Raw genomic sequence first — 230,686 nt, forward strand, 5'->3', positions numbered from 1 at the left:
TATACAAAAAATAATTGACTTTTTTTTTGTAAGCGAGTAAAGTTAGGGAAGAAATTATTATTAAAAAATAAATATGAAACCTTCTTATAAAGAGAGGCGGAGGGACTGGCCCTACGATGCCTCGGCAGCGGACTCGATTTCAGAGTGCTGTGCCAAATCCAGCAAGCGTGTGCTTGAAAGATGAGAAGAGTGTTTCTTATAGATGTATAAGACCTCTTCTCATCGGAAGAGGTCTTTTGTTATTCATTAGAAAAAGGTTGAAACTAGGGAGAGATGGTACTTTGAAAGAAACGAGAGAAAATGGTTTAGCTTTATTACCACTTGGGATATTTTTGGCGCTATTTATTGGTTCTGGAATTATTACAGGTGATTTCTATAAATTGCCGATACTTGTAGCGATTTCAATTGCTGTAGGAGTCGCTTTAGTGATGAATCGTAAAGAAAGTTTTAATGTGAAAGTAGAGCGGTTCGCTAAAGGTGCAGGAAATCCGGATATTATGATTATGGTATTAATTTTTGTGCTTGCAGGTGCATTTTCTGAAACTGCTAAAGGAATGGGCGGAGTAGACTCAACTGTTAATTTAGCGTTAACTATTTTACCGCCAGGATTTATCGTAGCTGGAATCTTTGTTATTGGTGCATTTATTTCATTAGCGATGGGAACTTCAATGGGAACAATTGCAGCATTAGCGCCGATTGCTGTAGGTATTAGTGGTCAAACTGATATCTCAATTGCGCTTGCAATGGCTACTGTTGTTGGCGGAGCGATGTTTGGTGATAATTTATCATTTATTTCAGATACAACAATTGCAGCTGTTCGTTCACAAGGAACAGAAATGAAAGATAAGTTTAAAACGAACTTTTTAATTGTGTTACCAGCGGCTATTATTACAATTGTACTATTAGTAATAGTTACTTCAGGAAGTGACACGCACATTAAAGCACATAACTTTGATTGGATAAAGATTTTACCGTACGCAGGAGTACTTATTACAGCGCTACTTGGCTGGAATGTACTTATTGTATTAACTGGTGGAACTGTACTATCTGGTGTTATCGGTCTTATAGATGGAAGTTACACGTTAGAAAGTTTCTTTAAAAGTGTAACGACTGGAATGGGCGGTATGATGGAGTTAGTATTACTTGCTATATTAATTGGCGGTATGGTTGAATTAATCCAATATAATGGTGGTATTCAATATTTGATGAATGTATTAACACGTAATATTCGTTCGAAAAAAGGAGCGGAATTTGGTATTGCTGGTTTAGTGAGTATGACGAATATGTGTACAGCGAATAATACGATTTCAATTATCTTTACAGGACCCCTTGCAAAAAATATTGCAGATCAATATGAAATAGACCCTCGTAAATCAGCGAGTGTATTAGATCTTTTCTCATGTTGTGTGCAAGGATTAATTCCGTACGGTGCCCAAATGTTAACGGCAGCAGGATTTGCAGCGTTATCTCCGGTTGAATTGTTGCCATATGCATTTTATCCAATGTTAGTTGGAGTATGTGGGATTGTTTCTATTTTAATTGGGTTTCCAAGGTTTTCGAAAGTAGCTGAGAAAAAAGAGTATCATAAAACAGCTTAATTTAATATGAATGTTAGTAATTAAAAAACGTGCAGAGAATAGATTCTGCACGTTTTTTTGCGTAAAGGGCTGAATATGACTCGGTCTTAAGTCTGAGTTAAAAACGGTTCTTAAGCTCGTTATGGGAAGACGAAAAATTAGTTAAGATAAGAGTATCAAATCGAAGGGAGGCAAGCACAAGATGAAACAATTTCTAGCGTTTATCGCAGCCGGTATTTTGGCTTTAATTGCTCTTGGTAGTCTTGCTGGTATTGTAGGATTCGCAATCGGAGCAGGAGTTGTATATTGGAGCTATAAATCATTTGTGCGAGCTAAATCATTTTTTGGAAAGTTAGCTTGGGGTATTGTTGGTTTAATCGGTTTATCCATTGCACTTTCTCATTCACCAGCATTAATCGGTATCGCTGCTTTAGTGGTTTTATACTACGGATACCGTGAGTGGAAAAAAGAAAAAGATGTAGTTGTTGAATCTGCTCCAGAAAGTTCTAAACCATATAGCAACTTTGAAGATGAGTGGAACAAATTAATGAAAAACTAAAACAATAAATCAAATTATAAATAAAGTAGAAGAGAGGAAGATTTATAATGAAACAATCTTTATTCGGACGTGTACGCGATGCAATTTTAGCTGATTTTCATAACGTGTTAGATGAGAAGGAAAGAAAAAATCCAATTGCGATGTTAAACCAATATTTACGTGATAGTGAGCGTGAAATAACAAAAATTGAGAAGTTAATTGGGCGTCATAAAACATTAAAATCTAATTTTGCTCGTGAGCTTGAGCAAGCACGTTATTTCGTTAATAAAAGATCAAAGCAAGCTATCAGTGCTCAAGAAGCAGGCGAATTACAATTGCACGAACGTGCGTTAGAAGAGGTAGCTTATTATGAAGGGCAAGTAACTCGATTAGAAGAAATGTATGCAGGTGTTGTAGAGCAAATTGATGAGTTAGAGCGTCGTCTTTCTGAAATGAAAAATAAATTAAAAGAAATGCACGCAAAACGAATGGAACTAATGGCACGTGAAAATATGGCACATGCAAATCGTCGTATGAATACTGCGATGCATAAAATGGATGAAAATAATCCGTTCTTACGATTTGAAGAGATTGAAGATCATATTCGTGACTTAGAAACTCGTATGAATGAAGAGCATGAGCGTGACACGTTTGATATGAAAATTGCAAAACTTGAGCGTGAAATGAAAGAAAAGAATGATGTATCGTTAACGAAAGAGTTAACAAAATAATAGTGGTATATTATAAAACAGGCTTATGATATAGTGATAGGAGAAAAGGTGTTGGAAAGCAATGCCTTTTCTTCTATGTATATGTGACAAGAAGGGGGGAGCTGAAATGAAGAAACATTTTTCAAAGACACAATTAATGGGGATGCTCCTCATCATATTTGGATTCGGTCTTTTTCTTGATATGATACTTGGACATTTTGAACCAGGTGGTCTCATTTTTGCATTTATTATGCTTATGTTTGGAAGGCATTATCGTAAAAAGAATCGTTATGTACGGGGAAATGTATTTTTATTTGTTGGTGGTATCGTATTTTTATTCTTCTTATTTTCATCAGCAGCATTTGTTCTTGTCGTATTTGCTTGTTTAGCTTTAATAGGTTATCAATTGATTCAACAAGGACATCAGCAAAAAGCAATGAAGGTTGAAATTAAAGAAAAAGGGATTATAGACGAAGAGAAGCAAATATATCGTACAGAAACATATTTAAAAAATATGTTTGTAGGCAATGTACGAATGATGGATCATATTTATGAACTTGAGGATATTAATGTTCAATATGGTGCCTGTGATGTGGAAATAGATTTAACGACTGCTATGATTCCAGAAGGGGAAACGGTAATTGTTATTCGGGGTGTCGTTGGCAATATTCGTTTATATGTGCCATATGATATTGAACTTTCTTTAAATCATTCTGTTATTGTCGGACGTGTGCTCTTGCCAGGTCATGAAGAGACAGGGTTTAACCGCAATGTTACATTTAGAACAGAGCAGTATAAAGAGGCTCCTCGTCGTATTAAAATTATTTCTTCGCTTGTCGTAGGCGACACGGAAGTGAGGAAAGTATAATGAAGAAACAAAAAAATATTTCGTGGATGTATATTCGTTATTCTATGTTGTCCTCTGTTAGTATCGCACTCATTTGTACAATTGTATATGTATGGAAAAGCGAGCAACAAGTGTATGATTTATTATGGAAGGAATCCATCGCTTCTGTTCCAATTGGCTTGTTTATTATGACTACAAGTTTACTTATCGGGGGAATTGTAGGATATGCAATCGGTTACTATATAGAGCAGCGTATACAAGGATTAAATACGTTTCTATTTGAAGTAGAGCGAGGGAATTTTCCGAGCGATGTTTCGTTTACTGCAGATGATGAATTTCATGAAGTGGAACGAAAAGTAATCGTTCTGGCTCGTCGATTAGAGGAGCAAGCTGGACTCTTTCAAAAAGTAACGAATGAACGAGCTCATTGGAATGAAGAGATGAGACAAGAAGCGATTTCTCAAGAAAGGCATCGTTTAGCAAGGGAGTTGCATGATTCAGTGAGTCAGCAGCTTTTCGCAATGTCGATGATGATGTCAGCTATTAATGAACAAGTAGCTGAAATTCCAGAAACGACAAAAAAGCAGTTGCAGCTCGTTGAAAATATGGTTGTAAATGCACAATCAGAAATGAGAGCGTTGCTTCTTCATTTACGGCCTGTACAATTAGAAGGTAAGAAACTGACACAAGGTATAGAGGAATTATTGACGGAATTATCGCGAAAGCAACATATGAAAATTGAATGGCTTATTGAGCCAATAGAATTAAAAAAAGGTGTAGAAGATCATTTATTCCGTATTGTGCAAGAAGCGCTATCAAACACGTTGCGACACGCGAAGGCAAAGAAAACAGAAGTGCGCCTTCGAAAAATTGATCAATATGCGATTTTAAAAATCATTGATGACGGCGTTGGGTTTGAAGTAGGGGTTAATAAGGCTGGTTCATATGGCCTAAGATCGATGCAAGAGCGTGTTCATGAAATTGGTGGGACACTCAAGGTACTTAGTTTCCCAGCAAAAGGTACACAAATAGAAGTAAAAGTACCGATTATGATTGAGAGAGGGGGAGAAGTATGATAAAAGTATTGCTTGTCGATGATCATGAAATGGTTCGTATGGGTGTATCGGCATATTTATCTACACAGCCAGATATTGAAGTAGTAGGAGAAGCTGAGAATGGAAGAAAAGGATCAGAATTAGCATTGCAATTAAGACCGGATATTATTTTAATGGACCTTGTTATGGATGAGATGGATGGTGTCGAAGCAACACGTGCTATTATTCAAGAATGGCCAGAAGCAAAAATTGTAGTTGTAACAAGCTTTTTAGATGACGAAAAATTGTATCCTGTTATTGAGGCTGGGGCGACCAGTTACTTATTAAAAACATCAAGGGCAAGTGATATTGCTGATGCTGTACGAGCTACTTATGATGGAGAAACAGTATTAGAGCCAAAAGTTACCGGGAAAATGATGTCCCGTATGCGTCAAAAGAAAGAGCAACCTTTGCATGATGATTTAACGGAAAGAGAGTTTGAGATTTTGTTATTAATTGCAGAGGGGAAAAGTAATCAAGAGATTGCGGACGAGTTATTTATTGCACTGAAAACGGTAAAGACACATGTGAGTAATATATTAAATAAATTGAATGTAAGTGATCGTACTCAGGCGGTTATTTATGCATTTAGGCATCAATTAACGAAGTGATAAAGTGAAACTTTAATCAGTGGGAGGGATTCATCCCCCACTGATTATCAGCTCTCACCAATCGGGTTTTTACGGGCAGTTAATGCGGGATAAAGTGAAGCTTTAATTGGCGGGGAATTCCTCGCTGATTATTGGCTCGATACAATATAGATTTGGCGTTAAAACAATTGAATGTTTTTATTGACGATAAATAATGTAAGCGTTATCATCGAGGTGTTAACAGTACATATAAAGGGGAGAATGTATATGTTAGTTCAAACTATATTCGGAATGGATAAGTCTAAAAAATTAGGGGATTATGTGAACGCATTACAAGCGCTTTGTGAACAATATAATGTTGAAACAGATAAAATTGCGATTATTGAGGCAACAGAGGAATACTATTTATTTTTAGTAAAGCAAGAAGAGCACTATGATGTTGTCAAGGTAGAAACAGTTGATACGAATATTGAATATTATACGAAAGCTTATAAAATAAGCAGTTTTAATCATGCTGCGTATCAAATGTAAAAAAACTCCCTTTTGGGAGTTTTTTTAGGAGGCTTTTACTTCGTGAGAGTCGGTTACTAATGGAACTTTTTTCGTACCGCTTAGCTTAGCCATTGCAAGACCAATAAGAGCTCCTACTAATGCTGGTATTAGCCAGCCGATTCCTTCATTATATAAAGGGATAAATTCAAAATATGGTGTGATAAATGAAACTGAAATACCACCTTGTTTTAATCCATCAAATACGCTTACTACAGCTGCTCCGATTAAAGCACCTACATAAACAGAGCGATATCCACCGAAGTATTTATGAAGCAATGATAGTAGTACAAGTACAATTGCAATTGGATACACAACAAGCAGAATTGGAACAGAGATTGCGATAATTTTCGTTAAACCTAAGTTGGCAACTAGTAATCCTAATGCGCAAATGATACTCGCGAACGTTTTGTATGAAAATGTAGTCAATAATGTTGAAAAATATTGGCTGCACGCAGAGACGAGTCCAACGCATGTCGTTAAACAAGCGAGTGTAACGATAAGAGATAATAGGAGCAAACCATATGGACCGAATAATTGTTGTACGATAACAGTAAGTAGCTGTCCGCCATTTTTTGCATATCCGAGCGAGACGCTAGTTGCCCCAAGCCAGCCGAGTGCACCGTATACAAGTACGAGCCCTGTAGCGGCAATAAGCCCTGCTTTTGCTGTGGCGATGGCAATGGACTTACGATCATTCACACCTTTAGAGCGAATTGCATTTACAACGATAATTCCGAATGCAAGTGCTGAAATGGTGTCCATTGTTAAGTAGCCTTCCATAAAGCCTTTGAAGATTGGAGAAGTTTGATACTCTTGCATTGCTGGTCCTGATTGTCCAAGTGGTGTAAATACACTTTTAACAAACAATAAGAAAATAGAGAGTAATAAAATAGGTGTTAATACATTTCCAATACGATCAACAAGTTTAGATGGATTCAAACTCAGCCAAAATACGATAGTAAAGAAGATGATTGTATATACAAATAGTACTAGGCTGCTAGAGCGGATTGTTTCTGGCAAGAAAGAACTAACACCCATTTCATAAGCGACATTTGCAACACGTGGGATGCCCATGGATGGACCGATGGCAATGTATACAACCACTGTAAAGAAAATTCCGAATAATGGATGAACATGACTTGCAAGTTGTTGCATTCCATTTCCTGATAGAGAAATTGCGATAACAGTAAGTAGTGGTAAGCCAACTCCTGTTAGTAAAAATCCAATCATTGCTGGCCAAAAGTTTTCACCTGCGTTTTGCCCAAGCATGGGAGGGAAAATTAAATTACCTGCCCCAAAAAATAAAGAAAATAGCATAAGACCCGTGAAAAAAATATGTTTTTTTGATACAGTGTTCATTGTTTTTCCTCCTTTTTCATTCATTTGTAAGAACACAAAAAACTCGTCCCTAAAGAAAGGGACGAGTTATATTTACCCGCGATACCACCCTAATTTACACATGTAGAAATAAATCTATATGTATACGGCTTTGCAACGTACAACATGATACGTGTTCCTTGTAACGGGGGACGGCCGGTAAGAACTTACTGTAACATTCGGTTCTACTTCTCGGAGATGATTTTCGGTTACGCGCTGAACGTTGGCTTTCAGCAAATCGCCAACTCTCTGGGGAACAGTTCTATAACGTACTCGTTCTCGTCAATGAATTTTTATTCAAGTATTCTGACAGTATTGTTGCATGTTTTTTTTAGAAAGTCAATATGTTTTTTGAAAGATATATTTATATACGGAAATATCGAAAGTGATATTCGTTGTTGCAAAAGGAATAATGAATTGTAAAATGGAAGTAAAAATTTGCGGAGAATTGTAAAATTTATAGAGAAAGTTGATATTTATAGGAGTAAAGAAGGGATTGTTTGAATTTACAGAGAATAATACAACAATCCACTTGCTGGAAAGAACAAACCAAAAGAGGTGACTGAAATGCTTGCGATGGGAGTATTATTTGGCATTATTGCTATAATTGGTTTTATGTGGTTATATTATTCGCGTTCGTTTAAACAAGCAGAAGTTTTACTCTTTCAAAAAGGTAGTTTGTTGACAAATCAGTCTAGATATTTAGTATGTCCGAAGTGTGGAAGTGCACAGGCCAGAAGTGGAGGATATCAAGAGTGTTGCAAAATTAGATTATGAAAAAAGGAAGCCTCACATTATTTTGTGAGGCTTCCTTCCTTACAACTTCATCGCGCTCCAAATTGTCCATCGATCTCTTTCAATAATAGGAGAGACGTTTTGTAATGCGGTCTGTATATGTTGTAGAAGTTGAGAAAGTTCATCATCTGTTAACTCATATAGAATGGATCGACCTGTTCGAGGAGATAAATCTTGCAATAATGCTTCTACAGAATCATGTATTTTTCGTATTTCCCATTGTGTTTGTGTGGGAAGTACATGAAGAGAATGTTTTTGCAATTCAGTCTGTATAGTGTTGGTTTTTGGACGTCTTTTTGACTCTATTTCAATAAGTTTTGGAAATAAAGAGAAAAAATATCCGCGAATATGTTCGGGACTTCCTGGAATTGTACAATCTTCAATTGTTCGATCTTGTAAAATAAGTACACCGTTTTTATTTAATATACGAGAAGCTTCACGTAAAAATGTAGGAATGTCTTGTAAATGATGAATAACTGCACGCGAAATAACTATGTCAAATGTTTCATTAGGGTATGGGATATTATGTGCATCACCGTGGATGAATGAAATGTTTGGAAAGTTGTTACAATTTTCTTTTGCAGCTTGTAATATTTCTTTTGAAAAATCAAGTCCCACAACATTATTGGCTCCCATAAGAGCGAGTTCTTTCGTATAAATCCCACCACCACAGCCGATATCAATTATTTGCTTGTTTTGTATTTCTGTAATGTTTTTTACCATTTCAGCCCAAGAAATATGAGCGTTTCTTGTTGCATATGTGTACTTATTATTTTCATCATGAAAATTAATGGACATGATAAAGACCTCCTTTCAATGATTAGTATAGCGTATTTAATAGGATGTCACGTTTTTGTTTTATGTATGAAGGTTATAAGGATTTCTTATCGTAAGAGGAGGATTAATTTGAAAGGGAAATATGTATTGGTGTTGTTGTTTGTTATGTTACTAGCAGCTTGTGGTCAAGTTGAGCCGAAAAAAGAAACAAAAAAAGTAGAAGAGACGGTGAATGAAGTGAAAGAAACAATAGGGGTAACCGTTATACAAAAAAAACATAAAGAGAAAAAGTTGCAGGAATCAGAAGCGAAGTTAGTAATAGACATTTTGAATAAAGCTGAGAAACAAGAAATAACAGGAAGCTTCGGTGAACCTGAATATGAAATACAAATTAGTAGAGATGGGAAAAAAGAAACTTATTATGCATGGTTAAGGGGAGAAGATAGACGAGGATGGGTGCAATATAAGAAAGCTATGTATATGTTGAATGAAAAAGATACGGAAAAGCTTTTGGATATATTTCCAAATGTCTCAGAACAAAAAGAAGATGAGATGCAGGTAAGCCCTTTAACGGAAGTAACAAAAAAAGATTTGCAGATTACCGCGTTTCATATTAAAACAGGCGATCAAAACGTGAATTATACAGTACGGTATACGATTTCACAATCACTATACAATAAGTTAGTGAAGGAGCAAGAATATTATTTGCAACTCAATTTTCCAGAAAAAGTTCAAAAATTAATTGGAGCAAAAGAGAGTGAAATGATTTTAGGTGAAAAAGTAAAGGAAGGGTATAAGCAATATGAATTACATGCTACTGTTCCGATAAAAAGCGCTTCAGAATCACAATTAAAATCATTAGAAACATATTACGAAAATTATGATTTGAAAATATTAAACAGTGAAAAAGAAAAAATAGGTGTGTTTCAAAATATAATTCAGATTGTTAAAGATTATGGTGAAAAAATGAATTTTCAAAGATAAAGTGAGACTTTAATTAGCCCTTACGGATTGGAATGAATGTAAACTCGTCAAATCTATATGACCTTTCCTAGGAAATGATAATAGAGAGGGGAAAGCACCCCTCTCTATTACTTTGCTTTTGTAGATGGCTCATTCATTGATTTTCGTGTAATAAGAAAAGAAATCATAAGAGCGGAAAGGATGACAAGGGCAATAAATACGTGATTGGGCAACAAATCTAATAATAATACGTAACTAACGGTATAAAAAATAAGAGTTGAAGCTAAAAACGATAGAGCACCTATTATAAGAGATTGTAAATTCATTTGTGTACACCTCCTTTTATTTATATTTTTGGCTGAAAATGGATTATATAAACATTATTTCTAACAATAGAAAAAAATATGTCATAATAGAGAAAAGAACAAGCTTTGATGAATGATATGATTCATTAATGAGAGATAAAGGAGAGGAATATGAAAAATAATAAAAAAGGATTATGGGGAATTATTGTTGCGATAGGTCTATTTTTACTGTCTAAGTTAAAGTGGGTATTTGCAATTTTTAAATTAGCAAAGTTTTCAACGGTATTTAGTATGTTTCTATCGCTTGGCGCATACGCAGTTCTATATGGTTGGAAATTTGGAGTGGCGCTCATTTATTTGTTGTTTGTTCATGAAATGGGCCATTTATGGGCTGCGAAAAGAAAGGGGATCCCAACATCGCCAGCAATCTTTATTCCATTTATGGGGGCTCTTATTGGAATGAAAGAGATGCCGAAAAATGCGAAAGATGAAGCTTACATTGCATATATGGGTCCGCTTTTCGGACTTCTGTCATTTTTACCAGCGATACCGCTTTATATAATGACGAAAGAGCCATTTTGGGCGCTTGTTATTTTGCTTGGAAGTATGATTAATTTCTTTAATTTAATTCCCGTTTCGCCGCTAGATGGTGGGCGAATTATTTCAGTTGTCAGTACTAAAATTTGGGGAGCAGGCCTTATTTTATTACTTGGCTATTCAATTTACTTTAAAAGTATTTTGGGAGGATTTATTGTTATTATCGGTTGTATGGAGTTATATAGAGTAATAAAGAGAGATGAGCCGATTAAGGAATTAGGGCATAAAATTGATGGAATGAAAGAATATGTTACTAGGCTTGAAGAGGAATTAAAAGAAACGGGTGCTGTACATCGGACTATATACGTGATGCATCATGAGATGAATGCATTAAGACAAAGAGAACGGGAAAAAGAGTTACAAATAGGTGAACTTCAAAAAATGGAAGTGTTAGAGTATCTTTTACTGAAGTTCGAACCGTTAGATTATGTTCCATATGAAGATGAAAAAGATGAGTATACAATTCACATAAGGGAAGCATTTGAAGCGTCAGAAAGAAAATTAAATGAATGGAAAACAGAAAAGGAACAACAAGAAAACTATTATAAAGTGGATGCGAAAACGAAATGGACAGTATTTGCTTGTTATATTGGATTAATGGCTATACTCGGTTACACAGCTTATGAAGGATATATTGTTTTACAAGAACATTTGCCAACGAGAAATGTATAGAAAAATATTGTCGAAATGATAGGAAGAATTAATACAGGAATTATATTTCTACAAGAGAATGTTACAAGTATAGTCATACGTTGTAATATTTTTAGTAGAGAAGGAGTTCTGTATATGAAGAAATTGTTAAATGTATTAGGTATTATTATCGTGATGATTATTGCGAGTTATAGTCTTATGAATGTGCTGTTACATTATGCGAATAAGCCTGCTGAGGTAAATACAATAGCTCAAATAGAAGATGTGCAAGAAGAGACAAAAGTGCTAGATTTTATTCGAATGACACATGAAAGCTATAATAATTTCTTAAATTACGGTAAAGCAGAGAATTATACAGATGGGGATTGGAATCAATTTAAGCAATGGTTTCAACAGCAAGAACAATCTTTAAAAAATATACATATGGAAATAAAGAATGAAAAAATAAAACGCGATGTAAATAGAAGCTATGAAATTGTAAAAAAAGGTGTGGAACTTCAAAATATTGAGTATGTAGTGTATGCCCACCGTGTATATCATGACTTGGATATCATCGTAAATAAATATAGAGGTGAAACGAATATCTGGGGGTATACGGAGTTTGGCGATGGGAAAGATATAAAAGTAATTGAACAAGCTATACAAACAAAATAATAAGCTAGCTAGAATTCTAGTTAGCTTATTTTCTTTTGTAAATATAATGTTCATATATTATTCACAAAAACACCGTGTTAATAGTGATTAAAATCACAATCTGCATTATAAGATTCAGTTAAACTAAAAATAGTTAAGGAAATAGAGGAGTGGGATACAATGTTAAGTGCAAAAACAATTGAAATCGTAAAGTCAACAGTACCATTATTACAAGAAAAAGGCGTTGAAATTACAACGAGATTTTACGAAATTTTATTTTCGGAACATCCGGAGTTATTGAATATTTTCAACCATACAAATCAGAAAAAGGGAAGACAACAACAAGCGTTAGCGAATGCTGTTTATGCAGCTGCAACATACATTGATAATTTAGAAGCTATTATTCCAGTTGTAAAACAAATTGGTCATAAGCATAGAAGTTTAGGTATTAAAGCAGAGCATTACCCGATTGTAGGTACATGTTTACTGCGTGCCATTAAAGAGGTCGCAGGTGCACCTGATGAAGTTTTAAACGCATGGGGAGAAGCATATGGTGTCATTGCTGATGCATTCATTAGCATTGAAGCAGAGATGTATGAAGAAGCTGCACATAAAGAAGGTGGATGGAAAGACTTCCGCAACTTTGTGATTGTTAAAAAAGTGAAGGAAAGCGATGTTATTACGTCATTTTATTTGAAACCTGAAGATGGAGGGAAAGTTTCTTCATTCATCCCAGGTCAATATGTAACGGTTCAAATCAATATTGAAGGTGAGACATATACACATAATCGTCAATACAGTTTATCCGATGCTCCTGGGAAAGAATATTATCGTATTAGTGTAAAAAAAGAAAAAGGTGTAGATACACCAGACGGTAAAGTGTCTAATTACTTACATGAACATGTAAAAGAAGGAGATGTTTTACCAGTAAGTGCACCAGCGGGAGATTTCGTGTTAAATATGGATTCAACATTACCAGTTGTACTAATTAGTGGTGGAGTAGGGATTACACCGATGATGAGTATGTTAAATACGTTAATTGAACAAGATTCAAAACGTAATGTATATTTTGTTCATGCAGCAATAAATAGTAATACACATGCAATGAAAGAAGATGTTAAGGCAGTAGAAAATGAATATGAACAAGTTAAAGCATATACTTGTTATTCTGCACCGACTGAAAAAGATTTAGAAATGAAGAACTTTGATAAAGAAGGTTTCATTGAAAGTGAATGGTTAAAAACTATTATTCCGACAACTGAAGCAGAGTTTTATTTCTGTGGTCCAGTAGCATTTATGAAGCATATAAATGCTGCACTAACTGATTTAGGTGTGAAACAAGAGCATATTCATTATGAATTTTTCGGCCCAGCAACAAGCTTACAATAAGCAAAAAAACGAGGTATTTATTTTACCTCGTTTTTTATTTGTTCTCGTAATAAACGGTTTACTGTTTCACGGCGTATACCTATCAGTTGACCAATTTCGGTTTGTGTTAATATTTCATATATAGGAATGTCACCTAAATATAGGGTGAACCATTCTTGTAAACGATGAAGACGTTCTTTCGGAGAGACGGTTGTCAATTGATCAATTCGTTGTTGCATCATTCTTAATTTAGATTGTAATTGCATAGCGATGTTAGCATACGATTCGGGATTTGCTTGAAGTCTCTCGTACCATTCACTACTAGTGATCGGTTCCACTTCTGTTTTTATTAAAGCGATAGCTGTACCGTGATATTCTTTCGGTGAAATTAAAGAATGATGAGGTATCGTTTCACCTGGAACGATAATGTTGAATAAAAATGGTGTTCCGTCTTCTTCTAGCCGAACTACTTTTAATAAGCCTGTTTTTATAAAGTATAAAGGACCGTCCTCGCCTTGACGGAATAGTACATCTCCTTTGTGTAGAATCAATGTTAGCCCCCCATTAATATGTTTCTATTTCTTCTATTTTAGCGTATATGTATATAGACAATATGCTATTTCAACAGCAATTTCATTGACGAAATGTATGCTATTACAGTAGTATACTATTTAGTGTGTAATAGTACTAGCAATGAATACGCTGTAGGGGGTTTAGTATATTGTTAGATGCGATGAGAATGACGGATATGAGAATTCCGGCGAATGCTATCATTCATGTAGAAGAGATGAAAGGTGGAGTCGTTTTATCCGTTGAAGTAGACGGCCAAATTATTTATACGATGGCTTATGATGAAGAAACAGATAGCTATGCTGAATTATATGATCGAAACGATAAGAGGGCGTGCCAAGTACATGAAGACTTCATGGGGTGGTCACTTCTTCATTAAAAAAGATGTCAATATGACATCTTTTTTTATTAAATCGATAGAATATACAAAGAAATGAAATATAAGGATAAAATTTGTAATAATTGATTTTGCATTGTTAGCACTCTGTAACTGCAAGTGAACTATTTTTTCGCTATCATAAAGATAACAGTCGCAGTTATAGGAGTGGTCAACTTGAAGAAAGTACATATTTCAAATTATATGTTATTATGTGTTTGTTTAATTTTATTTGTTCTCCTCGGAGGATTTTTATATTCATGTGTATAAGAAAAACGCATTCTAAAAAGAATACGTTATAAAAGGGAAATAATGATTAATCTAGTTCCAAGAATAATCAACGTAATACGTAATAAATTAATTACGGCGTTACCACTTAGTTTTGTATTAATGTAAGCCCCGATTTTTCCGCCAATCCATGCACCCGGAATCAGGATTAATGCATAAATCCAGCTGACATTTCCAAGTGAGATGTGAGTTGCAGAACTTACAATTGCTGATAGAAATACGATGAACATTGAAGTTGCTACTGCAATATGTGCTGGGAATGCAAAAAGAAGCATCATTGCTGGAACAAGTAAGGCACCGCCACCAATTCCAAATAATCCAGATATAAACCCAACTATAAAGGCGATAAAGATAGCAAGAAACGGTGGGAATTGGTAGTGTACAGTATTTCCATCATTATCTGTAAAAGAACGCTTAATTACAGACGTATTTGAGAGGGAAAGAGGTTTTAATTTGTCTCGAAGCATAAGTAGAATTGAGACGAATATAAGGAAAATCCCAAAGTATAAAGAAAATGTGTCTTGGTTTAAAAATTTATTTGCCCATGATCCGATAATACCACCAGGGCCGCTTCCGATAAATAAAATAAGTCCACTTTTATAATCTACTCGCTTATGCTTCATGTAAGTAAGGGTGGAAGATAGTCCTGTGAAAACGACTGTTACCATAGAAGTCCCTACTGCAAGTTGTGGTGATAAACTGTGTAATCCAATTAATAACGGAACAATAATAATTCCGCCTCCAAGCCCAACTAGGCTGCCGACTGTTCCGGCGATTAGTCCGATGAAAAGTAACATGATGTATTCCAAAATTGCCAACTCCTCTAAATAACTTATCCATCAATTATTATACACGTTTTTTAATGAGAAATAGGCTTGTTCACAAAAAAGTCGTCTTCCTAGAAAAATAAGGAAGACGACTTTTGATTAGAAAACAAAATGTAATAGGTAGTAAAACAGAGCAGCTAAAGAAGCTGAAATAGGAAGTGTAATAACCCATGTAATTAACATACGTTTTGCAGTTCCCCATTTTACCCCTTTCACACGGTGAGAAGCACCAACCCCTAAAATAGAAGAAGAGATAACGTGCGTCGTACTAACCGGTAAGTGAATGAATGTTGCACCGAAAATAACAAGTGATGATGATAAATCGGCAGCTACACCATTTACAGGACGAATTTTCATAATTTGTCCACCGACAGTTTTAATAATTTTCCATCCACCGACAGAAGTACCAAGCCCCATTGCGACAGCACAAGATAATTGTACCCAGAACGGGATATCGCTAGAAGTATGATAGTTATTAGCCATAAGTGCCATCGTAATGATCCCCATTGCTTTTTGTGCATCATTCGTACCGTGTGTGTAGGCTTGTAATGCTGCAGTGAAAATCTGGAATATACGGAAGTTCTTATTCGTTTTCGTTAAGTTAAAGTTTTTAAATACTACTTTAAAAATACTGTATACGATATAACCAATAACAAAAGCGATAATCGGTGAAATGATTAAAGCTTCAATAATTTTAATGAATCCTTTAAGATTTAGCGAGCTAATCCCAGCGGCCGCAATTGCAGCACCTGCGATTGCGCCGATAATTGCATGCGAAGAACTACTTGGAATACCGTAGTACCAAGTAATTAAGTTCCAAGCTATTGCCGCAAGCAAAGCAGCTAAAATTACAAGAGAACCATTTTGTAAGGCGAATGGATCAACGATATCTTTTGTAATCGTTTTTGCTACACCTGTAAATGTCATTGCGCCCAAAAAGTTCATAATAGCCGCCATAATAATGGCATGTCTAGGCTTTAGAGCTTTCGTTGAAACAGCCGTTGCAATAGCGTTTGCTGTATCGTGAAATCCATTGATAAAGTCAAAAGCTAAAGCGCAAATGACTACTAAAACGGTCAGTATCAAGAGTGTATCCATGATCAAACTCCTTACGCGTTCTTCATAATAATTGTTTCTAATACGTTTGCAACGCTTTGACAGCTATCAGCTACTTCTTCAAGCTCTTCGTAAATCTCTTTAAATTGAATAATCTTAATCGGATCTTTTTCACGAGAGAATAAGTGCTTAATCGCATGACGGCGAATATCATCACACTGTGATTCATAATCCTTAATCTTAATCGCATTTGTACGAATGTCGACTAATTTTTTGTTAGACATTAATTCAACAGAGTTTGCAATCTCAATCGCACATTGATTAATTGCTTCTACGAATTTAATCATGTATTCATCAGCTTCTGTAATAGAATACATTTCGAACAGACCTGCACTGTGATCTAATCCGTCTAATACATCATCCATACTCATTGCAAGTTGTAGGATGTCCTCACGCTCAATCGGAGTGATAAACGCTTTGTTTAACTCCATAATGATTTCGTGAATAAATGAGTCACCTTTTGACTCATACTCTTTCATGCGCATAGAAAACTCTTTTAAATCGCTAGCATTTTTAATTTTATACTCCACGAAAAACTGCGCGCCTTCTTTTAAATTTTCGGAAACATTCATTAACATTTCAGAAAATTTATCTTTTTTTGATTTAAAGACCATTATTGTTACCCCCACAAAAGTAATATATGTAAAATATATTGGCTAATCAATTCTAACAAAAAACTGTCGTTTTTTAAAACATTTTATCGAAAAGTTTACAAAAACTTAACATAACTCTCGTTGTTCTATTAATAATATTAATATCCAATAGTGAATATCTTACTTGTAGAATGTCCTTTTCTTGCAAAAAGTATGAATGCAAAAGAAAAGCTTTACACTATAGGAATGACTACGTTATTATAATAAATTTAAAAGGCGGTGTATTCTTCCTTTTAAAAAGAAGAGTGTAAATAAATGAAGGAAGTGAACGAATGAAATTGAAGAACACTCATTTTAAAAAAATGCTTGAGTGGTTCAATAAGAGGAAGAAACTTCGTAATTCATTAATTGTATTGGGAAGTGTACTCGTTACTCTATTTATTGCTGTAAATATAATAATTTCCATTCAAGACATATCTGAATTAAAACAAGCTGTTCCACAACCGACTTTAATTTATGATGCAAATAATGAGGTCGCAACTAAATTAGCTTCTTCGAAAACAGAAGGCGTTAAAAGAAAAGATATTCCTGATATTATGGTTCAGGCAATTGTTGCAGTAGAAGATAAGGAATTTTTTAACCATCATGGTATTTATTATAGTGGAATTATAAGTGCGGTTTTTAAAAATATTACAGCAGGAGAAGTTGTAGCAGGGGGAAGTACAATTACACAGCAGCTTGCGAAGAATGTATTTCTGACACAAGATCGTACATTTTCTCGTAAAATAAAGGAATACTTTTTAACAAAAAAAATAGAACGTACTTATACAAAAGATGAAATTATTGAAATGTATATGAATCAAATTTATTTTGGGGAAGGTGCTTGGGGTATAAAAAGGGCAGCAAAATCTTATTTTGATAAAGATGTAAAAGATTTATCAATTTCAGAAGCTGCAACGATTGCAGGCTTGATTAAAGCACCATCTGCATATTCACCTTATAAAAACTTTAACAAGTCAATTGAAAGACGTAATGTCGTATTAAGCTTAATGAAAGAGCAAGGGTATATTTCTGACGAACAGTATAATAAAGAAAAAGAGAGTGGTCTTGTATTAAAACGTGGTGTGGATGATAAATACAAGGGAAAATATTCTCAATATGTAGACTATATTGTTAGAGAAGCGATGGACAAATACGAATTGACACAAAATGAAATTTTAGCGGGTGGTTATCGTATTTATACAGAGCTTGACCCGAAAAAACAACAGGCTGTAGAAGACGTTGTGAATAATGATAGTTATTTCAAAGATAATGGCTCAGACCAACTGATGCAAACGGGTGTAGTTCTTATGAATCCAAAAACAGGTGGTGTACCAGCTTTAGTTGGAGGGAGAGGACCGTACCAGTTTTTACAGTTTAATCATGCAACCCAATTAAAAAGACAACCTGGCTCAACGTTAAAGCCTTTAGCTGTATATGTACCCGCGTTAGAGCAAGGGTATGAAGTATACGATATATTGAAAGATGAACCATTTAATATTAAAGAATATAAACCACAAAATAGCGATCATACTTTTCACGGTGATGTGACAATGTATGAAGCTGTGGCAAAGTCGTACAATGTTTCGGCTGTTTGGCTATTGGAACAGATTGGATTAGATAAAGGATTGAAATCTTTAGAGCGATTTGGTATTCCATTAGTGCCAGAAGATCGTACGTATCCAATCGCTTTAGGCGGTATGCATGTAGGAACATCCCCATTTGTAATGGCTCAAGCGTATAGTACATTTGCAAATGATGGTGTTCAAGTGGAAGCTCATGCGATTAGAGAGATACAAAATGCGGAAGGTGAAACGATTGGAAAGTGGTATAAGAAAGAGACACGAGTGACAAGCGAGAAAATTTCTCAAAAGATGACATATTTATTAAAAGGCGTTGTCGAAAAGGGAACGGGCGAAAAGGCGAAAGTTAATAATGTTGATACGGCCGGTAAGACAGGAACTACTCAAATTGTAAATGGCCCAAGCACCGGCGCAAAGGATTCATGGTTTGTTGGATACACACCAGATTTGGTAGGTGCGATTTGGGTAGGATATGATAAAACAGATAGCGATCATTATGTTCCGGGTGGTAGTCAAATTACGACGACAATGTTCCGGGATATTATGAAAAAAGCGAACGCAAATCCAGCTCAAAAAGCATTTCAGTTATCGCTCATATCTGAGGCTGATTATAAAAAACAATTGACTACAATAGAAGAGGAAAAACGAAGAAAAGAAGAAGAGAAGAGAAGGAAAGAAGAGGAACAACAAAGAAAAAAAGAGCAACAAGAGTGGATTGATAAAGTGAAAGAATGGATTCCTTCATTTTGGTAAAAGAAAGAGGCGAATAATGAAATTCGCCTCTTTTTTGTATGAAAAACAAAATGAAATTTTAAACGATTGAAATTATCCCTTCTCCGTACTAGTTACTACTCGTTAAGTATAATGTTCGTATTGCCAAAGGATTGAGAATCGTATGTGACAATTATTTTTCCTTTACTAATAGGTTCGTAAGGTAATTCTTCTTCGTAATTACCATTATTTTCATTGTGGATAGAAAGTGTAATTTCATCGATTTTTTTATTTGTATACTGATCTTTAATCGTTTCAGCAATTTGAAGTAACGCTTCGGAACTAGAAGCTTTCGTAATAAGCATTCCCGTTATAACTTTCTTTTCATTTTTTGTTGCATTGGAATAAGGGATGTTGCTTTGTTTCGTATACAAAATTTTGTATGGAACAGTTTTTCTATCTGCTTTTGAAATAGTGGAATATTTTAGAGTTAAAAAAAATCCTACACATAAAATAATGCATACCATAAGAGCAATCCAAATGCGTATTAGTGACATAACTCTCATTTTCATCCCTCTTTCATATCTTTGACTTCACTATTTATCATACAAAATGAGGATTAAGATAGAGTAAATTTGAGGTAAAGAAACGTAAAGAAGGAGCACTTATCCTCCCAAATAAGTGCTCCTTTTTATTAAAAGAGAGATTTAATAGACAATCAAAATCACATCTATTACTTATAAATGTGCTTAGTCCTCCCAAAATATTTTCGGAAATTGTGGTTAGTAAATTCGGATGACAGATAGTGTCGCAGTTGTATCGCCCGCAGGTCCTTGAGCGCCTTGAGGCCCTTGAGCACCAGTAGTCCCCGTAGTTCCTCCCCCTAGGCAACCAGATCCATATTGAACTAGAATAGCTTGACCAAGAGCTTGAAGAAGTCTAACAAATTCTGTAAGTTCTGACTTAGGGATGTTAATATGGCTACATGCTCTTACTTCGCAACAATCATTACCATAAAATACTTTTCCTTTATTTTTATTGTTCATCTTTTCATTCTTTTCTTTCATAGAATCATTAGTCATTACTATATATTAAAATGAAATTTATACTAAATTCGTGATGGACAAACTACCATTTCTAAAAAAATAAGAAATTGGCCCACCTACGAAAGAAATAAGTAAGATATAGAGAAAGGTTTATATAATGTAAAGAAGAAAAGTGCAACATAAAAAACTACATGCTAATTGTTGGGAGTGTTTAACAATTGGCATGTAGTTCGTGGATTAGTCCTCTATTTACATTGATTTAATTTTTCAAGGGTTGTTTTAGGTAAGATTGGAATTGAAATAGTGAAAGTTGTACCATCTTCATTACTAGTCATTTTTAATGTGCCGTTATGATTTTGGATGATTTTTTTTGTTACTGACAAGCCTAGTCCTGTTCCCGAATCCTTCGTTGAGAAGAATGGGTCAAAGATATATTCTTGAATAGCTGGAGGAATACCAATTCCATTATCTGTGAAAGTAATCCGAATGAAGTTATTAAGGCGATAACTAGTAATTTGAATAGAAAGAGGTTTGTCGCCTTGAGCATCGACGGCATTTTGAAATAGATTTAAAAACACTTGAACAAGTTCATGTCGATCAATATTGACTAAAATATCATCTAATTCATTAGAGAAGTTATAATCAATTGAAATATTATGCAAGGAAACTTCACTAGCTAGTAACTGTTGAATATAGTCACGTAAAAATGTATTGATGGGAAACGGTTCTCTTGTAAATTCCCGTGTTTTTGAAATGGCTAAAAATTTTGTAATAATATTATTTGCACGATCTAATTCAGGGATAAGCAAGTTTTTAAATAACTCTTTATTTGATGGAGAAACGCTTTCTTGTAAAAATTGTAAGTATCCTCGTACTGTTGTAAGAGGATTTCGTACTTCGTGTGCAATTCCAGCTGCGATTCGCCCTGCTAACGAAAACTTCTCTGCATCACGTTCTGTATTTAAATAATGAAAGACACTAATAACTCTAAAAATCTCCCCGTTATAATCGCGAATAATTCGGTTATTTATAATGCCATAGTTTTTGTCTAAAACTTCTTCATTATATATTTCTGTTCCCGTTTTTAATGTTTCAATCGCTTTAATTTTTTCTTCCGGCAAGTTTAGTAATTGTTGAATCGGTTTTCCGATAATATCATTTCGTATTATACCGAAATCATCTGCAGCAACTTGATTACATAAAGTAATATTCCCTTTACTATCGATAAAGGTTACATGATGTGAAAAGGCATCAAAAATATGTACAAAGTGTTTTTCAAGTTGTTCAAATAAAAATAATGAATCACAAGTAAGTTGAAAATGAGCCTCTTTATTCTCTTTTGGTATTTCTTGAATGGAATGAGTCGTTCTAGTTTTCTTTATTCGTAAACCAATATGTGGATTTTTGTATGTGAAATGATGTGGTAATTGATTCACAAGTTCTTCATAAAAACGTACTTTATTTTCTAGTTCTTCAATTCGTTTTTCATGAGATACAGTAGCATCGTTTGGAAGCATAAATAAATAACCCCTCATTTTAAAAATTCTTCCATATAGTATATCATATTTTTATAAGGATACCCTTAAAGAAAAGGCTACATGATGCAAAGTGAATAGAAGATGAAGTTAAAAAGGGAGGGGTATATGTGCTGTTTATTGGAGTGACAGGATGGGGAGATCATGATTCTTTATACATAAATCCCTATGAAAATAGAAATAAATTACGAACATACAGCGAGTATTTTCCTATTGTGGAAGTGGATAGTTCATTTTACGCAATGCAACCTGCACGAAATTATATAAAATGGGCAATGGAAACGCCGAAAGATTTTTCTTTTGTCGTAAAAGCGTATCAAGGAATGACAGGACATATGAAAGGTGAAATTCCTTTTTCTACGTTCGATGAGATGTTTGATGTGTATAAACAGTCTATTCTTCCTTTAATAGAAGCTGATAAATTAAAAACAATTTTATTTCAATATCCACCATGGTTTGATTGCAAAAAGAAAAATGTAGATTTTCTTCGATATACGAAAGAAAAAATGGAAGGTTTACCATGTGCAATAGAATTTCGAAATCAAACATGGTTTTATCCAGAAATGAGAGATAAGACGTTACAGTTTCTAGAACAGGAGAAATGGATTCATACAATTTGTGATGAACCCCAGGCTGGGATAGGTTCTGTGCCACTTGTGTTAGAGGTTACGAATTTAGACATGGCATTAATACGTTTTCACGGTCGAAATGTTCATGGTTGGCTTGATAAAGGGGAAAATTGGAGAGCGGTTCGCTGTTTATATCGCTACAACAATAAAGAACTGGAAGAATGGGTTGAACGACTAGAGCAATTAAAAAAGAAAACAAAGGATATATACGTACTGTTTAACAACAATTCAGGTGGGGATGCAGCAGATAATGCGAAACAGCTTATGAAAATGATGAACATTACATATGGTGAGCCGAAGCCGGAGCAATTAAATTTTTTTGAATGATAATAAACAAGAAAGGCACTGTACAAACAGGGGGAATGTACAGTGCCTTTCTATATGAAAAAGAGGGGTAACAATGTTACTGAGCGTTTGGTTGATTCATTAATTGTTGGCTTCATAATAAATGATAATGGTTATCATTATCATTGTCAATGGTTTTTCTAAAAATATATAAAAAACTTTGTATATTTTAAATAGAGATAAAAAAAGAACAGCGATTAATGCTGTTCTTTTCCATTGACGAATTGTTGTAAATCAAAAGGAGTTATCGCTTGGATAAATTCTTTTGAGATAAGTGTTTGAACGAGAGTGCTCTCAGAGATAGAAGCACCTGTTTTCTTTTCATAAGCTTGTTTTAATAAATCAAGTTTTTCAGCCGTTTCTTTTGGTAATTCAATTGTAAGTGTGTTCATAATTTCTCCCCCTTATTATTAGAGTACCACTACAGTATAGGAGAGACAAGAAAAGAGAATACGAAATATAAAAAAGGTTACCAAATTTTAAAATGGTAACCTTTTTTATGTATAAGAGTTATTAAGCAATACCGATATACTTTAAAGTTTTTGATGGAGTACTGTGATCAAAGAAGTGTTGTAAAAACGCAATATCAACACCTGATTTGTATGCACAATAACCCCAAGTTTTTCGAAGTGTATGTGAGCTAATCCCTTCTAATCCAACTTCTTTTGCAGCTTTGTTTAAAATGTACCATGCATGTTGTCTCGTAATAGATTTTGTTCCTTTTTGAGATTTTAACAATGGTTCATTACGTTTCCAAGTTTTACGTTCTTTCATGTAGTCTTCGATTGCGTGCTGTAAGTCTTCATTTACAGCAAACCATTTATGTTTCTTCACTTTTTCATTGTAAAATAAAATGGAATGGCGAACATTTTCATTTTCATCGATTACATCACTAACTTTTAATTGTAAGATTTCACTTACTTTTAAGCCAGAATTTACAGCTAATACGAATAATAAGCCATCACGTTTCGAAGATTGTAAAAGTATATTTTTGATAGTTTCTAATTGTTTTTCATTTTGAATAGGTTGTCCTGCTTGTTTCATTTCACGCACTCTCCTCTTTTATATGTGTAAAGGAAAGGATTAACTTGTTTCTTACTATAAAGGGAGAGTGTGAATTTCATGTGAACTCCTAGTGAAATTAAGACAAATTATTTGACTTCTTTTACTTTTTGTAAATTGAAATAGAATACAACACTGTTAGTCGTATTATACACACCATACTCGGCATGATGGAGGTCTAAAATGTTTTTTACAATAGATAATCCGAGACCGGTACCTCCGGTGTGACGGCTACGTGATGCATCTAGACGATAGAAGCGATCCCAAATTTTTTCAAGGCTTTCTTCAGGGATAGGGTTTCCTGTATTTTCGATTTCGACTTTTACGGTATCTTTTGCTTCTATAATGGAGACTTGTATTTTTTCTCCCTCTGGCGTATAACGGATTGCATTACTTAGTAAGTTCACAACTACTTGTTCAATGCGACTGCGATTTGCTGTAACAAGTATAGAAGGGTCTGCATCGATGTTCACTTGTAAATGTTTTTCTTCCATGCTAAATAATAATTTTGTGTAGACTTGTTGCGTTAATTCACCGATTGAGAACGTCGTCATATCTAGTTTGTAAGTACCAGATTCCAACTTTGCTAATTCTAACATCTCAACAATCAGCCTGTTCATATTTTCTGTTTCTTCTAAAATAACATCAGTATAATACGAAGTATCCTTACTAACACCATCTTTAATTCCTTCTGCAAAACTTCTAATTACACTTAGCGGTGTTTTTAATTCGTGTGATACGCCAGAAATGAATTCTTTTCTTGTTTTTTCTAATTGACGTTCACGTTCAATATCTTGTTGTAACTTTGTATTAGCAACATTTAATCGATCGATTCGATCTTTTAAATTTACAGATAATGTATTGATACTGCCAGAAAGCCCGCCAATTTCATCGTCAGCTGTAACAGGTAATTTCTCGCTGAAATCAAAATTAGCCATTTTTTTTGTAACACGATTTATTTTAATTAGTGGCTTTACAATAATTTTTGAGTAGTAGAAGGATAACAAAATAATTACGAGAAACACGATGATTAAGGCATAGACATAATAATCTTTTAAAACGAGCATCGCTTCATTAACAGGCTGCAAAGATGCTATCGCAAAAGCATATTCTGTAATCCTTCCATTTTCTATAATCGGTTTTACAAAGATACTATTTTTTATATTTTCTCCACCATCTAATATGAAAGTACTTAATTGGTTCGAGTTAGAAGTGCCCTCTCTAATCATATCAGCAAAATATTGAACGGCTTGTAATGTTTCAATATCATTTGCAAGGCGAACCTCAGCTTTTGATGGAAGCTGTAACTTAGTTATAACACCTGTAAAGACGATTCGAGTTGTAGATTTGTATCGGCTTGCAAGTCTATTCTTAGAAGGATTTCCATTAATTGATTGAAAATCCGAATAGAAATGTTCGTTTTGCCATTGATTATAATTCGTTCCTAATTTTTGTGGTGTGATTATATTATTCTCTTGCACGACTCCATCAACATTGATTATTACATCTTTTTTTAAACCTAAATTTTCGAATTTATTATATTCTTCTGGTGTTAAAAGATTATTGAGTGGAATGGAATACTGTTTATTATTGTTGGGATTAAATACATCGATATAGTAATTGTTATCACTTTTAATAATACCGTTAGAATCTAAAAACTGCATATCGGCATTTGTTTTATCATGAAATTCTTGTTTTAGTTTTCTAACCTGCTCATAACTTTTATCACTTTTATCATAATTATCTACGAATTTTTCAAAAGCAGTTTGGACTGTTTTTACTTTCTTATTAATATAAAATTTCTCTAAAAATAGAGATTGTCCTAGGAAAAAAAGTAGGAATATGATTGTAAATAAAGTGGATGTTAATAAAAATAGTTTAAAGACGATACTTCTGTTTTTCACTGCGTCACCTCTTATGAGAAATACTGTAAATGATTTCTTTATCCCGCTTTAACGGGCAATAAGACTCCCACTTCAAAATTCGGCGAATACAAGGGAGTTAAATGGGAGATCAATTGCCCGTAAAATCCGATTGGTTCAACTAATAATCAGTGGGGGATGGAAAAAACCCCCACTGATTAAAGTTTCACTTTATTATAACAAACGTTACAAGAAAGTAGAGGGGAGAAATCTGTCTCTTTATAAAGTAGTTATTTATAAAAAGTCACATAAAAAGAACTCGCCAGACGTATGACAAGTTCTTTAGTGTACTATTGTTGAATTGCTGCATCTAAAGCGATTTCAATCATTTCGTTAAATGTAGTTTGACGCTCTTCAGATGTTGTTTCTTCGCCAGTGAAGATGTGATCGCTAACTGTTAATACTGATAATGCATTTACACCGTATTTCGCTGCTAATGTGTAAAGAGCAGTTGTTTCCATTTCTACTGCTAATACACCGTAATCTCCAAGTTTTTTAACCATGTCCATGCTTTCACGATAAAACACATCTGCTGTTAAAACGTTACCGACACGAACGTGTAATCCTTTTTCAGTTCCAGCATCATAAGCTTTCTTTAAAAGGTCAAAGTTTGCAGCTGGTGCAAAATCAAATCCTGGGAATGTTAAACGGTTCATATTAGAATCAGTACAAGCCGTCATTGCGATAATAACATCACGAACTTTTACATCTTTTTGAATTGCACCGCAAGTTCCAACGCGAATTAAATTTTTAACTCCGTAGCTTTGGATTAATTCGTTTACATAAATAGAAATAGAAGGAACACCCATACCTGTACCTTGAACAGATACACGTTTTCCTTTATAAGTTCCAGTGAAACCTAACATACCACGCACATTATTATAGCAAGTAACGTCCTCTAGAAATGTTTCAGCGATATATTTTGCACGTAATGGATCACCAGGTAATAGAATAGATTCAGCGATTTCGCCTTGTTTTGCTTCGATATGTACACTCATAAAAAAGTCCTCCTTATAATGTATTGATAGAAATCAATATCATTTGCATTATACACTACGAATCCTTTCAATTAAAATCTTTTTATTATTTGTAATATGTGCAAAATAGGAGGATTTCATAAATCATAATCTAGAATATATATCTTAAGAAGTTTTGTATGAATAGAGACAATAAAAATGGTAGGTGATGTTTTGAAAAATCTTGTCATTGGGCTTATTGCGTTAGTACTTATTGTGGCAGGAGGATTTTACATAAAAAAATATCAAGAAAACGAAGAGACTGTAGGAGATGTTCAGGAAGTAAAGTGGGATGTTTCAAATGGAAAGGGAAATGAGAAAGTAGATATTGTATTTCAGTTGTTAAACAACAAGAATAATGAAATTCGTGGTGTAAATGATCAAATGCGGGCAGTGATTGTAGATGGACAGTTAAAAAACATACAACAAATTAAACCCACATTTGCAGGGAACGGGTCATATAAGTTATCTTCCAAAATAGCGAAAGACGAAGAATATACAATATTTTTATACGAAGACAAAAATAAGTCCGTAGAGTCATTCGCTAGGAAGAATTTTGGTAGAACGAAAGAGGAGAACAATAAGAAAAAAGTGAAATTTCCAATCGACAGTGTACTTACAAAAAAAATAGGAGAGTATGAAGTTTCTCTTTTATTTGGCGCATTACATCCGAATGAACCAGTTACGTTAACATTTCAGTTTCAAGCGAAAAAGGGTGAAAAATTGAAATTGCATTCAGAGAGAGGAGAAGTAGAGTCACTCTATATAGTGGATGAAACGAAGGAGAATTTTTTATACGCTATGCCTGTAGATACGGATGAACAATTACAATACCGAATTACATTTCCTGCCGAGGGCACGTATAAAATGTGGGGGAATTTCTATATAAATGGTAAGAAGTATGAAAAAGAATTTATTGTACAAGTTCAAAAAAGAAAAAACAGCTAAGAATTTAGCTGTTTTTTCTTTTTCCTATTAATTTTGTTACAGAGAGCATTGTAATTGGTAAAGAATGATTCTTTCTAAATGCTAAATATTTACCGCTCCATGCTGGTTTATATTTTTCTTTAAAATGTCGTAATCCGCTGAAACTATACGTATAACGAACGTTATTAAAGATTGCAGCAGCCACTCGTTCAGACCAGAAAGACTGTGTGGATAAACCAACATTTGAAAGTGGTGCCATACCGATATTAAAGGAGTGGTATTCATTTTCTTTTGCCCACTGGAATAAGTGGATGAAAATTGCGTCCATAATGCCGCTAGGCGCATCTGGATAATATCGCATTAAATCGACAGATAATGATCCGTTTTGATATACAGGCATGAATGTTGTGAATGCAATAATTTTTCCATCCGAATCAGATAATGTTGCGATAGGAGCGCGACTAATATATTCACGATCGAAGTATCCGAGTGAAAAACCTTTCTCTTTTTTTCCACCAAGCCATGCATCTGAAACTTTTCTTAACTCTTCATATAATTCGTCGGAGAAAGGTGGCTCATGAATAGAGAATGTATAGCCTTCTCTTTCAAAACGGTTGAAAGTAGCTCGCATGCCAGCGCGTTTCTTTCCTGTTATTGTAAAGGTATTTAAATCAACAACAGCTTCTTCACCAAGCTTAAAGAAGTTATAACCAAAATCGTGGTATAAACTCATCCATTTACTTTCAATTTGATAGAATACACAAATGTATCCAAATCGATCAGCCTCAGCTAAAAACTCTTGCAATACAGTACGATAGGAGGAAGGGTCCCCAATTGGATCACCTAGTACAATAAGTCGTTTTCCAGTTATTGAGAAGAGAATGAGTGCTTTTCCATCACTACTGAAAAAGAACTGTTTATCTCCTAAAAAACCTAAATGACTAAGTACATTTCCACCATGTTCATCTAAGAAGTTTTGTAATCGTTTATCATTAGCTGGTTGCCCGGGAAATTCATTTCGATAACGATTTGCAATGAGTGAACCAATTAGTAAAAAAGTAGGAACAAAAAAGGCAGCTGCTAATGCACTTCGTTTCACTTGTGTAATATTACGAACGACAAAATCAGGTTTGAAAGCTTCTTTTGCACCTGCAAATAAAATACCTAAGTTTTTATATAAATATAACGTTACAAGTAGGAATATAAAAACTTTTACGATATCGGAAAGTGAGACTTCCATTTTCTCACGTACAAACCTTTTACGAAGCATATACAATACAGCGAGTACGATTAATAAAATAAAAGTTTCTTCAACATCAATTCCTTTTAGTGTGTTAAAAATAGCCGCTCCAATTAAAGAAACAATCGTCATATAATAAGAACGTTTTGTTCCGTAATATATCCCCCGCGAAAGAATGAGGAGGAGAATACCGAATGTTAGCGATAAGCTAAAAGAAAATTGAATAAGATGTTTTGGAGCTAGAATATGTAAGGCGTGTGCCCGATTTATACTTGTCGGTAGAATGGTTGATAAAATAACCATTAAGCCAGCAAATACTGTTAAAGCAGCAGATGCCCAAGAACCTAACTTTCCTAGAAAGTCACGCTGCAAAGTCCATATAACACCAGTTGTCTCTAATGCAGGCGCAATAAAAGGTTTATCTTCAAACTTTTTAATGGCTACTCCTGTCATTTCAAAAGCTGCAAAAATGAGACCAAGGCAGAAGGGCAAGATGTAATAGACGAGACGATATAATAACATAGCAGGGAGTAAAACACCTGTATCGATGCCGTATTGCCCAAGCCCAGTTAAGAAGACAAGATCAAATGATCCAAGGCCACCAGGAACAAGACTAACGACACCAGCTAAAGCAGCAATAACATATACGCCTAAAAACTTTTGGAATTCGATTTCAATGCCAAATAATAGTAATATGACGTACATAACAATACCAGCGGATACCCACTCGACTAATGAAACTAATGAGTATAAAACAGTTGGGTTTTTCTCCTCTTCTTCTTGTTCCTCTGTTTGCGTCGCTTTTCTATTTTTTAATTTAGAAAATCCGATATATATAGGGACGAAAAGAGCGAAGAAGATAAGAACAGGCCATAGCCATGGTTTTTCATGCAAAATAAATCTCGTGTCTAATATTCCGATGAGACCAAGAAATGAAAGAATGGCTAATCCATTAATAAAGGCAGTTGTCATCCAAGCGATACTTTTAATAAGTTTTCCATTTTCTTTTATATATGGACGATAAAGCATTGTGCGTACGCCGGCTCCAACAAGACCACCAAACCCGATAAATCCATTTAAAGTATTAGCAATCCACGAGATACGGAAAATCTTTTGGACAGGGATATCAGCTTTTAAGTAACGAAGCATAACATAGTCATAAAAGAACATTGTTGATACAGCGAATGCACCAAGTGTAATTGCTAAAAAGACTCCTCCAGTTGGAATGTTTTTAATTGTATCAATCGCTTCTAAAAAAGAAATGCCCGCTAATTCTTTTTTTGCTTGAAAGAATACAATTGTTAATACAACAAATGGGAAGACAATTTTCCCGATTTGTAAGAAACGTTTCCATGAAAACGACATAAATACAACTCTCCTTGTATAAGAAAACTGAGACAATAATATTATTATGACAAACTTCAAGAAAAATAAAAAGGTAAATTCCTGTATAGGCGAGCTATTTTTTATATAGGTATATTTAAAAGAATATTTTGTTTATCAGAAAATTAAGTTAGAATAAGATGAAAGAGGGGGAGGGGAGTATATGATTATAAAAGGTTACGTAGGATATGAGTTAGAAAAAGCGAAACCTAATACATCAGAAGATTTTTTTAACAGATCTGAAGTGACATATATATTAAATGGTAAAGAGAAAACTTTTTCGGTTGTATACGTTCGATATTTTGAAGAAGTTTTACAAGAAATTACTCCTTTTGAAGGAAATCCAGTGTATAAAGTAGAAGAACAAAACATATATTTGCGTGATATTGTAGCGATATGTTGTTTAGTGAAAGATAAGGAGCTTCGTGCGCAAAAACGTTTGTATTTAAATAATATGGAAGAATTTCAACAATATTTTGATGAGGGAACGGTGTCGAAAGTACAAGAAATATTGGCTGAATTACATAAAAATAAAAGAGTAGAAATAGCGTGAAATGGCAAAGGAGAGAGAAAAATGTCTAATTTGATGGTTGAAAATCAAACAGAACAAGTTTCTATATTTTTAGAAGATGCTATTAATTTGATAACTAATTATGTAAATTATCATACGTTACCTTCTTTATTAGAGGAAACACCAGCAGGGAATGAGCAATATTATAAAGGGGTATTAGCATCAATGAGACGACTTCTCGTTTTTTGCGAAGAAGGACAGGATGCATGTTTTGTTTTGTTGAATAGCCAGCCATTTCGAAAAACAGCAGCTGAAAAAATTTTATATAAGATTTACCATCAAGTAATTGCAGAGTTTTTTTCACCGAAGAGTGATCATTGGTATGAAAATAGTCGGTCTGCATATACAGGGAAAAATTCTATCGTTTTTCAACAAACACCACCTGCATCTTTGGAGCAAGTGATGAAGAGTTTAGAAGGTAAATTTCAATTGATGCGTGAAGAACTAGAATATTATGAGACGGATTATCAGACAAAGATGTTACACAAATATTGATTGAGGAAAAGAAGCTAAGGTGACTTAGCTTCTTTTCCTTTTGTACAGTTATATAAGGGATTTTCATTGAATATAGTTAAGTGGATAGCATTAGGGAGGTGCAACATGAATCAGCAAGGTGTATTTACAGATTACTTTCATGAAGTAGAAAATTGGTGTGAAAGTGTTCTTCACGTATTAGATAGCCGCGCAATGGAAGTGTATGATGTCCATATGCTTGCTTATAAAATTCAGACGTTATTAGAGCGTATGAAAGAGCATGAGTATGAAACAGATGCAGAGTTTATGTATGAAATAAGCGATGATGTAGAACATATTCAGCATCACTTGCAGGAAGTATTTATGCAAGAAGAAGAGGAATATGAATTATATGAAAGAGGGGATAGTGAACGAGCTGTCCCAATTGGAGGACATACACTCCCGCCATTACCTTATCCGTATAATGCATTAGAACCGTATATTTCTAAAGAAATTATGATGTTACATCATGATAAACATCATCGGAGTTACGTGGAAGGGTTAAATAAAGCAGAGAAGATGATGGAAGAAGCGAGAAAAACAAATAAATTTGATTTAATTAAGCATTGGGAAAGGGAAGCGGCTTTTCATGGGTCAGGTCATTACTTACACACGATATTTTGGAATAACATGAAAAAAGACGGTGGTGGAAGTCCAAGAGGAGCTTTTTCACAACAAATTGAACAAGATTTTGGGAGCTTTTTACGTTTCCAAAAACATTTTACAGAAGCGGCCTCTAAAGTAGAAGGTTCAGGCTGGGCAATTCTCGTTTGGGTACCCCGGTCTGGAAGGTTAGAAATTTTGCAAAGTACACTTCATCAATTATTTACACAATGGGATACGATACCGCTCCTTGTACTAGATGTCTGGGAACATGCGTATTATTTACAATACCAAAATCGAAAAGATGAATATATTAAAAACTGGTGGAATGTTGTAAATTGGCCTGATGTAGAAAAAAGGTTTGAAACTGCGAAACAAATTGAATGGACACCATATTAGACGCAAATTCTCTGCGTCTTTTTTAATGGAAGTAGAAGGAAGATTTCGTTCATATTTTAAAAGGCCAAGCATACACTTGTACAAAAAGTGCCAAAAGGACGTGGGGGGAAATATGAGACGAATTTGTGTAATCATTACGCTTCTTATGATGTATGCAAGCGTTATGCCGATTCCTACATATGCAAAGATGAACAGCAATGTCAGTGCTCGAAATGCTGTATTAATGGAGCAACAGTCTGGTCGTGTATTATACGGAAAAGCAGAACATGAGCCTCAAAAAATTGCTAGTATAACAAAAATTATGACCGCCTTATTAGCTGCTGAATCAGGGAAGATGAAAGAAATGGTATCAGTTAGTAATGAAGCGGTGAGGGTGGAAGGATCGGCAATCTATTTAAAGCCCGGACAAAAAGTGAAGTTAGAAGATTTAGTATACGGACTCATGCTTAGATCTGGTAATGACGCAGCGCAAGTAATTGCTGAAAGTGTGGGTGGGAGTATAGATGGATTCGTATATTTAATGAATCAAAAAGCGAAAGAAATTGGAATGAAAGATACGCACTTCTCAAACCCTCATGGCTTAGATGGAGATGGATCACATTATTCGTCGGCTTACGATATGGCATTATTAACGAAATATGCAATGGGAAACGAGACATTTAAGAAAATCTTTGGAACCAAAACATATAAATCAGATTCTTGGGATTACCCGTGGAAAAATAAACATAAGCTGGTAACGTCTTATTATGAATTTGCAACAGGAGGAAAAACAGGCTTTACGAAGAAAGCTGGGCGAACGCTTGTGACAACGGCATCAAAAGATGGACTAGATTTAATTGTCGTAACTTTGAGTGCCTCTAGTGATTGGGATGATCATATGAATTTGTTTGATAAAGGTTTTGAACGTTTCAAACAAACGAAAGTTTTAGGACAAGGAGCAATTGCTGAAATAAATGAAAAGAAGTATGCCAACCATGTTTATACGAAAAATAGTTTTTCGGTACCGTTAACTGAAGAAGAAAAAAAGAACGTAGTATTAAAAGTTGAACTCCATAAAAGTACAAAACTTACGGATGGAGTAAAGGTTGGGAAGACAGACATTTATGTTGGTAATGAAAAAGTTGGAGAACGGAATTTATTTTATAGTAAACGGAAGTTAGTAGCTACAACGGGACTTTACTGGAATAATGTGAAAGAAATTTTTTCTTACATGATAGGTGTTGGGAACGATGGTTAATCTCGTATGGGTAGCGATGGCTGTCATTGGGATTGTATACGCCATGATAAATGGCACGATGGAAGAAGTGAATAAAGCTGTATTTGACGGAGCAAAAGATGCGGTAACGATTTGTATAGGACTTATTAGTGTTTTAGTATTTTGGCTCGGTTTAATGAAAATTGCAGAGGAAGCCGGATTGTTAAAAAAATTAGTTACACTTTTTATGCCGATAGTAAAAAGGTTGTTTCCAGAAATACCAAAGGATCATCCGTCCATGGGATTTATTCTATCAAATATGATGGCAAACTTTTTTGGTCTAGGTAATGCAGCAACCCCTCTTGGTATTAAAGCGATGGAACAACTGAAAGAGTTAAATGGAGGAAAGGATTCGGCGAGCCGTTCTATGGTGACGTTTCTAGCATTAAATACATCAGCCATTACATTAATTCCTACGACAGTCATTTCCATTCGAATGACGTATGAATCAGCGAATCCTACTGAAATTGTTGGGGTAACATTTATTGCACAAGTACTTTCTATGATTGGAGCAATTTGGATTGACCGCTATTTTTACCGAAGAAGGAGTAGAAAGGGGCGGAAAAAATGAGTATTGTAAATACAATTTCTTTATGGGTAATTCCTTGTGTAATTGGTTTTATCCTTTTATATGGCACAATAAAGAAAGTACCGACGTATGAATCGTTCGTTGAGGGAGGAAAAGAAGGGATTCAAATTGCAATTTCCATCTTACCGTTTATGGTTGGAATGCTTGTGTCTATTTCTATATTCCGGTCTTCAGGTGCGTTAGATGCAATGATATCGGTAATGAAGCCAATGTTAGATTTGATCCATGTTCCAGCAGAAATTGTTCCACTAGCACTTATACGCCCTATTTCAGGCTCTGCTGGTTTAAGTATTACGACCGATTTAATTGCCACATATGGGCCAGATTCGTTTATTGGGAGATTGGCTTCTACGATGCAGGGAAGCACAGATACGACTTTCTACATTTTAACTGTATATTTTGGCGCGGTCGGGATTAGAAAAATGGGTGATGCACTAAAAGTAGGACTTTTTGCAGATTTAATAGGGATTATATGCTCAATTGTGTTCGTTTCTTTATTGTTTCAGTAATACTATTCATTTTTTACGCTATTTCGCTTATAATACGTATACGACCACTATTAAGGTGTAGCTTAATAGTGGTTTTTTTATGTGGTATTTTTGACAAAATGATGAACTTTTATTGTGAGAAATATGAAAAATATGGACAATAATAAAAGGTAAAAACATGATTTGACCTTTATATGTTTATTATCATCGCTATGTTGTTTAAGTAAGATGAAGCGAATAGCCGTAAAGCGTATGCGGTTGCCAAGTCTTTCTAATGTAAGGTAAGATAAATTCGAGGTGAAAAAAGAAATGGAACGATTACAAAAAGTGATTGCGCAAGCAGGTATTGCATCGAGAAGAAAGGCTGAGGAATTAATTCAGCAAGGAAAAGTGAAAGTTAATGGAAAAATAGTGAAGGAGTTAGGGACAAAAGTAACTCCTCAAGATAAAGTAGAAGTAAATAACATCCCTCTTGAAAAAGAAGAACCTGTTTATTTTTTACTATATAAACCAACTGGCGTAATTTCAAGTGTATCAGACGATAAAGGAAGAAGTGTTGTAACGGACTTTTTCCCGGAAATTACACAACGTTTATTCCCAATCGGACGCTTAGATTATGATACGTCTGGCGTATTATTAATGACAAACGATGGGGACTTCGCAAACGTATTAATGCATCCTAGATATAAAGTTGAAAAAACATATGTTGCAAAAATAAAAGGTCCATTAACAGGTGAGAAAATTCGCATGTTAGAACGCGGTGTTACGTTAGAAGACGGTAAAACAGCGCCAGCGCGTGTGAAAATTATTTCTTGGGACAAGCGTAAAGAGATGGCTATTGTACAGTTAACAATTCATGAAGGACGTAATCGTCAAGTACGTCGTATGTTTGAAGCGTTAGACTGTAAAGTAGTGAAATTAAAACGTGAACGTTATGCTTTCTTAGAAGTAGGAAGCCTGCGACCTGGTGATGCGAGAGAATTGACACCACATGAGGTGAAACAATTACGCGCACTTGCTTCTACAAAGCCAAGATAAGCTATAGAGTTAAAAATTCACCAGTGGAGTGCTCTGCTGGTGATTTATTCAATACAACATTTACAGAAGATAATACATAACATTTATCGAGGAGAGGAGAGGTAATATGAAGAAAAATCGCTTATTATTTCGCGTTATTATTCTACTCATTTTATGTGGTGCTGTAGGATTTACCCTTTATCAAGGATTCTTTGCTAATAAAGAGAAAATGCAAATCGGAAAAGAAGCACCTAACTTTGTTGTGACGGATTTAGAAGGGAAGAAAATTGAACTAAAAGATTTAAAGGGAAAAGGTGTATTTTTAAACTTTTGGGGCACGTGGTGTAAACCTTGTGAAAAAGAAATGCCTTATATGAATGAATTATATCCAAAGTATAAAGAAAAAGGTGTTGAAATCATAGCGTTAGATGCAGATGAAACGGATATTGCAGTAAAGAACTTTGTGAACCAGTATGGTTTGAAATTCTCAGTTGCCATTGATAAAGGACAAAAGATTATAGGAACATATGGAGTAGGTCCATTACCGACAAGCTTTTTGATTGATAAAGATGGAAAAGTAGTGGAGCAAATTATAGGTGAACAAACGAAAGAACAGTTAGAAGGGTATTTAAAGAAAATTACTCCGTAATAAAGAAAGCCTTTACATAAGGGGTGCGTGTCTATAGTGCCTCTGGTTTAAAAATTCTGAGTATTGTGGTAACTTGAGGTTAGAATATACAATAGTACATATAGATACAGGGGCGGTGAGAGTGTTGAAAGAAATTAAATGTGAATGTGGACATGTTAATCCGATAGGAACCGTTTTTTGTGAAGCTTGCGGGAAACCATTTGAAAGCAATGAAAATGCAAAACTATTGGATATGCGCTATGAGGGGAGTGCACGGAGATCTCTCACGCAGACAAAAACGATAGTCGATAAAATTTGGAGCTTTTTCTCTTCTGTAAAAGTGGGTGTATGGCTAATCGTAATAACTTTAGCTGCATCAGCGATAGGAACTATTTTTCCGCAAGAAATGTACATAACTCCAGGGATTGCACCAGCTGAATATTATAAACAAGAATACGGATTTTTAGGACAATTATACTATCAATTAGGATTTAATAATTTATACGGTTCATGGTGGTATATGATTTTGATTGCTTCTATCGGTATTTCACTTGTGATATGTAGTTTAGACCGCGTTATTCCACTTTATAAAGCTTTAAAAAAGCAAGGTGTAAAAAGACATCCTAGCTTTTTAAAGAGACAGAGATTATATGGGACTGGTACACCGCAAGATGGTGACCTGGAAAGAGTGCAAAAGAATTTAAAGAAAAGAAACTATAACGTGAAAGTGGAAGACGGAAACGTTTTAGCAGAAAAGGGACGCTTCTCGCGTTGGGGTCCATATGTAAATCATATCGGCCTTATTATCTTTTTATTCGGTGCGATGCTTCGTTTTTTACCGAGTATGTACGTAGACGAAGCACTTTGGTTACGTGATGGTGAAACGAAAGAAATACCAGGGACGGATGGACAGTACTACTTAAAAAACGAGAAATTTATAAAAGAAGTTTATGATAAAAGTAAGGACAAAGAAGTTTTTGAGGAAGCGATTGATCGTGTAGGCGATAAAATGATTGCGAAAAACTTCCAAACGAATGCCGTATTATATAAAGCAGTAGGAGAAAATATAGCAGGACAAAAACCGAAATTAGAAAAAGTAAAAGAAGCGGAAATTCGAGTGAATGAACCACTGAAATTTGATCAATTTGCAGTGTATCAAGTGGATTATAAAGAAAGTGAATTTAAAAGTATGTCCTTTAACTTGCAAAATAAAGAAAATAATCAAAAGTGGGGACCGATTAAAGTAGATTTAACGAATCCTAAGGAAAAATATGATTTAGGAACTGGTTATTCTCTAGAACTATTAAGCTATTTTCCTGATTTTTATTTTGATGAGAATGGAAAACCAAATACAAAAACGAAATTACCAAACAATCCTGCATTTGTATTTAAAATGTTTACACCTGAAACACCAGATGGTGAAGTGAGTTTTGTTGGTATTCAGCAAAATATAGAACCAGATGGAAACAACAAATATAAAATGTCGTTTGCAGGTGTTGAAATGCAAAATGCAACAGCACTTACTGTAAGAAAAGATTTAACGCTTTGGATTCTCGGTATTGGAGGATTTATATTTATGGTTGGTGTCATTCAAGGTATGTATTGGAATCATCGCCGTATTTGGATACAACGTGTTAATGATGAATGGTGGATTGCAGGGCATACAAATAAAAATTGGTTCGGTTTAAAGAAAGATATTGAAAGAGTAATAGAAGGTACAGCAATTCCACAGCCAAATGATAAAGTAATTGATAAAAAAATTAGTTAAGGTGGGGAAACGATATGGTGCAAATAAGTAGTAACTTTCTCTTTACCGCATTTATTTTATATTTAATTGCGACTCTATTTTTTGGGGGAGCCATTAAAGAAAAGGGTCATAAATGGGCAAATGTAGGAATAACGATTACAATTTTAGGGTTTATAGCACAAACAGTATATTTTGTTACAAGGTGGATTGCATCAGGGCATGCGCCAGTTAGTAACTTTTTTGAATTCGGTACATTTTTCGGCATGATGCTTGTAGGAGCATTTATTGTCATGTATTTTATGTACCGTGTAAGCATAATCGGACTATTTGCATTACCAGTTGCGCTTTTATTAATTGCCTATGCAAGTATGTTTCCGAGGGAAATATCTCCGCTTATTCCATCTTTAAAAAGTAATTGGTTACATATTCACGTGACGACTGCAGCAGCAGGACAAGCCATTTTAGCGATTAGTTTTATTACAGGCGTTATGTATTTATTGAAAAATGTAGATCAATCGACGAGAAGTAAACGTACATTTTGGCTAGAGACGGTAGTATTTACACTTGTTTGTACAGTTGGATTTATTGGAGTAACAACGGTATTTTCTAGTATGAAATATGAAGCGAAGTTTCAATGGATTGATAAAAATGAACAACAACTGGAAATGAAGTACAATCTTCCGGCTTTAGTTGGACCGCATGAAGGGAAGTTACTGACAGAAAATAAATTAGAACCGGCAGTTGAAGTTCCAGCAATTGTAAATGCAAAAAAATTAAATACTGTTATTTGGTCAGTGTTAGTTGGAACATTACTGTATATTGTATTAAGACTCGTTTTACGGAAGCGAGTATCGGCGGCACTTCAGCCGTTAGTAAAGAATACGAATAGTGATCTACTAGATGAAATCGGATATCGATCTATTGCAATTGGATTCCCAGTTTTCACATTAGGTGCATTAATTTTTGCGATGATTTGGGCTCAAATAGCGTGGACGCGCTTTTGGGGCTGGGATCCGAAAGAGGTTTGGGCACTTATAACGTGGCTCTTTTATGCTGCAGTACTACATTTACGATTATCTAAAGGGTGGCATGGAGAGAAATCAGCTTGGCTTGCAGTAATTGGTTTTGCAATCATTATGTTTAACTTTATTGTAGTAAACTTAATTATTGCCGGTTTACATTCATATGCATAGAGAAATAAAATAGGAGAGTGTATGTCACTTTCCTATTTTATTTTTGTCAACTTTTCTTCTTTTTTGAGAAAAACATGACAAAGTAGCGGTTGATTTTGTAAAATGATGTCGAGGACATTATATACAGTTCAAAAAAAATACATAGTTTTGGAAAAAAATTGAACAAAATTTATTATTCTTGTGAAGCATAATATGGGAAGTGAAACATTTAGAAGATTGCTTAAATAAACGAGAATAGCGCAACATAATAGTTAAAGAAGGGTAGGTGTGAACCGCTGAGGTGAGAGTACGCAGCGGGTAGAGATGGCAAATGAATCAAGAATTTTAATTGTAGATGATGAGGATCGTATTCGTCGTTTATTGAAAATGTACTTAGAAAGAGAACAATATACGATTGAAGAAGCAGATAATGGTGATACAGCTTTAGAAATGGCGTTGCAAAATGATTACGATTTAATCTTATTAGATCTTATGATGCCTGGTAAAGATGGCATTGAAGTATGTAAAGGGGTTCGTGAGAAGAAAGCGACACCAATTATTATGCTGACAGCAAAAGGTGAAGAAGTAAATAGAGTACAAGGATTTGAAGTTGGAACAGATGATTATATTGTAAAGCCGTTTAGTCCACGTGAGGTCGTGCTACGTGTGAAAGCGGTATTACGTCGTGCTGTACCAACAACATTCTTTACACAAGATACAACGACAAAAGATGTTACTGTATTCCCTCACTTAACAATTGATAACGATGCACACCGTGTTACTGCAGATGGCAATGAAGTAAACTTAACGCCGAAAGAATATGAGTTACTATTATTTTTAGCGAAAGCTCCTGATAAAGTATTCGATCGTGAGCAGCTGTTAAAAGAAGTATGGCAATATGAATTCTTCGGAGATTTACGTACAGTTGATACACATGTAAAGCGTTTACGTGAGAAGTTAAGCAAAAAATCACCAGATGCAGCGAAAATGATTGTTACTGTTTGGGGTGTAGGTTACAAATTTGAGGTTGTGAACGACTGATGCTTTGGAGAAGTGTAGTAGGGAAGTTATGGATGACCATATTACTTCTCGTTTCGTTTGTTCTTGGATTTGTTGCGATTTTACTTTCACAATTTTTTAGAACGTATTATGTTGATATGAGTGAAAATAGACTTCAAAAAGTCGCAACAAGTGTTACGGAATTAATTGAAGAAGGTGCCGATGTAAAAACGATTGAGAACATCGCGTACAAATTCTCTGATCCACTTTCAAGGATTATTATTGTAGAAGATGGCAAGGAAATCTCTTCTTCACCGAAACAAGAAGGGTTAGTCACTCTTACAATGGATGATTTAAAAGAAGATAAAGAATTAGCCGCTGTTTTTACGGACAAAAAAGAAATTAAGAACAACATTAGAAAAGCTTCTGATAGTAGAAAGAATAAAAGCACTGAAAATGATATTGTGATCGTTGGGAAACCAGTGCAATCAAAAAATCAAAGCGCAGTGTTCGTATATGAATCTTTACAAGTGCCAATAAAAGATATGGAGAGAACGACTGATTTCATTTTCTTAGCCGCTGGGATTGCGATTATATTAACAACTTTCTTTGCGTTCTTCTTATCTACTCGGATTACAGCACCGCTTCGTAAAATGCGTGAGGTTGCTTTTGAAGTGTCACGTGGGAAATTTGATGCAAAGGCTCCTATGGTATCTCAGGACGAAATTGGTGAGCTGGCAACGGCCTTAAATCAAATGGGTAAACAGTTGAAGTTTAATATGAATGCTTTGCAGCAAGAAAAAGAACAGTTAGCCAGTATTTTGAGTAGTATGGCAGATGGAGTTATTACGTTAAATCAAGAAGGTGAAGTCGTAGTTATTAATCCACCGGCTGAACATTTCTTACAAGTTTGGCAAGAAGAAAAAGAGATAGAGTTAAGAAAAAAATTACCTTCTGAACTTGTGGAACTATTCCATCTCGTTGTAGAAAGCGAGCAACAACAAGTTGTTGAAATTAATTTACAAAAAGGGAACTATGTAGTTCTTATGACACCACTTTACAATCAAACGAAAATTCGTGGGGCTGTAGCGGTACTGCGAGATATGACGGAAGAACGTCGTCTTGAGAAAATGCGTCAAGACTTTATTGCGAATGTATCACATGAACTTCGTACACCGATGGTCATGCTGCAAGGGTATAGTGAAGCGATTTTAGATGATATTGTGCAAACGAAAGAGGAAATAGATGAGTTTGTTCAAATCATTTATGATGAATCCGTTCGTTTAGGTAAACTTGTAAATGAATTGTTAGATTTAGCTCGTATGGAAAGCGGTCACGTAGAGTTACATATTGGTGAAGTCGACATACATCCATTTGTGGAAAAAATTGGTCGTAAATTCCAAGGGATTGCAAAGGATAAAGAAGTTGAACTAACAGTTGATTTCCGGAATCAGATTGAAGAATATGCGTTTGATGCAGATCGGATGGAACAAGTGTTGACGAACTTGATTGATAACGCAATTCGTCATACGAATGCGGGTGGACATGTAACGCTTGTAATTGATACAAAAAATAATGGCCTCATTTTTGAAGTACAAGATTCGGGTGCAGGCATTCCAGAAGAGGATATTCCATTTTTATTTGATCGTTTCTATAAAGCTGATAAAGCAAGAACACGTGGGAAAAAGGGTGGAACAGGACTTGGGCTTGCGATTGCGAAAAATATTGTTCAAGGCCATGACGGTAAAATTTCTGTATCAAGTGTTGTTGGAGAAGGAACTACATTCTCTGTATATTTACCGAATCGTATAATTTAGATATGTGTTTTTAAAGTTGATAATGAATAAAGTTCTGCTGTTTTTTATTTTTTTGTAAACTCAATTAAATAAAGAATGGTAGAACTTTTTTCTATCTTGATCGAATCAAGAATAACAAGAGAGGGTGCTGTGAAGAAATGAAATTATATACAAAAACAGGAGATAAAGGAACGACAAGTGTAATAGGTAGCAGGGTTGATAAAGATGATATCCGTGTGGAAGCGTATGGAACAATAGACGAGGCAAATTCTCATATTGGATATGCAATGACTAAGGTTCAAGGCGGGGCTTTTAGAGATATTTACAATGAGCTCGAAAATATTCAACATGAACTATTTGATTGCGGAGGAGACTTGGCAATAGTGGAACAAAAAATTCCTTATAAAGTGACAATTGAGATGGTTGAAAGTTTAGAAAGAAAGATTGATTTATATATAGAAGAAGCCCCGCCATTAGAACGCTTTATTTTGCCAGGTGGTAGCGAGGCGGCGGCTACTATTCATATTGCACGTACTGTTGTAAGGAGAGCAGAACGCTCTATAGTATCATTGCAAAAAGAAGTGAAAATAAATGAAGTTGTCTTAAAGTATGTAAATAGATTATCTGATTATTTGTTTGCGATAGCTCGAGTAATAAATGCCCGATTACAAGTGAAAGATGTGGAGTATAACCGTAGTGCATTAGTTTTTCGTGATAAGAAAGAGAAGGAAGTGGAGTAATTCACTTTCTTTTTTTGTATACTTTTTTCTGTAATATACCAAAATAGAGAAGGTATGGTGGTAATTAGAAAACGGAGGATGTATATGAAAGTTTTAAAATGCGGCGTCATGTTATTGAGTATACTGTTTGTATCTCAATTACATGTTTATGCAGAAGAAAATCGATGGACATGGCCTGTTGAAGGTCAGATAAGTGATTATTTTGGGACAAGGCATGGAAAACACTATGGTATTGATGTAGCTGCGCCGATTGGAACGCCTGTGGCAGCTATTCAAGATGGTAGGGTAACGAAGTCTTATTATTCAAGTAGTTATGGAAATGTTGTATTTATTAAACACGGAGAATATGAGGCTGTATATGCACATTTAAATAAGAGATATGTGGGGCAAGGAGATTATATTTCCAAAGGAGAAAAAATTGGAGAAGTAGGGAACACGGGAGAATCGCGAGGTGCACACTTACATCTAGAACTTCATCAAGGAAGATGGACGATGGCGAAAAAGAATGCGATGAACCCATTGCTTGTTTTAAATGAACAAAGAAATGAAGTTGTTTCTTCATCATTATATGTCGTACAAAAAGGGGATACTTTAGTTAGTATTGCACGGAAATTTAGTATGACACTTAAGGAAATTAAAGAAAAAAATGGATTGCAGCAAGAGCTAATTTATCCTAATCAACAATTATATGTTAAGTGAAGGAAACATCTCAAAAATTAAACTTTGAACAAATTTATGTTCTTCTTAAATAAGGTTCAATGTAAATGAAATTATATGGGCGCTTTTGCTAGAACTATTGAGTGAATCAGAGCATCTATATCTAAAAGAAAACCGTCCCAAAATTTATTTTGGGACGGCTTCTTTTACCAAAAAATAAAGACACATATAAATCCAGAAATAGCTAAATAGCTATATAAGTAAAAAACTTTTGTTCTTGTTTTCTCTTTTGTTCGAAACAGTACGATAGTCGGTTCAATTAAACCGATTGTCAAACAAAGTAGGCCAAGAAGCATACAACCAATCGAAATAGAATACAGGGCGATTTGTGGTGCTTGAAATGGAATCATCCATTTTAATGAAAATGCAATAAGTGCAGTGTAACAAATACTACCGATGTATTTATTCAGTGGTGTATTAGAACGAAAACCAGGAAGTTTTTTTAAGAAAGAGCGGGAAACAACTTCTGTTTGTAAAGATGTATGCTCTTCAATAATTTTTTGAGCTTCTTTTCCTTTTTGAAAAAGAGATAAGATCCAATTTCGCTCACCCTGAAAAATAAATTGAGAAGTTGTCAAATAGTGATCAATCTTCACTTTATTCCAACTCTTCCACGGATGACGCTCACACAATTTTAATTTACTTTCTGTTTTTTTATCATACTGATAAATACTGATGCCATCTTCATCGAAAGTAGCATAGTATGTCTCGTTTGAGAATGTGCCTAAATCAATTGGGCAATAGAAAAGTAATTCTTTTTTTAAGTAAAAGTATTCTTTTCTTAAGTTTTTTTTCATTGCTTCTCGAATAGAATGTCTCTTGTCTTTTTTCATGACATTTCCTCCATAACTCAGAAAATGTTCTTATCTTAACAATTCAATATCTTATCACTTTTAATTATATATGACTAGGTAATTCAAAAGAGAAATGCCGAATAATAAAAAATATGGATTGTATTGTAAAATATCTCGCAATTTATTTTTTGTTACGAAAAATAAATAACTAATTTTAAATAAGTTACAATTTTTTAGTTCACAATGTTATGAGGTTGTTGTATAATGAAGGGGAAAATAGAATATCGGTCTATCTTCGGGGCAGGGTGAAAATCCCGACCGGCGGTGATGAACTATTTATGATTTTGTTCTAAGCCCGCGAGCCGTTAAGGCAGGATTTGGTGTGATTCCAAAGCCGACAGTATAGTCTGGATGGGAGAAGATGGAGGTTCAAGCGTTCAAAAAAGATATGGATTTGAACGTCTGTTTGATGTGCCTTAAATTCTCCCTTTGTGTAAAACACAAAGGGTTTTTTCGTTCTATGAAAAAATAGGCATAGCAGAACCTTTCCACTTTCCATGAGATGATCGATGGAAAAGGAGAGAGAAAGATGAAACAAAAAAACAGTGTAGTGCAGATGGTGAGTGTAGCGATGCTAAGTAGTATTGCATATTTACTAATGATGTTAGACTTCCCGTTCCCAGGGCTTCCGCCATTTTTGAAAATTGATTTTAGTGATGTACCAGCTCTAATTGCAGCAATTATCTTTGGACCAGTAGCAGGAGTGATTGTAGAGGCGATAAAGAACATTTTACATTACGGGATTCAAGGAAGTTTAACGGGAGTACCAGTTGGAGAAATTGCAAACTTTATTGCAGGATGTTTATTTATTGGACCAGCAGCTTTCTTATTTAGAAAGTATCGTACTGTGAAGAGTTTAACTACAGGATTAATGCTAGGGACAATTACAATGGCACTTATTATGAGTGTATTAAACTACATCATCATATTCCCGGCTTACACTTGGTTTTTAAATTCACCGGCTATGTCTAGCGAAGCTATAAGAACAACGGTTGTAACGGCAATCTTACCATTTAATTTAATTAAAGGGATTGTTGTAACAATTGTATTTGTAGCATTATTCTCACGCCTGAAAGTATGGGTGTTTGCAAAAATGAAAAATGCATAATATATATTAAAACCATTAGTAGTGTGAAACTACTAATGGTTTTTTATTAAGGAAAATAAAATTTAGATACAAAAAATGCCCCTCATCAATATGAGGGGCATTTTTTGAAGTTAATAAAAGACTATTCGAATTTTAAAGCGTCTCCGTCGAATGATTCGTCAGCAACTTTAATTGAGTCAGTTGGACAGCCTTCGAATGCATCCATCATATCTTCAATTAATACATCTGGAATTTCAACGATACCTTGGTTATCATCTAATGTTACAAATGCAATACCTTCATCATCATAGTCATAAATGTCTGGTGCAGCAGCGCCACAAGCACCACATGCAATACAAGTATCTTTATCAACGATTGTATATTTTGCCATCTTTTTTCCCTCCTGATAATATGTATGTGAAAAGCTCGCCATAAAAATTATAACCTTATTGTAAAACGGTTTGTAAAACTTTTCAACATAAAATTATAATGATAATGCTTATCAATTAGAGTGTCAACTTATTTTTGAATTATGTCATAAGATTTTCAAAATACGTAAATATGATTTCGTTTGATACAATAGAATATATACAAGTATATAGTTCTTATATGATAAGTTTAATGAGCGAAAGTAGATAGTGTAATTGTACTGAAAAGAATGAAGTTAAGATTGGAAGGTGGAAGCGGTCATGCAAATACAATATACTTTGTTGCATTGTTTAAAACAATTGAATGGTGAAAGAACCGTTTCTTCTATTTATTATTTACTAAAGGGCAAACGTTCTTCGCAAACTTTACAAGATGGAAATATGTTCCGAATTTCTTTTTTGTTCGGAATATACAAATCGTTGAATAGAAATGACTATGATGGTGAAGTTGCAAAGTTGTTGCAAGCGAATTTTATTCAAGAAATACATGAAAATACATATGTGTTAACACCTACGGGTAAAATGCAGTTACATAAATGGGAGGAAGTTTATGCTTTTCCGGCGCATTTGCATGGTTTACATTATGGTGAATTAGGTGAAACATTTTGGAAAAGATTATCATTAATTATTCAAACTATATCAAATTTACAACAGAATAATACGAAGTTTATCCCAATTCAGCAAGATACAGAAATAATGATGTGGGTGAAACGTTTTCTAACAGGAATACCATATAAGAGAAGTGAGTTGGCGAGAAAACTATGGACGGAAGTACATAATCTTTTAGAAAAGAGCAATACGATAGAAGCGACGATTGTAACATATCGGCTAACGGGTTATGAACGTATTGGTTGTACATTGCAACAATTAGCAGAAATTACGAAACAAGATATATTCAGGGTGTATTTTTTATTTTGGGGTACAATGCATTTCTTTATACAAGAAGTTCGTGATAAAGAAAATGAATTTCCACTATTAGCTGAAATTATATCTTATCCAAATGAGAGAGCTGAATTATTTAGTTTATCGACGAAAAAAACATATAATTTTTGGAGACAAGGACGTTCTTTAGAAGAAATAGCGACGATTCGGAATTTAAAGGTTGCAACGATAGAAGATCATTTTGTTGAAATTGCTTTGCGAGAAAAAGATTTTTCTATTGAAATGTTTATGGAAAAAGAAAAGATAGACAAAGTAATAAAAGTAATTGAAGCATTGCAAACGCGGAAGTTACGTGTTTTGAAACAAGCGGTTGGAGAAGATATCTCTTATTTTGAAGTTCGTCTTGTATTAGCGCGGATGGAGGGTGTAAATGAAACTTGAAGAATATTTATATAAGTGGTTTGGATATTCTGAATTTCGTCCAGGTCAAAAAGGAGTTATTACAGATTTATTAGAAGGAAAAGATGTGATAGCGATGCTTCCGACTGGAAGAGGGAAATCTATGTGCTATCAGTTTCCGGGGCTTATGCGAGAAGGAACAGTGCTTGTTGTATCACCGTTATTATCTTTAATGGAAGATCAAGTGACACAATTAAAGTATGTTGTGAAAAACCGAGTAATAGCATTTAATAGTTTTCGGACATTAAATGAAAAAAGAGAAGCGATGAAAAAATTATCTTCATATAAATTTATTTTTGTTTCACCAGAGATGTTACAGTCGGAGTTATTAATTAGAGAATTGAAGAAAATTCATATTTCATTATTTGTTGTTGATGAGGCTCATTGTATTTCTCAATGGGGTTATGATTTTAGACCAGACTATAAAAAACTAAATGTAGTTATTGAAAATATTGGTTCTCCTACAGTATTAGCATTGACAGCCACAGCGACAAAAGGGGTACTGCAGGATATCGCAAATAGTTTAAATTTAAAGGGTGCCGCGGAACATGTATACTCTATTGACCGTCCTAATATTGCAATGGATGTGCAATTTGTAGAGACGATAGAAGAAAAGAAAGAGGCGCTTTTAGAGCAGGTGATGTATTTACAAGGGCCGGGGATTGTATATTGCTCAAGTAGAGCGTGGACAGAAAGGTTAACGGAATACTTGAGAGGGAAAGGTGTTACTGGTGTAGCTTTTTATCATGGTGGTATGGAACATGAAGAGCGTATGTTAATTCAACAGCAGTTTATGAACGATCAATTGCAACTTGTAATATGCACAAGCGCATTTGGTATGGGGGTAAATAAGGCGAATACGCGATATATTATTCATTTTCATTATCCAACTAATATAGCTTCTTACTTACAAGAAATCGGAAGAGCTGGAAGAGATGGCGAACCGAGTATAGCTATTTTATTATGTAGTCCGTTGGATCATGATTTACCAATTTCAATCATTGAGGATGAATTGCCAAGTAAGTCACAAATACAATTTTTATTTTCTTTACTACAAGAAAGAATGTTTCAAACGAAAGAATTACCAATAGAAGATGTAGAAGAAATTTGTTATAATGCAGCAAGATTTAATGAGCAATATTGGCGTTTCGTTCGTTATCATCTCGAACAGGTTGGAATTATACAACAACGAAGATTATTATTAGAAGGTTTGTCAGATGAAATCATGAACCGATTAATAGCTGAAGTAGAAATAAGGTTGCGTAATAAATATAGTGAGCTAGAAAATATGAAGTCATGGATACAAGTTAAAGGATGTAGACGTGAATATGTGCTGCAACAGTTCGGTTATAGGAAAGAGCAAGAGTTAATTAATTGCTGCGATTATTGCGGTATTACAAAAGAAGATTATAAAAAAAGACGAGCGCAACAATCGGATTTCGACTATAATTGGGAAACAGAGTTACAAAAGCTTTTCGGCCTAGAAAAGATGGAGGAATGATGAACATTCAAAGGCATAATGTTGAAGATATGAGTCCGCAGGAAATAAGGCTGAATCTATATATAACACAGTTAATTATTATCGGTATTGGCTGTTTACTGGCATATATATTATTTCAAGATGTAAAAGAAGTCTTTAATTTATGGAAGTGGGAACCAGTATCTATACTTATTATAGGTGGTTTGTTAGCGATTGGTATTGTGTTATTAGATTATGTTGCAATGCGAGTGTTTCCGGAGTCTTGGTTTGATGATGGTGGTATTAACGATAAGATGTTTCGAGGAATGTCCGTTCTGCATTTACTCGTTATTACGTTCTTAATTGGTTTTGCAGAAGAATTTTTATTTAGAGGTGTAGTACAGACTCATTTTGGAATTGTAATTGCGAGCTTCGTATTTGCAGTGTTACATATTCGTTATATAACAAAGCCATTTTTGTTTTGTTTCGTCTGTTTCATTAGTTTTGTCTTTGGTTATGTATTTGAATGGACAGGAAATTTGTTTATAACAATCTTTGCACACTTTCTTGTTGATTTTATAATGGGACTCCAATTAAGAAAATAAATGGAAGGTGGTGGTGAACAACATGAGGAAACGAATTCCTGATTTTGAAGAGGAATTAGAAGTTGAGCGAGTGGAAGAAAAAGAAAGTTTACCGCCGCGTAGTGAAATTCATAGAAATAAAGAAAAAAAACAAAAGTTTAAAATAAATCACATTTTCGTCCGGGTTTTAACATTTCTATTCATTCTGCTGCCAATTAGTATTTTGTGGTATACGGATAAATATATTCAGGTGAAGGGTGATAGTAATAATGCCGGAAAAAGTGCGTTTGAAGTAATCTTCTTTGATTCAGCTAAATCTGAGTCACAGAAACATTCTGAAAAAGTAATAACGCATACTGTGAAAGAGGGAGAAACTTTAGAAAGTATAGCGAAGCAATATTTTTCAGATGGAAATGGAATTGAAGTAATTAAAAAGTATAATAACTTGCAAGAAGATGAAGTGAGTGCAGGTCAAGAATTAAAAATTCCGATAAAAGATAAGTCCACAAAGCAAGAAAGCTAGTGAGTTAAGCGATCACAGTTTGTTATAAAAGCCTAGGATTATCTTTATGAGGAGGGGAGTCAAAAATATGATATGGATTATATTATTCAGTACTCTCATAGGCATGGGGATTTTATTGCTTCTTGTGATGTATAAAGAAGCGATGCGTAATACGGTGTTGGAACATACTTTAGTATTTAAAGAATTTCCGAAAAGTTTTCAAAAAGTAAATGTGTTTTTTATTTCTGATATTCATAGAAGAGTCATTTCGAATTTGTTAATTGAACAAGTAAAAGGAAAAGTAGATCTCGTAATTATCGGAGGAGATTTAGCGGAGAAAGGTGTCTCTTTATCAAAAATCTCTGCGAATATTCAAAAGTTAAGAGAGATAGCTCCTGTATATTTTGTGTGGGGAAACAATGATTATGAGATAGAATATCATGAATTAGATGCGTTATTATTAGAAAATAACGTAAAAGTTTTAGATAATACAAGAGTGGTATTTGAGTCTGAATTAGGCGAGAAAATTTGTTTGCTCGGTATAGATGATGTCGGATTGCACCGTGATCGTCTAGATTTGGCATTGGCGGATTGTAAAGAAGATGGTTTTCGTATCCTAGTTAGTCACAACCCTGATATAATAAAAAAAATGTCTGGAAATGAACAGATTTCACTTGTCTTAAGTGGACATACGCATGGAGGGCAAATCCGATTATTCCCATCTAAAAAATATTTAAAAGGTGGCGTATATAACCATTTAAATACGATTCTCTTTGTTAGTAATGGGTATGGAACAACATTGATACCACTTCGTTTCCGAGCACCTGCTCAAACACACATCATTACATTGTGCGGAGGGAAATGATGCCAACTCTTAATGGGAAATACAATATAAAAGCCGTTTCGAATATAATTGGAGTTCAGCCGAGTACGCTTCGTGCATGGGAAAGACGATATCAAATTATTGCCCCAAAGCGGAATCAAGCTGGGCATCGTTTATATACAGAAGAGCATATTCAAATTTTAAAATGGTTAATGGAAAAAGTTTCTTCCGGTATGATGATTGGACAAGCAGTTCAATTATTAGAAGAGAATCGTTTGCAGAGTACAGTTCAAAAAGAGATACATTTCGATAAAGAAGTTGTTTTAGTGGACGATTTGCTACAAGCTTTGTTAAAATTTGATGAAATTACAATTGCTGCATTATTAAACGAAGCTTTTAGTATATATTCAACAGAGAAGGTTGTTGCCAGTATTGTTCTTCGAGTGACAGACAAATTATTAACGTCAAAAAATAATAATGAGATTTCAATGGTGCAATTTCAATATGCACTATCATTTTTACAAACGCGTCTAGGGATGGTGTATCACAATGCCTCAATGTTTTCCTCTTTACACAAAGTTATTGTGTTAGAAAAGGATGCATTGAAAGGATTTATTTTTTCAACTTATTTACGCTTAAAAGGATATGAGGCGATATATATTAGGACAAGCTTAGCTGAAGATGGTATGTTATCAGCGGTAGAGGAAATACAGCCGAAATATGTATTTGTATCTTTTGCTGACGAACAAGAAATGAAAAAGACGATGAACTTTATAAATTTATTACAAGAAAAAAGGGAATCTCTTTCAGTTGGATTTATCGGAAAGCTAGGCGTTCTAAACCAGTTGGACATTGAAACAATCTTAATTGGTGATACGAAAGAAGAATGGGATGGATGGTTAAAAATGTCGGAATAGTTGTTCGAAAAGAACCATCTATTTTCTATTTCATATAATAAAAATTAGATGCATTGGTTACGTAGGGAGGGTATGAGATGAGGCTGGAACGATTAAATTACAATAAGATAAAAATTTTTCTAACATTTGATGATTTATCTGAACGAGGATTAACGAAAGAAGATTTATGGAGAAATGCACCGAAAGTACAGCAATTATTTCGTGATATGATGCAAGAAGCAAATAAGGAATTAGGGTTTGAAGCAGATGGTCCGATTGCAGTTGAAGTGTTTTCTCTACAAGCACAAGGAATGGTTGTAATTGTAACGAAAGAAAATCAAGAAATGGATACAGATGATGAGTTCCGTGACGAGTTTATTGAAATGCAAGTGACTCTAGATGAAAGTGAGCATATATTATATGAGTTTGCTACGCTAGATGACGTAATTAACCTGTCGAATCGCTTATATAACCTTGGTGTAACTGGCGGAAAGCTATATACGTGGGATGAGCGCTTCTATCTTTGGGTGGAAGAAGAGGAACAAATTCAATTGTTAAAGGCGGATTTTATAGCTATTTTAGCGGAATACGGTAATCCGTCTACAGCAACCATTTATCGCATCATGGAGTACGGTAAAGAATTAATGGATGTTAACGCGATAGAGCAAATACACAATTACTTTGTGAAAAAACAAAACCTCAGCTAATACAACATAGCTGAGGTTTTGTTTTTATTTGGAGAAGGGAAGGGATGATTGTAAATACTCGAACATACTTTTTGAAAATAAAATATGCAGTTTTATAGGAGTGTGGTTGATGAAAATAAAAAACATTTAAATATTTAAGTATTTTACTTTTCTAAAAGTAATAAAAGGACTATAATAATAGTGAAAACGCTTGCAACAGAAAATAGTTTGTATATATTTGTTAGCGTTTTCTATTGCATTCCAAATTTAAGGGTGTATACTAGGCAATGAAGGTTTACTAAACAAGTGAAATTACAGGGGGTTTACTTACTATGGTAGCCGAAAAGGGAACTCAAACAAAAACACAACAACAAAGGGAACAACATTTTGAACTATTGAATTCAACACAAATTGTTATTAGTGAAGCGTTAGAAAAATTGGGTTATCCAAACGAAGTATATGAATTATTAAAAGAACCAATTCGTATGATGACAGTGAAAATACCAGTTCGTATGGATGACGGGACTGTTAAAATATTTACAGGATATCGTGCACAACATAATGATGCTGTTGGTCCAACGAAAGGTGGGATTCGCTTCCATCCGAATGTAACAGAAAATGAAGTGAAAGCACTTTCAATCTGGATGAGTTTAAAATGTGGTATTGTTGATTTACCATATGGTGGAGGTAAGGGTGGAATTATTTGTGATCCACGTGAAATGTCATTCCGTGAGTTAGAAAGATTAAGCCGCGGTTATGTACGAGCAATTAGCCAAATCGTAGGACCGACGAAAGATATTCCAGCTCCAGATGTATTCACAAACTCTCAAATTATGGCATGGATGATGGATGAGTATAGCCGTATTGATGAATTTAATTCACCAGGATTTATTACAGGTAAACCGCTTGTATTAGGTGGATCACATGGACGTGAAACAGCAACAGCGAAAGGTGTAACAATTTGTATTCGCGAAGCTGCGAAAAAACGTGGCATTGATATTAAGGGTGCACGCGTTGTTGTTCAAGGATTCGGTAATGCTGGTAGCTTCTTAGCTAAATTTATGCATGATGCAGGTGCGAAAGTTATTGCAATCTCAGATGCTTACGGCGCGTTACATGATCCAAATGGATTAGATATTGATTATTTATTAGACCGTCGTGATAGCTTCGGTACAGTAACAAAGCTATTTAACAATACAATTTCAAACAAAGAATTGTTAGAACTTGATTGCGATATTTTAGTTCCAGCTGCAATTGAGAACCAAATTACAGAAGAAAATGCTAATGATATTAAAGCGAAAATCGTTGTTGAAGCTGCAAATGGTCCAACAACATTAGAAGCGACTAAAATTTTAACAGATCGCGGAATTTTACTTGTTCCAGACGTGTTAGCAAGTGCTGGTGGTGTAACAGTATCTTACTTTGAGTGGGTACAAAATAACCAAGGTTACTACTGGACTGAAGAAGAAGTAGAACAACGTTTAGAAAAAGTAATGGTAAGATCATTTGATTCTATTTATGAAACAGCACAAGTTCGTAAAGTGAACATGCGCTTAGCGGCGTACATGGTTGGTGTTCGTAAAATGGCTGAAGCAAGCCGCTTCAGAGGTTGGGTATAAAATATTATATCTTGAGAAAACGTGATTTCCTTTCGAGGGAATCACGTTTTTTTGTTGAAGTATTAAATGAGGTGTTGTATATGGAGAATAAAATGCTGGAGCGAGTAGAACAATTAGAAGAAAAGGTTAAGAGGTTAGAGGGAGAACTCGCAAGAACGATGAAAGCTCGAAAAATAAGTACCATTCGGATGTTCGGGGAAGGGCTACTGTTTCTGATATTTGGTGTGGTTGTAGTAGGGCCGATTATTGCCGTTGTAATCTCAATTTTTACTTGGCTTGCTGAAAAATAAAATAAAAATAAAAAAAGAACGCTTGTTCTATACGAACAAACGTGCTATACTCTCCTTAGATAAACAAAACGGAAATGATTTTAAGGAGAGATAAATGATGAAAATGACAGTAGACCAAAGATTTATGATGCCAGCAGATGTTGTAGAGCGAGTGGAAGTATTACGAAACAAACAAAGCAAGCGTGGCACATTATTACAATCGGTAAATAAATTTTTCGGTTTAGATACGAAAGAAGATTGTGTTTGGTTTTACGGTTTTTATGGAGTGGCTGTAAGTATCTTGTTGTTTATGGTGTTCACTTCAAATATTTTCGATTTTCTCTTCGCGTAAGAAATATGCGATAAGGACATTGCTACCGAATACATATATAAGGAAGTAAGGTAATCTTCTAGAGCGGGAGTTGGTAGCAATGGCGATGTTTCCTATAGAGCGCAATTATATTGGATATGGAAGTTCACGACCGGGGATTCCTCTGACTAAAGTGAGATTTATCGTAAGCCATGATACAGGGAATCCTGGAAGCAATGCGATAGGGAATCGAGATTACTTTAATGAATTACAACCGAAAGCTTCGGCGCATACATTTATAGATGATAAAACAATATTGGAGATTATTCCTATAAATGAAGTTGCGTATCATGTTCGATATGGTGTGCCGACGGATAATGACTTATATGGCTATGACGCAAATAAGGCGGCCATTGGAGTGGAACTTTGTTATGGTGGCGATGTTAACTTTTGGGAAGCGTATAATCGTTTTACATGGTATCATGCGTATTTATGCCAAAACTTTGGCTTAAATCCGAAAAAAGATATCGTGTCACATAAAACGCTTGATCCAGCTAGAAAGATTGATCCTGAGAATGTATTAGGGAAACAAGGTATTAAATTTCAGCAGTTTTTAGCAGATGTCTATCGGATGTACGTTTCGTTTAGATGACAAATATATGAAAAATGAATACAATAAAGATAGGTGCCTACTGCTGTAAGTAGGTTTTTTCTTGTTTTTATAAATAGTGCATTGGTAGAAGACTAGGAGTGGACGAGTATGCAGAAAGAAACAGTTATTATAATCGGAGGCGGTCCGTGCGGATTAGCGGCTGCAATTTCGTTGCAAAAGGTAGGGATAAATCCGTTAGTAATTGAAAAAGGAAACATTGTAAATGCCATTTATAATTATCCAACTCATCAAACATTTTTCTCTTCTAGTGAAAAATTAGAAATTGGTGATGTAGCTTTTATTACAGAAAATCGTAAGCCAGTTCGAAATCAAGCGCTTGCGTATTATCGTGAAGTAGTAAAACGTAAATCTGTACGTGTAAATGCTTTTGAGCGAGTGGAGAAAGTTCAAAAAGATGGAGAAGTTTTTCAGGTTGAGACGACAAAGCGTGACGGAAGTAAGGAAATGTATATAGCGAAATATATTGTTGTAGCAACTGGATATTATGATAATCCAAATTATATGAATGTTCCAGGTGAGGAATTGAAGAAAGTAGCTCACTATTTTAAAGAGGGGCATCCTTATTTTGATCGAGATGTAGTAGTTATAGGTGGGAAAAACTCGAGTGTAGATGCCGCGTTAGAACTTGTTAAATCTGGTGCACGTGTAACGGTACTGTATCGTGGAAGTGAGTATTCACCAAGCATAAAGCCTTGGATTTTGCCGGAATTTGAGGCGTTAGTACGAAACGGTACAATTCAAATGCATTTTGGAGCTCATGTGAAAGAGATTGCTGAGCATACATTAACGTTTACAGTTGATGGTGAAGCTTTTACAATCCAAAACGATTTTGTATTTGCGATGACTGGTTATCATCCTGATCATAGCTTCTTAACGAAGATGGGTGTTCAGATTGATGAAGAAACAGGACGTCCAATTTATACAGAGGATAGAATGGAAACGAATGCTGAAAATATTTTCATTGCAGGTGTCATTGCTGCTGGAAATAATGCAAATGAAATATTTATCGAGAACGGTAGATTTCATGGAGATGCGATTGCGCAAACCATTGCATCAAGAGAAAAATAAAAAGGAGCTGTCGGGAAAATCTCGACAGCTCCTTTTTATTCGTGCATAAACATATTTTGAAGGGATTCATGGGAATTTGTATTCTCTAATGCAACAAGTAATTTAATGCGTGCTTTTTGTGCATTTAAGCCGTATGTGAATACAATGCCCATATCTTTTAAGTGTTTACCGCCACCTTCATACGAATATACGTCTTGAACGATACCGTTGAAACAGCGAGAAACTAATACGACAGGAATACCTTTATTTAATAATCTTTCTAGGCTAGGTAGTGTTCTTGGAGGGAGATTACCTTGTCCAAGAGCTTCGATAACAATGCCGTCTACAGGAAGATTTTCGATTGCTGCTAATAATGTATCATCCATGCCAGCATATGCTTTTAGAACAACTACATTTTTAGACACTTTGTTTATCGTATATGATTCGCGATGTACTAAAGCGTGATGGAAGACAACGCCGCGTTTTGTTACCATTCCAATTGGTCCGTATTGTGGACTTTGGAATGTTGCGACATTACTTGTATGTGTTTTCGTTACATTTGTAGCGCAATGAATTTCGTCGTTTAATACGACTAAAACACCTTTTTCTGCAGCTTCATCACAACTAGCAACTTTTACAGCTGATAAGAAGTTATATAGACCATCAGCACCTAACTCATTGCTAGAGCGCATTGCACCTGTCACTACGATCGGAATAGTTGCTTGTACTGTTAAATCTAAGAAATAAGCTGTTTCTTCTAATGTATCCGTACCATGCGTAATAACTACGCCATGAATGTTGTCTTGTTTTACTCTTTCATCAATGATGACTTGTAATTGTAACATTTCGCTCGGTGTCATATGAGGAGATGGTAGATGGAACACATCTTCAACGATTAAATCAACATCGCCTTCTAAATCAGGAATGAATTTTAAAAGAGGATTTTTTTTACCTGGTTGTACGACCCCAGTTTCTTTATCTTCCTCCATTGCAATTGTTCCACCTGTGTGTAAAACTAGGATTCTTTTCAATGCTTATACCCCTTTCAAGTAAAAAAATACATTTAGAACATAACATGTTTTGAGTAAATTCGACAATGGAAATGTATAAAAGTATGCCTCGAAAATGACAATAAAATTAACTGCTATATGTACGATGTATAAAATTACGAAACGAAATGTGCAAATATAGTATAGGAGGGAGAAATTACGGTGAAAAAGATGGAGAGAATTTTTATTCGTATATTAATAATACAATTCATTTGTCTTTCTGTTGTACAATTGTTATTTATACATAAGTCATCAGTGAAATATTTATCTAAAATTGTTTATTATGAGGGTGTTATGGTAAAAAACAAAGTGGAAATCTTGCAGGTGAATCGGTAGTTTTCATTTTCTTCTATGAAGGATTATGCTACAATAATTGAGGATTTAATGACGCGAAGCAAATGAGAAGAAGCAGGGTGAACACCTGCTTTTCGTTTTGTTTTATAAGTGAAAAAATGAGGTGTTACAATGGATAAACGAATTTCGATTGCTATAGATGGTCCAGCAGCTGCAGGGAAAAGTACAGTGGCAAAAGTTGTTGCGAAGGAACTTTCTTATGTTTATATTGATACAGGCGCAATGTACCGTACGCTTACATATGCAGCCCTTGAACAAAAAGTAGACATTGAAAATGAAGAGCAGTTAATGGAAGTTGTAAAGAATGTAAATATTGAGTTTCAGCAAGGAGAAAATACACAGCTTGTATTTTTAAATGGACAAGATGTTTCTGAAGTAATTCGTACACCTGATGTGACGAATCGAGTATCTATTGTAGCGAAACATCGCCTTGTTCGTGAAGAAATGGTACGTCGTCAGCAAGAGTTAGCGAAAAAAGGTGGCGTTGTAATGGACGGCCGTGATATTGGTACACATGTATTACCGGATGCTGAAGTGAAAATCTTTATGCTTGCTTCTGTTGAAGAAAGAGCGGAAAGAAGGCATTTAGAAAATTTAAATAAAGGTTTCGATTCTAATTTAGAGCAGCTAAAAGAAGAAATTGCTCAGCGTGATAAATTAGATTCAGAACGCGAAGTTTCTCCACTAAAAAAGGCTGATGATGCATTGGAATTAGATACGACTTCTTTATCAATTGAAGAAGTTGTCCAAAAAATTATGAGCATTGTTTCTGGAGTGTTTGCGAAATAAAGAAAGGGGATAATCCTCTTTCTTTTTTTGTTTAAATAGAAATGTAAAGGATACGTGAATTGTGAGTCTCTTTCCTTGACAAATGAGCTGATTTGTAAGAAGTTAGTTAAAGAGGAATAAAACTGTCAGAATATATTCGCTATTATATTTCAAAACATACTTTTTTCAAGCTGGTTTTGCTGTATACTATTTATATAGGTTTAATATATTTTCTTGTGAATGTTATTGAAAAAGAGTATGTGATGAGAAATTCTTAAACATGCAAATGAAAACTTTGTTTTCATTTCGTATATACATAAAAAATGCTTTGTCAATTCTGTAGGGAGGTATTTCCATGGTAGAGAAAATGAATGAAGAAGTTATGGATTCAAAAGAATTACAAGTTGGTGACGTTGTTACAGGTTCTGTAACGAAGGTTGAAGAGAAACAAGTGCTTGTAAATGTTGGATACAAAACAGATGGCGTAATTCCAATTAGTGAATTAGCTAACGTTCATATTGAAAAAGCAAGCGATGTTGTAGAATTAGATCAAACACTAGAGTTAAAAATTATTAAATTAGAAGAAGATGATCTTGTCTTATCTAAACGTGCTGTTGATGCAGAAAAAGCATGGGTAGAACTACAAGAGAAATTTACTTCTGGTCATGTATTTGATGTTACTGTAAAAGATATTGTGAATGGCGGATTAGTTGTGGACCTTGGTGTTCGCGGTTTTATTCCAGCTTCACTTGTAGAAGTACATTATGTAGAAGACTTTACTGACTATAAAGGTAAAACATTAGCGGTGAAAATTGTTGAATTAGACCGTGAAAAAAATCGTGTAATCCTTTCGCATAAAGCGGTAGTAGAATTAGAACTAGATTCTAAGAAAAAAGAAGCAATTTCTTCATTAAAAGAAGGGGACGTTGTTGAAGGAACAGTACAACGATTAACTGACTTTGGCGCATTCGTTAATGTTGGTGGAGTGGACGGTTTAGTTCACATTTCACAAATTTCACATGAACGTGTAGAGCAACCTTCTGAAGTGTTAGAGCAAGGTCAAAAGGTTAAGGTAAAGGTGTTATCTGTTGATGCTGATACACAACGTATTTCTTTATCAATTAAAGCAGCTCAACCAGGACCTTGGGAAAACGTTGCTGGCGAAATAAAAGCTGGAGATATTCGTGAGGGAGTAGTAAAACGCCTTGTTACATTTGGTGCATTCGTTGAGGTTTTACCGGGCGTTGAAGGACTTGTACACGTATCTCAAATTGCAAATCGTCACGTGAAAAATCCGAATGAAGTATTGGAAATGGGACAAGAAGTAAAAGTGAAAGTACTTGAAGTTCACGTAGCAGAGAAACGTATTTCTTTAAGTATAAAAGAAGCGCTTGAGGAAAATAATGTAACTGAAGATTATAGTCAGTATGAGCCAAATGCTGATTCTGCTACTTTCCAATTAAGTGATATTATTGGTGAACAACTGAAAAAATTAAAGAAATAATGAGGGGTACAAGTGGTAAGGGCAAAACGTAAATTAGATCATATTGAATACGCTCTTTCTACTGGTCAGTCTCGTATGCATGGCTTTCATGATATTGATTTTGTGCATCAAAGCTTGCCAAATTCAAATTATGACACAATAACATGTGAAACAAAAATCGGCGAACTTTCACTAAGTTCGCCGATTTTTATCAATGCGATGACTGGTGGTGGAGGAGAGAAAACGTTACATATTAATGAGCAATTAGCATATGTAGCGAAACATCATAACCTTGCTATGGCTGTAGGTTCGCAAATGGCGGCGTTAAAAGATGAAAGTGAAGCTGCTTCTTATAAGGTGATTAGAAAGGTAAACCCAAATGGTATTTTCTTTGCTAATTTAGGTAGTGAGGCAACTATCGAGCAGGCAGAGCGCGCCGTTGATATGATTGAAGCGAATGCATTACAAATTCATTTAAATGTCATACAAGAGTTAACGATGCCAGAAGGAGACCGTGATTTTACTGGAGTACTTCAGCGTATTGAGAAAATTGTTTTAAATAGTAAAGTTCCTATCATTGTAAAAGAAGTTGGATTTGGGATGAGTAAGGAAACAATGCAACAGTTAGTGAACGTAGGTGTAACAGCAATTGATATTGGTGGGCAAGGTGGTACAAATTTTGCTGCTGTTGAAAATGAAAGAAGACAGCGAATGCTTTCTTATTTTAATAACTGGGGCATACAAACAGCAACCTCGATTATTGAAGCAACCTCTACAAATAATAACCTCTCTTTTATTGCATCTGGGGGTATACAAACAGCGCTTGACGTAGCGAAAGCGATCGCATTAGGGGCGAATACAACTGCATTTGCTGGTTACTTTTTACGTATTTTAATGCAAGATGGTATCGAGAAGTTAGTGGATGAAATTGAGCTTCTACATACAGATTTGAAATTTATAATGACAGCTCTTGGTGCGAAGACGATAGAAGAGTTGCAATCTGTACCTCTTGTTGTAAAGGGTGAAACATATCATTGGTTAATGCAGCGTGGTATTGATACTGCGCATTATAGTAGGAGATAAAAAATCAACCGTTCGGTTGATTTTTTTTGTTCTATTCTTTTTCGTAATATAAAGTGGAGAATGGGACTAGTATTATATAAAAATATCATTTCGTAAAAATTGCAATTGAAAAAGGACTAAAAAATGTAGATGGTGTGTTGTCGAATTACTGGATAGAACTTAATTTTTAACGGGAATAGGTGAAGGTAAAAAGAAGTAATGGGAGGATATGGTGCGCAAAATATTATTTCAATATAAATAGAAAACATTAAACTGATTATGTAAAAGACGGTTTCGTACAATATCGAAACCGTCTTTTTGTATTAATTAGTGCTGGTTTTGTTTTCGAGCCTGTTCTGGTGTATCAAGTCCAGTTGCACCTGGATATTGTAGTGATTGATCACGATCGGATTCAACGCGGCGTGATTCTCGTAGTTTTCGTTCTTGGCGATCTTTACCCATAATGAATAACACCTCCTTGTTAAAAGTGTTGCTGTTATAAGAAAAAACTATGCGTAAATAAAGTGGATTAACTTTCATAAAAAGTTCCCATAATGGAAAACATAGGAGGTGAAGTTGATGGATGGAAGTACTTTTTATTTTGTAGCTTGGATAGGGTGGATCATTGTAACCTTTTTTATGAAAAAGGACCTTATTCGGTGGAAGTTAGGCGCTTGTATACTGATTTTTATAATATGCTCTCCGTTACATGTAACGATTGCCTCATTCGTGGTATCAGTAAATGCTCTTTTACTTTGTATTATTTCTTTTATAGGGATCACGCTATATTCTGTCTGGAAAAAATTATATAGCTTACTTTCGGCACTTATTATTGCAATGTTATATACAAGTTTTCATCTGTTAGAAATATATGATCCGATTTGGATTGTGGTGGATAGAGTGTTTCTGCTAAGTAGTGCTCTTGTGTATGCATCGGTGTTATTGCATGGGGATCGCATATTACGATTATGTTCTCTATATGTAGGGATGTTACAAGGAGAGCTGCTAGTGACATTTATTTTTAGGAAATTGAATTTCCCATATGATTACGGTAGTTTAGCATTTTTTGATATCGTCGCCGTTTCTACATTATTCATGGCAGTATTGTTTTGGAGTGCAAAAGCATCAGTATACATGGAACGGTTTAAGAGAAAAACACGTAAAAGAAAGGCGAGGGTAATACATGACTGAATATACACCAGCCATTTTATGCGGCGTAATAGCGGGGACAGTTACAAGGGTGCTAATGCTTCGGACGGATACGCGGCAATATCCGACGAGGCTGCATGGGAAAATTATTCATATTGCAATGGGGTTAATTGCAGCTGCTTTAGGAGCGATTGCAATCCCGTCTATTTTGAAAAAAGATTTTTCTGCCATTACATTTCTTACGTTAGCAGCGACACAATTTCGTGATGTACGTAATATGGAAAGAAATACGCTTCAACAATTAGATGGGTATGAGCTCGTACCGCGTGGAAATACATACATTGAAGGAATTGCATTGGTTTTTGAAAGTCGCAACTATTTGGCAATGTTAACGTCGTTTGCAACGACGTTTGCGTATATAGGATTCCGTTCATGGATTGCAGGAGTAATTATGGCTATAATCGCATTTTTTATCGCGAAAAAATTAATGTCTGGTAAAAGGCTGCATGATCTTGTTGAAATTGAGCACGTTCCGCTTCGTTTTGAAGGAGCAGGGCTTTATATTGACAATATTTACATTATGAATATTGGATTGCCAGCAAGACAAGAAGAAATTATGAAATATGGTATGGGTTTTATTTTAAAGCCGAAATCAATTGATGCGATGGTTACAATCTCAAATTTAGGGCAACGACAAGCTATTTTACACGATGTTTCAGTAGCGTTAGGGATTTATAGAGATTCTGGTACACCAGCGCTTGTACCGTTAGCAAAGCGTGATTTAGAGGATGGCAGGGTTGGGATTTTTGTACTGCCGCAAGATCAAGATGCAGAGAAAGCGATAGGTGTCATAGGAAATGTACCAACGTTAGAAAGTGCTGTCCATATGTCATCGGAAGCCCCGAAAGGAAGGGGAGATAAGAGATGATGTTAGAAAGTGTTATTCTGGCAGTTATAACAACGACTCCAGAAAAATTTGCAGGTGGTGCTCCTTTATTCGTTTGCGAATCGACAGAGGAACTAGAATTTATTGCAAATAATTTAGAGGCAATTTTAGATGGTATTGCACATCGCTTACAAGAGAATGTATATATTATTGTGAAACATTAGCAACGTGTGTTATAATGTGAGGTGTTTTGATACGTTGAGAAATATTCTGGAATGCAAATCCCTTCTTGCACAAAGAAGGGTTTTTTACATAATAAACAGAAGCAAGTTGAAAGGATGAAAGTATATGCCGAAACCAGTAATAGCGATAGTAGGTCGCCCGAACGTAGGGAAATCTACTATTTTCAATAGAATTGTTGGAGAAAGAGTTTCAATCGTAGAAGATATTCCAGGTGTAACGCGCGATCGTATTTATAGCGCTGGAGAATGGTTAAATCATGAATTTAACATTATTGATACGGGCGGAATTGATATTGGAGACGAGCCGTTTTTGACACAAATTCGTCAACAAGCTGAAGTAGCAATTGATGAAGCGGATGTTATCATTTTTATGACAAACGGTCGTGACGGTGTAACAGCAGCTGATGAAGAAGTTGCAAAAATTTTATATCGTTCAAATAAACCGGTTGTACTTGCAGTAAATAAAGTGGACAATCCGGAAATGCGCAGTGACATTTATGACTTTTATGCATTAGGATTTGGCGAACCATTCCCAATTTCAGGTACACACGGATTAGGATTAGGTGACTTACTAGACGAAGCTGCACAACATTTTCCAAAGATTGAAGAAGACGGATATGATGAAGACACAATTCGTTTCTCTTTAATTGGACGTCCAAACGTAGGGAAATCATCACTTGTAAATGCTCTTCTTGGTCAAGAGCGTGTAATTGTTAGTAATGTAGCAGGAACAACTCGTGATGCTGTCGATACACCATATAGTAAAGATGGAAAAGATTATGTAATTATTGATACAGCTGGTATGCGTAAAAAAGGAAAAGTGTATGAAAGTACAGAAAAATATAGTGTACTTCGTGCGCTAAGAGCGATTGAACGTTCTGACGTTGTTTTAGTCGTTTTAGATGGTGAAGAAGGAATTATTGAGCAAGATAAAAAAATCGCTGGATATGCTCATGATTCAGGGCGAGCTGTTGTTATCGTTGTAAATAAATGGGATGCAGTGAAAAAAGACGAGAAAACAATGAAAGCATTTGAAGAAAATATCCGTGCTCATTTCCAATTCTTAGAATACGCACCAATTGTTTTCTTATCTGCAAAAACAAGAAAACGTACACAAACATTAATACCGGTTATCGATGAGGTAAATGAAAGTCATAGTATCCGTATTCAAACGAACGTATTAAACGATGTAATTATGGATGCGGTAGCGATGAATCCGACGCCAACTCATAATGGTAGCCGTCTGAAAATTTTCTATGCAACACAAGTTGCGGTAAAACCACCGACATTTGTTGTGTTTGTAAACGATCCAGAATTATTGCACTTCTCATATGAGCGTTTCTTAAAGAATCGCTTACGTGAATCATTTGGCTTCGTAGGAACACCGATTCACATTATCGCTAGAGCAAGAGACTAATGGAGAGGATGTGATTTTATGACAAAAATCACAGTAGTAGGAGCAGGTAGCTGGGGAACAGCGTTAGCGATGGTATTAGCTGACAATGGACATGATGTACGTATTTGGGGAAATCGCCCAGAACTTATGGATGAAATTAATACGAAACATGAGAATAGTCGATATCTCCCAGGCATTACATTGCCAAGCACAATCGTAGCCTACTCTTCTTTAGAAGAAGCATTAGTAGATGTAAATACAGTACTGCTAGTAGTACCAACGAAAGCGTACAGAGATGTATTACAAGAGATGAAAGAAATTGTTACTGAACCAATTACTTGGATTCATGCGAGCAAAGGAATTGAACCTGGTACGTCAAAACGTATTTCGGAAGTGATTGAGGAAGAAATTCCAGAGCATTTAATTAAAGATGTTGTTGTACTGTCTGGACCGAGTCATGCTGAAGAAGTCGGTTTACGACAAGCGACAACAGTTACGTCTGCAGCAAAGCGTATGGAAGCGGCTGAGGAAGTACAAGATTTATTTATGAATAGTTATTTCCGTGTATACACAAATCCAGATATCGTTGGAGTTGAACTTGGTGGTGCGTTAAAAAATATTATCGCATTAGCTGCTGGTATAACTGATGGTCTTGGATTAGGTGATAATGCAAAGGCGGCATTGATGACACGTGGTTTAACAGAGATTGCTCGTTTAGGAAGAAAAATGGGCGGGAATCCGTTAACGTTTGCTGGTCTAACTGGTATGGGAGACTTAATTGTAACGTGTACAAGTGTTCATAGCCGAAATTGGCGCGCTGGAAATATGCTTGGAAAAGGACACTCTTTAGAAGAAGTGTTAGAAAGTATGGGTATGGTTGTGGAAGGTGTAAGAACAACGAAAGCTGCTCATGAATTGGCAGAGAAAATGGAAGTTGAAATGCCGATTACAGCTGCTTTATATGACGTGCTGTTCAATGGGAATAACGTAAAAGATGCGGTAGGCTCATTGATGGGGCGTGTTCGAAAACATGAAGTGGAAGCTATACCTGATTTACTGTAAAGAAAAGCGACAGAAGTACATTTGTACTTCTATCGCTTTTTTTATTTTTTGGGTCTTTTCACCATTTTTTCATTTTTGCATAGGATGAAGAGTAACTTGAGGAGAGGGTGAAAAGAATGGATAATAACATTTTTAATAATATTGAGAAGGAAGCGAAAGTAAATAAAGAGGATATTTTTAAATTAGCATCATCCGTGCAAAATGCGAATTTACGTGATGAAACTGTACTTCGTCAATTAATTCATCAAGTGGCTCTTATGGCGGGACGTGAAGTGCCGAAAGAGCAAGAGGATCAAATTGTAAAAGCGATTATTAATAATAATATGCCAACAGATTTTGGCTCGTTAAGCAAAATGTTTAAAAAATAAATTATGAGAAACAAAGAGTTTGTAGATTGCATATGATAGCCATGAAAGAATGGGAATAGAGCTGTTTTTGGGCATATTTGGTCAACCGAAGCGAGAGATACAATCGCTTCGGTTTTATTTTTGTCTAGATTGGTGAGGAATGCTGGAAAACCTATTGATTAAAGTTACATATTCGCAATTTGTAGTAAAAAGTTCTTTTTGTATTTGTTTAAAGATTTTAATTTGTTAAAATAGTATAAAAATAGATTAATAAAAAGGGGTGTGTATATGTCAGAAGGGCTTATGAAAATGTGGTTAGCTTTAGGGGCAATTGGATTTATGTTTTTTGCAGTAAGTTTTATTTTATTAAGTAGACATAAAATAAAGAATAAATTTTTGAAAGGGATTACAGCGTTAGTAGCGTACACCCTTATGATTGTGTCAGGAATTGTTATTTTTCTTGTTGTATTTAGTGGACCTGTACAGCAGTAAATGGAATGGTCTCGAAAATATTACATACGGAGCAAGTTAGATTAGTATGAAAAGGTGATGGTAGTGAAAAAATTCCATATTATTTTAATATTTTGTTGTATGAGCCTTTTAACGGGGTGTCTGTATCCGAAAGAAAATATGAAGCAAAATGCGGTTCCTTATGAAGATCAGCTACAGGTTGTTCAAAAAGCTGTTGTGACATTTAAGGAGCAAAATGATGGGATATTGCCAATTAAGACGAGGGATATGAGTACACCTATTTATCAAAAGTATCCAATCGATTTTCAACAGATTGCCCCGCGTTACATACAAGAAGCGCCAGGGAATGCGTATGAAAGTGGAGGAGTATACCAATACGTATTAATAGACGTTGAAACAAATCCAACAGTAAAGTTAATTGATGTTAGGATAGCTGAACAAATTCAGGAACTATCTTTAAAGCTTAGGATGTATCGTGATGAACATCAATATCCACCTTTTAAAAAAGTAATTTCAGATGGTGTATATGAATTGGATTTCAAAAAACTAGGATATAAAGATGTGCCACAAGTGACAAGTCCATATTCTGGTAAAGGACTTCCTTTTGTAATTAATGAAAAAGGAGAAGTTTTTGTTGATTATAGAATCGACTTATATGACGCTTTGAAAAGAAATGAAGGGCAGTTTGCGGAGGGAGAAGATATTCGAAATATACTTTCGAAAGGTTCCCCGTTTGTACCAGCTTATTCTTTACCGTACACAGTAAAGGACGGAGAACCAATTTTTTTAAAATGATAAGTCATGAACCTTTCTTTTAGTGAATAAGTTCTAGAAGAAAGGTTTTTTATGTTATACAACTTACGATGCAAACAAAAGATATTTTTTAATAGTCATATGAAATTGGACAAAATTATATGATATATTGTCCGAACTTCTAGAATACCATTATATTATATCAGATATTATAGGCAACGTTAGAGAAGGTATTAGTTGACTATAAACGCGGAATTATTCCCAAAAATTTTGAGGGAGGGAATCACTTGGAAAAGGTAGATATTTTTAAAGATATTGCAGAACGAACAGGCGGTGATATTTATTTTGGAGTTGTAGGAGCTGTTCGAACAGGGAAATCAACATTCATTAAAAAATTTATGGAACTTGTAGTTATTCCAAATATTGAGAATGAGTCTGACCGTCAAAGAGCGCAGGATGAATTGCCTCAAAGTGCTGCTGGTCGTACAATTATGACGACGGAACCGAAGTTTGTTCCAAACCAAGCGGTTTCTATCGAAGTAGATGAAGGACTTGAAGTGAATATTCGATTAGTAGATTGTGTTGGATATACGGTTCCTGGAGCGAAGGGCTATGAAGATGAGAATGGCCCGCGCATGATTAATACCCCTTGGTATGAAGAACCTATTCCATTCCATGAAGCTGCAGAAATCGGCACGCGTAAAGTAATTCAAGAACATTCAACAATTGGTGTTGTAATTACAACAGATGGAACAATTGGTGAAATTCCAAGAAGAGATTATATAGAGGCAGAAGAACGCGTTGTAAATGAGTTGAAAGAAGTAGGAAAACCTTTCATTATGATAATTAATACGGTACAGCCGTATCATCCAGATACAGAGCAATTACGCCAAAGTTTATCAGAAGAATATGATATCCCGGTTATTGCAATGAGTGTGGAGAGTTTAAGAGAAACAGATGTATATAATGTACTTCGTGAAGCGCTATTTGAATTCCCTGTATTAGAAGTGAATGTGAACCTTCCGAGCTGGGTAATGGTGCTAAATGAAGGGCATTGGTTGCGTCAAAGTTATCAAGAAGCAGTTCAAGAAACTGTGAAGGATATAAAACGTCTTCGTGATGTGGATCGCGTTGTTTGGCAGTTTAGTCAATATGAATTTATTGATCGAGCGAGCCTAGCTGGCATTGATATGGGGCAAGGTGTGGCGGAGATTGATTTATATGCGCCAGATGAATTATATGATCAGATTTTAAAAGAAGTAGTAGGAGTAGAAATTCGAGGGAAAGATCATTTATTAAAGCTTATGCTCGATTTATCTCATGCGAAAATAGAGTACGATCAAGTGGCGGATGCACTGCGTATGGTTAAGCAAACAGGATATGGTGTAGCAGCGCCTGCATTAGCGGATATGAGCTTAGATGAGCCAGAAATTATTCGTCACGGTTCAAGGTTTGGTGTGAAGTTAAAAGCGGTAGCGCCATCTATTCATATGATTAAAGTAGATGTAGAGTCAACGTTTGAGCCGATTATTGGTACTGAAAAGCAAAGTGAAGAATTAGTTCGTTATTTAATGCAAGATTTTGAAGATGACCCGTTATCAATTTGGAATTCTGATATATTTGGACGTTCACTTAGCTCGATTGTTCGAGAAGGAATTCAGGCGAAATTATCTTTAATGCCAGAAAATGCTAGATATAAATTAAAAGAAACGCTAGAAAGAATTATTAATGAAGGATCTGGCGGATTAATTGCGATTATACTATAAGAAAAAATCCCTCTCACTGTAGAGGGATTTTTTGTTTTTTTGATTATAAAATAGAAAAATAAACAGTCATTATCTAATACATTGTTGTAAATTGTCAAGTTTCATCAGATTTTCACATTTTCAGAGTAACAATTTCCTTAAAAATATTGAATTATAAAGGAGAATCGTATAATATAGGCGTTGATAATGATTTATCTACATCTTTGTAGTATAGAATTTGCAAAAATTGCCTACAAATGAAAGTAAGACTCATTTTATGATCATTATACAGTCTTATCTTTGGGAGGAGGTGAATGGCATGAACAAGACAGATTTAATCAATGCTGTTGCAGAAGCAAGTTCCCTTTCTAAAAAGGACGCAACAAAAGCAGTAGACGCTGTTTTTGATTCTATCTTAGAAGCTTTAAAACAAGGTGATAAAGTACAACTGATCGGATTCGGTAACTTCGAAGTTCGTGAGCGTGCGGCTCGTAAAGGTCGTAACCCACAAACAGGTGAGGAGATTGAAATCGCTGCAAGTAAAGTACCTGCATTCAAACCTGGTAAAGCGTTAAAAGATGCGGTTAAATAATCCTTACATATTAACAGGGAAGAAGAGTTTCCTTTTTGGGAACTCTTCTTTTTGCTTTTAAAAACATAAATATGCTAGAATGTGTTCGTATCACTTTTAGGTTTTCGGGAGGGCTAGCGGATGGCAAAAGTTAATTTAGAACAAATTGAACATGCAGTACGCCTTATTTTAGAGGCGATTGGGGATGACCCAAATCGTGAGGGAGTACTTGATACACCAAAGCGTGTTGCAAAAATGTACGCAGAAGTGTTCTCAGGTATGCATGAAGATCCGAAAGAGCATTTGCATAAAGTATTCGGAGAAGATCACGAAGAGCTTGTACTAGTAAAAGATATACCATTTTATTCGATGTGTGAGCATCATTTAGTTCCATTCTATGGAGTTGCTCACGTTGCATATATTCCGCAAGGTGGAAAGGTGACAGGGTTAAGTAAATTAGCTCGTACCGTAGATACAATTGCACGTCGCCCACAACTGCAAGAACGTATTACATCAACAGTAGCGAACTCTATTATGGAAGTACTAGAGCCTCATGGTGTAATGGTAGTAGTAGAAGCAGAACATATGTGTATGACGATGCGTGGTGTAAAAAAACCAGGTGCGAAAACAGTAACGACAGCAGTGCGTGGTGTGCTTGAAAATGATGCTGCAGCGCGCAGTGAAATTTTATCGTTTATTAAAACGAAGTAAAGAAAAGCGGGAAACTGCTTTTCTTTTTTTTTTTTAGTAAATAAATGATATAGTTTTAACTAGACAGAGTGAGATTAGAAAGATTGCTTACATGAATGGTAGGTGTAGCCAAGTTTTGGTTATAGAAAATAGAGTGTATGTGTTATAATAAGTTTTATGAATTAGAAAACAAGGGTGATTTTTTGTGTGTGACATCTACGGAGGGTATGCGGGTATAAAAGAAAAATTGATGGAGAAATTACGCCATCCTTACTTTATAAACTATATTGAAGAACCATTTATTGATGAAGAAAAGATAGCATTGTTATATGGTGCTTTAAAGAGTGCAAACTTACATATAGAACAAATTGAGCATTACGTAGTAACAATTATGCTTGTACAAATTGCGCTTGATACGCATGAAAGGGTATCAAATAAAGCAGGCGAGGAAGAGATTGAATTCCATAAATGTCGTCAATTAACAGTACTTGCAGGCGATTACTATAGTGGACTATATTATTATTTATTGTCTATGAATCGTGATATTGTTTTAATTCGTGCACTTGCTGAAGGAATTAAAGAGATAAATGAACACAAAATTATGTTATACCAAAAAGCGCATGAAACGACGGATGACATAATGAAAAGCGTAGTAGCGATTGAGTCTGCGCTCCTTCAAAAAACATGTGATCATTTTCATTTATCACATTGGAAGCCATTTATTACATACGTATTAGGTGGAAATCGCCTTCAAAAAGAAATTCAATTGTATGCTGATAAGCAACATTCACCTGTTTTTCAAGCTATGCAAGATGCTTTAGGGGATAAAGCAGAAGTAGTGATTAATGGTTGGATGAAGGAATTGAGAAAGAAAGAAAAACAATTTTTAGAAAATCACACAGACATAAATGAAATAAATTCTGTGTTAAGGAATAAATAGAAGACATAAGCAATTTTACATTGGAAGAAGGTACGAGCATGCAACAATCAAAAGAAGAAAGAGTACATGACGTATTTGAAAAGATTTCTGATAAATACGATGTGATGAATTCTGTAATTAGTTTTCAAAGACATAAAGCGTGGCGTAAAGAAACGATGCGAATTATGGATGTACAACCAGGTAGTCAAGCGCTTGATGTATGCTGTGGAACCGCAGATTGGACAATTGCGCTAGCTGAAGCCGTAGGTGAACAAGGAAAGGTTGTTGGCTTAGATTTCAGTGAAAATATGTTATCTGTCGGTAAGCAAAAGGTAGAGGCGTTACAATTAAAACAAGTAGAACTTCTACATGGGAATGCAATGGAACTTCCGTTTGAAGATAATACGTTTGATTATGTGACGATTGGGTTTGGTTTACGTAACGTACCGGATTATATGCACGTATTAAAAGAAATGACACGTGTAGTAAAACCAGGTGGAAAAGTAATCTGTTTAGAAACATCTCAACCAACAATGATTGGTTTTCGACAAGGGTATATTTTATACTTTAAATATATCATGCCGTTATTTGGAAAGATGTTTGCGAAAAGTTATAAAGAATATTCATGGCTTCAAGAATCTGCTAGTACGTTCCCAGGGATGAAAGAATTGGCTCAAATGTTTGAGCAAGCTGGACTTGAACGTGTGCAAGTGAAACCATTTACTTTCGGGGTAGCAGCGATGCATTTAGGTATTAAACCAGAATCAAAATAGAAAAAAGAAGTTTTAGGTTAAGGTGAACAATATGAAGTTACAACTTATGTACTCTTTTTTACGATCGGATATTAATGTGATAGAAAAAGAATTAAAAAAGACAGTCGCTTCTGAACAGCCATTAGTAGAAGAGGCAGCATTACAGCTTATTGAAGCTGGTGGGAAACGAATTCGTCCTGTATTTGTGTTGCTTGCAGGGAAATTTGGAGATTATAAGTTAGATGCGATTAAGCATGTTGCTGTTGCGTTAGAACTTATTCATATGGCTTCTCTTGTTCACGATGATGTTATTGATGCTGCATTTTTACGACGCGGCAGTGCGACTGTGAATGCGAAATGGGGAGATCGTATTGCGATGTATACAGGGGACTATCTGTTCGCTAAGTCTCTTGAATGTATAACAAATATCGAAATTCCAGAGGCGCATCAAGCGTTATCACATACTATTTTAGAAGTCTGTAAAGGTGAAATTGAACAAATTAAAGATAAATACAATTATGACCAAAATTTAAGAACGTATTTAAGAAGAATAAAGCGAAAAACAGCATTATTAATTGCCGCGAGTTGTCAATTGGGAGCGATTGCTGCTGGTGCTAATCGTGATACGGTAAATCGTCTATTTTGGTATGGGTATTTTGTAGGGATGTCTTATCAAATTATTGATGACATTTTAGACTTCGTTTCCACAGAAGAGAAACTTGGAAAACCTGCTGGCGGAGATTTACTACAAGGGAATATTACACTTCCTGCTTTATATGCGATGGAAGATCCAGTACTTCGTCAGAAAATCACATCTGTACATGAAAATTCAACAGCAAGTGAAATGCAAGAAATTATTGATGCTGTAAAAAATAGTACAGCAATTGATCAAGCATTTGCGTTTAGTGAACGTTATTTACATAAAGCTTTAGAAATAATAAAACCACTTCCACGTGGAAAAGCAAAGTACGCATTACAAAATGTTGCAAAGTATATTGGAAAACGAAAATTTTAATGTTTATTCTAAAAAATAAAATAATCTCTCTATTTCAAAACTATTGCACAATTGTGATAAGGGTGATAATATGTGTGTGGGGATATACAATTACATACATAATTCAGAAGTGGAGAGATTTTTTATGGAAAAAACATTTCTAATGGTAAAACCAGACGGTGTACAACGTGCCTTCATTGGGGAAATTGTAGCTCGTTTTGAGAAAAAAGGCTTTCAATTAGTTGGTGCAAAATTAATGCAAGTCACTCCGGAAATTGCTGGACAACACTACGCTGAGCATAAGGAAAAACCTTTCTTTGGTGAGTTAGTAGACTTTATTACATCTGGACCTGTGTTCGCAATGGTATGGCAAGGTGAAGGTGTAGTAGATACAGCGCGTAACATGATGGGGAAAACAAGACCACATGAAGCAGCTCCTGGAACAATTCGTGGAGATTTCGGTGTAACTGTTGCGAAAAACATTATCCATGGTTCTGATTCTTTAGAAAGCGCAGAGCGCGAGATTGCTATTTTCTTTAAAGAAGAAGAATTAGTTGACTACTCAAAATTAATGAATGAATGGATTTACTAATTATTTTGAAATAATTTGTAAACGCTTTAATCACTGTGATAATAGTAAAAAGTGCAAGGAGAATAGGGGTATTCTTCTTGCACTTTTTTTATTTTCAGTTAGTTACGAAGTTTGAGCTGTTATGATATGTTGATATTTAAATTAGGCCTATCGGAAATATAGAATAAGAAAATGGTCGATTTATGATATAATTTCTTTAATATTTTTAGAATGATAAAAGTTAATATAGTGAGATAAATACATATACGAAAAGAGGAATAACGTATGCGATATATTACAGCTGGTGAATCTCATGGTCCACAACTTACAACGATTATAGAAGGTGTTCCGGCAGGATTGTCTTTAGTAGCAGATGATATAAACGAAGAGTTAGCTAGAAGGCAAAAGGGATATGGGCGCGGTAGACGCATGCAAATTGAAACGGATCAAGTGCAAATTTTAAGTGGTGTTAGACATGGAGAAACATTAGGTTCCCCTATTGCACTTGTTGTTGAAAATCGTGATTTTGCACACTGGACAAAAATTATGGGGGCGGAGCCTTTAACTGAGCAAGAAGAAAAAGAGATGAAAAGGAAAGTGACAAAACCAAGGCCTGGGCATGCTGATTTAAATGGTGCGATTAAATATGGTCATAGAGATATGAGGAATGTACTGGAACGCTCGTCAGCGCGCGAAACGACGGTGCGTGTTGCTGCTGGTGCGGTTGCTAAAAAGGTGTTAGCAGAACTTGGTATTAAAGTGGCGGGCCATGTAATTGAAATTGGCGGTGTACAAGCTAAGGAGATTACGTATAGTTCAATTGAAGAATTAAAGAGTATTACAGAAGCATCTCCTGTACGTTGCTTAGATGAAGAAGCTGGTAACCAAATGATGAAAGCAATTGATGATGCGAAAGCAAATGGTGATTCAATCGGTGGAATCGTTGAAGTAATTGTGGAAGGGATGCCAATTGGAGTAGGTAGCTACGTGCATTATGATCGAAAACTGGATGCGAAATTAGCAGCTGCAATTATGAGTATTAATGCTTTTAAAGGTGTCGAGATTGGAATTGGTTTTGAAGCAGCGCATAGACCAGGAAGTGAAGTTCATGATGAAATTCTGTGGGATGAGGAGCATGGATATACACGAAGAACAAATAATGCAGGTGGACTAGAAGGCGGTATGACGACTGGAATGCCAATTGTTGTGCGCGGTGTGATGAAACCGATACCTACACTTTATAAACCTCTTCAAAGTGTAGATATTGATACGAAAGAGCCTTTTACAGCGAGCATTGAACGTTCAGATAGTTGTGCAGTGCCAGCAGCTAGTGTCGTTGCAGAAGCGGTTGTGGCTTGGGAATTAGCGACAGCTTTAATAGAACAATTCGGATTAGATCGTATGGAACTAATTCGTGAAAATATTGAGAAACATAATGAATATGCGAGGGGATTTTAATGGGAAACATACATATTCAAACGAAATCAAAAGAATATGATGTACATGTTGGTAAAGAAGCGTTGTCAAACTTAACAACGATCGTTCAAAATATGCAGCCAGCGGTATCTAACGTAATGATCATTTCAGATGAAGCTGTTGCATCACTACATTTACAGACAGTTATCGATGCATTACAAGTAGAGCAGCACGTGTTTTCGTTTGTTGTACCAAGTGGCGAAAAAGAGAAGTCTTTCGAAAATTTCTATGCGGCTCATACGTCAGCTCTTGAAAATAAATTAGATAGAAATTCTTTAATTCTTGCACTTGGAGGCGGAATGATTGGAGATTTAGCTGGTTTTGTTGCTGCATCGTTTATGCGTGGTATTCGCTTTGTGCAGGTTCCGACAACTTTATTAGCGCACGATAGCGCAGTGGGTGGGAAAGTCGCGATTAACCATCCGTTAGGTAAAAATATGATTGGTGCATTCCATCAGCCAGAAGCAGTTGTATATCATACACCGTTTTTACAGTCTCTTCCTGAAAAAGAGTGGCGTTCAGGTTATGCAGAGGTGATAAAGCATGCTCTTATCGGTGATGTGGAGCTATACCATTGGTTAAAAGAAGAAGTGCAAACATTAGCGGATCTTCATGATGAGAAGTTAATCCATATATTAACGAAGGCGATTCCTGTAAAGGCAAATGTTGTGTCACAAGATGAAACAGAGAAGGGTGTACGTGCTCATTTGAACTTTGGACATACGTTAGGACATGCTCTTGAAAAAGAGCTAGGGTATGGAAATATTACTCACGGTGACGGTGTAGCGGTTGGAATGTTATTCGCCATATTTTTAAGTGAGCAAGTGTACAAGGTTGATCTTGCTTATGAAGATATGAAGCAGTGGTTCTTGAAATACGGCTATCCAAAAATGCCAAGAGATTTGAATGTAGAGCGCCTCGTTCAATTGATGAAACAAGATAAGAAAGCAAATGCAGGAGCAATTCATATGGTGCTTATGCAGGAATATGGGGTAGTGAATGTCGTATCTATTTCAGATGAGACTGTTCATATTGCGTTAGAGGCATTTCAAAAAGATATGGTTTAAAATGATAGCGAAGTGCTGTGAAGTGCTCATTTAGAGGTATTCTCGTAATAGTGACGGTTATGACAAAAGATTACAGTAAGGGGCTATAACCGTATTGTAATCAAATTGAATGAAATGACTGGGGGAAGAAAAATGAGAGTGAAAGAGCAATTGTTAACTTTGAGAGCGTATGTGCCTGGGAAAAACATTGAAGAAGTAAAAAGAGAATATGGTTTATCAAAAATTGTGAAATTAGCATCCAACGAAAATCCATTCGGTTGTTCAGCACGTGTGACAGAAGCATTAACTTCTTTAGCGAGCCAATATGCCTTTTATCCAGATGGATATGCCTTTGAACTTCGGACAAAAGTAGCGGAACATTTAGGTGTAAAAGCAGAACAACTACTATTTGGTAGTGGATTAGATGAAGTCATTCAAATGATTAGCCGAGCGTTACTACATGAAGGAACAAACGTTGTAATGGCGAATCCTACGTTTTCACAATATCATCACCATGCTGTTATTGAAGGAGCAGAAGTTCGTGAAGTATCACTTAAAGATGGTATTCACGATTTAGATGCAATGCTAGAGCAAGTAGATGAGAAAACGAAAATTGTATGGATTTGTAATCCGAATAATCCAACAGGTACATATGTTGAGAAACAAAAATTACTTTCATTTTTAGAATCAGTTCCTAAGTCGGCTCTCGTTATTATGGACGAAGCATATTATGAATACGCGGAAGCAGAAGACTATCCGCAAACATTACCACTTCTTGAAAAGTATGAAAATCTTATGGTTTTACGCACGTTTTCAAAAGCATATGGTTTAGCTGCTTTTCGTATCGGATATGCGATTGGGGATGCGAAGTTAATCGGACAGCTAGAAGTAGCTAGGTTACCATTCAATACATCAACTGTAGCCCAATCTGTAGCACTCGCTGCATTAGAAGATCAAGCCTTTTTACAAGATTGTGTGCAAAAGAATGCTGAAGGTTTAAATCAGTATTATGCATTTTGTAAAGAATATAACGTATTCTATTATCCATCTCAAACAAATTTCATTTTCTTAAAACTTGGTATACCGGGTAATGAAGCTTTTGAACGATTAATGAAAAAAGGATATATCGTTCGTTCTGGTGCTGCATTTGGTATCGATGATGGTATTCGTATTACTGTCGGTTTGAAGGAAGAAAATGATGAAATTATAGAGTTGCTGAAAGAGCTTGTAAATGAGCAAGTACAGAAAGAAGAAACATATTCTTAAGAGATTGTGAAGGCTCCTAGTATAGGAGCCTTTTTTATCGCATTCAAAATAAAGGTTGAAGACTGCTAATTAAGTTATTCTGTAAACCACGGTTTGTATGGCTCGATAATTAGTGAGAGAAGTTATTTGCACGGTCATAAAAGAAAGCGGTACAATAGAAGATGATGATAAGGTATCGGTGTCATATCCGAACCTTTTGAACAATTAACTACTCTGTAAGAAGAAGTATAAGAAGAAGCATGCTCATTCTAAAGGTTGCGTTCTAACAGTGAGTTGCTTATGATAAATGAACAGAAGAGAATATTTTTTAGAATTAAAGGAGACGTTTATGCAAAAGTTTGAACAAGCTGTTTCATATATTGAAAATGGTGAAGCGGAAAAAGGATTACAATTATTAAAAGAACAATTAAAAATTGCGAATGATGAAGAGAAGTATGATATCGCTCGTTACTATCATACGCTTGGATTTACAGATGAGGCATTAGCAATTACTGAAGACTTACGTTTACTGTATCCAGAAGAAAGTGAATTCACTGTATTTTTAGCAGAATTATATATTGATCTAGATAAAGAAGATGAAGCGATTGAAGTGCTTCATGATATTCCAGAAAATGACGATTTATATGTTCAATCGTTATTACTTGTTGCAGATTTATTCCAAATGCAAGGTTTTGATGATGTAGCAGAGCAAAAACTATTAAAGGCGAAAGAAATGATGCCTGATGAACCTGTTATTACGTTTGGGTTAGCAGAATTATATAGTAGTAAAGGTGAAGAACAAAAGGCAATTACTTATTATGAATCGCTATTAGCGGAACATAAAGTAATGGGTGGTGTTGTGATCGCACTTCGCCTCGCAGAAACGTTAAGCGCGATCGGAAACTGGGAAGAAGCGATTTCTTATTATGAAGCAGGCCTAGAGGAACAAAAAGATATTCACTCATTATTTGGATATGCCTTTACATTATACCAAGGTGAAGAATATCAGAGAGCAATTGGTGCTTGGCAAGAACTAAAAGAATTAGACCCTGAGTACGCATCACTGTACATGTATTTAGCGAAAAGCTATGAAAAAGAAGGAATGCTTCAAGAAAGCTATGAAACGCTTCATGAAGGAATTAAAGTAGATGAGCTTTCAGTTCCATTTTATGTAGAGTTAGCGAACATTGCGGCGAAATTAGGAAAAATAGTAGAAGCAGAGGAAGTTCTTCAAAAAGCGCTTGAGTTAGATCCAGGGCATTTAGGTGCAACATTAAAATATGCATATATCTTAAAAGAACAAGAAAAGTACGAAGAGTTAATTGCAATTGTAGAGCGTGCTATTGATAGTGGAGAACCAGATACACAACTACTTTGGGATCTTGCGTATGCAAAAAAACAATTAGAAATGTATTCGGATGCATTAAAACACTATGAAAGTGCATATACTTCTTTTAAGAATCATCCAGACTTCTTAGAAGAGTACGGTTATTTCTTATTGGAAGAAGGAAAACGAAAAGAGGCGAAAGAAGTATTTACCCAGTTATTACAACTAGACCCGACACAAATTCATATTGAAGAGTTGTTATATAATTTAGAGGATTTTTCATAAGTTGGAAGGAAACTGAATGCCGCTTCTTGAATCTAAAAAGAAAAGAGAAAGACAGAGGAGGGACTTAATTGCTATGAATACCCCTGTTTCTGTAAACGAGAAGAAGGATTTTGTAAAATGGTTTTTGAATAATTACCAACTGAAACAGCGTGAATGTGTATGGATTCTGAATTATTTAATGAGTCACGACCAATTGATGCATAAAGTCCACTTCGTAGAGCATGCAAAATATTGTCCGCGTGGCTTAGTGATGTCAGCGAATTGTGTGAAAGACACACCGTTTCACTTTTTTAAACAAAATGTTATGACAACAGATGCTGAAAAATCGTTTCATGATATTCGTTTAAATCGAGATGAGGATATTTATATTCAACTCAACTTTAAATCATCGTTTCAAAATGCGAATTATGTAGCTGTATTAGAAGAAAACCCATATCTACCAAAGCATATTGAAGTAAATGAAAAAGATCGTTTACTTGCAGAAAGGTTTTTGGAAGAAAGTGTATTTTCGTTTAGGAGAGAACGCCTTTTGAAACAAATTGATGAAGCGTTAGATAAGCAAGATAAGGAAGCGTTTCATAGATTAACGGCAGAGTTAAAGACTTTATAGAATTTATTTGGATTAATTAATTTTTACAAATTTCAGACTTTTATCAAGAAAAACTACCTATATTGGGTAGTTTTTCTTTTTTTACCTCTTTTAGTGTGGTTTAATATATATAAAGTGAAAGTTCTGTCATTTGTAAGTGAAGGAGGGAAGGGATTTGAAGTGGATTGTAAAAGATGTAGAACAGTTTGAGCAAGCAAGAGAGTATGTTGATACAGGAGTAATACCGCTGTTATCAATTTCGGCAGCAAAAGAAATGAAAATGGTTGTAGAACAAGGCGAATTTATCGAATTGTTGAGCACGGAATTGGAAAGAGAGTATAAAGGAAGAGTGCTTTTACTGCCTGCGTTTACGTATTTGGTAGAAAGTCAAAAGAATGAAAAAGGTCGTTTGCAAGAATGGACAAATCATTTACGAAGTGAAGGTTTTAAGCATATTGCTTATGTTACAAGTGATTTTTCATGGAAAGAGGATATGCAAGAGTTACAGGGAGATTTATTTTGGTTTCCTTCATTAGCGTTAGAACAATTTAGTGATCAAGCAAAAAGAGAAGTTATTCATGCGCATATAAAAAATATAATGGTGATGTTGGAAGAGAAATGGGGAAACTCGCAATAAACAGAAAGTTCTTATTATTATGAGTAGTATGATATTGACCTGTGCATGAGCGTATTATATCATGATAGTGTCCTAGTTTTTATTTTTTATATAATTTATCACGAGGGGACAATTTCTGATAGAGGGGGGAAATTTTCGTGAGCGACAAAGAACATCGCGTGTCAAGAAGACAATTTTTAAATTACACACTCACAGGGGTAGGAGGCTTTATGGCTGCCGGTATTTTAATGCCGATGACGCGATTTGCGCTTGATCCGGTGTTAAGAAAAGAAGCGGGAACAGATATGGTTGCTGTTGCGCAAGTAAAGGATATTACAACAGAGCCGAAGCGTTTCGATTTTAAAGTGAAGCAGGTTGATGGTTGGTACAAGTCTGAAGAACCAAAATCGGCTTGGGTTCATAAAGATGAAAGCGGAGACATTGTTGCGTTCTCTCCAGTATGTAAACATTTAGGATGTACAGTTAACTGGAATTCGGACAAAGCACATCCGAATCAATTCTTTTGCCCATGTCACGGGGGGCGTTATACAAAAGATGGGATTAACATTAAAGGTACGCCACCCCTTGCTCCGCTTGATGTGTACGAGTCTAAAGTGAAAGATGGAACGCTGTATCTAGGAAAAGCGAAGCCAAGAGGGGGTGCAAAGTAGATGTTAAATAAAATTTATGATTGGGTGGATGAAAGATTGGATATTACACCAATATGGCGTGATATCGCTGATCATGAAGTACCTGAACATGTAAACCCGGCACATCACTTCTCTGCATTCGTCTATTGCTTTGGAGGACTTACCTTTTTCGTTACTGTAATTCAAATTTTATCTGGAATGTTTTTGACGATGTATTATGTGCCTGATATTAAAAATGCTTGGGAATCAGTTTACTATTTACAAAATGAAGTTGCTTATGGGCAAATTGTTCGTGGTATGCACCACTGGGGTGCTAGTCTCGTAATTGTAATGATGTTTTTACATACACTCAGAGTTTTCTTCCAAGGTGCGTATAAAAAGCCCCGTGAGTTAAACTGGATTGTTGGTGTTCTTATTTTCTTTGTTATGTTAGGTCTTGGTTTTACCGGATATTTATTGCCGTGGGATATGAAAGCTTTATTTGCTACAAAAGTAGGGATTCAAATTGCAGAGCAAACACCGCTCATTGGTCCTTATATTAAAACATTACTCGCTGGTCATTCCGAAATTGTTGGCGCTCAAACATTAACTCGCTTCTTTGCTATTCACGTCTTCTTCTTACCAGCAGCACTTCTAGGTTTAATGGCCTTCCACTTCATCATGATTCGCAAACAAGGTATTTCCGGTCCACTATAAGAGATTGCTAAATTAAAGGGGAAAGAACAAAAGGAGGGAGATTATGCATCGCGGCAAAGGGATGAAGTTTGTAGGAGATTCTCGGGTACCAGTAGCTCGGAAACCAAATATTCCAAAAGACTATTCTGAATACCCAGGGAAAACAGAAGCATTTTGGCCGAACTTCTTGTTAAAAGAATGGATGGTTGGTGCAGTTTTTTTAATCGGTTATTTATGTTTAACAGTGGCGCATCCGTCGCCGCTTGAGAGAATGGCGGACCCAACTGATGCTGGATATATACCACTTCCAGATTGGTATTTCTTATTCTTGTATCAGTTATTAAAGTATTCTTATGCTTCCGGTTCATTTACTGTAATTGGAGCATTTATTATGCCAGGGATTGCGTTTGGAGCATTACTGTTAGCTCCATTTCTTGATCGAGGTCCAGAAAGACGTCCATTGAAGCGTCCTGTGGCAACTGGATTTATGCTTTTAGCAATTGCATCGATTATTTTTTTAACTTGGGAATCTGTAGCACACCACGACTGGGAAGCTGCAAAAAAACAAGGAGCAATTGTAAAAACAGCGCCAGTTGATAAAAATGATGATGGCTATAAATTAATGCAAAAAAATACTTGTTTAACATGTCATGGTGACAATTTACAGGGCGGGGCAGCAGCACCGGCACTGCAAAACTTAACTTTAAAGCCAGAAGAAATTGCTAAAATTGCGAAAGAGGGAAAAGGTTCAATGCCTAAAGGTGTATTTAAAGGTACGGATGAGGAACTGAAGAAGCTTTCGGAATTCGTTGCAAAGTATAATAAAAAATAATAAAAAGCTGACTACAAAATTTGTAGTCAGCTTTTCTATTTAGTTGGATGAAGTTTGTTATAATAGAGTAGGATTTAATGAATGAATTACTTTGCTTGAAAGGTGTTGGACATACGGATTGGTGTACTTGTATGCAATGTTAAGACAACGCTCGGTATTATTATTTTTATTAATTGTTAACATATTAGGTACAATTTACGGATTTATATGGTACGGAAATCAATTGAAAGAAACGTCACCTATATTTTGGCCGTTTGTACCAGATAGTCCTATGGCGAGTCTCTTTTTTGTCTTTGTTTTAATTGCTTTTTTGGCAAAGAGAAACTGGGGATTAATAGAAGCGTTAGCGATTGTAACTTTAATAAAATATGGTATTTGGGCTGTTGTTGTAAACGGGATTATGATTTACGTAAAAGGGCCTATTGGCCTTATGGGCTACATGTTAATGCTTTCGCACTTTGCGATGGCAGTACAAGGATTTTTATATGCTCCATTCTATCGTATAAAAAAATGGCATTTTATAGTAGCAGCTGTGTGGACGTTGCATAACGATGCAATTGATTATTTATTTTGGCAAATGCCGCGATATGGAATTATGCATTTGTTTGTAGAGGAAATTGGTTATTTTACGTTTTGGTTAAGTATTGCTGTACTATGTATTACATATTATTGTTGCTTACGTGAGCAAAGGAAACAATTTTCTTTATGATGGTTAGAACATTTAGGGGGAGAACATGGAGAAAAATAAGAGTGGTACAAAAATATTGGATCGATTGATTACTTTAGTTGTTTCATATAGCATAGCATTTTCTATTTTTGCACTCGCAACAACGGCAGTTGTGTATGGAAAATGGCTGTATTATTTTGAAATTGATTTTTTAAATATTCCTGATTTAGCGGATATGACGAAGGATGAAATTAAAAGAAATTACGATGTGCTTATTACATATTTATCCCCGTTTTATGACGGAGCATTACATTTGCCAACATTAGATATGTCCACAAATGGCCGTATTCATTTTGTAGATGTTAAAAATGTTTTAGTAAAGATTCAATATGTGATGTATGCGACAATTATGATTGCAGTGATAGGCGGAATTTATTTATTAAAAAAGAAAAATGAAAAGTTTTTACTGCATGGATCGATTTTAACAATCATTTTTCCGATAGCGCTTATGTTACCAATTGCTATTAATTTTGAAAAGAGTTTTGTATTATTCCATAAACTTTTATTTAGTAATGATTATTGGGTTTTTGATCCTGAAAAAGATCCAATTATATTAATGTTACCAGAAGAGTTCTTTATGCATGCTGCGTGTGCTATTTTATTATTCATTTTAGGTGGTAGTATACTTTGTTACAGTTTATATCGATATTTCGTAAAAAAGAAAAGGATGTCACAGAAAAAATTCTCTGCTTAAAGAGAATTTTTTTCTTTGTAAAATGATAATATATTTTTCGGTCTAGTTCTGTTCTATTCTTGTCCAAATTAACATATTTTGTACTAGTAGTTATAGGGGGGACCGGGATGAAGAGAACATTAATTGGATTGATAGCATTTCTAATTATAATGTTTCCGTTACGTATATATGCTGAAGAGTGGAATGAGCTAACAGGGTTGTTAGACGACTCGTTACAGTTAGTGAAGCGTAATGAAGATGAAAAAGCGGTACAAGTATTACAACATTTCTCGGAGCAATTTTTAATAAAGGGGAATGAAAAGAAGCAGGAAGTAACACCAGATCAAGTTAGAGTTATTTCTTTAGCTTACGATAAGGCGCAACAATCGCTCTCTGAAGAAGGTTTAGGTAAGCAAGCTAAAATTGATAATGTGCTGGCATTACAACTTGCTGTTGATGCACAAGTATCGAAATATCAACCACTTTGGATGGAAAGAGAAAGGAAAGTAATGGATGCCTTTTCTCAAATGGAAAAAGCGATGGAAAAAGAAGATGCTGGGCAGTTTCAACAAACGTTAAATACGTTTTTAAATGAATTCAATATTATTTATCCAAGCTTAATGATTGCTTTGCCAGAAAACGAGGTTCAGCGTGTAAATGTTCATTTATCTTATTTAGATGAATTTCGTAACGTTATGTTAAAAACGAAAGGCGGCCAAATGCAATTAGGGATTATTAAAGGGGATTTGCAAAAGATATTTCACACAGTAAAAAAAGATGAAATTGCACCCTCTCTCATTTGGTTTATGACAATTACTGGGGGACTTATTTTATTCACATTAACTTATGTTGGATGGAGAAAGTATAAAGGAGAGAGAGAAAAAAGAAAAAGTAATGTACATTCTAAAAATAGATAATGCAATAAATAAAGATATGGATTGTAAGGTTTATTCATTGACAATAGTGGCAGAAGAAAATAGAATGAGAAGTACTATAATTAAAACTTCAATGGAGGTTCATGATGTTTTATTTAATTTACTTCGCGATCATAATGATCATACCGTTGTATGCACAGTCAAGAGTACGTAGTGCCTATAGCAAGTATTCACAAGTTTATTCAACATCAGGTATGACAGGAGCGGAAGTGGCTCGAAAAATTTTAGATGAAAATGGATTATACAACGTAGCTGTAGAAGAAACACCAGGTCATTTATCAGACCATTATGATCCAACCGCTAAGACGGTTCGATTATCAACAGATAACTATTATGGACATTCAGTTGCTGGTACAGCAGTTGCAGCACACGAAGTAGGACACGCAATTCAAGATGCAAAAGATTATAAATTTATGCGCGTTCGTCATTCGTTAGTGCCAGTTGCAAACTTTGGTTCGAATATGTCTTGGATTTTCGTCCTAATCGGTATATTTGCACAAATGTCTGGTTTGTTGTTATTAGGTATCATTTTAATGGCAGCAGGTGTTGTGTTCCAGCTCGTTACATTGCCAGTTGAGTTTGATGCGTCAAAGCGCGCAATGCAACAAATTGAAGCGTTAGGTATTGTATCAACAGATGAATATGGGCAAGCTCGTAAAGTATTAAATGCGGCAGCATTAACATATGTAGCAGCTGCAGCTGTAGCGGTATTTGAATTATTACGTCTCGTATTAATGTATACTGGTATGCAGCGTAGCGACGACTAAAGACTATCAATTTTGATAGTCTTTTTTTATTGTATAGATTGAATTATATAATGTATTGCAAATAGAAATAATAGAAGTAATGCGGAAAGGCGGTGGGGGGAAATGAAATATCCAGACCATTTAGTAAAACAAGTGCAAGAGCGCAGTGCTCCTTATCAACTAGAAGGTTTTTTAAGTGGACAAGGTCCTGAAAATCCCAAATTTATGTTGTTAGGAGAAGCGCCTGGTGAAACAGAAATTCATAATGGGATTCCGTTTAGCGGGAGGGCGGGAAAACAATTAATGGATTTTTTAGAGCGTATTGATGTTACAAGGGAAGAAGTATATATTACGAGCGCTGTTCGAAGTAGACCTTATAAATGGCGAGAGAAAAAAGAACGAAATGGTGAAATCATACAAAAAAAGTATAATAGAACGCCAAATCAGGGAGAAATAGTTGCCCATGCGCCTTTGTTAGATTATGAATTAGAGAAAATACATCCGAAGCTTATCGTCACGCTTGGAAATATCGGTCTTCAACGTTTAACAGGAAAAAATAAAAAAATCACAGATATACACGGGCAATTATTAAAACAGCCCATTCAAAAATTAAAGGATATGCAAAGTGCAGAGTTTACATGGTCAGAGAAAGAATATCATGTTTTTCCGACTTTTCATCCAGCTTCCATTTTTTATAATCGGAGTTTATTGGAGCTTATTCATGAGGATTTTGAGAAGCTTAAAAGACTTGTAATAAAAAACTAGAAAAGCTAAGGCGCTTTTCTAGTTACATTTAATTATGTAAAGGGTTTTTATTTTCATCTAACGTAAATCCTTCACCAACTACATCATGTACATCACTTACAGCGACAAAAGCATGAGGATCTACAGAAGTAATGATATTCTTTAATTTCACGATTTCATTTTTAGCAACAACGCAATACAATACGTTACGTTCCACTTTTGTATACGATCCAACAGCTTTTAAAAAGGTTGCTCCGCGCTCCATTTCAGATAAAATTTTGGCAGCAATTTCATCGTTTTTCTCTGAGATAATAGTCGCTCCTTTGGCAGCATAAGCTCCTTCTTGCATAAAATCAATGACTTTAGCACCGATAAAAACAGCAACTAGCGTATACATGCCCTCGCGGTATGATAAATAGGTAAGAATAGAGACTACGATAACGATAGCATCAAACATAAACATTGTTTTCCCCATACTCCAGCCAACATATTTGTGAGCTAGTCGTGCGATAATATCTACACCGCCAGTAGTCCCGCCATATTTAAATATTATTCCAAGGCCGATACCGATAAATGCCCCGGCGAATAAAGCTGCGAGTGTCATATCATTTTGCAAGTTTAAATGTAAGTTGAGTACTTCGTAACGCTGGAAAATCCATAGAAATAAAGATACGCTAAAGGTGCCAATTAATGTATATAAAAATGTCGTTCTGCCAAGTAACCTCCAACCAATAAAAAATATAGGGATATTTAAAATTAAGTTTGAGTAGGAAGGATCAAACTTAAATAAAAAATACAATAATAGTGTAATACCAGTAAATCCACCCTCTGCAAGGTGGTTTTCAATATTGATATTCACAATACCGAAAGAAAATATAGCGGAACCGATTAAAATAAAAATAATATTTCGCATCTTCAATTTTGATGTCATATAGAAATCCCCCTAATTATGTAATGATTGCATTGCTCCGCTGAAACAGTAAAACATAATAATAAGTAATTTCTAGTTGCTAGTGAAAATAGTAAGAATTTGATTGGTGTGGGCTGATCTTTTGCGAAAAGCACAAAAGAAGGTTTCACTTTATCCCGCTCTAACGGCTGGTAGGAGATGAAGCAAAGAAGAGGGGCAAACCAGCCGTAGGAACCCGATTAGTTCAACTAATCTTTTGCAAAAAGCGCAAAAGAAGTTTCACTTTACCCCGTACCAACGGCTGGTAGGAGATAAAGCTCTGAAGAAAGGCAAACCAGCCGTAGGAACCCGATTAGTTCAACTAATCTTTTGCAAAAAAGCGCAAAAGAAGTTTCACTTTACCCCGTACCAACGGCTGGTAGGAGATAAAGCTCTGAAGAAAGGCGAACCAGCCGTAGGAACCCGATTAGTTCAACTAATCTTTTGCAAAAAAACGCAAAAGAAGTTTCACTTTATTATAGTCTATCCAAAAATGGGTCGCAAATAGGTGTTTGGCGGGGAATAATATTTGTCAAATCGCGATGAATTGGCTAACATGAAAGAGGAAGGATTAGAGGTGAATAGTATGGAAGCAAAAACGATGAAAGATATGCAGAAAGAAGTAGATGCATATATTGGTCAGTTTAAAGAAGGTTATTTCAGTCCGCTTGCAATGATGGCTCGTTTAACGGAAGAAATGGGAGAGCTTGCAAGAGAGGTAAATCATTATTATGGTGAGAAACCGAAGAAAACAACTGAAAAAGAAAGAAGTATTGAAGAAGAGCTTGGAGATGTATTATTTGTTATGATTTGTATGGCAAATAGTTTAAATATTGATTTAGAGACAGCACATAACATTGTAATGAATAAATTTAATACACGTGATAAAGATCGCTGGACACGTATTGATGAGGGAGAGAAAGAATAATGAAAGAAATTAAAGTAATTATCGCCGGACCAAGAGGACGTATGGGACATGAAGCAGTTCTTCTTATGGAAAGAACGGAACATTTTAATTTAGTAGCAGCAGTGGATTATAAGCATGGTGGTGAGAAGATTTCTGATTTACCTGGCATGCCAGCATTACATGCACCGATTTACGCTGATTTACATACTTGTTTAGATGAAGTAGAAGCAGATGTGTTGTTAGATTTAACAACACCAGAAGTGGGGAAACAACACGTTACACTTGCAGTTGAGCGTGGACTTCGTTCGGTTATTGGTACAACTGGATTTACAGAAGAAGAATTGGCACGTTTAACAGAGAATGCAAAAGAAAAAGCAGTAGGAACAATTATTGCTCCAAACTTTGCAATTGGTGCAGTTCTTATGATGAAATTCTCACAAATGGCAGCGAAATATTTCCAAGATGTTGAGGTAATTGAATTACATCATGATCAAAAATTAGACGCACCATCTGGTACAGCTGTAAAAACGGTAGAGTTAATTCGTCAAAATCGTGAATCAAAGCAGCAAGGTCATCCAAATGAAGTAGAGCAACTAGCAGGTGCACGTGGTGCAAATGTAGACGGTATTCACATTCATAGTGTACGTTTGCCAGGGCTTATTGCACACCAAGAAGTAATGTTCGGTGGAGATGGACAAATGTTAACAGTTCGTCATGATTCATTCAATCGTGCATCATTTATGTCAGGTGTAAAACTATCAATTGAGACAGTAATGAACCTTGATCATCTTGTGTACGGTTTAGAAAATATTATCGACTAAAGGGGAGACAACGGATGAAAATTGCCTTAATCGCACATGACAAAAAGAAAAATGATATGGTTTCGTTTGCATACGCATATAAACCAATTTTTGAACAACATGAATTATTTGCAACAGGAACGACAGGGCTTCGTATTATGGAAGCGACTGGATTAGTTGTAACAAGATATCAATCTGGCCCTCTTGGTGGAGATCAAGAAATTGGTGCAATGATTGCAAAGAACGATTTAGATATGGTGATTTTCTTCCGCGATCCATTAACAGCACAGCCGCATGAACCGGATGTGAATGCATTGCTTCGTTTATGTGATGTATATGCGATTCCACTTGCAACGAATATGGCAAGTGCTGAAATGTTAATGCACGCATTAGAGCGAGGAGATTTAGATTATCGTAAGTTAAGAAAATGAGGGGAACAATTATGAGTGGATTACATATATTAGCGTTTGGTGCTCATGCCGATGATGTTGAAATCGGCATGGCTGGTACCATCGCTAAATATACAAAGCAAGGGTATGAAGTAGGTATTTGTGATTTAACAGAAGCTGATCTTTCTTCAAATGGAACGATAGAGTTGAGAAAAGAAGAAGCGAAGGTCGCAGCTCGTATAATGGGAGTAAAAACGAGGCTGAATTTAGCGATGCCAGACCGTGGTTTGTATATGAAAGAAGAGTATATACGTGAAATTGTCAAGGTGATCCGTACATATAAACCAAAACTAGTTTTTGCGCCGTACTATGAAGATCGCCATCCAGATCATGCAAATTGTGCAAAGCTTGTGGAAGAGGCTATTTTTTCAGCAGGAATCCGTAAATATATGCCGGAACTTTCACCACATCGTGTGGAGTCTTTTTATAATTATATGATTAATGGTTTTCATAAACCGAATTTTTGTATAGATATAAGTGAGTACCTCTCTATAAAGGTAGAAGCATTAGAAGCGTATGAAAGTCAGTTTTCAACAGGGAGCGATGGTGTTAAGACACCGTTAACAGAAGGTTACGTTGAAACTGTGATCGCTCGTGAGAAGATGTTTGGAAAAGAAGTTGGAGTCTTGTATGCCGAGGGATTTATGAGTAAGAAACCGGTTTTATTACATGCTGATTTATTAGGGGGATGTAAATGAAATTAAAAATAGGTATTACATGTTATCCTTCTGTAGGTGGTTCTGGAGTTGTTGGAACAGAATTAGGAAAGCAATTGGCGGAACGTGGGCATGAAATTCACTTTATTACATCGGGTTTACCATTCCGATTAAATAAAGTATATCCAAACATTTATTTTCATGAAGTGACGGTAAATCAATACTCTGTATTTCAATATCCACCATACGATTTAGCGTTAGCAAGTAAAATGGCCGAGGTTGCACAAAGAGAAAACCTAGACATTTTACATGTGCATTACGCAATACCACATGCAATTTGTGCATATTTAGCAAAACAAATGATCGGAGAGCGTATTAAAATTGTCACAACCTTGCATGGAACAGATATTACTGTGTTAGGTTCCGACCCTTCGTTAAATAATTTAATTCGTTTTGGTATTGAGCAATCGGATGTTGTTACTGCTGTCTCGCATTCATTAATTAACGAAACACATGAGCTTGTAAAACCAAGTAAAGAAATTCAAACGGTATATAACTTTATAGACGAACGTGTATATTTCAAGCGTAATATGTCTCAATTAAAGAAAGAATATGGTATAAGTGAGAGTGAAAAAGTACTTATTCATATTTCGAATTTCCGTAAAGTGAAACGTGTGCAGGATGTTGTTCAGGCATTTGCTAAAATTGTTAAAGAAGTAGATGCGAAGTTGCTTCTTGTTGGAGACGGACCAGAATTCTGTACGATTTTACAGATAGTGAAGAATTTACATATTGAAGATCGCGTTTTATTCCTAGGGAAGCAAGATAATGTTGCAGAACTACTTGCGATGAGTGATTTAATGTTGCTTCTATCAGAGAAGGAAAGTTTTGGTCTTGTTTTATTAGAAGCAATGGCGTGTGGTGTACCTTGTATCGGAACGCGGGTTGGAGGTATTCCAGAGGTTATTCAACACGGGGAAACAGGATATTTATGTGAAGTTGGCGATACAACAGGAGTGGCAAATCAAGCTATTCAGCTATTAAAGGACGAGGAACTTCACCGTAATATGGGAGAACGAGCAAGAGAAAGTGTTTATGAGCAATTTCGCTCAGAAAAAATTGTTTCACAATATGAAACGATTTACTATGACGTACTAAGGGATGACAAAAATGGAAAGATTTAAAAAAGCTAGTTCTATTATTGAGACATTAAAGCAACAAGGACATGAGGCTTACTTTGTTGGTGGGAGCGTACGAGATCTTATTATCGATAGGCCGATTGGAGATATTGATATTGCGACATCTGCTCTACCAGAAGAAGTGATGGCTATATTCCCAAGAAATGTTCCTGTTGGTCTTGAGCATGGAACTGTAATTGTTGTAGAAAATGGTGAGCCTTATGAGGTAACTACTTTTCGAACAGAAAGCGAATATGAAGATTTTCGAAGACCTAGTAGTGTTCAATTTGTTCGTTCATTAGAAGAGGATTTAAAACGTCGTGATTTCACGATGAATGCAATTGCTATGACAGAAGAAGGCAAAATGGTTGATTTATTTGCTGGACAGGAAGCCATTCAACAGAGAGAAATTGTGACAGTTGGAAATGCTGTGGATCGTTTTCAAGAAGATGCCCTGCGAATGATGCGTGGTATTCGGTTTGTAAGCACGTTAGGTTTTTCATTAGAAATGAAAACGAAGCAAGCGATTGAAACGTATGGGCATTTGCTAGAACATATAGCAATTGAGCGTATTACAGTAGAGTTTGAGAAACTGTTAACTGGTACATATTGTGTGAAAGGTCTCAAAGAATTAGTAGAGACGAAGCTATTTTCTCATTTGCCATATTTACAAATGTCAGAAGAGAGACTGTTAAAAGCTACGCAGTATAAATGGGATTCTTTCGAAACGGATATTGAGGCGTGGGCATTTTTCTTATATTGTATCGGAGAAGAACATCCATCTGTCTTTTTACGTCAATGGAAGTTTTCGAATAAAAAAATAAAAGATATTGTTGCAGTTTTATTGGCAATTCGTACTAGAAAGGAGAAGGATTGGGATACAGTCCTTCTTTATAAAACGGGAATTCATATCGCTGAAATGGCAGAGAGAGTATATGAAGCGATGATTGAAAGCTATAATCCTACATCTATTGAACGAGTACAATCAATGTTTCATGCATTGCCAATCCAGGAGCGTCAAGAAATGAATGTGACTGGTAATGATTTATTAAACTGGGCAAACAAAAAGCCTGGTCCGTGGGTTGCTGAAATGCTTCAGAAAATCGAAGAAGCAATCGTACAAGGAAACGTAGTTAATGAGAAAGAGCGTATAAGGGAGTGGCTGCAAGGATGCAATCTACTATAAGAAAGCAGTTATTGCAAGTTTTTTCTGAAGCGGATGGCGAGTTTGTATCCGGCCAAACAATTAGTGATAAACTTGGTTGTTCAAGAACTGCTGTGTGGAAACATATGGAGGATCTGCGGAGTGAGGGATATGAACTTGAAGCTGTGCGCCGATTAGGTTACCGAATTGCAAGTAAGCCAGACAAAGTGACTGCTAATGAAATTCAGTTAGGGCTACAAACGAAGCGGATTGGTAGAACAGTGTATTTTGAAGAAACTGTTGAATCAACGCAGCACATTGCAGCAAAACTTGCTTATGAAGGTGCAGAAGAAGGAACTGTCGTTGTAGCAGAAGAACAAACAGCGGGAAGAGGTCGTTTAAGCAGAAAATGGCATTCACCAAAAGGAACAGGGATTTGGATGAGTATTATTTTACGCCCATCAATCCCAGTTCATCATGCACCGCAACTTACTTTGTTAGCGGCTGTTAGTGTTGCACAGGCAATTGAAAAATGTACAGGTGTAAACGTAGGAATAAAATGGCCAAATGATATTTTAATTCAAGGTAAAAAGGCTGTAGGTATATTAACAGAAATGCAAGCGGATCCTGATAAAATTAATGCTGTCATTATGGGCATCGGTATTAATGCGAATCAAAAGCAAGAACATTTTGATGAAGAAATTCAGCACATCGCTACTTCATTAGCGATTGAATCAGGTAAGCCGATTGTTCGTGCAGAACTTATGCAACAAATCTATTTACAACTAGAAAAATTATATGAAGAATATTTAAAAAATGGTTTCTCTGTCATTAAAATTCTTTGGGAAAGTTACGCTGTGAGCATCGGGAAAGAAATTACCGCTCGAACAATGAGAGAGACGATTACGGGTGTAGCAAAAGGAATTACAGAGGATGGTGTATTGCTTCTAGAAGACCATGAAGGAAAAGTACATCATATTCATTCTGCAGATATCGAAATTAAGTAAAAGAAGTTCCTCTTTTGGAACTTCTTTTTATTTCAATAGTTTTGAGTTGAATTTGTAACATGATAATAAATTCTTTTCGTATTTAAAGTTCATTTCAAAATAGCTTCCGTCGAGTTGGCCTGGCATGTTATTTGACGATTACTTTGCCTGCCATTCCTTTAAGAAGATGGTATCGACATATTAATTCATATGTACCAGTATTTTTAGGTTTCACGGTAATATTCTTTTCTTTTCCTGACTGGACTACGACGTCAATACCGAGTTTTTTCACTGTAAAGGTGTGCTCGTTTTTACCTTTATTTTTCAATAGTAATGTTGTTGATCCTTCAAGCGGAATCGTGATGACATTTGGATTAAAGTAATCATCATTTAGTTCAACCTCAATCACTTTCGTTAAATCGGTGGGTTGTGTTACGACATGAACTGAGGCAAATACATGGGAGGATCCTAAAGACATCCACCATACAATCATTACAAGCAAACTGCTGAATCGAAATAACCACCTGTTCATAGACATCTGCAATTCTCCTTTGTTAAGTACTTTCCTCAATTAACCTGCATCATTAGTTTAAGAGTTATACTATATAGTTAAATTGATTACAGAAAAAATTAACTTGGACTTTTTTAACATGCGTTGAAAAAACATGTATCTTTTCAGGATTGAATTATCCATAAAAACTGTATAGCATATATACTCTCGTGTTAAATTTCATATACCGTAATAAGAATAAAAAATTATTTTTTCAAAAAAATGTAGTAATTCCTTTTTGTAGTTTGCTATAATTAGTTCGAATGTGGGCAGTATCAGAGCGAACTGCACCATGATTCGAAGTCATACGAAAAATAATAACTTGGATTCTGCCTTGATCCAATAACGGACTGGGACAGAGGGATGAATAATGCCGACTAACACACAACCCTTCTGCCCTTTTATGGCCAGAGGGGTTTTTTTATATGATTTCGGCCATCTCCTCTCTCCTGCATAAAGGAGGAGTAGTTTTTGAAAACAAAAACAGATTTTTTGAAGATGAAAGAGCAAGGTGAGCCGATTACAATGCTAACGGCGTATGATTATCCATCTGCTAAATTAGCAGAAGAAGCTGAAGTTGATATGATTCTAGTTGGAGATTCTCTTGGAATGGTTGTACTCGGATACGATTCAACAGTACCTGTAACAGTAGAGGATATGATTCATCATACGAAAGCTGTACGCCGCGGAGCGAAAGAGACGTTTATTGTAACTGATATGCCATTTATGTCGTATCACGTATCATTACAAGAAACGATGGTGAATGCACGCCGCATCGTTCAAGAGAGCGGGGCACACGCACTGAAGGTAGAAGGTGCTGGAGAAGTTATATCGACGATTCAATATTTGACGAACGCAGGAATTCCTGTTGTAGCGCATTTAGGTCTAACCCCTCAATCTGTAGGAGTGTTGGGTGGATATAAAGTGCAAGGAAAAGATGCGGAGAGTGCAAAAAAATTAATAGAAGATGCAAAGAAATGTGAAGAAGCTGGTGCAATAGCGCTTGTGTTAGAATGTGTACCAATGCAGTTAGCAGAACTTATTTCAGAGCAACTAACAATACCGACAATTGGGATTGGTGCAGGACAAAAAGTAGATGGGCAAGTGCTTGTTTATCATGATCTTATCTCATACGGCGTAAATCGTGTTCCGAAATTTGTGAAGCAATATACGTCTGTTCAAGAGGAAATTGTGCGTGGGATTTCACAATATGTTACTGAAGTAAAGACAAGACAATTTCCTGAAGAAAAACATTCGTTCACAATGAAAGAGGAAGAATGTTTAGCGTTATACGGAGGAAAACAATAATGAAAATCGTAACTACAGTGCAAGAGATGCAGCAAATTACGAGCGAACTTCGTGCAAGTGGAAAGAGTATTGGTTTTGTTCCAACAATGGGTTATTTACATGAAGGCCATGCTACTTTATTACGTAAGGCAAGAGAAGAAAATGAAATTGTAGTTTTAAGTGTATTTGTAAACCCACTACAATTTGGCCCAAATGAAGATTTAGATCGATATCCTCGTGATATTGATAGAGATGAAAATGTAGCAAAAGAAAACGGTGTAGATTATTTATTTTATCCGAGTGTAGAAGAAATGTATCCAGCAGAACAAACAACAACGGTAGAAGTTGTGAAGCGCACGGACGTATTATGCGGTCAACAAAGACCTGGTCATTTTGCTGGTGTTGCAACTGTACTAATGAAACTATTTAATATTACGCTGCCAAAGCGTGCTTATTTCGGTATGAAAGATGCTCAACAAGTTGCAGTAATTGAAGGATTTGTAACTGATTTCAATATTCCAGTTACAATCGTACCAGTTGATATTGTAAGGGAAGAAGATGGTTTAGCGAAAAGTTCTCGTAACGTGTACCTATCACAAGATGAACGTGAAGAAGCTCTTCATTTATACCGCAGCCTATGTATGGCGAAAGAAAGAATTGAGGCAGGTGAACGTAATCCGGAAATCATTACAAATCTTGTGAAAGAGTATATTGAGACGCATACGAAAGGCACTGTAGATTATGCAGATTTATATGCATATCCGTCATTAACAATGGTAGAGAAAGTCGAAGGAAGAATCATTTTAGCTATTGCAGTTAAGTTTGAAAATGTAAGATTAATTGACAATATAACATTAACGGTTAAATAAGGGGGAGCATCTATGTTTCGCACAATGATGAGAGCAAAGTTACATCGTGCAACTGTAACGGAGGCAAATTTAAATTATGTAGGTAGTATTACAATTGATGAAGACTTAATGGATGCAGTAAATATTGTAGAAAACGAAAAAGTCCAAATTGTAAATAATAATAATGGTGCTCGCTTAGAGACATACGTTATTAAAGGGGAACGCGGTAGTGGTGTTGTTTGTTTAAACGGTGCTGCGGCAAGGCTTGTACAACCAGGGGACAAAGTAATTATTATTTGTTATGGGCTAGTTACGGAAGAAGAGATTCATAAACAAGAACCAAAAATTGCAGTATTAGACGATAATAATCAAATTATTGAAATGTTAGGTGCTGAAAAAGCGAGTACGATATTATAAGTAGAAAGGCTATCTCTATTGCGGAGATAGCTTTTTTGTGCATCTTTTCATTAAGATGAGATAAAACGTGGTATAGTAACATTATATAAATTATTGTTGTTTGAAAGGTAAGAAATTGAGGTGTTACATATATGAGTAAGCGTTATGTCGTTGTTGATTTAGAGACGACAGGGAACTCCTGGAAAGATGGGAAGGATAAAATTACCCAAATTGCAGCTGTTGTAGTAGAAGATGGAGAGATATTGGAGATTTTTTCGTCTTTTGTTAACCCAAAGAGAGAGATCCCACCATTTATTACAGAATTAACAGGGATTGATGAAAGTCTTGTAAAACAAGCCCCGTTATTTCAAGATGTAGCCCCGATGATTGTTGAGCTATTACAAGGTGCGGCTTTCGTTGCGCATAATGTTCACTTTGATTGGAATTTTTTAAATGAAGAATTAAGGCAAGCTGGATATACAGAAATACATTGTCCGAAAATCGACACGGTTGAATTGGCTCAAATTCTTTTGCCGACAGCCGATAGTTATAAATTACGTGATTTAGCTAAGAAGCATGAACTAGAGCACAATCAACCACATCGTGCGGATAGTGATGCTCTTGCAACAGCGGAATTATTTTTACAATTTTTAAATGAAATTGAAAAGTTACCACTTGTCACGTTGCAATCGCTTTATGAATTAAGTGATGTGTTCCAAAGCGATATAGCTGATGTGCTTTCTGAAAATATTTTAAAGAAAGTAATGCACGGTAAAGAAGATATAACGGAGTATGAAATACATCGAAATATTGCGCTGAAAAAGCGGAACTATTCCTTAAACCTTGGAGAAACGTGTTCATCAAAGTTTGATGCTTTCTTGAATAAAACGATGGATAAATTGGAATCACATATGCCAAAGTTTGAAAGAAGAGAAAGTCAACAACTGATGATGAAAGAGATATATACGGCTTTAAGAGATTCTCGTTTTTCACTAATTGAAGCCGGTACAGGAACAGGAAAGACTCTCGCTTATTTGCTTCCTAGTCTTTATTTTGCAAAGAGAAAAGAAGAACCTGTCATTATAAGTACACAAACGGTACAACTCCAACAACAAATATTAGAAAAAGAAATTCCGTTATTACAAAAAATAATGCCATTTTCATTTGAGGCAGCTCTTCTAAAAGGAAGAAAGCATTATTTATGCTTACATAAATTTGAGTATGCTTTGCAAGAGGAAGAAAAAAATTATGATATGGCACTTACGAAGGCGAAGATTTTAGTTTGGCTATTGCAAACTGAAACAGGTGATCGAGACGAATTAAATATTCCTGAGGGCGGAAAGTTACTTTGGAATCGTATTTGTAGCGATGCGTATAGTCCAGGCGGTATGCAAAGTAATTGGTTTAGTCGTTGTTTTTACCAGCGAGCGAAGAATAAAGCTTTATTTGCAGATATCGTTATTACAAATCATGCGTTATTATTTCAAGATTTTTCAAGTGAAGAACCGTTGTTTGCTTCATGCGAACATATTATTTTTGATGAAGCTCACCATATTGAAGAAGCTGCGAGTAGAACATTGGGTGAACAGTTCTCTTGTATGTATTTTCAATTGGTTATATCTCGTCTTGGGACGCTAGAAACAGAAGATGTACTCTCCAAAGTATATAAAATGATGAAAAAATCAGAGCAAGCATCTCGTTCAACTTTCCGTATGATAAGTTATAGTTTGAAGGAACTTAAGTTTGATGCGGATGAACTCTTCCAAATGTTACGTACTTTTATATTTAAACAAACAAAGCAAGAGCAAGGAACGAATAATATGCCGCTCATCTATAGGTATAACGCAGAACTAGAAAAAGGTAAGTTGTGGGATAGTATCGTCGAATTAACAAATCGTTTTATATATGAATTAAGAAGGGTAGTAACTGCTCTTGAGAAGCAAGTGGATATATTGCAAAGTAAGTTAGAATGGGAGATGCATGTTGTAACAGGTGAATTTATGCATTTAATTGAGTTGCTGAGAAAGATGGCAGAATCATTACAGTTACTCGTATTAGAAAAGAATTCGTATGTAACTTGGATGGAGACTGAAACGAAAGGGACGATTCATTCAACAGTTCTATATGCACAGCCTGTTCATATTGGTGAAAGATTTGCTGATGAATTTTTAACAGAAAAAAAGAGTGTTATTTTTACATCCGCAACACTAACAGTTAACGATACGTTTGATTATATAAAAGAGGAACTTGGTTTACATGATTTCGCTCCAAATACTTTAAAGGTTCCGTCGCCATTTCGTTATGATGAACAGATGAAATTAATGGTGTCAACGGATGTACCTTTTATTAAGCAAGTAAGTAATGAGCGATATATTGAATCTGTATCGGAACATATTGCAAAGATAGCGAAAGCCACAAAAGGCAGAATGCTCGTTTTATTCACTTCGTATGAAATGTTAAAAGAAGCGTATGCGAATTTAAAAAATAATGATGAATTAGAGGGGTATTTATTACTGACCCAAAGTGTGAATAATAGAAGTCGAAGCCGCTTAATTCGAAAGTTTCAAGAGTTCGACAAATCAATTTTACTAGGGACGAGCAGTTTCTGGGAAGGAATAGATATTCCTGGAGATGCCTTAAGTTGTCTTGTTATAGTCCGTCTACCATTTACACCTCCTCATCAGCCGATGATGGAAGCGAAAGGTGAGTGGCTAAAAAATCAAGGTGAAGATGTATTCACTAAATTAGCGCTCCCACAAGCAATATTACGTTTCAAACAAGGATTCGGCCGCTTAATTCGAACGAATACAGATACAGGAACGGTAGTAGTGTTAGATCGTCGTTTGACGAGTTCTTCCTATGGAAAACGATTTCTACAATCGATTCCTAACGTACCTCTTTATGAAGGGCCATTAGAAGAATTGTTAGTACAATTAGAAGAACCACCAAATGAATAAAAATAGAAGAAAAATACGCCTGAAGTACTTATAAACTTCAGGCGTAAAAAATGTGGGTAGGAGGAATTTTATTTTTCTTACTTCTTGTATACAAAATGTGTTGGTTTTCGACTTGAAACCTTTTTTTGCTGTACATGTCCTGCTATAATAGATGGGTGATGAAGCAGGGGTTGTAAAGAATGTACTCTTATTGTAACCGCATTGCGTTCTTCTATAATTAGAAATTTTTGTGTAACGGAGGAGTTTTTTCATGGATAAGAAAATCGAAGTACTATCAACGACGCGTATTAAATATTCGTCGGATTTGTATAAAATTGTTGATAGTTTAAATCGTACGTTAAAAGAGCAGGACCTCATGTTCGGACTAGCATTAGACGAAAAAGATAAAGAAACAGCTGTATTTACGATTTACAGAACGTAGTGATACAATGAAAAAGTGGATTTTTGCAATCATTATTGTTATCGTTGCTAGCGGAATATATGGGGCGTATGTTTATAATAAAGCGATGGGAAAGAAAATTCCAAAAGAGTCGAAATTTGTAGAAATTGCTAAAGAAAAAGCAAAGCTTACAAAGGTGAAATCTGTTGATTATTACAACGGAAAATCTGCATATATAGTCGTGCAAGGTACAGATGAAAAGGGAGAACAACTTATCGTTTGGGTGCCTGAGAAAAAAGGGGATACTGTAGTAAGGAAAAAGAGCGAAGGTATTTCTGAAAAAGAGGCTATACAAAGAACAATAGAGCAAGTCGGCAATGAAAGTAAGGAATCAAAAAGTAAGCCGAAAGAGATTATGAAAGTGAAATTAGGCTTTGAAAATGATGTACCACTATGGGAAGTTACATATATTGATGATGACAATCGTTATAGTTATTACTATCTTGAATTTAAAGATGGAAAATTTTTAAGACGATATAGCATTGAAAAATAGATGTAGGGGGAACTACAAATGAAATTAGCAAAGCGAGTAGCTGCTTTAACACCGTCTTCAACTTTAGAAATTACAGCAAAGGCACAAGCATTAAAAGCAGAGGGTCATGATGTAATTGCATTAGGGGCAGGGGAACCTGACTTTAATACACCAGAGCATATTATGGATGCTGCACATAAAGCGATGTTAGAAGGGCATACGAAGTATACACCAACAGGTGGATTACAATCGTTAAAACAAGAAATTGTGAAGAAATTTACTCGCGATCAAGGTATTGCGTATGATCCATCTGAAATTATTGTATGTAATGGTGCAAAGCATGCATTATATACATTATTCCAAGTATTACTTGATGAGGGAGATGAAGTTATCATCCCAACTCCTTACTGGGTAAGCTATCCAGAGCAAGTAAAGCTTGCTGGCGGTAAGCCGGTTTATGTAGAAGGTTTAGAAGACAATGAGTACAAAATTACAGCAAAGCAGCTGCGTGAGGCAATTACAGAGAAAACGAAAGCAGTTATTATTAATTCACCGAGCAATCCAACAGGAATGATTTATAGCAAAGAAGAATTACAACAGCTTGGAGAAGTATGTTTAGAACATGATATTTTAATCGTTTCTGATGAAATTTATGAAAAATTAATTTATGGTGGCGTAGAATATACTTCAATTGCCCAGCTTTCTAATGCATTAAAAGAACAAACACTTATTATTAATGGTGTATCTAAATCTCATTCTATGACAGGATGGCGTATTGGATATGCTGCAGGAAATAAGCAGCTTATTAAAGCGATGACGAACTTAGCGAGTCATAGTACGTCAAACCCTACTTCAATCGCTCAATACGGCGCAATTGCGGCATACGCAGGCTCACAAGAACCTGTGGAAACAATGCGTCAAGCCTTTGAAGAGAGATTAAACATCATTTATGATAAATTAATTCAAATCCCTGGCTTTACTTGTATTAAACCGCAAGGTGCATTTTACTTATTCCCTAACGTAAAAGAAGCTGTAGCTTTATCAGGATATGCAACAGTTGATGATTGGGCAAAAGCTCTATTAGAAGAGGAAAAAGTGGCTCTTGTACCAGGTACAGGATTTGGTGCTCCAAATAATGTTCGTTTATCATATGCGACATCTCTTGAACAAGTAGAGAAAGCATTAGAGCGCATCCATACATTTATGAAAAGTAAAGTGCAAGCTTAATTTTATATTTCATTCATGTAATATAAAAAACCTCCCTATTAATGGGGAGGTTTTTTTGACGGATTGTGGCAAAAAGAAATAGCTAAAGGTGTGTTATACTAGAGAGCGAGGTGTTTGGTGATGAAAAAGAAAATGATGTTACAGTGGTTTGAGCAGGGAAGCATTGCAATTCCAAAATTGCTTATGATGCATTATAAAAAATTAGGTTTAAATGAGACGGAATTTATGGTTGTACTTCATGTACACACATTTTTAGAATCAGGTAATTCGTTTCCGACTCCTTCAGAGATTTCTGAACGGATGACGATAACGGAAATGAAATGTATGGAAGTAATTCAGACGTTGATTCAAAAAGGTTTTTTATCACTAGAAGGTGGACAAAGATCAGAAGCGATGATGTGCGAAAGTTATTCTTTACAACCGTTATGGGAAAAAATATTACATTTCTTAATGGATGAATCAATAGAGGAAGAGCAAAAAGAAAAAAAACAGCTACAAGTAAATTTATATACAGTATTTGAAAAAGAATTTGGAAGACCACTTTCGCCGTTCGAATGTGAAACGTTAGGGATGTGGGAGGACCAAGATCAACATCATCCAAATTTAATTCAAGCGGCTCTTAGAGAAGCTGTAATGAGTGGAAAACTAAATTTCCGATATATTGATCGTATTTTATTTGAGTGGAAAAAGAATGGAATTAAAACGGTAGATCAGGCTCAAAATCAAGGTCAAAAATTTAGAGCGAATCAACAAAGGGCACAACAAATGACAAAACAAGAGACGAAATTTACTGGAAAAGTGCCTTTTTATAATTGGTTGGAGCAGTAATATAGGAGGAAGTATATGTTAAATAAAACACAAATTCGCTATTGTTTAGACACAATGGCGGATATGTATCCAGAAGCACATTGTGAATTAATTCATGAGAATCCTTTTGAATTAGTAATCGCGGTAGCACTATCTGCACAATGTACAGATGCACTTGTAAATAAAGTGACGAAAAATTTATTTCAAAAATATAAAACACCAGAAGATTATTTAAGTGTATCTTTAGAAGAGTTACAACAAGATATACGTTCTATTGGGTTGTATAGAAATAAAGCAAAAAACATTCAAAAATTATGTCAGATGTTGCTGGATGATTACAATGGAAAAGTTCCAGAAGACCGTGACGAGTTGACGAAATTACCAGGAGTAGGGAGAAAAACAGCAAATGTTGTAGTTTCCGTAGCGTTTGGAATTCCGGCAATTGCTGTTGATACACATGTGGAGCGAGTGAGTAAACGATTAGCTATGTGTAGATGGAAAGACTCTGTGTTAGAAGTAGAAAAAACATTAATGAAGAAAGTACCGATGGATGAGTGGGGAGTTACACATCATCGTATGATTTTCTTTGGACGTTATCACTGTAAAGCACAACGACCGCAATGTGAGGAGTGCAGACTGTTAGAAGTATGTCGTGAAGGAAAGAAGCGAATGAAGGTGAAATAAAGGATGGAGCGAGTTATAGAAATACCGAAAGAATTTCACTGTTTACCATTTTTTGAAGAAAGTATAAATTTAATTAAGTATCATACAGACAATTCTTTTGAAGAGATAATACAAAATACTTACTTTATATTTGATATTGAAAGACAGTATGAGCCATGGAAGGAAATTGAAAACAGCATTCCAGTGATGTTGAATGTATGGAAAAATAAGCATGAAGACATTGCTATACTGTTTCGAAATAGAAATAAGCAAGAGGCTGAGGGACCAATGATTCTTTTTGCAGCTCACTTGTTATCGGTTGTCTATTGGCTAAATGAACAACCTGTTCATAGTTTGAATGAAATGCAAATAAATACGAATAAATTAAAAGTGCAACCTGTTAATTTTATGGAAAGATATTCATTCATTATAAAGAAACCGAGTAATTATCATTCTTATATTCAATTAGCGCAGTTGTATATCGAAATAGAAAAGCTGTATGTAAAGAGAATGATAACAAAAAAGAAGTCCGCTTCTCGTTAAGAGAAACGGACTTCTTTTTTGTATATTAGGACTCTGTTGTAACAACAGTACCGTCTGCGTGAGGTGTATCTCCTCCGGTATTTTGGTGTTGCTGTTCTTGTTGTTTCTTGGCCTCTTCTTCAGCTTTTTTCTTGGCCTCTTCTTCAGCTTTCTTCTTAGCTTCTTCATCAGCTTTTTTCTTAGCTTCTTCATCAGCTTTTCTTCTAGCTTCTTCATCAGCTTTCTTTTGAGCTTCTTCTTGCTGTTTGCGTTGTTGTTCTTGTTCTTGTTGTTGCTGCTGTTGTTCTTGTTGTTTCTTAGCTTCTTCATCAGCTTTTTTCTTAGCTTCTTCTTGTTTTACTTTATCTTCATTAGCTTTTTTCTGGGCTTCCTCATCAGCTTTTTTCTTAGCTTCTTCATCGGCCTTTTTCTTAGCCTCTTCTTCAGCTTTTTTCGCATCTGGAGTTCCGCCAGGCGCAGTGAAAGATGCACCAACTGCTGGGCTTGTTCCAGTGCCTTTTTTCGCTACTACAGAGAAGCTGTAAGTAACACCTGGTTTAATACCACCAAGAGTAGCTGTCGTACCACTTATTGATAGGCTACCACTTGAACCGTCAGTTGCTTTATAGCTGGCTGCATATGCATCAACTTCTGCTGGTCCAGACCAGTTTAGTGTAACTGTGCTAGCGCCATCAAAAGTGACATTCAGACCACTAGGAGCATCTACTTTAATTTGTTTAATTGCATCTTTTTTCGCACCTTTTACGTATAACTCTCCGTTTATTTCTTGTACAGAAGAAGGACGTTCAAAGCGTGATTTATCTGTAGCGAATTTGCTCATCATTACTTGGAACATTTGCTGTGCAATTCTAGTGGAGCGATCGCTAACATAATTTTTTGGACCATCTTTTTCGTAACCGGTCCAAACAGCCATTGTGTATTGTGGCGTATATCCAGCAAACCAGCTATCTCTGTTTGCATCAGCTGGGATGTCATATTTTTGAAGAACTGATTCATCAAAGTTTTGTGTTCCTGTTTTACCTGCTACGTCAACACCTGAAACGTATGCTGTTGGACCTGTACCACCAGAACCAGGTTTTACTACGTCACGAAGAACGTCAGTAACCATATAAGCTGTATAGTCTTGCATTGCGCGATGTTCTTTCGGTTTAAAGCTTTTCTTTTTCCCGTCCGGGAAGGTTACTTCTTTTACGAAGTGTGGTTTATTATAGTTACCACTATTACCAAAGGTTGCATATGCACCTGCTACTTCTAATGGAGAACTATCGTTACTACCGATTGCTGTTGATTCGTAGACTTTTCCTTCTTTAAAGGTCATGCCTAAACCTTCAGCAAATTCTTTTGACTTATTAAGACCAACTGTTTGTGCTGTCTTTAAAGCTGGAATGTTTAATGACTTTTTCAAAGCTTCACGTAGTGAAACGTCACCTTTGTAACTTTTTGTTGCATTTTGTATTTTCTTACCATTGGAATACGTATATTCTGAGTCGTTTAATTGATGGTATGTAGACCATTGTAAATTTTCAATTGCCGGACCGTAGTCGAAAATTGGTTTCATTGTTGAACCAACTTGGCGTTTTAAATCAGTTGCCATATTATGACCTTTGAAAGTAGACTTACTTTCTTTACGTCCAGCACCAATTGCTCGAACTTCTCCAGACTGTGTATCCATAAATACGAATGACCCTTGGAATTGATCGTCCGGATACTTAATAAGATTGCCATCCATAATTTTGTCGGCGTAATCTTGAGCATCTTGATCAAGTGTTGTATGAATCGTTAAACCATCTGAACCGATATTTACATCAGGATATTCTTTTTCAACTTCTTTTACAACCGCATCTAAAAATGCTTGATACTTCATCTCAGTTACTTCTGAAGACGGTTGAAGGCCCTCAGTTACTGGAATCTTAACGGCGTTATTCATTTCTTCTTTTGTTATATAACCATGTCGATTCATTAATGATAATACGACATTACGACGATTTGTTGCTCGTTCAACATTTTCCTTTTTTGTTGGATCATAAATGTTTGGACCTTGGGGTAAACCAGCGAGCATAGCAGCTTCATGTAATTGCAAGTCTTTTAAATCTTTACCATAATATTTTTGCGCTGCTGTCGCAATACCGTATGAACGGTTACCTAAATTAATCTTATTTAAGTACATTTCTAAAATCTCATGTTTAGAGTATTGTTGCTCTAATTTGTAAGATAAGTACCATTCTTGCACTTTTCTTTTAGCAGTTTTGTCCATTGTTAGAAAGTAGTTTTTAACGACTTGCTGTGTAATCGTACTACCACCTTGGGAACCGAAACCACCAGTGACATTTTCCATAACTGCTTTTGTAGTTCGTTTAAAATCAATTCCATTATGATCATAGAAACGCGAATCCTCAGTTGCAAGAAATGCATTTTCAACTACTTTTGGAATTTGATCATAAGTAACATGTGTTCGTTTTTCAGCACCGTATTCATAGAAGAAATTTCCGTTTTTATCGAGAAACTTTGTTGATAAAGGATTAACAAGTTTGGATTTGTCTAATTTTGGAGCGTCCTTTACCATAACAAAGAAAGCGGAAACGCCGGCTACAAGACCAACGATACCAAGAAGTAGACAACCTATAAGGAATTTCTTGAAAAAGGAGCCTTTTTTCTTTGGTTTTTCTTCTTTATGTGTTTTTTTCTCTTGATTTTTCACATGATTTCGTTCTGTACGAGAACGATAATTATCTGACATTATACTTTCTCCTACCTTTCATTCTCTCCCCCCAAAAGTCGAAAAAAGAGCCTTAGTGATGACTCTATCACGAAAAATAAACCATGTCTAGTACACGGATATAGTCAATCCGAGGGTGATAACCGCATGATAATAAGGATCCATGCTCTTCTATTTCTTCTTTCGTAATCGACTTGCGTCCACCAGTATTTTGACGATTCCAAAATGCAATAATATGTTTTGCATCTAGTAAATAAAATTCATCAAAAAGTGTAAATTTAATAATAACAAATGCAATTCCATTATGAGCAACCACTTGCTTCATATGTTCAATTTGATGAAGGTGGAAGTTTTGAAGTGGGAAACTAGTTTTATTTTTGGTTTCCTTTGCTTCAAAATCGATGTATTTCCCTTTGTATACACCGTTGTAATCTGTTGTAGAAGGTTGTTTAAAATACGCTTCTTTTACCACTGCAGCACTTCGAGCGGGGTAATCTACTTTTACAATTTGAAGAGGTGTAGGCTTTTTATGTACACATGCAATATTATGGGTTAAGTAATATTGATTTGTTTCATTCAATTCCTCTTCAAGGGACATACCTCTATTACTATAAGTATGTGTTTTTATAGGTGTTTTTTGAGGTTGTGAAGCTTGATTATACCTTTTTCCATTTGGGTAACGAATGGTCATAGTGTGTCCACCCCCAACTTGCTAAGAATTACTTACAAAGGTGATTATATCAAAAAATGAAAAAAGATGTGACCTTTTTGATGAAAGGTATGATGACTTATTTATGTTTACATGGAATGATTATATGAAAATTAAACAAAATCGAGAAAAAAATTTTTGTACAGAGGAAGAAAAAGCAATCATTCACAATATTAAAAAGAAAACAGAAATAGCTAATGTGGACAATATTTCTCGGACACAATCTTATCAAGAATATTATTTAAGAAATAGTGAAATCAGGTGGGCCTTTTTAGCGAGTATGGTTTCGAGAAATGCGGGCTGGAATATGACTGATTTAGAAGGGAGATATTATGATACTGTTTTACCTAGAACGGTAAAAAAACATTTATTTCTTCTGTACGAACAGGCTAATTGGATTATTTTTTTAGATGCATTTCCTCAGCTATTATTGTATGAGGAAAGTAAGAAGAGACATGCACCTCTCTTTCATTTGTTGCAATACTTCAATGTATCAATTTTTATGGAAAAAGAATGGTTACTTTTCTGGGAAAGAAGAGATATGAATAGACTTATGACAGCGCTTATTATAAATGAACAAAATAAAATTCAAAAACCAGTCATTGAGAACACATATTTTAAAAAACATGTATTCCATACTGCACTTTTTAAAGTACAAGAAAGACTTCATATTAGTGCAGTTATCTTCCCAACAATTGAAGGGAGAATGTATGGGTTTTCGGTTTATCAATTTGAAACGTTACAAAAGCGTATAGAACTAGGAAAAAAATTAGCATGGTTATTGTTTCATCCAATTTATAATGGTTCGTTTTATAAGTTTGCACTGCAAACTACACATACTGGGTCTAGAGAAGATTATGAAGTTTACGCAAAGGAAACTCGAAAGTCTTATACGCCAACACTTAGAGATATTTATCCTGTTATTTTACATGAAGAAATAAAAATGAGAGATTGGTTTTGTGCAAATATGAAAATGAATGTGCTATTTGTACTTGAAGAACCTAAAGGGGAAGTTAATATAACAGAATGGTATAGAAGAAAGAGAGAACAAATCTATAGGCTATCTATCGTAAACCGTTTTGCTAAAAGGATCGATGAGTTCATGATATAATAAAAAAGAAGTCCCGTCTTCCATTTTGAAGACGGGACTTCTTAATTTGAAAAAATCCTGCTATGCGTGCTACAACTTTAATTTCAAAACGTAATGCTAGTAGGAGATTAAGGATGATTTGAAATTTAAATGTTCGTAATAAAGTCTCGCTTTATGTAGCAGGGAAGTTTGGACCATCTAGCTTTGGATTGCCAGTCTCGGGTTTATTTTGTTGTTTGTTTTGGTTTTTCTTTTTTTCATTTTTGTTCTTTGCCATTGTAATACACCTCCTTTTTGTATTGTTACCATTTCTATAAATGACATACGAAATGATTTCTTTGACGAATAACAACTAGTTTTGTCATGTGGGCAGGAGTGGTGAATCATTCGGCGAAATTACATGACAAAGGAAAAGCAAAGAAGGAGGCGTTTTGTATATGGCGATGGTTCAGAAGGAAGATGTAATGAAAAAAATGGATCAAATGTTAAGTTCTCTCGATTTGCTGGAAATGAATATAGGGATTAGAATGAATCATGCATTAAAGGATGCGAGTGAAAAAATATGCAATAAAATAGAAATAACAGAAATGCATATTGAACATATGGAAAATAAATTAGTGCATCACGAAGAGAAAGGGAATTGGGTAAAGACATTTCAAAACGTCGTAGTGAGTGCATAATAAGGTGGGAAAGAAATGAAGAATGAAGCATTAATACAGTCTTCAGAAAAACTCATGCAGTATAATAATGAAGCGAATGTAAAAAAAAGAGAACTAACTGAATACGACTTTTATAAGGATATGAAACCGTTTGTAGATATGGTAGATGAGGAATTAAAGAAGTGGAAAGAATTAGCTTATACGTGGATTAAAGAAGAAAAGCCAAAGTATATACATGTACAGCAAATTGATCAAGTATACGATAATTTACAAACGAATGTGTTGCAATGCTTTGTAAATAAAGGTAAAGGTAAACGATTCTTTGAAACACACCAAGCCATTTCGTATACTTTGCAAAATATAGTTGAGCAATGTAAATAACAAGAGGGAGAGCCCTCTTGTTATTTTTATGCTTCTGTCATTGTTGTAGGTTTTGTTGCGCCGTTTATTTCTAATTCTTTTATTAATGTTCGATAATCTGATATGCATATTTTTCCTTCGAGATACCAATGTCTCGCAAAGTCTAATAATTCATTTGCATTCTCTGTGCAATACCCCTTTTTTTGAGAAAACGCTTGTTTTAAATCCCCTAATACCATGTTGATTCCTCCCCCATGAGAATCTTCTTCTTAATTATCATAGCATGGAAGGGTTTTCTTTTTTAATTTTTTAAAAATTTAAACTTCCGACAAAAATAGACATATATTCCATCACACATATTATTTTATAGGTACATATTATATATGTAGAAACTTATGTGAAGGAGGAGAGAATGCATGTTTCAACAACCTAACGTATATCAGCAAACGAATCCATATGCACAGCAAAATATGTACCAATATAATAAGGATACATATTTACGGTATAATATGTATCCTTTCGAGCCTTATTATGGAAATCAAAATTATTATCAACCGTTTGAAGTGTCCTTTATGAATCAAGCTCAACAACCACAACAGCAGCAACCTTATGTGAATCAAGCTCAACAATCACAAGCTCAGCAATCATACATGAATCAACCACAGCAGCAGCCTTATATGAATTCGCAATATTATATGCCACCACCATCGCCGTATGCTAATCAACAAGCGATGTTTTATCCACCAAAACAACCGTACCCGACGCAGGGTAAGCAAAAGCAACAACAGCCAAGCCAGTTTTCTAGTTTTGTTTCTCAATTTAAAACATCAGATGGTAACTATGATGTAAATAAAATGATGAATACAGCTGGACAAATGATGAATGCGATGAATCAAGTGACAGGTATTGTAAAGCAAGTTGGAGGCTTTTTTGGTAAGTGATGTTGAAGGATTGTCTATAAAAACAATGTAAATGAAATAAAGGACTAGACAAATTTCCTTGTAATAAATGGGTATATATAACAAACGGCTTTCTCTCTTTTCTCATACTGTAAAGTGTAATCAGATTTTTTTAACGAGAGAGGAGAGAAAAAACTATGCATCATTGTCATCCTTGCTTTGGAGGGCATAAGCCTACAGGACCTATTTGTACGACTGCTCCTGTCATTCATCCGACGAAACAATGCGTAACACACTCTTTTTCAACAACGGTGGTGCCACACATTTTCCCAACACATACAACACATGTACATCATCAACAAATTAAAAACCAAAACTTCTTCCCACAAACAAATTCAAATGTAAATGTTGTGGACCCAATCGACCCAGGATTCGGTGGCGGATGTGGACCGTGTGGTCATGGACATCATGGACATCATGGACATCACGTATCACCATTTGGTCCAGGACCAAATGTATCTCCGTTTGGACCAAACGTATCACCATTCGGACCGAATATTGGACCAAACGTATCACCATTCGGTCCAAATATCGGACCAAACGTTGGTGGAATGTTTAAAAAGTAAATGATATGTTAGAACTAGCGAAATGCTAGTTCTTTTTTTGTAATTGGAGTGTTGATATGAAAGTTATTGCAGTAACAGGATATAAGCCATTTGAACTTGGAATATTTAAAAATGATCATCCAGGGGTGGAGTGTATAAAGAAAGCGTTACACCGTAAATTAACCAATTTTGTAGAAGATGGTTTAGAGTGGGTTATAATAAGCGGCCAATTAGGTGTAGAATTATGGGCTGCTGAAGTTGTTTTTGAAATTCAAGTAGAATATCCAGATTTAAAATTAGCGGTATTCACTCCGTTTTTAGAACAAGAAGAAAATTGGAAAGAAGATAATCGTGAATATTACGAATTTATCCTTTCTCAAGCAGACCATGTTGATAGTATCACGAAACGGAAGTATGAAAGTCCAGAGCAATTTAAATTAAAAAATCAATTTTTTATTGAAAAAAGTGATGCGCTTTTAGCGGTATACGATGAAGAAAAACCAGGAAGTCCCAAATATATTGTAGAAGCAGCAAAGAAAAAAGGAGAAATAGAAAATTATCACAGTTATTTCATTCTTTTTTCTGATTTACAAGATATAATAGAAGAGGAACAGTGGAATAATGCAGAGTAAATATGTAATATAGTACTCGTATATATGATTGACAAAAAGCATTGTTTCTGAAAAAATTTAGTTAATGAAAGTTTTGGTAAAAATTTGAGGTGAAGAAAATGATTTCGGATAAAATTAAATTAACAGCGAAAGATATTTTAGAAAAAGAATTTAAAACAGGTATGAGAGGTTATCAGCAAGAAGAAGTAGACAAGTTTCTTGATATGATCATTAAAGACTATGAAGCTTTCCACAAAGAGTTTGAGCAATTAAAGCAACAAAATGCTCGTTTAAAGCGTGAATTAGAGGAACAAAAACTAGCAGTAACGCAAGTTCCACAACAACCTGTACAAACACCAGTTGCACAACCAGTTTATAACAACACGAATACGGATATTTTAAAACGCTTATCTAACTTAGAAAAAGCTGTATTTGGAAGTAAGTTATACGAATGATGTAAGGTGGGAAAAGGTTTAAGCATTTTACATAGAAAAAAACGTTGCAAAATCTTTTTGTTTCCACTATACTAATGGATGTCATAACGTTTGGGTAATCGCTGCAACGCCAACGTTGTAGAGGAAAGTCCATGCTCGCACGGCCTGAGATGGCTGTAGTGTTCGTGCCTAGCCAATTCATAAGCTAGGGTATTCTGGCTGTAAGGCTGGTTTAACGGCAGGGAAAAAACCTAAGTCCTTTCGGATATGGTTTGACTACCTTTAAAGTGCCACAGTGACGAAGTCCTTGAAGAAATGATAGGAGTGGAACGAGGTAAACCCCACGAGCGAGAAACCCAAATAATGGTAGGGGAATCTTTTCCAAGGAAATGAACGACGGGAAAGGACAGGTTTTATAACCTGTAGATAGATGATTGCCACCGGAGTACGAGGCGTGGGCCGTTTGTAGTACAAAGGAACAGAACATGGCTTACAGAACGTTATGAACCAACTATGAAATAACTCAGCTCTCCTTTGTTAGAGGAGGGCTTTTTATTTGTATGAAGTTATAAAGTATGAGTTAAAATGGTTAATGAGAAAATTTTTCGTAAAATGTAATGATTAATAGGACCAATTGCTATTAATTATTGTTTGAATATACATAAGAGGTGAATGCAAATGGGAAAAGTTACTTTAATTGCAACAGCGGCAATGGGTATTGAAGCGTTAGTTGCCCGAGAAGTTCGCGATCTTGGTTATGAATGTCAAGTAGAAAACAGCAAAGTAACATTTGAAGCAGATGAAAAGGCGATTTGTCGCACGAATTTATGGTTACGTACTGCGGACCGTGTAAAAATTAAAGTTGGCGAATTTAAAGCAACAACATTTGATGAGCTATTTGAAAAAACGAAAGCATTAAACTGGGGAGATTATATTCCAGAGAATGGCGAATTCCCTGTTATCGGTAAATCTTTAAAATCTGAATTATTCAGTGTTTCGGATTGCCAACGTATCGTTAAAAAAGCTGTCGTTGAAAAATTAAAAACAACATATAAACGTACAACTTGGTTTGAAGAAGATGGTCCGTTATTCCGTATCGAGATTGCAATGCTCAAGGATATTGCAACATTAACAATTGATGCGAGCGGTGTTGGACTTCATAAACGTGGATACCGTATGGATCAAGGGGAAGCTCCGTTAAAAGAAACATTAGCTGCCTCTTTAATTAAATTAACAAACTGGAAGCCAGATCGTCCATTTGTTGATCCATTCTGTGGATCAGGTACAATTCCGATTGAAGCAGCATTAATTGGACAAAACATTGCACCAGGATTTAACCGTGGTTTCGCATCTGACGAGTGGGGCTGGGTAGGTAAACAAAACTGGCGTGAAGCTCGTCAAGAAGCTGAAGATTTAGCGAACTATGATCAACGATTACAAATCATTGGATCGGATATTGATCATCGTATGATTCGAGTTGCTCAAGATAACGCAGAAGAAGTAGGCTTAGGTGATTTACTTACATTTAAACAAATGCAAGTAAAAGATTTCACAACAAAAGAGGATTATGGCTACGTTGTAACGAATCCTCCATACGGAGAACGTTTAAGTGAAAAAGCACTCGTTGAACAACTGTATAAAGAAATGGGACAAGTATTCCGCCCATTAGATACATGGTCAGCGTATGTATTAACAAGCTATGAAGCATTTGAGAAGTGTTACGGAAAAGATGCGTCGAAGAAGCGTAAACTGTTTAACGGATTTATCCGTACAGATTACTACCAATACTTCGGAAAACGTCCACCGCGTAATTCATAGTATAAAACTCCTCCAGCGCGCATATACTGGCTATTATGTAATGCGTAAAGGAGGAAGTGATATGGATAATTTCCAATTATCAATGATTCAAAAAGCTATTCACCGTACGTATGATGAGCTCGGAAAAGAAGTGGATAGTCAAGATGCGATTGTAGATGAAATACAAAAAGCACAAGAAGAATATTTGTCAGCTCTTTCACATGAAACAGCGATTGATAAAAGGTATTTAAAGTCATTAATATAGAAGAAAATTTTCCTTTTTCGAAAGGAAAATTTTTTTTCGTGTATTTATATGTATGGCAACAGGGGAAAGTAGCTGCACACATATGAGTAGCGGTTACTATATCTTTTTATAGAAAAACTTTTTGGTTGGAGGCTAAGGATGTTTACTGAGAAGAGATTACCATTTGAAGTAGGAAAACAAGACAATTTTTATGATAAGTTGAATGAGTGGATTGGAGATGTGTTTTACGACATCCTTCCGGAAAAAGGTTTTGAAGAGCGTGATGAACAAATTTTTATGGCGTTTCAATTAGAGCGTGCTTTCCAAGAAAAGAAAGTTATGTTCGCAGAAGCGGGTGTAGGAACAGGGAAAACTATTGTATATCTTCTATATGCAATTTGCTATGCGCGTTATACTGGAAAACCAGCTATTATTGCTTGTGCAGATGAAACGTTAATTGAGCAGCTTGTGAAAGAAGAAGGAGACATTGCGAAATTATCTGAAGCGTTAGGCTTATTTGTAGATGTACGACTTGCGAAATCAATGGATAATTATTTATGTTTACGTAAGCTTGAAGATGTTATGAGTGGACGAGCTCCAGAAGTAATTGAAGACGTATATTATGAATTACCACAATTCGTATTTGATCATGGTACGATGCAAAACTTTACTCACTATGGTGACCGAAAAGAATTTCCACTATTAAATGACGAAGAATGGTCAAAAGTAAATTGGGATTACTTCCAAGATTGCTTCACTTGTGATTCTCGTCATCGTTGCGGTCAAACTCTTTCACGTGAACATTATCGTAAAGCAGCAGATTTAATTATTTGTTCTCAAGATTTTTATATGGATCATATTTGGACGTACGATGCTCGAAAGCGTGAAGGACAAATTCCATTATTACCAGAAAGTAGTTGTGTTGTATTCGATGAAGGACATCTTGTAGAATATGCAGCTCAAAAAGCTTTAACATATCGTTTAAAGCAAACGATGATGGAGCAACTTTTAACGAGATTATTACAAAACGATATTCGTGAAGAGTTTGCACATTTAGTAGAAGAAACAATTTGGCAAACAGAGCGATTCTTTGATGTGTTACAAGAAAACAAAAAAGAAATTGCCGGTTCTGATCGTTTAGAAATTACTGTGACAGAAAAAGTAACAGCTGAAGCGAAACGACTTTATGCGAAAATTGGTGAAGTCGGTGATGCATTAGTATTTGAAAGTGAAATGCATACAGTAAACACGTATGACTTAAATATCGTTGATGAACATTTAGATGTATTAGAGCATTCACTTCGTCTGTTCATGCATGAGAAAAATGTAATTACATGGGGTGAAGAAGGTGATGGAGCCTTCACGTTAGTGATTATGCCACGTGCAGTAGAAGAAGTATTACAAGAGAAAGTATTCTCGAAGAAAATTCCGTATATTTTCTCGTCTGCTACATTATCTAATAACGATTCATTCGCATTTACAGCAAATAGCCTAGGGGTAAAAGATTACTTATCATTCTCAGTTGCCTCACCGTTTGATTATGAGGAGCAAATGGCAGTAAACTTACTATCGCATACGAAAGAAAATGAATGGGAAAGAAAGTGCCAATATACACTTGAAAATATACAGAAAACAAATGGACGTACACTTGTATTATTCCGTACAACACAAGAACTTGCAGCGTTTAAAGAATATGTAAGTAAAGAACAAATGTCAGTTCCGTTCTTATATGAAGGGGATCAAGAAATTAGTCAGCTCGTTTCTCGTTTCCAAAATGAAGAAGAGACTGTACTTTGTGCCGTTCATTTATGGGAAGGTTTAGACATTCCTGGTTCATCATTATCACATGTTATCATTTGGTCATTACCATTCCCTCCAAACGATCCTGTGTTTGAGGCGAAGCGTAAACATGTAAATGATCCATTCTGGGATGTAGATGTACCGTATATGATTTTACGTCTTCGTCAAGGGATTGGCCGTTTAATTCGTACGAGCGACGATAAAGGTGCTATATCAATCTTCTTATCTGATACAGAAGATGAGAAAGTGATAGAAGCGGTGAAAAACGTACTACCAGTAGAAGGTAAAGAATTATAAGGAGAAAGCTTGGCGCTTGCCAAGCTTTTTTTCTATTATAAAAGGAAATTAGATTTTCATGTCGAATTAAGTTTGAGGTAGAAAAAGGAGGTTTTTATACAATGACAGTAGCTACATATGAAGTAGAAAAGCAATTTTTAACATACGTGAAGAAGATACAAAATTACGGAGAAGCATTAAGCTTAATGTTTTGGGACTTGAGAACAGGGGCGCCTAAAAAAGGTGTAGACCAGCGTTCAGAAGTAATTGGCATGCTTTCATCAGAAGTATTTGCCATGTCGACTTCAGATGAGATGGGGAACTATTTAACAGAGCTTGAAGCTTTAATACGTGAAGATAAACTTTCTGAAACGACGAAGAAAATGGTTGAAGAGTGTCGTAAAGAATATGATAGAAATAAGAAAATTCCACAAGCGGAATACGAAGCGTATGTGAAATTAGAAGCGAAAGCAGAGAGTGTGTGGGAAGAAGCTCGTGAAAAATCTGATTTCGAAATGTTCCGCCCGTACTTAGAAAAAATTGTTGAATTTAAAAAGAAATTTATTACATATTGGGGTTACGAAACATATAAATACAATACATTATTAGACATGTATGAGCCAGGTATTACAGTAGAAGTTTTAGATCACGTATTTGGTCAACTTCGTGAGCGCATCGTACCGCTTGTAAAAGAAATCTCTGAGTCTAAAAAAGGATTAAAAACAAGTGCTTTATCGGAAAAATTTTCAAAAGAAAAACAAAAGAACTTTACATTAGAACTATTAAAGCAATTGAATTATGACTTTGAGGCAGGCCGTCTTGATGAAACAGTACATCCATTCGAGATTACTTTAAATAGAGGGGATGTTCGTATTACGACACGCTATGACGAAAAGGATTTCCGCATGGCTGTGTTTGGAACAATTCATGAATGTGGTCATGCTGTATATGAACAAAATATTGCAGAGAAATTTGAAGGTACACCGTTATGTAGTGGAACATCTATGGGTATTCATGAGTCACAATCGTTATTCTTTGAGAACTTTATCGGCCGTAATAAATCATTCTGGAAGAAAAATTATGATTTATTAAAAGAGTATAGCAATGGTCAATTTGATGATATGTCAGTCGATGAATTTTATGATGCAATTAACGAATCGAAGCCGTCATTCATTCGTATAGAAGCAGATGAGCTTACATACCCGCTTCATGTTATGGTGCGTTATGAATTAGAGAAAGAATTATTTGATGGTACATTACAAGTGAAGGACTTACCAGCAGCTTGGAATGATAAGATGGAAGCATATTTAGGAATTCGTCCGGAAAATGATGCGCAAGGTGTATTGCAAGATGTTCACTGGGCTGGTGGCTCATTTGGATACTTCCCATCTTATGCGCTTGGTTACATGTATGCAGCACAATTTAAGCAAAGAATGTTAAAAGACATTCCGAACTTTGATGCATTGTTAGAAGAAGGAAACGTAACACCAATTCGTGAATGGTTAACAGAACATATTCACCAGTATGGTAAAACGAAAAAGCCACTTGAAATTTTAGAAGATGTAACAGGCGAAGGGTTAAATGCAAATTACTTAGCGGATTATTTAGAAGTGAAGTATAAAGGAATTTATGAGTTATAAAAAAGAGCTGCTTACTTGCAGCTTTTTTTATAGGGGGATAGAAGATGGTTTATACATATACAGTAATGACGCAAGAAGAGGCGGAAGAGATTGCATATAACTGGCATTATAAAGGGGAATATTCCTTTTACGATATAGAGGCAGATGAAGAAGATTTAGATGAGTTTTTACATGATGAGAGTAGAGGGAATCATACATTTTCTGTGAAGGAAAATGGCATTCTCATTGGTTTTTTTACTGTTTGTAAAATGAAGGATAGAACGGTTGAGATTGGACTTGGAATGAGGCCTGATATAACTGGAAATGGATTTGGTTTACAGTTCGTGAATGCTGGACTAGCTTTTAGCAAAGAAAAATACGGATGCAAATATATAACACTATCAGTAGCGACATTTAATGAGAGAGCGATAAAAGTGTATAAAAGGGTGGGGTTTGAAGCGGTTGGAACGTTTATACAGAAAACAAATGGTGGTTGTTTTGAGTTCTTGAAAATGAACTATATATGTAAACGTGATTAAAAAACAGAGGATCTTCTGTTTTTTTATTTTGATTTAGAAATATATGATACATATTGTTTACTTGTTGTAATTGAGAGTTTTGAAATTTCGGTAGAGGGTGTGTATGATAGAAGTTTAGTAGCAAATAGTAGGTTTAGCAAGGAAAGGTAGAGGTAGTATGATTACAATTAAAACGAAAAATGAAATAGATTTGATGCATGAATCTGGAAAATTACTTGCTTCATGTCATAAAGAAATTGCGAAAATGATAAAGCCAGGTATAACGACACAAGAGATTGATACGTTTGTTGAAATGTATTTAAAAAAGCATGGTGCCACATCTGAACAGAAAGGTTACAACGGGTATCCATATGCGATATGTGCATCTGTAAACGATGAAATGTGTCATGCGTTTCCAGCCGATGTTCCTTTAACTGAGGGTAATATTGTAACAATTGACACGGTAGTAAACTTAAATGGGGGTCTTTCAGATTCTGCTTGGACGTATAGAGTTGGAAAAGTTTCTGATGAAGCAGAAAAGTTGTTGTTAGTAGCTGAGAATGCTTTGTATAAAGGGATTGATCAGGCGGTAATTGGTAATCATGTAGGAGACATTGGCTATGCAATTGAAAGTTATGTAACAAATGAAGGTTTTTCTGTCGCAAGAGACTTTACGGGACATGGGATTGGTAAAGAGATTCATGAAGAACCAGCAATTTTTCATTTTGGGAAACAAGGACAAGGACCTCAGTTACAAGAAGGAATGGTAATTACAATTGAACCGATTGTAAATATAGGTATGCGATATTCTAAAGTAGATTTAAATGGGTGGACTGTACGAACGATGGACGGGAAATTATCAGCTCAATATGAGCATACAATTGCGATTACAAAAGATGGGCCAATCATTTTAACGAAGTTGTAATTGGGAATGAAAGAGTTTGCAAAACTCGAACAAAAATAGTGGTTTTTAAAAATTTGTACGTGTTTTTTTGATAAATGCTTTTCAAAGCATAAAAAGTACGTTATAATCCTTCTATAAAATAAATAGTTAGCTACACTCATATAATCGCGGGGATATGGCCTGCAAGTTTCTACCGAAGTACCGTAAATACTTTGACTATGAGTGAGGACGAATATAATTGCTTGTTTAGCATTCTTTTTTTGCGAAACTCCAAAAGCGCGTCTCTCACTTGTAACGAGTGGTGGCGGCTTTTGGAGTTTTTTTATTGCATAAGAGGGGGAACAAACATGAAAGTATTACAAGAAAAGATTTTGAACGAAGGAAAGGTTTTATCTGGTGACGTATTAAAGGTAGATGCTTTTTTAAATCATCAAATTGATCCAGTACTTATGCAAGAAATCGGAAAAGAATTTGCTAAACGTTTTAAAGAAGAGAACATTACAAAAATCGTGACGATTGAATCTTCAGGCATTGCACCAGCGGTTATGGCTGCATTAGAGCTTGGTGTAAAAGTAATTTTTGCACGAAAACGTAAATCGTTAACGTTACAAGATAATATGTACGTTGCAAACGTATATTCATTTACAAAACAAGAAACAAATGAAATTTCATTATCTCGAAATCATATCGATGAAAATGATCGTGTATTAATCATCGATGATTTTTTAGCAAACGGTCAGGCTGCTTTAGGTTTAATGAGTTTAGTAGAGCAAGCTGGAGCGAGTATTGCAGGAATTGGAATTGTTATTGAAAAAGCATTTCAAGATGGAGGAAAGAAGCTTCGTGAACAAGGCGTTCGTGTTGAATCACTAGCAGAAATTGCATCACTTGATAACGGCACAGTTACATTTGTACAGCAAGAAACTGCGGAGGTGAAATAAACGATGAAGCAGCATCCATTTAAAATTGCATCGCTTGGTATGCAGCATATGCTTGCAATGTATGCTGGAGCAATTATCGTTCCGCTTATTGTGGGCGGTGGACTTGGTTTGAATCAAAAAGAGTTAACATATTTAGTCTCAATTGATTTATTAATGTGCGGCGTTGCGACAATTTTACAAGCATTATCAAATCGCTTTTTCGGTATTGGGCTTCCAGTTGTGCTTGGTTGTACATTTACAGCGGTTGGACCGATGATTGCAATCGGGAAACAATACGGCGTGTCTTCTATTTATGGAGCAATTATTGCTGCCGGGTTATTCGTTGTTATTTTTGCAAAATTATTTGGAAAGCTTGTAAAACTGTTTCCCCCTGTTGTAACAGGATCTGTCGTTACAGTAATTGGAGTTACACTTGTTCCAGCTGCTATTAATGATATGGCTGGCGGAGTAGGAAGCAAAGATTTCGGAAGTCTTGAAAACTTAGCGTTAGCATTTGGTGTGTTACTATTTATCATCATTATGTATCGTTTCTTCGACGGATTTATTCGTTCAATCTCTATTTTGCTAGGTTTATTGTTCGGTACAATCGTTGCAGCATTTATGGGGAAAGTAAGCTTGCAAGCAGTTGGAGAAGCAGATTGGTTCCATGGTATTCAGCCATTTTACTTCGGTACACCAACATTTGAATTGACGCCAATTATTACGATGATTTTAGTTGCTTGCGTAGGGATTGTAGAAGCAACAGGTGTATACTTTGCATTATCTGATATTTGCAATAAAAAGATTGGTGAAAAAGAATTAACAAAAGGCTATCGAGCAGAAGGATTAGCGATGGTGTTAGGTGGTATTTTCAACGCGTTCCCATATACAACATATTCTCAAAACGTAGGGCTTGTTCAATTAACTGGAGTAAGAAATCGCGTTATTATTTATACTTGTGGTGGTATGTTAATCGTTCTTGGATTCATTCCAAAAATCGCAGCTATTACAACGATCATTCCGAAATCAGTACTGGGCGGTGCGATGTTAGCAATGTTCGGTATGGTAATGGCATATGGTATTAAAATGTTAAGTAGCGTTGATTTTGGTAAACAAGAAAATTTATTAATCGTTGCATGTTCTGTCGGAATCGGACTTGGAGTTACAGTCGTTCCTACTTTATTCTCACAACTTCCTGAAAATATTCGTATTTTAACAGATAACGGAATTGTACTTGGAAGTGCGTCAGCAGTACTTTTAAATATCGTATTTAATATGGTGCCGCAGCGTAAAGTGAAAATAAAAGAAGAGCCGGTGTCTATGCAAAGTGCGGTAAGAGAAGCGTAAAAAAGCAAGGTCTCATTATGAGACCTTGCTTTTCTTTTTAAGTGGCATCATTTTTCCGTACGTACCAAGACGCCAAATGTACTCAAGTGGCCCGTATTGATAATGTGAAAGCCACCAGCGGCTAATAAAGATTTGTAACGTGTAGAAACTAATGCAGAATATTGGTCCAACCCATAATGGAGCAGGATAATAATTTTTAAGGAATAGACCAAATACAAGTAATGTAACAATTGTATGCGAGATGTAATTTGTTAATGCCATTCGTCCAACGTATTGGAATGGACGTAATAACGTTTGCCATTTTTCTTTTTGTAATAAACGCATTAGCGTGAAAATGTAGAATATGAATAACGTTTTTCCGCTAAACATTGTAAAGACCTGCATATAAATTGGTTCATAAAATGGTTTTGATAAGAAGTAACGGACCATGAAGAACCACATTGGTAATGTTAAAAGGAACATAATAATTTGCCATTTTTTAAGTTTTAGATCTAACTCTTTCGTGCGGCGGAAAATATCCTTTTTGCCGGCGTATAAACCAAGCAAAAATAGCCCAACTGTTTCTGGAAGCATAAGTAAATTTAATCCAATTCCATCAGCGTAAAATGCATGGAAACGATTTTGTATTTGTGACAGCCAATCTTCTAATGGCATGATAGGTAAGGAAAAACCTAGCTCTTCCTTTGGTACCAATGCAACTGTAATACCAGCCATTAGCATAATGAATTGAAAAATACTCAATAAAACGATAGCCCATATTAAAATAGTACGAGGTTCTCTCTTATAAAATAAAAATAAGAAAAATCCAGCAATCGCATAAGTATGTAAAATGTCTCCGTCCCATAAAAGAACGTAATGTAAGAAACCGAATAATAATAAAATAAGTAAGCGGCGAACAAATAAAATTTTCGGATGATCTGTTTTTGCTTCAGCACGACTCATAAAAATGTAAAAGCCTAGGCCAAATAAAAACGAAAAGATAGTATAAAACTTTGTTTGAATAAACATATCGTAAAATAGACGGATATAGCTATCTAGCCCTTCATAAACTCCTGAAATATCACGTGAGTCAATCCCAGCGATAACAGGCCAGTTCACAAGAAAAATACCTAGTACAGCTATTCCTCTAATAATATCGATGGAGTGTATCCTCTCGCCTTGTGAAATATTTTGTGTCATTATTTTCCTCCCTGTTAAGTAATTCCCTTTTATTATACAAAATGTAAGATGGAGGGTATAGGGTGGATTTCCATTTTTTTTAACTATTAAGTTATGTAAGATGCGATATAATAAGAGGGCACAACAAGTTTTAACCTTTTTCAAAACAGGCAGTAAAGCTCCTTCTTATAAGGAGCTTTCTTTATGAAAAGTGTTGATAATGATTCTCTTTAATGATAAAATATATTTAAAATTGATAATCATTATCAAAAAGGTTGGTGTGTAAGTATGGTATATGCATTAGTAGCAGGTACAGTCGCTGTATATGCAGTTATTGCGAAGTATGTTTTAAATGGAGTAGGAACAGCAAAATGAGTGATATGACATAAAATCCCTTTCATTTGTAAAAAGAATGAAAGGGATTTTTTATTTTTAATGAGAATATGCTGAAAATTTAGTATGATAGTAAAGTGAAACTGTAATCAATGGGTAGGTGTAACTCTCACTGGTTATGAGCTCGCAAATAGCGGGGGAAAGTATATACATCTTGGATAAAGGGGAACAAGGGGATGACAAACATAGTACAGACAAACGGTATGAAAAAACTTGTTTGTTTTTATGAAGAGTGGCAAAAACACGGCGATGCAGAGAATAGTTTAAAGTTGTTTGAGGTGATTCAAAAATATAAACAAGAACAGCTTATGATAGCGTTCTGTGGTCACTTCTCTGCAGGGAAATCAACGATGATGAATCATCTATATAAAGCGCAGTTGTTACCAACAAGTCCAATTCCGACAAGCGCTAACGTTGTCAAAATTGAAAAAGGAATGGATCGTGTTGTTGTAACGGTTAAATCTGGAGAACAGTACGAGTATGACGGTGCATATTCAGCTGAAGAATTAAAACAAATTTGTAAAGATGGTGATGAGGTAATTGGTGTTCACATTTATCGGAATGATGCGCCAATTCCTGAAGGTGTTATGTTAGTAGATACACCAGGGATTGACTCAACAGATGATGCCCATCAATTAGCGACAGAATCAACGCTACATCTAGCAGACGTAATTTTTTATATGATGGATTATAATCACGTCCAATCGGAAGTGAATTTGCAATTTGTTAAAGAATTGAAACAACGTAATAAAACGGTTTATCTCGTTGTCAATCAAATAGATAAACATAAAGAAAATGAATTGTCGTTTGAGAATTATAAAGATAGTGTAAAGCAATCGTTCTCTAACTGGGATATTGAAGTAGATGGAGTATATTATACGTCATTACGAATGATGAACCATCCACATAATGAAATTGGAAGCTTAGAAACGTTAATTACTTCTATTATGAAAGAAAAAGAGCAGTATGTAAGGACTGGAATGGAGCGAGAAACAGAATATTTAATGGGGGAACATTTCTCGTTTATTGTTTCTGAAAATGAAAAAGCTCTTTTGAAATATGAGGAAGAGTTAGCATCACCACTTTCTATTTCAGAGGTAGTTGAAAAGAAGGAAGAGTTAACGGAAGCGAAAAATCGTGAGGCAAGTAAAGAGTCTCATGTGAGAAATGAATTTATAAAAGGCCTACAAGCTATATTAGATAACGCGTATTTAATGCCATTTGAAATGAGAGAATTGGCAAATGCGTACTTAGAAACGAAATTAACAAAGTTTAAAGTCGGTTTGCTATTTGCGAAAGGAAAGACGGAGCAAGAAAAACAAAGGCGTGTAGAGGCGTTTTATTCTGCCCTTCAAAAGACTGTTGAAACGCAGCTTGATTTTCATGTGAAGGAATTTATTGTAGCCTTCTTAAAAGAAGAAGGATTGTTCACGGAGGAAATTGGGAAAGACATATATGGGTTAGAAATTGCTTTCGGACCAGAAATGTTGGCTGAGGTAATTAAACAAGGCGCAGGTTTCACAGGTGATTACTTACTTCTTTATACAGCGGATGTAGCGAATGAACTAAAGAAGCGTTATTTTATAAAAGCACAGCAAATTTTTGATAAAAGTGCGGTCGTTTTAAAGCAAAAGGTGAGGGAAGCAGTTGCTCGTATTGAAGAAGAGATTGAAACATATACGATGTTGCAAACGGCGAAAGAAACACAATTACAATACAATAACAATTTGGCGACATATGAAGACTATTTACGAAATGTTTGGCACGATCATGTTGCTACGCCTGAAGGTTTGCAAATAGATGAGATATTGCAAAGGGAAAAGCAAATTGTTAGTGAGAAATTTACACTACAAGAGAAGGAAATCGTAAACGATAACGTAGCGATTCATGAAGAAGAGCTGAAAGGAACGGCGGCTTTAAATATTCAGCGGATATTAGAGAAAGTGAAAAAAGCTGAAACGATCTTAGAGCCATTGCCAGCGCTGAAACATGTACAGCAAGAGGTAATAGAGAAAAGAAGACGTGTAGAAACAAAACAATTTACAGTAGCGTTATTCGGGGCATTTAGTGCTGGAAAATCATCATTTGCCAATGCCTTACTCGGTGAGAAAGTACTTCCTGTATCACCAAACCCGACGACGGCAACGATTAATCAAATTTTGCCGGTTACAGAGGAAAAACCACATGGAACAGTAATTGTTCAGTTTAAATCAAAGCAAGCGTTATTAGAAGATATGAAAGCTGTTTATAAGCTGTTTCATTATGAGATTGCTACGTTAGATGAAGCGTTAGCACAAATTGATAAAGTTATGAAATATCCTTCACCAACTGGGAAGCAAAAAACAACATTTAGCTTTTTACGAGCGGTACAAAAAGGGTATGATGCAGTTTCTACTTATTTAGGAGAACAAGTACAACTTACATTAGAAGAGTTCTCTGATTATGTAGCGAATGAAGAGAAATCATGCTTCGTTGAGTATATGGAACTTTATTATGATTGTGCTTTAACAAGGCAGGGAGTAGCGCTTGTAGACACACCTGGAGCGGATTCTATCAATGCTCGCCATACGGATGTTGCATTCCAGTATATTAAAAACGCAGATGCTATTTTATTTGTAACATATTATAACCATGTATTCTCTCGTGCTGACCGTGAATTTTTAATTCAGCTTGGTCGTGTAAAGGATACTTTTTCCCTTGATAAAATGTTCTTCTTAATTAATGCTGCGGATTTAGCAGAGTCTGAAGAAGAACTTGAAATGGTAAAAGATTATATCGCAGATCAGCTACTGCAATACGGTATTAGAAATCCGCGTTTATTTGCAATTTCAAGTTTATGTGCGCTTGAAGAGAAACAAGGAAAGAATGTTGAAAAAGAGAAGTATGGTATTTTACAAAACTCTGGGATTACTAAGTTTGAGGAATCATTTACGTCCTTTATGATGAGAGATTTAATGCTTGTTTCTGTGCATGCTCTATATGGTGCGTTGCAAGGGGCAGATCAGCTTTTAGTAAACATGATAAAGGGTGCAAAGCAGGGGAATGAAGAGAAAGAGAAGCAAACGAAAAAATATGAAGCAGAGCGTGATCAACTACTTCATATCATTTCTTCATATAGTGTACTTGCTGAAGAACAGGCGATGCAAAATGAAGTGAAAGAGTTGCTTTATTACGTGCAACAGCGTCTATTCCTACGCTATAACGATGTGTTTACTGAATTTATTAATCCGGCGTCACTTCGAACCGATGGAAATGTGAAAACACAATTGCAGCAGTGTGTTATGGAATTAGTAGCATTTATTCAGCATGATTTATTGCAAGAAATGCGTGCGACATCATTACGCCTTGAAAAATGGATAGACGAAGCGATGAAGCGTGCAAAAGACGAAATTGTAGTGAACTGTAAAGTAGAAAATGAATCAATTTCTATGAATGGAACAGTGGAGTATGAATATAAAGATATTACACATAAAGAACCCTTCCCTTCAGTTGAAATAAAAGATTTCAAAAAAGCATTGGCACATTTTAAAAATGAGAAAAGCTTTTTTGAAAAGAATGACAAAGCTTTTATGCAAGAAGACGCTAAATCTGTATTAGAACCGCTCGTATCAAACTATGTAGCTGATGAAAAACATTTATTTGTTCATCATTATAAGCAAGAGTGGGATATGAAGTGGAATTTATTCCAAAAAGTGATGCAGCAAGATGTGATGAACTATTATGAAAGTATATTGTTTGCATTGGCTGAAACGATCGATGTATCTCTATATGAACAAAGTAAAGAACAATTGCAAAAGCAGTTAGTAGAGATTGAAAAAGAAATTTATGTTATATAGTCGTTATGAGAAAAAGATTCGTTCAATTTTCTTTTGAAGTACAGTATCTAAAGATTTTACAAATCCAGCAAATTCATCGGTAGAAATCATATGAGTAAGAACGAGTCGTCTGCCATCTGGTGTTTCACCGCATAAGACGAATGAAGAAAATTCATATGTTTTGTTTTCAACTACTAATTTTGGATAGGAATACGTGTCGCTTTTCTTCTTCTTTCCATCAATAGAGATGACGTTGCATTTTTTCTCATTGTTGTCCATGGTGAATCCCTCCTTTCTATTACTTATGGTAGACAAGGAGGGTTTAGAACAATAGAGAAGGGGGAATTTTTTATGTCTGTTGTAATAGAACGTATTCCAAAAGAGGCTATACCGAAGGCTTTATTGTTACTTGCTGATCCAAGTGAACGGCAAATAGCTACATATGTACAAAGAGGATTAACATACGTAGCTAAGCAGGGGGGGAGCGTTATCGGTGTATATGTTCTTTTGGAAACAAGGCCAAAGACGATGGAAATCATGAATATTGCGGTTGTAGAACATTTACAAGGAACAGGGATTGGGAAGAAGCTATTAAGGCATGCTGTAGAAACTGCTAAAGGATATGGTATGTCAAAACTTGAAGTTGGTACAGGCAATTCTAGTGTTTCACAACTTGCTTTATATCAAAAATGTGGATTTCGTATTTTTTCTATTGATTTTGATTACTTTTCGAAGCATTATGAAGAAGAGATTATTGAAAATGGGATTGTATGTCGTGATATGATCCGGCTTGCAATGGAATTGAATAAAAACGTATAACTATTTAGGGGGAAGAGAAGATGGAAGTACATAAAGCAATTACAGCACATTCTCGTAAACAAAATGAAAGCGTAAAAGCATGTTTACAATTAGATGCACAGCGTGAAGCAGCTATTGAAGCTGCCGTATCTCTTGCGTCAAATGGGAAAGAATTTTCGGTTGATGTCATTAATTTTGTAACGAAGCAAATTAATGATCTTGCAAAAAATGGTGTTACCTTGCAGCGTAAATATGTTACAGAAGAAATGGTTATGGAGTATGTAAGTCGTTTGAAAGAGAAAGAAGGTCGTTAAAGATGATAGTTACAGTCGAATGGTTACGTGAGCATATAGAAGATGAGAATGTCCGTATAATCGATTGTCGTTTTGATTTAGCGAATCCTAATTGGGGTAGAGAAAAGTATGAAGAAGGACATATTCCTCATGCGTTATATTTTGATTTGAATTTAGATTTATCAAGTCCTATAGCAGAACATGGTGGCCGCCATCCTTTACCAAATATTGAGGAGTTTGCAGACAAGCTTTCGAAGGCTGGTATTGATGAACATACGACAGTAATTGCGTATGACAGTCAAGCTGGTGCAAATGCTGCTCGTTTATGGTGGTTATGTAACTATGTAGGACATGAGAAAGTATATATATTAGATGGTGGTTTCCCTGCTTGGAAAGAGAATGGACTACCGACAACAGCGGAAATTCCTGTTGCTATACGAAAAACATTCAAAGCTAATATACAAGATCATATGCTTGTAACGATGGAAACGGTCAGAGAGAATATCCGTGCAGGTGCGGATGTTACATTAATTGATTCAAGAGAGCCGAAACGTTATGCTGGTGTAGAGGAACTTGTCGATCATAAAGCAGGACATATTCCAACAGCGGTAAACCATTTTTGGAAGGATGGAATGTTGCAATCAGGACAATTTAAGAATAAAGCTGGGCAACAAGAACGATTCCAAAATCTGTCGAAAGATAAGGAAACCATTGTATATTGTGGTTCTGGTGTTACGGCATGTCCAAATATCGTTGCATTAAAATTGGCTGGATTCCAAAATGTTAAATTGTATGCAGGTAGCTGGAGTGATTGGATTTCTTATCCAGAAAATCAAATTGCAAAAGAAGAAGATTAATCACTTGCATGCAAAAATAATTTGTATTAAAATAAGGTCACAAGCAAGAGATTGCTCGAAAAACTTTGTATTTTACACATTGGAAACAATGTGATAATATAACGACAAGTAAATAATACATCCTGCGGTGTGCGTAACTTATTTATGTCTAAAACCGATGTTAGTTATACGGAAGCTCAATATTTAGCGACCATCATCAAGCCTTCCTTGTGGAGGAAGATGTACGGTAACTGTGAGGGCATCCACCTGCGAGTAGCGGGTTTTTGGACATTTACGAGGAGCGGCACGTGCGGGGGTCTTATTTCAACTAACCTTATATAAAATTCCTACGGTGTACGTAGCTTATGCATGTCTTAAACCAATAAGTTTAATATGGAAGCTCAATATTTAAATGTAGCTAACATGCCATCTTTTTAAGAAGGAAGTTACAAACATTTGTGAGAGCATCCACCTGTGAGAGCAGGTTTATGGACATCTAGAGAGAACGGCATATGTGGGGCTATATAAAAACCTTACGTTTTATACGTAAGGTTTTTTTGTTGCATAGATATATTAATATTATCTTGATTCACCTGTGAAGTTTCCGTAATAAATGTAGCACTTTCTGTCTTCATCAATCTCTCTTGAATCTAAGGAGAATTCCATAGACATGCCGTCTCGCTGAATATATATAATATCTGAATGAAGAGATGGTAAAATTTCTTCGTAGTTCCATACATCTTGACTATCTACTAAGCTTGAACTCGTTTCACTTAGTTCTCTAATTTCAAAACCGATGTGGGAGTATGTAGGGTCTGAAGGGTCATTGGCGAAAACTTCTTTTTGAATATAAATAACTACTGTTCCGTCTGGATCAACCGAAGTTGCAGTAACAACATAAGTATTTTTCTCTTTAATAAAATATTCACAAGTCATGCGTGCGATAATTTCAGAATTAGAAATATTGACGTAGTTCCATAAAGCAGGATACCCTTTCGTTTCATCATTAAGTCGATATTCTAAGCGCATTTTTATACCTCTTCTTCCTTTTTCTTCTACTTTATCATGCCATCCTATATAATAGGAATAGAAATTAAAAAGGGGAGTGCGAAGGTGACAAAAACGAAATGGCTAGTAGGTGGTGTCGTAACGTCTTTAATGACTGGCACTTTATTTGGTTGCGCACAAGATCTTCCCCCAAAACCGAATGATAATAGTTGTTCTGATTGGGATTGGGATGATGAACTTGGGGTATGGCAGTGTGATGATAGTAGTTCAGGTTATCGTGGGCATTATTTCTATGGTGGGCGATACTATCAAAATAAATCCACTTTTAAAAATTCATCGGCGTTTAAATCGTATCAATCGTCTGCTGAATTTAAAGGTGGAATTGGAAGCGGTTCAAAGGGAGGATTTGGGGGATAAAATATGTCGCAATACATAAGGGATCGAAAAGAGTTTTATTTGAAATATCCAAATTTTTGGTCGAATTTATATGAATGTGAGTATAGTTTGTTTCATGTTTTTTCTATAACAAATCAGACTATGAAGCAATTACAATTAGCGACTGAACGAATGGGAAAAATATTTTTTAAGACTGCTAGACTGCTGCGTAATTTAAGTGACGAACAGCTTCTTGAGCTTGGTTTTCCATCCGCGAGTTTATCATTCATTAGAATGAAAGGGCTTTATCCTGAATCTGTAATTTCGCGATTTGATTTTGCTGTAACAGAGGATAACCAAATCAAAATGCTTGAGTTTAATAGTGATACACCAACTTTTATTGTGGAATGCTTTCAAATGAATGGGAAAGTATGTGAAAATCTAGGTTATGATGATCCAAACTCGGATCAAGAACGATTGCTATCTTCTGGTGTTACGAAAGCCGTAATGGAAGCGACAAAGGGATTAGACAATCCAAATGTTGTTTTTACAGCACATCATGAACATATTGAGGATTGGAATACGACTATGTATTTGAGTCAGTTATGCCATGTGGAAAATAAAGTAGTGCCAATGTCAGAACTTAGAATTACAAAAGATGCTCTAATCGATAAAGATGGGGCGAAGATTGACGTTTTATATCGCCAAACATATCCGATAGAAGATTTAATTGAGGATCAAGATCCTGAAACAGGAGATTTGGTAGGTGTGGAATTGTTGCAACTTGTAAAGGCCGGAAAGCTTTTTATAATAAATCCTTTGTCAGCATTTTTACTTCAGCCAAAATCAATTCAGTGTCTTATTTGGGGGTTAGCAGAAGAAGAGGCCTTTTATACAAATGAGGAACAACAGTGGATTAAAGAATATATGTTACCTACATATTTAGAACCAGATTTATTTTTAGGAAAAGGTTCTTTCGTTCAAAAACCTTCATTTGGTAGAGAAGGAGATACAATTACGATTCGTGATAAGGACGAAAATATTATGCTTCAAAATGCACATCAAACATATAAAAAGTCACTGCCAATATTTCAAAAGTATACAGAACTTCCAGTCGTATCCTTGGAAACAGAAAAAGGGATGGAGAAACTGTCGTATGTGTTTGGTTCTTTTTTAATTGCTGGAAAAGCGAGTAGTATCGGTATTCGCGCGGGAGAAAAGATTACAGGAAATGAATCGTACTATTTACCGGTAGGTATAAAAAGGAGGGGGAAAAATGATTAATTTTTTATTATATTTAGCAGTAACACTTGGACTTTTATGTATTGGTCTGTTCTTGATGGAAGTGACAACGAAAGTTAAGGAATTTAAGTTAATGGCTCAAGGGAATAAGGCGGTAAGCTATGTGCTTGGAGGGCGATTACTTGGGTTAGCTATCGTTTTATATTCGACAGCAGCTAATTCAATTTCACTTCTTGATATGATTTCGTGGGGAGCAGTTGGGATTTTGGCTCAAATTATCGTCTTTTATTTAGCTGAGTGGCTTACACCACGCTTTAATATAAACAAAAGTCTTGAAGAAGATAATCAAGCAGTCGGTCTTTTTCTTATGTTTTTATCGCTTTCAATTGGGATTGTAATCGCTGGTTGTATAACTTATTAAAAACTTTACGTTTAAACGTAAAGTTTTTTATTTTATACCGCTATTTGCCGGGCAGCCCGATTGGTGAGGGCTAATAATCAGTGGCGGATGAACAAAACCCCCACTGATTAAAGTTTCACTTTATATACGTTAGTTTGCCATACCATTTGAAAAAATTGTAGGCTACGGTTGACATCTATTTTAAATAAGAGTAACATTTTCAATGTAATGAAAATAAGTCTCTGTTAGGTGAGGCTCCTGTATAGAGAAATGCTACTGCCCAAAAATGTCGAGAGACGCCAATGGGTCAACAGGAATGATCGAATTAAGGTTTTTCTTAACGTAGCTGGTAATGTACCTATGCTATACAGTGCTAAAACTCGGTGAGGGAGAGGTCCGTAGATTTCTAATTATATTAGAAATCGTTTATTTGTGTATGTAATGGCCGCTACTCTCTTAAGGGTAGGGGTCTTTTTTGTTACCAAGCTATGAGTAATTTCATATTATAAACTATAAAATTAAACGAGGAGGTGAGGAGCATGTCAAATTCTGACTCGGTTCCGTTACCCATATACTTCAAATCAAAAATATATGATGTAGGCAGGAAACGATTTGTTCCTCCCTCTATATTTATCACAATGTAGCGTTTATAAAGCGCGAGACACTTTCATAGTAAAGTGGATAAATTGAGAAACAAAGCGTTTCTTCCTATGTTGTAAAGGAGGAGACGATAATATGTTATATGCAAACAAAACTGTGGGTAACACGTCATATAAACTAAGTAAAAAATCAATAAAAGAACAAACAATGCTCCAAAAAAATAAAGATTTATTAATTGAAATTGCAACAAGAGATGTAAAATCTGTATTTGCATATTTTAAAACAACAAGAGACGGACTATCAATGAAAGAGGCACAAAAACGTATTCAAGTATATGGCCGAAATGAACTAACTTCAAAAAGAGCACTTCTTGCAGAAGTAATGATGAAGCTAGGTGGCATGATTCCAGGTTTTTCAAAACAACGTGTGTGTGATGAATTACAACGTGAAACGATTACTGTATCTAGAGTAGAATGTTCTAGTAGTACAGGGTTAAATAGTGAACTGAAAATGATGGAGATACCTGTGCAAGAACTTGTACCTGGAGATATGATTTTTCTTTCGGCTGGAGATGCTGTGCCAGCTGATGTACGTATTATTTATGCAGATGATTTATTAGTGAATGAGTCTGTGTTAACGGGAAACGAAGCGAATATAGAGAAGTTTGAGAGCTGCTATCACCTTGAACGTAAACGATTTATTCCATTAAAACGGATGAAAGATTATAATCCACTTGAGCTTGAAAATGTATGTTTTAAAGGTTCGCATATCGTTAGTGGAAATGCAAAAGCTATCGTTGTTTCTACTGGAAAAAATACGTATTCAGGCATCTTGCATACTTGTTGTAGTAGAACGTCTTAATGTGTTAATGGTGCTAAATATACAAAAACAATGTATAATAGACAAAGTTGAGCAAAAACGTAGAATGGTAATCTATTTATATAACCTTACGTGATAACGTAAGGTTATTATTTTTTTAATAGGAGAGGAATTATGAAAAAAGTATTATTAGTTGATGGTATGGCACTATTATTTCGTGCTTTTTACGCAACAAGTGTCTACGGACAATTTATGAAACGACAAGATGGAACCCCTACGAACGGGATTCATGGTTATATGAAACACTTATTAACAGCTACGCAAGCGATCGAACCAACACATATCGTTACATGCTGGGATATGGGAAGTACGACATTTAGAACAGAATCGTTCTCGAATTATAAAGCAAATCGTGCAGCGCCACCAGAAGAATTAATTCCTCAATTTGATTTAGTGCAAGAAATGACTGCAAAATTATCCATTCCAGTTATCGGTATGAAAGGCTACGAAGCCGATGATTGTATCGGTACGCTTGCAAAACAATATTGCAATGAAGCTGAAGTTTATATTTTAACAGGTGATACGGATTTACTTCAACTTGTTGATAAGAGCGTTACAGTCATGCTTCTGCGTAAAGGAATTGGAAATTACGAATATTACACACCGGAGAAAATCATGGAAGAAAAAGGTGTAGAGCCGTGGCAAATCGTCCATGCAAAAGCTTTCATGGGAGATACAAGTGATAATTATCCAGGTGTAAAAGGTATCGGTGAAAAAACAGCGTATAAGCTTATTCAAGAGCACGGAACAGTATCCGCTGTACTAGAAAATGTAGGATCATTAACAAAAGCGCAGCGTACGAAGATTGAAAGTGATTTAGAGAACTTAAATATTTCGTTACAATTAGCCCAAATTCACTGTGAAGTTCCAATTTCATGTTCACTAGAAGAAGGGTTACACACAATGGATGAAGAAAAACTTAGATTTGTTTGTGAAGAAATGAATTGGGGAAGACCTGAAATATTAATAAATATGCTATAAATAGTTTGGAAAGAGGGATGTTGCATAAGTCGAACTTTGACTTGGTGACACCTTCTTTTTGTTTTTGTAAACAGTATTATAGTAAATAAAATTATGTCGAACTCAATTTTAAATATATAAATGTTTTGACAAGATATAATGATAAAAGTTGATGGAAATAGTAACTTTTATAATGAAGTGAATTAATTTCAACATAGTTTTAGATAATCACTTTTTTCGTGTTCACAAAGTTGTCAGAAAATAAACGGAATTTTCATATGAAGTTCAAATAGAATTCACAGCAATCAATTATTATAAGAACCACAGATAATTCTTTATCTTTTATATAAATCATCCCCCAAGGAGGACAATGAAAATGAGAAAAAAAGTGAGAAAATCTTTTAAACAATTATTAATTGAAAATAAACAATCACTATTAAATAATAAAGAAAATATGAAAGAAATCGAGGAGAGAATTGAGAAACGACATGTAGCATATAGTGGTGCCAGTAATTAAATAAAATAAAAAAGATAGCCTATATAGGCTATTTTTTTATTTTATATTGAAAAAATGCTAATCAGCTCTTTAATTTTGTAAATATGCAAGATATTTTTATAGCGTTTTTCTATCAATATTACTCATTTTTCGAGGTTGAAATTGGTATATACCAATTTTTGAGATTTTCTATTCATAATATTACAAAAAATGTTACAATACACTCAAATTTATACTATAAAATCATTTTAATATGAAAAATTGGAATGAAAAGAAAGGAGGGGAATATGAATAAAGATGTCGCTTTGAAATGATTATTATCATTTCATTAGGAGTTGATGTAAAAAGATGAAGAGATACGAAGAATTGGACTCTATAAGAGGGATTTCTTCATTAGTAGTAATGATCGGTCATCATTTAATGATTTTTTCAGCATTTCAAAATTACAGTTATGAAGATAATAAGCCATTTGTTGTGTACCTATTAAAAGAAACGCCTGCTCGTCTAATTTTTAGTAGTGGTAACGAATCAGTTATTATCTTTTTTGTTTTGAGCGGATTTGTTTTGTATGAATCTATTCAAAAAAACTATAGTAGCTATGGATCATACCTTTTAAAACGTATATGCAGAATATATATTCCTTATATTGTGGCAATAATTATAGCTATTGTATGCCAGATTACAATTAGTGAATATGGTATTTCTTATTTAAGTGAATGGTTTAATCGCTCATGGACGATTGAAAGTTCTTCAAGCTTAATAGCGCAACATATTTTATTGGTTGGGAAATATAATACAGATGCATATAACGGTGTAATTTGGTCACTTGTCCATGAAATGCGAATATCAATAATTTTCCCGTTAATTTTGATGATTTGCTTACGAAAAACGTTGAGGTGTTCATTACTATTATTGTTTAGTTTTAGTATATGTTCTGTCGTAATATTATTTTTGTTTCGCTCGGGCTTAACATTAACAAGCTATGCATTAACATTGCATTACACGGTGTTGTTTTTACTCGGAGCACTAGTTGCGAAGTATAAAAATAATTTAATAGTTTTTTATAGTAATTGTACTAAAAACACAAAAATTACATGGTTTTTATTTGCGATTTTACTTTTTATGTATGAAGGGCTTATAGGAGAAATTAAAGTGCTCAATAATTTTATATTTCGAGACTATGTAGTGGCGATAAGTGCATGTCTATTTGTCATATTAAGTTTGTCAATATCAACTTTGTCGTCCTTGCTACGTAATAAATATTTGTTATATTTGGGGAAGATTTCTTACAGTCTTTATTTATACCATATTATATCGTTGTTTTCCCTTATATACATGCTCCATGAAATATTACCGTTGCCAATTATTTTAATTTTTTCACTTGTTTTTTCGTTTATACTTGCAATGCTTTCGTATGTATATGTAGAAAAGTTTGCATTCGGAGTTGGAAAGTATGTAACAAAACAAGTGGATAGAAGAGAGAAAGGGTTATCTGTAAAGAGTGAATTGCAGGATGTTATTCAGAAAAGGGCGGTGAAATAATTGAAGCAAGAAATGAGTATAAAAGATTTTCAACAATTATTGAAAAGAAGATTCGTAACGATTATTTTAACGATGTGTTGTTTAACCGCTTCTTTAGTTCTTATCTCTATGTATGTTTTAAAGCCGTCATATCAATATTCAACGCAAATTCTTGTTGGGAATTTAGATGAATTTAATAAGGAAAATTCAACAAATAAAACACAAGAGAATAAGCAACTAGTAACATCGTATGTTGATATTTTAAAAAGTCCATTAATTATTTCAACAGTCAAAAAAACTTTGAAATTAGAGCAATCAAGTCATGAATTAGCACAAAAAATCTCGGTTGTGAATACGGACAACTCACAAATTGTAACTGTTACAGTAAAAGATTCCAATCCGAAAATCGTGAAAGACATTGTAAAGACATTGGCAGAGCAATCACAAAAAAGCTTTCAACAGTACACAAATGTACAAGGGGTGAAAGTATTAACGGATCCTGAGTTACAGGAACAGGCTGAAAAATTGTTTCCGAAATTTCAACTGATCATTCCTATTTCTTTAATTGTTAGTTTTTTTGTTGGAATAGGTTTAGCTGTATTTCGAGATTATTTTGATGAACGTATATACACGGAACAGGATTTAGAGAAAATAACAACAGTCTCTGTTATTGGTCACATAAATATGAAACAAAATAGAAAAAAGAAACCTACAGAGGTTGATAAAAAATCATCTACATATCGAGGTGAACATGTCGATGTTTAGGACAAAGAAGCAGCTGCCATTCAATTTGCATGATGATCTGATGAAAGAGCAGTTTTATACGGTGTATCACGAGCTGAAAAAATCCGGAAAACAACTGTTCACAGTTAGTTCAACGAAGGACAGAGGTGTTGTTGCCTCGCTTATAGTAAATATGGGTGTAGTGTTTGCGGAAATGAAAAAAAAGGTGTTACTTATTGATGTGAATTTTTCTGACCCTAAACTACATGTAGTATTACAAAGTGATCACATGATAACAGTAAACGATATAATAAGCTCTTCCTCCCGCAATTATGAATCTTTTTCTAGTAATTTGTCTAAATACTTATATTGTATTCCTGCAAAAAAAACAGTACATACAGGGACGCCCTTAGTTGCTATGGATGAATTTGATAATGCGATTGCTAAGTGGAAAGAAGATTTTGATTACATTTTCGTTTATTCTTCTGAAGTATTTGAACTTCCTGCTACGCACATTATTGCAGGGAAATGCGATGGAGTGGTTTTAGCAGTTAAAAAGCGAAAAGATTCATTACGTACAGTGCAAAAAGTAATAGCGGATATAAATAGGAAAGAATGTGAATTAATAGGTATAATTTTATATTCTTGAATGTGGGGGTAACGATCCATGATTCGTGAAACAAATCAAGCCAAGTTGTATACGATTCCGGCTCAAGAAAAGCCTAGCATATTGAATCGAAGTGTAAAACGCTTGTTTGATATTATATTTTCAATCATATTGTTACTATTAACAATACCAATTATGTTGTTCTTTTGTATTATGATTACTTTAGAAACATCAGGGGCTCCAATATACTTTCAAGAACGTTTAGGTATAAACGGGAAGAAGTTTAATGTATTTAAATTAAGGTCGATGGTAAAGGATGCTGAAATGAACGGACCACAATGGGCAAAAGAAGATGATCAAAGAATTACAAAAGTTGGATTGTTTATAAGGAAAACGAGAATTGATGAATTACCGCAACTTTTAAATATTTTAAGAGGAGATATGTCTTTTGTAGGCCCTAGACCAGAGAGAGAGTTTTTTTATAATGAGTTTGATGCGTATATTCCAGAATTTAAGGATCGTTTAATGGTAAAACCAGGCTTAACAGGATGGGCACAAATAAATGGAGGGTATAATCTTGATCCAAAGGAAAAGTTGAGGCTGGACATGGAGTATATTGAAATGAAAACGTTTCGGATGGACATCCGTATTTTATGTAAAACCGTTTTAATTGTATTGAACGGCAATGGTGCAAGATAAATATATATGTAAACAAACAACATATGTAAGTAGGTTACTTGCAAAGGAGAACTTGTATGGGTAGATCTATTCTAAACAATATTATCCATCTATTTTATAGTACGATTTTAGCTAACCTTCTTCAGGCCGTCAGTTTAATTGTTTTAGCAAACTTTTTTAACGCACAACATTATGGGATGTTTAGTGTTGCCATAGCAGTGACGTTTGTTATGTTATTCTTTACAGACTTAGGACTTAGTAATACGTTTCTTCGAGAAGGGGCAAAGGATGGAGCAGATTTAGAGCAGATTTTATCATCTTATATAAAAATAAGGATGATTCTACTTATTTTTATTTCTATCATCGGTTATATTGCTATTCATTATATGTATGAGGATAAAAATTTAATTTATATGATGATAAACGTAATGTTTTTCATGTTAATAGGATTAACTTGGCAAAACATAGGGATTGCCTATTTTCAACTGACGGAACGTATGAAGTATATAGCGCTCATAAAAGTTGTATCAGCATCAGTTGTCATTATAATTACATGTTTTTGTATTTTCGGAGAGTTACCGGTGTATGTAACAGCTCGCTTATATGCTTTTGGGTATATGATCGGTGGTTTATTCAGTATATATATCATGAGAAGAAAGACGAAAATGAATATGAAAGTCGTAATTCATAAAGCGTTATTTTGGCAATTAACTCCCTTTATTATTAGCGGTTTTTTAATAATGAGTACGCCACAATTAGCGCCTATCTTGCTTAACTATACATTGCCATTAAGTATGGTAGGTGTTTTTGCAGTGGCGTACCGGATGCCGGCAGCTTTATATCAAGTACCAGGGGTAATTGCAGGTGCATTTTTTCCGGTGCTCTTTAAGCATTATAACCAGAATAATATAGAAGAGCATACGAAATTAAATTTACTTCAAATTAAATCAATGGCGATTGTAGGAATATGTATGACGATCGGTTTATATCATTTAGCACCATACTTTATTTCTATATTTTTTCATGAAGAATGGAGCAATGCAGTAGAACCACTCCAAATATTATCATTTCTTATTGTGCTACAAAGTTTAAATATTGCCATTGCTGACGGTTTAACGACGAGTGGATGTCAAAATAAGAGAACTGTTGTGCAGTGTGTAGCATTGGTGATAGGTGGGGTTATGCTTTATAGCTTTAGTAGTCTTGGTGGAGTGATAGGAGCGGCATACGCTATGGTTTTATTTGAAATAGTCGCTTTAGTGGGATATATAGCGGTAAGTGTAGTGAAGAAAAAAATTGTATTCCAAATTGTAATACCGTATACAATTTATTTTGGTGTAACCTTTATTGGAGTGCAATATATATTGCATACATATCATTTAATTGCGCTTGTTCTTAATATACTAATTGTAGTAGCTGCCATATTCCTATATGATTATGAGCTAAAAAAACTTCTTCTTTCTTTTATAAGAAAAATACGCAAAAAGGATTATATTACGAAACAGGGGATATAGCCTATGGAAAATAATATGAAAGTATCGATGGGATGGATTATTCTTCTAATATTATTTGTTATGTTAAGTAAATACAATTTATATATTGGATTTTCATTGAAGATATATATGATTTTTTTAGTCATATATTTTTGTTTAACAATTAAAGACTTTCATATTCAAAAGTTATATTTTCATGAAGTTATATTTTTACTGTTTTATTTCATTTATTGTTTAAGCGGAATTCTTTCTATGTATTTAAATGCTAGTATTCGTATGATTTTTGGCGTGCTACTCGTTTTAGGATGCTATTTTATAATGAGAAATTTATTGGGGAATACTGAAATAGTGGTACTTGAATCATCTATTGCTTATGTAGGAATAGTATTTAATGTTGTAAGTCTACTACTCTATATAATCGGTTTACAATACTTTAGTTTATACGGTGGAGAAGAGAGAGAAATTTTTGCTGGATTATTAGTTGATAGAGGATATCCACGGTTAATTGGATTGCTAGATGATCCTAACATTTTTATTTTTTATAATACAATATTTTTTATGTACTATATGACGAATTTACAAAATGTCACTAACATCCTAGGGTTAATTTTATGTGTTACGACGAGTCTATTAACCTTTTCAAGGGGGGGGATATTAGCGCTTGTGCTTGTTGTTTTTGTATATATATGTATGTCTAGTTTCGCTAAAAAAATAAAAATAATTATGAGTTTAGTATTGTTTAGTGTAGTTATTTTTAGTTTATCGAATAGTGTAATGGGGGGCCAATTAGATGACATATTAAATAAACGAATTTCTGATTTTTCCCATGATAATGGAAGTGGTAGATTTACATTATGGGAAGCTGCTTTTAAATACTATTTATCCAATCCATATATCGGAATCGGTGCTTTTAACTTTTCGAATTATTATGAGTATCAATTTAATGAAAAATTATATGTACACAATACATTTTTAGAAATTTTGTCTGAATCGGGTACAATTGGTTTTCTTCTATATAGCGCGTTTTTATTCATATTAATGTTCAAGTTAGCGCAGCATACTTTGTTTCGTGAAAAACCATACCTTCTATTGACTATGATTGCATTTTTATTTCAGATGATGTCATTGTCACTCATTATTAACGAAGCGTTCTTTTTATTTTTAGCAGTTGTTGTGAAGTATATTTCAATATATGAAGGAAGGGGAAAGATAGATGGTAAAATGTCTATCAGCACATAATAAGGCGCCTCATGTTTCTGTAATAACACCTTCTTATAATAGTAGACGATTTATAGGTGAGACAATTTTATCTGTACAGAATCAATCGTATGAAAACTGGGAAATGATTATCGTTGATGACTGTTCAACCGACCAATCTGCCGCAAAAATTAAAGAGATAATAGAAGGAGACTCACGGATTAGGTTATTATCATTAAAAGAAAATGTTGGTGCTGCTAAAGCTCGGAATTTAGCGATTCGAGAGGCGAGAGGAAGGTACATTGCCTTTTTAGATAGTGATGATATATGGTTGCCGCATAAATTGAAGACACAATTGTTATTTATGGAAGAAATGAATATTGCTTTTTCATATGCGTCGTATAGTTTAATTGATGAAAATGGTAATGAATTAAATCGCGAAGTGAGTGTACCAAAATCTGTTGATTATCATTATTTAGTAGGAAATACAATTATCGGGTGTTTAACGGTGATGATTGATCGTGAAAAAATTCCGTATGTCGAAATGCCTAGTGTACAGCCGGAAGATACAGCGTTATGGCTGAACTTATTACATGAAGGGCATGAAGCAAAAGGGATACAGCAAGTATTAGCGAAGTATCGAATTGTAGCAAATTCTGTTTCGAGAAATAAAGTTAGAGCAGCTTTTCGGTATTGGAAATTATTAAGGGACCAAAAAAGTCTTAATGCAGTGCAAAGCTTTTACTATTTTAGTAAGTATGCTTATCATGCTTATAAAAAAAATAAAATCAATGTAGTTGGGAAGACGCAATTATGAACATACTGTTGATGACAGATAAATTGATAACTGGCGGAGCCGAAAATTATTTCTGTAAATTAGAAAATAATTTGCATTATGAGGATTTTAAGATTTATACAGCTGCAGGTGATGGAGAACTATATGAATCCCTTACTAGAAAAGAAAATTTTATATTACTTAGTCGATGGAATCATTTGAGAAATATTTATTATTTACGAAACGAAATTTGTAAACGAAAGATAGAACTTATTCATGCAAATAGTTTGCGAATGGTATTATATGCTTTTCTACTTCAAAAGTTTATTAAAAAAAAGATGAAAATTGTTTATACGAAACACAATGTAACGATATTAGAAAAGAAAATGCCAACGCTTTTTCGGTATTTCATGAATAAATATGTGAACAATATTATTACAGTAAGTGAGTTTGAAAAGAACAATTTAATTTCAATTCATGTAGCAGAAGAAAAAATAAATACAATTTATAACGGTGTCGATATTGAAAAGTTTTTATTCCAGCAGAAAAAGAAAGAATCTACATATAAAATAGGGATATTAGCTAGATTATCCAAAGAGAAAAACCATCAACTATTTGTCAAAATTGCAAATGTGTTGAAAAAGAGAAATGATTTTATGTTTTATATTGCTGGTGATGGACCAGAGAAAGAATCGATTATGAAAGAAATAGAAAAATATGGATTGCAGCAAAGGGTGAAGATGCTAGGGAATATTTCAGAGCCGCATGAGTTTATAGGGAATATGGACGCCTTACTTTTATTATCTTTTCGTGAAGTGTTTCCAATGGTAGTAATTGAAGCGATGGCTACAGGGACACCAATTGTTTCAATAGATGTTGGTGGAATACATGAAGCGGTAATAGATGGAGAGTCAGGTGTTTTGATATCTGAATATTGCGAATCCGAATTCGCAAGTGCGCTTGAGGAACTACAAGGGAATGAAGAAAAGGTAACTGCTATTAGATTGAAAGCACGAGAGAAAGCAATGAGATATTTCTCGTTAACTAAAATGATAGAAGAAACGAAAAATATATATGAATTAAACAAATGACCGAGTAGGTCGTTTGTTTTTTTTATTATAGAAACTTTTAAGAGACAACTCACATATTATATGAAAAAGGTAATATGAGGAGTGAATTTATTTTGTCAGAATATATTTCTTCCCAAGAAGATTGTGCGCCAGAAAGTAGCGTTCACATTGATTGTTTTGGGGCAGTTCCGAACTCAGGAAATGATAGTTCATTAGCAATTCAGCAAGCTATTGATTATTGTGTAGCGAATCGAATTTCGACGGTTAGAATTACAGGGGTAAATACGTACAAAATTGTAAAGCCGATTGTTATTAAATCAAACGTAAGATTAGAGTTAGATCCTACCGTAACGCTGCAAATTGATGGGGATTTTAATGCATTTGCGCTACAAAGTAACGCTTCGATAGTTGGTGGTACTATTCAAGTTATAAATCCATTGTTTCAATCTGCTGTTATTTATGTTTCTGGTTCACAACAAATCGAAGTACCTAATCAATCTGTTATATCAAATATAAATATAATAAATACAACTCCATCGTATAAAGGAAAAGCTATACATTTTTATTGTCAAAAGGCATGGGATTACATTAGTTTCTTTCAAGTTAAATTTATTCAAATTAAAAACTTTCAAACTGCAATATATTTGAAAACAGAGTATATAGATGATATCAATACACCTTGCTGGATTAACGCTAATGTATTTCAATCTATATTTATTGATGGATGTGGGTATGGGATTGAAGTAGATGGAAATAGTGATTTGCCAAATGAAAGTTCAGGAAATACGTTTCATGATATTCAAGTGCAATGTAGACAACAAACGAAAAAAGTAATTCGTTGTTCAGGTGCGTATAATACATTTGATTGTATGATTTGGGATACGTACCGGATGAGTAGTGAACAAATTGTCATTGAATTTTCTTCTAATTCTCATCGTAACTACCTTTTTTCAAATCTGCTTTCAACAACTATTGTAGATAAAGGTCAATATAATGTTTGTAAGTCTACTTATGAAGAATCCCTACGAATTCAGTTACCGTTGACTTTAAATAGACCTCATTTAATAGGGAATCAAGATGATATTTTAGTAAATGCTCAGCAGAAATATAACGTTAAGCAAGTAAGTGGAAAAGTGCCGTACGGAGGGAATCTCACAAATTGCTTTAATTTAATAGATGAACAAAGTGTAAACTATATTGACGTTCCAGATAGTAACCCAGTTGTCATTGAACTTGATTTTACGAAAAAACCAATACAAATGTTAAATTGTTTTGGAATGTATTTTGGATGGGGAGAGAGCCCAAAGAAAATTAAAATTGAATATGCATTAAGTGCAACTGGAAGTTGGGTTATCGCGTTGGATGTTCCATTAAATGTTGGGGATACAATTATCTCGAATATGAAGGCCAGTCAGTTATATAAAGTTAGAATTACATTAAGTGGTTATTCTCAAGATCATAAACGTTTTCGAATTAATCGTATCTTTGCAAGATCTTCTATGGAAAATGGGAGTGCTTGGTTAGCGACAACTGGCGGAAGGATGTTTGGAGATATTGAAATAGAGGCAAGTAAAGGTATAATCATGAAGACTGCTAGTGGAGTGAAATGGAAAGTTACTATTAATGAAGCTGGCCAACTTATTACGACTAAAATAACTTGAGGTGGTGTTTAATCGTATATCCTTGGACGAGTTACAACGTAGTGGAATATAGGTAATGAAAAAGAGATTGTAATTTGGTTTCAACCAAACTACAATCTCTTTTTTGTTTCAATTATTTCCACCAAATCCAAGTCCAAAGGTAATTTCGTACATTTCGAGGAGTAATGCGAATGAAGCGTTCACCGTCAAAGAAGCAATTTAAATTTGGAAGTGTTTCATCTGGATTTTCTGGAACAAAGGTGACGATGTTTTCGTTACTTGTAACGGTTACTGTAATTGGTGGGTCGGTAGGCGAGACTTGAAGTTGTAACGAAATATTGGCCGTATTTTTAAATGGATTATTAACAGGTGGACTTATTACTTGTACTGTGAATAACACGATAATTGTTTCGTTTGGTTCTAAATTAGTGGTAACTTGGAAACCGATATTCGGATTTGCTAGTGGAGAGCGTTCACCGTTAATAAAGACAGTGCCGTTTATAAATTGTAAACCTGCTGGAATGGTATCTTGTAAAGAAATATTTGAGAGTGAAATTTCGGCAGTATTTGTAATACGCACCGTGTAATCAAAATATTGATTTAAATAAGCTGAGCTGACGGAAGCATTTTTCGTGACTGTTGTAGTTATAAATTGAACTGGTATACGAACGATGTTTGAATTAACAATGAAAGTAATAATTGGATCCTGTGGTGTCAATTGAAAGGCAGCGGTAACTGTTGCAGAATTTATAATTGTACTGTTTGAAGGAATAGAAGTTACGAGAACTTGAAATGTTATCGTTGCTACTGAATCTGCAGATAAAGAACCAATATTAATACCAGTGTCTGGACGAACATTTGGAACGGGAGTATCGTTAATCGTTACGCTGTTTTCTATAAATGTTGTACCAGCTGGAATTGTGTCTATAACGGAAGTGCTGATTGTCGGAATTGGGGAGTGATTAAATACCGCTAATGTGAATGTAATGATATCTCCTATAACGACAATAGATTTGTCAGCTGTTTTTTCAATGCTAACCATCGGATCAACGACTGTCGTTGTAACAGTATTTGTTTGCTTTGTAACGGTATTTATTTTTTTTGTAATCGTAATAGGTGTTTCGGTTAGACCGACAATAGGCGTATAGGAAATAGTAGCATTATTATTGATTGTAGATTGAAGAGTAGTAGAAGATATTGCCACTTGGAAAGTAATAATAATAGATTCATTAGGAGCAAGATTTCCTAACGTAATACCATTTTCAGGATTTTCATTAGGCTGATTGATTCCGTTAATCGTAACACTACCAATAACGAATGCCGTATCTACTGGTGCAGTGTCTACTAAAAGAAAATCTTCGATAGTGATATTTCCATTATTGGTAATTGTAATGGTATATGTTAAAGTTTGACCAGGTAAGGCACTTGTAAAATCAACAGCTTTTATCGCAATGACATTATCATTTTGGACAGCAGTTGTGACGGTATTTGTTGTAGTAGTATTTGTAACAGGTACGTTATTTGGGTTGACTATATAGTTAAAAGTAGTAATTGCGTTGTTGTTTAGTTCATTTGGTGTTGGAATAGAAGTTACAGTTACTTGGAATGAAACGATAGCGTCTCCACCAATAGTTATAGTACCAATTGGTATACCGCTTACTGGATTCACCCCTGGAAGAGTTTCTCCGTTTACAATGACGCTATTTTCTATAAATGTAGTACCTTGAGGAATAATATCTTGAATGATTACATCATTTACTGCAACATTACCGGTTTGATTTAGTGTAATCGTATACGTTAACGTATCACCAACCGTTGCAAATGCAAGGTCAACAGTTTTATTACTATTCAAATTCGCGTGATTAATTTCTGTTGCTGCAGCTGATGAAATAATAGTTTCGGTAATAGGTGGTCGATCTGGTAACGTGTATTCATATTCAATTGTACTCGTGTTAGAGATAGGATTTGTTTGCGGAATCGAAGTAACCCGTACTTGGAATAGAACAGTTGCTGTCGTATTAGGTGGAATGTTATCAATTTGTATACCGTTAAGTGGATTGTCATTTGGACGAGCGTTTCCGTTCACAATAACACTATTCTCTATAAAGTTCGTATTTGCTGGGATGATATCTGTAACAATAATGTTTTCTATTTGTATATTTCCGTTATTTATGATGGAAATTGTATAAGGGATGATTGTTTGTAGGTCAGCATATTGGATAGGTGTTGTTTTTGTCGCAATTACATTAGCGGAAATAACTTCAGTGAAGGTAATATTGCTAGTCGATATTTGTTCTTCCACGTTTATTGTATAACGAGAAGTTGATTGATTTTGAACACGACCGCTGGCTGGAAGAGCTACGACGGTAACAGAAAATGTGACTGGGATAGAAGTGTTAGGAGCAATCGTTCCTACAAGTATACCAGCACTTGGATTGGCATTAAGCTGAGGAATGTTATTTACTAAAACGCTACCGTCAATAAAGGTTGTTCCATCAGGTATATTGTCTGTAAATACAACAGCAGTTGCATCCGTATTCCCCGTATTCGTTAAAGTTGTTGTATAAGTTAAAATGTCACCAATCGTTACAGAGGTCAAATCAACAGTTTTAAGTGAAACGATATCAGCATCATTAATTTGAACGAAAGTAGTATTGGAAGTAGTAGATTTTTGAATTGGTGCAAAGTCAGGATTGAAAAGAAAGTCGTAGACGATGTTTGCAGTATTAGGTGTTGGATTTACAGCAGGTAAATTCGTAACGGAAACTTGGAATGTTATTGTAGCCATTTGACCTGCTGCGACATTAGGAATGGAAAAGCCGATATTTGGATCTGCTGCAGGAAGTACAGTATTATTAACTATTACACTTCCTGGAATAAATACTGCTCCATCCGCTATAGTATCTGTAAAAAAGATGGAGTTAGTTGTAGTCGATCCATTATTTTGAATGAATACTGTATATTCAATGGTTTCATCAATGTTAGCTAATACAGTATTAGTGGACTTTGTAGCAATAAGAATAGCATCAATGAATTGTATGTTTGTAGCATTGGAAGAGGTCGTTTCTGAAATTGGTGGTGTGCTTGGGTCTGGTCGATACTCATAGTGAATGACGGCGATATTATTAATGTTATTTTGTGGCGGTATAGAGACTACGCTTACTTGGAACGTAACAATAATCGTATTATTTGGAAGAATTATATCAAGATTGATACCGGTAATTGGATTTTCGTTAAGTCTTGGTACGCCATCTACCAGAATGCTATTTGGAACGAATGTGGTGCCAGCAGCAATTGCGTCAAGTAGGAGAGTATTTGTAATAGGTATTGTACCAGCGTTTGTAACTGCGACTGTATATGTCATGATTTGACCGATACGTGTAATGGATCTGTTAGCGGATTTAATTGCACTAACATTTGCCGTCCGCACTTCAGTATTTACTGCATTTGATAACGATCTACGCTGAATAATTTGAGAACTAGGGTCAATTTGGTATTCGTACGAGGTGTCTGAAATATTAATGACTGCATTGCCAACTGGTATATTTGTAAGTTGTACTTGGAATGAAATAGTGACTGTTTCATTTGGTTGTATCGTGCCGAGAGTTACTCCGTTTTCAGGATTAGCGCCAGGCTGAATTACATTATTTATTGCTAAGCTATCTTCAATAAATATAGTACCTTCTGGAATGTTATCAATGAACACGGTATTGTTAGCTGGAACGGTTCCTATATTTTGTAGTGTATTTGTGTAGGTAATCATTTGCCCGATTGATGCGAAAGTTACATCCGCGCTTTTAACAGAAATAATATTTGCGTTTTGAAGTGATGTTGTAACAATGTTAGAATTTGCAGAGCGATTCACTGGTGGGGCTGTAGGGATACTTACATATTGGTAAGTTGCTGAAGATTGATTTACAATTTCGGTTTCAGTAGGTGGATTATTTGTTTGCACTTGAAATAGTATCGTTTTGGAATTGTTAGCAGGAATGGTTCCAATCGGTATTCCATTTTCAGGATTTACACCTGGCTGCAGGACGCCGTTAATTGTGACACTATCGGGAACAAATGTAGTCCCAGCTGGAATAGAGTCTGTGAAAACAATATTTATTGCGTCAATATTACCGATATTTTTCACTTCAGAAATATAAAGTATAGTTCCGCCAATATCTACAGTTGTTGGATTGGATGTTTTTGTAATTATCAATTGTGCTTGCATGAAATTTGTAATGACGATATTACTAGTAGATGTTTCAGTAATAGGCGGTTGCCCTGGGTCTGGCTGAATTGTATAAGTTGTGTTGGATTGATTTGTAATCGATTCTCGCGAGAATGAATCGTTAATAAGAATTTGGAACGAAATAAGGTGAGTAGCGTTTGCTGCTAAGGTAGGTAAAGTAACACCTACATTTGGATTGGCACCAAGTATAGCTGTTCCATTAAGTGTAAAACTATTTTCTACGAATGTAGTACTTTCTGGAATAGTATCTGAAAATATGAGATTCGTAGCTGGAATATTTCCGGTATTTTCTAGTGTTATTGTGTAAGTCAAAATATCACCTGTTGTTGCTTGAGGTGCATTGACTGCTTTTAAAGAAAGGATAGTCGCATCCGAAATTTGTGTGAAAGCAGGATTAGACGTAATTGTTCGAGAGATGATAGGAGCAGTTGGATCGGCGATAAAAGTATAGTCAATACGGGCTGTATTAGAAATTGGGTTCACGCTTGGTATAGATTGAACGATAACCTGGAATGTTACAGTGACGATTTCTGACGGTGTGATGGAGTTTAATGGTATTCCTACGTTAGGATCGGCACCTGGAACAGAAACACCATTAATGGTAACGCTATTCGGAATAAATGCAGTTCCTTCTGGGACCAAATCTGTTAAAGTAACTGTATTTGCAGTAGTATTTCCGTTATTTTGAACGACTACTGTGTAAGTGATTGTACCGTCAGTAGATTGTACGAGAGAATCTGTACTTTTAATTACGGATAACGATGCATCAACAACAGCTGTATTAACCGTATTAGACGAGGATGTTGCTGTAACAGGAGGTTGACTTGGATCGACAATATACGTGTAACTTGTAAGTGCTTGATTTATAATCGCTCCTTGCGGTGGAATAGAACTTGCAAGAAATTGGAACGTAATAGTAGCGGAATCACCTGGTGCGATAATACCAACTGGAATACCGAGAGTTGGACTTGCATCTGGAAGTGAAATCCCGTTGAGCGTAACACTATTTGGAACAAATAATGCTCCTTCAGGAACTCCGTTAATGAGTAATACAGAGTTTGCAGGGAAGTTTCCAGTATTCGTTAATGTTGCTGTATACGTAATTACATCCCCGATAGATACAATTGAACGATTTGCTTGTAAAACAGTTGTAACAGTCGCGTTATTAATTTGTGTTGAAGCGCTATTAGAATTTATCGTGCCTGTAACAGGAGGAGAGGCCGGATCAACGATAAATGCGTATTGAATAGATGCTACGTTTGTAATCGGATTTGAAGGTGGAGTAGATGTAACTATGACTTGGAAAGTAACGGTTAAGGAACTACCTGCGCTAACTGTTCCGATATTCACTCCGTTATTTGGATTTGCGCCTGGAATGGTACTTCCATTTACAGCAAAACTATTTTCAACAAAGGTCGTTCCAGTTGGAACTGGGTCTGAGAAATTTACATTCGTAGCGTTTGTATTGCCGCTATTTTGAATCGAAACTGTATAAGTGATCGTATCTCCAATATTTGCAAAGGCTGTATTAGCAGTTTTTACAGCTGAAAGTATTGCTGTATTAATAGAAGTAACGAAGACGTTCGTTTCCACATTGCCAGGCTGAGCTTGTAATGCATTGCCTACGTTATATTGGAAGTTAACAAATCCTAAATTTTGGAGTTCAGGTGTGAACGTTGTAGGATTACTTACAATTTGTACTTGGAATATAATTGTTACCGTTTGATTTGGAGTTATTGTATTTATGCCAACACCATCAATGATAGAAGCAGATGGTAATGGAGTGCCATCAACAATAACTGATCCTGCAACAAATTGTGCCCATGATGGTAAGGGGTCTGAGAATATAGCATTGTTAGCAGGAATATTGCCTGTGTTCGTAATAGTCGTTGTATACGTAATCGTATCACCAATCGTTGCAAAAGTTTTATCTCCTATTTTAATCGTATTTAAAATCGCACTTTCAATTTTTGTTGCAATGGTGCTAGAAGTAATATTTTTTGAAACTGGAGGATTAGCTGGATTAACAATATGTTGAAAGCTAACGCTAGCTTGATTAGTAATTGGATTTATAGATGGAATTTCATTGGCATTAATATGAAATGCTACGATGACAGATTCGTTTGGCGCGATATCACCGATTGGAACGCCTGTAATGATATCTGCATTTGGGATGCTAGTTCCGTTCAGTGTAAAGCTATTCGGTTCAAAGGAAGTTCCGTCTGGAATAAGGTCGGTAAAAATAACATTCGTTGCACTCACATTTCCGCTATTTGTAATTGTAACGGTGTAGGTAATATCCTGCCCGATATCTACCGTTGATACATTTGAATTTTTTTGTGCAGTAAGGATAGCGCTATTAATTTGTGTTGTCGTTGTATTAGATTGATTGGAAGTTGTAATAGGTGGCTGGCTAGGGTCAACGACATAATGATATGTGGTAGAAGCAGAATTAGAAATAGGATTAAGTGTTGGAAGTGTAATAACAGTTGCTTGGAATGTAACGATTGCCGTATTACCACCATTAATGGAACCAATATTTATCCCCGTTGATAAATCAGCGTTTAGAATGGTTTGCCCATTAACTGTGAAACTATTTGGAACGAAGCTTAAATTGCTATTAAGAATATCAATAATAGTTACATCAGTTGCAGACACATTTCCGGTATTAGGAAGGGTAAGTGTAAATGTTATTGTATTACCAACATCCGCAAAAGTAAGATTTGCTGTTTTGGTGCTAATAATAGTTGCGTTGTTTATTTGAAGGAGTGTAGTGTTGGAAGTAGCTGCACTCGATACTGGCGGATTCCCTGGATCAACAGTAAACTCATACGTCGTTGCTGCTGTATTTGGTGCAGGATTAATAGGTGGGATGCTGTTAACCGTAACTTGAAATACGATACTATATATTTCATTTGGTGGAAGTGTTGCAAGTACTACACCTGTATTTGGATTCGCATTTGGTTGTAAAACGCCATCGACTGTTAATGTGTTAGGAACAAATGTGAGTCCACTTGGTAATGCATCTGTAAATACAATATTAGTGGCATCCGTATTTCCTATATTCGAAATAGACGTAGTATAAAAAGCAGTTTGCCCGATATCTGCAAAGGAGACACTTTCATTTTTCGTCATAGATAATATAGCTTCTTTAATTTGCGTTGAAACGGGATTACTAATTGAAGTTTCTGGATCAGGCGGTGAGACTAATTGATACGATGTTGATGAGAAATTTACAATTTGGTTCTCGGTTGGTAATGACGCCACGTTTACTTGGAATGAAACAGTTACTGTAGACCCAGCTGTTATAGGCCCAATATTTACTCCGTTCGATGGATCCGAACCACTTTGAGAAACCCCGTTAATAGAAAATGAGTTTGCAATAAATGTAGTTCCGCTCGGCATTGTATCTGAGAAAATAACATTTTGTGCAGATGAGTTTCCATTGTTTGTTAAAGTAACAGTATAGGTGAGTGTGTCTCCAATACGACTAAAGGATTTATCGACTTGTTTTAATGAAAGAATGATAGCTGTGTTAATTGTAGTGAACACTGTGTTTGAAGTAACATTCCTTGAAACAATAGGGGCATTAGGGTCAGTGATAAATGTGTAAGAAGCACTAGCCGAATTCGCAATAGGATTTTGAACAGGAGTAGAAGTAGCGATAACTTGAAATGCTATTGCTATTGAGCTGTTAGGAGCAATTGATCCAATCGTTATGCCTGTATTAGGATTCAATCCAATTTGTGTGAGTCCATTTATTGTAACGCTATCAGTAATAAATGTTGTACCATTTGGTATAAGATCAGTGAAAGTAACATTCGTTGCATTTGTATTACCGTTATTCGTTAAAATTGTCGTATAGGTAATAGTATCGCCTAGTGTTACAAGGGTTTGATCGACCGATTTTACCATCGTTATTATAGCATCTAATACAGGGGTTGTAGCAATATTCGTTGAAGTAGAGGTAGTAGCAGGAGCGCTGTTTGGATCAACAGTATAAGAATATAAAATTGTGTCATTACCCATAATTGAACTGGAAGGAGAAACAGAAATAACATTTACTTGGAAAGTAACAGTTACCGTTTCACCAGGAGCGATATTTGGTATATTTACTCCAAGTGCTGGTTGCGCACCAGACTGCTGAACGCCATTTATTGTGACTGAATTTGGTATAAAAGTAGTGTTAGCTGGAATAGCGCTTGTGAAAGTAATATTAGTTGCAGCTGTATTTCCGGTATTTCTAATAGTAGTTGTATACGTAATCGTATCTCCAACTGAAACTATAGATTTATCAGCACTCTTTTTTGTTGTTAAAATTGCACTATTAATAGTTGTCGAAACCGTATTAGATACATTCGTTTGCGATACGGCAGGTTGGCTAGGATCGACCACATGTGCAAATTGTACAGAGCTAGAATTAGAAATTGGATTTATACTTGGAATGTTTGTAACAAGTACGTTGAGAGTAATCACGGCCGTTCTATTTGGGTTTATATTTCCAATCTGAATCCCGTTAGCTGGATTTCCGATTTGCTGTGTACCAGAATCGTTTGTAAGAGTGCCAGATATGAATGTCGTTCCATCAGGTAAAGTATCCGTAAAAATTATATTTTGTGAAGTGACATTTCCAGGGTTACTTAATGTAATCGTATAAGAAATTGTATCGCCAATTGTTGCGAAAGTTTTATCTACAGATTTGATTGCCACAATTTCCCCAGAATTTATTTGTGTCGAAACCGAATTGGATGTCGTACTTCTTGAAACGAGTGGGAAGTTTCGACCTGTCATAAATTGATAATTAATGGAAGCGCCGTTTACAACTGGTGAGTTTGGTCCGCCTGGTCCAATTGTGAAAATTGGATTTGGAATGCTAACTACTTGCACACGGAAGGTAACGTTTATAAAATCTCCAGCAATAATATCCCCAATCGGTATCCCATTCGCTGGATTTACTCCAGGTAATAAAACTCCGCCTACTCGAACGCTATCTTCTATAAATACTGCGTTATTTGGAATCAGATCTGTAAAAATGATATTAGTAGCAGTTGTGTTTCCTATATTATCCAATAAAACAGTGTACGTTAAAAATGAATTTCCAGGTGCTATGTCAGAAAATAGTCGATCCACACTTTTCGTTGCTTGAATAATTGCTTCGTTAATTTGAACTAAAGTTGGATTACTTGTAGCTGTTTCTGTCACCGGCGGCTGGGTAGGATCAACAATGATCGAGTATGTTGTGCTAGACTGATTCAAAGTTGGGTTTGTAGCAGGTATTGAGCCAACGATAGCTTGAAAGCTAATTGTTGTCGTTCCTCCAACTGGAATTGCGTCTAAAGAGATCCCGCTATCTGGTCTAAACCCAAGTTGTGGGATGGTATTAATTTGTACACTATCAGGAACGAATGAAAGTTCAAGTGGTAATATATCGATAAAAACAGGTGTGTTTGCGGAAGTATTTCCGCTATTGGTGAGGGTAGTTGTATACGTAATTGTATCTCCAACAGCAGCAAAAGCACTGCTTGCAGTTTTTGTTGCGATAACAGAAGCAGTATTTACTTGTGTAAAAGTTTTATTAGATTGAACTGTTCGTGAAACTGGCGGTTCATTTATATCTACAATAAAGCTATATTGAAGCGATGATTTGTTCGGGATTGGATTAGGGTTTGGAAGTGTTGTAATGTTTACTTGAAAACTGAGTGTAGCAGATGCATTTGAATTCAAGTTACCAATATTGATACCGTTTTGTGGATTTGCATTCGGAACGGTTACACCATTTATCTTAAAGCTATTTGGGATAAAGGTAGTACCGTTTGGAATTGTATCAGTAAAAATAATGTTGTTCGCAGTAGTATTTCCGGTGTTTGTAACAGCTGAAGTGAATGTAATTGTATCACCAATTGTAGCGAAAGTTGTACTAGCGCTTTTATTTATTACTAAAGTAGCGTCAATAATTGGTGTAACTGTTGTATTTGTTACGGTGCTACCAACAGCAGGAGATTGGTTTGGATTCACGGTATATTCATAATTTACAAGAGCATTATTTGTTAATGTGCCACTAGGTGGTATCGCTAAAATTTGTGCTTGAAAAGTAATGAATACAGTATCTCCTGGTGAAATATCTGCCAAGTGAACACCAAGTGATGGATCTAATCCTGGTTGTGGAACATTATTGATCGTTACGGAGTTTTGGATAAATGAAGCTCCTGCGCCAAGCCCATCTGTTAAAACAGTTGCACTAGCAGGGATATTACCTGTATTTGTTACTGCAATCGTATAAGTAACGATATCTCCAATTGCAGCATTTGGTGTGTTCACTGATTTTGTAGCGATAATCTTAGCGTTATTAATTTGAGTTGTTATTACGTTACTCAGCGCATTAGCCGATGCTGGAGGTAAGTTAGGATCTACGATGTACTGGTACGTTGTATTGCTTTGGTTCGGGATTGGATTTGGATTCGGGATAGAATTTACTTGCACTTGGAACGAGATGTTCGTATTTGCATTCGGATTTATTGAATCGATTGCAATTCCGCTCGCTGGATTGACATTAGGGAGTGTATTCCCGTTTACAGTAACACTATTAGGAATAAACGATGTCCCATTTGGAATTACATCTGTAAATATTACATTTGATGCAAGTGTGTTCCCGTTATTCGTTAAAGTAGTCGTGTACGTAATAATATCATTTACGTTAGCAAACTGTTTATCTGCCGATTTCGTAGCGGCAATTGAGGCGTTATTAATAGTTGTCTGTACAGTGTTAGAAGCAACCATCTGCATCACAGCTGGTTTGGATGGATCATACGTATATTGGAATGTTGTGCCTGATTGATTTGTAATTGGGTTTACAGCAGGAATAGTTGGTACAAAAACTTGGAATGAAACGGTACGTGATGAATTTGCCCCAATCGTACCGATCAAAATGCCGTTAGCAGGATTTGCATTTGCTATAGGGACACCGTTAATCGTTACAGTATTAGGAAGGAAGATGGTACCATCTGGAATGATATCTGTAAACGTTACATTAGTGGCAGGGATATTGCCGTTATTCGTTAAAATTGTTGCATAAATTATGACATCGCCAACATCAGCGAAATTTGTACTTGTTAGTTTCGTAGCAACAAGATTTGCGGTGTTAATTTGTGTCGTTACGATATTGCTAGTGGCATTTCTAACAACAGCAGGTAAATTTGGATCTGCGATAAAGCTATATTGTAGTGCAGCACTATTTTGAACTGGATTTGGTGAAGGTAAACTATTTGCACTAATTTGAAAAACAATGATTGTAATTCCACCTGCGGGAATTGTCCCAACTTGAAGACCAGCACTTGGATCAGCACCTAGCTGTAAAGCGCCGCCTATAAAAATACTATTTGGTACAAGAGTCGTACCAGGAGGGAGTATGTCGGTAACAACTACATTATTCGCTGGAGTATTCCCAAGGTTCGCTAAAGCGATTGTATATGTGATTGGTTGCCCAACATCAGCAATAGTTAAATCTACCTGTTTGACAATAACTACATTTGCTAAATTAATTTGTGTGCTTACAGTGTTACTTAAAGAGGTTTCTATAGTTGGTGGATCGCCTGGATTTAGAATAAAGCTATACTGTGTACTAGATGAATTTGTTGTTGGATTTTGTGTAGGTAAAGCAGTGACGGTTACTTGATAAGAAACAGTAATTTCACCGTTAGTAGGAATGGAAGGTAACGGAACACCGGCGTTTGGATCAGCGTTATTTTGGAGTACACCATTAATAAGGAAAGTGTTTGGAATAAAGGTAGTACCGTCTGGATTCGTATCAACGAAAGTAGGGCTATCAGCAGTAACACTTCCTGCATTCGTTAAAAGAATAGTATAAGTTAATACATCCCCAACAGTAGCAAACGCCCGATCCACTGTTTTTGCTGAAATGACATTTGCATCGTTTACTTGAGTAAATGTAGTGGTTGAAGTAGTGTTTTTACTTACAGGTGAAGCGTTTGGATCAACGATAAAGTTGTAGGAGATAGAAGCACTATTCGAAATAGGATTTGGATTTGGAATGCTAGTTATTACTACTTGGAATGAAGCTGTAATTGTAGTATTGGCATTGATGCTACCAATATTGATGCTAGCTGGTGTTGCGCCCGGCTGAGTAACACCGTTAACTATAACACTATTCGGTACAAAGGAAGTGCCATTCGCAATAGAATCGGATAGTAATACATTGTTCGCTGCAACATTTCCATCATTAGTGAGAGAAAAGGTGTAAGTTAATACATCACCAACTTCCGCAAACGTTTTATCTACAGATTTATTAGCATGGAGATTTGCTAGTCTAATTGTTGATGTAACAGAATTAGAATTTGCTGTTTTTGAAGTCGGTGGCAAATTTGGATTTACAGTATATAGATAAGAAGCGAAGGCATTATTAATGATAGGATTTTGGGTCGTAATATTGATGACTGTTACTTGGAAAGAAAGGGTAAAAGTAGCCCCGCCAGGAATTGTGCCGATAGGTAATGCGACGAGAGAATCTACATTTTGCAAAACTCCGTTTAGTGTTACAGTACCAGGAGTTAGTATCGTTCCATTTGGAAGTAGGTCTGTTAGTTGTACGTTATTAGCGGCTGTATTTCCACTGTTTGTAATAAGGATTGTATAACTTATCGTTTCGCCAATTGTGGCAAATTGTTTATTAGTTGATTTTGTTAATGTTACATTCGCATTGTTAATTTGAGTGGAAACGAGATTAGAAGAAATGTTTTTTGTAACGGGTGATTGGCTAGGGTTGACGGTATATTGATAAGAAGCACTTGATCCGTTAGATACGACATTTGACGCGGGTATTGTATTTACTACTACTTGAAATGCAACATTTTTTGTTGTTCCAGTAGGGATGGATCCAATATTCACGCCATTAGCGGGATTTGCGCCCACTTGTGTCGTGCCATCTATTGTTAAACTGTTTAGAACGAAAGTTGTTCCAGTAGGGATGACATCTGTAAAAATAACATTGTTCGCATTTGTATTACCTGTACCTGTAAAAGAAACGGTGTATGTTAGTGTATCACCAATATCTGCAAAACTTTTATCTACTGCTTTCGTCATTGTTACAGTAGCATTATTCACTTGAGTGGAGACAATATTCGTCGTATCAGTCCCACTTACTGCTGGTTGATTAGGTACAGGAACGTATTGATATGTTGTTGTTCCACTATTTAATATTGGGTTTGTTTGAGGGATAGAAGGAACGAGTACTTGGAATGAAATAGTAGTAGTGGAATTTGCGGCAATTGACCCAATTGATATACCATTAGCGGGATTTGCGCCAGCTTGAGTAACTCCGTTCACAGTTACACTCCCTGGAATGAAAGTAGTCCCGCTAGGAATCGGATCCGTATATACCACATTCGTTGCAGCGATATTTCCTATATTAGCTAAGGCAATACTGTAAGTTAATGTTTCACCAATATCGGTAAAAAGTTTGTTAACTGATTTTGTTCCATTAATATCTGCGAGGTTAATTTGTGTTCCAGCAGAGTTGCTTGTTGCAAGACCATTAAAAGTTGTTCCTCCAGCGATTGGTGTATATTGAAATGTAATATTAGCAGTGTTAGAGATAGGATTTTGACTTGGAAGAGAAACGACAGTAGATTGGAAAGTTACTGTACGAGAAGCACCATTATTAATTGTTCCAAGAGATATACCAGCCGCAGGATTAGCATTTGTTTGTGGTACGTTATCTACTGTTACAGTGCCAGGTATAAAAGAAGTCCCGTTAGGGAGACTATCTATAAAAATAGCGTTATTGGCAGGAAGAAGCCCGGTGTTAGGGATAGTAACTGTATAAGTGAGAATATCTCCAATTGCAGCAACACTTTTATTCACGCTTTTCGTCGCTTGTATATTTGGTGAGTTTATATTAATTTGTAAGCCGACTGTATTTAACATATATGCGTCTCCGTTAGTAGTTAAACGGATTGCGGCGGATACTTGTGAGTTTGTTAAATAAGGAGAAATATCAATGGAAGTAATGTCCCAGCCCTGTCTTCCTGCGGAGATGTTTGTACTTGTAGAAGCACTTTGATTTCGCGTTCCAAATGTCCCTGTTGTATCTAAGTTTCCTGCAGCATTATTCACTTGAGAACCGAAGAAATTATTTATAGCATTGTTTGGTCCAGATAAAGCATTTAATGAACTGAAATTTGGTCCAAATAAAGCCTGATCCCCGGTTAAATCTGCATCTCCTTCGGTAGAACTTAAAAATAATCTCCCGCTTACTGGTCCTCCTGAAGGTGTTAAAAATCCAGAAACAGATACATCGGCACTACCAGTTTCTGCAGAAACACGGTTACCAGCTACGTAAATAGTTAAATTTCTTGCAGGTAATGTCCCGTTTTGATAAGCGACAATGAGTGTCCATCCGGCCGAGTTAATGGATCCATTTGAAGCATCTAAAGGATCAACAAGTCCAGGGACAGCTCCTGTAGTATAAGAACCAGAACCTCCAGCTTGAATAAGAGTTGTTACGTCTGCTGAACGAGTATAAAAGCCAAATGTAATAGAGTTTGAAACGAACGTTTGATTTGAAGCTGTAACAGCTGAAGGAGTAATTGAGTATGTTGAAACGGGTGTTGTAAATGAAACGGGATTACCTAGAACACTCGTAATGTTTTGATCACGAGATAAATAGTTTCCTCCCCAAACGAGTTCTGCGTAAAGAATAGTGCTACCAGCAGGGATATTTAAAATAGCGGTAGAACTATTTTGTGTATAGGCTAACGTTGTACCTGCGGGAAAAGTAGGTACTTGTAAAGTGGTATTCGTAGTTATAAACGCACCAATTGCCCCGATTGTACCAGCACGGTTTTGATTACTAATTTTACTTAAGCCTAAAGTATTACCTGTAATAGCGAGTGCGCCGTTAGTGGTGGTAGAAAATCGATTCGTAATGGGCATGTTGTCACCTCATTTCCAATATAGTCTTGGTCAAAATAGGATATGTGTGTGATAAATAAATGGAAACATGTACAAGTTGATTTGATAATAATGATTTAAATGTCTAGATAAGGGGATGGAGTATGATTGAATTGGAAATTAGGGTGGAGCGTCTTAGGGAAGAAAAAACAGGGAATATTGTATCATTATCTTCTTATATTGGGTGGGATTATAACAGAGAAGAAATTGAGACTATTTTTAACGTAGGGATTGTATACGGTGTTTGGAATGAGAGAGAGGAACTAATTGCTAGCGCGGCAATAATATTATATGGGGAGAAATTAGCGTCTATCGGAATGGTGATTGTACATCCAGATTATAAGGGGAGAGGGATTGGAAAGATAATAACGGAAGCGTGCGTTAAAAGCGTATCAGCTCATACTCCAATTATGCTGATTGCTACGGATGAAGGGAAACCTTTATATGAAAAGTTAGGATTTAGGGCAGTAAGTTATGTTTCTAAATATATTTGTAACTCGTACAATGCAAATCATAAATGCGCAGAAAATGAAGAATATATGATGGTTTATAAAGAGAGTGATTTAGAAGGAATAATAAAAATAGATAAAGGAGCATTTGGGACAAGCCGAAACGAGTTTTTAAAACAAAGAATTATGCAAAGTGAGCAGTGTGTCGTTGTAAAGGATACGAAAGAAAATGTAGTAGGATACGGTATAAGTATACAAACGCCAGAAAATAAAATAATAGGACCAGTCGTTGCTAAAAATAATGCGATGGCAATGAGAATAGTACATGATTTAGCAAGAGGGCATAATGGAAAATTAAGAATGGATGTACCAGAAGGAAAGAACGATTTCATGAAAGAATTAGAGATTGCTGGTTTTAAAAAAGTGAATACACCACCAATTATGATAAAAAATAGTAATCGGTTATTAAAAAGAAATAGTGAACTATATAGTATTGCAGCGCAAATTTTTGGATAAAAAAGAATCCTTTTAAATGAAGGATTCTTTTTTGAGCCAATTTAATCACGATATTGGTCGTGAATAGGTTGAAAAAGATCTTCCTCGACATCTCTAACAACTGAAAAATGATCAACATTATAATGACCATGGAGAATTTTATTATGGTGAGAGATAATTTGCTCTGCAGACAATACGTTAGAATCAGTTGTTGAATGACCGTTTTTAATTAATGTAACGTCAAATCCTTGTACAGTTGCTGTCTTAACGGCAGTGTCAATGCAATGTTCTGTTTTACATCCGCCTATAACAATATGATTAATGTTTTCTTCTTTTAAAAGTTCAAGTAAAGAAGTGCCGTAGAATGAATTGGTTGCTGCTTTATTAATAAAGATTGCAGACTGGGGTACTTGAATTTGATTATGTACTTCAAATCCTTCGCCACTACCAGAAGCAACATCGATATCTCTTACGAAAACAATAAGAGCATTTGAATCTATTGCTTTCTGCAGGGCTATATTTAGTGTAGATAATAGCTCGGTTTTACGAAAAACTTCATTTTCTTGCTCATTTCCATCAATTAATTCTTGCTGAGCGTCGATAATTAATAGTGCTTGTTTCATCGTGTCTCCCCTTTAATATGAAATAAGTTTCACTGTACATATTCCTTCAGATTGTTAGGAAATCCTCTATTGTAAGAGAAGTAGAAGATTGATTTACAAAGTTGTCAAAGAAATTTCATTCTCATAGCGTGTAAAAACATGTATGATAGGAGATGGAGAATTTTTGAGTAGGTGGGAATAACATGCAAACAGTAGAAGATTATCTTTCATTCTTACATACGAAAGGATTTAAATTATCAGAGGAAGCACAAGGGTTTATTATGTTTGGACAAGGATATACTGGTGCGTCTGATGGGATTGTGAACGCAGCAATAGAAGCGACAATTAAACATCAATTGCAGTTTGATGGTAGTTATTTCGTTGCGTTATTAGAACGATTGAAAGAGGAAGAAATTACAGATAAAAAAAGCGCTAAGGCTTTTATGCGGAAGTTACAAGCGTAACTTCACGCAGCCTGCGCTTCTTTTTTTGTTTTGGAAGGTAATTCAACAAAAATCATGCCTAGAAAAATACATAGACATCCGATAATAGCAGAAATAGAAAGTTGTTCATTTGCAACGAGAACGCCTGTTAATGCAGCAAAAACGGGCTCCATTGCGAAAATAATTGCTACTCTCGTTGGAGAAGTGTGTTTTTGTGCCGATGTTTGAATGAAAAAAGCAATAGATGTTGCAAACAGGGCAGTTAGAAAGAGTGCGAATAAAAAGGATTGATTCGTCCATAGTGATACTGAAAATAACTTTTCCCAATCTTCAAACAAGAAAGCGCAAATAGAAGAAAATATACCAACAGCTAATACTTGAGATGTGCTTAATAATAAAGGTGATATTTTTTTAGAAAAGAAGCCGTTAATAAGAATATGGGCAGCGAAAGCGACTGCACAACCAAGAACAAGTATATCTCCTATATTTAATTGGAAAGAATCAGCAGCTGTTAATAAGTACAAACCTGTTGTAGCTACAGCAATACCAAGTACGATGAAAATGGTGGCTTTTTGTTTTAAAAAGATAAAGGATAAGATTGGGACCATAACAATGCTTAGCCCAGTTAAGAAACCTGCTTTTGAAGAAGTTGTATAGAGTAAGCCAAATGTTTGTAATAAATAGCCGACAAATAAGAAGAACCCAACTATTAATCCAGCTAAACTACTATGTTTTAATTCTTGTTTTGAAGTTTTCTGTGAGAAAATAATTTGAACGAATAATAAAATAATTCCAGCGAATAAAAAACGAATACCATTAAACGTAAATGGACCAACGAAAGACATAGCGTTTTGAACGACAACAAACGTAGCTCCCCAAATAAAAGAGACAAATAATAAAGCAAGAGGAGCAATCCACTCTTTTTTCACACTCATACCCCCGTTAATTTTGTAAGATAGCTTTTCTAGCTAATTCATCAGCTACTTTATTTTGACTACTTGGAATCCACTTAATAAAAAAGAGATCGAAGTTTTTTATGTACTGTAGTGCTTCATCTAAAAGAGGTGCAAATATTTTATTTTTTGCGTATTCCTTTTCAACAGCCCGCTCAACAAGCTGCGAATCTGTACGAAAAGAGACAGTGCTATAATTATGCTCAATGCAATATTTTAATGCTAGAAGTAAAGCGCGGTATTCTGCTTCATGATTGGACATTGTTCCAAGTGGTACTGATAATTGTACAGGCGGCTGAATGCCTTTAATAAACACTCCTGCACCAGAAGGACCAGGATTTCCTTTTGATGCACCATCAATATATACTTCAATCAAAATGAGAAACCTCCAAATTATAAGATTATCCCCTACTTAAATGTTTTTTTGAAGTAGGGGATAGAGTAGTTATCCGATTGTGATGCTGTAACGACATGTAAATGTTTCATTCGCTTGTAAAGATTGTATTCCCTTTTTATCCTTGAAATCTTTTGCTGGATTTACTTCATCAGCGATTCCATACCAAGGTTCAATACATAAGAAAGGTGCGTTATCCCCTGGTGTCCATACGCCGACAAATGGAAATCCATCAAATTCTACTTTTACAAATTTATTATGTTTATGAGAACGAATCGAAATTTCATTCGTATTCATATGTTCAAAAATAAGTGCATCATTTTTGAATAAATCGTATGTAAGTGGCAATTCAGTCGTATTTTCAGCGATTAATTGCTTTTTGTTTGAAAGATAAGGTCCTTCTAATACGCTTGTTTCTAAGCGTTCCGAACCATTAAACGATAAGTGATAATCTGTAAATGATTCACCGTCCAATAAAGGGAAGTTGAATCCAGGATGTGCTCCGATTGAGAAGAACATTTCTTTAGAAGTAGGATTGTTTACTTCATATGTTACATGAACACTTTGTCCATCTAGCTCATAAGAAACGAGTAATTCGAATTCGTATGGGTATTTTTTTAATGTTTCTTCATTACTAGTAACGATATAAGTGATCTTTGTTTCGCTTTGTTCTTTCACAGAGAAAGTAAGATCACGAGCGAAACCGTGTTGTGTTAATGAATATGGTTTACCGTCTACGTAGTATGTATTATCTACTAATCGACCGACAATTGGGAACAAAATTGGTGCACGGCGTCCCCAATAAGTAGAATCACCTTGCCATAAATATTCTATGTTGTCTTCTTTTAAGCGAACGCTCTGTAATTCTGCACCTTTGTCAGAAATGGAAACGATCACTTTTTCATTTTGAATTGTTGCTTTCATGAAGTGAAACCTCCTAAATCTTTCATATGTTTTATTATACGTTGTCTAAAAGAAAAAAGGTAGTTCACGATAGGAATCTATTGACGAAAGAGGGGCTACCACGTAAAATATAATCTTGTTGCTTAAAAAACGAATAACGTGGTTCGAAACCATCCCACGTAAAAAAACTAAGGAGATTTTGTCATGAATATTAGAACATTAGTCGGTAATGGTATTTTAGCGGCATTATATATTGCTGTTTCTATGCTTATTCAGCCATTTGGCTTTACGAATGTACAGTTTCGTATTTCAGAGATGTTTAATCATCTCGTTGTATTTAACAAGAAAGCAATTTACGGAATTGTATTAGGTGTATTTTTAACGAATCTCTTTTTCTCACCTATGATCGCTTATGATTTAGTATTTGGGGTAGGGCAATCTATTCTTGCATTAGTTGCAACGATTATTTCTATGCGATTTATTAAAGGTGTTTGGGCTCGTATGATTTTTAATACAGTTATCTTTACGATTACAATGTTTATGATTGCAATTGAACTTCATCTTGCATTTGATCTACCATTTATGTGGACTTGGTTAACATGTGCAGCAGGTGAATTCGTAGTAATGGCCATTGGTATGCCTGTAATGTACTGGATTAATAAGCGAGTACAATTTGAAAGATTTATGTAATAGATGAAAGAGCCATTCCTTATATAGGATGGCTCTTTTTGTATGTGATAATATTGAATATAATTCTTTGACTCTTGATAAAATATAATAAAATAAAGTGAGGCTTCAATTAGCCGGATAAATAAGAAGTCTTATATAAGGGGAATGAAGTATGAAATATAAAATTCATTGGTTGTATAAAACAAAGCGCGGATTGCAGACGGAATTAACGACAGAGTATATGAACATAGAAGAAGTACTTCAATTTGCAGAGGATTTTGAGAAAACAGGAAGAGTAAAAGAATTTTCATTTTATGATGAAATGGACGCAGAATGGTCATTAAAAGAGATGAAAAAGCTGAGTAAGCAAGTGGAGGATGAGCCTCAAGATATACTCGTTTATTTTGATGGTGGTTATGATGTGCAGACGAAAGAGGCTGGCGTTGGTATATGTGTGTATTATAAAAAAGGAAATACAAACTACCGCATTCGCCGCAATGCATATATAGAAGGTATATATGATAATAATGAAGCGGAATATGCATCATTATTATACGGTATGAATATACTCGAGGAATTAGGGATTAAGTATGAAGCGATTACACTTCGCGGAGACTCACAAGTGGTACTACAGCAATTGGCTGGAGAATGGCCTTGTTATGATGAACATTTAAATCATTATTTAGATCAAATTGAACAAAAGGCGAAGCAAATGAAATTAAAACTTATATGTGAGCCGATATCTAGAAAACAAAATAAAGAAGCACATCAATTAGCTACGCAAGCATTGGAAGGAACAGTTATTGATAGTCATAAAGAAATAACTGAATAGAGAGGTGCAAAGGTGGATAAAAAGCAACTCATTACAGAGGTAAATGACTTATTAGAAACGTATTGTGAAGGCTGTTTTTTGCGAGAACATAATCGAAAGACAAATAGTAAATATTATGCCCATTCATTTTGTATACGCCAATGTACAGTTGGAGAAACATTGAAAAAATATGGAGAACAGTTGTCATGAAAAAACATCCAGAGAAAATTCTCTGGATGTTTTTTAGTGTCTTGCTTCGTTTAGTTGATGCTCACATTTATTTAATTTCTTTTCCTCATTCATTAAAAATGGTTCATCTAAATCAGTTGCAACAGATTTCATAATTTCAAGCTGAGAGCGAGCTGCTTCTACAGCAGTAGTAGCATGTTCTAATGTATCTGGATCCATTGAAATTGTTGCTGATCCTACCATTTTTTGTGCTGTTTCTACACGGAATTTCACTTCTTCAAAATCATTTACTTCTGATCCCATTAATAATTCCTCCTTTGATAGTGCGCATTTCACATAGTTTTTGCTCTGTAAAACGGAAATATACAAAGGAATAACAAAGGAGGTTGCCAAGTAAGGCAACCTCCTGTTATATGTTGGATTAAAGTTTTACTACGTTAGCAGCTTGAGGTCCGCGGTTACCTTCAGTAATGTCGAAAGATACTTCTTGACCTTCTTCTAAAGCTTTGTAGCCGTCTCCTTGAATAGCAGAGAAATGTACGAATACATCGTCAGCGCCTTCCATTTCGATAAATCCAAAACCTTTTTCGTTGTTAAACCATTTTACTTTTCCTTGCATGTTACAATTCCTCCTAAAAGCGTTTACTATTTTCATTTAGTGAAATTCATTTAAAAAATAATATAAACTAAAAATGCTATATTCTTGAATATTCTGCTAAATGATTAATTTAAATATACACGAATTGGGAGAATTTAGTCAAGTAAGCGATTTTATTTTTTTGTATTTTTAAATAATTTTTCAGTCAAATTTTTAAATAGGTATAGGACAGGCCAAGTATGTAATATTCTTAATTGAATGCTATACATAATGAGGTGAAAGAATGAATAAGTCTTACTTATTAGATAATGAAGGAATGAGAACGAGAACCGACATACCGGATTGGGTTGCAAAAGAATTTGAGATTTTTTCAAGTGTCGTGTTAGAACCAACTTTTCCATGCTATTTCGGTTTAACAGCTTTGAAAAAGAATGAACTTCGTTATTCATTTCTTTCTCATAATGATTGGAGTCATTTGCCGCATACAATGTTATCTTTTTTAGAGTTAATGAAAGAGAGACCGATTGTAAGAAGGGGCTTTTTCCTTTTTGTAGAACCGGAATGTGAAGAACAATCACTCGAATATTACCGTGATTCTTTTTGGAAAGTGTTACAGTATTTACATGAAAACGATAATGAAGCATGGCCAAAGCAAATTCCTGAAGACCCAGACCATTATTTATGGGAATTTTCATTTGGTGGTGAGCCAATATTCGCATTTGGAAATGCGCCAGCTTATAAACAACGAAAAACTAGACATTTAGGGAATTCTCTCGTTATTGGGTTTCAGCCACGCACTATTTTTGATGGATTAGAGGGAGATCGTCCTAAAGGAGCATATTCAAGACAAATGGTCCGTGAGCGAGTTGAAAAGTGGGATCAATTGCCGAAACATCCTAACATTAGTCATTATGGTGACCCAGAGCATCGTGAATGGAAACAATATTTCATAGGAGACGATGTAGAGCCAATAAAAGGGAAATGTCCTTTTCTTCATAGGATAGAAAAGTAAGAGCCATCATCTAGATGGCTCTTTTGTATATTTTGGATAAAAAAGGGTATTTTATTATGAAAGCTAGTCTATTTTTTAAAATTACATCATTAACTAGTAGTAAAGAGAGTAGAAAGGATAGAGCGATGATTGGAGCAATTATACAGCAAATCGTATTAGGTATATCATTAGCTGCGCCAGTAGGGCCGATTAATATTGAAATGTTAAAACGAGGAATTGAACGTGGTTTTTGGCACGCTTGGGTTGTTGGAATTGGTGGAATGACTGCAGATGTTTTATTTATGCTTCTCATTTATTTCGGTTTATCTTCTGTGTTTATGTATACATATGTACAAGCCTTCATGTATTGCACGGGTTTTTTCTTGTTATTTTATTTAGGATTTCAAAGTGTAAAACAAGGAATTTTCGAATCGAATATGGAATATAAAAAAGAAGAGGTAGGTGGCCTTAAGCAATCGTTTATGGCAGGATTTTTAATTGCGATATCCAATCCATTAAATCTTGTTTTTTGGTTTGGTATATACGGAAGTACACTTAGCTCATTACTTACGAAGGTAACGAAACAAGAAGCTTTTTTGTACAGTCTTTGCATTATTGTTGGTATTATTTTATGGAATTTAAATATTGCTTTTTCTGTACATTTTGGAAGAACTTTATTAAAACCAAAAGCGCTTGGCTACATAACAGCCGGAGCAGGTATTATTTTAGTAGGTTACTCTATCCATTTTGCATACAAAGCTTTACAGTTGTTCACATAAGATTGAAGGGGAGATTTTTATGTATCGAACCACTATTGACGGAAAAGAAATTATAATTACGTTAGCGCCAAAAATCCGAAAAGAAATTACTGATAGAAATCCACTATATGAAGCGGTATTTCATAATGCTGCAAGATTGTTACAAACAAAGCAACCGACGTTTGCAGTAAATCATGAAATATTTGGGCTCATTATTGGAGAAGTGCAAAGAGGAGAAGTAACAGTGTTTGCAGTGGAACATATTATTCCGAAGCAAAATATATTTGGACCAAACAATTTTTTCTCGACAATAGAACAGCAGGCAAATTTGTAAAGTGAATAGAATAAGAATAGAAAAGAAATAGTCGTAACGATATGTTGCGGCTGTTTTTTTGGAAAAGGGGGAAACAAGATGAAGAAAGTGGGGAAAGAGTTCTTTTTACAACATGATATTGTTATTATGTATAGCATTCTATTTATTTTCATTATTATTTTAAAAATGCAATTTTTTACGTGGTTTGGCATGTTAGCATGTATGTTTGGGATTGTTTTCTATACACTTAATGAATATATGACACATCGTTTTTTATTCCATATAAAGCCACCTAAAAACACATTTCTATTAAAAATGTTAAGAAGATTGCATTATGATCACCACGTATATCCAGATGATTTAAAACTTTTGTTTTTACCTGTATGGTTTAGTATACCTAGTTTTACTATATATTTACTTATAGCATATGGTATTACAAAAAGTGTTACTATTGCACTTTCATTTGGAATCGGAATGATTATTATGCTGCTCGTTTACGAATGGAAACATTATATTGCTCATAGACCGATTCGTCCCGTCACTAAGTTTGGAAGATGGCTAAAAAAACAACATATATTACACCATTATAAAAACGAAAAGTTTTGGTTTGGTGTTTCAAATCCAGTATTCGATTTTATATTTGGAACACTTAAAGACGGAAAAGATGTTGAGTTAAGCGAAACGGCTCGTAATTTAGAAAAGGAAAAAAAGACAAAAGTAGTGCGTTAAGCACTGCTTTTGTCTTAATGAGGATAAATAAGTAAGGTGTCACTTTATTTTGAAAAAGTATATTAAAAATTTAGGGGAAATTGCCGAAAAATGTCTATCAAAAAATCTTTGCATGAATGCATGGATTGTCTAAAATGAATATAAGTTTCTGAATATTTATAAAATTTAGTCTTTAGGTATGCAAGGGGGAAGTGTATTTTAAGTAAGAGAGGGGATCGGTTAATGAAACGAGACGATACGTCAGCACGTAAGTTGCAAAATGAGGTGAATTATACAGAGGTCGTTCAGTCGGAAGAATTTCAATTGTTATTAAATACGAAAAAGAAGTTTATCATTCCAATGAGTATTTTCTTTTTTAGTTTTTTTATCGCATTACCTATTCTAACATCGTATTCAAAGGTGCTTAATACACCTGCATTTGGAGACGTTACATGGGCGTGGGTATTTGCTTTTTCCCAATTTATTATGACATGGGCACTATGTATGATTTATAGCAAAAAAGCAGAATCATTTGATGAAATCTCCCGAAAAATTTTGCAAGATATGCAAAAAGGGAGGGGCTGAATTTGAATACTACTGCATTTGCACTATTTTTAATTATTGTTCTTGGTACGCTCGTCATAACCTATTTTGCATCGAAAAAAACGAAAAATGCGAGTGAATTTTATACGGCTGGAGGGGGATTAACTGGTTGGCAAAATGGTCTGGCCATTGCTGGAGATTATATGTCTGCTGCTTCATTTCTCGGTATAGCTGGAGCAATCGCATTAACTGGGTTTGATGGATTCTTTTATAGTATCGGTTTTTTAGTTGCTTATTTAGTTGTACTATATCTTGTTGCAGAACCGCTTAGAAATTTAGGAAAGTACACTTTGGCGGATATGATTGCAGCACGCTTTGACGCGAAAAAAGTTCGCGGAGTTGCAGCTCTTAATACGATGACGATTTCTATCTTTTATATGATTGCACAATTAGTTGGCGCGGGTGCACTTATTAAATTATTATTAGGGATTGAATATACGACATCTGTATTAATCGTTGGAACACTTATGACGGTGTATGTTATTTTTGGTGGTATGACAGCAACGAGCTGGGTACAAATTGTAAAGGCTGTATTACTTATGGCCGGTACGTTTATTATTTCTGTTATCGTTTTCGCAAAATTCAACTTCAGCGTGACTGAAATGTTTGCCCAAATGAAAACAGCTACACCATTAAAAGATTCATTTTTAAATCCAGGTGTAAAGTATAAGGATGGCCTTGATACACTTTCTTTAAATTTAGGACTAGTACTTGGTACAGCTGGATTACCACATATACTTGTCCGCTTTTTTACAGTACGTGATGCAAAAACTGCACGTCAATCTGTCGTATATGCGACATGGTTAATTGGTGCATTTTATATTATGACGATTTTCTTAGGATTTGGTGCGGCAGCGTTTGTAGGAAATGAAGCGATTATTAAAGCGAATCCAGCGGGTAATATGGCAGCACCTTTATTAGCCAAAGCGTTAGGTGGAGACTTCTTATTTGCTTTCGTATCAGCAATTGCTTTTGCAACAATTTTGGCTGTAGTGGCAGGTCTCGTATTAACGGCAGCATCAGCATTCGCTCATGATTTTTATAATGAGATCATTCGCAAAGGAAAATCAACGGAAAAAGAGCAAGTATCTATGGCTCGTTATGCATCTATTGGGGTAGCGATACTATCTATCATACTTGCATTATTTGCCCAAACATTAAACGTAGCATTTTTAGTATCATTAGCATTTGCAGTTGCAGCGAGTGCAAATCTACCAGTGATTTTATTTACAATATATTGGAAGCGTTTTAATACAACGGGTGCTATTTCCGGTATGATTGTAGGTCTCGTATCAGCTATTGTTCTCGTAGCGTTGAGTCCGAATGTTTGGAACCCTGTAGCTGGAAAAGCTATTTTTGTTGGGAAAGCGATATTCCCATATACGACACCAGGAATTATTTCAATTTCGCTTGGATTTCTTGCAGCGTATTTAGGAACTGTTTTATCTAGTAAGAAAGAAGATGCAGCGAAATTTGATGAAATTCTCGTGAAATCTAATACTGGTCACGGTATTAGCGATGCGTCTTCACATTAAATAAAAGAGGAGCTTTTCGATAGATAAGAAAAGCTCTTTTTTCTTTTGTCATTTTCTTGTAAATATTACTGATTTATAAGTAGGATTTGTCTTAATTTTGTGGAATGAAAATAGCAGGGAGAAATTTAAGTCATCATGGCACCAGCGCAGCTTTTGTGAAAAATAAGTTGTTATGGAAGGTGGAAGTAATGATGAAAACGAAGCAAACTGATGAATTATTAGCAAAAGATGAGCAATATGTTTGGCACGGAATGCGTCCCTTTAGTCCAAATAGTACAATGGTAGGGGCAAAAGCTGAAGGGTGCTGGGTTGAAGATATACAAGGAAAAAGATATTTAGATGGTATGAGTGGTCTTTGGTGTGTGAATAGTGGATATGGAAGAAAGGAGCTCGCAGAAGCGGCTTATAAGCAATTACAAACATTATCATACTTTCCAATGTCACAATCTCATGAACCAGCTATAAAGCTTGCTGAAAAATTAAATGAGTGGCTTGGGGGAGAGTATGTTATTTTCTTCTCAAATAGTGGTTCAGAAGCGAACGAAACAGCTTTTAAAATAGCAAGACAATACTATGCGCAAAAAGGTGAACCACATCGTTATAAATTTATGTCACGTTATCGTGGGTATCACGGGAATACAATGGCGACAATGGCAGCGACGGGACAAGCGCAGCGTAGATATCAATATGAACCGTTTGCTTCAGGCTTTTTACACGTAACACCACCGGATTGTTACCGTATGCCTGAAATTGAAGGGCAGCATATTTATGATGTAGAATGTGTGAAAGAAGTCGATCGTGTTATGACGTGGGAATTAAGTGAAACAATTGCCGCTTTTATTATGGAACCAATTATTACAGGTGGGGGCATATTAATGCCACCACAAGACTATATGAAAGCTGTTCATGAAACGTGTCAAAAACACGGCGCGCTACTTATTAGTGATGAAGTGATTTGTGGCTTCGGTCGTACAGGAAAAGCATTTGGATTTATGAATTATGATGTGAAGCCAGATATTATTACGATGGCAAAAGGGATTACGAGCGCATATTTACCATTATCTGCAACAGCTGTGAAAAAAGAAATATATGAAGCATTTAAAGGGAAGGGAGAGTATGAATTCTTCCGACATATTAATACATTTGGTGGAAATCCAGCAGCTTGTGCATTAGCCCTTAAAAACTTAGAGATTATGGAAAATGAAAATTTAATTGAGCGATCTGCGCAAATGGGTTCCCTTTTATTAGAGCAACTAAAAGATGAAATTGGGGAACATCCGCTTGTTGGGGATATTAGAGGAAAAGGTCTATTAGTTGGAATTGAATTAGTAAATGATAAAGAGACGAAAGAGCCAATTGATAACGACAAAATCGCAAGTGTCGTAAATGCTTGTAAAGAAAAAGGGCTTATTATAGGACGAAACGGTATGACGACAGCAGGATATAATAACGTCTTAACATTAGCACCGCCGCTTATTATTTCAAGTGAAGAAATTGCCTTTGTTGTTGGAACGTTGAAGACGGCGATGGAACGTATTTAATAAGTAGAGAGAGGAGCGAGCTTTAATATAAGGCTCGCTTTTGTTTAGTAGAGGGGACTTTTAATGGATAAATATGATTCGAACAAACATTATCACATCGGATATTATGAAGACGGATATGATTTAGAAGTGACGGCGTATAAGAGAATAAATGAGCCGGTTTGGGATGCTTATATTCCGCACTATGAGGTGGACGATTTTTATAAGAAAGTGGAGGAAATGAAGCTAGGTGAATATATAGATAATTACGGCATTATGGTGTATTCATTTAGTAATGATATGGATGATGAAGAAGCACGAACTATTTTTGAAAATGGTTAAAAAAGAACGAGATTGTTTAAAGATAAAACAAAAAGGAGATTGCTATCTTATAAAATAGCAATCTCCTTTTATTATAGTAAACTTATTTACTTGCTTTCATTGCTTTATCTTTTGCACCAAACGTGTATTTTAACATTGGTGGTGTAATCATTGTAGTTAAAATAACGACAATAACGATTGCTGTAAAGTAATCTTGTGCCAATAGCCCAGAAGAAAGACCTGTTCCTGCGATGATAAGTGCAACTTCACCACGAGAAACCATACCAGAACCGATAATTGCAGAAGACTTAGCATCAAATCCAGTCATGCGTGCACCAACACCACAACCAATTAGTTTCGTTAATACAGCGATTACTGTTAATGCTAAGATGAACCAAATTTGATTGCCAATACCGTCAAATGTAATATTCATACCGATACTAACGAAGAATACTGGAACGAACATAGCGTAAGCAATTGGTTCTACTTTCTTTTCTACTTCATGTTTGTAGTTTGTTTGAGAAATTGCAATACCAGCAGCGAAAGCACCGATAATACCAGCAATTCCTAATAGTTCGCCGAAATATGCGAATGAGAAACAGATGATAAGAGCTGCGCTCACGATAGACTCAGATACGCGCAGTGGTGATAACCAACGCATAATTGCTGGAACACCTTTCCATCCGATTAAAATAATAGAAGCGAAGAATACTACTTTCTTCAAGATAATCATTGTTAAGTTAACATCATCAGTGCCTAAGAAGCTCATTGCGAATGCTAATAAAATAACAACAAGAATGTCATCAAATACAGCGGCTCCAAGCATCGTCGTACTTTCACGTGTTTTCATTTTACCTAAATCACGAAGTGTTTGTACGGAAATACTAACACTTGTCGCACATAGAAGTAATCCTAAGAATACAGCGTTTCCTTGTTCCATTCCCATAACAAGGCCAGAAACGTAACCACCTACGAATGGAAGAATAATACCTCCGAGTGCAACTGCTAAAGAAGAATTACGATTGGCGTTTAATTCTTCTAAGTCTGTTTCAAGTCCAGCCATAAACATTAGAAGAATAACCCCGACATTACTTAATTGAGTTAGAAGCTCTGAATTTTCAATCCAACCTAATAAAGCTGGACCGATAACGATACCGACAATTAATTTACCTAGTACAGAAGGTTGACCTAATCTAACACTAAGATCACCAGCAAGCTTTGTACTTAATAAAATAAGTGCAATTTGAAAGAAAAATTCGAATTCCATCTGATCCTCTCCTCATCATTTTTAGTTTTATCATACGATTTCTCGGAATTTGCCTAATGAAAATATGTAAAACCCATTAAACAAAAGGGTCTGATTACAAGTTCTTTTGAACTCGTAATTTGAACCTGTAATTAATATATAATAGATTTTATAAAAAATCAATGAAAAAATGGGAGCTTTTTGAGGAAGAAGCTGTCTTATTGAGATATAGGTGTAAGAGTAGCGTGTGAATTTTATATGTATAAAATAGTATGAAGTCCTTTTTCATTACAAATAATAAAGCCTAAATGCTATTTCACGAATTATAAATGTGAAAAGGAGGTTTTATCATTTGAATTCATTAAAAAATAACTTGTCTATTGTTGCTTTAGGTGGAGTAAATGAAATAGGAAAAAATATGTATGCTATCCAATATGAAAATGATATTGTCGTCATTGATTGTGGGTCTAAATTTCCAGATGAAAGTTTATTAGGGATTGATTTAATAATTCCAGACGTCACATATTTGCAAGAAAATAAAGAAAAAATTCGCGGTTTAGTAGTAACGCACGGGCATGAGGACCATATTGGCGGAATACCATATTTTTTAAAACAACTAAATGTACCAATCTATGCAACAAAGTTAACGTTAGGTTTAATTGAAATTAAATTAAAGGAACACAATCTTCAAAATGATACGGAATTAATCGTTATTCATTCAGAATCAGAAATTGATTGTGGTTCTATTAAGGCAACCTTTTTTAAAACGAACCACAGTATCCCGGATTGTCTCGGTATTGTTTTTCATACACCAGAAGGTACTGTAGTACATACAGGTGATTTTAAATTTGATTTAACACCAGTAAATAATCAACATCCTGATATTCATAAAATGGCTAAAATAGGAAGTGAAGGTGTACTAGCTTTATTATCTGAAAGCACAAATGCAGAACGCCCAGGTTTTACTCCATCAGAAAGGTCAGTAGGAGAACGGATAGAGGAAATATTTATGAAAGCAAATAGAAAAGTAATTATTTCTACGTTTGCTTCTAATGTGAATCGTGTTCAGCAAATAGTTGAAGCATGTATAAAGACAAATCGAAAACTAGCTTTGCTAGGGAGAAGTATGGTAAATGTAGTAGAGGTTGCTCTAGAGAAAGGTTATTTACATATTCCAGAAGGTATGTTAATTGAAGCAAATGAGGTAAATCGTTTAGATCCAAAGCAGGTTGCAATACTTTGTACAGGAAGTCAAGGAGAACCAATGGCAGCTTTAGCGCGTTTAGCTAGTGGAAACTATAGACAAGTGGATATTTTACCAGAAGATACGGTTATTATAGCCGCGACCCCTATCCCAGGAAATGAACGTAACGTTTCTCGAATTATCGATAATTTATTTGCATTAGGAGCAAAGGTGATTTACGGATCAGGCAGTTCTACTGGAGTGCATGTATCCGGTCATGCATATCAAGAAGAGTTGAAGTTAATGCTTACATTAATGAAGCCAAAATATTTTATTCCAATTCATGGAGAGTTTAGAATGCTACATCACCATAGTTTGTTAGCAGAATCAATTGGTATTGAAAAGGAAAATATCTTTATCGTACGTAATGGAGATGTTGTAGATATAAGTAATGAAGTGGCAATTCAATCTAGAAGAATACAGGCAGGAAATATATATGTAGATGGATTAGGAATTGGAGATGTTGGAAATGCCTTATTACGTGATCGTAAACAACTTTCAGAAGATGGAATGCTCGTTATAGTTATTACTTTTAATAAAGTCGATGGAGAAATAATTTCAGGTCCTGATATTATTTCTCGTGGATTTGTCTATGTTCGTGATTCAGAAGAATTTTTAAGAGAATTAAATAAATTAGCTGTTATTACAATTAATAATTTAAAGAAAGAGAATGTGAATAGCTGGGGTATTTTGAAAAGGGAGGTAAGAGAAGCGTTAGGGAAGTATATATATACAAATACAAAACGAAAGCCGATGATTCTTCCTATAATAATAGAGGTTTAATAGTAAAAAAAGAATTCTCGTATGGGAATTCTTTTTTTGTTTTAAAGACAAAATGAACATATAATGAAGTAAATAGAAATGGAAGGAAATAAAAGATGTTATTAAACAAACGCTTTACAATTGGAGAAATGGCAAAAATGCATAATATAGCGGAATCAACTTTACGCTATTATGATGAGAAGGGAATTTTTCATCCGTCCACTGTGGACCCGCAAACAAATTATCGTTATTACACAATCGATCAATTTTCACTATTAGATACGATTAAGTTTTTACGCCAATTAAACATTCCATTAAAGGAAATTAAAAAATATATTGATGAAAGAAATCCAGCATACGCACTCAATTTACTGGAAAAACAACAAGAGATGATGCTGAAGAAACAAAGAGAAATTGAGTATGCTCTGGCGAAAATGGAGCATAGAATTCATTTAATTAAGGAAGCAACAAAAGCAAAAGCTGAACAAATGGTAATTAAAGAGATCCCGCCGCGAAAAATTACAGCAATTGCGGTTGCTCCAAATACGACGGATGATATGTTTGAGTACTACATCCATTCGTTGCAAAAAAATATGAGGCAAATGGATGATAGTTTATTTTCTGGAGATATTGGTGTAACTGTTGCGAAAAAAGGGTTAATGCAAAATGAGTTTCAAGCATATAGCAGTGTATTTATTCTTTTGGATTATATGCCGTATGAAGTGCATACTTCAGATGAAATTAAAGAAGGTTTATATGCTTGTTCTTATCATCATGGACCGTATGAAGAAACAGATGCAACGTACAAGGAGTTACTTACATACATTGATAAAGAAGGTTACGAAGTACATGGAGATTCGATTGAGATTGGATTGATTGATTGGTCTGTAACAGAAGATCCTGAGGAGCAAGTAACAGAAATTCAAATTCCTATAATGAAAAAACAAAGCAATAAGTTATAGGACTCGTATAATTACAAATGAGCATCAAACGCGATAATTAAGTCACCTATTTTTAATTCTCTATTGACCTTAAAGTTACTTGAAGGTTTAAACTAAGAAAAGAGAGTTGAAAAAAAGGAGCATGTTAGAGTATGGAAGCAACAGAAAAATTAAGAGAAAAACCAATTAAAAGTTTATTTATTTCTTATTTAATACCAGCCGTCCTCGGAATGGTATTAATGTCAGTGAATATTGTAATTGATGCGGTTATGATTAGTAGAGGAGTTGGGGCGAACGGTTTAGCAGGAGTGAACGTGGCTATTCCAGCCTTTTCGATTTTCTTCTCTATTTCATTATGGATTGGAATGGGCGGGGCAACGTTATATTCCATTGCATTAGGTGAAAATAAACGAGAGAGAGCAAGGTCTATTTTTACTCAATCAATGACGGTAGCAGTTGTTATCGTAGGGATTTTAGCAGCGATTTGCTTATGGAGAATAGAAGATTTAGCATACTTATTTGGTGCAAATGAAGTGATTTTACCATATGCGTTAGACTATTTACACGTATTATTAACATTTGGAATGATATACGTTTTAGAAAATATTTTAAGTACATTTATACGAAATGATGGAAATCCTAATTTAGCAATGGCTGGTCTTGTTGTAACGGCTGTATTAAATATAGTGTTTGACTATATCTTTATTTTTATCTTTGGATGGGGCGTAACAGGTGCTGCCTCAGCGACTATTCTTTCGGCAGCGATTGGTTTCCTTGTATTATTAACTCATTTCTTTAGAAAAAGTAGTATTTTAAAGTGGACGAAATTTCATTTTGAATGGGATACTGTCAAACAAATTATGGTGATTGGTTTCCCAAGTTTTACAGCAGAAAGTACGGTTGCAATCGTAACGATTGGTTTTAATATCGCATTTGTCCAATATGCAGGAGAAGTAGGAGTAGCTTCCTATGCGATGGTGAATAGTATTCATGCAATGACATTACTATTATTCTTTGGTGTTGGAGCAGCATTACAGCCAATTGCTAGTTTCCATTACGGGGCAAATTTATCAGAGAGACTTCGTGAAGGATTGAAGTTTGCTGTGAAAATTGCTGTTGTCCTCGGAGGCGTTGCGATAATTGTCGGATTATTCTTCGGGAAATATATCATTGGTTTATTTGATGTTCAATCTCCAGAATTATTGGAGTTAACCTTAACAGGTATTAGTTTATTCTTTATCCAATACGTATTTTTAGGTTATAACATTGTGTATGGAGAGTACTTCCAATCAGTGCGACAAACGAAGAAATCAGTACTTATTATAATGAGCCGAGGATTACTATTTATTATTCCATTGTTATGGATTATGCCGAAATTATTTGGTATAAATGGAATTTGGCTCGTTATGCCAGTTGCAGAAGTAATGACAGCGATTATCGTATTTACGATGAATCGTATGAAACATCCTGTTCCATTAAATATGGCAGGAGAGAAAGAAGCGATATGATAAAAAATCCCCTTAAGCAATTAAGGGGATTTTTTTATTCCTTTAAACTAATCGCAAAAGATCCATCCGTTTCTTGAACAGAAGCAAAGGCAACGTTTTTAATATTTGTAATTCCTTTTTCTTTTAATTCTTTATATAACCATTTTTCATCTTTATGTATTAACTTTAAGTTATCATATTGAATTTGTGAATCGACGATAAGTGCAATTGGTAATCCAGCATACTTAACTTCTATGTTTAAATCTTTTGGAGTTAATGGTACAAGTTCTCTTTTTGGTAAAATACTAATAGCGCCGTTCGCTTCTAAAATAGCGTATTCAATTTCATGAACACTTGGATATCCTGCAACGCGAAGATTAGAAAGCAGTTCTGCAATGGGGTATCTACTTTTTTGTAAGTTCTCAAAAATAATATCACCATGTTTAATTAAAATGATAGGGTGTCCGAGAATAAAACGATTTAGTTTGTTGAATAGGCTTAATTTTGTAAGGAGTAAATGTAAACATGTGATAACAACCATACCGAGAAATGCTTGTAAAGCACCAGAGACGGGTATGGCCTGGAAAGCTAAATAAGATAAAAAAATTATAGCCCCAAAATCATGAGGAGTTAGTTGCGCTAACGCGGATTTACCGAGTAACTTAAGCGATAGTAAAAATAAGATGAAAAAGAACGACACGTTACATAAAAAGAGAAGCAATAGAGACACTCCTTCGTGTAAAGTTGTACTTACTATTCCCGAAAGTAATATAAATATTACCTTTCAGAGGATAAATTAGGGTTTATTGGAATTTGTCTGTATACAAACAAATAAATGGATATTATCATGAAGGAAGTAAAAGAAAATAGGAGTATATGAATATGAGAAAGAAGAAAATAATGAAGGGCATTTTAGTTGTTATAATGATTTGCGCCGTGTATGCGGGGTTTTTACAATATCACATTTATAAGCATGGGCATATGAATGCAACCTACGATGCTGATTACATAATTGTACTAGGATCGAAAGTAAATGGGACGAAACCATCTTATTCATTGCAATATCGTATTGATAAAGCAGCTGAATATTTAAAATCACATGAGAAAACAATCGCTATCGTATCTGGAGGACAAGGAAAAGGTGAAGACATTTCAGAAGCATTAGCAATGAAACAAGGACTAATAAAACAAAATATCGTAGAAGACCGCATTATAATGGAGGACAAATCTACGAGTACAGATGAGAATATTACATTCTCAAAACCGTTAATTCCAGCCGATATGAAAAAAGGTATGATCGTAACAAACGATTTTCACATGTTTAGAGCGAAAAAAATAGCGGCCAAACAAGGTTTACAATTAGAAGGTCTTCCGGCAAAAACACCGAAACCAATCATCATTCCATCGAATGTACGAGAATATTTAGCAATTACACAGTATTGGTTTATGAATCGAATATAGTGAAAGTGATCCCGTCTGAAATTCTAGGCGGGATTTAGTTTGAGGAAAATCTTACAAATATGTCACGTTCGTGAAAGGTAAAGCGATAGTTTCTAGAATGATTTCCTGACATAATGAAGGTAACAAAAACTATTTAGAGGTGAATCGGATGAAAGGAAATAATATTTTATCTTCGTTATGTTACTTTAGTATCTTTTTTGCACCATTTTTACTACCAATTATCGTGTACTTTGTTGCAGAAGATGAAGTGAAGTATCACGCGAAAAAAGCATTTTGGTCACATGTTTTCCCATACGCAATCTTATTTGGAGGACTAGCAGTATCAGGCATGTACGGTTTAGGTTTCAATCAATCTGACGGTGCTGGAATTGGAATGGCTATCACATATGCAGTGTTCATTCTTGTAGGAATTTACTACTTCATTTGGAATATCGTAAAAGGTATTAAAGTTTTGAAAACGGCGTAATAAGATAAGTATAATTTCATTTACCGTATCGATAAATGTTTTAAAAAAGGGCAATTCAAAAAGAATTGCTCTTTTTGTGCTTATAAGTTGTGAAAATTGAAAAAGATATGTTAATTTTTCATTATGAAGAGAAAAAAGGAGTGATTTTCATGAATGAGATCATACATAAGATGGAGCAACATGTTTCAGTTCGTAAATATAAAGAAGAATTAATTCCGAAAGATGTAGTAGAAAAGATGGTGCATGCTGCGCAACATGCAGCTTCATCACATTTTGTACAGGCGTATTCTGTTATATATGTAACAGATCAGGAATTAAAGGCTAAACTAGCAGAGCTATCCGGAAATCGCCATGTGAAGGACTGTGCAGCATTTTTTGTTTGTTGTGCAGATTTAAAACGACTTGAAATTGCATGTGAAAAACATAGTACAGAGATAAAGCATGAGGGAGTAGAAGACTTTATCGTTGCGACGGTAGATGCTTCACTTTTTGCGCAAAACTTAGCACTAGCAGCAGAATCGTTAGGATACGGTATTTGTTATATTGGTGGTATTCGTAATAATCCGAGAGAAGTGAGTGAACTGCTTCATTTACCGGATAAAGTATATCCTGTATTCGGAATGACAGTCGGTGTACCAGATGAAGAACATGGAGTTAAACCACGTTTACCAGTAGCAGCAGTTCTTCATGAAAATGGATATGATGAACAAAAATATGATGAATTACTAAACGAATATGATGAAACGATGAACGCGTATTATAAAGAAAGATCATCAAACAAGAAAAACGTAACATGGACGGAATCAATGAGTTCGTTTATGTCTAAAGAAAAAAGAATGCATATGAAAGAGTTTTTAAGTGAAAAAGGATTAAATAAGAAGTGAAGTGAGTAAAGAGGCAAACCTGTGATGCAGGTTTGCCTTTTTGAGAAGGAGAAATACCTAAGGCTAGAAAGTTGTTTATTCTTTCTGAACTTAGGTATTTTGTTTGTTATCATGTACATAGAAATAAAAATTAATGATTTTTTACAAAAGTGATAGAAAATGAGAATGAAATGCCAATAGTAAGTAAAAGCGGCATAATAGCCGCTTTTTATCGTTTTATTTAGTAATTAATTTGAAATATTTTCCTTATGAAAGAAAGATTATTGCTAATTGTAAACTGTCAATAAAGTTATTTAAGTTTTGATATGGAATACCCCGCCGGAAAATACAGCAATAATTTCGTTTGAACATATCTGTTATTGCACGATCTAAAGCATCTTCTATAACAAGTTCCAACTTTCAATAAGAAGATAACCCCCTGTACAACTTAAAAGAATGTACGTAAATATTTTAAAAATCCGTTGATTAAGCCATTTAAAAATAATTTGACCTATAAACAAACCTAAAAATACAATTGGAATGGCATAAAAACTTGATTCCCAAATGGTTTTGTTTGTGCCAGTAAAGAGTATTTGAGTTACTAGACTAATGAAATATATAAACAGATAAAAAGCTAATGTAGTTGCTCTTAACTTCTCTTTTTCAGTATTAGTTCCTGTAAAATAAAGTAACAGGGGTGGACCTGGCATACCGATACTTGTCGTTAAAAGACCAGATAATCCGCCAACTATGAAATCTCTAGATTGTGTTGATCTAACCTTAACGTTGCATATTAGCAACAATGTTAATAGTAAGAGTAGGATGCTAACTGCTAATTTAAAAGTGTTTATGTTAACGGAAATAAAAATCAAAATGCCAAAAGGAACACCAACTATACTTCCAAAAATAAACCTTTTCAGTAGAACAAAATCAACGTCCATTCTTATTTTCCAAATGAGTGAAATGGAGATAATTAAAGATAAAATAATGTTTATTTGTATAGCTTCTTGTGGTAGAAATAACATAAGTAAGAAAGGGGTTGCCATTATGGAAAAGCCAAAACCTGTACTTGCTTGCAGAATAGAAGCCACTAATATAATACATATGAAAAAGAATGTGATACCCAAAACAGCCCTCCTATTTAATCAAGTTTAACTAGTTAAAGTCTATTATTTAAGTGCAATGTTTCACAAACTTATTTGTATTTTAACATAAATATCTAGTTTTTTCTCAAATAGTGTTGCCATATAAGGCTCTTTAACTAAAAAATCTGACTTGTATTTTTAAACAATTTTATTATAGGGAAACAAATAATGAATGGGATCAAAATGTATTGATTATCATTAAATTATTCACTGAGATCCCCGCGATAAAACAAGAACAGCCATATAAAACTTACAAAAATACAGCATGTAGCTAATAAACAGCCAATCATTTGAGGAGAAAGAATTTCTAACAGCCCTCCTGTAAAAAACATCGATAACTGAATAAGAGATCCGTAAATGGAATAATGGAATGAAAAAACTTTACCTATCATATTTTCGTGTGTGTAAGTTTGAAGTAATGTCGTATCAAGTGGAACGATGATTCCTCCTGCTATGCGCATACAGAATAAAGTAATGATACCGATAATAAGTTGATCGGATAGAATGAATCCGAGAAAGAAAATTCCTTGTAATAAGTAGGCCCAACCGAATACTTTTTTCATTTTTTCTTTATTATGGGATATATAAAGATTAACGAGAAGGCTTCCTATCATAAGCCCAGCCCCTTGAACCGTATATAAAATCCCAATGTTCGTATGGAAAATTTTTTCGGCATAGATCGTTAGAAGTAGTTGATAAGCACCTCCAATAATCCCCCATGAAATGCCGACAAGAATTAATGTTAAAATGATTTTTGTTTGTAATATGTATGTATAACCACCTTTTATATCAGTGAAAAATGCTTTCTTCTTGTTACAAGTATCATGAGCAGGAATACTCATGTTATAAATAAAATAGGCTGAAATAAAGTATGATAGGCTATTTACTAAAAAAGCGAACTCAATATGTAAAGATTGTGCAATTACTCCGCCCAAAGAAGCCCCCATAATAGACATAAAACCATTAATTGTACTAGAAAGAGAGTTAGCAGTTACGAAATGATTTTGGTGTACGATATTTTTTAGGGTTGCTTGTTTAGCCGGTTCAAATAAACAAGAAAGTACAGATAAACATATATTAGCAATGAAAATAATCTCAATTTTATAGCCTGCGAGTAAGTATGTAAGGACTAGAATTCCCCGTGTAATATCGGTAAAAATCATAATATTCTTTTTAGAGAAACGATCTACAATTCCGCCTATGAATGGACTAAGAAGAAGCTGTGGTAAACTTTTACTTATAAAAGTAAGTGCGATCATAAACGGCGATTCTGTTATGCTGTAGACAAATGTTAATAAAGCTACCGTATGGAACCAATCCCCAAGTACACTTAATGTTTGCCCATAAAATAGTTTATTGAAGTTTTTATTTGTTTTAAGAAGTGTGGAATAAGAAACTGACATAAATAGATTAATCCTTATGTAATGACGATGTTTGAATTTGTTCTTTCCACTCACTTAAATACACTTTTTCCGCTGTGGGAAGTCCAACAGGTAATTGTGCAATCAATTCTAAACTATTTCCATCAGGGTCGTTAAAGTATACGGCTGCATGTGCTAATTCCGGAAAAACAATCGGTTCAATTGGTTCCATTCCAAAGTCTTTTCGTGCTGAAATTCCTTTTTGATTTAGCCAATGAATCGCATTTTCTAAATCATGTAAACTTACTTGAAAGGCGATATGTCGTAAAGAGGGGTGATAATTCACTTTGTATTCTGTGCCTTCCCAAAGGCCGAGCCAACTCTCATTTTCTTTAATCCAAAAGAAAGCAATATTATCTCCTCTTTTATATAATTTTAGCCCTAGTGATTCATAAAAAGGTATTGATACTTTTAAGTTGCGGACAGGTAAATGTGCTTCGTAAAGACCTCTAATCATTGTAATCCCCCTTAGTAAAAATGTTTCTTATTCCATAGTAAACAATATGTTGCTAGTTGAAATCGCAAATAAGAGGGATATAAATTCATACGAAAGTATGAAAAAAAACAGCTCATATTTGAGCTGTTTTTCTATAGTTTTTAGTTCATTTTTCAAGGATAGGATATATTAATATCCGTATCCGCCGCCACCCCAACAGCTACATCCGATGATGATTAGAAGGATGAATAGTACGATAAGCAAAGCAAATCCACCGCCGAAACCAGCGCAACTTCCACCATAACTCATATGTTTTCCTCCTTTTTAGTAAGTTAATCTATATGGTTCATGGACTACTATATACAGTATGTTTTTTGTATAGAAAACGAGCCAGTCTCATTTATAATTAGACAAATGCCTGTAGATTCATTAGGATTGCATGTTAGTGATTTGTAAATAAACCTTTACGTAATTCATAATTTAGGCATAAAAAATAAAAAATTGTAAAAAAAACCATTTTCTTATTTTTTTATGAGAGAATATGTACTATAATTTTACAAGTAATATTATGGGAAAAGGGAGTTTTAGTATAGAGATGGAGATGGGACAATTAAAAAATAAAATAGAAAACAAAAAGAAAGAGTTAATTCAACTTGTTGCGAGACACGGATTGGATCATGATAAAGTTTTGTTATTTAGTCGTGATTTAGATATACTTATTAATAAGTTTATGAACATAAGAGACAAAGTGCATAAATAAAAAATTTATAGTTTTTTATATTAAGATGTTTCACGGAAAGGAGAGGACAGTAATTGGAACATTTACAGGAAGAATTGTATAAACAAATAAAAGAAGAAAAAGGTACAGTTACAATTTTCTTAAAGAGTGGCGTTAGAATAGTAGGAGAAGTTGTTGGAGTGGATAAATTTACAGTTTTAATCTTAGTGGATGGAAAACAACAGCTTATTTATAAGCAGGCTATATCAACAATAATGAAATAAGACACTCTTGTTGAGTGTCTTATTTCATTATTGCTTGCATGCCTCAACATCAATGCCGGCAGCAATTAACTTCTTTTCTCCATCTTGTTCAATAATTTTTTGTAATTTAGATAGGAAAGAATCAAAGTTTGTATGCTTTGCTACTTGGAATGTCATTTTATGTTCAATTGGTAGCCACGTATCAATATCAGCTTCGTTATGTTGGATTTTCACCTCAAGTTTATCGAGTGCATTAGCAACTTTTGCTTCGTACGTTTCTTTCGCTTCAAACTCCATCCATAAGTCATATAATTCCTCACCGAGAGAACCTGTTAATGTTTGTTTAATATTTAAAATAGCTTCTAGTTCAGTTTTTTGTTTTTGTAGCTGTAATTCGTGACTATTCATTGTATCAAATGCAGGGATATCACCAGCTTCGGCTTCGACTAGGTCGTGAATAATAACCATTTTAAGTAATTTCTCAATATTTACTTTTTGATCCAAATAAGGTTCAACTAAAATGGCCATTAGAGACATACGCCATGTATGTTCGGCAACACTTTCTTGACGTCCGTTGGAAAGCCAGCTATGTCGCATTTCATATTTTAGTTTTTCTGCTAATGCAATGACTTGTAAAATGTTGTGTTCCATCGTGATCCTCCTCATTTATTCATACCATAATTCTAATATAGAAATGAAATGTGTCAATTTTATGAGTATATTGCGATAAACAGATGATAAGCGTATAATACATGTTATATGTGAAAACGTATTATTAAAATAAAAAAATGTTATATAAAAATGGAAAGGAAAGGGCAGAAATATGGGAGAGAAAAATCAAGTATTAGCTAGACCACAAAGAAGAAAAAGGAAGTTTGATATTTCTAGCCCAGTGGGCATTATAGTAGGTTTCATTATAGTGATAGCGGCAATTATGCTTGGCGGCGGTGGAATAAAAGCTTTCAAAAACTTTTTAGATGTTTCATCTATTTTAATTGTCATAGGGGGAACAACAGCGACAATTGTTGTGGCATATCGATTTGGAGAAATAAAAAAATATACGAAAAGCATTTTTACTGTTTTACATAGAAGAGAAGAAGATTTAGAACAGTTAACGGATTTGTTTGTCGATTTTTCGAAAAAGTCTAAAAAGCACGGCTTGCTTTCTTTAGAGGTAGATGGAGAGCAAGTAGACAATCCTTTTATTCAAAAAGGAATTCGATTAATGTTAAGCGGTTACGATGAAGATGAATTAAAAGAAGTGTTATTGAAAGATATTGACACGGAAGTGTATGAGTTAAGAAAAGGAGCAGCATTATTAGATAAAATTGGTGATTTTGCTCCAGCTTGGGGAATGATTGGTACGTTAATCGGTCTTATCATTATGCTCCAAAACTTACAAGATACATCGCAAATTGGTACAGGCATGGCAGTTGCGATGTTAACGACATTATATGGGTCTGTACTTGCGAATATGATTGCAATCCCTCTTGCGGAAAAAGTATATCGTGGTATTGAAGATTTATATACAGAGAAGAAGTTTGTAATAGAAGCAATTTCAGAATTGTATCGTGGACAAATCCCTTCTAAATTAAAGTTGAAACTGGATACATACGTATACGAAACAAAGGTAAAAAAGGTAAAAGGAGCAGCCTAATATTTCAAGGAGTGGTATGATGAGTAAAGGACCGCAAAAGGGATCGCCTCGTTGGATGACGACTTTTACAGATTTAACGATGTTATTATTAACTTTCTTTGTATTACTAGTTGCTACATCAAAGCAAGATGCAGTAAAATTGTCAAAGATGCTTGAAAAGTTTAGTGATACGGGGCAAGTAGATGCAAAAGTAATGGAAAATACAATACCGGATATTTCACATGAAAAAAATGATGAAAAAATGATTTCAAAAAAGAGAATGGATGAATTATATAAAAAGTTAAAAGCATATGTAGATAATAATGGTATTAGTCAAGTGAATGTATATCGAGAGGATACAGGGGTAAGCGTCGTTATAGTAGATAATTTAATATTTGATACAGGCGATGCGAACGTTAAGCCCGAAGCGAAAGGGATAATAAGTCAATTAGTTGGATTTTTTCAATCCGTACCTAACCCAATTGTTGTAGAGGGACATACAGATAGTAGACCTATTCATAACGAGAAATTCCCTTCTAATTGGGAGTTATCTTCAGCACGAGCGGCAAATATGATTCACCATTTAATTGAAGTGTATAATGTGGACGATAAAAGGCTAGCTGCGGTAGGATATGCAGACACAAAGCCAATTGTACCAAATGATTCACCGCAAAACTGGGAAAAAAACCGTCGCGTTGTTATTTATATAAAAGAGTAGTATATTATTATTTTAATAATAAAATAATAAAAACACGAAAATTCTTTTAAAAAAATATTAAATTTTATCATTTTATTTTGTATAATGAGTGAGAATGATAAGGTGAAATATTAAGATATATTTATACATAGAAGGAGAGAATTAAAAAGAATGGCACATAAAATTTTAGTAGTAGACGATGCGATGTTTATGCGAACGATGATTAAAAACTTATTAAAAAGTAATGCTGAATTTGAAGTTATTGGCGAAGCAGAGAATGGGGTAGAAGCAATTCAAAAGTATAAAGAACTTCAACCTGATATTGTAACATTAGATATTACTATGCCAGAAATGGACGGGCTTGAAGCATTAAAAGAAATTATTAAAATTGATTCAAGTGCAAAGGTTGTTATTTGTTCTGCAATGGGACAACAAGGTATGGTATTAGATGCAATTAAGGGCGGGGCAAAAGACTTTATTGTAAAGCCATTCCAAGCGGATCGTGTAATTGAAGCTTTAACAAAAGTAGCAAATAGTTAATATAGAAGGGGTGCCACAAGGAATCAAAACAGTGATAGCGGATCGACGTGTGGCCCCCTTTTTTCTCATTGTAAAACACTAAATTGTTATACATAAATGAAATGTTTGTTAGACAGGTAGGGGATAAAAATGCAAACAGATCTATTAAATATATTTTTCGAAGAGTCAGAAGAACATTTACAGTCGCTAAATGAAAATGTGCTAGTGTTAGAACAAAATCCTGCTGATATGGATGTTGTAGGAGAAATATTCCGATCCGCCCATACATTCAAAGGTATGTCTGCGAGCATGGAATTTACGGAAATGGCTGATTTAACGCATAAGATGGAAAATGTGTTAGATGAAATTCGTCATGGAAATATAGTTGTAAATGCGGATATTATTGATGTGATTTTTGAGTGCATTGATAATTTGGAGAAGATGGTTGCAGATGTGCAACAAGGTGGAATGGGCAATATTGATGTAGCCTCAACTAAACAGAAATTAGAAGCATTATTGAACGGCAATGTAGAAACTCCTACGGAACATATAGAGCAAAATCATATAGACACCGATGATGCAGTTTCGCATGAAGTGCATATAACAGTTGAACAGCAAGCAATTTTAAAAGCAGTACGTGCCATTATGTGTATTGAAGCATTGCAAAATGTAGGGAATATACAAAAAACAGCTCCGAGTATTGAAGAAATTGAAGCAGATGCTTTCGGATTTGAATTTACAGTATTTATGGATACGGATTGTAGTATAGAAGAGTTGAAACAAGTAGTACTTCATGTTTCTGAAATTGAGAAAGTGGAAGTAAAGCAAGGAGAACCGATATCGAAGGAAGTAGTTTCTAAAAAGGTCGTTACACAAGAAGTTGTGCAAGTAGAAGAAAAGCTACAACCTGCTGTGGTTACGCAAGTAAACTCACCGATAGAGGCAACGAATCAACCTTCAAGTACTATGCCAGCTAAAAGTACTACAAAAACGAAAAATGCTAAAGTGGAGAATCGTTCAATTCGTGTTCAATTAGAGAAAATCGAAAGATTAATGAATATGTTTGAAGAAAGTGTAATTGAACGTGGGCGCATTGATGAATTGGCTCAAACGATTCAAAACAAGGAGCTAATTGAACATTTAAATCGATTAGGCGATATTTCAAAAGATATTCAAAATGTACTATTAAATATGCGTATGGTGCCGATTGAAACTGTGTTCAATCGTTTCCCGCGTATGGTACGTATGTTAGCGAAAGATTTAGGGAAAAAAATCGATTTACAAATTACAGGTGAAGATACTGAAGTAGATAAAATTGTTATTGATGAAATCGGCGATCCGCTCGTTCATTTAATTCGAAATGCAATCGATCACGGTGTTGAAACTGTTGAAAAACGACGTGATGCAGGTAAAAATGAGACAGGTACGATTAAATTAGAAGCCTTTCATAGTGGAAATCATGTCGTTATTCAAATTACGGATGATGGAAACGGTATTAATAAAGGAAAAGTATTAGAAAAAGCGATTAAAAATGGCGTTGTAACTGAAGCGGATGCGAATAGATTAACAGATCGTGAAGTGTTTGATCTTATTTTCCAACCGGGATTTAGTACAGCTGAAGTTGTATCAGATCTTTCTGGACGCGGTGTCGGATTAGATGTTGTAAAACATACGATTCATAGTTTAGGTGGACATTTAATTATTGATTCTGAGGAAGGAAAGGGGAGTACATTTAGAATTGAACTTCCATTAACGTTATCTATTATTCAATCTATGCTTGTTCAAACGAATGATAAGCGTTATGCTTTACCTCTTGGAAATATCGTTGAAGCAATTCGAATTAAGAGAGAAGACATCCAATCCTTACAAGGAAAAGATGTATTAAATTATCGTAATCAAATTATTGAAGTGAAACATTTAAGTACTGTATTTGGTGAAAAAACAGTAGATGAGGCGTTTGCGTCATATGATGGTCAAATGGTTCCTGTGTTAATTGTTCGTAACACACATCGCAGCTATGGACTTATTGTAAACACAATTATCGGTCAAAGAGAAATAGTCTTAAAGTCATTAGGTGACTTCTTTGCAGAGAGTTCTAACTATTTCTCTGGTGCGACGATTCTCGGTGATGGACGAGTGGTCCTCATTTTAAACCCAGAAGGTTTATAATAGGAATGAAGGAAAGCTCCCCACTTGTATACAATTGGGGAGCTTTTTGGCTAATCGTTACGAATCTAATAATGGGATACATACATAGTAACGTTTTATACTAATGAGTTTGCTAAAATAAAATAAGAGTTTATATTATTTGATAGAAAAACAGAAATGAGGAGGCAGGGAAAATGCCTGAGCAACACACAAAAGGGGATACGAGCACGATTGTGCTAGAAAAAGAAAATGAGCATTTAACGCCCCAAGAATGCGATATTCTTGGCGAAATTGCAAATATATCATTTGGTTCAGCTTCGACTGTATTATCAACAATTTTAAATAGGCAAGTAAGCATTACTGCTCCTCGTATAGAGTTGGTAGATTTATATGATTCAAGAGATGTCGAAGTTCCACATGTTGTATTAAACATTCATTTTACAAAAGGATTAGATATGGAAAACCTTCTTGTCCTTAAGCAAGATGTTGCATTGTCCATTGCTGATTTAATGATGATGGGAACAGGTGAAGTGGAGGACGGAAAAGAACTTGGTGAATTAGAGCTAAGTGCTGTACAAGAAGCGATGAATCAAATGATGGGATTCGCAGCTACATCTATGTCGGAATTCTTCCAAGATACAGTAGATATGTCTCCGCCGACGATTAAAGTTGTAAAGTTATCAGAAGAAATGGAGAAAATCTCTGAAATCGATGGGAATCATACGATTGTTAAAGTATCGTTTGATTTAAAGATAGATAATCTTGTAAACTCTAAACTTGTACAAATTGTTTCAGTTGAGCATGCGAAACAAATGGTAAATAAATTAATGCAATTATCTGGTGGAGTAGAAGAAACAGACGAACCAGCAGAAGTAGTGGAAACTGAGATTGTAGAAGAAGTTGAAAAAGAGCATTTAACACAAGAAGAGAAAGATGTTCTTGGTGAAATTGCAAATATTTCAATTGGTTCCGCTTCAACAGTATTATCAACGCTTTTAAATCAGCCAGTTACAATTAGTACACCAAATGTGGAAGCAATCAATGTTCGTCATTATGATGGAGTACCAGTACCATTTGTTATTTTAAATGTCGACTTTGTTGAAGGGCTAAAGAATGAGAATGTATTCGTATTTACGAAAGATGTCGCCTTAACAATGGTAGATTTAATGATGATGGGAACAGGGGAAGTTGACCCAGAAAAAGAGCTTACTGAATTAGAACTGAGCGGTATTAAAGAAATTATGAACCAAATGATGGGTCATGCTGCTACGGCGATGTCAGAAATGTTTCAAGAAAAAATGGACATGACGCCGCCAAATGTTAAATTTGTAACGTTAAAAGAAGAAATGGAATATTTGGGAGAGTCAATGGAAGTGGACGAACTCGTTCAAATTACGTTCAATCTTGAAATTGGCGATTTGCTTCAATCGAAGATGTATCAAATTTTGCCAATTTCCGAAGCGAAAGAAATGGTAAGGCGACTTCTGTATCCGATGGTGGAAGAAGAAGAGATTGCCACAGAAGAAATTGAAGAAGAAAAAATTGTAGAACCAGTTGTGCAACCTATTGAATTTAAAGAAGTAAAACAAATGGAACCAGTATATATGGACACGTCCATTCTACAAAATGTAGAAATGAACGTGAAATTTGTATTTGGAAGTACAGTGAAAACGATTCAAGATATATTAAGTTTACAAGAAAATGAAGCAGTTGTACTAGATGAGGATATTGATGAACCGATTCGTATTTATGTAAATGATGTATTAGTGGCGTATGGTGAACTTGTAAATGTAGATGGATTTTTCGGAGTAAAAGTGACGAAATCACTATAAGGCATTGAAATAGGAGTTTGAACTAGTAGATGAAAAACGTAAAGTTTTTTCTAATGAGTTGGCTATGCATACATGTGTGCTTGTTCTTCCCCTTGCAAAGTCAGGCTGAGGAACAAAGTGAGCCAGATCAAAAAATAAATGAAGTGAATGTACAAGAAGAAAATAAGGAATCTCAAAAATCTTCAGAGCAAGTGGAAACGAAACAAGATGAAGAGAAACAAAAAGAAGCAGAACAAGCAGAACAAGCAGAACAAGAAGTAGAACAACAAGAAGTAGTAAATAAACAATTGAATGAAAGAAAGATAGAAACAGAACAGGGAATTATTACAGTAAATAAGCCGGAGCTTAAAGTTGGCGAAGAAGTGCGAATTGCTGTAGAACCAAATGGGAAAAACATTCAAAGCATGAAAGGTATATTGCAGTTACAAAAAAATGGCGAGCAATATGCGCAAGAAAGAATACTATCTTTTGAGTATGATGAAGAAACGAAGAGCTGGGTTGCTAACTATAAAGCAGGGGATTTTGATTTGCAAGGTGATTGGAATCTTCAGCTCGTTCAAAGTTACAAAGAGAATGAGAAAGAAGAGATCGTAAAAAATGAAGTGAAAGTCCCGCTCATTCGTATTAAAAATGAAACGCCAACTATAGATAAAGAATTGCCAAAGTTACAGAAAGTTACTATTGATGAAGTAAAAGAGAACTTAGTTGAACGAAAACAGGGAGATTCTATACATATACGAGTAAAAGCGTCAGATATAGAATCGGTTGTAAAAGAAGTGCGCGTTACATTAAAAGGGAAAGAAAATAAAGAGCTTTCGTTTTTATTAGACTACAACAAGCATGATATGGATTGGCAAAAAGTATTTGAAATAACAGAAGCATTGCCGGCTGGGCCATACGAATTACTTGTAGAGATAATAGATGCAGCAGGTAATAAACTTGTTGAAGAAAGTGAATATACCATTTCTGTTTTGGCGCCAAAAAACGAAGATGATAAAAAGATAGAAGAGAAAGAGAAAGAAGATAAATTAGATAATAAACTAGAAAATGAATTAGAAGATAAGAAAGAAAATGAGAAGCAAAAAGATTTGAAAATCAAAAACCCGCTTCCAGAAGAAAAATTGCCAGTTGTTCAAATTCCGAAGCAAGATGAGAAAGTAAATAAGTTTATAAAAGAACCGTTGAAAGAGAAAGAGGAATTTACTTACGTTATAAAAGAGCCGTTCGAAGACAACAAGGAAGTACATAAGGCGAAGGACCAAAAAGAGAAAAATAACAAACAGGTTGTCTCTAAAAAGAAAGAACAAAAAGAAGAAACGAAAGACAAGGAAGAAGAAAAAGGTGAACAGGGAGTACAAGCTTCGGATGTATTTACTATCATGTCAGGTTTGTTCGTACTGTTTTTAGTTTTAAAGAGTAATAAAGAATGGGGCTAATTATTTCATAGTAGTGGAGGCGCTTAAATGGAGATTAAACGTACGACAATTGAAGATAAGACGCTACAACCATTAAAACAGCCTGCAGCTATTTCGGAACATGAAATCCAGAAAGAACGAAAGCGTAGCAATTTAGTGTTTACTGGACAGTCTAAAATTATTTCGAAAAATAATGAAATAGGTATTTTACTTGCAAGTTTAAGTGATGGAAAGATTATGAAGGAAATGCTTTCTAAAGAGATGGATACAGTGTTACAACTTTTTAAAAAGTTACATACATTATCTCAAGAAGGAAAGCAATCAGAAAAAGTATTTGAACAAGTAATTAGAAGCCTGCAAGGACTTATTAAGCAGGCGCATATAAAAGAACTTCCTTTGTTAGATGGAACATATGATTTCGCTGAAGTACAACTATCATTTGGTAGAAAAGTACATATTCCTTTACTAGATGTAAGTGCACTTATCTCTAGAGTGGAAAGTGATTCTTCAGAAGGAAATATAAATTTGATGGTAACGGTTATTACTGCTTATATAACGAAATTGTCTAACGAAACGATTTTAATTAGCGTTACAGACCGCATTGCTAAAGATCGGGATGTAAGTGTATGGAGAGCGCTTGCGGAAATGAACATGACACAATTATCACAGGCATTGAAACAAACGATGCAAGAACATAAATGGTCTATGACGTTTCTTTTTCTCTTCATATGGATTGTCGGTATTATTTTAATTCGAGTTATGTAAAAAGGTCGTCACTCCATTGTGACGACCTCTTTTATATTTTTTCGTAGAAGAATGTATCAAATCGCTGAAGATTGTAACGTTCGGGTGTTAAAATTTGTTCCGTACTACCAACAAATAGTACACCGCCTTTTCGTAAAGAACGACTAAATTTTTCGTAAAGTTTTACTCTTGCTTCTTCTGTGAAATATATCATTACATTACGACAAATAATCAAATCATAATTTGTATCGAATGACTGCATTAAAAGGTCATGTTGTTTAAACGAGACGTTTTGTTTAATGTTTTGATGCAATGAATATAGATCATTCTCTTTTGTGAAATGACGTTCTTTCAAATCAGTAGGTAATTCCTTTAACGAACGTTCTGTATATTGAGCGCGTTTTGCGGTTTCTAAAATATGAAAATCAAGATCTGTTGCTTGAATTTCAAAACGAAATGGAGCTAGATGCTTTGATAAAATTAAAGAGAGTGTATATGGTTCTTCACCAGCAGCGCAAGCGGCACTCCATACCTTTAATTTTCCGCTATTTTGTTCGAGTAATTTTGGTAGTGCTTTCGACTCTAAAGTTTGCCATCGTTCTTTATTTCTAAAAAACTCTGAAACGTTAATTGTAATATAGTCAATAAAATTTAAAAATAAATTTTGATCAGCGCGTAATTTGTTTAAAAAATTAGTGTAGTTTTCGAAGCCTTTTCTCGAAATGAAAGCATCGATTCTACGGCGCATTCTATCTTGTTTATATGAAGCGATGTCCATATTGAATTGTTGTTTAAAACTCGCGATAAAATGATCATAATCTTGTTCAATTATCATATTTACAATGGGCACAATAATGATATTGTGCCTCCCCCTTTACATCATACGAATTTTTTGTTCAAAGCTTTTTTTCATTTGCTTTTCATGTAATCCTGGTAAATCATAAATGACAGCATCAATACCTGCTTCTTTTGCAACATCGACAGGGATGACAGATGTATGTTTGTCACCATTATAAAAACAGAGAACTAAATCAGTGTCTTCAATAATTTGTTTAACAAAAAACATATAATCTGATCGGTAAATGGAGTCAGAAGGATGATCAAAAGCAACATATTCGGCTCCGTGTTTTTTTAAGTAATCAACGACTTCTTGAAATTCATCTGTTATTGCTTGCAATGGTTGCAGCGTGTAAAGGCATAAATTTTGAGCGAGTCTTTCATTCTCAACGAAAAAACGAAGAACCTCATTTTCAATAGATTTATAACATAATATGTAAATTTTATGTTTGTGAGCATAGTCTGCTAAAAATTTTTTGATTTCTTCTTGATCTAATGCTGTTAATTGATTTGAACCACAAAGGAAAATATTCATAGAATTGTGCCACCTCATGCTAAATTGTAACATATCTTTTATAAAAAATAACTGCAAAATATTACTGTTCAGAGTATAATTATAAATAACTGGATTTTACGATTAAGTTTAGGAAGAAATAAAAAAATAAATAGGTGATATATATGCTACGTTCTATCTCGCATAATCCAATATTATCGCATATACCGCCTGCTACTCAAATGCCGAAAGAAGCAAATGTCAGAACAGGACTTGCATTTTCGGATAATTTGCATGCAGATCCGAAAAAAGATAAATTACTAGAACAAATGGAAGCGTTTGTCGATAATATTGGAGAAATTAAAGAGAAAATTGAAATGGAATTAACGCTTGATAATGTAATGGAATACAAAAATACAGTAAAATCATTTTTGAATTTTTACGTGGATAATGTATTGCAGTATAAAGATGTCATGTCTCGTCACCCGCGTTACGGATATTCACAGAAAATGACGATTGTGAAACAGGCAGAAATGGGATTGAATGAATTAGAAGATGTTATGAATTTAATTAATACGAAAACAGGACATTTAGAAATGTTAAATCAAATTGGAGAAATCCATGGTTTAATTGTGAATTTAGTCTTGTAAAAGGAAGGAAGCTATATGTACATACAATTATATGAAAAACTCGTTATTATTCAAAAAGCGTATGAAAATATTCAAGCGCTTGGAGAGCAAATATATGAGAATTTAAAAAATAAAAATGTAAATGCAGTTCAAAAATTGCAAGTAGAGCAATTGCAGTACATTGATGGTTTAAAAGGGTTATCAAGCTCATTAGAAGAAATGGTTGTTCAGTTCTGTAAAGAACAAGGGGTTGAATCATTTCGTGTAAGTGCGTTATTTTCGTATTTTTCTCAAGAAGAAATTGAAAAAATGGAAGAATTACAAAAAAACGTAACTGAATTAGAAGAGAATGTAAAAATGCTTCTTTTGAAAAATCAATATTACTTAAACGTACTATTAAAAACTACAGAAAGTATTGTGGATTCTGTTTCTGAATATAACTTAGAGCGAAACAATAATTCGCAAATCTTTATGAACGAACTATTGTAAAGGAGAAGTGAAGCTTTATGAGATTATCTGATTATAATACACCGCTATCGGGCATGTTAGCGGCTCAAATGGGGTTACAAACAACGAAACAAAACTTGTCTAACATTCATACACCGGGTTATGTTCGTCAAATGGTGAATTACGGATCTGTTGGAGCAAGCAATGGTCATACGCCAGAACAGAGAATTGGTTACGGTGTACAAACGCTAGGTGTTGACCGTATTACTGATGAGGTTAAGACGAAGCAGTTTAATGATCAATTATCTCAGCTCTCTTACTATAACTACATGAATTCAACTTTATCACGTGTAGAGTCTATGGTTGGAACGACAGGGAAGAATTCATTATCTAGTTTAATGGACGGTTTCTTTAATGCCTTTCGTGAAGTAGCAAAAAATCCAGAGCAACCAAACTACTATGATACATTAATTTCTGAAACTGGGAAGTTCACAAGTCAAGTGAATCGTCTTGCGAAAAACTTAGATACAGTGGAAGCACAGACAGCAGAAGATATTGAAGCGCATGTTAATGAATTTAATCGTCTTGCTGCTAGTTTAGCAGAAGCGAATCATAAAATTGGACAAGCGGGTACACAAGTGCCGAATCAACTTTTAGACGAACGAGATCGCATCGTTACAGAGATGTCTAAGTATGCAAACATCGAAGTATCTTATGAATCTATGAATCCTAATATCGCGAGTGTTAGAATGAATGGTATTTTAACAGTAAATGGACAAGATACATATCCACTTCAATTAAATAAAGAAAAAGACCCAATGTCAGTTGAGATTTACGGTTCAGAAATCTCTGTAACTAGCGGAGCGATAAAATCAGCGATTGATACGAAAGCAAAGATTGTTGATTATAAAAAAAATCTCGAAGATTTAATGAGTTCAGTGAAAAATCAAGTGAATACAGTGATGGGAAAAGATTTCTTCGTTGGAGATTATGCGAAAGATATGAAGTTAAATCCAGAATTCCAAAAAGATGTTTCGAAAATGAAAATGTCTGCTGAAACAGCAAATAAATTAGCAGCAGTTACAGATGGAGATTATAAAGAAGGTCTTTCTTATAAACAAGCATTAGACCAATTTATAGTTCGTGTTGCATCTGATAAAAGTGCAGTGAATGGTTATCAAAAAATTCATGGCGACTTACTAGAAGGTATTCAGCAAGAAAAAATGAGCGTTGAAGGTGTAAATATGGAAGAGGAAATGGTAAATTTAATGGCCTTCCAAAAATATTTCGTCGCAAACTCTAAAGCTATTACTACGATGAATGAAGTGTTTGATAGTCTATTTTCGATTATTCGATAAGTGATAATAATTGATTGGAAATATATAAGGAGGAGATAGAAATGAGAGTATCTACATTTCAAAATGCAAACTGGGCAAAGAATCAGTTAATGGATTTGAATGTGCAACAACAATACCATAGAAACCAAGTAACTTCAGGGAAGAAAAATCTTCTTATGAGTGAAGATCCACTTGCAGCGAGTAAATCATTTGCGATTCAACATTCATTGGCGAATATTGAACAAATGCAAAAAGATTTAGCTGACTCAAAAAATGTATTAACACAAACTGAAAATACTTTACAAGGTATTTTTAAATCTTTAACGAGAGCAGATCAATTAACGGTACAGGCATTAAATGAGCCAAATGGTGAAAAAGAATTGAAAGCCATCGGTGCAGAGATTGATCAAATTTTAAAACAAGTTGTATATTTAGCGAATACGAAAGAGCAAGGTCGTTATATTTTCGGTGGTGATAGTGCAGAAAAGTCACCATTTACAGAAGATGGTACGTACCAGGGTGGACAAAATGATGTGAACTGGCAACTAAATGACGGTTATGAGTTAAAGGCATTCCGTAACGGAGAAGCATTATTATCCCCAGTTATAAAAACGTTAAAACAGATGAGCGAAGCGATGCAAAAAGGTGACCAAAAAGCGTTACAACCGTTATTAGGAGAAAATAAGAAAAACTTAGATGGCATCATTAACCGTACAACTGAAGTTGGTTCAACAATGAACACAATGGAGACGTTTAAAACAATTTTAAGTGAGCAAAATTTAGCGCTTCAAGAAAACCGTAAAGAAATTGAGGATGTTGATTTAGCGGTCGCAATTTCTGACTTGGCATATATAAATGCAACGTATGAAGCGACGCTTAAAGCGGTTAGTACGATGAGTAAAACGAGTATTTTAGACTACATGTAATCTATAAGGAGTGAGAAAAATGGCAGGAACAACGATGACAGGTATTGGTGGTAGACAACAAATTTGGAACCTCGGAAATAATATGATCGATACTTCTAACTTCGTCGAATTAGAAATGAATGCTTTAGATATGAGGAAAACACCGTATACGAAGGAAAAGAATGATCTCACAAATGATAAATTATTATATACAAGTTTAAAATCAGAATTTAGTTCTTTCACACAAACGTTTAAAAACTTAGCGGCTTTTAAAGGGAATGAGAAAAAAGTAACTACAACACAAGACGGTTATATTAATGTAAAAGCTGATGGTGGTGCGATTGCAGGAACTTTTAATATGACGATTACACAGCTTGCACAGCGTCATCAAATAGCTTCAAATGAAATTAAAGATATAAATGCAAAGCTTCCTAAAGATGAAGTATTAAAACTAGGTGGTAAAGAATTAAAAGTAACAACTGATATGACATATAAAGATTTAATTAATAAGATTAATGATGGAGATTATGGCGTATCAGCTTATACACTTGGAAATAAAATTTTCATGACCTCGAAAAAAGAGGGAACAGATGGACAGATTAAGTTTGAGGCAAACACATCTACACTATTTCAAGATATGGGTTTAGCTAAGGCGGATGGCACAGCGCTCAATACAATCAATGAAGCACAAAATGCTATGTATACTATTAATGGTATCAAAGGGGAAGGTTCTACTAATACAATTGAAGCTCTTCCTGGTGTGAAAATTGAGTTGTTAAAGGTAACTGAGCCGAAAGTAGAAGGAGCGCCAGATGCTGGTACAACAACAGATCCAAAAGCAAAAGGTATAGATCTAAAATTTACAGTAAATGACTCAAACGTAACAGATGCATCGAATGTTATTAAAAAAATGGTAGCTGATTATAATAAAGCTGTTTCTACAGTAGATATCTTTGCTGGAAAAGGTGGAGCTTTCCAAGGTCAAGCTATTATGCAAAGTGTACGTCAGGCAATGAACAATGTCGTAACATTTTCTCAAGATGGTAATTATTTATTCACATTTGGTATTCAATTAAAGCAAGATGGAACGATGGAAGTTAATGATGAAAAATTAACACAAGCATTAAAAGAAAAACCCGATGCAGCGAAGCAATTTTTCTTTAGTTCTAACGGTTTAGGAAAAATGATGGAAGAACCGCTTGATAAACTATTCGGTGATAAAGGTGTAGTCGGCGAGAGAGTTAAAAACATTGACTCACGTGTAAGTGATTTAGATAAAAAGATTAAAGATATTGAGACGCAAAACTTGCAAAAACAAGATGAAATTGTCAAGAAGTATCAAAAGCTAGAGAGTACATTGGCGGCGCTTGATAGCCAACTAAAAACAATTAAAGCAATGACAAAACAAAAAAGTGATGATTAATGAAAGTTGAGGAAGTGATCGTATGCAAGCATGGCAACGTTATATGCAAAATGATATTATGACGAGTAATCCGATTAAAAATACAATTTTTATTTATGAAAGATGTATTGTAGAGTTTCGTAATTTAGAAGAACTTTTACATACTTTTAAACTACAAGAAGGGGACGCACTTCTTGAAAAATTAGAACGTATTTTTGAAGAACTAAAGCTTCAATTAAATCCTGAAATTACGAAAGATTTATATGATAGTCTCTATGGTTTATATGATTGGATTAGCATTCAAATTCAAACGATGAAAGTAACGCGTGAAGCGAAAGATATTGATGCAATTGTGAAAGTGTTACAAGATTTAATAGACGGTTACCGCGGAGCACTTGAAAATGAACAATGATATTTATCGGACGTTTGTCAGCTGTTTTAATGAAATCGGTGAATTGCAAGTGTCAGACAGAGAGTTTGCTGAGAAGAGTGAGATGTTAAATCGCTGGATGATGACATTGGATGAAGAAACGCGTGCGCAAGTTGCGGCAGAAGTAAGCCCATTCATTATTAAGGCAGCACAGCATATTCGGGATAAGCAAAAGATTTTGGAAGAAATGATTATGACAAATGATGGGCGAATGAAGGCTAATTCATTTTACGGTAAATATTAATAATAACGTCTGGAAACAGATCCCCCTTTTAAAAGGGGGGCTATTCCTTCGTTTACATAAAGAACGCCGCTGATTGAGGTTTCATTTTATGACTGTGATGAAAAAATAATAGTAATCTAAATAATAGAAAAATGGACTTTAGTTTGTAGTTTATATATTGAAATGTTCTATAGATTACTATATGTATACAGTTTTTTGCATTCTTTTTTATATTTTTGTATTTTTCTAAAGACAACAATGAAAAAATGGAATAAAATATGTAAGGGTACATAATAGTAAATATTTTAATAAACGCATATAAGAAAATAAATAATGAAGTGAAACTTCTATCAGTGGATCATTCCGTTAGAAAAGGAAGGGTGTGGAATATGCCAGATTTAGTGAGTGATGTAAGCCATTATATGAATTATTTAGTGACGAAACGAAATACTGTTTCTAGTAATATTGCAAATGCGAATACACCTGGCTATAAAGCACAAGATGTAACATTTGCTGAGCAGATGAATAAAAGTAGTGCGTTATATAAAAATAATGCGGCTGATTTAAAGAGCAATCCAGATTTATATCAAACGAATGAAATGCACTTACCGACAGTAAATACGAAAAATACATATGCAAAGATTCAAACAAAATCAATGCAAACGAATAAAGACGGAAATAGTGTGGATGTAACGACAGAAATGCTAGATTTAATGAAAGCAAATCAGTTATACGGTATTTCAGTTAACGCAATTAATACACAATATGCAATTAACCAAGCGGCACGCGGACGTTAAAAGTAGAAGGAGAGACAACGGATGTTTCAGGCAATTAATGCAAGTGGCTCAGGACTAACGACAGCGAGAAAGTGGATGGAAGTTACTTCTAACAATATTGTAAATGCAAATACGACGGCGGCTCCGGGGGCAGATTTATATGAGCGTCGTAGTGTGGTGCTAGAATCAAACAATAGTTTTGCAAGTATGCTAGATGGGGCTCCTACTAACGGAGTAAAAATAAAAAGTATTGAAGCAGACAAAACGGAAAATTTAGTGTATGATCCGACGCATCCGCACGCAAATGAAGAAGGATATGTACGTTATCCCAATATTGATGTAACTGCTGAAATGACGAATGTAATGGTTGCTCAAAAAATGTATGAAGCGAATACGAGTGTATTAAATGCGAATAAAAAAATGCTTGATAAAGATTTAGAAATCGGCCGAGGATAAGGGGGAAGATAGTAATATGAAAATTCAACCAATGTTACATACACAACCATTTGGAGCAATTCAGTCAATTGGTGCACCGAAAACTTCTCAAACATCTGTAGCTCCGGAGAAAAAGTTTATTGATTTATTGGAAGATATGAATCAAACGCAAAACAATGCGCAAACAGCAGTATATGATTTACTAACTAAAGGGGTAGGAGAAACACATGACGTTTTAATTCAGCAAAAGAAAGCTGAGTCTCAAATGAAAACAGCTGCTCTCGTACGTGATAATCTTATTGAAAATTATAAGTCACTAATTAATATGCAAATTTAGGAAAGTGGACGGGTGTGTTTAAATGGAAAAGATGAAAAATGTTATCCAATCGTTAAAAACGTGGCATAAGTTAGTAATTGGTGCTGCGCTTTTAGCGATTGTAACAGGAGCACTTTTATACTTCACCTTGCCAGATAAATATGTTGTTGTATATCAAAATTTAAATGATACAGATAAACAAGAGATTACAGCAGAATTATCGAAGTTAGGTGTCGATTATCAATTAGCGGCCGATGGTTCGATTCGTGTGCAAAAGAATGATGCTCCATGGGTTCGAAAAGAAATGAATGGGATGGGCTTACCGTTTAATTCTAAAAGCGGTGAGGAAATTTTATTAGAAAGCTCTCTCGGTTCAAGTGAGCAAGATAAAAAAATGAAGCAAATTGTCGGTACGAAGAAGCAATTGGAGCAAGATATTGTAAGAAATTTTGCGACAGTTGAAACGGCAAATGTTCAAATTACATTGCCTGAAAAAGAGACAATTTTTGATGAAGAAAAAGCAAAAGGAACAGCGGCGATTACGGTTGGAGTGAAGCGTGGACAATTGTTAACAGCTGATCAAGTTGCGGGTATACAGCAAATGATTAGTGCAGCGGTTCCTGGTGTGAAAGCAGAAGAAGTAAGTGTTATTGATAGTAAAAAAGGTGTTATCTCAAAAGGAGCAGATGAAGCACATTCTAGTAGTTCCTCTTCTTATGAGAAAGAAGTAGAGATGCAGCACCAACTTGAAGGTAAATTAAAGCAAGACATTGATGCAACGTTAATGACGATGTTTAAACCGAATGAATATAAAGTGAATACGAAAGTATCTGTAAACTACGATGAAGTTACACGTCAGTCAGAGAAGTATGGTGATAAAGGTGTACTTCGTAGTAAACAAGAGCAAGAGGAAAGCTCTACTGCGCAAGAAGGGGCAGATACGAAGCAAGGTGCTGGTATTACAGCTAACGGTGAAGTGCCAAACTACGGTACGAACAATAATCAAAATGGTAAAGTTGTCTACGATAATAAAAATGGCAACAAAATTGAAAATTATGAAATAGATAAAACAGTTGAAACAATTAAGAAACACCCAGAATTAACGAAAACGAATGTTGTTGTATGGGTAGATAATGATACGTTAGTAAAACGTAGAATTGATATGACAACTTTTAAAGAAGCAATCGGAACAGCGGCAGGACTTCAAGCTGATCCGAACGGTAACTTTATAAATGGTCAAGTTAACGTTGTAACTGTTCAGTTCGATCAGCCGAAAGCCGAAAAAGAGAAAGAGCCAGAAAAAAGTGGTATGAACTGGTGGTTATTCGGTGGAATTACAGCTGGCTTATTAGCAATCGGTGGTCTAGTATGGTTCTTATTAGCAAGACGTAAGAGAAAGAAAGAAGAAGAGGAATATGAAGAATACTTAGCAGAAGAGGAAATTGCTGCAAGTAATGAAAGTATCTTGGAAATTCCTGAAGAAAAAATAGTGCCAGAGCCAAAACCTGAACCAGAAGAACCGAAAGAACCAACGTTAGATGAACAAGTGCAGGATGCTACGAAAGAACATGTAGAAGGAACTGCAAAAGTAATTAAAAAATGGTTAAACGGACAGTAAGGGAGGAACAACGATGTTAGATGAAATCTCCTCCAAAGAAAAAGCTGCCATCCTTATTCGTACATTAGAAGAAGGGGTGGCAGCAAAAGTCATTGAATATATGACAGCTGAGGAAAAAGAAGTATTACTTCGTGAAATCGCAAAGTTTCGTGTATACAAACCAGAAACGTTAGAAAATGTACTAGGAGAGTTCTTATATGAACTAAATGTAAAAGAATTGAACTTAGTCACTCCAGATAAAGAATACATTCGTCGCATATTTAAAAACATGCCAGAAGACGAACTGGAAAAATTATTGGAAGATCTTTGGTATAACAAAGATAATCCGTTTGAGTTCTTAAATTCACTTACAGATTTAGAGCCACTTCTTACAGTGCTTAATGATGAGTCACCACAAACAATTGCAATTATCGCTTCTTATATTAAACCGCAACTTGCGTCTCAATTAATTGAGAGATTGCCAGATCATAAGCGCGTTGAAACGGTAATGGGTATAGCGAAACTAGAACAAGTTGATGGTGAGTTAATTAATCAAATTGGTGAGTTGTTAAAATCGAAATTAAATAATATGGCATTTAGTGCAATTAATAAAACTGATGGCTTGAAAACAATCGTAAACATTTTAAATAACGTTTCACGAGGTGTTGAAAAAACAGTCTTTCAAAAGCTGGATGAAGTCGATTATGAGTTATCTGAGAAAATTAAAGAAAATATGTTTGTCTTTGAAGACTTACTTGGTCTTGAAGATCTTGCGCTTCGCCGTGTATTAGAAGAAATTACAGATAACGGTGTTCTTGCGAAAGCACTTAAAATTGCAAAAGAAGAAATTAAAGAGAAATTATTTACATGTATGTCTTCAAACCGTAAAGAGATGATTCTAGAAGAATTAGATGGCTTAGGACCACTTAAGATGACGGATGCTGAAAAAGCACAGCAAACGATCACTGGTACAGTGAAAAAGCTAGAGAAAGAAGGAAGAATTATCGTTCAAAGAGGTGAAGAGGATGTCCTTATTTAAAAACAGAATTCCGAAGAATTCTGTTTCTTTTTCTGAAGAAACGTATGAATTACAATTTCCAAAAACAGCTTCAGTTCAAATAGAAGAGGAAGAATTACAAGCTGATCATGCAGAACTTCGCGCCCAGCAAGAATCGTTACATATGGAAATGAATCAGCTAAGGCAAGAGAAGCAAGTGCTAGAACGAGAGCGGCAGCAGTTATTACAAGATAAAGAACAATTTCAAATGCATATTCATGAGCAAATGGAACAGATGGAAGCAGCGCGTGTGCAATTTCAAAAAGAACAACAAGAAACAGCGTATGAATGGACAGAGTTATTATGGGATCAATCTTTTCATCTAGCAGAAAAAATCGTGAATCAAGCGGTAGATTCACGATTGCTTGATGTGCTACCTATTTTAACTGGCATCGTGCAAACATTGCCTACTTCGTTTGAAAAATTAATCATTACCGTACATCCAGAAACGTTTGAACGTATTCAAGAAGAGAAGGAAAATACGAAAGAATATTGGTTACTACAATTAGTAGAATGGAAATATGATTTTTCTCTGCAGTTTGGTGAATTTGTTCTGGAAGAAGAGAAAGAGTTCTTTGAATTTAAATTTGCACCTATATTTGCGAAGCTTCGTCAGAAATGGGAAGAAGAGAAGTTATTTGAGGAGCACAATGTATGAGTCGTCTGTTAATGAATGAGAACGAAAAATGGAATAAGTTCATTGAAACACCGCTGTATACGAAAGTAGGCAAAGTTCATAGTGTACAAGAACAGTTTTTCGTAGCCAAAGGGCCGAAAGCGAAGATTGGAGATGTTTGCTTCGTTGGAGAACATAACGTCTTATGTGAAGTGATTGCCATTGAAAAAGAAAATAATATGCTACTTCCATTTGAACAGACAGAAAAAGTATGTTATGGAGATTCAGTGACACTAGTTTCAGAAGATGTTGTTGTACCACGTGGTAATCACTTGCTCGGAAAAGTGTTAAGTGCAAATGGTGAAGTGTTAAATGAAGAAGCTGAAAACATTCCATTACAGAAAATAAAACTAGATGCACCGCCTATACATGCATTTGAACGTGAAGAGATTACCGATGTATTTGAAACAGGAATAAAATCAATTGATTCTATGCTAACAATTGGTATCGGTCAAAAGATTGGTATTTTTGCTGGGTCAGGTGTTGGTAAATCAACTTTACTTGGAATGATAGCAAAAAATGCAAAAGCTGATATAAACGTTATTAGTTTAGTAGGAGAACGTGGCCGGGAAGTAAAAGACTTTATTCGAAAAGAGTTAGGCGAGGAAGGGATGCGAAAAAGCGTCGTTGTTGTAGCGACGTCAGATGAAAGTCACCTTATGCAACTTCGTGCAGCGAAACTCGCAACGTCTATTGCTGAATACTTCCGTGATCAAGGCAATAACGTATTACTTATGATGGACTCTGTTACTCGTTTTGCCGATGCACGAAGAAGTGTTGATATTGCTGTTAAAGAGTTACCGATTGGTGGTAAAACACTGTTAATGGAAAGTTATATGAAGAAGTTGTTAGAGCGTTCCGGAAAAACACAAAAGGGATCTATAACAGGTATTTATACGGTACTTGTTGATGGGGACGATTTAAATGGTCCTGTACCAGATTTAGCACGTGGTATTTTAGATGGACATATCGTATTAAAGCGTGAGCTTGCAACGCTTAGTCATTATCCTGCAATTTCAGTATTAGATTCAGTAAGTAGGATTATGGAAGAAATTGTTTCGCCACATCATTGGCAACTTGCAAATGAAATGAGAAAGATTTTATCAATTTATAAAGAAAATGAATTGTATTTTAAGCTAGGAACGATTCAAGAAAATGAAGAAAATGCTTATATTTTTGAATGTAAAAATAAAGTAGAAGGCATAAATACATTTTTAAAGCAAGGTCGATCGGATAGTTTCCAATTTGATGATATCGTTGAAGCGATACAGCATATAGTATAAGGCCTCTGCCCAAGAGGTCTTATTTTTTTGTTTTTTAATATTTCACAGATTTTTTTGGAAAAAAACTATATAATAGAAAAAGAGAACGTTATAATAGAAAGGGGTTATGAAAACAGGTGGATAAACAGCAGTACGACACAATAAAATTGCAAATAAACCAAGAAAAAGAACATATTTTAAAAGAAGTGTATGAATTAACAGCTGAAAAAAGAAAAATAGAACAAAAAAAAGAATATGATTTATATGTTGTGAAATCGCGTAGTAAAGTCGTACAAACTGGGCAACGTATTATGGCTGGCATGCTTTCTTCACATACGTTTTCACCTGAAAGAATAGAAGAATGGAATCGAAAAATTAAAAAAACGGAAGGTTTTATTCAAAAAAATGAAAGCCTTTTAGAGCAAGTAAAAGAAAAAGAACGTGTCATTGATGAGATGTATCAAGAAGATTGCAAAAAGCTTGCGAAAGCACAAGAAAAGCTGGAAGAAAAAATGCTTCTGGATTTGAAAATGTGTATGAATGGATGAGGTGAATGTAGTGATACAGTCTGTATTACCGGTGCAACAAAGTTTACCTCCGCAAAAAGAAAAAGGGCTAGAAGTACAATCAAAAAATGAAGATTCTTCATTCGATCGTACGATGAGAATGGAAAATAAAAAACAGCCGCAAACGGAGAAAACGAAACGAGAAGAAGCACCAAAAGAAGAGAGAAAAGATTATATTCTTTCTAAAAAATCGGTAACGGAAGAAGAACCTATTGTAAAGAAAGAAGAAAAAAAAGAGACAGAACAGTTGTTATTAGCTGTATCTGAGCAAATGGTTGCAATTGAGCAATTACATGTGCAGCCGGAATTGTTATATCAATACATACAAAAAATACAAGAGCTATATAAAGAATATGGCAATATTAAACTTAATGAATTACCTGCAGCTGAATTACAACAATTACAAGAACTTCTTTCAAATATGAATATCAAAAATGCTATATGTTTAGAAGATACAATGCAAATGGTATTAGACAAAATGAAGATGCCAGAGCAAACGATGCAAGCATTGAAGGTTGTAGAAACAGAAACTTGTAATATTGCAAAGGAACAAGAAGAGTCTAAAGAGGTAGATCTTCCGAAACTTGAGAGCGATGATGCAAAGGTAGAGTTGCCAGAAGTTGATGCATTAAACGATTCGAGCTCTGCAGGTGCAGAATTATTAAATAAAACGACGAGTACCGAACAAATAGGGAAATCAAATAGTGGTGCTGAGAAAGTTTCATTACCTGACTTAGGAAAGAAAATGGAAGCGCAAGTAGAAGCGCTGCAAAAATTTGTAGTGAAACAAGAACGTGTTTTATTCCAGTTAAATCCAGAAAAACTTGGTACATTAACAGTGTTTATGAAAAAACACGGAGATCAAATTGACGTTCACGTAGAAATGGAAAAACACGATGCGAAAAAACGTGTTGAAATCATTTTTGATGAATTGAGATTAAAGTTAAAAGAAAAAGAAATCAATATTCAAATTAGCTATTCAGATAAAGATGAAAATCGTAAAGAACAGCGAGAACAAGAGCAAAGGCAAAAACAGAAATTAGCAAATACAAATCATGAAAAACAACAATCAACAGAATTTGCGGGATTATTGGAGGAATAAAGCGTGCCAACAGTTGGATTAAATACAACGAGTACAAATCATATTCCGTTACAAGCAGGAGCGCAAAAAAGTAATGTACCTGTTAATGGTGTACAATCGCCAGTGCAACAAAGTAATGGAGTTTCAGCAGGAGCCCAAAAGACTCCTGGGGTAATGGGGAAAGATGATTTCTTAAAATTGTTTTTATCAAGTTTCCAACATCAAGATCCATTTAATGCGATGGATATGAATCAAATGATGAATCAGACAGCGCAGTTATCTCTTATGGAACAAGTACAGAATATGACGAAAGCAGTAGATAAGCTGCAATCAACGATGTATTCAACAGCACTTGATGGTGGAATGAAGTTTTTAGGGAAATATGTAAGAGGTGTTGACGGTGACGGAAACAAAGTAACCGGTCAAGTAGAAACGGTTCGCCTTGCGGAAAATAACGATGTACAGCTCGTTATTAATAATAAAGTTGTCTCTCTTCGTTTCGTTGAGAGAGTGTCTGATAAACCGATTGGGGAAACGAACCCAGAAGACGCAAAGAAAGACGATCAAAAAGTAACTGAAGAAGTAAAAACTACAAATTCATAAGGAGTGTCCATACGTTATGATTAAAGCGTTATATACAAGTATTACAGGGATGAATGCAACACAAAATGCATTAAGTGTAACTTCAAATAATATTGCCAATGCACAAACAGTAGGTTATAAAAAACAAAAAGCAATGTTTGATGATTTACTATATAACAATTCGATTGGTGCAAAAGGTGACGGTAAGTACGCAGGAACGAATCCGAAAAGTATTGGTAACGGTGTGAAAATGAGTGGTACTGTTACGGATTATAGTGATGGTACAATTACGTTAACAGGTGGAAAAACACAAGCAGCAATGGAAGGTAATGGTTTCTTCGTTGTAGGTGATTCAAAAGGCGGAAATATGGAATTTACTCGTAAAGGTACGTTTGGGATATCTTCAGATTACTATATTACGAATACTGAAGGTCAATACGTGTTTGCATACCCTGCAAATGAGGCAACTGGTGAAGTTGATTTATCTGGAATTCCAGGACCGTTGCAAATTCCAATGGGAACAGCAATTGGTGGTATTCGAACATCGAAAGGGACAATTAAAGGGAATATTCCAACTGGTGAAAAACAAATTACACAAGATTTACCTGTATATGATAATGCGGGGAATACATGGACAATGCGTGTAGAGTTTAAACAAACGAGTGAACATAACTATACATATAAAGTACAAATGCGCAATGACTCGAAAAAAGAAACAGAGTTTAAAGATGTTCCAGGTGCAGGTGGTAATATGACATTTGATGCTGTTGGAAATCCAAATCCGAAAGAGCAAGGAGCCAATATTCCATTTGATGGCGGTTCTATAAAATTAGACTTAAGCCATTTAACAAATCATCCAACAGATAAAACATTATCAGTAACAGACGTAGATGGTAGAGCAGCAGCGACGGTTAAAGATTGCTTCATTGCTGACGGTGGATATGTGATGGTAAAATATTCTGATGGAAGTATGAAATCTGCAGGCCAATTAGCTGTTGCGATGTTCCCGAACGAAGGCGGACTAATGAAAACAGGTAATGGTAACTATACAGCAACGAATACAACAGGTATTTTAGCTCTTGGTACATCTGGTCAAAACGGTGCAGGTAAAGTACGCGGTGGTGCACAAGAAGGTGCTAACGTAGATTTATCTGTAGAATTCGTTGACTTAATGTTATACCAACGCGGATTCCAAGGAAATGCGAAAGTAATTAAAGTTTCAGATGAAGTATTAAATGAAGTTGTAAACTTAATTCGATAATATATCGCATGGAAAAAATGTAATGGAGTAGAAAGGGTTTTTTATTCGTATGACAAGACAAGAGCGAATTTTACAATTGCCTTTTTTCGAAAATAAACGTGAACTTGCCGAGCAAGTATTAAAAATAGAACGAGAAGAGCATGTATATTTACCAGATCAATTTGAAATTAAGCAAGTGCCTCCGTATTCATTTGGCGAAAAACAAGCGATCATTGGCCGTATCCATGAGTTTTATTTCATAAGTGTTGGTAGTAGCGATAGCGTTTGGAAGTATCAACTGTTTAAGGATGAGATGAAGTGTCGTGAGTTTTTTGTTATGTTGCCAAATATTACGGATCAGCAGATAGCGTTTTGGTTTAATAACATAGAGTTATTGAAAAGTTCTTAAAAAGATCTTAAAAGCTCTTTTTAGGGTTGACGAGAGGACCCAGCGTTGTTTTGGAGCGGTTAGTGCCTAATAGGGACCCGACTGGTGTGTAAGGACAAAGGTATGGAGAGTTACTAGGGTAGTATAAGAAGAAGTAAGTAAAGTTTAGTGTGGATAAACAGTTATGGTCCAGAAGAGCTCCTAGTTGTAAGAATAGAGCTATGGAGGCGTACTGAGATAATCATTTCATAGTAGGACAGTGCCTTCTGGATAGTATGTGACAATAGATTTTTATAAAAGGAGAGGTGAGGAGGATGGCGCAAAATAAGTATCGCGTTACATTCATTTCGCCGAGTGAGGTTGAGCAGCGGACTGTAATGGCGGCGAATAGTTTGCCAGATTTAATTCGTAAAGTAGAAAGTATTATCGCAGATCCAAACGGTTATTTTGTGAATGATAAAAAAAATAATTGTTATTTTAAAGTGATTAAAGAAAATGTTACGTTTATTCAATATGAGTTACTATTTTCGGATAAGGAAATTCATATTGAAAAATTAAAACATATAGCACCGGTAGTATTAAAACGATTATTCGAAAAAATAAATGACCCGGAATTATATGCACTCGCGCTACTTGATGTTGATATAGCAACGAAAGAATATGTGCTAGCAGAAATGAATTCTGAGCTGAGAATACGAGTAGAGACGGAGCTTTCGAAAAAATGGGAAGCAATGCCGACAGAAATTGTAGGAGCACAAGAAGTGTTATTAGAGGCACTTGCTTCGTTTATACAAGATTAATTGTTTTTTAATAAAATGAATCGTTCGACTATCTATATTTTTTATATAGGTAGTTGACTTTTTCTCTTTTATAAAGCTTAATAATTAGATATACGGAATTAATGGAAGGGGAGCGACACCTTTATGTCACAAGCACAAAGTATTTTATTAGAAAGCGGAACAAATGAATTAGAGATTGTTACGTACACTGTTGGTGAAAACCTATTTAGTATTAATGTAATGAAAGTACGTGAAATCATTAATCCATTTCCTGTTACAACTGTGCCAGAATCTCATCATGCAGTTGAAGGTGTTGTTCAAGTACGTGGTGAAATTTTACCTGTTATTAACTTGGCAATGGCTCTTAATTTAAAGTCAACAAAGCCACTTGATCAAACGAAATTTATCATCTCAGAATTAAACCAAATGAAAGTTATTTTCCGCGTTGATGAAGTGCATCGTATTCAACGTATTTCGTGGGAACAAATTGATGAACCAGCTTCATTATCTATGGGACTAGAAGAAACGACATCTGGTATTGTAAAACTAGATGGAAAAATCATCTTACTATTAGATTATGAAAAAATTGTATGTGAAATTAGCGGCACTGGTTATGACAATAAATCAATTGCAGGATTAGAACAAAAAACAGATCGAGCTGAAAAAGTAATTTACATTGCAGAAGATTCAGCGATGCTTCGTCAAATATTAGAAGAAACATTATCATCAGCTGGATATACGAAAATGAACTTCTTCAGCAATGGTGCAGAAGCGTTAGCACAAATTGAAAAATTAGCGAAAGAGCAAGGCGAAAAAATGTTTGAACATATTCACTTGCTAATTACGGATATTGAAATGCCAAAAATGGATGGACATCATTTAACGAAAGTGGTTAAGGATAGTGAAGTAATGAATCGTTTACCAGTCATTATTTTCTCTTCATTAATTACAAATGAATTATTCCATAAAGGTGAAGCTGTAGGAGCAAATGCTCAAGTAAGTAAGCCAGATATTCAAGAGCTAATTGGTTTAGTTGATAAGTTAGTACTTTAAAAGCTTCTTTTTAGCCAGAATAGAAGCTCTAGTCAAGTGTTGAGCGGTCAGTGCTTAATAGAGCCCTATGCGATGTTGAGACCAGAGATATGGAGTAGTTATAGGTAAGTAGAAGAGCTGGTGTATAACATTTTTCAATAGAGGAACTACTTATGTAAGGAAGTTTTCAGTGCTTAATAGAGTCCCATGCGATGTGAGTTCAGAGGTATGAAGTAGTTTTATGTAAGAAGAAGTGAGACTTCGATTGAGGATTTGAAGACTGGGTTTATAACTCTATTCTGTTAGAGAGAGGAAGGAATTAGCCATATGTAGCATTGGCTAGTTCCTTTTTATTATTCTATACTTTAAGCTGGCAGAAAAATGAAAGCTTTCTGGGGTGTTTGGCGCTGTATGTATGAAAAAATCTTTATTTGAAGATTTTTGATTTGAAAATATAAGCAAACGTATTTTCGATGGTTATTTTAGTAATATTTCGTGGTAACGCAAATTTTTTCGGTGAAAAAACATTCAAAATACCATATAATATAATTAAATGTAATTAATATGCAATTTTACATATTAATAAAAAAACATTTTTCAAATTTTTATACTTTCTATACATTTTTGTATGTTTATTATTTGACAGATAATTTCGAACTGTTATAATATGGATATGTAAAAATTGCTATTTTCTTAAAAGACATGGGAGTCAGATGAGAATTGTGAAAGGATGAGGGGGAGTGGCACAGATTATGTATCACCACACAGCAATTAATGTATTAGGTCTTTTGCAAAACATGTCAAATAATAAAATGAACGATATGCAACTAGAGGTGGAATTTAAAAAAATAGAAAAAGAATTCCAAGTAAAGTATGAAGAATTAGTTGATTTACATAATAGAATGGTATTATTTCAAATAGATATAGAAAAAAATGGCGGGATGCGAGCATATGAAAAATCAGCAATTACATGGCTGAAGTCTGAACTAGAGCTACTGTATGAAGTGTATCAATTTTGTCAACGTCACGGTTTAAACATTTTAAATATTTCAAAATACGTAAGTAAAAATGAACTAAATCTTTTTCCAAAAACAGAAAGTCAATTGCAAAATACGTATTATAAATTAAAAAAACGTGAAATACCGTTTGAAAATATTGAAAAACAAAAACCAGGACGAAAGCGAAAATATATACCAGTAAAAGAGACAATCGCTGCAAGAAAACAAGAAAACGAGTACGAATTAAAAGAAGAAATCCAGCATAAAGAGGATGAAAAAAATCTTGTAACAGTTATATCTGGTATCGTTGATAACTTTGAAACAATTAATCAATGTAGTGAAAGGAAAGAAGACGAACTACATCAGTTTATGGAAGGTATTTATAAGCTTTCTAGCATGGCAGCAGGGCGTTCTAGAGAAGCAAAGAATACACGTAGTCTAGAAGGTGAATTGCAGTCGTTACAACTGGAAAATGAAAGGCTAAAACGAGAGAAAGAAGAGCTTGTACAAGATATTAAAGGTATGACGCAGCTTTTAATTCATTTCATTACAAGTTCTGATATCGATCAAATTCGTAAATTACCAACTTTCGTACAAGATTGTAAAATGGAATTACATAAACTTGGGCTATATAATGCACAAGACGGAAAAATGAAAATAATGGTTGACCGTAGCGGACAAGTTATGACGGTAACACAGTAATAAAATTTGGGTACAAAATAAAAGGGAGATACATAGTTTATATGTATTTCCCTTTTGTTTTGTATGGAATCGTTCCAAAGAAGGAAGATTCATTTTTATAATTGTAGTAGTTTAGAGACCATTTTCGGAATTTGGTTCGCTTGTGAAACCATACTAATTGCAACTTCAGTCAATAATTTGAACTTTAAAAAATCACTCATCTCCTGCGCCATGTCTGCATCTTCAATTCGAGATGCAGCATCTGTTAACGCCATACTTTGGCTATTTAAATTTTCAATATTAAACTGTAAACGATTTATCATTGCACCAAGGTCGGCACGATGAAGTGACACACTTTGCAAAGCCTCTTCAATTTTAAGGAGCGCCGCTCTGGCTTCTTGTTCTGTTGAAATCTTGATGTCGTGTTGTGTAGGGGAAGGGGGAATATGTTTCGTCATATTTATCGTATGATCGATATCGTCTAATGTAATAAGGCGGTTTTGACCGTCAAATACAGATAAATCATTAAACTCAGTCGTCTCGCCAATATAGCCAATTTGTTCTGTTAAAGACTGAAACTCTTTATTCAGCGAATGACGGTTTTTATTTGAATTTGTACCGTTTGAGGATTGAACGGCTAAATCACGCATACGCTGTAAAATATTTGTCACAGTTTGAAGGGCAGCTTCCGCCGTGCGAAGCATCGATATCGCATCCTCATTATTACGAATCGCCGCGCGCATACCACTTGCTCTCGCATGCATACGAGTCACAACTGCAACATTAGCGGGATTATCCGAAGCGTTGTTCAACTTCTTACCAGTCGCCAAATGCTCCATTGCAACATTCATACGCTTCTCATTCTCATACAACGACTGCCTAGCATTCATACTCAAAACATTCGTACCAATACGCATAATAGACACTCCTTATAGATTGATATAGTCAGTGTTCTAAAGCTAATAAAAGGTCATGAAAAGATAAAAAGGCTTATGCTTATTTGCTATTTGTGTTTTAGCATAAGAGGGGATCAAGATAAGCACTAACCGCTTCTATGCACTGCAGATGCTCTCTTCCATCAAAAAAAAGAAGTTTTTATAAAAAATAAACCTCTCCGCAAGCAGAGAGGTTTATTCAGGAAACTAACTCAAATGGCTTATTGTAATAATTTAGAAACCATTTGTGGAGTTTGGTTTGCTTGAGAAAGCATGCTGATACCAGCTTCGTTCAAGATTTTGAACTTAGTCATTTCAGACATTTCTTTCGCCATGTCAGCGTCTTCTACTTGAGAAGCAGCAGATGCCATGCTTGATGCTTGGTTTTTCAAGTTATTTACATTAAAGTCAAGACGGTTTAACGTAGCACCTAAAGTTGCACGATTAGAAGCAATTGTTTCTAAAGCTGCGTCAATTGCTTTGATTGCAGAGTTAGCATCAGTAGCTGTTGAAGTTTTACCATCTGTAGTAGCAGCTTTAAATGCATCACCAATTGCACGAGCAGCTTCTAATGTATTACCAGAATCATCAGTTTTACTGAAACGATCAATCGCATCTGAAATTCGTGTCACATCACTTGAATTCATAGAACCTTTAACTTTATCAAACTCTGCTACGAAAGCTTTCATTGCAGTCTTTCTACTATCAGTAGTAGAATTTGTATCTAAATCAGATAAAGCTTTTGATGCAGCATCAGCAGTAGTGATGTCTGCTGTTAATGTAGCTTTAGCAGCTCCTTTGAAAGCGGCTCCGATTGCTTTAGCGTTTTCTAGAGTGTTTTCACCTTCGAATTTTTTAATTGCAGCATCAATTGTTTCAACATCTTTAGCATTCATAGCCACTTTAAGATCTTTGTATTGATCAGTGAATGCCTTTACTGCAGCAGTTCTTTTAGTATCAGTATCACCAGTAGAAGCATCTAATTTTGATAATGTATCTGCAGATGCGTTAGCTATAGTGTTATCAGCAACACCAACTAACTTGTTACCAGAACCAATACCAAGTCCATTAGCAGCAATACTCAGGTTGTTGATTTTTAATGCAGTAGTAGAAGAGTCAGATAAGCTAATGTCAATTTGTTTACCTTTATCGTCAGAATCTAGTGTTTGGATTGCGATAGCTTTGTTGCTGCCGTCTAATAATTTTTTATCATTGAATTCTGTGTTTTTAGAGATGTAATCAATTTGTTCTTTTAACGCAGCGAACTCTTTGTCTAGTGCGCCTTGGTTTTTGTCTGTATTTGTGCCGTTTGCAGATTGGTTAGCAAGGTCACGCATACGAAGTAAGATGTTAGATACTGAGTTCATTGCTGAATCAGCTGTACGAATTAAAGAAATACCGTCTTGTGTGTTGTTAGCTGCAACACCTAATCCGCTTTCACGTGCACGCATACGAGTTGCGATTGCAAGACCTGCTGCATCGTCAGAAGCGTTGTTGATACGTTTACCGCTTGATAAACGGTCCATAGCAGTACTCATTTTAGCTTGGTTTTGGCGCATGTACTCTTGCGTACGCATGCTGTTAATGTTTGTATTAATTCTCATGTTAAGAAACCCCCATTTTTTTATATTGACTTTTCTGCAAATTGAAAAACGGTAATATGCGAAAAAATCAATTTCGAGATTTATTGTAATCCTTGCCACAACGGGTGTCAACTAAAAATTCGAATTAATAAATATAAAAAAATAACAGTTTAACAATATATTCATTTTTTTATTACATAATTATTAAAAGGATTATTGCAAACTTTAAAAAAAAACTCTAATATTAGATTATCTTTGTTTACCGAAAAGGTGATATTATGATAGTTGGAAATATAGTAAAAGAAGTGCTTGCATATAAAAAAGGACAAATTCAGCAAAAGCTAAGTAGTCCACAAGCATTTGTTAGTAGTCGTTTTCAAGAGAAGTTGCAGAGTGAGCCTGCGAAGGAGACGAAAGAAACTACGCAGCCGGCAAAAGTAGAAGATATGAGTCAGCCGGTACAATCTACGAAAATAGAAGCGGTTGTTAATAAACCGGCAGAAACTATTAATAAAGTAGAGGAAGCGAGTAAGCCTGAAGAAAAGGCTGAAACGAAGAAAGCAGATGAAGTGCAAGTTGCGCAAAAAGAGTTTGAACGACGTTTCCCAGAAACGAAAAATGAGGCCGCTGATACGTGGGAATTAACGAAGAAGTATAATATTCAAAAAATACGTTCTTCCAATGAAGGGAAGTATGAGGATATTATTGATCGTGTAAGTCGTACATACGGAATTCCGAAAACGTTAATTCAAAAAATGGTTGAAGTAGAGTCTAATTTTAATCCGAAAACGGTATCACATGCAGGTGCGATGGGTCTTATGCAGCTTATGCCAGCGAATGTGAAGGAGATGGGTGTGAAGAATCCATTTTCACCAGCTGAAAGTATTGAAGGTGGCGTGAAAGAGTTAAGCGGTTATTTAAAGAAAAATAACGGCGACTTAGTATTGGCGCTTGCTTCTTATAATGCTGGTCCTGGTAATGTGAGAAAGTACGGAGGCGTACCGCCATTTAAAGAAACGCAAGGATATATTAAAAAAATATTAAATATCGACGTTTCAAAATAAGAAGTTTCATATATAGAGAGAACATGAAATTTTCGTGAACATGATATGGGAGTTGGCTAGATTTGAAATTACAAGATGATATTCCGTTAACAATTTATTTTGAAATCGGAAATACGAAAAAGAAAATTGAAGATCTGCTTCATATTACGAAAGGTACATTGTATCGTCTTGAAAATTCAACGAAAAATACGGTGCGTCTTATGCTTGAGAATGAAGAGATTGGAACCGGAAAGATTTTGACGAAGAATGGAAAGATGTACGTTGAAATCGTTGAATTGAAAAGGTAGGGAAGGGGATTGTCATGAGTGGCGAAAAATTAAGCCAAGAGCAAATTGATGCCCTGCTGAAGGCGGTAAATGAAGGCGAGGAAATGCCAGCTTTCGCACAAGAAGCAGGAAAGCAAGAGAAATTTCAAGAGTATGATTTTAATAGACCAGAGAAGTTCGGTGTTGAGCATTTACGTAGTTTGCAAGCGATTGCTTCTACGTTTGGGAAACAGACGTCACAGACGTTATCAGCGCGTATGCGTATTCCAATTGAACTAGAGCCTTCAACGGTTGAGCAAGTTCCATTTACGAGTGAGTATGTGGAGAAAATGCCGAAAGATTATTATTTATATTGTGTAATTGATCTCGGTTTGCCAGAGCTTGGAGAAATTGTTATTGAGATTGATTTAGCATTCGTTATTTATATTCATGAATGTTGGCTTGGCGGAGATAGTAAGCGTAACTTTACGATGCGCAGACCGTTAACAGCATTTGAGTTTTTAACGCTTGATAATATATTCTTGCTTCTTTGTAAAAATTTAGAGCAATCATTTGAAAGTGTTGTTGCGATTGAACCGAAATTTGTAACGACAGAAACAGATCCGAATGCATTAAAGATTACGACAGCGAGTGATATCATTTCATTACTTAACGTAAATATGAAAACAGAGTTTTGGAATACGACGGTGCGTATTGGAATTCCATTCTTATCTGTTGAAGAAATTATGGATAAGTTAACGTCTGAAAATATTGTCGAACATTCTTCAGACAAGCGTAAAAAGTATACGTCTGAAGTGGAAATGAAAGTAAATCAAGTGTACAAACCTGTTCACGTTGCAATTGGTGAGCAGAAAATGACAATGAGTGAGATTGAACAAATTGAAGAAGGCGATATTATTCCGCTTCATACGAAAGTTTCGGATGAATTACTTGGTTATGTAGATGGAAAGCATAAATTTAATTGTTTTATTGGAAAAGATGGAACGCGTAAGGCGCTCCTATTTAAAAGTTTTGTAGAGTAGGAGGATCCATATGAAGCATGAAGTATCTCCCGTGTCATTAATGGGATTAGAAGATTTTGCAGGAAAGCGAAATGAAGCAGGTAAAGCACATATTGATACTGTTTCAGATATTTCGATTGAACTTGGTGTAAAGCTTGGAAAGTCATCTATTACACTTGGTGATGTAAAGCAGTTAAAAGTTGGCGATGTTCTGGAAGTAGAGAAAAACTTAGGACATAAAGTAGATGTGTATTTAAGTAATATGAAAGTCGGCATCGGTGAAGCAATCGTAATGGACGAGAAATTCGGTATTATCATTTCTGAAATTGAAGCTGATAAGAAACAAGCGGCGCTTATGAAAGCGCAAAGTCAAATGCAAGATAAAGAGTAGAGGAGGAGTCATATGTCGTATATGACGACCTTATTTCAAGTCGTTTTACTGTTTGGTGCGCTCGGCTACGGTGCATATTATATGACGAAAAAGACGCGCAAACAGCAGTTTTTTAAGCAGGGTGAAAATGGCCATATTCAAGTAAAAGACGGTGTGTATTTAAATCATCAAACGAGTGCCTTTTTATTTGAAGTGGACGGAAAGCAAGTGTTCACTGTTATTAGTAATAACGGTGTGCAGTCTGTGCAATTAACCGGAACAGGAAATCAGTTTCAACAAGCACTAGAAGACGCGGTGAAGAGTGAAACGAAAAAAGTAGAGGATCCATCATGAGAATAAAGAAACAGTTATCATTATTAGCCGTTATTTTCGTATTTTCTATCGTTTTTTCAATTATTTTTGTAAATCCAGCGTATGCAGCCCCGAACGGTTTTATTAATTTCGAAAATGGAAAAGAGTTCACGAGTAATTCAAGTGTACAACTATTTGCGCTCGTTACCCTTTTATCATTATCTTCTTCTATCGTTCTATTATTTACACATTTTACTTATTTTATGATCGTTCTAGGGATTACACGTCAAGGACTTGGGGTAATGAATTTACCACCAAACCAAGTGCTTGTTGGACTTGCATTATTTTTATCACTCTTTACGATGCAGCCTGTACTTGGGCAACTGAAGAGTGATGTGTGGGATCCGATGACGAAAGAGAAAATAACAGTAAGTCAAGCTGCGGAAACGACAGCTCCTATTATGAAAGAATATATGTCAAAGCATACGTATAAGCATGATTTAAAAATGATGCTGAAAGTACGCGGAGAAGAGTTGCCGAAAGATTTGAAAGATCTTTCACTATTTACGCTCGTACCATCCTTTACGTTAACGCAAATTCAAAAAGGTTTACTAACAGGGATGTTCATTTATTTAGCGTTTATATTTATAGATTTGATTATTAGTACACTTTTAATGTACCTCGGGATGATGATGGTACCGCCGATGATTTTAAGTTTACCGTTTAAAATACTCGTTTTCGTATATTTAGGTGGATATACAAAAATCGTCGACATTATGTTTAAAACAGTCGCCTGAAGCGTTTGATGCTATGTGATAGGAGTCATATAAATGAATACGTCACCAATTATAGATATTTTTCAAACCTTTTTTTATAAAGGGGTTATGATTTTAATGCCGGTTGCCGGCGTAAGTATGATTGTCGTTATTATCATCGCTGTCATTATGGCGATGATGCAAATTCAAGAGCAAACGCTGACGTTTTTACCGAAAATGGCGAGTATTGTCCTCGTTATTATCATTTTAGGTCCGTGGATGTTCCAAGAGTTAACGACACTTATTTTAGATTTATTTGATAAAATCCCATCGCTATTGCGTTCGTACTAAGATAGGTGAGCTGAAATGAATATGGAATTATGGGCGGCAACGTTTTTTGCGTTTTGCCGCATTACTTCATTTTTATATTTTTTACCGTTTTTCTCAGGACGATCCATTCCAGCAATGGCGAAGGTTACAGTTGGACTTGCTCTTTCAATTACAGTGGCTGATCAAGTGGATGTCTCTCACATCAAGACAGTTTGGGACGTTGCAGCTTATGCAGGAACGCAAATTGTAATTGGATTATCACTTTCAAAAATTGTAGAAATGCTGTGGAACATTCCGAAAATGGCCGGGCATATTTTAGACTTTGATATCGGTTTATCACAAGCAAGTTTGTTTGATGTAAATGCGGGCTCACAGTCTACTTTACTATCAACCATTTTTGATATATTTTTTCTCATTATTTTCATTTCACTTGGCGGCATTAATTATTTCGTTGCCACGATTTTAAAGTCGTTTCAATATACAGAGGCGATTTCAAAATTGTTGACGACTAGTTTCTTAGATAGTCTACTCGCAACGCTATTATTTGCGATCACATCAGCGGTTGAAATTGCTCTTCCGCTTATGGGAAGTTTATTCATCATTAACTTTGTTCTAATTTTAATTGCAAAAAACGCTCCGCAATTAAACGTTTTTATGAATGCATACGTAATTAAAATTACATGTGGTATTTTGTTTATTGCGATGAGTGTACCGATGCTCGGGTATGTGTTTAAAAATATGACGGATGTATTACTTGAAGAGTATACGAAACTATTTAACTTTTTCTTAACGAAGTAGGGGGACGCGCATGGCAAAGGATAATAAAACAGAAAAGGCCACCCCGCAGAAGCGTAAAAAATCGCGTGAAGAAGGGAATATTGCCCGGAGTAAAGATTTAAATAATTTATTTTCCATTCTCGTATTAGCAGTTGTCGTTTATTTCTTCGGAGATTGGCTAGGGTATGAGATTGCGAATTCCGTAGCGGTGCTGTTTGATCAAATTGGAAAAAATACAGATTCAACCGAGTATTTTTATTTAATGGGGATTTTATTACTGAAAGTATCGGCTCCGATATTAATACTCGTATACGCTTTTCATTTATTCAATTATATGATTCAAGTCGGGTTCCTATTTTCTTCTAAAGTCATTAAACCGAAAGCATCACGTATTAATCCGAAAAACTATTTCACGAGACTGTTTAGTCGTAAAAGTTTAGTAGATATTTTGAAATCACTGTTTTATATGGGATTAATCGGTTACGTCGCTTACGTTCTTTTTAAAAAGAATTTAGAGAAAATCGTGAGCATGATTGGATTTAACTGGACTGCGTCACTTACTGAAATTATTAGGCAAATTAAATTTATTTTCTTAGCAATTTTAATTATTTTAATCGTTCTTTCTATTATTGATTTCATTTATCAAAAATGGGAGTACGAGCAAGATATTAAGATGAAAAAAGAAGAAGTGAAACAAGAGCATAAAGATAATGAAGGGGACCCGCAAGTAAAAGGGAAACGAAAAAACTTTATGCATGCAATCTTGCAAGGAACAATTGCGAAGAAGATGGATGGCGCAACATTTATTGTAAACAACCCGACTCATATTTCGGTCGTACTTCGTTACAATAAACACGTTGATGCAGCACCAATTGTCGTTGCAAAAGGGGAAGATGAGCTCGCATTATATATACGAACGCTTGCCCGTGAACAAGAAATACCAATGGTGGAAAACCGTCCGCTTGCTCGTTCTTTATATTATCAAGTCGAGGAAGATGAGACGATTCCAGAAGATTTATACGTAGCTGTAATTGAAGTTATGCGCTATTTAATTCAGACGAACGAACTTGAAGTATAATAGCGCGTTTGGAGGAGATCTCTTTGTTTAAGATAGAGTCTGCAAGAACCTATTTTTCTATCTTTTTAGCAGCGTCATTCGTAGTGGCGCTCTTAATTCCACTTCCACCATTTATACTTGATATCATTATCGTTTTTCTACTAAGTATGTCAGTGCTTATTTATATGCGAGCGACAAGTATTAACGAGTGGGATGAATTAAAGTCATTTCCAACGATGTTGTTATTAATCGGGATTTTCCGCGTATCGATTAACGTTTCGACGACGCGAGCGATTTTGACAGATGGAAATGCAGGTCATGTTATTGAAGAGTTCGGCCAGTTCGTAATTGGCGGAAACTTATTAATTGGTATCGTTATTTTTACAGTATTAATCATATTCCAGTTTATCGTTGCAAACGGTGCGTCTCGTACAGCTGAAGTTGCAGCTCGTTTTACACTTGATTCTTTACCAGGGAAACAAATGTCTATCGATGCTGATTTAAACCAGCGTATTATTTCAGAAAAAGATGCACAAGCAAAACGAAAAAAATTAAATATGGAAACAGAGTTTTACGGAGCGATGGATGGTGCCGGAAAGTTCATTAAAGGGGACGTTATTTTCGGGATCGTCATTTTATTCGTAAACATTATTTTTGGCTTAATTGTCGGAATGATGCAGCAAGGCATGAGCTTTGGTGAAGCGGCTCTTCATTACACGCAGCTAACTGTCGGGGACGGAATCGTAAACCAAATTGGATCGCTTATGCTTGCGATTTCAACTGGTATTATCGTAACTCGTGTATTTGACGGTTCACCGGATACAGTAACAGAAGGTATCTTTAAAGAGTTATTAGCGCATGAAGTCGTTGTATATGCGCTCGGTGGTTTATTTATTGCAATGGGTATTTTTACTCCGCTACCGTTTCTACCATTCGCACTCGTTGGCGGAACCATTATCTTCTTAGGAATTCGTAATAAAAACCGAATAAAGAAAGAAAAAGAAGACGAGCTTCAAAAAGAAATAGAAATGATCCAAGGCGAAGATGAGCAACTGCAACAAGTGGAAGATTCATTCGGAGTATTTACGGATAAATATCCAATTATAGTAGAACTCGGTTTAGATTTAGCAGCACTTGTAAAGCAGAAAATTAACGGGGAAACAGCTCGTGATAAAGTTGTTCTTATGAGGAAGTCGATTATTACTGACCTTGGTATTAACGTTCCTGGAATTAACTTTAAAGATAATACGAGCTTTAGACCACGCGGACGTTACATTATTCGAATTAAGGGTGCGAAGGCGGCTGAAGGTGTTTTAAAATCAGGTTATTTATTAGCATTAAAAACACCAAACGTAATGGCTGATTTAGATGCAGAGCCAGCGAAAGATCCAATTTTTGGTGAAGATGGATATTGGATTTTAGAGCATATGGTGCAAGATGCACAAATGAAAGGCTATCAAGTGTTAGAGCCACTTAGCATATTAATTACACATTTAGATGTTGTAGTTAGACGTAATCTTCATGAATTAATTCAGCGCCAACATGTAAAAGACTTAATTAACTCGCTTGAAAATGATAATGGCGTTCTATTAGAAGAGATTAAGAAGAAAGAAATTGATTTATCACTCGTTCAAAATGTTATTAAACAACTTCTAAAAGAAGGTATTTCTATTCGTGATTTACCAACAATTATTGAAGGTATTATTGACGGCAAAGAAATTTATCAAAACCACGTTGATGGTGTGACATCATTTGTTCGTGAATGTATTTCAAAAGTTATTTGTGAAAATGCGAAAAATCCAGACGGAAAAATATATGCAGCGCTCTTCTCTGATTCAATTGAGTTAGATGCGGATGTTGTGAATAATTCATATCAAGGTTACTTATTAAACTGGGATTTAGATTTAGAAACACGTGTCGTTGAGCAAGTGCAGCGCGTCTTTAAGCAAGCACGTTTAATGGGAAGAGAGCCAGTGTTATTAACACGTAGAAAAGATTTTAGATTTGCGATTGTAAGACTGCTAGAACGTTATCAAGTGGAAGCACAAGTACTTTGTATTAGTGAATTAGCACCAGAAATTGTTGTGGATCAAATTGCCTATATTGAATAGTAGGGGGTGAAGTAATGGAAAGTACAGAAAAGAAAGAAGCGTTAATGCGAATAAAAGCAGCTTCGAAAAATGAATTGTATCGAAAGTTATTTGACCAATATGGTACAGATTATTATTACGTTGTCGATGAAAGTGTAAAACGAAATATACCGTTTTTTTGGAAAAAGGATTATGAAATGTTAGTTGCTTTTCCAGAAGAAAAACAGGAAGAAGTGAATGAAGGTACAGCTCAATTTCATGAACAGTTAATGGATGTTGTGAATAATCCTTCAGAACAAATTGTGAAGGCGAATGGAATTCAATCAGTACTGCATAATTTAGAAAACGTAACGACTTCTATGTCATACGCGGCGATGCAAACAGGAAATAGTGAAGAATGGGCAAGAAAAAAAGAGAAACTATTAAAGCTGTTTGAAAAAGGAATCGTCGTTGTGAAACCGATGAAAGAAACGGAAGTAACGAAAGTAACGAAAGTAACGAAAAAGAAAAAAGTTGTGAAACAAGTCGTTCCAGTAAAGAAAGAAGAAGTAGTTCCAAAGAAAGAAAATCAAGAATCTGTACCGTTTATTATTCAAAAAGTAATTCGGATGCTAGAACAAAACGATGTGGAACAATATTTCATTCATGCATATGCTGAAAAGTTAAAAATAAAGTTTGAAAATGCAACGATGATTACGGAAGAAGAAGTTATCAGGTACATATTGGAAGATATGAAATCTCATTTCAATACGGAAAACGTCTTTGAAAAAGAAGTACAAACAATTGCATTAATCGGTCCAACTGGCGTTGGTAAAACGACGACACTCGCGAAAATGGCATGGCAATTTCACGGTAAGAAAAAAACAGTTGGTTTTATAACGACAGATCATTCGCGCATAGGGACAGTACAGCAATTGCAAGATAACGTAAAGACAATTGGATCTGAAGTAATTGCTGTGCGTGATGAAGCTGCAATGACAAGAGCGCTTACGTATTTTAAAGAAGAAGCACGCGTCGATTATATTTTAATTGATACAGCAGGGAAAAATTATCGTACGTCAGAAACAGTGGAAGAAATGATTGAAACGATGGGACAAGTAGAACCAGATTATATTTGTTTAACGTTATCAGCTTCAATGAAAAGTAAAGATATGATTGAAATTATTACAAACTTTAAAGATATTCATATAGATGGTATTGTGTTTACGAAATTTGATGAAACAGCAAGTAGTGGCGAATTGTTGAAAATTCCAGCAGTATCATCAGCTCCTATTGTATTAATGACAGATGGCCAAGACATAAAGAAAAATATACATATCGCTACAGCTGAACATTTAGCAAAACAAATGTTACACACATCGTAGAAAAGAGGTGAAGAATAAGGCGCTTGCCTTATTCAAACGAATATGAACGGTCTTTATATAGGTTCTATGGGCATGATGAATTACATGCAGCGCATTAATGTTCATTCGAATAACGTTGCAAATGCTCAAACGACAGGATTTAAAGCAGAAAATATGACGTCTAAAGTATTTGATGTACAAGACACATATCGCCGCGGAGATGGGGCGGTAACAAATATCGGTTCGGTCGATTACGCTGTAGTACCAGCTGCGACGCATGTGAATTTAGTACAAGGAAATATACAAATGACAAATAGCGCTACAGATTTCTTTTTAGATGACGGCGCGGCCGGCACAACATCATTTTTCGTTACTTCTAAAAATGATGAAACGTTTTTAACGAGAGATGGTAGTTTCACATTAAATAGTGATCGTTATTTACAAACATCTTCAGGTGCTTATGTGATGGATGTTAATAATGAGCGTATTCGTATTCCAGAAAATGTTGAATTCTTCGTATCTAATAATGGAGAAATTTATAGAGAAGTTAACGATGGAACTTTGCAAAAACCAGATATTAAGAGAATAGTAATTGCACAGTTACAAACAAAAACAGTAGATGCAGAAACGAATGCACGTCTCGTGCAACGTGAAAACAAAAGCTTTACACTAGCAGAAGGAAACATTGCTAATTTACCGAACGGAACAGGAATAGTAAAAAATCATATGCTAGAAAATTCAAATGTAGATATGACGAAAGAGATGGCAGATCTTATGACAGATCAAAAGATGATTCAAGCATCACAGCGTGTTATGACGTCATTTGATAAAATTTATGAAAAAGAAGCGAATGAAATATTGAGATAGTGGACTCCTAATAAAGGAGTCTTTTATTAATTTTAAATTTCAGAATTATCAATTGACTTTATGGAGCTTCTTTTTTATATTAGTAGGTATAACTATAACTACTAAAGAGGTGAGAGTATGGCAACGGCATTATATTTAGAAGATGCATACAAAACGAGTTGCGAAACAGAAGTGATAAGAGTAGAAGGGAATAAAGTATTTGTAAAAGAAACAATTTTTTATCCAACTGGTGGAGGACAGGAATGTGATACGGGTGTCATTGTACAAGATGGGTCTGTATTTGAAGTTGAAAAAGTAAAGAAGGAGCAAGGAGAAATAGTTCACTATATAAAAGATGAAGCACAAGTAAAGTTAGGTCCAGTTAAATTAGAGATAAATTGGGAAAGGCGTCATAATTTAATGCGTCATCACTCTTTACTGCATCTTATCGGAGCTGTTGTTTATGAAAAGTATGGAGCTCTATGCACTGGAAATCAAATTTATCCTGATAAAGCACGTATCGATTTTAATGAGTTACAAGAGTTATCGAGCGTGGAAGTAGAAGAAATTGTTGAGGAAGTGAATAAACTTATTAAGCAAAATAAAGAAATTTCCACTCGTTATATGAGCCGCGAAGAAGCAGAAAATGCTGTAGGAATGATTAAAACAGCAATAAATCTCCTGCCAACTACTATCCAAGAAATCCGCATTGTTACAATTGAAAATTTAGACGAACAAGCTTGTGGAGGCACACATGTGAAAAATACGAGTGAAATAGGAACACTTGTTATTGATAAAGTAAAAAGTAAAGGGAAGCAAAATCGTCGTTTTGAAGTAAGGGCGATTTAGATTGTGAGGGGTTACCGATGGATGAAATTATAAAGGAATTACAAAAGTTAGGATTTTCTCAGTATGAATGTAAAGCGTATATTGGACTACTAAAACATTCCCCAGTAACGGGCTATGAAGTGAGTAAACAAACAGGAGTACCTCGTTCTATGATTTACGAGGTACTCGGTAAGTTAATGGATAAAGGAGCAGTGCATATTGTACCTTCTGAACCAGTTAAATATGTACCAGTACCAGCTACCGAATTAATGAATCGAATGCGAAAAGACTTTGAAAAGTCCTTTGAATTTTTAGATGAGAAATTAAATTGTTTAGAACAAGAGCGACAAATAGATGTAATTTCGCATATTCGTTCAAATGATCGTGTTTTGAAAGAAATATGCAATATAATTAGTAGAGCTAAGGAAGAGTTATGGGTTTCTGTATGGGAAGAACAAGTGCATGAAATTGAACCATACATTCATCAAAAGGAAGAGGAAGGCGTACATATATTTTCAATCTTATTTGGAGCTCCAGAAACAAAAATAGGAGCGACGTTTCATCATAATTATATGACGCCCCACGTTGTTGAAAAGAGAATGGGTGGTCATTTAACTGTTATTGCTCGTGATGGAGAGGAAGTATTAATTGCGAACTTCTCAAATGATAGCACTTCATGGGCCGTTACAACGTATGACCCAGCGCTAGTTCTCGTTGCTACAGAGTATGTGCGGCACGATATTATGGTTGAAGAAATCACAAAGGAATTTGGAGCTGATAAGTTAGATACGTTATGGCGTGAAAATATAGATTTAGTTCATGTCGTAACAGGAAAACGAACTTTAGAAGGAATGGAGGATGATAGAGATGAGTAAAGCTCAGGCACATGTAGCTTTGCAGAGTGACGATACATTTCAGCAAGGAGTAAAAGATTGTTTACCAACTGTATTTGGTTACTTGAGCATCGGTATAGCAGCTGGTGTAATTGCAAAAACAGCTGGTTTCTCCATCATTGAAATTGCGTTTATGTCCACTTTAATTTATGCAGGTTCTGCCCAATTTATATTAGCTGGTATGTATGCAGCGGGTGCTCCTGCTTCCGCAATTATTTTTACTGTATTTTTTGTTAACTTGCGCCACCTTCTTATGAGTGCTGCACTTGCACCGTACTTTACGAAAATTCCTCTATTTAAAAACTTAATCATCGGTTCGCAAATTACAGATGAAACTTTCGGCGTTGCAGTGCAGCATGCTGCGCAAAAAGGATATTTAGGTGAAAGATGGATGATAGGGCTTAATGTAACAGCGTATTTAAATTGGATTCTTGCTACTATCATTGGCGGGCTATTTGGTGAGTGGATACCAGATCCACATACATACGGCATGGATTATGCATTACCAGCGATGTTTATCGGATTATTTGTTCTTCAGCTCATAAGTAGTAAACCGAAACTAGCAATTCATTTAAGTGTTGCAATTGTAGCGATTATTATCGCATACGTTTCACACCTATTTATGCCAAATAGTATAGCGGTTATTATCGCAACCTTACTAGCTGCGACGATTGGAGTGTTGATTGAAAAATGGAAATGAGATTAGATGTATTATTACTTTTACTAGCAGCAGGAGCTGTTACACTCGTGCCACGTATTTTACCTCTACTTGTATTTAGCAAACTACAAATTCCTGACTGGGGTTTAAAATGGTTAAATTACATACCAATTGCGATATTAGCAGCGCTTTTAGCACAAGTTTTATTTATGCATGAAACGATGCAGTGGGATTATCTTATTGCAGCAATTCCAACATTTCTTGTAGCGATATATACTCGTAGTTTATTAGGTACAGTATTAACGGGAGTGATTGTGATTATTTTGTTACGTTTCCTTTTCTAAAAAGGATTACGCTCATATCATAGCGAAAAGTGTAATAACATGAAAAATATAGGGGTGGTGTTATGATACTTTTAACGATAGGAGCAATTTTGTTAACGTTATTTATTTTCTTTATTATCGGCTTTATTACGTTTATGATGTTTGTTGATAAGGCGACACCTCAAATATATTATACACCTTGTGAATCAGTGACAGTGAAAACTAAAGGTAAACATAGAAGGAAGAAAAGTTGAAAGTTGGCTTTTCTTCCTTCTTCTATTACATCCCCGAAAGAACTAACAACAATAACCCAAATAAAAAACTAGTCAAGGAAAGAAAACCGATACATATTGAGAATACACGATTATTCCCCATTCGCGCCAGAAAGTTATAAAACCTAAAATACAAAGGAAAAACCAAATGGGTAGGAATAGGAACTCACTAACTTTTGCGGGGAGTAGCGAATAAAAAGTTGTTACATATAAGATCCAATTAGTAAAAAATAAAATGCAAACGATAATAGATTGTAAGTAGAGGCGGTTGAAAAATCTCCTTTATAAGATTGTTTTTATCACGCATTAACAGCCCGATTGGTGAGGGGGAATAATCAGTGGAGTATTAACCCACCCCACTGATTGAAGTTTCACTTTACAAGAAATGAATCTATTAAATTGTATGCTTGTTTTGTAGAGTGCTCGTTATATTTTTCAGTGTACGGATTTAGAAATCCATGTTCACCGTGTAGTTGTTTTATTTCTAATAAAGGATTCTTTTGTTGCTGCAATGTGTGAATTAAAGAGGATACTGAAAAACTAGATTCTTTTTCAGGGAAAATAAGTAAGGTAGCACATGTTGGTTTTATATGAATATAGTCACGTATACGAGAACCGTAACATCCGATAATAAAATCAATTTTCGGATTGTTACTACATAGCCAGGAGATGGTAGCTCCAACACTAAAGCCGATAAGTCCAATATGTGTATAACTACTAGAAAGATGAGAAATGAATTCTTCAATTTGCTTTTTTCCATAATCAAATCCAATATGATTTACAAAATGTTCATATGCTTTTTCTTCATCACTATAATGAAATGCATGTTGTAATTGTAGAAGATTAGGACAGAATACGTCTATATGAGATGAAGTAAAGTGCTGGGTAACGTGATGCATATGGTCGTTCACACCATATATTTCATGAACAATAACGAGAGCTACTTTTTTCTTCATAGTTATAA

At 35.1% G+C, this 230,686-nt stretch carries 241 protein-coding genes, 3 other RNA genes, 2 pseudogenes, 5 riboswitches and 1 other annotated feature (1 of these 252 cut by a window edge); of the genes and pseudogenes, 197 read left to right on the top strand and 49 right to left on the bottom strand.

Features of this window, described 5'->3' with window-relative positions; translation table 11 throughout:
• Positions 1 to 81 precede the first annotated feature (81 nt).
• A riboswitch (SAM riboswitch) is annotated at positions 82 to 187 on the top strand.
• A gap of 94 nt (positions 188 to 281) precedes the next feature.
• The 7 genes from NST86_RS07375 to NST86_RS07405 all read left to right on the top strand — a co-directional run bounded on the left by NST86_RS07375 (position 282) and on the right by NST86_RS07405 (position 5,887).
• Entirely contained in the window at positions 282 to 1,598 is a 1,317-nt protein-coding gene (locus NST86_RS07375; protein WP_000665465.1) for a Na+/H+ antiporter NhaC family protein, read from the top strand.
• Positions 1,599 to 1,779: 181 nt separating this feature from the next.
• Positions 1,780 to 2,136: a lmo0954 family membrane protein gene (locus NST86_RS07380; protein WP_000808640.1), complete on the top strand. Its 357-nt coding sequence runs from the start codon at positions 1,780 to 1,782 to the stop codon at positions 2,134 to 2,136.
• Between the two features lie 47 nt (positions 2,137 to 2,183).
• On the top strand, positions 2,184 to 2,846 hold the full coding sequence (locus NST86_RS07385; protein ID WP_227593364.1) for a PspA/IM30 family protein: 663 nt from the start codon (positions 2,184 to 2,186) through the stop codon (positions 2,844 to 2,846).
• Between the two features lie 106 nt (positions 2,847 to 2,952).
• A complete protein-coding gene (gene liaF / locus NST86_RS07390; protein ID WP_000716095.1) occupies positions 2,953 to 3,693 on the top strand; it encodes a cell wall-active antibiotics response protein LiaF in 741 nt (246 codons plus the stop codon).
• The gene (locus NST86_RS07395) at positions 3,693 to 4,748 is read left to right on the top strand and encodes a sensor histidine kinase (protein WP_044796643.1); all 1,056 of its coding nucleotides are present in this window, start codon (positions 3,693 to 3,695) and stop codon (positions 4,746 to 4,748) included. The genes liaF and NST86_RS07395 overlap by 1 nt, the downstream gene beginning before the upstream one ends.
• Positions 4,745 to 5,377: a response regulator gene (locus NST86_RS07400; protein WP_000598707.1), complete on the top strand. Its 633-nt coding sequence runs from the start codon at positions 4,745 to 4,747 to the stop codon at positions 5,375 to 5,377. Before NST86_RS07395 ends, NST86_RS07400 begins: the two co-directional genes overlap by 4 nt.
• A gap of 171 nt (positions 5,378 to 5,548) precedes the next feature.
• Positions 5,549 to 5,887, top strand: a complete 339-nt coding sequence (locus NST86_RS07405; RefSeq protein ID WP_115735452.1) for a DUF3922 domain-containing protein — start codon at positions 5,549 to 5,551, stop codon at positions 5,885 to 5,887.
• Positions 5,888 to 5,911: 24 nt separating this feature from the next.
• On the opposite strand, the gene brnQ3 is transcribed toward NST86_RS07405, so the two are convergent.
• Positions 5,912 to 7,267, bottom strand: a complete 1,356-nt coding sequence (gene brnQ3, locus NST86_RS07410; RefSeq protein WP_001099175.1) for a branched-chain amino acid transport system II carrier protein BrnQ3 — start codon at positions 7,265 to 7,267, stop codon at positions 5,912 to 5,914.
• A gap of 54 nt (positions 7,268 to 7,321) precedes the next feature.
• Positions 7,322 to 7,580 (bottom strand) — a binding site (T-box leader).
• A gap of 272 nt (positions 7,581 to 7,852) precedes the next feature.
• Here brnQ3 and NST86_RS07415 point away from each other — a divergent pair.
• The gene (locus NST86_RS07415) at positions 7,853 to 8,062 is read left to right on the top strand and encodes a hypothetical protein (RefSeq protein ID WP_000880630.1); all 210 of its coding nucleotides are present in this window, start codon (positions 7,853 to 7,855) and stop codon (positions 8,060 to 8,062) included.
• A gap of 39 nt (positions 8,063 to 8,101) precedes the next feature.
• On the opposite strand, the gene NST86_RS07420 is transcribed toward NST86_RS07415, so the two are convergent.
• On the bottom strand, positions 8,102 to 8,878 hold the full coding sequence (locus tag NST86_RS07420; RefSeq protein WP_000026283.1) for a class I SAM-dependent methyltransferase: 777 nt from the start codon (positions 8,876 to 8,878) through the stop codon (positions 8,102 to 8,104).
• Between the two features lie 108 nt (positions 8,879 to 8,986).
• Between NST86_RS07420 and NST86_RS07425 the strand changes: the two genes are divergently transcribed.
• A complete protein-coding gene (locus NST86_RS07425) occupies positions 8,987 to 9,841 on the top strand; it encodes a hypothetical protein (RefSeq protein ID WP_000677063.1) in 855 nt (284 codons plus the stop codon).
• Positions 9,842 to 9,948: 107 nt separating this feature from the next.
• Here NST86_RS07425 and NST86_RS07430 read toward each other — a convergent pair whose 3' ends face one another.
• Positions 9,949 to 10,146: a hypothetical protein gene (locus tag NST86_RS07430; protein ID WP_001053357.1), complete on the bottom strand. Its 198-nt coding sequence runs from the start codon at positions 10,144 to 10,146 to the stop codon at positions 9,949 to 9,951.
• A gap of 150 nt (positions 10,147 to 10,296) precedes the next feature.
• Between NST86_RS07430 and NST86_RS07435 the strand changes: the two genes are divergently transcribed.
• The 3 genes from NST86_RS07435 (at position 10,297) to hmpA (ending at position 13,395) form a co-directional block, all read left to right on the top strand.
• Positions 10,297 to 11,394 (top strand): site-2 protease family protein, encoded by a 1,098-nt coding sequence (locus NST86_RS07435; protein ID WP_103653020.1) that lies wholly within the window; start codon positions 10,297 to 10,299, stop codon positions 11,392 to 11,394.
• A 114-nt stretch (positions 11,395 to 11,508) separates the two neighbouring features.
• Complete coding sequence (locus NST86_RS07440; protein ID WP_000735229.1) at positions 11,509 to 12,027, top strand: hypothetical protein; 519 nt, start codon at positions 11,509 to 11,511, stop codon at positions 12,025 to 12,027.
• Positions 12,028 to 12,186: 159 nt separating this feature from the next.
• Positions 12,187 to 13,395: an NO-inducible flavohemoprotein gene (hmpA, locus tag NST86_RS07445; protein ID WP_000947320.1), complete on the top strand. Its 1,209-nt coding sequence runs from the start codon at positions 12,187 to 12,189 to the stop codon at positions 13,393 to 13,395.
• 17 nt (positions 13,396 to 13,412) lie between these two features.
• Here the strand turns inward: hmpA and NST86_RS07450 are convergent, their stop codons facing one another.
• Positions 13,413 to 13,925, bottom strand: a complete 513-nt coding sequence (locus NST86_RS07450) for a Crp/Fnr family transcriptional regulator (RefSeq protein ID WP_000600585.1) — start codon at positions 13,923 to 13,925, stop codon at positions 13,413 to 13,415.
• 170 nt (positions 13,926 to 14,095) lie between these two features.
• Between NST86_RS07450 and NST86_RS07455 the strand changes: the two genes are divergently transcribed.
• Entirely contained in the window at positions 14,096 to 14,323 is a 228-nt protein-coding gene (locus tag NST86_RS07455; protein ID WP_000883009.1) for a hypothetical protein, read from the top strand.
• Between the two features lie 293 nt (positions 14,324 to 14,616).
• On the opposite strand, the gene NST86_RS07460 is transcribed toward NST86_RS07455, so the two are convergent.
• From NST86_RS07460 to NST86_RS07470, 3 genes are all read right to left on the bottom strand, one after another.
• Entirely contained in the window at positions 14,617 to 15,417 is an 801-nt protein-coding gene (locus NST86_RS07460) for a sulfite exporter TauE/SafE family protein (RefSeq protein ID WP_000455762.1), read from the bottom strand.
• 117 nt (positions 15,418 to 15,534) lie between these two features.
• Entirely contained in the window at positions 15,535 to 16,533 is a 999-nt protein-coding gene (locus NST86_RS07465; protein ID WP_000380270.1) for an inorganic phosphate transporter, read from the bottom strand.
• An 11-nt stretch (positions 16,534 to 16,544) separates the two neighbouring features.
• Positions 16,545 to 17,165 carry a DUF47 domain-containing protein gene (locus NST86_RS07470; RefSeq protein WP_000231447.1) on the bottom strand — a complete coding sequence of 207 codons (621 nt, stop codon included), beginning with the start codon at positions 17,163 to 17,165 and terminating at the stop codon, positions 16,545 to 16,547.
• Between the two features lie 311 nt (positions 17,166 to 17,476).
• Between NST86_RS07470 and NST86_RS07475 the strand changes: the two genes are divergently transcribed.
• Positions 17,477 to 19,519, top strand: a complete 2,043-nt coding sequence (locus NST86_RS07475; RefSeq protein ID WP_016117476.1) for a transglycosylase domain-containing protein — start codon at positions 17,477 to 17,479, stop codon at positions 19,517 to 19,519.
• 95 nt (positions 19,520 to 19,614) lie between these two features.
• Here the strand turns inward: NST86_RS07475 and NST86_RS07480 are convergent, their stop codons facing one another.
• From NST86_RS07480 to NST86_RS07490, 3 genes are all read right to left on the bottom strand, one after another.
• A complete protein-coding gene (locus NST86_RS07480; RefSeq protein WP_001265577.1) occupies positions 19,615 to 20,043 on the bottom strand; it encodes a hypothetical protein in 429 nt (142 codons plus the stop codon).
• A gap of 216 nt (positions 20,044 to 20,259) precedes the next feature.
• Positions 20,260 to 20,544 (bottom strand): hypothetical protein, encoded by a 285-nt coding sequence (locus NST86_RS07485; protein ID WP_016117477.1) that lies wholly within the window; start codon positions 20,542 to 20,544, stop codon positions 20,260 to 20,262.
• Positions 20,545 to 20,768: 224 nt separating this feature from the next.
• The gene (locus NST86_RS07490; RefSeq protein WP_000937238.1) at positions 20,769 to 22,040 is read right to left on the bottom strand and encodes an ATP-binding protein; all 1,272 of its coding nucleotides are present in this window, start codon (positions 22,038 to 22,040) and stop codon (positions 20,769 to 20,771) included.
• 128 nt (positions 22,041 to 22,168) lie between these two features.
• Between NST86_RS07490 and NST86_RS07495 the strand changes: the two genes are divergently transcribed.
• Positions 22,169 to 23,014, top strand: coding sequence for a DUF72 domain-containing protein (locus NST86_RS07495; protein ID WP_016117478.1), 846 nt, complete (start codon positions 22,169 to 22,171; stop codon positions 23,012 to 23,014).
• Between the two features lie 215 nt (positions 23,015 to 23,229).
• On the opposite strand, the gene NST86_RS07500 is transcribed toward NST86_RS07495, so the two are convergent.
• The 4 genes from NST86_RS07500 to deoD all read right to left on the bottom strand — a co-directional run bounded on the left by NST86_RS07500 (position 23,230) and on the right by deoD (position 27,014).
• Positions 23,230 to 23,424, bottom strand: a complete 195-nt coding sequence (locus NST86_RS07500; RefSeq protein WP_001094860.1) for a DUF3924 domain-containing protein — start codon at positions 23,422 to 23,424, stop codon at positions 23,230 to 23,232.
• Positions 23,425 to 23,545: 121 nt separating this feature from the next.
• Positions 23,546 to 24,076: a tyrosine-type recombinase/integrase gene (locus NST86_RS07505; RefSeq protein WP_000806236.1), complete on the bottom strand. Its 531-nt coding sequence runs from the start codon at positions 24,074 to 24,076 to the stop codon at positions 23,546 to 23,548.
• A 107-nt stretch (positions 24,077 to 24,183) separates the two neighbouring features.
• Positions 24,184 to 25,998 (bottom strand): sensor histidine kinase, encoded by a 1,815-nt coding sequence (locus NST86_RS07510; protein ID WP_016117479.1) that lies wholly within the window; start codon positions 25,996 to 25,998, stop codon positions 24,184 to 24,186.
• Positions 25,999 to 26,306: 308 nt separating this feature from the next.
• Complete coding sequence (gene deoD / locus NST86_RS07515; protein ID WP_000110707.1) at positions 26,307 to 27,014, bottom strand: purine-nucleoside phosphorylase; 708 nt, start codon at positions 27,012 to 27,014, stop codon at positions 26,307 to 26,309.
• A 177-nt stretch (positions 27,015 to 27,191) separates the two neighbouring features.
• Between deoD and NST86_RS07520 the strand changes: the two genes are divergently transcribed.
• Complete coding sequence (locus NST86_RS07520) at positions 27,192 to 27,980, top strand: hypothetical protein (protein WP_000232610.1); 789 nt, start codon at positions 27,192 to 27,194, stop codon at positions 27,978 to 27,980.
• 4 nt (positions 27,981 to 27,984) lie between these two features.
• On the opposite strand, the gene mprF is transcribed toward NST86_RS07520, so the two are convergent.
• Positions 27,985 to 30,564 (bottom strand): bifunctional lysylphosphatidylglycerol flippase/synthetase MprF, encoded by a 2,580-nt coding sequence (gene mprF / locus NST86_RS07525; RefSeq protein ID WP_000010893.1) that lies wholly within the window; start codon positions 30,562 to 30,564, stop codon positions 27,985 to 27,987.
• Between the two features lie 181 nt (positions 30,565 to 30,745).
• Between mprF and NST86_RS07530 the strand changes: the two genes are divergently transcribed.
• The 14 genes from NST86_RS07530 (at position 30,746) to NST86_RS07595 (ending at position 43,798) form a co-directional block, all read left to right on the top strand.
• Positions 30,746 to 31,135, top strand: coding sequence for a hypothetical protein (locus NST86_RS07530; RefSeq protein ID WP_000584365.1), 390 nt, complete (start codon positions 30,746 to 30,748; stop codon positions 31,133 to 31,135).
• 21 nt (positions 31,136 to 31,156) lie between these two features.
• On the top strand, positions 31,157 to 31,648 hold the full coding sequence (locus NST86_RS07535) for a YpuI family protein (protein WP_000067556.1): 492 nt from the start codon (positions 31,157 to 31,159) through the stop codon (positions 31,646 to 31,648).
• Between the two features lie 105 nt (positions 31,649 to 31,753).
• Positions 31,754 to 32,668 (top strand): superoxide dismutase, encoded by a 915-nt coding sequence (locus tag NST86_RS07540; RefSeq protein WP_001075739.1) that lies wholly within the window; start codon positions 31,754 to 31,756, stop codon positions 32,666 to 32,668.
• 112 nt (positions 32,669 to 32,780) lie between these two features.
• Positions 32,781 to 33,905 carry a D-alanyl-D-alanine carboxypeptidase family protein gene (locus tag NST86_RS07545; protein WP_001252637.1) on the top strand — a complete coding sequence of 375 codons (1,125 nt, stop codon included), beginning with the start codon at positions 32,781 to 32,783 and terminating at the stop codon, positions 33,903 to 33,905.
• Positions 33,898 to 34,494 carry a spore maturation protein SpmA gene (gene spmA, locus NST86_RS07550; protein ID WP_000247811.1) on the top strand — a complete coding sequence of 199 codons (597 nt, stop codon included), beginning with the start codon at positions 33,898 to 33,900 and terminating at the stop codon, positions 34,492 to 34,494. Before NST86_RS07545 ends, spmA begins: the two co-directional genes overlap by 8 nt.
• Positions 34,491 to 35,021, top strand: a complete 531-nt coding sequence (spmB, locus tag NST86_RS07555; RefSeq protein WP_000029514.1) for a spore maturation protein SpmB — start codon at positions 34,491 to 34,493, stop codon at positions 35,019 to 35,021. Before spmA ends, spmB begins: the two co-directional genes overlap by 4 nt.
• Positions 35,022 to 35,297: 276 nt before the next feature.
• Positions 35,298 to 36,038, top strand: a complete 741-nt coding sequence (rluB, locus tag NST86_RS07560; protein ID WP_372474244.1) for a 23S rRNA pseudouridine(2605) synthase RluB — start codon at positions 35,298 to 35,300, stop codon at positions 36,036 to 36,038.
• A gap of 106 nt (positions 36,039 to 36,144) precedes the next feature.
• Positions 36,145 to 36,666, top strand: a complete 522-nt coding sequence (gene resA / locus NST86_RS07565) for a thiol-disulfide oxidoreductase ResA (protein ID WP_340933449.1) — start codon at positions 36,145 to 36,147, stop codon at positions 36,664 to 36,666.
• A 121-nt stretch (positions 36,667 to 36,787) separates the two neighbouring features.
• Positions 36,788 to 38,413 (top strand): cytochrome c biogenesis protein ResB, encoded by a 1,626-nt coding sequence (gene resB, locus NST86_RS07570; protein WP_016117480.1) that lies wholly within the window; start codon positions 36,788 to 36,790, stop codon positions 38,411 to 38,413.
• 14 nt (positions 38,414 to 38,427) lie between these two features.
• On the top strand, positions 38,428 to 39,585 hold the full coding sequence (gene resC, locus NST86_RS07575; protein WP_000250081.1) for a cytochrome c biogenesis protein ResC: 1,158 nt from the start codon (positions 38,428 to 38,430) through the stop codon (positions 39,583 to 39,585).
• 303 nt (positions 39,586 to 39,888) lie between these two features.
• Positions 39,889 to 40,605 carry a DNA-binding response regulator ResD gene (gene resD, locus NST86_RS07580; protein WP_001262938.1) on the top strand — a complete coding sequence of 239 codons (717 nt, stop codon included), beginning with the start codon at positions 39,889 to 39,891 and terminating at the stop codon, positions 40,603 to 40,605.
• On the top strand, positions 40,605 to 42,380 hold the full coding sequence (gene resE, locus NST86_RS07585) for a sensor histidine kinase ResE (RefSeq protein WP_000964695.1): 1,776 nt from the start codon (positions 40,605 to 40,607) through the stop codon (positions 42,378 to 42,380). Before resD ends, resE begins: the two co-directional genes overlap by 1 nt.
• 137 nt (positions 42,381 to 42,517) lie before the next feature.
• Positions 42,518 to 43,099 (top strand): cob(I)yrinic acid a,c-diamide adenosyltransferase, encoded by a 582-nt coding sequence (locus tag NST86_RS07590; protein WP_016117482.1) that lies wholly within the window; start codon positions 42,518 to 42,520, stop codon positions 43,097 to 43,099.
• An 84-nt stretch (positions 43,100 to 43,183) separates the two neighbouring features.
• On the top strand, positions 43,184 to 43,798 hold the full coding sequence (locus tag NST86_RS07595) for a peptidoglycan DD-metalloendopeptidase family protein (RefSeq protein WP_000866120.1): 615 nt from the start codon (positions 43,184 to 43,186) through the stop codon (positions 43,796 to 43,798).
• Positions 43,799 to 43,962: 164 nt separating this feature from the next.
• Here the strand turns inward: NST86_RS07595 and NST86_RS07600 are convergent, their stop codons facing one another.
• Positions 43,963 to 44,649 carry a hypothetical protein gene (locus NST86_RS07600; protein WP_016117483.1) on the bottom strand — a complete coding sequence of 229 codons (687 nt, stop codon included), beginning with the start codon at positions 44,647 to 44,649 and terminating at the stop codon, positions 43,963 to 43,965.
• A 248-nt stretch (positions 44,650 to 44,897) separates the two neighbouring features.
• A riboswitch (FMN riboswitch) is annotated at positions 44,898 to 45,037 on the top strand.
• A gap of 162 nt (positions 45,038 to 45,199) precedes the next feature.
• Here NST86_RS07600 and NST86_RS07605 point away from each other — a divergent pair.
• Positions 45,200 to 45,778, top strand: coding sequence for an ECF transporter S component (locus NST86_RS07605; protein ID WP_000810856.1), 579 nt, complete (start codon positions 45,200 to 45,202; stop codon positions 45,776 to 45,778).
• A 121-nt stretch (positions 45,779 to 45,899) separates the two neighbouring features.
• On the opposite strand, the gene NST86_RS07610 is transcribed toward NST86_RS07605, so the two are convergent.
• Positions 45,900 to 46,148: a ferredoxin gene (locus tag NST86_RS07610; protein ID WP_001151993.1), complete on the bottom strand. Its 249-nt coding sequence runs from the start codon at positions 46,146 to 46,148 to the stop codon at positions 45,900 to 45,902.
• 298 nt (positions 46,149 to 46,446) lie between these two features.
• Here NST86_RS07610 and NST86_RS07615 point away from each other — a divergent pair, with 298 nt between their 5' ends.
• From NST86_RS07615 to NST86_RS07670, 12 genes are all read left to right on the top strand, one after another.
• Positions 46,447 to 47,508 (top strand): helix-turn-helix domain-containing protein, encoded by a 1,062-nt coding sequence (locus tag NST86_RS07615; protein ID WP_001167008.1) that lies wholly within the window; start codon positions 46,447 to 46,449, stop codon positions 47,506 to 47,508.
• The gene (gene recQ, locus NST86_RS07620) at positions 47,498 to 49,027 is read left to right on the top strand and encodes an ATP-dependent DNA helicase RecQ (protein ID WP_000762980.1); all 1,530 of its coding nucleotides are present in this window, start codon (positions 47,498 to 47,500) and stop codon (positions 49,025 to 49,027) included. Before NST86_RS07615 ends, recQ begins: the two co-directional genes overlap by 11 nt.
• On the top strand, positions 49,027 to 49,590 hold the full coding sequence (locus tag NST86_RS07625) for a CPBP family intramembrane glutamic endopeptidase (protein WP_001025780.1): 564 nt from the start codon (positions 49,027 to 49,029) through the stop codon (positions 49,588 to 49,590). The genes recQ and NST86_RS07625 overlap by 1 nt, the downstream gene beginning before the upstream one ends.
• A 22-nt stretch (positions 49,591 to 49,612) precedes the next feature.
• On the top strand, positions 49,613 to 50,092 hold the full coding sequence (locus NST86_RS07630; protein WP_001231553.1) for a LysM peptidoglycan-binding domain-containing protein: 480 nt from the start codon (positions 49,613 to 49,615) through the stop codon (positions 50,090 to 50,092).
• Positions 50,093 to 50,159: 67 nt separating this feature from the next.
• On the top strand, positions 50,160 to 50,936 hold the full coding sequence (locus NST86_RS07635) for a metallophosphoesterase (protein WP_000637796.1): 777 nt from the start codon (positions 50,160 to 50,162) through the stop codon (positions 50,934 to 50,936).
• Positions 50,936 to 51,811, top strand: coding sequence for a MerR family transcriptional regulator (locus tag NST86_RS07640; RefSeq protein ID WP_001142651.1), 876 nt, complete (start codon positions 50,936 to 50,938; stop codon positions 51,809 to 51,811). The genes NST86_RS07635 and NST86_RS07640 overlap by 1 nt, the downstream gene beginning before the upstream one ends.
• Before the next feature lie 77 nt (positions 51,812 to 51,888).
• Positions 51,889 to 52,497 carry a genetic competence negative regulator gene (locus NST86_RS07645; RefSeq protein WP_001235402.1) on the top strand — a complete coding sequence of 203 codons (609 nt, stop codon included), beginning with the start codon at positions 51,889 to 51,891 and terminating at the stop codon, positions 52,495 to 52,497.
• A 311-nt stretch (positions 52,498 to 52,808) separates the two neighbouring features.
• Positions 52,809 to 54,095, top strand: a complete 1,287-nt coding sequence (gene gudB, locus NST86_RS07650; RefSeq protein WP_000225173.1) for an NAD-specific glutamate dehydrogenase — start codon at positions 52,809 to 52,811, stop codon at positions 54,093 to 54,095.
• Between the two features lie 80 nt (positions 54,096 to 54,175).
• Positions 54,176 to 54,385: a hypothetical protein gene (locus tag NST86_RS07655; RefSeq protein WP_000428473.1), complete on the top strand. Its 210-nt coding sequence runs from the start codon at positions 54,176 to 54,178 to the stop codon at positions 54,383 to 54,385.
• A 94-nt stretch (positions 54,386 to 54,479) separates the two neighbouring features.
• Entirely contained in the window at positions 54,480 to 54,716 is a 237-nt protein-coding gene (locus tag NST86_RS07660; RefSeq protein WP_001983018.1) for a DUF3961 domain-containing protein, read from the top strand.
• 79 nt (positions 54,717 to 54,795) lie between these two features.
• Positions 54,796 to 55,326: a peptidoglycan recognition protein family protein gene (locus tag NST86_RS07665; protein WP_001240655.1), complete on the top strand. Its 531-nt coding sequence runs from the start codon at positions 54,796 to 54,798 to the stop codon at positions 55,324 to 55,326.
• Between the two features lie 108 nt (positions 55,327 to 55,434).
• Positions 55,435 to 56,415, top strand: a complete 981-nt coding sequence (locus NST86_RS07670; protein WP_001168515.1) for a YpdA family putative bacillithiol disulfide reductase — start codon at positions 55,435 to 55,437, stop codon at positions 56,413 to 56,415.
• Positions 56,416 to 56,450: 35 nt separating this feature from the next.
• Here NST86_RS07670 and ansA read toward each other — a convergent pair whose 3' ends face one another.
• Positions 56,451 to 57,425, bottom strand: coding sequence for an asparaginase (ansA, locus tag NST86_RS07675; RefSeq protein ID WP_086423864.1), 975 nt, complete (start codon positions 57,423 to 57,425; stop codon positions 56,451 to 56,453).
• Positions 57,426 to 57,605: 180 nt separating this feature from the next.
• On the opposite strand from ansA, the gene NST86_RS07680 reads away from it, so the two are divergent.
• The 4 genes from NST86_RS07680 to NST86_RS07695 all read left to right on the top strand — a co-directional run bounded on the left by NST86_RS07680 (position 57,606) and on the right by NST86_RS07695 (position 61,131).
• Positions 57,606 to 57,779: a YpfB family protein gene (locus tag NST86_RS07680; RefSeq protein ID WP_000738057.1), complete on the top strand. Its 174-nt coding sequence runs from the start codon at positions 57,606 to 57,608 to the stop codon at positions 57,777 to 57,779.
• A 129-nt stretch (positions 57,780 to 57,908) separates the two neighbouring features.
• On the top strand, positions 57,909 to 58,586 hold the full coding sequence (cmk, locus tag NST86_RS07685; protein WP_000361252.1) for a (d)CMP kinase: 678 nt from the start codon (positions 57,909 to 57,911) through the stop codon (positions 58,584 to 58,586).
• A gap of 334 nt (positions 58,587 to 58,920) precedes the next feature.
• Positions 58,921 to 60,069: a 30S ribosomal protein S1 gene (gene rpsA / locus NST86_RS07690; protein WP_000229561.1), complete on the top strand. Its 1,149-nt coding sequence runs from the start codon at positions 58,921 to 58,923 to the stop codon at positions 60,067 to 60,069.
• 12 nt (positions 60,070 to 60,081) lie between these two features.
• On the top strand, positions 60,082 to 61,131 hold the full coding sequence (locus tag NST86_RS07695; RefSeq protein WP_227593362.1) for a type 2 isopentenyl-diphosphate Delta-isomerase: 1,050 nt from the start codon (positions 60,082 to 60,084) through the stop codon (positions 61,129 to 61,131).
• A 306-nt stretch (positions 61,132 to 61,437) separates the two neighbouring features.
• Here NST86_RS07695 and NST86_RS07700 read toward each other — a convergent pair whose 3' ends face one another.
• The gene (locus NST86_RS07700) at positions 61,438 to 61,572 is read right to left on the bottom strand and encodes a YpzI family protein (RefSeq protein WP_000513900.1); all 135 of its coding nucleotides are present in this window, start codon (positions 61,570 to 61,572) and stop codon (positions 61,438 to 61,440) included.
• A 117-nt stretch (positions 61,573 to 61,689) separates the two neighbouring features.
• On the opposite strand from NST86_RS07700, the gene NST86_RS07705 reads away from it, so the two are divergent.
• The 29 genes from NST86_RS07705 (at position 61,690) to NST86_RS07845 (ending at position 86,245) form a co-directional block, all read left to right on the top strand.
• A complete protein-coding gene (locus NST86_RS07705; protein WP_000349096.1) occupies positions 61,690 to 62,301 on the top strand; it encodes a YphA family membrane protein in 612 nt (203 codons plus the stop codon).
• Positions 62,294 to 63,187: a YIEGIA family protein gene (locus NST86_RS07710; protein ID WP_000141596.1), complete on the top strand. Its 894-nt coding sequence runs from the start codon at positions 62,294 to 62,296 to the stop codon at positions 63,185 to 63,187. The genes NST86_RS07705 and NST86_RS07710 overlap by 8 nt, the downstream gene beginning before the upstream one ends.
• On the top strand, positions 63,184 to 63,369 hold the full coding sequence (locus NST86_RS07715) for a capping complex subunit for YIEGIA (RefSeq protein WP_000979058.1): 186 nt from the start codon (positions 63,184 to 63,186) through the stop codon (positions 63,367 to 63,369). The genes NST86_RS07710 and NST86_RS07715 overlap by 4 nt, the downstream gene beginning before the upstream one ends.
• A 124-nt stretch (positions 63,370 to 63,493) precedes the next feature.
• Entirely contained in the window at positions 63,494 to 64,804 is a 1,311-nt protein-coding gene (der, locus tag NST86_RS07720; protein WP_001125893.1) for a ribosome biogenesis GTPase Der, read from the top strand.
• Positions 64,805 to 64,822: 18 nt separating this feature from the next.
• Positions 64,823 to 65,845, top strand: a complete 1,023-nt coding sequence (locus NST86_RS07725; RefSeq protein WP_000161763.1) for an NAD(P)H-dependent glycerol-3-phosphate dehydrogenase — start codon at positions 64,823 to 64,825, stop codon at positions 65,843 to 65,845.
• A 116-nt stretch (positions 65,846 to 65,961) separates the two neighbouring features.
• Positions 65,962 to 66,213: a stage VI sporulation protein F gene (locus NST86_RS07730; protein ID WP_000369754.1), complete on the top strand. Its 252-nt coding sequence runs from the start codon at positions 65,962 to 65,964 to the stop codon at positions 66,211 to 66,213.
• A gap of 267 nt (positions 66,214 to 66,480) precedes the next feature.
• Positions 66,481 to 66,684: a DUF2768 domain-containing protein gene (locus NST86_RS07735; protein WP_001289004.1), complete on the top strand. Its 204-nt coding sequence runs from the start codon at positions 66,481 to 66,483 to the stop codon at positions 66,682 to 66,684.
• Between the two features lie 63 nt (positions 66,685 to 66,747).
• Positions 66,748 to 67,458 carry a hypothetical protein gene (locus NST86_RS07740; RefSeq protein ID WP_000713405.1) on the top strand — a complete coding sequence of 237 codons (711 nt, stop codon included), beginning with the start codon at positions 66,748 to 66,750 and terminating at the stop codon, positions 67,456 to 67,458.
• A gap of 245 nt (positions 67,459 to 67,703) precedes the next feature.
• A complete protein-coding gene (gene spoIVA, locus NST86_RS07745; protein ID WP_000416519.1) occupies positions 67,704 to 69,182 on the top strand; it encodes a stage IV sporulation protein A in 1,479 nt (492 codons plus the stop codon).
• Positions 69,183 to 69,480: 298 nt separating this feature from the next.
• A complete protein-coding gene (locus NST86_RS07750; RefSeq protein WP_001043860.1) occupies positions 69,481 to 69,753 on the top strand; it encodes an HU family DNA-binding protein in 273 nt (90 codons plus the stop codon).
• A gap of 120 nt (positions 69,754 to 69,873) precedes the next feature.
• Positions 69,874 to 70,443, top strand: coding sequence for a GTP cyclohydrolase I FolE (folE, locus tag NST86_RS07755; protein WP_001151482.1), 570 nt, complete (start codon positions 69,874 to 69,876; stop codon positions 70,441 to 70,443).
• Between the two features lie 184 nt (positions 70,444 to 70,627).
• The gene (locus NST86_RS07760; RefSeq protein WP_000332850.1) at positions 70,628 to 71,362 is read left to right on the top strand and encodes a heptaprenyl diphosphate synthase component 1; all 735 of its coding nucleotides are present in this window, start codon (positions 70,628 to 70,630) and stop codon (positions 71,360 to 71,362) included.
• A gap of 38 nt (positions 71,363 to 71,400) precedes the next feature.
• The gene (gene menG / locus NST86_RS07765; RefSeq protein ID WP_086423865.1) at positions 71,401 to 72,114 is read left to right on the top strand and encodes a 2-heptaprenyl-1,4-naphthoquinone methyltransferase; all 714 of its coding nucleotides are present in this window, start codon (positions 71,401 to 71,403) and stop codon (positions 72,112 to 72,114) included.
• Positions 72,115 to 72,145: 31 nt separating this feature from the next.
• Entirely contained in the window at positions 72,146 to 73,108 is a 963-nt protein-coding gene (gene hepT, locus NST86_RS07770) for a heptaprenyl diphosphate synthase component II (RefSeq protein WP_000776077.1), read from the top strand.
• Between the two features lie 124 nt (positions 73,109 to 73,232).
• Complete coding sequence (gene ndk / locus NST86_RS07775) at positions 73,233 to 73,679, top strand: nucleoside-diphosphate kinase (RefSeq protein WP_000415883.1); 447 nt, start codon at positions 73,233 to 73,235, stop codon at positions 73,677 to 73,679.
• 264 nt (positions 73,680 to 73,943) lie between these two features.
• Positions 73,944 to 75,116 (top strand): chorismate synthase, encoded by a 1,173-nt coding sequence (aroC, locus tag NST86_RS07780; protein WP_001269386.1) that lies wholly within the window; start codon positions 73,944 to 73,946, stop codon positions 75,114 to 75,116.
• On the top strand, positions 75,116 to 76,201 hold the full coding sequence (gene aroB / locus NST86_RS07785) for a 3-dehydroquinate synthase (protein ID WP_000526812.1): 1,086 nt from the start codon (positions 75,116 to 75,118) through the stop codon (positions 76,199 to 76,201). The genes aroC and aroB overlap by 1 nt, the downstream gene beginning before the upstream one ends.
• Positions 76,202 to 76,333: 132 nt before the next feature.
• Positions 76,334 to 77,446 carry a histidinol-phosphate transaminase gene (gene hisC / locus NST86_RS07790; protein ID WP_340933459.1) on the top strand — a complete coding sequence of 371 codons (1,113 nt, stop codon included), beginning with the start codon at positions 76,334 to 76,336 and terminating at the stop codon, positions 77,444 to 77,446.
• Positions 77,447 to 77,774: 328 nt separating this feature from the next.
• A complete protein-coding gene (locus tag NST86_RS07795) occupies positions 77,775 to 79,037 on the top strand; it encodes a tetratricopeptide repeat protein (RefSeq protein WP_001168671.1) in 1,263 nt (420 codons plus the stop codon).
• A 73-nt stretch (positions 79,038 to 79,110) separates the two neighbouring features.
• Complete coding sequence (locus tag NST86_RS07800; RefSeq protein ID WP_001095925.1) at positions 79,111 to 79,647, top strand: ReoY family proteolytic degradation factor; 537 nt, start codon at positions 79,111 to 79,113, stop codon at positions 79,645 to 79,647.
• Positions 79,648 to 79,801: 154 nt separating this feature from the next.
• A complete protein-coding gene (locus NST86_RS07805) occupies positions 79,802 to 80,263 on the top strand; it encodes a YpiF family protein (protein ID WP_000871314.1) in 462 nt (153 codons plus the stop codon).
• A 137-nt stretch (positions 80,264 to 80,400) separates the two neighbouring features.
• Complete coding sequence (gene qcrA / locus NST86_RS07810) at positions 80,401 to 80,913, top strand: menaquinol-cytochrome c reductase iron-sulfur subunit (protein ID WP_001280593.1); 513 nt, start codon at positions 80,401 to 80,403, stop codon at positions 80,911 to 80,913.
• Positions 80,914 to 81,588, top strand: a complete 675-nt coding sequence (gene qcrB / locus NST86_RS07815) for a menaquinol-cytochrome c reductase cytochrome b subunit (protein ID WP_000932700.1) — start codon at positions 80,914 to 80,916, stop codon at positions 81,586 to 81,588. It abuts the gene before it with no gap.
• A gap of 43 nt (positions 81,589 to 81,631) precedes the next feature.
• On the top strand, positions 81,632 to 82,399 hold the full coding sequence (gene qcrC, locus NST86_RS07820; protein WP_000554603.1) for a menaquinol-cytochrome c reductase cytochrome b/c subunit: 768 nt from the start codon (positions 81,632 to 81,634) through the stop codon (positions 82,397 to 82,399).
• 118 nt (positions 82,400 to 82,517) lie between these two features.
• Positions 82,518 to 83,108, top strand: coding sequence for a DUF1405 domain-containing protein (locus tag NST86_RS07825; protein ID WP_025967075.1), 591 nt, complete (start codon positions 82,518 to 82,520; stop codon positions 83,106 to 83,108).
• A 25-nt stretch (positions 83,109 to 83,133) separates the two neighbouring features.
• Positions 83,134 to 83,820 (top strand): lipoprotein intramolecular transacylase Lit, encoded by a 687-nt coding sequence (gene lit / locus NST86_RS07830; protein WP_086423866.1) that lies wholly within the window; start codon positions 83,134 to 83,136, stop codon positions 83,818 to 83,820.
• A gap of 107 nt (positions 83,821 to 83,927) precedes the next feature.
• Entirely contained in the window at positions 83,928 to 84,716 is a 789-nt protein-coding gene (gene ypjB, locus NST86_RS07835) for a sporulation protein YpjB (RefSeq protein ID WP_000831584.1), read from the top strand.
• 101 nt (positions 84,717 to 84,817) lie between these two features.
• The gene (locus tag NST86_RS07840) at positions 84,818 to 85,501 is read left to right on the top strand and encodes a zinc metallopeptidase (RefSeq protein ID WP_058839490.1); all 684 of its coding nucleotides are present in this window, start codon (positions 84,818 to 84,820) and stop codon (positions 85,499 to 85,501) included.
• A gap of 102 nt (positions 85,502 to 85,603) precedes the next feature.
• Positions 85,604 to 86,245, top strand: a complete 642-nt coding sequence (locus NST86_RS07845) for a uracil-DNA glycosylase (RefSeq protein ID WP_016117488.1) — start codon at positions 85,604 to 85,606, stop codon at positions 86,243 to 86,245.
• A 28-nt stretch (positions 86,246 to 86,273) separates the two neighbouring features.
• Here the strand turns inward: NST86_RS07845 and NST86_RS07850 are convergent, their stop codons facing one another.
• The gene (locus tag NST86_RS07850; protein WP_086423867.1) at positions 86,274 to 87,155 is read right to left on the bottom strand and encodes a YitT family protein; all 882 of its coding nucleotides are present in this window, start codon (positions 87,153 to 87,155) and stop codon (positions 86,274 to 86,276) included.
• Between the two features lie 604 nt (positions 87,156 to 87,759).
• Here NST86_RS07850 and NST86_RS07855 point away from each other — a divergent pair.
• The 7 genes from NST86_RS07855 to NST86_RS07885 are packed head-to-tail and all read left to right on the top strand — an operon-like array spanning position 87,760 to position 93,314.
• A complete protein-coding gene (locus NST86_RS07855; protein ID WP_002108639.1) occupies positions 87,760 to 88,101 on the top strand; it encodes a nucleotide pyrophosphohydrolase in 342 nt (113 codons plus the stop codon).
• Entirely contained in the window at positions 88,101 to 88,901 is an 801-nt protein-coding gene (dapB, locus tag NST86_RS07860; protein ID WP_000658810.1) for a dihydrodipicolinate reductase, read from the top strand. The genes NST86_RS07855 and dapB overlap by 1 nt, the downstream gene beginning before the upstream one ends.
• A 14-nt stretch (positions 88,902 to 88,915) precedes the next feature.
• Complete coding sequence (mgsA, locus tag NST86_RS07865; protein ID WP_000684765.1) at positions 88,916 to 89,311, top strand: methylglyoxal synthase; 396 nt, start codon at positions 88,916 to 88,918, stop codon at positions 89,309 to 89,311.
• A gap of 11 nt (positions 89,312 to 89,322) precedes the next feature.
• Complete coding sequence (gene bshB1, locus NST86_RS07870; RefSeq protein WP_000015673.1) at positions 89,323 to 90,027, top strand: bacillithiol biosynthesis deacetylase BshB1; 705 nt, start codon at positions 89,323 to 89,325, stop codon at positions 90,025 to 90,027.
• A complete protein-coding gene (gene bshA, locus NST86_RS07875; protein WP_000768305.1) occupies positions 90,024 to 91,169 on the top strand; it encodes an N-acetyl-alpha-D-glucosaminyl L-malate synthase BshA in 1,146 nt (381 codons plus the stop codon). The genes bshB1 and bshA overlap by 4 nt, the downstream gene beginning before the upstream one ends.
• Entirely contained in the window at positions 91,156 to 92,349 is a 1,194-nt protein-coding gene (locus NST86_RS07880; RefSeq protein WP_086423868.1) for a CCA tRNA nucleotidyltransferase, read from the top strand. The genes bshA and NST86_RS07880 overlap by 14 nt, the downstream gene beginning before the upstream one ends.
• The gene (locus NST86_RS07885; protein ID WP_016117490.1) at positions 92,334 to 93,314 is read left to right on the top strand and encodes a biotin--[acetyl-CoA-carboxylase] ligase; all 981 of its coding nucleotides are present in this window, start codon (positions 92,334 to 92,336) and stop codon (positions 93,312 to 93,314) included. The genes NST86_RS07880 and NST86_RS07885 overlap by 16 nt, the downstream gene beginning before the upstream one ends.
• A gap of 127 nt (positions 93,315 to 93,441) precedes the next feature.
• Here the strand turns inward: NST86_RS07885 and NST86_RS07890 are convergent, their stop codons facing one another.
• A complete protein-coding gene (locus NST86_RS07890; protein ID WP_016117491.1) occupies positions 93,442 to 93,831 on the bottom strand; it encodes a cupredoxin domain-containing protein in 390 nt (129 codons plus the stop codon).
• Between the two features lie 483 nt (positions 93,832 to 94,314).
• Here NST86_RS07890 and panB point away from each other — a divergent pair, with 483 nt between their 5' ends.
• The 10 genes from panB (at position 94,315) to NST86_RS07940 (ending at position 103,482) form a co-directional block, all read left to right on the top strand.
• Positions 94,315 to 95,151, top strand: a complete 837-nt coding sequence (gene panB, locus NST86_RS07895) for a 3-methyl-2-oxobutanoate hydroxymethyltransferase (protein WP_000851108.1) — start codon at positions 94,315 to 94,317, stop codon at positions 95,149 to 95,151.
• Positions 95,151 to 95,999 carry a pantoate--beta-alanine ligase gene (panC, locus tag NST86_RS07900; protein ID WP_000707024.1) on the top strand — a complete coding sequence of 283 codons (849 nt, stop codon included), beginning with the start codon at positions 95,151 to 95,153 and terminating at the stop codon, positions 95,997 to 95,999. The genes panB and panC overlap by 1 nt, the downstream gene beginning before the upstream one ends.
• A 12-nt stretch (positions 96,000 to 96,011) precedes the next feature.
• Positions 96,012 to 96,395, top strand: a complete 384-nt coding sequence (panD, locus tag NST86_RS07905) for an aspartate 1-decarboxylase (protein ID WP_000490183.1) — start codon at positions 96,012 to 96,014, stop codon at positions 96,393 to 96,395.
• Positions 96,396 to 96,526: 131 nt separating this feature from the next.
• A complete protein-coding gene (gene dinG, locus NST86_RS07910) occupies positions 96,527 to 99,331 on the top strand; it encodes an ATP-dependent DNA helicase DinG (RefSeq protein WP_016117492.1) in 2,805 nt (934 codons plus the stop codon).
• A 250-nt stretch (positions 99,332 to 99,581) separates the two neighbouring features.
• Positions 99,582 to 99,752 carry a YpmA family protein gene (locus NST86_RS07915; protein ID WP_000358352.1) on the top strand — a complete coding sequence of 57 codons (171 nt, stop codon included), beginning with the start codon at positions 99,582 to 99,584 and terminating at the stop codon, positions 99,750 to 99,752.
• Between the two features lie 7 nt (positions 99,753 to 99,759).
• The gene (locus tag NST86_RS07920) at positions 99,760 to 100,263 is read left to right on the top strand and encodes a cell wall elongation regulator TseB-like domain-containing protein (protein ID WP_000758739.1); all 504 of its coding nucleotides are present in this window, start codon (positions 99,760 to 99,762) and stop codon (positions 100,261 to 100,263) included.
• 18 nt (positions 100,264 to 100,281) lie between these two features.
• The gene (gene aspB / locus NST86_RS07925) at positions 100,282 to 101,469 is read left to right on the top strand and encodes an aspartate transaminase AspB (protein WP_000761560.1); all 1,188 of its coding nucleotides are present in this window, start codon (positions 100,282 to 100,284) and stop codon (positions 101,467 to 101,469) included.
• A gap of 120 nt (positions 101,470 to 101,589) precedes the next feature.
• The gene (gene dnaD, locus NST86_RS07930; protein WP_000728552.1) at positions 101,590 to 102,297 is read left to right on the top strand and encodes a DNA replication protein DnaD; all 708 of its coding nucleotides are present in this window, start codon (positions 101,590 to 101,592) and stop codon (positions 102,295 to 102,297) included.
• Positions 102,298 to 102,312: 15 nt separating this feature from the next.
• Complete coding sequence (nth, locus tag NST86_RS07935; RefSeq protein WP_016117493.1) at positions 102,313 to 102,960, top strand: endonuclease III; 648 nt, start codon at positions 102,313 to 102,315, stop codon at positions 102,958 to 102,960.
• 3 nt (positions 102,961 to 102,963) lie between these two features.
• Positions 102,964 to 103,482, top strand: coding sequence for a YpoC family protein (locus tag NST86_RS07940; protein ID WP_016117494.1), 519 nt, complete (start codon positions 102,964 to 102,966; stop codon positions 103,480 to 103,482).
• A gap of 25 nt (positions 103,483 to 103,507) precedes the next feature.
• Here the strand turns inward: NST86_RS07940 and NST86_RS07945 are convergent, their stop codons facing one another.
• Positions 103,508 to 106,219 carry a PBP1A family penicillin-binding protein gene (locus NST86_RS07945; RefSeq protein WP_086423869.1) on the bottom strand — a complete coding sequence of 904 codons (2,712 nt, stop codon included), beginning with the start codon at positions 106,217 to 106,219 and terminating at the stop codon, positions 103,508 to 103,510.
• Between the two features lie 67 nt (positions 106,220 to 106,286).
• Complete coding sequence (gene recU, locus NST86_RS07950; RefSeq protein WP_000155598.1) at positions 106,287 to 106,889, bottom strand: Holliday junction resolvase RecU; 603 nt, start codon at positions 106,887 to 106,889, stop codon at positions 106,287 to 106,289.
• Positions 106,890 to 106,992: 103 nt separating this feature from the next.
• Here recU and NST86_RS07955 point away from each other — a divergent pair, with 103 nt between their 5' ends.
• Entirely contained in the window at positions 106,993 to 108,018 is a 1,026-nt protein-coding gene (locus NST86_RS07955; RefSeq protein WP_033693828.1) for a DUF2515 domain-containing protein, read from the top strand.
• Between the two features lie 151 nt (positions 108,019 to 108,169).
• Here NST86_RS07955 and NST86_RS07960 read toward each other — a convergent pair whose 3' ends face one another.
• On the bottom strand, positions 108,170 to 108,349 hold the full coding sequence (locus NST86_RS07960; protein WP_001987054.1) for a hypothetical protein: 180 nt from the start codon (positions 108,347 to 108,349) through the stop codon (positions 108,170 to 108,172).
• Positions 108,350 to 108,434: 85 nt separating this feature from the next.
• Between NST86_RS07960 and NST86_RS07965 the strand changes: the two genes are divergently transcribed.
• Complete coding sequence (locus NST86_RS07965; RefSeq protein WP_001252036.1) at positions 108,435 to 108,677, top strand: hypothetical protein; 243 nt, start codon at positions 108,435 to 108,437, stop codon at positions 108,675 to 108,677.
• Between the two features lie 15 nt (positions 108,678 to 108,692).
• Entirely contained in the window at positions 108,693 to 109,037 is a 345-nt protein-coding gene (locus NST86_RS07970; RefSeq protein WP_000786940.1) for a YppE family protein, read from the top strand.
• Between the two features lie 26 nt (positions 109,038 to 109,063).
• Here NST86_RS07970 and NST86_RS07975 read toward each other — a convergent pair whose 3' ends face one another.
• Positions 109,064 to 109,255 (bottom strand): YppF family protein, encoded by a 192-nt coding sequence (locus tag NST86_RS07975; protein WP_000242652.1) that lies wholly within the window; start codon positions 109,253 to 109,255, stop codon positions 109,064 to 109,066.
• Positions 109,256 to 109,432: 177 nt separating this feature from the next.
• Here NST86_RS07975 and NST86_RS07980 point away from each other — a divergent pair, with 177 nt between their 5' ends.
• The 13 genes from NST86_RS07980 (at position 109,433) to pbuX (ending at position 120,990) form a co-directional block, all read left to right on the top strand.
• On the top strand, positions 109,433 to 109,957 hold the full coding sequence (locus NST86_RS07980; RefSeq protein ID WP_201145143.1) for a YppG family protein: 525 nt from the start codon (positions 109,433 to 109,435) through the stop codon (positions 109,955 to 109,957).
• A gap of 155 nt (positions 109,958 to 110,112) precedes the next feature.
• The gene (locus tag NST86_RS07985) at positions 110,113 to 110,541 is read left to right on the top strand and encodes a CotD family spore coat protein (RefSeq protein ID WP_000546268.1); all 429 of its coding nucleotides are present in this window, start codon (positions 110,113 to 110,115) and stop codon (positions 110,539 to 110,541) included.
• 56 nt (positions 110,542 to 110,597) lie between these two features.
• Positions 110,598 to 111,152 (top strand): DUF1273 domain-containing protein, encoded by a 555-nt coding sequence (locus NST86_RS07990; RefSeq protein ID WP_000862912.1) that lies wholly within the window; start codon positions 110,598 to 110,600, stop codon positions 111,150 to 111,152.
• A 98-nt stretch (positions 111,153 to 111,250) separates the two neighbouring features.
• Positions 111,251 to 111,586 (top strand): cell division regulator GpsB, encoded by a 336-nt coding sequence (gpsB, locus tag NST86_RS07995; RefSeq protein WP_000622431.1) that lies wholly within the window; start codon positions 111,251 to 111,253, stop codon positions 111,584 to 111,586.
• An 86-nt stretch (positions 111,587 to 111,672) separates the two neighbouring features.
• An RNA gene (rnpB, locus tag NST86_RS08000) (RNase P RNA component class B) lies at positions 111,673 to 112,063 on the top strand.
• Positions 112,064 to 112,243: 180 nt separating this feature from the next.
• Positions 112,244 to 113,383 (top strand): THUMP domain-containing class I SAM-dependent RNA methyltransferase, encoded by a 1,140-nt coding sequence (locus NST86_RS08005; RefSeq protein ID WP_098280577.1) that lies wholly within the window; start codon positions 112,244 to 112,246, stop codon positions 113,381 to 113,383.
• A 61-nt stretch (positions 113,384 to 113,444) separates the two neighbouring features.
• Positions 113,445 to 113,627, top strand: a complete 183-nt coding sequence (locus NST86_RS08010) for a DUF3921 family protein (protein WP_000368569.1) — start codon at positions 113,445 to 113,447, stop codon at positions 113,625 to 113,627.
• 138 nt (positions 113,628 to 113,765) lie between these two features.
• The gene (locus tag NST86_RS08015) at positions 113,766 to 115,703 is read left to right on the top strand and encodes an ATP-dependent DNA helicase (protein WP_227593141.1); all 1,938 of its coding nucleotides are present in this window, start codon (positions 113,766 to 113,768) and stop codon (positions 115,701 to 115,703) included.
• A gap of 101 nt (positions 115,704 to 115,804) precedes the next feature.
• Positions 115,805 to 117,322, top strand: coding sequence for a carboxypeptidase (gene ypwA, locus NST86_RS08020; protein WP_000215070.1), 1,518 nt, complete (start codon positions 115,805 to 115,807; stop codon positions 117,320 to 117,322).
• A gap of 44 nt (positions 117,323 to 117,366) precedes the next feature.
• The gene (locus NST86_RS08025; protein ID WP_227593140.1) at positions 117,367 to 117,840 is read left to right on the top strand and encodes a GNAT family N-acetyltransferase; all 474 of its coding nucleotides are present in this window, start codon (positions 117,367 to 117,369) and stop codon (positions 117,838 to 117,840) included.
• Positions 117,841 to 117,997: 157 nt separating this feature from the next.
• On the top strand, positions 117,998 to 118,744 hold the full coding sequence (locus tag NST86_RS08030) for a type I methionyl aminopeptidase (RefSeq protein WP_000628415.1): 747 nt from the start codon (positions 117,998 to 118,000) through the stop codon (positions 118,742 to 118,744).
• A gap of 116 nt (positions 118,745 to 118,860) precedes the next feature.
• A riboswitch (purine riboswitch) is annotated at positions 118,861 to 118,962 on the top strand.
• Positions 118,963 to 119,070: 108 nt separating this feature from the next.
• Complete coding sequence (locus NST86_RS08035) at positions 119,071 to 119,664, top strand: xanthine phosphoribosyltransferase (RefSeq protein WP_000866483.1); 594 nt, start codon at positions 119,071 to 119,073, stop codon at positions 119,662 to 119,664.
• Between the two features lie 3 nt (positions 119,665 to 119,667).
• Positions 119,668 to 120,990 carry a xanthine permease PbuX gene (gene pbuX, locus NST86_RS08040; RefSeq protein WP_000809219.1) on the top strand — a complete coding sequence of 441 codons (1,323 nt, stop codon included), beginning with the start codon at positions 119,668 to 119,670 and terminating at the stop codon, positions 120,988 to 120,990.
• Positions 120,991 to 121,005: 15 nt separating this feature from the next.
• On the opposite strand, the gene NST86_RS08045 is transcribed toward pbuX, so the two are convergent.
• Positions 121,006 to 122,169, bottom strand: a complete 1,164-nt coding sequence (locus tag NST86_RS08045) for a DUF418 domain-containing protein (RefSeq protein WP_000193088.1) — start codon at positions 122,167 to 122,169, stop codon at positions 121,006 to 121,008.
• 548 nt (positions 122,170 to 122,717) lie between these two features.
• Between NST86_RS08045 and NST86_RS08050 the strand changes: the two genes are divergently transcribed.
• Positions 122,718 to 126,377 carry a dynamin family protein gene (locus NST86_RS08050; protein WP_227593139.1) on the top strand — a complete coding sequence of 1,220 codons (3,660 nt, stop codon included), beginning with the start codon at positions 122,718 to 122,720 and terminating at the stop codon, positions 126,375 to 126,377.
• Between the two features lie 3 nt (positions 126,378 to 126,380).
• Here NST86_RS08050 and NST86_RS08055 read toward each other — a convergent pair whose 3' ends face one another.
• Positions 126,381 to 126,635 carry a DUF3931 domain-containing protein gene (locus NST86_RS08055; protein ID WP_000369740.1) on the bottom strand — a complete coding sequence of 85 codons (255 nt, stop codon included), beginning with the start codon at positions 126,633 to 126,635 and terminating at the stop codon, positions 126,381 to 126,383.
• Between the two features lie 72 nt (positions 126,636 to 126,707).
• On the opposite strand from NST86_RS08055, the gene NST86_RS08060 reads away from it, so the two are divergent.
• The 5 genes from NST86_RS08060 (at position 126,708) to ssrS (NST86_RS08080) (ending at position 128,808) form a co-directional block, all read left to right on the top strand.
• Entirely contained in the window at positions 126,708 to 127,175 is a 468-nt protein-coding gene (locus NST86_RS08060; protein ID WP_000117687.1) for a GNAT family N-acetyltransferase, read from the top strand.
• A gap of 20 nt (positions 127,176 to 127,195) precedes the next feature.
• Complete coding sequence (locus tag NST86_RS08065; protein WP_000451810.1) at positions 127,196 to 127,468, top strand: YpbS family protein; 273 nt, start codon at positions 127,196 to 127,198, stop codon at positions 127,466 to 127,468.
• Positions 127,469 to 127,470: 2 nt separating this feature from the next.
• Positions 127,471 to 128,304, top strand: a complete 834-nt coding sequence (locus tag NST86_RS08070; RefSeq protein WP_000637562.1) for a sulfurtransferase — start codon at positions 127,471 to 127,473, stop codon at positions 128,302 to 128,304.
• A 116-nt stretch (positions 128,305 to 128,420) separates the two neighbouring features.
• A non-coding RNA gene (gene ssrS / locus NST86_RS08075) (6S RNA) lies at positions 128,421 to 128,603 on the top strand.
• Positions 128,604 to 128,624: 21 nt separating this feature from the next.
• Positions 128,625 to 128,808: non-coding RNA, 6S RNA (ssrS, locus tag NST86_RS08080), on the top strand.
• A gap of 54 nt (positions 128,809 to 128,862) precedes the next feature.
• Here ssrS (NST86_RS08080) and NST86_RS08085 read toward each other — a convergent pair.
• Positions 128,863 to 129,312 carry a hypothetical protein gene (locus NST86_RS08085; protein WP_001235533.1) on the bottom strand — a complete coding sequence of 150 codons (450 nt, stop codon included), beginning with the start codon at positions 129,310 to 129,312 and terminating at the stop codon, positions 128,863 to 128,865.
• A gap of 84 nt (positions 129,313 to 129,396) precedes the next feature.
• Between NST86_RS08085 and NST86_RS08090 the strand changes: the two genes are divergently transcribed.
• The 15 genes from NST86_RS08090 (at position 129,397) to NST86_RS08160 (ending at position 143,968) form a co-directional block, all read left to right on the top strand.
• Positions 129,397 to 129,708 (top strand): hypothetical protein, encoded by a 312-nt coding sequence (locus NST86_RS08090; RefSeq protein WP_000169030.1) that lies wholly within the window; start codon positions 129,397 to 129,399, stop codon positions 129,706 to 129,708.
• Between the two features lie 3 nt (positions 129,709 to 129,711).
• Positions 129,712 to 130,950 carry a glutathionylspermidine synthase family protein gene (locus tag NST86_RS08095; protein WP_000084949.1) on the top strand — a complete coding sequence of 413 codons (1,239 nt, stop codon included), beginning with the start codon at positions 129,712 to 129,714 and terminating at the stop codon, positions 130,948 to 130,950.
• Positions 130,943 to 131,329, top strand: coding sequence for a DUF350 domain-containing protein (locus NST86_RS08100; RefSeq protein WP_000606857.1), 387 nt, complete (start codon positions 130,943 to 130,945; stop codon positions 131,327 to 131,329). The genes NST86_RS08095 and NST86_RS08100 overlap by 8 nt, the downstream gene beginning before the upstream one ends.
• A gap of 213 nt (positions 131,330 to 131,542) precedes the next feature.
• Positions 131,543 to 131,708: riboswitch (M-box (ykoK) riboswitch) on the top strand.
• Between the two features lie 335 nt (positions 131,709 to 132,043).
• Positions 132,044 to 132,769, top strand: coding sequence for a P-type ATPase (locus NST86_RS08105; RefSeq protein ID WP_000964949.1), 726 nt, complete (start codon positions 132,044 to 132,046; stop codon positions 132,767 to 132,769).
• 132 nt (positions 132,770 to 132,901) lie between these two features.
• Positions 132,902 to 133,768 carry a 5'-3' exonuclease gene (locus tag NST86_RS08110; RefSeq protein WP_000757076.1) on the top strand — a complete coding sequence of 289 codons (867 nt, stop codon included), beginning with the start codon at positions 132,902 to 132,904 and terminating at the stop codon, positions 133,766 to 133,768.
• Positions 133,769 to 134,123: 355 nt separating this feature from the next.
• A complete protein-coding gene (locus NST86_RS08115; protein ID WP_001228048.1) occupies positions 134,124 to 134,264 on the top strand; it encodes an FbpB family small basic protein in 141 nt (46 codons plus the stop codon).
• A 327-nt stretch (positions 134,265 to 134,591) separates the two neighbouring features.
• Positions 134,592 to 135,785 (top strand): acyltransferase family protein, encoded by a 1,194-nt coding sequence (locus tag NST86_RS08120; protein ID WP_000833057.1) that lies wholly within the window; start codon positions 134,592 to 134,594, stop codon positions 135,783 to 135,785.
• Positions 135,786 to 136,529, top strand: a complete 744-nt coding sequence (locus NST86_RS08125; protein WP_000807050.1) for a YveK family protein — start codon at positions 135,786 to 135,788, stop codon at positions 136,527 to 136,529. It abuts the gene before it with no gap.
• On the top strand, positions 136,516 to 137,136 hold the full coding sequence (locus NST86_RS08130) for a CpsD/CapB family tyrosine-protein kinase (RefSeq protein ID WP_016117499.1): 621 nt from the start codon (positions 136,516 to 136,518) through the stop codon (positions 137,134 to 137,136). The genes NST86_RS08125 and NST86_RS08130 overlap by 14 nt, the downstream gene beginning before the upstream one ends.
• 18 nt (positions 137,137 to 137,154) lie before the next feature.
• Positions 137,155 to 137,793, top strand: coding sequence for a sugar transferase (locus NST86_RS08135; protein ID WP_016117500.1), 639 nt, complete (start codon positions 137,155 to 137,157; stop codon positions 137,791 to 137,793).
• Between the two features lie 56 nt (positions 137,794 to 137,849).
• Complete coding sequence (locus NST86_RS08140) at positions 137,850 to 139,286, top strand: oligosaccharide flippase family protein (RefSeq protein ID WP_000533736.1); 1,437 nt, start codon at positions 137,850 to 137,852, stop codon at positions 139,284 to 139,286.
• 3 nt (positions 139,287 to 139,289) lie between these two features.
• Positions 139,290 to 140,504 carry an O-antigen ligase family protein gene (locus NST86_RS08145; protein WP_086423874.1) on the top strand — a complete coding sequence of 405 codons (1,215 nt, stop codon included), beginning with the start codon at positions 139,290 to 139,292 and terminating at the stop codon, positions 140,502 to 140,504.
• Positions 140,479 to 141,279: a glycosyltransferase family 2 protein gene (locus NST86_RS08150; protein WP_000237694.1), complete on the top strand. Its 801-nt coding sequence runs from the start codon at positions 140,479 to 140,481 to the stop codon at positions 141,277 to 141,279. Before NST86_RS08145 ends, NST86_RS08150 begins: the two co-directional genes overlap by 26 nt.
• On the top strand, positions 141,276 to 142,328 hold the full coding sequence (locus NST86_RS08155; protein ID WP_001023684.1) for a glycosyltransferase family 4 protein: 1,053 nt from the start codon (positions 141,276 to 141,278) through the stop codon (positions 142,326 to 142,328). Before NST86_RS08150 ends, NST86_RS08155 begins: the two co-directional genes overlap by 4 nt.
• Before the next feature lie 92 nt (positions 142,329 to 142,420).
• Positions 142,421 to 143,968 carry a hypothetical protein gene (locus tag NST86_RS08160; RefSeq protein WP_000006055.1) on the top strand — a complete coding sequence of 516 codons (1,548 nt, stop codon included), beginning with the start codon at positions 142,421 to 142,423 and terminating at the stop codon, positions 143,966 to 143,968.
• 112 nt (positions 143,969 to 144,080) lie between these two features.
• Here NST86_RS08160 and NST86_RS08165 read toward each other — a convergent pair whose 3' ends face one another.
• Positions 144,081 to 159,134, bottom strand: a complete 15,054-nt coding sequence (locus NST86_RS08165; protein ID WP_340933480.1) for a DUF7507 domain-containing protein — start codon at positions 159,132 to 159,134, stop codon at positions 144,081 to 144,083.
• Between the two features lie 122 nt (positions 159,135 to 159,256).
• Between NST86_RS08165 and NST86_RS08170 the strand changes: the two genes are divergently transcribed.
• A complete protein-coding gene (locus NST86_RS08170; protein ID WP_086423756.1) occupies positions 159,257 to 160,117 on the top strand; it encodes a GNAT family N-acetyltransferase in 861 nt (286 codons plus the stop codon).
• Between the two features lie 41 nt (positions 160,118 to 160,158).
• On the opposite strand, the gene NST86_RS08175 is transcribed toward NST86_RS08170, so the two are convergent.
• Positions 160,159 to 160,719, bottom strand: a complete 561-nt coding sequence (locus NST86_RS08175; protein ID WP_016117507.1) for a cysteine hydrolase family protein — start codon at positions 160,717 to 160,719, stop codon at positions 160,159 to 160,161.
• A gap of 182 nt (positions 160,720 to 160,901) precedes the next feature.
• Here NST86_RS08175 and NST86_RS08180 point away from each other — a divergent pair, with 182 nt between their 5' ends.
• A complete protein-coding gene (locus tag NST86_RS08180) occupies positions 160,902 to 161,162 on the top strand; it encodes a DUF6123 family protein (protein WP_001195212.1) in 261 nt (86 codons plus the stop codon).
• A 2-nt stretch (positions 161,163 to 161,164) separates the two neighbouring features.
• Here the strand turns inward: NST86_RS08180 and NST86_RS08185 are convergent, their stop codons facing one another.
• The 3 genes from NST86_RS08185 to NST86_RS08195 form a co-directional block, all read right to left on the bottom strand.
• Complete coding sequence (locus NST86_RS08185) at positions 161,165 to 162,070, bottom strand: DMT family transporter (RefSeq protein WP_000712602.1); 906 nt, start codon at positions 162,068 to 162,070, stop codon at positions 161,165 to 161,167.
• Between the two features lie 13 nt (positions 162,071 to 162,083).
• Positions 162,084 to 162,470, bottom strand: coding sequence for a reverse transcriptase-like protein (locus tag NST86_RS08190; protein ID WP_061664219.1), 387 nt, complete (start codon positions 162,468 to 162,470; stop codon positions 162,084 to 162,086).
• A 69-nt stretch (positions 162,471 to 162,539) separates the two neighbouring features.
• Positions 162,540 to 163,412 (bottom strand): aldose 1-epimerase family protein, encoded by an 873-nt coding sequence (locus NST86_RS08195; protein ID WP_086423757.1) that lies wholly within the window; start codon positions 163,410 to 163,412, stop codon positions 162,540 to 162,542.
• 132 nt (positions 163,413 to 163,544) lie between these two features.
• A riboswitch (PreQ1 riboswitch) is annotated at positions 163,545 to 163,589 on the top strand.
• Between the two features lie 6 nt (positions 163,590 to 163,595).
• On the opposite strand from NST86_RS08195, the gene NST86_RS08200 reads away from it, so the two are divergent.
• The 3 genes from NST86_RS08200 to NST86_RS08210 all read left to right on the top strand — a co-directional run bounded on the left by NST86_RS08200 (position 163,596) and on the right by NST86_RS08210 (position 165,081).
• Complete coding sequence (locus tag NST86_RS08200) at positions 163,596 to 164,081, top strand: QueT transporter family protein (RefSeq protein WP_001026471.1); 486 nt, start codon at positions 163,596 to 163,598, stop codon at positions 164,079 to 164,081.
• Between the two features lie 151 nt (positions 164,082 to 164,232).
• Complete coding sequence (locus NST86_RS08205) at positions 164,233 to 164,892, top strand: ribonuclease H family protein (protein ID WP_016117509.1); 660 nt, start codon at positions 164,233 to 164,235, stop codon at positions 164,890 to 164,892.
• Between the two features lie 12 nt (positions 164,893 to 164,904).
• Complete coding sequence (locus NST86_RS08210; RefSeq protein WP_000358801.1) at positions 164,905 to 165,081, top strand: zinc-finger domain-containing protein; 177 nt, start codon at positions 164,905 to 164,907, stop codon at positions 165,079 to 165,081.
• 33 nt (positions 165,082 to 165,114) lie between these two features.
• Here the strand turns inward: NST86_RS08210 and NST86_RS08215 are convergent, their stop codons facing one another.
• Complete coding sequence (locus NST86_RS08215; protein ID WP_000534392.1) at positions 165,115 to 165,363, bottom strand: DUF2564 family protein; 249 nt, start codon at positions 165,361 to 165,363, stop codon at positions 165,115 to 165,117.
• Positions 165,364 to 165,481: 118 nt separating this feature from the next.
• Positions 165,482 to 165,679, bottom strand: a complete 198-nt coding sequence (gene cspB, locus NST86_RS08220) for a cold shock-like protein CspB (RefSeq protein ID WP_001161731.1) — start codon at positions 165,677 to 165,679, stop codon at positions 165,482 to 165,484.
• A gap of 262 nt (positions 165,680 to 165,941) precedes the next feature.
• On the opposite strand from cspB, the gene NST86_RS08225 reads away from it, so the two are divergent.
• The 8 genes and pseudogenes from NST86_RS08225 to NST86_RS08260 all read left to right on the top strand — a co-directional run bounded on the left by NST86_RS08225 (position 165,942) and on the right by NST86_RS08260 (position 172,448).
• Positions 165,942 to 166,670: a YqcI/YcgG family protein gene (locus NST86_RS08225; RefSeq protein ID WP_001043770.1), complete on the top strand. Its 729-nt coding sequence runs from the start codon at positions 165,942 to 165,944 to the stop codon at positions 166,668 to 166,670.
• A gap of 14 nt (positions 166,671 to 166,684) precedes the next feature.
• On the top strand, positions 166,685 to 167,428 hold the full coding sequence (locus NST86_RS08230) for a LysE family transporter (RefSeq protein ID WP_001196839.1): 744 nt from the start codon (positions 166,685 to 166,687) through the stop codon (positions 167,426 to 167,428).
• 19 nt (positions 167,429 to 167,447) lie between these two features.
• Positions 167,448 to 167,741, top strand: coding sequence for a hypothetical protein (locus tag NST86_RS08235; RefSeq protein ID WP_000286361.1), 294 nt, complete (start codon positions 167,448 to 167,450; stop codon positions 167,739 to 167,741).
• 78 nt (positions 167,742 to 167,819) lie between these two features.
• On the top strand, positions 167,820 to 168,449 hold the full coding sequence (locus NST86_RS08240; RefSeq protein WP_000755396.1) for a sterol desaturase family protein: 630 nt from the start codon (positions 167,820 to 167,822) through the stop codon (positions 168,447 to 168,449).
• 222 nt (positions 168,450 to 168,671) lie between these two features.
• The gene (locus NST86_RS08245) at positions 168,672 to 169,013 is read left to right on the top strand and encodes a DUF485 domain-containing protein (protein WP_000817366.1); all 342 of its coding nucleotides are present in this window, start codon (positions 168,672 to 168,674) and stop codon (positions 169,011 to 169,013) included.
• Between the two features lie 2 nt (positions 169,014 to 169,015).
• Positions 169,016 to 170,566 carry a solute symporter family protein gene (locus NST86_RS08250; RefSeq protein ID WP_340933488.1) on the top strand — a complete coding sequence of 517 codons (1,551 nt, stop codon included), beginning with the start codon at positions 169,016 to 169,018 and terminating at the stop codon, positions 170,564 to 170,566.
• A 191-nt stretch (positions 170,567 to 170,757) separates the two neighbouring features.
• Entirely contained in the window at positions 170,758 to 172,107 is a 1,350-nt protein-coding gene (locus NST86_RS08255) for an aspartate aminotransferase family protein (RefSeq protein WP_000850959.1), read from the top strand.
• 63 nt (positions 172,108 to 172,170) lie between these two features.
• Positions 172,171 to 172,448, top strand: a pseudogene (locus tag NST86_RS08260) (DUF3986 family protein).
• A gap of 62 nt (positions 172,449 to 172,510) precedes the next feature.
• Here NST86_RS08260 and NST86_RS08265 read toward each other — a convergent pair.
• Positions 172,511 to 173,674 carry a cation:proton antiporter gene (locus NST86_RS08265; protein ID WP_000393878.1) on the bottom strand — a complete coding sequence of 388 codons (1,164 nt, stop codon included), beginning with the start codon at positions 173,672 to 173,674 and terminating at the stop codon, positions 172,511 to 172,513.
• Between the two features lie 331 nt (positions 173,675 to 174,005).
• Here NST86_RS08265 and NST86_RS08270 point away from each other — a divergent pair, with 331 nt between their 5' ends.
• From NST86_RS08270 to NST86_RS08280, 3 genes are all read left to right on the top strand, one after another.
• Entirely contained in the window at positions 174,006 to 175,679 is a 1,674-nt protein-coding gene (locus NST86_RS08270; RefSeq protein WP_016117512.1) for a ribonuclease J, read from the top strand.
• A gap of 95 nt (positions 175,680 to 175,774) precedes the next feature.
• Complete coding sequence (locus tag NST86_RS08275) at positions 175,775 to 176,620, top strand: MerR family transcriptional regulator (protein ID WP_000925945.1); 846 nt, start codon at positions 175,775 to 175,777, stop codon at positions 176,618 to 176,620.
• A 131-nt stretch (positions 176,621 to 176,751) separates the two neighbouring features.
• On the top strand, positions 176,752 to 178,107 hold the full coding sequence (locus NST86_RS08280; protein WP_000388390.1) for an MATE family efflux transporter: 1,356 nt from the start codon (positions 176,752 to 176,754) through the stop codon (positions 178,105 to 178,107).
• A 34-nt stretch (positions 178,108 to 178,141) separates the two neighbouring features.
• Here the strand turns inward: NST86_RS08280 and NST86_RS08285 are convergent, their stop codons facing one another.
• Positions 178,142 to 178,807: a DUF421 domain-containing protein gene (locus tag NST86_RS08285; RefSeq protein WP_000923924.1), complete on the bottom strand. Its 666-nt coding sequence runs from the start codon at positions 178,805 to 178,807 to the stop codon at positions 178,142 to 178,144.
• A gap of 161 nt (positions 178,808 to 178,968) precedes the next feature.
• Between NST86_RS08285 and NST86_RS08290 the strand changes: the two genes are divergently transcribed.
• From NST86_RS08290 to nfsA, 3 genes are all read left to right on the top strand, one after another.
• Positions 178,969 to 179,547: a YdcF family protein gene (locus tag NST86_RS08290; protein WP_001227678.1), complete on the top strand. Its 579-nt coding sequence runs from the start codon at positions 178,969 to 178,971 to the stop codon at positions 179,545 to 179,547.
• Positions 179,548 to 179,695: 148 nt separating this feature from the next.
• The gene (locus NST86_RS08295; RefSeq protein WP_000678055.1) at positions 179,696 to 180,013 is read left to right on the top strand and encodes a DUF4870 domain-containing protein; all 318 of its coding nucleotides are present in this window, start codon (positions 179,696 to 179,698) and stop codon (positions 180,011 to 180,013) included.
• Between the two features lie 149 nt (positions 180,014 to 180,162).
• Entirely contained in the window at positions 180,163 to 180,897 is a 735-nt protein-coding gene (nfsA, locus tag NST86_RS08300) for an oxygen-insensitive NADPH nitroreductase (RefSeq protein WP_016117513.1), read from the top strand.
• A gap of 380 nt (positions 180,898 to 181,277) precedes the next feature.
• On the opposite strand, the gene NST86_RS08305 is transcribed toward nfsA, so the two are convergent.
• From NST86_RS08305 to NST86_RS08320, 4 genes are all read right to left on the bottom strand, one after another.
• A complete protein-coding gene (locus NST86_RS08305) occupies positions 181,278 to 182,003 on the bottom strand; it encodes a sulfite exporter TauE/SafE family protein (protein ID WP_016117515.1) in 726 nt (241 codons plus the stop codon).
• Between the two features lie 221 nt (positions 182,004 to 182,224).
• Positions 182,225 to 183,424 (bottom strand): MFS transporter, encoded by a 1,200-nt coding sequence (locus tag NST86_RS08310; protein ID WP_000117062.1) that lies wholly within the window; start codon positions 183,422 to 183,424, stop codon positions 182,225 to 182,227.
• Between the two features lie 7 nt (positions 183,425 to 183,431).
• Positions 183,432 to 183,899, bottom strand: coding sequence for a VOC family protein (locus NST86_RS08315; protein WP_000617953.1), 468 nt, complete (start codon positions 183,897 to 183,899; stop codon positions 183,432 to 183,434).
• A gap of 168 nt (positions 183,900 to 184,067) precedes the next feature.
• On the bottom strand, positions 184,068 to 184,187 hold the full coding sequence (locus NST86_RS08320) for a YjcZ family sporulation protein (protein ID WP_000120179.1): 120 nt from the start codon (positions 184,185 to 184,187) through the stop codon (positions 184,068 to 184,070).
• Between the two features lie 232 nt (positions 184,188 to 184,419).
• On the opposite strand from NST86_RS08320, the gene NST86_RS08325 reads away from it, so the two are divergent.
• On the top strand, positions 184,420 to 184,638 hold the full coding sequence (locus tag NST86_RS08325) for an aspartyl-phosphate phosphatase Spo0E family protein (protein WP_227593137.1): 219 nt from the start codon (positions 184,420 to 184,422) through the stop codon (positions 184,636 to 184,638).
• Between the two features lie 53 nt (positions 184,639 to 184,691).
• Positions 184,692 to 184,880, top strand: a complete 189-nt coding sequence (hfq, locus tag NST86_RS08330; protein WP_000400665.1) for an RNA chaperone Hfq — start codon at positions 184,692 to 184,694, stop codon at positions 184,878 to 184,880.
• A 27-nt stretch (positions 184,881 to 184,907) separates the two neighbouring features.
• Here hfq and NST86_RS08335 read toward each other — a convergent pair whose 3' ends face one another.
• Entirely contained in the window at positions 184,908 to 185,510 is a 603-nt protein-coding gene (locus NST86_RS08335) for an HD domain-containing protein (RefSeq protein WP_016117516.1), read from the bottom strand.
• Positions 185,511 to 185,682: 172 nt separating this feature from the next.
• Between NST86_RS08335 and NST86_RS08340 the strand changes: the two genes are divergently transcribed.
• The 7 genes from NST86_RS08340 (at position 185,683) to NST86_RS08370 (ending at position 193,871) form a co-directional block, all read left to right on the top strand.
• On the top strand, positions 185,683 to 186,516 hold the full coding sequence (locus tag NST86_RS08340) for a flagellar motor protein MotP (protein ID WP_000504190.1): 834 nt from the start codon (positions 185,683 to 185,685) through the stop codon (positions 186,514 to 186,516).
• A 19-nt stretch (positions 186,517 to 186,535) separates the two neighbouring features.
• Complete coding sequence (locus NST86_RS08345) at positions 186,536 to 187,213, top strand: OmpA family protein (RefSeq protein ID WP_000033627.1); 678 nt, start codon at positions 186,536 to 186,538, stop codon at positions 187,211 to 187,213.
• Between the two features lie 150 nt (positions 187,214 to 187,363).
• The gene (locus NST86_RS08350) at positions 187,364 to 187,732 is read left to right on the top strand and encodes a response regulator (RefSeq protein ID WP_000940568.1); all 369 of its coding nucleotides are present in this window, start codon (positions 187,364 to 187,366) and stop codon (positions 187,730 to 187,732) included.
• A 129-nt stretch (positions 187,733 to 187,861) separates the two neighbouring features.
• On the top strand, positions 187,862 to 189,880 hold the full coding sequence (locus tag NST86_RS08355; RefSeq protein WP_001192614.1) for a chemotaxis protein CheA: 2,019 nt from the start codon (positions 187,862 to 187,864) through the stop codon (positions 189,878 to 189,880).
• 173 nt (positions 189,881 to 190,053) lie between these two features.
• Positions 190,054 to 191,691 (top strand): flagellar motor switch protein, encoded by a 1,638-nt coding sequence (locus NST86_RS08360; protein ID WP_001115014.1) that lies wholly within the window; start codon positions 190,054 to 190,056, stop codon positions 191,689 to 191,691.
• A 29-nt stretch (positions 191,692 to 191,720) separates the two neighbouring features.
• On the top strand, positions 191,721 to 193,127 hold the full coding sequence (locus NST86_RS08365; protein ID WP_340933499.1) for a transglycosylase: 1,407 nt from the start codon (positions 191,721 to 191,723) through the stop codon (positions 193,125 to 193,127).
• 27 nt (positions 193,128 to 193,154) lie between these two features.
• Positions 193,155 to 193,871 (top strand): hypothetical protein, encoded by a 717-nt coding sequence (locus tag NST86_RS08370; RefSeq protein WP_000403967.1) that lies wholly within the window; start codon positions 193,155 to 193,157, stop codon positions 193,869 to 193,871.
• 31 nt (positions 193,872 to 193,902) lie between these two features.
• Here the strand turns inward: NST86_RS08370 and NST86_RS08375 are convergent, their stop codons facing one another.
• Together NST86_RS08375 and NST86_RS08380 are read right to left on the bottom strand one after the other, a co-directional pair.
• The gene (locus NST86_RS08375) at positions 193,903 to 194,685 is read right to left on the bottom strand and encodes a CheR family methyltransferase (protein ID WP_000582873.1); all 783 of its coding nucleotides are present in this window, start codon (positions 194,683 to 194,685) and stop codon (positions 193,903 to 193,905) included.
• A gap of 39 nt (positions 194,686 to 194,724) precedes the next feature.
• The gene (locus NST86_RS08380; protein WP_016117518.1) at positions 194,725 to 195,222 is read right to left on the bottom strand and encodes a hypothetical protein; all 498 of its coding nucleotides are present in this window, start codon (positions 195,220 to 195,222) and stop codon (positions 194,725 to 194,727) included.
• A gap of 143 nt (positions 195,223 to 195,365) precedes the next feature.
• On the opposite strand from NST86_RS08380, the gene NST86_RS08385 reads away from it, so the two are divergent.
• The 22 genes from NST86_RS08385 (at position 195,366) to NST86_RS08490 (ending at position 214,040) form a co-directional block, all read left to right on the top strand.
• Positions 195,366 to 195,830 (top strand): YaaR family protein, encoded by a 465-nt coding sequence (locus tag NST86_RS08385; protein ID WP_000946323.1) that lies wholly within the window; start codon positions 195,366 to 195,368, stop codon positions 195,828 to 195,830.
• A gap of 15 nt (positions 195,831 to 195,845) precedes the next feature.
• On the top strand, positions 195,846 to 196,298 hold the full coding sequence (locus tag NST86_RS08390; protein WP_000275885.1) for a hypothetical protein: 453 nt from the start codon (positions 195,846 to 195,848) through the stop codon (positions 196,296 to 196,298).
• Between the two features lie 17 nt (positions 196,299 to 196,315).
• Positions 196,316 to 197,614 carry a flagellar hook-associated protein FlgK gene (gene flgK, locus NST86_RS08395; RefSeq protein ID WP_001239714.1) on the top strand — a complete coding sequence of 433 codons (1,299 nt, stop codon included), beginning with the start codon at positions 196,316 to 196,318 and terminating at the stop codon, positions 197,612 to 197,614.
• Positions 197,615 to 197,655: 41 nt separating this feature from the next.
• Entirely contained in the window at positions 197,656 to 198,519 is an 864-nt protein-coding gene (locus NST86_RS08400) for a flagellar hook-associated protein 3 (RefSeq protein ID WP_001266405.1), read from the top strand.
• A 19-nt stretch (positions 198,520 to 198,538) separates the two neighbouring features.
• A complete protein-coding gene (locus NST86_RS08405) occupies positions 198,539 to 199,921 on the top strand; it encodes a flagellar hook-associated protein 2 (protein WP_016117519.1) in 1,383 nt (460 codons plus the stop codon).
• A 22-nt stretch (positions 199,922 to 199,943) separates the two neighbouring features.
• Complete coding sequence (locus tag NST86_RS08410) at positions 199,944 to 200,312, top strand: flagellar export chaperone FliS (RefSeq protein ID WP_001149516.1); 369 nt, start codon at positions 199,944 to 199,946, stop codon at positions 200,310 to 200,312.
• A complete protein-coding gene (locus NST86_RS08415) occupies positions 200,302 to 200,574 on the top strand; it encodes a hypothetical protein (protein WP_001058088.1) in 273 nt (90 codons plus the stop codon). Before NST86_RS08410 ends, NST86_RS08415 begins: the two co-directional genes overlap by 11 nt.
• A gap of 317 nt (positions 200,575 to 200,891) precedes the next feature.
• The gene (flgB, locus tag NST86_RS08420; RefSeq protein ID WP_140159074.1) at positions 200,892 to 201,350 is read left to right on the top strand and encodes a flagellar basal body rod protein FlgB; all 459 of its coding nucleotides are present in this window, start codon (positions 200,892 to 200,894) and stop codon (positions 201,348 to 201,350) included.
• Between the two features lie 21 nt (positions 201,351 to 201,371).
• Positions 201,372 to 201,785: a flagellar basal body rod protein FlgC gene (gene flgC, locus NST86_RS08425; protein ID WP_000484680.1), complete on the top strand. Its 414-nt coding sequence runs from the start codon at positions 201,372 to 201,374 to the stop codon at positions 201,783 to 201,785.
• A gap of 16 nt (positions 201,786 to 201,801) precedes the next feature.
• Positions 201,802 to 202,101: a flagellar hook-basal body complex protein FliE gene (gene fliE / locus NST86_RS08430; protein WP_000701670.1), complete on the top strand. Its 300-nt coding sequence runs from the start codon at positions 201,802 to 201,804 to the stop codon at positions 202,099 to 202,101.
• Positions 202,102 to 202,123: 22 nt separating this feature from the next.
• Positions 202,124 to 203,698 carry a flagellar M-ring protein FliF C-terminal domain-containing protein gene (locus NST86_RS08435; RefSeq protein ID WP_000413953.1) on the top strand — a complete coding sequence of 525 codons (1,575 nt, stop codon included), beginning with the start codon at positions 202,124 to 202,126 and terminating at the stop codon, positions 203,696 to 203,698.
• A 13-nt stretch (positions 203,699 to 203,711) separates the two neighbouring features.
• Positions 203,712 to 204,716 carry a flagellar motor switch protein FliG gene (gene fliG, locus NST86_RS08440; protein ID WP_000883364.1) on the top strand — a complete coding sequence of 335 codons (1,005 nt, stop codon included), beginning with the start codon at positions 203,712 to 203,714 and terminating at the stop codon, positions 204,714 to 204,716.
• Positions 204,703 to 205,392, top strand: a complete 690-nt coding sequence (locus NST86_RS08445) for a FliH/SctL family protein (RefSeq protein ID WP_016117520.1) — start codon at positions 204,703 to 204,705, stop codon at positions 205,390 to 205,392. Before fliG ends, NST86_RS08445 begins: the two co-directional genes overlap by 14 nt.
• Positions 205,389 to 206,693 carry a flagellar protein export ATPase FliI gene (fliI, locus tag NST86_RS08450; protein ID WP_000088693.1) on the top strand — a complete coding sequence of 435 codons (1,305 nt, stop codon included), beginning with the start codon at positions 205,389 to 205,391 and terminating at the stop codon, positions 206,691 to 206,693. The genes NST86_RS08445 and fliI overlap by 4 nt, the downstream gene beginning before the upstream one ends.
• Before the next feature lie 116 nt (positions 206,694 to 206,809).
• Positions 206,810 to 207,220: a hypothetical protein gene (locus NST86_RS08455; protein WP_000360855.1), complete on the top strand. Its 411-nt coding sequence runs from the start codon at positions 206,810 to 206,812 to the stop codon at positions 207,218 to 207,220.
• Between the two features lie 10 nt (positions 207,221 to 207,230).
• Positions 207,231 to 208,340, top strand: a complete 1,110-nt coding sequence (locus tag NST86_RS08460) for a flagellar hook-length control protein FliK (protein WP_114555611.1) — start codon at positions 207,231 to 207,233, stop codon at positions 208,338 to 208,340.
• Positions 208,341 to 208,343: 3 nt separating this feature from the next.
• Complete coding sequence (locus tag NST86_RS08465; protein ID WP_001143462.1) at positions 208,344 to 208,922, top strand: flagellar hook assembly protein FlgD; 579 nt, start codon at positions 208,344 to 208,346, stop codon at positions 208,920 to 208,922.
• Between the two features lie 16 nt (positions 208,923 to 208,938).
• A complete protein-coding gene (locus NST86_RS08470) occupies positions 208,939 to 210,162 on the top strand; it encodes a flagellar hook protein FlgE (protein WP_000588321.1) in 1,224 nt (407 codons plus the stop codon).
• A 49-nt stretch (positions 210,163 to 210,211) separates the two neighbouring features.
• The gene (locus NST86_RS08475; protein ID WP_000198172.1) at positions 210,212 to 210,550 is read left to right on the top strand and encodes a DUF3964 family protein; all 339 of its coding nucleotides are present in this window, start codon (positions 210,212 to 210,214) and stop codon (positions 210,548 to 210,550) included.
• Positions 210,551 to 210,843: 293 nt separating this feature from the next.
• Positions 210,844 to 211,329: a hypothetical protein gene (locus NST86_RS08480; RefSeq protein ID WP_000068301.1), complete on the top strand. Its 486-nt coding sequence runs from the start codon at positions 210,844 to 210,846 to the stop codon at positions 211,327 to 211,329.
• Between the two features lie 123 nt (positions 211,330 to 211,452).
• Complete coding sequence (locus NST86_RS08485; protein ID WP_000075943.1) at positions 211,453 to 212,361, top strand: chemotaxis protein; 909 nt, start codon at positions 211,453 to 211,455, stop codon at positions 212,359 to 212,361.
• Between the two features lie 731 nt (positions 212,362 to 213,092).
• Entirely contained in the window at positions 213,093 to 214,040 is a 948-nt protein-coding gene (locus NST86_RS08490) for a DNA-binding domain-containing protein (RefSeq protein ID WP_140159076.1), read from the top strand.
• Between the two features lie 95 nt (positions 214,041 to 214,135).
• Here NST86_RS08490 and NST86_RS08495 read toward each other — a convergent pair whose 3' ends face one another.
• Both NST86_RS08495 and NST86_RS08500 read right to left on the bottom strand, forming a co-directional pair.
• Positions 214,136 to 214,936 (bottom strand): flagellin N-terminal helical domain-containing protein, encoded by an 801-nt coding sequence (locus NST86_RS08495; protein WP_086423763.1) that lies wholly within the window; start codon positions 214,934 to 214,936, stop codon positions 214,136 to 214,138.
• A gap of 239 nt (positions 214,937 to 215,175) precedes the next feature.
• Positions 215,176 to 216,558, bottom strand: a complete 1,383-nt coding sequence (locus NST86_RS08500) for a flagellin N-terminal helical domain-containing protein (RefSeq protein WP_086423764.1) — start codon at positions 216,556 to 216,558, stop codon at positions 215,176 to 215,178.
• A 257-nt stretch (positions 216,559 to 216,815) separates the two neighbouring features.
• Here NST86_RS08500 and NST86_RS08505 point away from each other — a divergent pair, with 257 nt between their 5' ends.
• From NST86_RS08505 to NST86_RS08585, 17 genes are all read left to right on the top strand, one after another.
• Complete coding sequence (locus tag NST86_RS08505) at positions 216,816 to 217,601, top strand: lytic transglycosylase domain-containing protein (protein ID WP_016117525.1); 786 nt, start codon at positions 216,816 to 216,818, stop codon at positions 217,599 to 217,601.
• A 62-nt stretch (positions 217,602 to 217,663) separates the two neighbouring features.
• A complete protein-coding gene (locus NST86_RS08510) occupies positions 217,664 to 217,888 on the top strand; it encodes a flagellar motor switch protein FliN (RefSeq protein ID WP_000775712.1) in 225 nt (74 codons plus the stop codon).
• A 14-nt stretch (positions 217,889 to 217,902) separates the two neighbouring features.
• On the top strand, positions 217,903 to 218,889 hold the full coding sequence (gene fliM, locus NST86_RS08515) for a flagellar motor switch protein FliM (RefSeq protein ID WP_016117526.1): 987 nt from the start codon (positions 217,903 to 217,905) through the stop codon (positions 218,887 to 218,889).
• A gap of 10 nt (positions 218,890 to 218,899) precedes the next feature.
• Complete coding sequence (gene fliN / locus NST86_RS08520; protein WP_000680010.1) at positions 218,900 to 219,259, top strand: flagellar motor switch protein FliN; 360 nt, start codon at positions 218,900 to 218,902, stop codon at positions 219,257 to 219,259.
• A gap of 12 nt (positions 219,260 to 219,271) precedes the next feature.
• Positions 219,272 to 219,592: a hypothetical protein gene (locus NST86_RS08525; RefSeq protein WP_000121176.1), complete on the top strand. Its 321-nt coding sequence runs from the start codon at positions 219,272 to 219,274 to the stop codon at positions 219,590 to 219,592.
• Positions 219,589 to 220,347: a flagellar type III secretion system pore protein FliP gene (locus NST86_RS08530; protein WP_086423765.1), complete on the top strand. Its 759-nt coding sequence runs from the start codon at positions 219,589 to 219,591 to the stop codon at positions 220,345 to 220,347. The genes NST86_RS08525 and NST86_RS08530 overlap by 4 nt, the downstream gene beginning before the upstream one ends.
• 33 nt (positions 220,348 to 220,380) lie before the next feature.
• Entirely contained in the window at positions 220,381 to 220,656 is a 276-nt protein-coding gene (locus tag NST86_RS08535; protein WP_001098085.1) for a flagellar biosynthetic protein FliQ, read from the top strand.
• Between the two features lie 15 nt (positions 220,657 to 220,671).
• Positions 220,672 to 221,433: a flagellar biosynthetic protein FliR gene (locus NST86_RS08540; RefSeq protein WP_001055718.1), complete on the top strand. Its 762-nt coding sequence runs from the start codon at positions 220,672 to 220,674 to the stop codon at positions 221,431 to 221,433.
• Positions 221,434 to 221,443: 10 nt separating this feature from the next.
• Positions 221,444 to 222,490 carry a flagellar type III secretion system protein FlhB gene (flhB, locus tag NST86_RS08545; RefSeq protein ID WP_001040114.1) on the top strand — a complete coding sequence of 349 codons (1,047 nt, stop codon included), beginning with the start codon at positions 221,444 to 221,446 and terminating at the stop codon, positions 222,488 to 222,490.
• A 23-nt stretch (positions 222,491 to 222,513) separates the two neighbouring features.
• Positions 222,514 to 224,580, top strand: coding sequence for a flagellar biosynthesis protein FlhA (flhA, locus tag NST86_RS08550; protein ID WP_000472589.1), 2,067 nt, complete (start codon positions 222,514 to 222,516; stop codon positions 224,578 to 224,580).
• A gap of 14 nt (positions 224,581 to 224,594) precedes the next feature.
• The gene (locus NST86_RS08555; protein ID WP_086423766.1) at positions 224,595 to 225,923 is read left to right on the top strand and encodes an ATP-binding cassette domain-containing protein; all 1,329 of its coding nucleotides are present in this window, start codon (positions 224,595 to 224,597) and stop codon (positions 225,921 to 225,923) included.
• Positions 225,924 to 225,965: 42 nt separating this feature from the next.
• A complete protein-coding gene (locus NST86_RS08560) occupies positions 225,966 to 226,769 on the top strand; it encodes a flagellar basal-body rod protein FlgG (protein WP_001013939.1) in 804 nt (267 codons plus the stop codon).
• A gap of 117 nt (positions 226,770 to 226,886) precedes the next feature.
• Positions 226,887 to 227,597 carry an alanyl-tRNA editing protein gene (locus NST86_RS08565; RefSeq protein WP_000179557.1) on the top strand — a complete coding sequence of 237 codons (711 nt, stop codon included), beginning with the start codon at positions 226,887 to 226,889 and terminating at the stop codon, positions 227,595 to 227,597.
• A gap of 17 nt (positions 227,598 to 227,614) precedes the next feature.
• Positions 227,615 to 228,451 (top strand): TrmB family transcriptional regulator, encoded by an 837-nt coding sequence (locus NST86_RS08570; RefSeq protein WP_000343362.1) that lies wholly within the window; start codon positions 227,615 to 227,617, stop codon positions 228,449 to 228,451.
• Entirely contained in the window at positions 228,444 to 229,169 is a 726-nt protein-coding gene (locus tag NST86_RS08575) for an AzlC family ABC transporter permease (RefSeq protein WP_000030481.1), read from the top strand. The genes NST86_RS08570 and NST86_RS08575 overlap by 8 nt, the downstream gene beginning before the upstream one ends.
• Complete coding sequence (locus NST86_RS08580) at positions 229,160 to 229,471, top strand: AzlD domain-containing protein (protein ID WP_000425943.1); 312 nt, start codon at positions 229,160 to 229,162, stop codon at positions 229,469 to 229,471. The genes NST86_RS08575 and NST86_RS08580 overlap by 10 nt, the downstream gene beginning before the upstream one ends.
• A 62-nt stretch (positions 229,472 to 229,533) precedes the next feature.
• Entirely contained in the window at positions 229,534 to 229,704 is a 171-nt protein-coding gene (locus NST86_RS08585; protein WP_000602236.1) for a DUF3951 domain-containing protein, read from the top strand.
• A gap of 25 nt (positions 229,705 to 229,729) precedes the next feature.
• Here NST86_RS08585 and NST86_RS08590 read toward each other — a convergent pair.
• The 3 genes and pseudogenes from NST86_RS08590 to NST86_RS08600 form a co-directional block, all read right to left on the bottom strand.
• Positions 229,730 to 229,998, bottom strand: a pseudogene (locus tag NST86_RS08590) (hypothetical protein); the annotation flags it as partial.
• Positions 229,999 to 230,093: 95 nt separating this feature from the next.
• Positions 230,094 to 230,678 (bottom strand): dienelactone hydrolase family protein, encoded by a 585-nt coding sequence (locus NST86_RS08595; protein ID WP_000730923.1) that lies wholly within the window; start codon positions 230,676 to 230,678, stop codon positions 230,094 to 230,096.
• A gap of 2 nt (positions 230,679 to 230,680) precedes the next feature.
• Positions 230,681 to 230,686 carry the 3' end of an antibiotic biosynthesis monooxygenase family protein gene (locus tag NST86_RS08600; protein WP_000157878.1) on the bottom strand. The gene runs 330 nt beyond the window's last position, so 6 of the gene's 336 nt are visible here — the last part of the coding sequence; the start codon falls outside the window, past its right edge; its stop codon occupies positions 230,681 to 230,683.

It is taken from the genome of Bacillus sp. FSL L8-0199 (assembly GCF_038005705.1).
GTDB lineage: Bacteria > Bacillota > Bacilli > Bacillales > Bacillaceae_G > Bacillus_A > Bacillus_A cereus.

Coding starts and splice junctions, on each gene's coding strand:
- NST86_RS07490 (WP_000937238.1), bottom strand. CDS start 22,040: ATGCTTCCAAACGATGCTACTGTATCTCATGAAAAACGAATTGAAGAA.
- NST86_RS07440 (WP_000735229.1), top strand. CDS start 11,509: ATGAAGAAATTGTTAAATGTATTAGGTATTATTATCGTGATGATTATT.
- ypwA (WP_000215070.1), top strand. CDS start 115,805: ATGACAGTAGCTACATATGAAGTAGAAAAGCAATTTTTAACATACGTG.
- gudB (WP_000225173.1), top strand. CDS start 52,809: ATGGTAGCCGAAAAGGGAACTCAAACAAAAACACAACAACAAAGGGAA.
- NST86_RS07395 (WP_044796643.1), top strand. CDS start 3,693: ATGAAGAAACAAAAAAATATTTCGTGGATGTATATTCGTTATTCTATG.
- NST86_RS07465 (WP_000380270.1), bottom strand. CDS start 16,533: ATGGATACACTCTTGATACTGACCGTTTTAGTAGTCATTTGCGCTTTA.
- NST86_RS08325 (WP_227593137.1), top strand. CDS start 184,420: ATGTACTATAATTTTACAAGTAATATTATGGGAAAAGGGAGTTTTAGT.
- NST86_RS07735 (WP_001289004.1), top strand. CDS start 66,481: ATGTCAGAAGGGCTTATGAAAATGTGGTTAGCTTTAGGGGCAATTGGA.
- NST86_RS08340 (WP_000504190.1), top strand. CDS start 185,683: ATGGGAGAGAAAAATCAAGTATTAGCTAGACCACAAAGAAGAAAAAGG.
- fliN (WP_000680010.1), top strand. CDS start 218,900: ATGAAGCATGAAGTATCTCCCGTGTCATTAATGGGATTAGAAGATTTT.
- NST86_RS07545 (WP_001252637.1), top strand. CDS start 32,781: ATGAGACGAATTTGTGTAATCATTACGCTTCTTATGATGTATGCAAGC.
- NST86_RS07420 (WP_000026283.1), bottom strand. CDS start 8,878: ATGTCCATTAATTTTCATGATGAAAATAATAAGTACACATATGCAACA.
- NST86_RS08150 (WP_000237694.1), top strand. CDS start 140,479: ATGGTAAAATGTCTATCAGCACATAATAAGGCGCCTCATGTTTCTGTA.
- NST86_RS08470 (WP_000588321.1), top strand. CDS start 208,939: ATGATTAAAGCGTTATATACAAGTATTACAGGGATGAATGCAACACAA.
- NST86_RS07945 (WP_086423869.1), bottom strand. CDS start 106,219: ATGTCAGATAATTATCGTTCTCGTACAGAACGAAATCATGTGAAAAAT.
- NST86_RS07710 (WP_000141596.1), top strand. CDS start 62,294: ATGACTGAATATACACCAGCCATTTTATGCGGCGTAATAGCGGGGACA.
- NST86_RS07505 (WP_000806236.1), bottom strand. CDS start 24,076: ATGAAACAAGCAGGACAACCTATTCAAAATGAAAAACAATTAGAAACT.
- NST86_RS07435 (WP_103653020.1), top strand. CDS start 10,297: ATGAAAAATAATAAAAAAGGATTATGGGGAATTATTGTTGCGATAGGT.
- flhB (WP_001040114.1), top strand. CDS start 221,444: ATGGCAAAGGATAATAAAACAGAAAAGGCCACCCCGCAGAAGCGTAAA.
- NST86_RS07615 (WP_001167008.1), top strand. CDS start 46,447: ATGCAAATACAATATACTTTGTTGCATTGTTTAAAACAATTGAATGGT.
- NST86_RS08530 (WP_086423765.1), top strand. CDS start 219,589: ATGAGAATAAAGAAACAGTTATCATTATTAGCCGTTATTTTCGTATTT.
- NST86_RS08175 (WP_016117507.1), bottom strand. CDS start 160,719: ATGAAACAAGCACTATTAATTATCGACGCTCAGCAAGAATTAATTGAT.
- NST86_RS08055 (WP_000369740.1), bottom strand. CDS start 126,635: ATGGACAACAATGAGAAAAAATGCAACGTCATCTCTATTGATGGAAAG.
- NST86_RS08060 (WP_000117687.1), top strand. CDS start 126,708: ATGTCTGTTGTAATAGAACGTATTCCAAAAGAGGCTATACCGAAGGCT.
- NST86_RS07850 (WP_086423867.1), bottom strand. CDS start 87,155: ATGACATCAAAATTGAAGATGCGAAATATTATTTTTATTTTAATCGGT.
- NST86_RS08310 (WP_000117062.1), bottom strand. CDS start 183,424: ATGTCAGTTTCTTATTCCACACTTCTTAAAACAAATAAAAACTTCAAT.
- NST86_RS07795 (WP_001168671.1), top strand. CDS start 77,775: ATGCAAAAGTTTGAACAAGCTGTTTCATATATTGAAAATGGTGAAGCG.
- NST86_RS08110 (WP_000757076.1), top strand. CDS start 132,902: ATGAAAAAAGTATTATTAGTTGATGGTATGGCACTATTATTTCGTGCT.
- NST86_RS08030 (WP_000628415.1), top strand. CDS start 117,998: ATGATTACAATTAAAACGAAAAATGAAATAGATTTGATGCATGAATCT.
- NST86_RS08360 (WP_001115014.1), top strand. CDS start 190,054: ATGCCTGAGCAACACACAAAAGGGGATACGAGCACGATTGTGCTAGAA.
- NST86_RS08165 (WP_340933480.1), bottom strand. CDS start 159,134: ATGCCCATTACGAATCGATTTTCTACCACCACTAACGGCGCACTCGCT.
- NST86_RS08315 (WP_000617953.1), bottom strand. CDS start 183,899: ATGATTAGAGGTCTTTACGAAGCACATTTACCTGTCCGCAACTTAAAA.
- NST86_RS08155 (WP_001023684.1), top strand. CDS start 141,276: ATGAACATACTGTTGATGACAGATAAATTGATAACTGGCGGAGCCGAA.
- NST86_RS07700 (WP_000513900.1), bottom strand. CDS start 61,572: ATGGGTAAAGATCGCCAAGAACGAAAACTACGAGAATCACGCCGCGTT.
- NST86_RS08115 (WP_001228048.1), top strand. CDS start 134,124: ATGAGAAAAAAAGTGAGAAAATCTTTTAAACAATTATTAATTGAAAAT.
- fliG (WP_000883364.1), top strand. CDS start 203,712: ATGTTAGATGAAATCTCCTCCAAAGAAAAAGCTGCCATCCTTATTCGT.
- NST86_RS07480 (WP_001265577.1), bottom strand. CDS start 20,043: ATGAGAGTTATGTCACTAATACGCATTTGGATTGCTCTTATGGTATGC.
- NST86_RS07915 (WP_000358352.1), top strand. CDS start 99,582: ATGGATAAGAAAATCGAAGTACTATCAACGACGCGTATTAAATATTCG.
- NST86_RS08100 (WP_000606857.1), top strand. CDS start 130,943: ATGATTAATTTTTTATTATATTTAGCAGTAACACTTGGACTTTTATGT.
- brnQ3 (WP_001099175.1), bottom strand. CDS start 7,267: ATGAACACTGTATCAAAAAAACATATTTTTTTCACGGGTCTTATGCTA.
- spmA (WP_000247811.1), top strand. CDS start 33,898: ATGGTTAATCTCGTATGGGTAGCGATGGCTGTCATTGGGATTGTATAC.
- menG (WP_086423865.1), top strand. CDS start 71,401: ATGCAACAATCAAAAGAAGAAAGAGTACATGACGTATTTGAAAAGATT.
- bshB1 (WP_000015673.1), top strand. CDS start 89,323: ATGAGTGGATTACATATATTAGCGTTTGGTGCTCATGCCGATGATGTT.
- rpsA (WP_000229561.1), top strand. CDS start 58,921: ATGGTAGAGAAAATGAATGAAGAAGTTATGGATTCAAAAGAATTACAA.
- NST86_RS07800 (WP_001095925.1), top strand. CDS start 79,111: ATGAATACCCCTGTTTCTGTAAACGAGAAGAAGGATTTTGTAAAATGG.
- NST86_RS07600 (WP_016117483.1), bottom strand. CDS start 44,649: ATGAAAAAAGACAAGAGACATTCTATTCGAGAAGCAATGAAAAAAAAC.
- mprF (WP_000010893.1), bottom strand. CDS start 30,564: ATGTCGTTTTCATGGAAACGTTTCTTACAAATCGGGAAAATTGTCTTC.
- NST86_RS07855 (WP_002108639.1), top strand. CDS start 87,760: ATGGAAGCAAAAACGATGAAAGATATGCAGAAAGAAGTAGATGCATAT.
- NST86_RS08105 (WP_000964949.1), top strand. CDS start 132,044: ATGTTATATGCAAACAAAACTGTGGGTAACACGTCATATAAACTAAGT.
- NST86_RS08275 (WP_000925945.1), top strand. CDS start 175,775: ATGTTATTAAACAAACGCTTTACAATTGGAGAAATGGCAAAAATGCAT.
- NST86_RS07645 (WP_001235402.1), top strand. CDS start 51,889: ATGAGGCTGGAACGATTAAATTACAATAAGATAAAAATTTTTCTAACA.
- NST86_RS08575 (WP_000030481.1), top strand. CDS start 228,444: ATGAGTAAAGCTCAGGCACATGTAGCTTTGCAGAGTGACGATACATTT.
- aroC (WP_001269386.1), top strand. CDS start 73,944: ATGCGATATATTACAGCTGGTGAATCTCATGGTCCACAACTTACAACG.
- NST86_RS07625 (WP_001025780.1), top strand. CDS start 49,027: ATGAACATTCAAAGGCATAATGTTGAAGATATGAGTCCGCAGGAAATA.
- dapB (WP_000658810.1), top strand. CDS start 88,101: ATGAAAGAAATTAAAGTAATTATCGCCGGACCAAGAGGACGTATGGGA.
- NST86_RS08145 (WP_086423874.1), top strand. CDS start 139,290: ATGGAAAATAATATGAAAGTATCGATGGGATGGATTATTCTTCTAATA.
- fliM (WP_016117526.1), top strand. CDS start 217,903: ATGAGTGGCGAAAAATTAAGCCAAGAGCAAATTGATGCCCTGCTGAAG.
- NST86_RS08370 (WP_000403967.1), top strand. CDS start 193,155: ATGGAGATTAAACGTACGACAATTGAAGATAAGACGCTACAACCATTA.
- gpsB (WP_000622431.1), top strand. CDS start 111,251: ATGATTTCGGATAAAATTAAATTAACAGCGAAAGATATTTTAGAAAAA.
- NST86_RS08375 (WP_000582873.1), bottom strand. CDS start 194,685: ATGATAATTGAACAAGATTATGATCATTTTATCGCGAGTTTTAAACAA.
- NST86_RS07845 (WP_016117488.1), top strand. CDS start 85,604: ATGAAATATCCAGACCATTTAGTAAAACAAGTGCAAGAGCGCAGTGCT.
- NST86_RS07475 (WP_016117476.1), top strand. CDS start 17,477: ATGAAATTGAAGAACACTCATTTTAAAAAAATGCTTGAGTGGTTCAAT.
- NST86_RS07535 (WP_000067556.1), top strand. CDS start 31,157: ATGTCTAATTTGATGGTTGAAAATCAAACAGAACAAGTTTCTATATTT.
- nth (WP_016117493.1), top strand. CDS start 102,313: ATGTTAAATAAAACACAAATTCGCTATTGTTTAGACACAATGGCGGAT.
- NST86_RS08595 (WP_000730923.1), bottom strand. CDS start 230,678: ATGAAGAAAAAAGTAGCTCTCGTTATTGTTCATGAAATATATGGTGTG.
- NST86_RS07970 (WP_000786940.1), top strand. CDS start 108,693: ATGAAGAATGAAGCATTAATACAGTCTTCAGAAAAACTCATGCAGTAT.
- NST86_RS08490 (WP_140159076.1), top strand. CDS start 213,093: ATGTATCACCACACAGCAATTAATGTATTAGGTCTTTTGCAAAACATG.
- NST86_RS08195 (WP_086423757.1), bottom strand. CDS start 163,412: ATGAAAGCAACAATTCAAAATGAAAAAGTGATCGTTTCCATTTCTGAC.
- panC (WP_000707024.1), top strand. CDS start 95,151: ATGAAAATCGTAACTACAGTGCAAGAGATGCAGCAAATTACGAGCGAA.
- cmk (WP_000361252.1), top strand. CDS start 57,909: ATGGATAAACGAATTTCGATTGCTATAGATGGTCCAGCAGCTGCAGGG.
- NST86_RS07705 (WP_000349096.1), top strand. CDS start 61,690: ATGGATGGAAGTACTTTTTATTTTGTAGCTTGGATAGGGTGGATCATT.
- NST86_RS07400 (WP_000598707.1), top strand. CDS start 4,745: ATGATAAAAGTATTGCTTGTCGATGATCATGAAATGGTTCGTATGGGT.
- NST86_RS07660 (WP_001983018.1), top strand. CDS start 54,480: ATGATGAAAATGACAGTAGACCAAAGATTTATGATGCCAGCAGATGTT.
- NST86_RS07630 (WP_001231553.1), top strand. CDS start 49,613: ATGAGGAAACGAATTCCTGATTTTGAAGAGGAATTAGAAGTTGAGCGA.
- NST86_RS08095 (WP_000084949.1), top strand. CDS start 129,712: ATGTCGCAATACATAAGGGATCGAAAAGAGTTTTATTTGAAATATCCA.
- NST86_RS08295 (WP_000678055.1), top strand. CDS start 179,696: ATGAAAGGAAATAATATTTTATCTTCGTTATGTTACTTTAGTATCTTT.
- NST86_RS07540 (WP_001075739.1), top strand. CDS start 31,754: ATGAATCAGCAAGGTGTATTTACAGATTACTTTCATGAAGTAGAAAAT.
- NST86_RS08355 (WP_001192614.1), top strand. CDS start 187,862: ATGCAAACAGATCTATTAAATATATTTTTCGAAGAGTCAGAAGAACAT.
- NST86_RS08380 (WP_016117518.1), bottom strand. CDS start 195,222: ATGAATATTTTCCTTTGTGGTTCAAATCAATTAACAGCATTAGATCAA.
- NST86_RS08580 (WP_000425943.1), top strand. CDS start 229,160: ATGGAAATGAGATTAGATGTATTATTACTTTTACTAGCAGCAGGAGCT.
- NST86_RS08525 (WP_000121176.1), top strand. CDS start 219,272: ATGTCGTATATGACGACCTTATTTCAAGTCGTTTTACTGTTTGGTGCG.
- pbuX (WP_000809219.1), top strand. CDS start 119,668: ATGAAGCAGCATCCATTTAAAATTGCATCGCTTGGTATGCAGCATATG.
- fliI (WP_000088693.1), top strand. CDS start 205,389: ATGAGTCGTCTGTTAATGAATGAGAACGAAAAATGGAATAAGTTCATT.
- NST86_RS08290 (WP_001227678.1), top strand. CDS start 178,969: ATGAGAAAGAAGAAAATAATGAAGGGCATTTTAGTTGTTATAATGATT.
- NST86_RS07530 (WP_000584365.1), top strand. CDS start 30,746: ATGATTATAAAAGGTTACGTAGGATATGAGTTAGAAAAAGCGAAACCT.
- NST86_RS08405 (WP_016117519.1), top strand. CDS start 198,539: ATGGCAGGAACAACGATGACAGGTATTGGTGGTAGACAACAAATTTGG.
- NST86_RS08345 (WP_000033627.1), top strand. CDS start 186,536: ATGAGTAAAGGACCGCAAAAGGGATCGCCTCGTTGGATGACGACTTTT.
- nfsA (WP_016117513.1), top strand. CDS start 180,163: ATGAATGAGATCATACATAAGATGGAGCAACATGTTTCAGTTCGTAAA.
- NST86_RS08085 (WP_001235533.1), bottom strand. CDS start 129,312: ATGCGCTTAGAATATCGACTTAATGATGAAACGAAAGGGTATCCTGCT.
- resD (WP_001262938.1), top strand. CDS start 39,889: ATGGCAAATGAATCAAGAATTTTAATTGTAGATGATGAGGATCGTATT.
- resA (WP_340933449.1), top strand. CDS start 36,145: ATGAAGAAAAATCGCTTATTATTTCGCGTTATTATTCTACTCATTTTA.
- NST86_RS07725 (WP_000161763.1), top strand. CDS start 64,823: ATGACAAAAATCACAGTAGTAGGAGCAGGTAGCTGGGGAACAGCGTTA.
- NST86_RS07590 (WP_016117482.1), top strand. CDS start 42,518: ATGAAATTATATACAAAAACAGGAGATAAAGGAACGACAAGTGTAATA.
- NST86_RS08005 (WP_098280577.1), top strand. CDS start 112,244: ATGGGAAAAGTTACTTTAATTGCAACAGCGGCAATGGGTATTGAAGCG.
- NST86_RS08565 (WP_000179557.1), top strand. CDS start 226,887: ATGGCAACGGCATTATATTTAGAAGATGCATACAAAACGAGTTGCGAA.
- NST86_RS08445 (WP_016117520.1), top strand. CDS start 204,703: ATGTCCTTATTTAAAAACAGAATTCCGAAGAATTCTGTTTCTTTTTCT.
- NST86_RS08230 (WP_001196839.1), top strand. CDS start 166,685: ATGGCTCTTTTGTATATTTTGGATAAAAAAGGGTATTTTATTATGAAA.
- flgC (WP_000484680.1), top strand. CDS start 201,372: ATGTTTCAGGCAATTAATGCAAGTGGCTCAGGACTAACGACAGCGAGA.
- NST86_RS08265 (WP_000393878.1), bottom strand. CDS start 173,674: ATGGAATTCGAATTTTTCTTTCAAATTGCACTTATTTTATTAAGTACA.
- NST86_RS07635 (WP_000637796.1), top strand. CDS start 50,160: ATGATATGGATTATATTATTCAGTACTCTCATAGGCATGGGGATTTTA.
- cspB (WP_001161731.1), bottom strand. CDS start 165,679: ATGCAAGGAAAAGTAAAATGGTTTAACAACGAAAAAGGTTTTGGATTT.
- NST86_RS07890 (WP_016117491.1), bottom strand. CDS start 93,831: ATGTCTATGAACAGGTGGTTATTTCGATTCAGCAGTTTGCTTGTAATG.
- NST86_RS08070 (WP_000637562.1), top strand. CDS start 127,471: ATGATAGTTACAGTCGAATGGTTACGTGAGCATATAGAAGATGAGAAT.
- NST86_RS07605 (WP_000810856.1), top strand. CDS start 45,200: ATGAAACAAAAAAACAGTGTAGTGCAGATGGTGAGTGTAGCGATGCTA.
- der (WP_001125893.1), top strand. CDS start 63,494: ATGCCGAAACCAGTAATAGCGATAGTAGGTCGCCCGAACGTAGGGAAA.
- deoD (WP_000110707.1), bottom strand. CDS start 27,014: ATGAGTGTACATATCGAAGCAAAACAAGGCGAAATCGCTGAATCTATT.
- NST86_RS08390 (WP_000275885.1), top strand. CDS start 195,846: ATGTACATACAATTATATGAAAAACTCGTTATTATTCAAAAAGCGTAT.
- NST86_RS08025 (WP_227593140.1), top strand. CDS start 117,367: ATGGTTTATACATATACAGTAATGACGCAAGAAGAGGCGGAAGAGATT.
- NST86_RS08415 (WP_001058088.1), top strand. CDS start 200,302: ATGAACAATGATATTTATCGGACGTTTGTCAGCTGTTTTAATGAAATC.
- NST86_RS08535 (WP_001098085.1), top strand. CDS start 220,381: ATGAATACGTCACCAATTATAGATATTTTTCAAACCTTTTTTTATAAA.
- dnaD (WP_000728552.1), top strand. CDS start 101,590: ATGAAAAAGAAAATGATGTTACAGTGGTTTGAGCAGGGAAGCATTGCA.
- NST86_RS08480 (WP_000068301.1), top strand. CDS start 210,844: ATGGCGCAAAATAAGTATCGCGTTACATTCATTTCGCCGAGTGAGGTT.
- NST86_RS07990 (WP_000862912.1), top strand. CDS start 110,598: ATGAAAGTTATTGCAGTAACAGGATATAAGCCATTTGAACTTGGAATA.
- NST86_RS08385 (WP_000946323.1), top strand. CDS start 195,366: ATGCTACGTTCTATCTCGCATAATCCAATATTATCGCATATACCGCCT.
- aroB (WP_000526812.1), top strand. CDS start 75,116: ATGGGAAACATACATATTCAAACGAAATCAAAAGAATATGATGTACAT.
- NST86_RS08050 (WP_227593139.1), top strand. CDS start 122,718: ATGACAAACATAGTACAGACAAACGGTATGAAAAAACTTGTTTGTTTT.
- NST86_RS07975 (WP_000242652.1), bottom strand. CDS start 109,255: ATGGTATTAGGGGATTTAAAACAAGCGTTTTCTCAAAAAAAGGGGTAT.
- NST86_RS08560 (WP_001013939.1), top strand. CDS start 225,966: ATGAACGGTCTTTATATAGGTTCTATGGGCATGATGAATTACATGCAG.
- NST86_RS08540 (WP_001055718.1), top strand. CDS start 220,672: ATGAATATGGAATTATGGGCGGCAACGTTTTTTGCGTTTTGCCGCATT.
- aspB (WP_000761560.1), top strand. CDS start 100,282: ATGAAATTAGCAAAGCGAGTAGCTGCTTTAACACCGTCTTCAACTTTA.
- lit (WP_086423866.1), top strand. CDS start 83,134: ATGGAGAAAAATAAGAGTGGTACAAAAATATTGGATCGATTGATTACT.
- NST86_RS08240 (WP_000755396.1), top strand. CDS start 167,820: ATGAAGAAAGTGGGGAAAGAGTTCTTTTTACAACATGATATTGTTATT.
- NST86_RS08500 (WP_086423764.1), bottom strand. CDS start 216,558: ATGAGAATTAATACAAACATTAACAGCATGCGTACGCAAGAGTACATG.
- NST86_RS08350 (WP_000940568.1), top strand. CDS start 187,364: ATGGCACATAAAATTTTAGTAGTAGACGATGCGATGTTTATGCGAACG.
- NST86_RS08135 (WP_016117500.1), top strand. CDS start 137,155: ATGATTCGTGAAACAAATCAAGCCAAGTTGTATACGATTCCGGCTCAA.
- recQ (WP_000762980.1), top strand. CDS start 47,498: ATGAAACTTGAAGAATATTTATATAAGTGGTTTGGATATTCTGAATTT.
- NST86_RS08475 (WP_000198172.1), top strand. CDS start 210,212: ATGACAAGACAAGAGCGAATTTTACAATTGCCTTTTTTCGAAAATAAA.
- NST86_RS07985 (WP_000546268.1), top strand. CDS start 110,113: ATGCATCATTGTCATCCTTGCTTTGGAGGGCATAAGCCTACAGGACCT.
- NST86_RS08570 (WP_000343362.1), top strand. CDS start 227,615: ATGGATGAAATTATAAAGGAATTACAAAAGTTAGGATTTTCTCAGTAT.
- NST86_RS07730 (WP_000369754.1), top strand. CDS start 65,962: ATGGATAATAACATTTTTAATAATATTGAGAAGGAAGCGAAAGTAAAT.
- NST86_RS07520 (WP_000232610.1), top strand. CDS start 27,192: ATGGTAGGTGATGTTTTGAAAAATCTTGTCATTGGGCTTATTGCGTTA.
- fliE (WP_000701670.1), top strand. CDS start 201,802: ATGAAAATTCAACCAATGTTACATACACAACCATTTGGAGCAATTCAG.
- NST86_RS07955 (WP_033693828.1), top strand. CDS start 106,993: ATGTTTACATGGAATGATTATATGAAAATTAAACAAAATCGAGAAAAA.
- NST86_RS08015 (WP_227593141.1), top strand. CDS start 113,766: ATGTTTACTGAGAAGAGATTACCATTTGAAGTAGGAAAACAAGACAAT.
- NST86_RS07610 (WP_001151993.1), bottom strand. CDS start 46,148: ATGGCAAAATATACAATCGTTGATAAAGATACTTGTATTGCATGTGGT.
- NST86_RS08180 (WP_001195212.1), top strand. CDS start 160,902: ATGCAAACAGTAGAAGATTATCTTTCATTCTTACATACGAAAGGATTT.
- NST86_RS08235 (WP_000286361.1), top strand. CDS start 167,448: ATGTATCGAACCACTATTGACGGAAAAGAAATTATAATTACGTTAGCG.
- NST86_RS08205 (WP_016117509.1), top strand. CDS start 164,233: ATGAAATATAAAATTCATTGGTTGTATAAAACAAAGCGCGGATTGCAG.
- NST86_RS08035 (WP_000866483.1), top strand. CDS start 119,071: ATGAAAGTATTACAAGAAAAGATTTTGAACGAAGGAAAGGTTTTATCT.
- hisC (WP_340933459.1), top strand. CDS start 76,334: ATGAGAGTGAAAGAGCAATTGTTAACTTTGAGAGCGTATGTGCCTGGG.
- flgK (WP_001239714.1), top strand. CDS start 196,316: ATGAGATTATCTGATTATAATACACCGCTATCGGGCATGTTAGCGGCT.
- NST86_RS07715 (WP_000979058.1), top strand. CDS start 63,184: ATGATGTTAGAAAGTGTTATTCTGGCAGTTATAACAACGACTCCAGAA.
- NST86_RS07415 (WP_000880630.1), top strand. CDS start 7,853: ATGCTTGCGATGGGAGTATTATTTGGCATTATTGCTATAATTGGTTTT.
- NST86_RS08410 (WP_001149516.1), top strand. CDS start 199,944: ATGCAAGCATGGCAACGTTATATGCAAAATGATATTATGACGAGTAAT.
- NST86_RS07655 (WP_000428473.1), top strand. CDS start 54,176: ATGGAGAATAAAATGCTGGAGCGAGTAGAACAATTAGAAGAAAAGGTT.
- NST86_RS07470 (WP_000231447.1), bottom strand. CDS start 17,165: ATGGTCTTTAAATCAAAAAAAGATAAATTTTCTGAAATGTTAATGAAT.
- NST86_RS07980 (WP_201145143.1), top strand. CDS start 109,433: ATGTTTCAACAACCTAACGTATATCAGCAAACGAATCCATATGCACAG.
- NST86_RS08170 (WP_086423756.1), top strand. CDS start 159,257: ATGATTGAATTGGAAATTAGGGTGGAGCGTCTTAGGGAAGAAAAAACA.
- qcrC (WP_000554603.1), top strand. CDS start 81,632: ATGCATCGCGGCAAAGGGATGAAGTTTGTAGGAGATTCTCGGGTACCA.
- folE (WP_001151482.1), top strand. CDS start 69,874: ATGGCAAAAGTTAATTTAGAACAAATTGAACATGCAGTACGCCTTATT.
- NST86_RS08215 (WP_000534392.1), bottom strand. CDS start 165,363: ATGGGATCAGAAGTAAATGATTTTGAAGAAGTGAAATTCCGTGTAGAA.
- NST86_RS08130 (WP_016117499.1), top strand. CDS start 136,516: ATGTCGATGTTTAGGACAAAGAAGCAGCTGCCATTCAATTTGCATGAT.
- mgsA (WP_000684765.1), top strand. CDS start 88,916: ATGAAAATTGCCTTAATCGCACATGACAAAAAGAAAAATGATATGGTT.
- ypjB (WP_000831584.1), top strand. CDS start 83,928: ATGAAGAGAACATTAATTGGATTGATAGCATTTCTAATTATAATGTTT.
- NST86_RS08485 (WP_000075943.1), top strand. CDS start 211,453: ATGTCACAAGCACAAAGTATTTTATTAGAAAGCGGAACAAATGAATTA.
- NST86_RS07430 (WP_001053357.1), bottom strand. CDS start 10,146: ATGAATTTACAATCTCTTATAATAGGTGCTCTATCGTTTTTAGCTTCA.
- NST86_RS08365 (WP_340933499.1), top strand. CDS start 191,721: ATGAAAAACGTAAAGTTTTTTCTAATGAGTTGGCTATGCATACATGTG.
- bshA (WP_000768305.1), top strand. CDS start 90,024: ATGAAATTAAAAATAGGTATTACATGTTATCCTTCTGTAGGTGGTTCT.
- NST86_RS08255 (WP_000850959.1), top strand. CDS start 170,758: ATGAAAACGAAGCAAACTGATGAATTATTAGCAAAAGATGAGCAATAT.
- NST86_RS08505 (WP_016117525.1), top strand. CDS start 216,816: ATGATAGTTGGAAATATAGTAAAAGAAGTGCTTGCATATAAAAAAGGA.
- panD (WP_000490183.1), top strand. CDS start 96,012: ATGTTTCGCACAATGATGAGAGCAAAGTTACATCGTGCAACTGTAACG.
- NST86_RS07940 (WP_016117494.1), top strand. CDS start 102,964: ATGGAGCGAGTTATAGAAATACCGAAAGAATTTCACTGTTTACCATTT.
- NST86_RS08320 (WP_000120179.1), bottom strand. CDS start 184,187: ATGAGTTATGGTGGAAGTTGCGCTGGTTTCGGCGGTGGATTTGCTTTG.
- NST86_RS07640 (WP_001142651.1), top strand. CDS start 50,936: ATGCCAACTCTTAATGGGAAATACAATATAAAAGCCGTTTCGAATATA.
- dinG (WP_016117492.1), top strand. CDS start 96,527: ATGAGTAAGCGTTATGTCGTTGTTGATTTAGAGACGACAGGGAACTCC.
- NST86_RS07965 (WP_001252036.1), top strand. CDS start 108,435: ATGGCGATGGTTCAGAAGGAAGATGTAATGAAAAAAATGGATCAAATG.
- NST86_RS07665 (WP_001240655.1), top strand. CDS start 54,796: ATGGCGATGTTTCCTATAGAGCGCAATTATATTGGATATGGAAGTTCA.
- liaF (WP_000716095.1), top strand. CDS start 2,953: ATGAAGAAACATTTTTCAAAGACACAATTAATGGGGATGCTCCTCATC.
- NST86_RS07880 (WP_086423868.1), top strand. CDS start 91,156: ATGGAAAGATTTAAAAAAGCTAGTTCTATTATTGAGACATTAAAGCAA.
- NST86_RS08495 (WP_086423763.1), bottom strand. CDS start 214,936: ATGCGTATTGGTACGAATGTTTTGAGTATGAATGCTAGGCAGTCGTTG.
- NST86_RS07485 (WP_016117477.1), bottom strand. CDS start 20,544: ATGAAAGAAAAGAATGAAAAGATGAACAATAAAAATAAAGGAAAAGTA.
- NST86_RS08585 (WP_000602236.1), top strand. CDS start 229,534: ATGATACTTTTAACGATAGGAGCAATTTTGTTAACGTTATTTATTTTC.
- NST86_RS08555 (WP_086423766.1), top strand. CDS start 224,595: ATGGAAAGTACAGAAAAGAAAGAAGCGTTAATGCGAATAAAAGCAGCT.
- NST86_RS07380 (WP_000808640.1), top strand. CDS start 1,780: ATGAAACAATTTCTAGCGTTTATCGCAGCCGGTATTTTGGCTTTAATT.
- qcrB (WP_000932700.1), top strand. CDS start 80,914: ATGTTAAATAAAATTTATGATTGGGTGGATGAAAGATTGGATATTACA.
- NST86_RS08400 (WP_001266405.1), top strand. CDS start 197,656: ATGAGAGTATCTACATTTCAAAATGCAAACTGGGCAAAGAATCAGTTA.
- NST86_RS08065 (WP_000451810.1), top strand. CDS start 127,196: ATGGAAGTACATAAAGCAATTACAGCACATTCTCGTAAACAAAATGAA.
- NST86_RS08280 (WP_000388390.1), top strand. CDS start 176,752: ATGGAAGCAACAGAAAAATTAAGAGAAAAACCAATTAAAAGTTTATTT.
- NST86_RS07405 (WP_115735452.1), top strand. CDS start 5,549: ATGTTTTTATTGACGATAAATAATGTAAGCGTTATCATCGAGGTGTTA.
- NST86_RS07750 (WP_001043860.1), top strand. CDS start 69,481: ATGAACAAGACAGATTTAATCAATGCTGTTGCAGAAGCAAGTTCCCTT.
- ndk (WP_000415883.1), top strand. CDS start 73,233: ATGGAAAAAACATTTCTAATGGTAAAACCAGACGGTGTACAACGTGCC.
- NST86_RS07595 (WP_000866120.1), top strand. CDS start 43,184: ATGAAAGTTTTAAAATGCGGCGTCATGTTATTGAGTATACTGTTTGTA.
- NST86_RS07670 (WP_001168515.1), top strand. CDS start 55,435: ATGCAGAAAGAAACAGTTATTATAATCGGAGGCGGTCCGTGCGGATTA.
- NST86_RS08045 (WP_000193088.1), bottom strand. CDS start 122,169: ATGACACAAAATATTTCACAAGGCGAGAGGATACACTCCATCGATATT.
- resE (WP_000964695.1), top strand. CDS start 40,605: ATGCTTTGGAGAAGTGTAGTAGGGAAGTTATGGATGACCATATTACTT.
- spmB (WP_000029514.1), top strand. CDS start 34,491: ATGAGTATTGTAAATACAATTTCTTTATGGGTAATTCCTTGTGTAATT.
- NST86_RS08120 (WP_000833057.1), top strand. CDS start 134,592: ATGAAGAGATACGAAGAATTGGACTCTATAAGAGGGATTTCTTCATTA.
- NST86_RS08225 (WP_001043770.1), top strand. CDS start 165,942: ATGAATAAGTCTTACTTATTAGATAATGAAGGAATGAGAACGAGAACC.
- NST86_RS08010 (WP_000368569.1), top strand. CDS start 113,445: ATGGATAATTTCCAATTATCAATGATTCAAAAAGCTATTCACCGTACG.
- resC (WP_000250081.1), top strand. CDS start 38,428: ATGGTGCAAATAAGTAGTAACTTTCTCTTTACCGCATTTATTTTATAT.
- NST86_RS07385 (WP_227593364.1), top strand. CDS start 2,184: ATGAAACAATCTTTATTCGGACGTGTACGCGATGCAATTTTAGCTGAT.
- hepT (WP_000776077.1), top strand. CDS start 72,146: ATGAAGTTACAACTTATGTACTCTTTTTTACGATCGGATATTAATGTG.
- NST86_RS08245 (WP_000817366.1), top strand. CDS start 168,672: ATGAAACGAGACGATACGTCAGCACGTAAGTTGCAAAATGAGGTGAAT.
- NST86_RS07500 (WP_001094860.1), bottom strand. CDS start 23,424: ATGAACACACTTACAATTGAATTACCAAAAGAAACGGCTGAAAAACTT.
- NST86_RS07840 (WP_058839490.1), top strand. CDS start 84,818: ATGATGTTTTATTTAATTTACTTCGCGATCATAATGATCATACCGTTG.
- NST86_RS08335 (WP_016117516.1), bottom strand. CDS start 185,510: ATGGAACACAACATTTTACAAGTCATTGCATTAGCAGAAAAACTAAAA.
- NST86_RS08140 (WP_000533736.1), top strand. CDS start 137,850: ATGGGTAGATCTATTCTAAACAATATTATCCATCTATTTTATAGTACG.
- recU (WP_000155598.1), bottom strand. CDS start 106,889: ATGACCATTCGTTACCCAAATGGAAAAAGGTATAATCAAGCTTCACAA.
- NST86_RS07920 (WP_000758739.1), top strand. CDS start 99,760: ATGAAAAAGTGGATTTTTGCAATCATTATTGTTATCGTTGCTAGCGGA.
- NST86_RS07885 (WP_016117490.1), top strand. CDS start 92,334: ATGCAATCTACTATAAGAAAGCAGTTATTGCAAGTTTTTTCTGAAGCG.
- hmpA (WP_000947320.1), top strand. CDS start 12,187: ATGTTAAGTGCAAAAACAATTGAAATCGTAAAGTCAACAGTACCATTA.
- NST86_RS08435 (WP_000413953.1), top strand. CDS start 202,124: ATGGAAAAGATGAAAAATGTTATCCAATCGTTAAAAACGTGGCATAAG.
- NST86_RS08200 (WP_001026471.1), top strand. CDS start 163,596: ATGAATATTAGAACATTAGTCGGTAATGGTATTTTAGCGGCATTATAT.